227 protein-coding genes, 2 tRNA genes and 3 pseudogenes are annotated in these 221266 nt (G+C 69.1%); 123 read left to right on the top strand and 109 right to left on the bottom strand.

What is annotated here, in order from left to right; genetic code table 11:
• Positions 1-43: 43 nt before the first annotated feature.
• The 7 genes from HWV07_RS06025 to HWV07_RS05995 all read left to right on the top strand — a co-directional run bounded on the left by HWV07_RS06025 (position 44) and on the right by HWV07_RS05995 (position 8428).
• On the top strand, positions 44-946 hold the full coding sequence (locus tag HWV07_RS06025; protein WP_178333432.1) for a PhzF family phenazine biosynthesis protein: 903 nt from the start codon (positions 44-46) through the stop codon (positions 944-946).
• A 143-nt stretch (positions 947-1089) separates the two neighbouring features.
• A complete protein-coding gene (gene ppsA, locus HWV07_RS06020) occupies positions 1090-3345 on the top strand; it encodes a phosphoenolpyruvate synthase (RefSeq protein WP_178333431.1) in 2256 nt (751 codons plus the stop codon).
• Between the two features lie 89 nt (positions 3346-3434).
• Positions 3435-4169 (top strand): DUF7537 family lipoprotein, encoded by a 735-nt coding sequence (locus HWV07_RS06015; protein WP_178333430.1) that lies wholly within the window; start codon positions 3435-3437, stop codon positions 4167-4169.
• A gap of 58 nt (positions 4170-4227) precedes the next feature.
• Positions 4228-5280 carry a tyrosine decarboxylase MfnA gene (mfnA, locus tag HWV07_RS06010; protein WP_211694234.1) on the top strand — a complete coding sequence of 351 codons (1053 nt, stop codon included), beginning with the start codon at positions 4228-4230 and terminating at the stop codon, positions 5278-5280.
• Positions 5281-5355: 75 nt separating this feature from the next.
• Positions 5356-7482 (top strand): methionine--tRNA ligase, encoded by a 2127-nt coding sequence (metG, locus tag HWV07_RS06005; protein WP_178333428.1) that lies wholly within the window; start codon positions 5356-5358, stop codon positions 7480-7482.
• A gap of 61 nt (positions 7483-7543) precedes the next feature.
• Positions 7544-7807: a DUF7312 domain-containing protein gene (locus HWV07_RS06000; RefSeq protein ID WP_178333427.1), complete on the top strand. Its 264-nt coding sequence runs from the start codon at positions 7544-7546 to the stop codon at positions 7805-7807.
• Between the two features lie 42 nt (positions 7808-7849).
• On the top strand, positions 7850-8428 hold the full coding sequence (locus HWV07_RS05995) for an NfeD family protein (protein WP_178333426.1): 579 nt from the start codon (positions 7850-7852) through the stop codon (positions 8426-8428).
• 100 nt (positions 8429-8528) lie between these two features.
• Here HWV07_RS05995 and HWV07_RS05990 read toward each other — a convergent pair whose 3' ends face one another.
• From HWV07_RS05990 to HWV07_RS05970, 5 genes are all read right to left on the bottom strand, one after another.
• Positions 8529-9251 carry an SDR family NAD(P)-dependent oxidoreductase gene (locus tag HWV07_RS05990; protein ID WP_178333425.1) on the bottom strand — a complete coding sequence of 241 codons (723 nt, stop codon included), beginning with the start codon at positions 9249-9251 and terminating at the stop codon, positions 8529-8531.
• Positions 9252-9395: 144 nt separating this feature from the next.
• Positions 9396-9689 (bottom strand): DdfA family disk-determining factor, encoded by a 294-nt coding sequence (gene ddfA, locus HWV07_RS05985; protein ID WP_178333424.1) that lies wholly within the window; start codon positions 9687-9689, stop codon positions 9396-9398.
• 280 nt (positions 9690-9969) lie between these two features.
• A complete protein-coding gene (gene thsA, locus HWV07_RS05980) occupies positions 9970-11550 on the bottom strand; it encodes a thermosome subunit alpha (RefSeq protein WP_178333423.1) in 1581 nt (526 codons plus the stop codon).
• Between the two features lie 88 nt (positions 11551-11638).
• Positions 11639-12538 (bottom strand): glycosyltransferase family 2 protein, encoded by a 900-nt coding sequence (locus HWV07_RS05975; RefSeq protein ID WP_178333422.1) that lies wholly within the window; start codon positions 12536-12538, stop codon positions 11639-11641.
• Positions 12539-12592: 54 nt separating this feature from the next.
• Positions 12593-13303 (bottom strand): class I SAM-dependent methyltransferase, encoded by a 711-nt coding sequence (locus HWV07_RS05970; RefSeq protein WP_178333421.1) that lies wholly within the window; start codon positions 13301-13303, stop codon positions 12593-12595.
• A gap of 377 nt (positions 13304-13680) precedes the next feature.
• On the opposite strand from HWV07_RS05970, the gene HWV07_RS05965 reads away from it, so the two are divergent.
• The 3 genes from HWV07_RS05965 to HWV07_RS05955 all read left to right on the top strand — a co-directional run bounded on the left by HWV07_RS05965 (position 13681) and on the right by HWV07_RS05955 (position 15768).
• Positions 13681-13959, top strand: coding sequence for a MarR family transcriptional regulator (locus HWV07_RS05965; RefSeq protein WP_178333420.1), 279 nt, complete (start codon positions 13681-13683; stop codon positions 13957-13959).
• A gap of 126 nt (positions 13960-14085) precedes the next feature.
• Positions 14086-14856 (top strand): MBL fold metallo-hydrolase, encoded by a 771-nt coding sequence (locus HWV07_RS05960; protein ID WP_178333419.1) that lies wholly within the window; start codon positions 14086-14088, stop codon positions 14854-14856.
• 63 nt (positions 14857-14919) lie between these two features.
• Positions 14920-15768, top strand: a complete 849-nt coding sequence (locus HWV07_RS05955; protein ID WP_178333418.1) for a UbiA family prenyltransferase — start codon at positions 14920-14922, stop codon at positions 15766-15768.
• A 21-nt stretch (positions 15769-15789) separates the two neighbouring features.
• Here HWV07_RS05955 and HWV07_RS05950 read toward each other — a convergent pair whose 3' ends face one another.
• Both HWV07_RS05950 and HWV07_RS05945 read right to left on the bottom strand, forming a co-directional pair.
• The gene (locus HWV07_RS05950; protein ID WP_178333417.1) at positions 15790-16167 is read right to left on the bottom strand and encodes a DUF7344 domain-containing protein; all 378 of its coding nucleotides are present in this window, start codon (positions 16165-16167) and stop codon (positions 15790-15792) included.
• 121 nt (positions 16168-16288) lie between these two features.
• Positions 16289-17470 carry a redox-regulated ATPase YchF gene (locus HWV07_RS05945; RefSeq protein ID WP_178333416.1) on the bottom strand — a complete coding sequence of 394 codons (1182 nt, stop codon included), beginning with the start codon at positions 17468-17470 and terminating at the stop codon, positions 16289-16291.
• A gap of 221 nt (positions 17471-17691) precedes the next feature.
• Here HWV07_RS05945 and HWV07_RS05940 point away from each other — a divergent pair, with 221 nt between their 5' ends.
• Positions 17692-19473: an ABC transporter substrate-binding protein gene (locus tag HWV07_RS05940; protein WP_178333415.1), complete on the top strand. Its 1782-nt coding sequence runs from the start codon at positions 17692-17694 to the stop codon at positions 19471-19473.
• Positions 19473-20309 carry a phosphatase PAP2 family protein gene (locus HWV07_RS05935; protein ID WP_178333414.1) on the top strand — a complete coding sequence of 279 codons (837 nt, stop codon included), beginning with the start codon at positions 19473-19475 and terminating at the stop codon, positions 20307-20309. Before HWV07_RS05940 ends, HWV07_RS05935 begins: the two co-directional genes overlap by 1 nt.
• 45 nt (positions 20310-20354) lie before the next feature.
• Here HWV07_RS05935 and HWV07_RS05930 read toward each other — a convergent pair whose 3' ends face one another.
• A complete protein-coding gene (locus tag HWV07_RS05930; protein WP_211694233.1) occupies positions 20355-21488 on the bottom strand; it encodes a polymer-forming cytoskeletal protein in 1134 nt (377 codons plus the stop codon).
• A gap of 240 nt (positions 21489-21728) precedes the next feature.
• On the opposite strand from HWV07_RS05930, the gene HWV07_RS05925 reads away from it, so the two are divergent.
• From HWV07_RS05925 to HWV07_RS05915, 3 genes are read left to right on the top strand one after another with little or no spacing between them, the layout of a single operon-like run.
• The gene (locus HWV07_RS05925) at positions 21729-21926 is read left to right on the top strand and encodes a DUF5800 family protein (protein WP_178333413.1); all 198 of its coding nucleotides are present in this window, start codon (positions 21729-21731) and stop codon (positions 21924-21926) included.
• Between the two features lie 51 nt (positions 21927-21977).
• Entirely contained in the window at positions 21978-22979 is a 1002-nt protein-coding gene (locus HWV07_RS05920; RefSeq protein ID WP_178333412.1) for an alcohol dehydrogenase catalytic domain-containing protein, read from the top strand.
• Positions 22980-23028: 49 nt separating this feature from the next.
• The gene (locus HWV07_RS05915; RefSeq protein ID WP_178333411.1) at positions 23029-23172 is read left to right on the top strand and encodes a hypothetical protein; all 144 of its coding nucleotides are present in this window, start codon (positions 23029-23031) and stop codon (positions 23170-23172) included.
• Positions 23173-23812: 640 nt separating this feature from the next.
• On the opposite strand, the pseudogene pan1 reads toward HWV07_RS05915, so the two are convergent.
• Positions 23813-25026 (bottom strand): annotated as a pseudogene (gene pan1, locus HWV07_RS05910) (proteasome-activating nucleotidase Pan1).
• 168 nt (positions 25027-25194) lie between these two features.
• On the opposite strand from pan1, the gene HWV07_RS05905 reads away from it, so the two are divergent.
• From HWV07_RS05905 to rad50, 4 genes are all read left to right on the top strand, one after another.
• The gene (locus HWV07_RS05905; protein ID WP_178333410.1) at positions 25195-25455 is read left to right on the top strand and encodes a winged helix-turn-helix domain-containing protein; all 261 of its coding nucleotides are present in this window, start codon (positions 25195-25197) and stop codon (positions 25453-25455) included.
• 121 nt (positions 25456-25576) lie between these two features.
• Positions 25577-25921: a DUF7966 family protein gene (locus tag HWV07_RS05900; RefSeq protein ID WP_178333409.1), complete on the top strand. Its 345-nt coding sequence runs from the start codon at positions 25577-25579 to the stop codon at positions 25919-25921.
• A complete protein-coding gene (gene mre11, locus HWV07_RS05895; RefSeq protein WP_178333408.1) occupies positions 25918-27429 on the top strand; it encodes a DNA double-strand break repair protein Mre11 in 1512 nt (503 codons plus the stop codon). The genes HWV07_RS05900 and mre11 overlap by 4 nt, the downstream gene beginning before the upstream one ends.
• A complete protein-coding gene (gene rad50, locus HWV07_RS05890) occupies positions 27426-30089 on the top strand; it encodes a DNA double-strand break repair ATPase Rad50 (protein WP_178333407.1) in 2664 nt (887 codons plus the stop codon). The genes mre11 and rad50 overlap by 4 nt, the downstream gene beginning before the upstream one ends.
• Positions 30090-30092: 3 nt before the next feature.
• Here the strand turns inward: rad50 and HWV07_RS05885 are convergent, their stop codons facing one another.
• Positions 30093-30524: a DUF7346 family protein gene (locus HWV07_RS05885; protein ID WP_178333406.1), complete on the bottom strand. Its 432-nt coding sequence runs from the start codon at positions 30522-30524 to the stop codon at positions 30093-30095.
• Positions 30521-30895, bottom strand: a complete 375-nt coding sequence (locus HWV07_RS05880) for a DUF7322 domain-containing protein (protein WP_178333405.1) — start codon at positions 30893-30895, stop codon at positions 30521-30523. The genes HWV07_RS05885 and HWV07_RS05880 overlap by 4 nt, the downstream gene beginning before the upstream one ends.
• Before the next feature lie 119 nt (positions 30896-31014).
• Here HWV07_RS05880 and HWV07_RS05875 point away from each other — a divergent pair, with 119 nt between their 5' ends.
• Positions 31015-31515 carry a hypothetical protein gene (locus HWV07_RS05875; RefSeq protein ID WP_178333404.1) on the top strand — a complete coding sequence of 167 codons (501 nt, stop codon included), beginning with the start codon at positions 31015-31017 and terminating at the stop codon, positions 31513-31515.
• Positions 31516-31689: 174 nt separating this feature from the next.
• Here the strand turns inward: HWV07_RS05875 and HWV07_RS05870 are convergent, their stop codons facing one another.
• Positions 31690-31875 (bottom strand): DUF7331 family protein, encoded by a 186-nt coding sequence (locus tag HWV07_RS05870; RefSeq protein ID WP_178333403.1) that lies wholly within the window; start codon positions 31873-31875, stop codon positions 31690-31692.
• Between the two features lie 151 nt (positions 31876-32026).
• On the opposite strand from HWV07_RS05870, the gene HWV07_RS05865 reads away from it, so the two are divergent.
• Entirely contained in the window at positions 32027-34810 is a 2784-nt protein-coding gene (locus HWV07_RS05865) for a DNA-directed DNA polymerase (RefSeq protein WP_178333402.1), read from the top strand.
• 3 nt (positions 34811-34813) lie between these two features.
• On the opposite strand, the gene HWV07_RS05860 is transcribed toward HWV07_RS05865, so the two are convergent.
• Positions 34814-36538 (bottom strand): histidine kinase N-terminal 7TM domain-containing protein, encoded by a 1725-nt coding sequence (locus tag HWV07_RS05860; protein WP_178333401.1) that lies wholly within the window; start codon positions 36536-36538, stop codon positions 34814-34816.
• Between the two features lie 245 nt (positions 36539-36783).
• Here HWV07_RS05860 and HWV07_RS05855 point away from each other — a divergent pair, with 245 nt between their 5' ends.
• Genes HWV07_RS05855 through sufD form a run of 3 tightly spaced genes read left to right on the top strand, consistent with a single transcriptional unit; the run spans position 36784 to position 40398 of the window.
• On the top strand, positions 36784-37695 hold the full coding sequence (locus HWV07_RS05855; RefSeq protein ID WP_178333400.1) for an ABC transporter ATP-binding protein: 912 nt from the start codon (positions 36784-36786) through the stop codon (positions 37693-37695).
• A 56-nt stretch (positions 37696-37751) separates the two neighbouring features.
• Positions 37752-39179, top strand: coding sequence for a Fe-S cluster assembly protein SufB (gene sufB, locus HWV07_RS05850; RefSeq protein WP_178333399.1), 1428 nt, complete (start codon positions 37752-37754; stop codon positions 39177-39179).
• A gap of 1 nt (position 39180) precedes the next feature.
• On the top strand, positions 39181-40398 hold the full coding sequence (gene sufD / locus HWV07_RS05845; RefSeq protein WP_178333398.1) for a Fe-S cluster assembly protein SufD: 1218 nt from the start codon (positions 39181-39183) through the stop codon (positions 40396-40398).
• 58 nt (positions 40399-40456) lie between these two features.
• Here the strand turns inward: sufD and HWV07_RS05840 are convergent, their stop codons facing one another.
• Positions 40457-40963 (bottom strand): GNAT family N-acetyltransferase, encoded by a 507-nt coding sequence (locus tag HWV07_RS05840; RefSeq protein WP_178333397.1) that lies wholly within the window; start codon positions 40961-40963, stop codon positions 40457-40459.
• 137 nt (positions 40964-41100) lie between these two features.
• Here HWV07_RS05840 and HWV07_RS05835 point away from each other — a divergent pair, with 137 nt between their 5' ends.
• The 6 genes from HWV07_RS05835 to HWV07_RS05810 all read left to right on the top strand — a co-directional run bounded on the left by HWV07_RS05835 (position 41101) and on the right by HWV07_RS05810 (position 46613).
• Entirely contained in the window at positions 41101-41586 is a 486-nt protein-coding gene (locus HWV07_RS05835) for a ferritin family protein (RefSeq protein WP_178333396.1), read from the top strand.
• Entirely contained in the window at positions 41583-42020 is a 438-nt protein-coding gene (locus HWV07_RS05830; protein WP_178333395.1) for a metal-dependent transcriptional regulator, read from the top strand. Before HWV07_RS05835 ends, HWV07_RS05830 begins: the two co-directional genes overlap by 4 nt.
• A 103-nt stretch (positions 42021-42123) precedes the next feature.
• Positions 42124-42196, top strand: a tRNA-Gln gene (locus HWV07_RS05825).
• Positions 42197-42610: 414 nt separating this feature from the next.
• The gene (locus HWV07_RS05820; RefSeq protein ID WP_178333394.1) at positions 42611-45046 is read left to right on the top strand and encodes a helix-turn-helix domain-containing protein; all 2436 of its coding nucleotides are present in this window, start codon (positions 42611-42613) and stop codon (positions 45044-45046) included.
• A gap of 116 nt (positions 45047-45162) precedes the next feature.
• Entirely contained in the window at positions 45163-45525 is a 363-nt protein-coding gene (locus HWV07_RS05815; protein ID WP_425487802.1) for a DUF7344 domain-containing protein, read from the top strand.
• A gap of 95 nt (positions 45526-45620) precedes the next feature.
• Positions 45621-46613, top strand: a complete 993-nt coding sequence (locus HWV07_RS05810) for a hypothetical protein (RefSeq protein ID WP_178333392.1) — start codon at positions 45621-45623, stop codon at positions 46611-46613.
• A 3-nt stretch (positions 46614-46616) separates the two neighbouring features.
• Here the strand turns inward: HWV07_RS05810 and HWV07_RS05805 are convergent, their stop codons facing one another.
• The 3 genes from HWV07_RS05805 to HWV07_RS05795 form a co-directional block, all read right to left on the bottom strand.
• Positions 46617-46952 (bottom strand): DUF7130 family rubredoxin-like protein, encoded by a 336-nt coding sequence (locus HWV07_RS05805; protein WP_178333391.1) that lies wholly within the window; start codon positions 46950-46952, stop codon positions 46617-46619.
• Between the two features lie 79 nt (positions 46953-47031).
• Positions 47032-47784, bottom strand: a complete 753-nt coding sequence (locus tag HWV07_RS05800) for a GNAT family N-acetyltransferase (RefSeq protein WP_246279841.1) — start codon at positions 47782-47784, stop codon at positions 47032-47034.
• Between the two features lie 102 nt (positions 47785-47886).
• Positions 47887-48492, bottom strand: coding sequence for a metal-dependent hydrolase (locus tag HWV07_RS05795; RefSeq protein WP_178333390.1), 606 nt, complete (start codon positions 48490-48492; stop codon positions 47887-47889).
• Between the two features lie 426 nt (positions 48493-48918).
• Here HWV07_RS05795 and HWV07_RS05790 point away from each other — a divergent pair, with 426 nt between their 5' ends.
• Positions 48919-49617, top strand: a complete 699-nt coding sequence (locus tag HWV07_RS05790) for an HD domain-containing protein (RefSeq protein WP_178333389.1) — start codon at positions 48919-48921, stop codon at positions 49615-49617.
• Between the two features lie 15 nt (positions 49618-49632).
• On the opposite strand, the gene HWV07_RS05785 is transcribed toward HWV07_RS05790, so the two are convergent.
• Positions 49633-50298, bottom strand: a complete 666-nt coding sequence (locus HWV07_RS05785; protein ID WP_178333388.1) for a LysE family translocator — start codon at positions 50296-50298, stop codon at positions 49633-49635.
• 125 nt (positions 50299-50423) lie between these two features.
• Here HWV07_RS05785 and HWV07_RS05780 point away from each other — a divergent pair, with 125 nt between their 5' ends.
• Complete coding sequence (locus HWV07_RS05780; protein WP_178333387.1) at positions 50424-50855, top strand: pyridoxamine 5'-phosphate oxidase family protein; 432 nt, start codon at positions 50424-50426, stop codon at positions 50853-50855.
• Positions 50856-50880: 25 nt separating this feature from the next.
• On the opposite strand, the gene HWV07_RS05775 is transcribed toward HWV07_RS05780, so the two are convergent.
• The 3 genes from HWV07_RS05775 to HWV07_RS05765 all read right to left on the bottom strand — a co-directional run bounded on the left by HWV07_RS05775 (position 50881) and on the right by HWV07_RS05765 (position 52176).
• Positions 50881-51396 carry a GNAT family N-acetyltransferase gene (locus tag HWV07_RS05775; RefSeq protein WP_178333386.1) on the bottom strand — a complete coding sequence of 172 codons (516 nt, stop codon included), beginning with the start codon at positions 51394-51396 and terminating at the stop codon, positions 50881-50883.
• 155 nt (positions 51397-51551) lie between these two features.
• Positions 51552-51878, bottom strand: coding sequence for a transcription factor S (locus HWV07_RS05770; protein WP_178333385.1), 327 nt, complete (start codon positions 51876-51878; stop codon positions 51552-51554).
• A 40-nt stretch (positions 51879-51918) separates the two neighbouring features.
• The gene (locus tag HWV07_RS05765; RefSeq protein ID WP_178333384.1) at positions 51919-52176 is read right to left on the bottom strand and encodes a DUF5789 family protein; all 258 of its coding nucleotides are present in this window, start codon (positions 52174-52176) and stop codon (positions 51919-51921) included.
• Between the two features lie 88 nt (positions 52177-52264).
• Between HWV07_RS05765 and HWV07_RS05760 the strand changes: the two genes are divergently transcribed.
• Together HWV07_RS05760 and HWV07_RS05755 are read left to right on the top strand one after the other, a co-directional pair.
• Positions 52265-53560: an MFS transporter gene (locus HWV07_RS05760; RefSeq protein WP_178333383.1), complete on the top strand. Its 1296-nt coding sequence runs from the start codon at positions 52265-52267 to the stop codon at positions 53558-53560.
• 55 nt (positions 53561-53615) lie between these two features.
• Positions 53616-54101, top strand: a complete 486-nt coding sequence (locus HWV07_RS05755) for a DUF5797 family protein (RefSeq protein WP_178333382.1) — start codon at positions 53616-53618, stop codon at positions 54099-54101.
• Between the two features lie 13 nt (positions 54102-54114).
• Here the strand turns inward: HWV07_RS05755 and HWV07_RS19725 are convergent.
• A pseudogene (locus HWV07_RS19725) lies at positions 54115-55145 on the bottom strand (DUF5787 family protein).
• A gap of 111 nt (positions 55146-55256) precedes the next feature.
• Between HWV07_RS19725 and HWV07_RS05745 the strand changes: the two are divergent.
• Positions 55257-56765: an aldehyde dehydrogenase family protein gene (locus HWV07_RS05745; protein ID WP_178333380.1), complete on the top strand. Its 1509-nt coding sequence runs from the start codon at positions 55257-55259 to the stop codon at positions 56763-56765.
• A 258-nt stretch (positions 56766-57023) separates the two neighbouring features.
• On the opposite strand, the gene HWV07_RS05740 is transcribed toward HWV07_RS05745, so the two are convergent.
• From HWV07_RS05740 to HWV07_RS05725, 4 genes are all read right to left on the bottom strand, one after another.
• Positions 57024-57830, bottom strand: coding sequence for a nitrilase-related carbon-nitrogen hydrolase (locus HWV07_RS05740; protein ID WP_178333379.1), 807 nt, complete (start codon positions 57828-57830; stop codon positions 57024-57026).
• The gene (locus tag HWV07_RS05735; protein ID WP_178333378.1) at positions 57827-58249 is read right to left on the bottom strand and encodes an SRPBCC family protein; all 423 of its coding nucleotides are present in this window, start codon (positions 58247-58249) and stop codon (positions 57827-57829) included. Before HWV07_RS05735 ends, HWV07_RS05740 begins: the two co-directional genes overlap by 4 nt.
• Positions 58250-58330: 81 nt before the next feature.
• Positions 58331-58555 carry a DUF7123 family protein gene (locus HWV07_RS05730; RefSeq protein WP_178333377.1) on the bottom strand — a complete coding sequence of 75 codons (225 nt, stop codon included), beginning with the start codon at positions 58553-58555 and terminating at the stop codon, positions 58331-58333.
• Between the two features lie 38 nt (positions 58556-58593).
• Complete coding sequence (locus tag HWV07_RS05725) at positions 58594-58782, bottom strand: DUF7525 family protein (protein WP_178333376.1); 189 nt, start codon at positions 58780-58782, stop codon at positions 58594-58596.
• A 110-nt stretch (positions 58783-58892) separates the two neighbouring features.
• Between HWV07_RS05725 and HWV07_RS05720 the strand changes: the two genes are divergently transcribed.
• The gene (locus HWV07_RS05720; protein WP_178333375.1) at positions 58893-60011 is read left to right on the top strand and encodes an LEA/WHy family protein; all 1119 of its coding nucleotides are present in this window, start codon (positions 58893-58895) and stop codon (positions 60009-60011) included.
• An 86-nt stretch (positions 60012-60097) separates the two neighbouring features.
• Positions 60098-60544 (top strand): DUF7528 family protein, encoded by a 447-nt coding sequence (locus HWV07_RS20070; RefSeq protein ID WP_425487801.1) that lies wholly within the window; start codon positions 60098-60100, stop codon positions 60542-60544.
• Between the two features lie 239 nt (positions 60545-60783).
• Here the strand turns inward: HWV07_RS20070 and HWV07_RS05715 are convergent, their stop codons facing one another.
• Both HWV07_RS05715 and HWV07_RS05710 read right to left on the bottom strand, forming a co-directional pair.
• Positions 60784-61818 (bottom strand): phosphate signaling complex PhoU family protein, encoded by a 1035-nt coding sequence (locus HWV07_RS05715; RefSeq protein WP_178333374.1) that lies wholly within the window; start codon positions 61816-61818, stop codon positions 60784-60786.
• A gap of 159 nt (positions 61819-61977) precedes the next feature.
• Positions 61978-63012 carry an NAD(P)/FAD-dependent oxidoreductase gene (locus tag HWV07_RS05710; RefSeq protein ID WP_178333373.1) on the bottom strand — a complete coding sequence of 345 codons (1035 nt, stop codon included), beginning with the start codon at positions 63010-63012 and terminating at the stop codon, positions 61978-61980.
• Positions 63013-63124: 112 nt separating this feature from the next.
• Between HWV07_RS05710 and HWV07_RS05705 the strand changes: the two genes are divergently transcribed.
• Both HWV07_RS05705 and HWV07_RS05700 read left to right on the top strand, forming a co-directional pair.
• Positions 63125-63463 carry a glutaredoxin family protein gene (locus HWV07_RS05705; protein WP_178333372.1) on the top strand — a complete coding sequence of 113 codons (339 nt, stop codon included), beginning with the start codon at positions 63125-63127 and terminating at the stop codon, positions 63461-63463.
• A 126-nt stretch (positions 63464-63589) separates the two neighbouring features.
• On the top strand, positions 63590-64231 hold the full coding sequence (locus HWV07_RS05700) for a DUF7110 family protein (protein WP_178333371.1): 642 nt from the start codon (positions 63590-63592) through the stop codon (positions 64229-64231).
• Between the two features lie 69 nt (positions 64232-64300).
• Here the strand turns inward: HWV07_RS05700 and HWV07_RS05695 are convergent, their stop codons facing one another.
• On the bottom strand, positions 64301-64951 hold the full coding sequence (locus HWV07_RS05695) for a metallophosphoesterase family protein (protein ID WP_178336000.1): 651 nt from the start codon (positions 64949-64951) through the stop codon (positions 64301-64303).
• A gap of 109 nt (positions 64952-65060) precedes the next feature.
• Here HWV07_RS05695 and HWV07_RS05690 point away from each other — a divergent pair, with 109 nt between their 5' ends.
• The 3 genes from HWV07_RS05690 to HWV07_RS05680 all read left to right on the top strand — a co-directional run bounded on the left by HWV07_RS05690 (position 65061) and on the right by HWV07_RS05680 (position 69065).
• Positions 65061-65726 (top strand): ERCC4 domain-containing protein, encoded by a 666-nt coding sequence (locus tag HWV07_RS05690; RefSeq protein WP_178333370.1) that lies wholly within the window; start codon positions 65061-65063, stop codon positions 65724-65726.
• A 233-nt stretch (positions 65727-65959) separates the two neighbouring features.
• Complete coding sequence (locus HWV07_RS19720; RefSeq protein WP_178333369.1) at positions 65960-67408, top strand: hypothetical protein; 1449 nt, start codon at positions 65960-65962, stop codon at positions 67406-67408.
• 130 nt (positions 67409-67538) lie between these two features.
• Positions 67539-69065 carry an FAD-dependent oxidoreductase gene (locus HWV07_RS05680; RefSeq protein WP_178333368.1) on the top strand — a complete coding sequence of 509 codons (1527 nt, stop codon included), beginning with the start codon at positions 67539-67541 and terminating at the stop codon, positions 69063-69065.
• A 36-nt stretch (positions 69066-69101) separates the two neighbouring features.
• Here HWV07_RS05680 and HWV07_RS05675 read toward each other — a convergent pair whose 3' ends face one another.
• Both HWV07_RS05675 and HWV07_RS05670 read right to left on the bottom strand, forming a co-directional pair.
• Positions 69102-69800 carry a YqjF family protein gene (locus HWV07_RS05675; protein ID WP_178333367.1) on the bottom strand — a complete coding sequence of 233 codons (699 nt, stop codon included), beginning with the start codon at positions 69798-69800 and terminating at the stop codon, positions 69102-69104.
• The gene (locus HWV07_RS05670) at positions 69797-70213 is read right to left on the bottom strand and encodes an RDD family protein (RefSeq protein WP_178333366.1); all 417 of its coding nucleotides are present in this window, start codon (positions 70211-70213) and stop codon (positions 69797-69799) included. Before HWV07_RS05670 ends, HWV07_RS05675 begins: the two co-directional genes overlap by 4 nt.
• 130 nt (positions 70214-70343) lie before the next feature.
• Between HWV07_RS05670 and HWV07_RS05665 the strand changes: the two genes are divergently transcribed.
• From HWV07_RS05665 to HWV07_RS05655, 3 genes are all read left to right on the top strand, one after another.
• Entirely contained in the window at positions 70344-71570 is a 1227-nt protein-coding gene (locus HWV07_RS05665; protein ID WP_178333365.1) for a DUF2238 domain-containing protein, read from the top strand.
• Positions 71571-71673: 103 nt separating this feature from the next.
• Positions 71674-72642 carry a phosphoadenosine phosphosulfate reductase family protein gene (locus HWV07_RS05660; protein ID WP_178333364.1) on the top strand — a complete coding sequence of 323 codons (969 nt, stop codon included), beginning with the start codon at positions 71674-71676 and terminating at the stop codon, positions 72640-72642.
• A gap of 458 nt (positions 72643-73100) precedes the next feature.
• The gene (locus HWV07_RS05655) at positions 73101-73877 is read left to right on the top strand and encodes a halocyanin domain-containing protein (protein ID WP_178333363.1); all 777 of its coding nucleotides are present in this window, start codon (positions 73101-73103) and stop codon (positions 73875-73877) included.
• 50 nt (positions 73878-73927) lie between these two features.
• Here the strand turns inward: HWV07_RS05655 and HWV07_RS05650 are convergent, their stop codons facing one another.
• Positions 73928-74431, bottom strand: a complete 504-nt coding sequence (locus HWV07_RS05650; protein WP_178333362.1) for an SRPBCC family protein — start codon at positions 74429-74431, stop codon at positions 73928-73930.
• Between the two features lie 24 nt (positions 74432-74455).
• Positions 74456-75409, bottom strand: a complete 954-nt coding sequence (locus tag HWV07_RS05645) for an ArsA family ATPase (protein WP_178333361.1) — start codon at positions 75407-75409, stop codon at positions 74456-74458.
• An 82-nt stretch (positions 75410-75491) separates the two neighbouring features.
• On the opposite strand from HWV07_RS05645, the gene HWV07_RS05640 reads away from it, so the two are divergent.
• The 4 genes from HWV07_RS05640 to hpt all read left to right on the top strand — a co-directional run bounded on the left by HWV07_RS05640 (position 75492) and on the right by hpt (position 78722).
• Positions 75492-76271 (top strand): FAD-dependent oxidoreductase, encoded by a 780-nt coding sequence (locus tag HWV07_RS05640; protein ID WP_178333360.1) that lies wholly within the window; start codon positions 75492-75494, stop codon positions 76269-76271.
• Positions 76272-76398: 127 nt separating this feature from the next.
• On the top strand, positions 76399-77577 hold the full coding sequence (gene coaBC, locus HWV07_RS05635; protein ID WP_178333359.1) for a bifunctional phosphopantothenoylcysteine decarboxylase/phosphopantothenate--cysteine ligase CoaBC: 1179 nt from the start codon (positions 76399-76401) through the stop codon (positions 77575-77577).
• An 87-nt stretch (positions 77578-77664) separates the two neighbouring features.
• Positions 77665-78063 carry a type IV pilin domain-containing protein gene (locus HWV07_RS05630; protein ID WP_178333358.1) on the top strand — a complete coding sequence of 133 codons (399 nt, stop codon included), beginning with the start codon at positions 77665-77667 and terminating at the stop codon, positions 78061-78063.
• 89 nt (positions 78064-78152) lie between these two features.
• Positions 78153-78722: a hypoxanthine/guanine phosphoribosyltransferase gene (gene hpt / locus HWV07_RS05625; protein ID WP_178333357.1), complete on the top strand. Its 570-nt coding sequence runs from the start codon at positions 78153-78155 to the stop codon at positions 78720-78722.
• A 122-nt stretch (positions 78723-78844) separates the two neighbouring features.
• Here hpt and HWV07_RS05620 read toward each other — a convergent pair.
• The 3 genes from HWV07_RS05620 to HWV07_RS05610 all read right to left on the bottom strand — a co-directional run bounded on the left by HWV07_RS05620 (position 78845) and on the right by HWV07_RS05610 (position 80234).
• A tRNA-Met gene (locus HWV07_RS05620) sits at positions 78845-78919 on the bottom strand.
• 60 nt (positions 78920-78979) lie between these two features.
• Positions 78980-79450 carry a GtrA family protein gene (locus tag HWV07_RS05615; RefSeq protein ID WP_178333356.1) on the bottom strand — a complete coding sequence of 157 codons (471 nt, stop codon included), beginning with the start codon at positions 79448-79450 and terminating at the stop codon, positions 78980-78982.
• Position 79451: 1 nt separating this feature from the next.
• Complete coding sequence (locus HWV07_RS05610) at positions 79452-80234, bottom strand: glycosyltransferase (protein ID WP_178333355.1); 783 nt, start codon at positions 80232-80234, stop codon at positions 79452-79454.
• Positions 80235-80329: 95 nt separating this feature from the next.
• Here HWV07_RS05610 and HWV07_RS05605 point away from each other — a divergent pair, with 95 nt between their 5' ends.
• On the top strand, positions 80330-82591 hold the full coding sequence (locus HWV07_RS05605) for a DUF2298 domain-containing protein (protein ID WP_178333354.1): 2262 nt from the start codon (positions 80330-80332) through the stop codon (positions 82589-82591).
• Between the two features lie 127 nt (positions 82592-82718).
• Here the strand turns inward: HWV07_RS05605 and HWV07_RS05600 are convergent, their stop codons facing one another.
• Positions 82719-82988 (bottom strand): HAH_0734 family protein, encoded by a 270-nt coding sequence (locus HWV07_RS05600; RefSeq protein WP_178333353.1) that lies wholly within the window; start codon positions 82986-82988, stop codon positions 82719-82721.
• Positions 82989-83110: 122 nt separating this feature from the next.
• Here HWV07_RS05600 and HWV07_RS05595 point away from each other — a divergent pair, with 122 nt between their 5' ends.
• The 7 genes from HWV07_RS05595 to HWV07_RS05565 are packed head-to-tail and all read left to right on the top strand — an operon-like array spanning position 83111 to position 86339.
• Positions 83111-83392, top strand: a complete 282-nt coding sequence (locus tag HWV07_RS05595; protein WP_178333352.1) for a 50S ribosomal protein L44e — start codon at positions 83111-83113, stop codon at positions 83390-83392.
• Positions 83393-83394: 2 nt separating this feature from the next.
• Positions 83395-83568 (top strand): 30S ribosomal protein S27e, encoded by a 174-nt coding sequence (locus HWV07_RS05590; RefSeq protein WP_178333351.1) that lies wholly within the window; start codon positions 83395-83397, stop codon positions 83566-83568.
• 57 nt (positions 83569-83625) lie between these two features.
• Entirely contained in the window at positions 83626-84426 is an 801-nt protein-coding gene (locus HWV07_RS05585) for a translation initiation factor IF-2 subunit alpha (RefSeq protein ID WP_178333350.1), read from the top strand.
• Between the two features lie 7 nt (positions 84427-84433).
• The gene (locus HWV07_RS05580; RefSeq protein ID WP_178333349.1) at positions 84434-84613 is read left to right on the top strand and encodes an RNA-protein complex protein Nop10; all 180 of its coding nucleotides are present in this window, start codon (positions 84434-84436) and stop codon (positions 84611-84613) included.
• Positions 84614-84673: 60 nt separating this feature from the next.
• Complete coding sequence (locus tag HWV07_RS05575; protein WP_178333348.1) at positions 84674-85423, top strand: proteasome assembly chaperone family protein; 750 nt, start codon at positions 84674-84676, stop codon at positions 85421-85423.
• A 50-nt stretch (positions 85424-85473) separates the two neighbouring features.
• The gene (locus HWV07_RS05570) at positions 85474-86130 is read left to right on the top strand and encodes a J domain-containing protein (protein ID WP_178333347.1); all 657 of its coding nucleotides are present in this window, start codon (positions 85474-85476) and stop codon (positions 86128-86130) included.
• Positions 86127-86339 carry a hypothetical protein gene (locus tag HWV07_RS05565; protein WP_178333346.1) on the top strand — a complete coding sequence of 71 codons (213 nt, stop codon included), beginning with the start codon at positions 86127-86129 and terminating at the stop codon, positions 86337-86339. The genes HWV07_RS05570 and HWV07_RS05565 overlap by 4 nt, the downstream gene beginning before the upstream one ends.
• A gap of 43 nt (positions 86340-86382) precedes the next feature.
• Here the strand turns inward: HWV07_RS05565 and HWV07_RS05560 are convergent, their stop codons facing one another.
• Both HWV07_RS05560 and HWV07_RS05555 read right to left on the bottom strand, forming a co-directional pair.
• Positions 86383-87606, bottom strand: coding sequence for a beta propeller repeat protein (locus HWV07_RS05560; RefSeq protein ID WP_178333345.1), 1224 nt, complete (start codon positions 87604-87606; stop codon positions 86383-86385).
• Between the two features lie 145 nt (positions 87607-87751).
• The gene (locus HWV07_RS05555) at positions 87752-88525 is read right to left on the bottom strand and encodes a DUF7839 domain-containing protein (protein ID WP_178333344.1); all 774 of its coding nucleotides are present in this window, start codon (positions 88523-88525) and stop codon (positions 87752-87754) included.
• Between the two features lie 96 nt (positions 88526-88621).
• Here HWV07_RS05555 and HWV07_RS05550 point away from each other — a divergent pair, with 96 nt between their 5' ends.
• Positions 88622-89314 (top strand): metallophosphoesterase, encoded by a 693-nt coding sequence (locus HWV07_RS05550; protein ID WP_178333343.1) that lies wholly within the window; start codon positions 88622-88624, stop codon positions 89312-89314.
• A gap of 19 nt (positions 89315-89333) precedes the next feature.
• Here the strand turns inward: HWV07_RS05550 and HWV07_RS05545 are convergent, their stop codons facing one another.
• Entirely contained in the window at positions 89334-90593 is a 1260-nt protein-coding gene (locus HWV07_RS05545; protein WP_178333342.1) for an NAD(P)/FAD-dependent oxidoreductase, read from the bottom strand.
• 203 nt (positions 90594-90796) lie between these two features.
• Here HWV07_RS05545 and HWV07_RS05540 point away from each other — a divergent pair, with 203 nt between their 5' ends.
• Positions 90797-91966, top strand: coding sequence for a threonine synthase (locus HWV07_RS05540; RefSeq protein ID WP_178333341.1), 1170 nt, complete (start codon positions 90797-90799; stop codon positions 91964-91966).
• 18 nt (positions 91967-91984) lie between these two features.
• Here HWV07_RS05540 and HWV07_RS05535 read toward each other — a convergent pair whose 3' ends face one another.
• Genes HWV07_RS05535 through HWV07_RS05525 form a run of 3 tightly spaced genes read right to left on the bottom strand, consistent with a single transcriptional unit; the run spans position 91985 to position 93645 of the window.
• Positions 91985-92731: a methyltransferase domain-containing protein gene (locus HWV07_RS05535; protein ID WP_178333340.1), complete on the bottom strand. Its 747-nt coding sequence runs from the start codon at positions 92729-92731 to the stop codon at positions 91985-91987.
• Complete coding sequence (locus HWV07_RS05530; protein ID WP_178333339.1) at positions 92728-93135, bottom strand: nascent polypeptide-associated complex protein; 408 nt, start codon at positions 93133-93135, stop codon at positions 92728-92730. The genes HWV07_RS05535 and HWV07_RS05530 overlap by 4 nt, the downstream gene beginning before the upstream one ends.
• A gap of 48 nt (positions 93136-93183) precedes the next feature.
• Entirely contained in the window at positions 93184-93645 is a 462-nt protein-coding gene (locus HWV07_RS05525; protein ID WP_178333338.1) for a PUA domain-containing protein, read from the bottom strand.
• A 159-nt stretch (positions 93646-93804) separates the two neighbouring features.
• On the opposite strand from HWV07_RS05525, the gene HWV07_RS05520 reads away from it, so the two are divergent.
• From HWV07_RS05520 to HWV07_RS05495, 6 genes are all read left to right on the top strand, one after another.
• Entirely contained in the window at positions 93805-93987 is a 183-nt protein-coding gene (locus tag HWV07_RS05520) for a hypothetical protein (protein ID WP_178333337.1), read from the top strand.
• 96 nt (positions 93988-94083) lie between these two features.
• Complete coding sequence (sppA, locus tag HWV07_RS05515; RefSeq protein ID WP_178333336.1) at positions 94084-95082, top strand: signal peptide peptidase SppA; 999 nt, start codon at positions 94084-94086, stop codon at positions 95080-95082.
• Between the two features lie 75 nt (positions 95083-95157).
• Positions 95158-96285 (top strand): DUF373 family protein, encoded by a 1128-nt coding sequence (locus HWV07_RS05510; protein ID WP_178333335.1) that lies wholly within the window; start codon positions 95158-95160, stop codon positions 96283-96285.
• Between the two features lie 42 nt (positions 96286-96327).
• Positions 96328-97044 (top strand): diphthine--ammonia ligase, encoded by a 717-nt coding sequence (locus HWV07_RS05505; protein ID WP_178333334.1) that lies wholly within the window; start codon positions 96328-96330, stop codon positions 97042-97044.
• Between the two features lie 180 nt (positions 97045-97224).
• Positions 97225-98196, top strand: a complete 972-nt coding sequence (locus HWV07_RS05500; protein WP_178333333.1) for a nucleotidyltransferase family protein — start codon at positions 97225-97227, stop codon at positions 98194-98196.
• Positions 98197-98227: 31 nt separating this feature from the next.
• A complete protein-coding gene (locus tag HWV07_RS05495; RefSeq protein WP_178333332.1) occupies positions 98228-98518 on the top strand; it encodes a transcriptional regulator in 291 nt (96 codons plus the stop codon).
• On the opposite strand, the gene HWV07_RS05490 is transcribed toward HWV07_RS05495, so the two are convergent.
• Complete coding sequence (locus tag HWV07_RS05490) at positions 98515-99885, bottom strand: geranylgeranyl reductase family protein (RefSeq protein ID WP_178333331.1); 1371 nt, start codon at positions 99883-99885, stop codon at positions 98515-98517. The two genes, HWV07_RS05495 and HWV07_RS05490, sit on opposite strands and share 4 nt — an antisense overlap.
• A 545-nt stretch (positions 99886-100430) precedes the next feature.
• Between HWV07_RS05490 and HWV07_RS05485 the strand changes: the two genes are divergently transcribed.
• Complete coding sequence (locus HWV07_RS05485; RefSeq protein WP_178333330.1) at positions 100431-100772, top strand: 2Fe-2S iron-sulfur cluster-binding protein; 342 nt, start codon at positions 100431-100433, stop codon at positions 100770-100772.
• Here HWV07_RS05485 and HWV07_RS05480 read toward each other — a convergent pair whose 3' ends face one another.
• The 3 genes from HWV07_RS05480 to HWV07_RS05470 form a co-directional block, all read right to left on the bottom strand.
• Positions 100773-102212 carry an amidase gene (locus HWV07_RS05480; protein ID WP_246279838.1) on the bottom strand — a complete coding sequence of 480 codons (1440 nt, stop codon included), beginning with the start codon at positions 102210-102212 and terminating at the stop codon, positions 100773-100775.
• A 394-nt stretch (positions 102213-102606) separates the two neighbouring features.
• A complete protein-coding gene (locus HWV07_RS05475; RefSeq protein WP_178333328.1) occupies positions 102607-103977 on the bottom strand; it encodes a geranylgeranyl reductase family protein in 1371 nt (456 codons plus the stop codon).
• 45 nt (positions 103978-104022) lie between these two features.
• The gene (locus tag HWV07_RS05470) at positions 104023-105138 is read right to left on the bottom strand and encodes an MFS transporter (protein ID WP_425487800.1); all 1116 of its coding nucleotides are present in this window, start codon (positions 105136-105138) and stop codon (positions 104023-104025) included.
• Positions 105139-105379: 241 nt separating this feature from the next.
• On the opposite strand from HWV07_RS05470, the gene HWV07_RS05465 reads away from it, so the two are divergent.
• Together HWV07_RS05465 and HWV07_RS05460 are read left to right on the top strand one after the other, a co-directional pair.
• Entirely contained in the window at positions 105380-106168 is a 789-nt protein-coding gene (locus tag HWV07_RS05465; protein ID WP_178335999.1) for an aldo/keto reductase, read from the top strand.
• Positions 106169-106242: 74 nt separating this feature from the next.
• Positions 106243-107004 carry a hypothetical protein gene (locus HWV07_RS05460; RefSeq protein ID WP_178333326.1) on the top strand — a complete coding sequence of 254 codons (762 nt, stop codon included), beginning with the start codon at positions 106243-106245 and terminating at the stop codon, positions 107002-107004.
• A 126-nt stretch (positions 107005-107130) separates the two neighbouring features.
• Here HWV07_RS05460 and HWV07_RS05455 read toward each other — a convergent pair whose 3' ends face one another.
• From HWV07_RS05455 to HWV07_RS05445, 3 genes are all read right to left on the bottom strand, one after another.
• Positions 107131-108807: a right-handed parallel beta-helix repeat-containing protein gene (locus tag HWV07_RS05455; RefSeq protein ID WP_178335998.1), complete on the bottom strand. Its 1677-nt coding sequence runs from the start codon at positions 108805-108807 to the stop codon at positions 107131-107133.
• Positions 108808-109160: 353 nt separating this feature from the next.
• On the bottom strand, positions 109161-110216 hold the full coding sequence (locus tag HWV07_RS05450; RefSeq protein WP_178333325.1) for a M42 family metallopeptidase: 1056 nt from the start codon (positions 110214-110216) through the stop codon (positions 109161-109163).
• Positions 110217-110262: 46 nt separating this feature from the next.
• Entirely contained in the window at positions 110263-110988 is a 726-nt protein-coding gene (locus tag HWV07_RS05445; RefSeq protein ID WP_178333324.1) for an NAD(+)/NADH kinase, read from the bottom strand.
• 135 nt (positions 110989-111123) lie between these two features.
• Between HWV07_RS05445 and HWV07_RS05440 the strand changes: the two genes are divergently transcribed.
• Together HWV07_RS05440 and HWV07_RS05435 are read left to right on the top strand one after the other, a co-directional pair.
• On the top strand, positions 111124-112185 hold the full coding sequence (locus HWV07_RS05440; RefSeq protein ID WP_178333323.1) for a polyprenyl synthetase family protein: 1062 nt from the start codon (positions 111124-111126) through the stop codon (positions 112183-112185).
• Between the two features lie 202 nt (positions 112186-112387).
• Entirely contained in the window at positions 112388-112828 is a 441-nt protein-coding gene (locus tag HWV07_RS05435; protein WP_178333322.1) for a DUF7313 family protein, read from the top strand.
• Between the two features lie 362 nt (positions 112829-113190).
• On the opposite strand, the gene HWV07_RS05430 is transcribed toward HWV07_RS05435, so the two are convergent.
• The 8 genes from HWV07_RS05430 to HWV07_RS05395 all read right to left on the bottom strand — a co-directional run bounded on the left by HWV07_RS05430 (position 113191) and on the right by HWV07_RS05395 (position 118480).
• Positions 113191-113463: a DUF7314 family protein gene (locus HWV07_RS05430; RefSeq protein WP_178333321.1), complete on the bottom strand. Its 273-nt coding sequence runs from the start codon at positions 113461-113463 to the stop codon at positions 113191-113193.
• Entirely contained in the window at positions 113456-113794 is a 339-nt protein-coding gene (locus HWV07_RS05425; protein WP_425487793.1) for a DUF7315 family membrane protein, read from the bottom strand. Before HWV07_RS05425 ends, HWV07_RS05430 begins: the two co-directional genes overlap by 8 nt.
• Before the next feature lie 52 nt (positions 113795-113846).
• The gene (locus HWV07_RS05420) at positions 113847-114629 is read right to left on the bottom strand and encodes a cytochrome b family protein (protein ID WP_178333320.1); all 783 of its coding nucleotides are present in this window, start codon (positions 114627-114629) and stop codon (positions 113847-113849) included.
• A 2-nt stretch (positions 114630-114631) separates the two neighbouring features.
• On the bottom strand, positions 114632-115438 hold the full coding sequence (locus HWV07_RS05415; protein WP_178333319.1) for a cytochrome b: 807 nt from the start codon (positions 115436-115438) through the stop codon (positions 114632-114634).
• 2 nt (positions 115439-115440) lie between these two features.
• Positions 115441-116286 carry a Rieske (2Fe-2S) protein gene (locus HWV07_RS05410; protein WP_178333318.1) on the bottom strand — a complete coding sequence of 282 codons (846 nt, stop codon included), beginning with the start codon at positions 116284-116286 and terminating at the stop codon, positions 115441-115443.
• A 2-nt stretch (positions 116287-116288) separates the two neighbouring features.
• Positions 116289-116690 (bottom strand): DUF7318 family protein, encoded by a 402-nt coding sequence (locus HWV07_RS05405; protein WP_178335996.1) that lies wholly within the window; start codon positions 116688-116690, stop codon positions 116289-116291.
• Positions 116687-117352, bottom strand: a complete 666-nt coding sequence (locus HWV07_RS05400) for a halocyanin domain-containing protein (protein WP_178333317.1) — start codon at positions 117350-117352, stop codon at positions 116687-116689. Before HWV07_RS05400 ends, HWV07_RS05405 begins: the two co-directional genes overlap by 4 nt.
• Positions 117353-117517: 165 nt before the next feature.
• A complete protein-coding gene (locus tag HWV07_RS05395; RefSeq protein ID WP_246279836.1) occupies positions 117518-118480 on the bottom strand; it encodes a DUF5336 domain-containing protein in 963 nt (320 codons plus the stop codon).
• A gap of 136 nt (positions 118481-118616) precedes the next feature.
• Between HWV07_RS05395 and HWV07_RS05390 the strand changes: the two genes are divergently transcribed.
• Positions 118617-119102: a DUF7321 family protein gene (locus tag HWV07_RS05390; protein ID WP_178333316.1), complete on the top strand. Its 486-nt coding sequence runs from the start codon at positions 118617-118619 to the stop codon at positions 119100-119102.
• Positions 119103-119105: 3 nt separating this feature from the next.
• On the opposite strand, the gene nth is transcribed toward HWV07_RS05390, so the two are convergent.
• Positions 119106-119789 (bottom strand): endonuclease III, encoded by a 684-nt coding sequence (nth, locus tag HWV07_RS05385; protein ID WP_178333315.1) that lies wholly within the window; start codon positions 119787-119789, stop codon positions 119106-119108.
• Positions 119790-119868: 79 nt separating this feature from the next.
• Between nth and HWV07_RS05380 the strand changes: the two genes are divergently transcribed.
• Both HWV07_RS05380 and HWV07_RS05375 read left to right on the top strand, forming a co-directional pair.
• Positions 119869-120414: a hypothetical protein gene (locus HWV07_RS05380; RefSeq protein ID WP_178333314.1), complete on the top strand. Its 546-nt coding sequence runs from the start codon at positions 119869-119871 to the stop codon at positions 120412-120414.
• Between the two features lie 39 nt (positions 120415-120453).
• Positions 120454-120978, top strand: a complete 525-nt coding sequence (locus HWV07_RS05375; RefSeq protein WP_178333313.1) for a GNAT family N-acetyltransferase — start codon at positions 120454-120456, stop codon at positions 120976-120978.
• Here HWV07_RS05375 and HWV07_RS05370 read toward each other — a convergent pair.
• The 6 genes from HWV07_RS05370 to gltB all read right to left on the bottom strand — a co-directional run bounded on the left by HWV07_RS05370 (position 120975) and on the right by gltB (position 132535).
• Positions 120975-121436, bottom strand: coding sequence for a hypothetical protein (locus HWV07_RS05370; protein ID WP_178333312.1), 462 nt, complete (start codon positions 121434-121436; stop codon positions 120975-120977). The two genes, HWV07_RS05375 and HWV07_RS05370, sit on opposite strands and share 4 nt — an antisense overlap.
• 90 nt (positions 121437-121526) lie before the next feature.
• Positions 121527-122585, bottom strand: a complete 1059-nt coding sequence (locus HWV07_RS05365; protein WP_178333311.1) for an NAD(P)-dependent glycerol-1-phosphate dehydrogenase — start codon at positions 122583-122585, stop codon at positions 121527-121529.
• A gap of 65 nt (positions 122586-122650) precedes the next feature.
• Entirely contained in the window at positions 122651-123646 is a 996-nt protein-coding gene (locus tag HWV07_RS05360) for an NAD-dependent epimerase/dehydratase family protein (protein ID WP_178333310.1), read from the bottom strand.
• 82 nt (positions 123647-123728) lie between these two features.
• Entirely contained in the window at positions 123729-127043 is a 3315-nt protein-coding gene (locus HWV07_RS05355) for a M14 family zinc carboxypeptidase (RefSeq protein ID WP_178333309.1), read from the bottom strand.
• Positions 127044-127239: 196 nt separating this feature from the next.
• The gene (locus HWV07_RS05350; protein ID WP_178333308.1) at positions 127240-127683 is read right to left on the bottom strand and encodes a hypothetical protein; all 444 of its coding nucleotides are present in this window, start codon (positions 127681-127683) and stop codon (positions 127240-127242) included.
• Between the two features lie 319 nt (positions 127684-128002).
• Positions 128003-132535, bottom strand: coding sequence for a glutamate synthase large subunit (gene gltB, locus HWV07_RS05345; RefSeq protein WP_178333307.1), 4533 nt, complete (start codon positions 132533-132535; stop codon positions 128003-128005).
• A 173-nt stretch (positions 132536-132708) separates the two neighbouring features.
• Here gltB and HWV07_RS05340 point away from each other — a divergent pair, with 173 nt between their 5' ends.
• Positions 132709-133947 carry a cation:proton antiporter gene (locus tag HWV07_RS05340; protein WP_178333306.1) on the top strand — a complete coding sequence of 413 codons (1239 nt, stop codon included), beginning with the start codon at positions 132709-132711 and terminating at the stop codon, positions 133945-133947.
• A gap of 246 nt (positions 133948-134193) precedes the next feature.
• Here the strand turns inward: HWV07_RS05340 and proS are convergent, their stop codons facing one another.
• From proS to HWV07_RS05320, 4 genes are all read right to left on the bottom strand, one after another.
• The gene (proS, locus tag HWV07_RS05335; protein ID WP_178333305.1) at positions 134194-135645 is read right to left on the bottom strand and encodes a proline--tRNA ligase; all 1452 of its coding nucleotides are present in this window, start codon (positions 135643-135645) and stop codon (positions 134194-134196) included.
• 81 nt (positions 135646-135726) lie between these two features.
• Complete coding sequence (locus HWV07_RS05330; RefSeq protein ID WP_178333304.1) at positions 135727-135948, bottom strand: DUF2061 domain-containing protein; 222 nt, start codon at positions 135946-135948, stop codon at positions 135727-135729.
• A gap of 85 nt (positions 135949-136033) precedes the next feature.
• On the bottom strand, positions 136034-136516 hold the full coding sequence (locus tag HWV07_RS05325; protein ID WP_178333303.1) for a cupin domain-containing protein: 483 nt from the start codon (positions 136514-136516) through the stop codon (positions 136034-136036).
• Between the two features lie 30 nt (positions 136517-136546).
• Positions 136547-137026 (bottom strand): DUF7984 family protein, encoded by a 480-nt coding sequence (locus HWV07_RS05320; RefSeq protein WP_178333302.1) that lies wholly within the window; start codon positions 137024-137026, stop codon positions 136547-136549.
• A gap of 216 nt (positions 137027-137242) precedes the next feature.
• On the opposite strand from HWV07_RS05320, the gene HWV07_RS05315 reads away from it, so the two are divergent.
• Positions 137243-139168, top strand: a complete 1926-nt coding sequence (locus tag HWV07_RS05315) for a beta-CASP ribonuclease aCPSF1 (RefSeq protein WP_178333301.1) — start codon at positions 137243-137245, stop codon at positions 139166-139168.
• 64 nt (positions 139169-139232) lie between these two features.
• Here the strand turns inward: HWV07_RS05315 and HWV07_RS05310 are convergent, their stop codons facing one another.
• The 4 genes from HWV07_RS05310 to HWV07_RS05295 form a co-directional block, all read right to left on the bottom strand.
• Positions 139233-139406, bottom strand: a complete 174-nt coding sequence (locus tag HWV07_RS05310) for a hypothetical protein (RefSeq protein WP_178333300.1) — start codon at positions 139404-139406, stop codon at positions 139233-139235.
• Between the two features lie 253 nt (positions 139407-139659).
• Positions 139660-139926 carry a DUF7538 family protein gene (locus HWV07_RS05305; protein WP_178333299.1) on the bottom strand — a complete coding sequence of 89 codons (267 nt, stop codon included), beginning with the start codon at positions 139924-139926 and terminating at the stop codon, positions 139660-139662.
• Between the two features lie 50 nt (positions 139927-139976).
• Complete coding sequence (locus tag HWV07_RS05300; protein WP_178333298.1) at positions 139977-140330, bottom strand: hypothetical protein; 354 nt, start codon at positions 140328-140330, stop codon at positions 139977-139979.
• A 30-nt stretch (positions 140331-140360) separates the two neighbouring features.
• Entirely contained in the window at positions 140361-141797 is a 1437-nt protein-coding gene (locus HWV07_RS05295; RefSeq protein WP_178333297.1) for a DEAD/DEAH box helicase family protein, read from the bottom strand.
• 92 nt (positions 141798-141889) lie between these two features.
• Between HWV07_RS05295 and HWV07_RS05290 the strand changes: the two genes are divergently transcribed.
• Both HWV07_RS05290 and dnaK read left to right on the top strand, forming a co-directional pair.
• Complete coding sequence (locus HWV07_RS05290; RefSeq protein WP_178333296.1) at positions 141890-142549, top strand: nucleotide exchange factor GrpE; 660 nt, start codon at positions 141890-141892, stop codon at positions 142547-142549.
• A 133-nt stretch (positions 142550-142682) separates the two neighbouring features.
• Entirely contained in the window at positions 142683-144668 is a 1986-nt protein-coding gene (dnaK, locus tag HWV07_RS05285) for a molecular chaperone DnaK (RefSeq protein WP_178333295.1), read from the top strand.
• Between the two features lie 88 nt (positions 144669-144756).
• On the opposite strand, the gene HWV07_RS05280 is transcribed toward dnaK, so the two are convergent.
• Together HWV07_RS05280 and HWV07_RS05275 are read right to left on the bottom strand one after the other, a co-directional pair.
• Positions 144757-144915 carry a DUF7557 family protein gene (locus tag HWV07_RS05280; RefSeq protein WP_178333294.1) on the bottom strand — a complete coding sequence of 53 codons (159 nt, stop codon included), beginning with the start codon at positions 144913-144915 and terminating at the stop codon, positions 144757-144759.
• A gap of 45 nt (positions 144916-144960) precedes the next feature.
• Positions 144961-146754, bottom strand: a complete 1794-nt coding sequence (locus HWV07_RS05275) for a Rieske 2Fe-2S domain-containing protein (RefSeq protein ID WP_178333293.1) — start codon at positions 146752-146754, stop codon at positions 144961-144963.
• Between the two features lie 123 nt (positions 146755-146877).
• Here HWV07_RS05275 and dnaJ point away from each other — a divergent pair.
• Positions 146878-148028: pseudogene (gene dnaJ, locus HWV07_RS05270) on the top strand (molecular chaperone DnaJ).
• A gap of 251 nt (positions 148029-148279) precedes the next feature.
• Here the strand turns inward: dnaJ and HWV07_RS05265 are convergent.
• Positions 148280-149170, bottom strand: coding sequence for a coiled-coil protein (locus tag HWV07_RS05265; protein WP_178333292.1), 891 nt, complete (start codon positions 149168-149170; stop codon positions 148280-148282).
• 324 nt (positions 149171-149494) lie between these two features.
• Between HWV07_RS05265 and HWV07_RS05260 the strand changes: the two genes are divergently transcribed.
• The 4 genes from HWV07_RS05260 (at position 149495) to HWV07_RS05245 (ending at position 152291) form a co-directional block, all read left to right on the top strand.
• Positions 149495-149908 (top strand): DUF371 domain-containing protein, encoded by a 414-nt coding sequence (locus HWV07_RS05260; RefSeq protein WP_178333291.1) that lies wholly within the window; start codon positions 149495-149497, stop codon positions 149906-149908.
• Between the two features lie 84 nt (positions 149909-149992).
• Positions 149993-150775, top strand: coding sequence for a S1C family serine protease (locus tag HWV07_RS05255; protein WP_178333290.1), 783 nt, complete (start codon positions 149993-149995; stop codon positions 150773-150775).
• 128 nt (positions 150776-150903) lie between these two features.
• Complete coding sequence (locus HWV07_RS05250) at positions 150904-151350, top strand: hypothetical protein (RefSeq protein ID WP_178333289.1); 447 nt, start codon at positions 150904-150906, stop codon at positions 151348-151350.
• A gap of 59 nt (positions 151351-151409) precedes the next feature.
• The gene (locus tag HWV07_RS05245; RefSeq protein WP_178333288.1) at positions 151410-152291 is read left to right on the top strand and encodes an endonuclease III domain-containing protein; all 882 of its coding nucleotides are present in this window, start codon (positions 151410-151412) and stop codon (positions 152289-152291) included.
• Here the strand turns inward: HWV07_RS05245 and HWV07_RS05240 are convergent.
• On the bottom strand, positions 152288-153217 hold the full coding sequence (locus tag HWV07_RS05240) for a hypothetical protein (protein WP_178333287.1): 930 nt from the start codon (positions 153215-153217) through the stop codon (positions 152288-152290). The genes HWV07_RS05245 and HWV07_RS05240 overlap by 4 nt on opposite strands.
• Before the next feature lie 94 nt (positions 153218-153311).
• On the opposite strand from HWV07_RS05240, the gene HWV07_RS05235 reads away from it, so the two are divergent.
• Positions 153312-154814, top strand: a complete 1503-nt coding sequence (locus tag HWV07_RS05235) for a DUF790 family protein (protein ID WP_178333286.1) — start codon at positions 153312-153314, stop codon at positions 154812-154814.
• Between the two features lie 14 nt (positions 154815-154828).
• On the opposite strand, the gene HWV07_RS05230 is transcribed toward HWV07_RS05235, so the two are convergent.
• The 3 genes from HWV07_RS05230 to HWV07_RS05220 all read right to left on the bottom strand — a co-directional run bounded on the left by HWV07_RS05230 (position 154829) and on the right by HWV07_RS05220 (position 157900).
• Complete coding sequence (locus tag HWV07_RS05230; RefSeq protein WP_178335995.1) at positions 154829-156142, bottom strand: MFS transporter; 1314 nt, start codon at positions 156140-156142, stop codon at positions 154829-154831.
• A gap of 346 nt (positions 156143-156488) precedes the next feature.
• Positions 156489-156992: a DUF7122 family protein gene (locus HWV07_RS05225; RefSeq protein WP_178333285.1), complete on the bottom strand. Its 504-nt coding sequence runs from the start codon at positions 156990-156992 to the stop codon at positions 156489-156491.
• Positions 156989-157900: an RsmB/NOP family class I SAM-dependent RNA methyltransferase gene (locus tag HWV07_RS05220; RefSeq protein ID WP_178333284.1), complete on the bottom strand. Its 912-nt coding sequence runs from the start codon at positions 157898-157900 to the stop codon at positions 156989-156991. Before HWV07_RS05220 ends, HWV07_RS05225 begins: the two co-directional genes overlap by 4 nt.
• A gap of 89 nt (positions 157901-157989) precedes the next feature.
• Between HWV07_RS05220 and HWV07_RS05215 the strand changes: the two genes are divergently transcribed.
• Complete coding sequence (locus tag HWV07_RS05215) at positions 157990-158730, top strand: proteasome assembly chaperone family protein (protein ID WP_178333283.1); 741 nt, start codon at positions 157990-157992, stop codon at positions 158728-158730.
• Positions 158731-158782: 52 nt separating this feature from the next.
• The gene (locus HWV07_RS05210; RefSeq protein ID WP_178333282.1) at positions 158783-159280 is read left to right on the top strand and encodes a LabA-like NYN domain-containing protein; all 498 of its coding nucleotides are present in this window, start codon (positions 158783-158785) and stop codon (positions 159278-159280) included.
• 36 nt (positions 159281-159316) lie between these two features.
• Here HWV07_RS05210 and HWV07_RS05205 read toward each other — a convergent pair whose 3' ends face one another.
• Positions 159317-160012, bottom strand: a complete 696-nt coding sequence (locus HWV07_RS05205; RefSeq protein WP_178333281.1) for a DUF4013 domain-containing protein — start codon at positions 160010-160012, stop codon at positions 159317-159319.
• Positions 160013-160275: 263 nt separating this feature from the next.
• Between HWV07_RS05205 and HWV07_RS05200 the strand changes: the two genes are divergently transcribed.
• Positions 160276-160446, top strand: a complete 171-nt coding sequence (locus tag HWV07_RS05200) for a hypothetical protein (protein ID WP_178333280.1) — start codon at positions 160276-160278, stop codon at positions 160444-160446.
• Positions 160447-160590: 144 nt separating this feature from the next.
• Here HWV07_RS05200 and HWV07_RS05195 read toward each other — a convergent pair whose 3' ends face one another.
• From HWV07_RS05195 to HWV07_RS05185, 3 genes are all read right to left on the bottom strand, one after another.
• Entirely contained in the window at positions 160591-161865 is a 1275-nt protein-coding gene (locus tag HWV07_RS05195; RefSeq protein ID WP_178333279.1) for an amidohydrolase, read from the bottom strand.
• Positions 161866-161916: 51 nt separating this feature from the next.
• Positions 161917-162642 carry an SCP2 sterol-binding domain-containing protein gene (locus tag HWV07_RS05190; protein ID WP_178333278.1) on the bottom strand — a complete coding sequence of 242 codons (726 nt, stop codon included), beginning with the start codon at positions 162640-162642 and terminating at the stop codon, positions 161917-161919.
• Positions 162643-162834: 192 nt separating this feature from the next.
• Entirely contained in the window at positions 162835-163164 is a 330-nt protein-coding gene (locus tag HWV07_RS05185; protein ID WP_178333277.1) for an uS10/mL48 family ribosomal protein, read from the bottom strand.
• A 149-nt stretch (positions 163165-163313) separates the two neighbouring features.
• Here HWV07_RS05185 and HWV07_RS05180 point away from each other — a divergent pair, with 149 nt between their 5' ends.
• Positions 163314-163760, top strand: coding sequence for a bis(5'-nucleosyl)-tetraphosphatase (locus tag HWV07_RS05180; RefSeq protein ID WP_178333276.1), 447 nt, complete (start codon positions 163314-163316; stop codon positions 163758-163760).
• 76 nt (positions 163761-163836) lie between these two features.
• Here HWV07_RS05180 and HWV07_RS05175 read toward each other — a convergent pair whose 3' ends face one another.
• On the bottom strand, positions 163837-164649 hold the full coding sequence (locus tag HWV07_RS05175) for a lipopolysaccharide kinase InaA family protein (protein WP_178333275.1): 813 nt from the start codon (positions 164647-164649) through the stop codon (positions 163837-163839).
• 120 nt (positions 164650-164769) lie between these two features.
• Here HWV07_RS05175 and HWV07_RS05170 point away from each other — a divergent pair, with 120 nt between their 5' ends.
• The gene (locus HWV07_RS05170; protein WP_178333274.1) at positions 164770-165912 is read left to right on the top strand and encodes an acyl-CoA dehydrogenase family protein; all 1143 of its coding nucleotides are present in this window, start codon (positions 164770-164772) and stop codon (positions 165910-165912) included.
• 684 nt (positions 165913-166596) lie between these two features.
• Positions 166597-167175, top strand: a complete 579-nt coding sequence (locus HWV07_RS05165) for a hypothetical protein (protein ID WP_178333273.1) — start codon at positions 166597-166599, stop codon at positions 167173-167175.
• Between the two features lie 295 nt (positions 167176-167470).
• Here HWV07_RS05165 and HWV07_RS05160 read toward each other — a convergent pair whose 3' ends face one another.
• From HWV07_RS05160 to HWV07_RS05135, 6 genes are all read right to left on the bottom strand, one after another.
• Positions 167471-168589: an ATP-NAD kinase family protein gene (locus HWV07_RS05160; RefSeq protein WP_178333272.1), complete on the bottom strand. Its 1119-nt coding sequence runs from the start codon at positions 168587-168589 to the stop codon at positions 167471-167473.
• 256 nt (positions 168590-168845) lie between these two features.
• Positions 168846-169532, bottom strand: a complete 687-nt coding sequence (locus HWV07_RS05155; protein ID WP_178333271.1) for a competence/damage-inducible protein A — start codon at positions 169530-169532, stop codon at positions 168846-168848.
• Positions 169533-169563: 31 nt separating this feature from the next.
• Positions 169564-170385 (bottom strand): DUF5803 family protein, encoded by an 822-nt coding sequence (locus HWV07_RS05150; RefSeq protein WP_178333270.1) that lies wholly within the window; start codon positions 170383-170385, stop codon positions 169564-169566.
• A 6-nt stretch (positions 170386-170391) separates the two neighbouring features.
• Positions 170392-171066: a DUF2110 family protein gene (locus HWV07_RS05145; protein ID WP_178333269.1), complete on the bottom strand. Its 675-nt coding sequence runs from the start codon at positions 171064-171066 to the stop codon at positions 170392-170394.
• Entirely contained in the window at positions 171066-171599 is a 534-nt protein-coding gene (gene tfe, locus HWV07_RS05140) for a transcription factor E (RefSeq protein ID WP_178333268.1), read from the bottom strand. Before tfe ends, HWV07_RS05145 begins: the two co-directional genes overlap by 1 nt.
• Positions 171600-171680: 81 nt before the next feature.
• A complete protein-coding gene (locus HWV07_RS05135) occupies positions 171681-172238 on the bottom strand; it encodes a tRNA (cytidine(56)-2'-O)-methyltransferase (RefSeq protein ID WP_178333267.1) in 558 nt (185 codons plus the stop codon).
• A 130-nt stretch (positions 172239-172368) separates the two neighbouring features.
• Here HWV07_RS05135 and HWV07_RS05130 point away from each other — a divergent pair, with 130 nt between their 5' ends.
• Positions 172369-173304 (top strand): NAD-dependent epimerase/dehydratase family protein, encoded by a 936-nt coding sequence (locus tag HWV07_RS05130; RefSeq protein ID WP_178333266.1) that lies wholly within the window; start codon positions 172369-172371, stop codon positions 173302-173304.
• Positions 173305-173375: 71 nt separating this feature from the next.
• Here HWV07_RS05130 and HWV07_RS05125 read toward each other — a convergent pair whose 3' ends face one another.
• Together HWV07_RS05125 and HWV07_RS05120 are read right to left on the bottom strand one after the other, a co-directional pair.
• A complete protein-coding gene (locus tag HWV07_RS05125; RefSeq protein WP_178333265.1) occupies positions 173376-173714 on the bottom strand; it encodes a BsuPI-related putative proteinase inhibitor in 339 nt (112 codons plus the stop codon).
• 38 nt (positions 173715-173752) lie between these two features.
• Positions 173753-174889, bottom strand: a complete 1137-nt coding sequence (locus tag HWV07_RS05120) for a S8 family peptidase (protein WP_178333264.1) — start codon at positions 174887-174889, stop codon at positions 173753-173755.
• Between the two features lie 125 nt (positions 174890-175014).
• Between HWV07_RS05120 and HWV07_RS05115 the strand changes: the two genes are divergently transcribed.
• The 3 genes from HWV07_RS05115 (at position 175015) to HWV07_RS05105 (ending at position 177899) form a co-directional block, all read left to right on the top strand.
• Positions 175015-175782 (top strand): DUF2797 domain-containing protein, encoded by a 768-nt coding sequence (locus HWV07_RS05115; RefSeq protein WP_178333263.1) that lies wholly within the window; start codon positions 175015-175017, stop codon positions 175780-175782.
• A gap of 49 nt (positions 175783-175831) precedes the next feature.
• Positions 175832-176242: a hypothetical protein gene (locus tag HWV07_RS05110; protein WP_178333262.1), complete on the top strand. Its 411-nt coding sequence runs from the start codon at positions 175832-175834 to the stop codon at positions 176240-176242.
• 67 nt (positions 176243-176309) lie between these two features.
• The gene (locus HWV07_RS05105; RefSeq protein WP_178333261.1) at positions 176310-177899 is read left to right on the top strand and encodes a bacterio-opsin activator domain-containing protein; all 1590 of its coding nucleotides are present in this window, start codon (positions 176310-176312) and stop codon (positions 177897-177899) included.
• 313 nt (positions 177900-178212) lie between these two features.
• Here HWV07_RS05105 and HWV07_RS05100 read toward each other — a convergent pair whose 3' ends face one another.
• A complete protein-coding gene (locus tag HWV07_RS05100; RefSeq protein ID WP_178333260.1) occupies positions 178213-179361 on the bottom strand; it encodes a pyridoxal phosphate-dependent aminotransferase in 1149 nt (382 codons plus the stop codon).
• Positions 179358-179771 (bottom strand): 6,7-dimethyl-8-ribityllumazine synthase, encoded by a 414-nt coding sequence (ribH, locus tag HWV07_RS05095; protein WP_178333259.1) that lies wholly within the window; start codon positions 179769-179771, stop codon positions 179358-179360. The genes HWV07_RS05100 and ribH overlap by 4 nt, the downstream gene beginning before the upstream one ends.
• Before the next feature lie 157 nt (positions 179772-179928).
• On the opposite strand from ribH, the gene HWV07_RS05090 reads away from it, so the two are divergent.
• From HWV07_RS05090 to HWV07_RS05005, 18 genes are all read left to right on the top strand, one after another.
• Entirely contained in the window at positions 179929-181677 is a 1749-nt protein-coding gene (locus tag HWV07_RS05090; RefSeq protein ID WP_178333258.1) for a flippase activity-associated protein Agl23, read from the top strand.
• Between the two features lie 198 nt (positions 181678-181875).
• Complete coding sequence (locus tag HWV07_RS05085; RefSeq protein WP_178333257.1) at positions 181876-182709, top strand: cupredoxin domain-containing protein; 834 nt, start codon at positions 181876-181878, stop codon at positions 182707-182709.
• 104 nt (positions 182710-182813) lie between these two features.
• The gene (locus HWV07_RS05080; protein WP_178333256.1) at positions 182814-183971 is read left to right on the top strand and encodes a 5-(carboxyamino)imidazole ribonucleotide synthase; all 1158 of its coding nucleotides are present in this window, start codon (positions 182814-182816) and stop codon (positions 183969-183971) included.
• 87 nt (positions 183972-184058) lie between these two features.
• Positions 184059-184682, top strand: coding sequence for a 5-(carboxyamino)imidazole ribonucleotide mutase (gene purE / locus HWV07_RS05075; protein WP_178333255.1), 624 nt, complete (start codon positions 184059-184061; stop codon positions 184680-184682).
• 166 nt (positions 184683-184848) lie between these two features.
• Positions 184849-185253 carry an NADH-quinone oxidoreductase subunit A gene (locus tag HWV07_RS05070; protein ID WP_178333254.1) on the top strand — a complete coding sequence of 135 codons (405 nt, stop codon included), beginning with the start codon at positions 184849-184851 and terminating at the stop codon, positions 185251-185253.
• Positions 185250-185936: an NADH-quinone oxidoreductase subunit B gene (locus HWV07_RS05065; RefSeq protein ID WP_178333253.1), complete on the top strand. Its 687-nt coding sequence runs from the start codon at positions 185250-185252 to the stop codon at positions 185934-185936. Before HWV07_RS05070 ends, HWV07_RS05065 begins: the two co-directional genes overlap by 4 nt.
• Positions 185933-187642: an NADH-quinone oxidoreductase subunit D gene (locus HWV07_RS05060; protein ID WP_178333252.1), complete on the top strand. Its 1710-nt coding sequence runs from the start codon at positions 185933-185935 to the stop codon at positions 187640-187642. The genes HWV07_RS05065 and HWV07_RS05060 overlap by 4 nt, the downstream gene beginning before the upstream one ends.
• Complete coding sequence (locus HWV07_RS05055) at positions 187639-188706, top strand: complex I subunit 1/NuoH family protein (RefSeq protein WP_178333251.1); 1068 nt, start codon at positions 187639-187641, stop codon at positions 188704-188706. Before HWV07_RS05060 ends, HWV07_RS05055 begins: the two co-directional genes overlap by 4 nt.
• Positions 188706-189167: a NuoI/complex I 23 kDa subunit family protein gene (locus tag HWV07_RS05050; protein WP_178333250.1), complete on the top strand. Its 462-nt coding sequence runs from the start codon at positions 188706-188708 to the stop codon at positions 189165-189167. Before HWV07_RS05055 ends, HWV07_RS05050 begins: the two co-directional genes overlap by 1 nt.
• A gap of 328 nt (positions 189168-189495) precedes the next feature.
• Positions 189496-189774 carry an NADH-quinone oxidoreductase subunit J gene (locus tag HWV07_RS05045; RefSeq protein ID WP_178333249.1) on the top strand — a complete coding sequence of 93 codons (279 nt, stop codon included), beginning with the start codon at positions 189496-189498 and terminating at the stop codon, positions 189772-189774.
• A complete protein-coding gene (locus HWV07_RS05040) occupies positions 189771-190061 on the top strand; it encodes an NADH-quinone oxidoreductase subunit J (RefSeq protein ID WP_178333248.1) in 291 nt (96 codons plus the stop codon). Before HWV07_RS05045 ends, HWV07_RS05040 begins: the two co-directional genes overlap by 4 nt.
• Entirely contained in the window at positions 190061-190375 is a 315-nt protein-coding gene (gene nuoK, locus HWV07_RS05035) for an NADH-quinone oxidoreductase subunit NuoK (RefSeq protein WP_178333247.1), read from the top strand. The genes HWV07_RS05040 and nuoK overlap by 1 nt, the downstream gene beginning before the upstream one ends.
• Before the next feature lies 1 nt (position 190376).
• A complete protein-coding gene (gene nuoL, locus HWV07_RS05030; protein WP_178333246.1) occupies positions 190377-192410 on the top strand; it encodes an NADH-quinone oxidoreductase subunit L in 2034 nt (677 codons plus the stop codon).
• Positions 192411-193940 carry a complex I subunit 4 family protein gene (locus HWV07_RS05025; RefSeq protein ID WP_178333245.1) on the top strand — a complete coding sequence of 510 codons (1530 nt, stop codon included), beginning with the start codon at positions 192411-192413 and terminating at the stop codon, positions 193938-193940.
• Entirely contained in the window at positions 193940-195436 is a 1497-nt protein-coding gene (locus tag HWV07_RS05020; RefSeq protein WP_178333244.1) for an NADH-quinone oxidoreductase subunit N, read from the top strand. Before HWV07_RS05025 ends, HWV07_RS05020 begins: the two co-directional genes overlap by 1 nt.
• Before the next feature lie 92 nt (positions 195437-195528).
• Positions 195529-196989, top strand: a complete 1461-nt coding sequence (locus tag HWV07_RS05015; RefSeq protein ID WP_178333243.1) for a DHH family phosphoesterase — start codon at positions 195529-195531, stop codon at positions 196987-196989.
• A 118-nt stretch (positions 196990-197107) separates the two neighbouring features.
• On the top strand, positions 197108-197923 hold the full coding sequence (locus HWV07_RS05010; protein ID WP_178333242.1) for a CBS domain-containing ParB/RepB/Spo0J family partition protein: 816 nt from the start codon (positions 197108-197110) through the stop codon (positions 197921-197923).
• 214 nt (positions 197924-198137) lie between these two features.
• Positions 198138-199835 (top strand): acyl-CoA mutase large subunit family protein, encoded by a 1698-nt coding sequence (locus HWV07_RS05005; protein WP_178333241.1) that lies wholly within the window; start codon positions 198138-198140, stop codon positions 199833-199835.
• Positions 199836-199853: 18 nt separating this feature from the next.
• On the opposite strand, the gene HWV07_RS05000 is transcribed toward HWV07_RS05005, so the two are convergent.
• From HWV07_RS05000 to coxB (HWV07_RS04955), 10 genes are all read right to left on the bottom strand, one after another.
• Positions 199854-201596, bottom strand: a complete 1743-nt coding sequence (locus tag HWV07_RS05000; RefSeq protein ID WP_178333240.1) for a flippase activity-associated protein Agl23 — start codon at positions 201594-201596, stop codon at positions 199854-199856.
• Between the two features lie 89 nt (positions 201597-201685).
• Entirely contained in the window at positions 201686-202093 is a 408-nt protein-coding gene (locus HWV07_RS04995) for a universal stress protein (RefSeq protein WP_178333239.1), read from the bottom strand.
• A 31-nt stretch (positions 202094-202124) separates the two neighbouring features.
• Positions 202125-202394 (bottom strand): DUF7520 family protein, encoded by a 270-nt coding sequence (locus HWV07_RS04990; protein ID WP_178333238.1) that lies wholly within the window; start codon positions 202392-202394, stop codon positions 202125-202127.
• Positions 202395-202656: 262 nt separating this feature from the next.
• A complete protein-coding gene (gene ctaD / locus HWV07_RS04985) occupies positions 202657-204444 on the bottom strand; it encodes a cytochrome c oxidase subunit I (protein WP_178333237.1) in 1788 nt (595 codons plus the stop codon).
• Positions 204445-204562: 118 nt separating this feature from the next.
• Positions 204563-204832 carry a DUF6684 family protein gene (locus HWV07_RS04980; protein WP_178333236.1) on the bottom strand — a complete coding sequence of 90 codons (270 nt, stop codon included), beginning with the start codon at positions 204830-204832 and terminating at the stop codon, positions 204563-204565.
• Between the two features lie 32 nt (positions 204833-204864).
• The gene (locus tag HWV07_RS04975; RefSeq protein ID WP_178333235.1) at positions 204865-205266 is read right to left on the bottom strand and encodes a DUF7541 family protein; all 402 of its coding nucleotides are present in this window, start codon (positions 205264-205266) and stop codon (positions 204865-204867) included.
• 74 nt (positions 205267-205340) lie between these two features.
• Complete coding sequence (locus HWV07_RS04970) at positions 205341-205640, bottom strand: C2H2-type zinc finger protein (protein ID WP_178333234.1); 300 nt, start codon at positions 205638-205640, stop codon at positions 205341-205343.
• Positions 205637-207004 carry a hypothetical protein gene (locus tag HWV07_RS04965; RefSeq protein WP_246279835.1) on the bottom strand — a complete coding sequence of 456 codons (1368 nt, stop codon included), beginning with the start codon at positions 207002-207004 and terminating at the stop codon, positions 205637-205639. Before HWV07_RS04965 ends, HWV07_RS04970 begins: the two co-directional genes overlap by 4 nt.
• 124 nt (positions 207005-207128) lie before the next feature.
• A complete protein-coding gene (locus tag HWV07_RS04960) occupies positions 207129-208001 on the bottom strand; it encodes a cytochrome c oxidase subunit 3 (protein ID WP_178333233.1) in 873 nt (290 codons plus the stop codon).
• A 106-nt stretch (positions 208002-208107) separates the two neighbouring features.
• The gene (gene coxB, locus HWV07_RS04955) at positions 208108-209058 is read right to left on the bottom strand and encodes a cytochrome c oxidase subunit II (RefSeq protein WP_211694230.1); all 951 of its coding nucleotides are present in this window, start codon (positions 209056-209058) and stop codon (positions 208108-208110) included.
• 97 nt (positions 209059-209155) lie between these two features.
• Between coxB (HWV07_RS04955) and HWV07_RS04950 the strand changes: the two genes are divergently transcribed.
• On the top strand, positions 209156-210520 hold the full coding sequence (locus tag HWV07_RS04950) for a heme o synthase (RefSeq protein WP_178333232.1): 1365 nt from the start codon (positions 209156-209158) through the stop codon (positions 210518-210520).
• Entirely contained in the window at positions 210520-211206 is a 687-nt protein-coding gene (locus HWV07_RS04945) for a DUF7546 family protein (RefSeq protein ID WP_178333231.1), read from the top strand. The genes HWV07_RS04950 and HWV07_RS04945 overlap by 1 nt, the downstream gene beginning before the upstream one ends.
• A 1-nt stretch (position 211207) precedes the next feature.
• Here HWV07_RS04945 and HWV07_RS04940 read toward each other — a convergent pair whose 3' ends face one another.
• Complete coding sequence (locus HWV07_RS04940) at positions 211208-211654, bottom strand: hypothetical protein (RefSeq protein ID WP_178333230.1); 447 nt, start codon at positions 211652-211654, stop codon at positions 211208-211210.
• 199 nt (positions 211655-211853) lie between these two features.
• On the opposite strand from HWV07_RS04940, the gene coxB (HWV07_RS04935) reads away from it, so the two are divergent.
• The 6 genes from coxB (HWV07_RS04935) (at position 211854) to HWV07_RS04910 (ending at position 216997) form a co-directional block, all read left to right on the top strand.
• Complete coding sequence (gene coxB, locus HWV07_RS04935) at positions 211854-212741, top strand: cytochrome c oxidase subunit II (RefSeq protein WP_246279834.1); 888 nt, start codon at positions 211854-211856, stop codon at positions 212739-212741.
• The gene (locus tag HWV07_RS04930; RefSeq protein ID WP_178333229.1) at positions 212738-215221 is read left to right on the top strand and encodes a cbb3-type cytochrome c oxidase subunit I; all 2484 of its coding nucleotides are present in this window, start codon (positions 212738-212740) and stop codon (positions 215219-215221) included. Before coxB (HWV07_RS04935) ends, HWV07_RS04930 begins: the two co-directional genes overlap by 4 nt.
• Positions 215222-215273: 52 nt before the next feature.
• Positions 215274-215729 carry a hypothetical protein gene (locus HWV07_RS04925; RefSeq protein ID WP_178333228.1) on the top strand — a complete coding sequence of 152 codons (456 nt, stop codon included), beginning with the start codon at positions 215274-215276 and terminating at the stop codon, positions 215727-215729.
• A 68-nt stretch (positions 215730-215797) separates the two neighbouring features.
• Complete coding sequence (locus tag HWV07_RS04920) at positions 215798-215938, top strand: hypothetical protein (RefSeq protein ID WP_178333227.1); 141 nt, start codon at positions 215798-215800, stop codon at positions 215936-215938.
• A 59-nt stretch (positions 215939-215997) separates the two neighbouring features.
• Positions 215998-216267, top strand: a complete 270-nt coding sequence (locus HWV07_RS04915; protein ID WP_178333226.1) for a cytochrome C oxidase subunit IV family protein — start codon at positions 215998-216000, stop codon at positions 216265-216267.
• Between the two features lie 55 nt (positions 216268-216322).
• A complete protein-coding gene (locus HWV07_RS04910; RefSeq protein WP_211694228.1) occupies positions 216323-216997 on the top strand; it encodes a DUF7546 family protein in 675 nt (224 codons plus the stop codon).
• 1 nt (position 216998) lies between these two features.
• Here HWV07_RS04910 and HWV07_RS04905 read toward each other — a convergent pair whose 3' ends face one another.
• Positions 216999-217187 carry a hypothetical protein gene (locus HWV07_RS04905; RefSeq protein WP_178333225.1) on the bottom strand — a complete coding sequence of 63 codons (189 nt, stop codon included), beginning with the start codon at positions 217185-217187 and terminating at the stop codon, positions 216999-217001.
• A 112-nt stretch (positions 217188-217299) separates the two neighbouring features.
• Here HWV07_RS04905 and HWV07_RS04900 point away from each other — a divergent pair, with 112 nt between their 5' ends.
• The 4 genes from HWV07_RS04900 (at position 217300) to HWV07_RS04885 (ending at position 219864) form a co-directional block, all read left to right on the top strand.
• Entirely contained in the window at positions 217300-217809 is a 510-nt protein-coding gene (locus tag HWV07_RS04900; RefSeq protein WP_178333224.1) for a DUF6789 family protein, read from the top strand.
• A gap of 82 nt (positions 217810-217891) precedes the next feature.
• Complete coding sequence (locus HWV07_RS04895; protein WP_178333223.1) at positions 217892-218122, top strand: SelT/SelW/SelH family protein; 231 nt, start codon at positions 217892-217894, stop codon at positions 218120-218122.
• Positions 218123-218170: 48 nt separating this feature from the next.
• Positions 218171-219091 carry an ABC transporter ATP-binding protein gene (locus tag HWV07_RS04890; protein WP_178333222.1) on the top strand — a complete coding sequence of 307 codons (921 nt, stop codon included), beginning with the start codon at positions 218171-218173 and terminating at the stop codon, positions 219089-219091.
• Positions 219088-219864, top strand: coding sequence for an ABC transporter permease (locus HWV07_RS04885; protein ID WP_178333221.1), 777 nt, complete (start codon positions 219088-219090; stop codon positions 219862-219864). Before HWV07_RS04890 ends, HWV07_RS04885 begins: the two co-directional genes overlap by 4 nt.
• Before the next feature lie 4 nt (positions 219865-219868).
• Here HWV07_RS04885 and HWV07_RS04880 read toward each other — a convergent pair whose 3' ends face one another.
• Positions 219869-220576: a 5-formyltetrahydrofolate cyclo-ligase gene (locus tag HWV07_RS04880; RefSeq protein ID WP_178333220.1), complete on the bottom strand. Its 708-nt coding sequence runs from the start codon at positions 220574-220576 to the stop codon at positions 219869-219871.
• Positions 220577-220600: 24 nt separating this feature from the next.
• Positions 220601-221203, bottom strand: coding sequence for a DUF420 domain-containing protein (locus tag HWV07_RS04875; RefSeq protein WP_178333219.1), 603 nt, complete (start codon positions 221201-221203; stop codon positions 220601-220603).
• Between the last annotated feature and the right edge of the window lie 63 nt (positions 221204-221266).

The following is a 221266-nucleotide window of genomic DNA, read 5'->3' as shown; positions in this document are numbered from 1 at the left end:
CGCGGAGACGACGTATTAAGGCGGTCCCCACACACGGGACGGTATGGAGACGCGACGCGCGCTGCTGGTCGACGCGTTCACGAGCGAGCCGCTCACCGGGAACCCCGCCGGCCTCGTCCCCGACGCGGACGGCCTGGCCGACGACCAGATGCAGGCGATCGCCAGGGAGCTGAACGCCTCGGAGACGGCGTTCCTCCGCGAGAGCGACGACGCCGACCGCCGGATCCGCTACTTCACGCCGACACAGGAGGTGGAGCTCTGCGGGCACGCGACCGTGGCGAGTCACGCCTGGCTGGCAGAGGAGGGCGCCATCGACGACGGGACGCACACCCTCGAGACGAACGTGGGCGTGCTGGACGTCGAGGTCGACGACGGGACGGTCTGGATGACCCAGGACGACGCGACGGTCGAGGAGGTGGACCTCGACTACGAGCGGGTGGCAGCGGCGCTGGGCGCCGACCACGCGACGCTGGAGGACGTCGGCGCCGACATGCCGCTGGCGACGGCGTCGACCGGCCTCGGGTTCCTCGTGGTGCCGGTCAACTTCCTCGAGGCCATCTCGGGGCTGGACCCGGACCTGGGGGCCATCGCCGAACTGACCGAGGAGCTCGGCGTGACCGGCGTCTACGCGTTCTCCTTCGACGCGCTGGAGGGCGATTCGACGCTGCACGGGCGGATGTTCGCGCCCGCCGCGGGCGTCGACGAGGACCCCGTGACGGGGACGGCCTCGGGTGCGGTCGGGGCGTACCTGCGGGAGGTCCGGGCCTTCGACGGCGAACTGCCGGAGGAGATGGTCTTCGAGCAGGGGCACTTCGTTGACCGACCGGGACGAGTGCTGGTGCGGGCGCAGTCCGAACCGGTGTCGGTCGGCGGCCGGGCGGTGACGGCGCTCGACGGGTCGGTAGTGATCCCCGAACCCGACGACGACGAGATAATCGAGGCGTAAGCAGGCTGCTAAAGACGCCGGACGGCGGGCCGTTACGGCTATTGTGGTGTGCTAGCAACCCGATATCGATTCTGACAAGGTTTGTCGGCCGGCCAACGCTTCGGAACCTTCTTTATCGCTCTGGTCGGCTACTCGACTACAAGATGGCTGTACTCTGGCTGGACGAGATCGGGTCCGACGACCTCGGGGCGGTCGGCGGCAAGGGCGCCTCCCTCGGCGAGATGACCGAGGCGGGACTGCCCGTCCCTCCCGGTTTCGTAGTCACCGCGCAGACCTACCGCGAGTTCATCGAGGACACCGGCATCGACGAGGAGCTGTTCGAAGCCGTCGACGTCGACTCCGACGACTCCGCGGCGCTGGCCGAGGCCGAGGCCACCGCCAAGGAGCTCATCCTCGAGACCGAGATGCCCGAGCACATCAGGGACGGCATCCTCGCGGCCTACGACGACCTCGACGACGGCGAGGCCTTCGTGGCCGTGCGGTCGTCGGCGACCGCCGAGGACCTCCCCGACGCCTCCTTCGCCGGGCAGCAGGAGACGTTCCTCAACATCACGCGCGAGGACCTCGTCGAGCGCGTCAAGCACTGCTGGGCGTCGCTGTTCACCCAGCGGGCGATCTACTACCGCAACGAGCAGGGCTTCGACCACGACGTCGTCGACATCGCGGTCGTCGTCCAGCGGATGGTCGCCGCCGAGAAGTCCGGCGTCATGTTCACCTCCCACCCCTCGACGGGCGAGCCCAAGATCATCATCGAGGCCGCCTGGGGGCTCGGCGAGGCCGTCGTCAGCGGCTCAGTCTCCCCGGACAACTACGTCGTCGACCGCGAGAACGGCGATATCCTCGACGTGACGGTCGCCGACAAGAAGATCGAGATGGTCAAGGACGAGGAGACCGGCAAGACCGTCGAGCGCGAGGTCGAAGAGGAGCGCCGCGACGCGCAGGTCCTCGACGAGGCGGAGATCGAGGCGCTCATCGACATCGGAAAACGCGCCGAGGATCACTACGACGAGCCGCAGGACGTCGAGTGGGCGATCTACGAGGGCGAGGTCTACATGCTGCAGTCCCGCCCCATCACGACCATCGACGAGGACGGCGCCGAACAGGCCGCCGCCGACGGCAACGGCGACGGCGAGGTCCTCGTGAAGGGCCTCGGCGCCTCGCCGGGGATCGCCTCCGGGCCGGTCCGCATCGTCCGCAAGCTCGACCAGCTCGACAAGGTCAGCGAGGGCGACATCATCGTCACCGAGATGACGACGCCTGACATGGTGCCGGCGATGAAGCGCGCCAGCGGCATCATCACCGACGAGGGCGGCATGACCAGCCACGCCGCCATCGTCGCCCGCGAGCTCGGCGCCCCGGCCGTCGTCGGCGCCGGCAACGCCTCGGAGCTGCTCGAGGACGGCCAGGTCGTCACCCTCGACGGCGACAAGGGCTCGGTGACCGAGGGCTCCGCGGACCCCGACGAGGAGACCGACGCGGTCGACGACGTCCGCCCGCAGAACCCCGTCAAGCCGATGACCGCCACGGAGGTCAAGGTCAACGTCTCCATCCCGGAGGCCGCCGAGCGCGCCGCCGCGACCGGCGCCGACGGCGTCGGCCTGCTCCGCATGGAGCACATGATCCTCTCGACGAACAAGACGCCCGAGCGCTACATCGAGGACCACGGCGAGGAGGCCTACGTCGAGGAGATCGTCGAGGGCGTCCGCGGCGTCGCCGACGAGTTCTACCCCCGGCCGGTCCGCGTCCGGACGCTCGACGCCCCGACCGACGAGTTCCGGCAGCTCGAGGGCGGCGAGAACGAGCCGAACGAGCACAACCCGATGCTCGGCTACCGCGGCATCCGTCGCAGCATCGACCGGCCGGACGTCTTCGCCCACGAGCTGGAGGCGTTCAGCCAGCTGTTCGAGATGGGCTACGACAACGTCGAGATCATGTTCCCGCTGGTCAACGACGCCGAGGACGTCGTCCGCGCGCGGAACCTGATGGAGGACGCCGGCATCGACCCCGAGCGCCGGACGTGGGGCGTGATGATCGAGACGCCCGCCTCGGCGCTCGGCATCGAGGAGATGGCCGACCAGGGCATCGACTTCGCCTCCTTCGGCACGAACGACCTCACGCAGTACACCCTCGCGGTCGACCGGAACAACGAGAACGTCGCCGACCGCTTCGACGAGCTCCACCCCGCGGTGCTGAAGCTCATCGAGACGACCATCGAGACCTGCCGCGAGGAGGGCGTCGACACCAGCATCTGCGGGCAGGCCGGCTCGAAGCCCCAGATGGTCCAGTTCCTCGTCAACGAGGGCATCTCCTCGATCTCGGCGAACATCGACGCCGTCCGCGACGTCCAGCACGAGGTCAAGCGCGTCGAGCAGAAGCTCCTGCTCGACTCGGTCCGCTAGGACTGCGCGGTCACTCGTTCGGTCGGTACGGCTCCGCTCGGCCCGCATCAGGCCTTTTTTATCGGATGCCCACGCAGGAGATGACAGCTATGCGACGTGCGCTTGCGATCGTCGGCCTCTGTCTGCTGTTGACCCTCTCGGGCTGCTCGTTCCTCCCGGGCGGGTCGGGCGACGAGTCGACCGCACCCGGCGTCGAGGACGGCGAACTGGCGGACTCCGCCACGCTGCTGGACGCCCACGAGTCGGCGCTCACGGAGAGCGGCTACGGCTACGACGTCTCGATCAACCTCTCGAGCGCCCGCGAGGGGCAGTCCTTCGACATCTCCGAGCGCCAGCGGATGGCGGTCGCGCCGGGCGCGGAGCAGTACGTCCACCAGGTGATCTACGGCGGCCAGACGCGCGTCGTCGCCTGGGGCAACGACAGCGTCGAGTACCGCCGCGTCGAGCAGGGCGGCAGCACCGAGTACAGCCGCTCGGATTCACCGTCGCCCACGGCGCTGACCGGCGCGAACCTGCTGGAGTCGCACCTGACCGCCCCCTACGAGGTCGTCGACACGGAGGAGACCGACGGGCGGACGCTCGTGACCCTGGAGTCGACCGGCGACCCCGCCGACGACCGGGCCATCCCGGGGAACGTCTCCTCCGTCGAGCGCTACGACGCCCGGTTGGTCGTCGACGGCGAGGGCCGCATCCACCGGCTGAACGCCTCGGGGGAGTACGCCGCCGGCGGCGAGACCGGCTCCTTCGAGTTCACCTACGAGCTCACGTCGGCCGAGGACCCCGGCGTCGAGCGACCCGCCTGGGTCGACCGGCTGGACGAATAGGCACGAAACCGACCACAACACAACGGCTAAACGTACGGACACTCTCATGGCTACACGTATGCAGCGGGCCGAACCGCAGGATTTCAGTCGCGTCCTCTCGTCGATGTGCACCCGGCCGCACCCGGCGGCCCGCGACGCGGCGGAGCGCTTCCTCGCCACCAACCCCGGCGACCCGGGGACCTACGAGACGGTGGCGAAGCTCGAACGCGAGGCCATCGACCTGCTGGGGCAGGTTGCGGGCCTCGAGGACGCCGCGGGGTACGTCTCCTCCGGCGGGACGGAGGCGAACATCCAGGCGGTCCGCATCGCCCGCAACCGCGGGGACACCCGGACGCCGAACTTCGTCGCGCCCGCCTCCGCGCACTTCTCGTTCCGCAAGGCCGCGGACATCCTCGGCGTCGAACTCCGGACCGCGCCGCTGGAGGACTTCCGGGCCAACCTCGACGGCGTCGCCGAACTGATCGACGAGGACACCGTGCTCGTCGTCGGCGTCGCCGGCACCACGGAGTACGGCCGCGTCGACCCGATCCCGGCGCTCGCCGACATGGCCGACGACGCCGGCGCGCTCTGCCACGTCGACGCGGCCTGGGGCGGGTTCGTCCTCCCGTTCACGGCCCACTCGTGGGACTTCTCCGACGCGGATATCGACACGATGACCATCGACCCGCACAAGATGGGGCAGGCGGCCGTCCCCGCCGGCGGCCTGCTGGCCCGCGGCCCGGAGCTCCTCGACGAACTCGCCATCGACACGCCGTACCTCGAGTCGACGTCGCAGGTGACGCTGACCGGCACCCGAAGCGGCGCCGGCGTCGCCAGCGCCGTCGCCGCGATGGAGGAGCTGTGGCCCGAGGGCTACGAGGCCCAGTACCGCACCTCCCAGTCGAACGCCGACTGGCTCGCCGCCGAGATCGAGGCCCGCGGCTTCGACGCCGTCGACCCCGTCCTCCCCATCGTCGCCATCGACTTCCCGCACGACCTGATCGCCGAACTCCGCGAGCAGGGCTGGCGGCTCTCCCGCACCGAGAACGGCGAGGGACGGGTGGTGTGCATGCCGCACGTCACCCGGCCCATGCTCCAGGAGTTCCTCGACGACGTCGACCGCCTGACCTGATCCGGGCGGTCCCGGGCGGCGGAACGGCCGTCCAGTAACGAGACTGTTTTACCCCCGACGCTACGCATACCGAGTATGCACGAGGAGTTCCCGACGGAGACGCCCGCGGTGGTCACCTGCGGGTTGCCGTACGCCAACGGCGACCTCCACGTCGGCCACCTGCGGACGTACGTCAGCGGCGACGCCTACTCGCGGGCCCTGGAGCGGGTCGGCCAGGACGTCGCGTTCGTCAGCGGGTCGGACATGCACGGCACGCCCATCGCGGTCAACGCCGCCGAGGAGGGCGTCGACCCCGAGTCCTTCGCCCTGGAGTACCACGAGCAGTACGAGGAGACGTTCCCGCAGTTCAACGTCGAGTTCGACAACTACGGGCACACCCACGACGAGACGAACACCGAACTCACCCGCGAGTTCGTCCGGTCGTGGATCGACGGCGACCACGTCTTCGAGAAGGAGATCGAGGTCGCCTGGGACAGCGAGACCGACCAGCCGCTGCCCGACCGCTTCGTCGAGGGGACCTGCCCGTACTGCGGGGAGAAGGCCCGCGGCGACGAGTGCGACGAGGGCTGCCAGCGGCACCTCGAGCCCGGCGAGATCGAGGACCCGGTCTCGACGATCACCGGCAACCCCGCGGAGTACCGCACCCGCCCCCACAGGTTCCTGCGGCTGTCGGACTTCCAGGAGTACCTGAAGGGGTTCATCGACCGCCTAGAGGGCACCGAGAACGCCCAGAACCAGCCGCGGGAGTGGATCGAGGGCGAACTGCAGGACCTCTGTATCACCCGCGACATGGACTGGGGGATCGACTACCCCGGCGACGCCGAGGGCGACGGGGGAGGCGACGGCGAGGACCTCGTCCTCTACGTGTGGGTCGACGCCCCCATCGAGTACGTCGCCTCGACGAAGCAGTACTCCGAGCGCGTCGGCACCGAGACCTACGACTGGGAGGCCGTCTGGAAGAACCAGGGGACCGACGAGCACCCCGACGGCGGGGAGATCGTCCACGTCATCGGCCACGACATCATCCAGCACCACACCGTCTTCTGGCCGTCGATGCTCCGCGGGGCCGACTACAACGAACCGCGGGCCGTGATGGCCTGCGGGTTCGTCAACCTCGCCGGCGAGGCCTTCTCCACCTCCCGGAACCGCGCCGTCTGGGCCGACGACTACGTCGAGTCGGGCCTGCACCCGGACCTCTACCGCTACCACATCGTCACCGGCAGCGAGTTCGTCGCCGACGTGAACTTCTCGTGGGACGGGCTCCAGGAGCGAGTCAACAGCGAACTCGTCGGGAACCTCGGGAACTTCTGCTACCGGTCGCTGCTGTTCGCCGAGCGCAACTACGGCGGGACCCCTGACGCCGACGTGAGCGACGAGGTTCGCGACGAAATCGAGTCCGCGATGGCGGACTTCCGCGAGGCCATCAACGACTACCGGGTCCGCGGGCTGGGGCGGGCGCCCGTCGAACTCGCGAAGTTCGGCAACGAGTACATCCAGCGCCACGAGCCCTGGAAGCTCACCGACGACGACCCCGAGCAGGCCGCACAGGTCATCCGCGACTGCGTCCAGCTCTCGAAGGCCGTCGCGGTGCTCATGGAGCCGGTCCTGCCGGGGAAGGCCGAGGAACTCTGGAGCCAGCTCGGCGAGGACGGCAGCGTCCACGACGCCGAACTCGGCGACGCCCTAGCCGATCCGGTCGCCGAGTTCGACGAGCCCTCCGAGCTGTTCGAGAAGATCGAGGACGACCGCGTCGAGGAGCTCAACGAGCAGCTCCAGGCGCGCGTCGAGGCCGCCGGGGACGGCGAGGAGGACGAAGCCGACGAGGCCGCCGAATCGGACGACGAGACCGGCGGCGCTGCCGCGGACCTCGAACCCGTCCGCGAGGAGCGGATCGGCTTCGAGGAGTTTCAGGACCTCGACCTCCGCGTCGGCGAGGTGCTCGCCGCCGAGCCGATCGAGGGCGCCGACAAGCTCGCGAAGCTCGAGGTCGACATCGGGGTCGAGACCCGCCAGATCGTCGCCGGCATCAAGCAGCTCCACGACCTCGAGGCGCTGCCGGGCACCCGCATCGTCGTCGTCGCCAACCTCGAGAAGAGCGAGCTGTTCGGCGTCGAGTCCGACGGGATGCTGCTGGCGGCCGGCGACCAGGCGGACCTGCTGACCACCCACGGGGACGCCGAGCCGGGGACGAAGATCCAGTGACCCCCACGCGCCGCCGGCCCGTCCCGACAGCCATTTGCCCCTCCCTCCGTTACCGCGTTCCATGAGCGACCCCGGCGACGCGGGCGAGCGGCGGTCCGACGAGGCGGACGGGACCGCCGGCCCCGACGCCGACGAGGACTCGGAGTGGGAGTTCTCCCTGCAGGACCTCGAGCAGCGGGAGGCCGACGCCGAGGCGGCCGCGGCCGCCGAGCGCGAGCGCCGACGACCGCTGGAGCCCGGCGACCCCTCCCTGGAGAACGTCCTCTTCGTAATCCTCGGAGTACTCCTCGCGCTGTTCATCATCTCCCGGATGTTCCTGCTCTGAGACGGCCGAAGCGTTAACGTCCGGGAGTCCGTACCCCGGGCCATGGCTGAACTGTTCGGCTACTCGGTGCCGTTCCTCCTCGTCCTGCTCGGGACGGCGCTGATGATCCTCGAGGCGTTCGCCCCCGGGGCCCACTTCGTCGTCGTCGGCATCGCCCTCCTGGCCGCCGGCCTCGCCGGGCTCGCCCTCGGCCCCCTCCTCCCGACGGTAGCGCTGCCCATCGTGCTGGCGGCGGTCGTCCTCGGCGCCGGCGGCCTCGCGCTGTACGCCTACCGGCAGTTCGACTTCTACGGCGGGAAGGGGACGCGACAGACCAGCGACTCGCGGTCGCTGCAGGGGAAGACCGGCCGCGTCACCCAGCGGGTCACCCGGAGCGACGGCGAGGTGAAGCTGGACTCCGGCGGCTTCAACCCCTACTACCAGGCCCGCGCCCTCGACGGCGAGATCGAGGAGGGCGCCGAGATCATGGTCGTCGACCCCGGCGGCGGCAACGTCATCACCGTCGAGTCGACCGAGGGCCTCGAGGACGACATCGACCGCGAACTCGCCCGGGAGCGGCAGCGACGCGCCGAGGAGGAACGGGACCCGGAGCGCGAGCGCGACGAGAGCGAACCCGCCTAGGGTCCGCGATTCTGTTCTCTCCGTCCGGTTTCAGAGAGCCCGATTTCCAGTCGATCAAGAAGCGAGTAGTCGGGCGGTTCTCTCCCGTCGATAGTGCTGGCTACCCGAGCCGGTCCTCCCAGTCGCTCGCCGTCGTTGATTCGCCGGTGACGCCGTCGGGGTCCTGCTCCAGCAGCAGCACGGCGGCCTCGTTCATCACGTCCGGGTCGAGGATGGAGTCGCGCTCCTCGTCGTCGAGGTGGTCCCAGAAGCCGGTCTCGACGCGGCCGCCGGGGTCCAGGCAGTTGACGTTGACGTCGGGGGCGAGCTCCTCGGCGAGCGTCCGGGAGAACCCCTCGAGGGCCCACTTCGAGGCGACGTAGGGGCCCCAGCCCGCCGAGCCCCGCCGGCCGAGGCCGGAGGAGATGTTGATCACGTTCCCCTCGTTCAGTTCGGGGACGGCGTGCTTCGCACAGAGGAAGCTCCCGGTGACGTTCACCTCCATGACGAGCCGCCAGTCGTCGACGTCGACGTTCCGGACCTCCCGGAGCTCGTCGTGGAGGCTCAGCATCCCGACCGCGGCGTTGTTCACGAGGCCCGTAAGCTCGCCGTACCCGTCGACGGTCGCCTCGATGAGCGCCTCCACGGCGGGTTCGTCGGTGACGTCCGCCGGGACGAGGAGCGTCTCTCCGTCGGCCGCGTCGGCGACCTCCCGGAGGTCGTCCTCGCTCCTGGCGGTCAGTACCGTGTTCGCGCCCTCCGCGGCGAACCGGCGGGCCATCGCCGCGCCGAGGCCGCGGCTCGCGCCCGTGACGATGACGGTCTCGTCGTCGAGTCGTCCCATGGCTGAGCCGACGCTTCGGAGGGTGAAAAACGAGCGGGTCGGACGGTGAGGTAACAGCTCCAGCGGCGACCGGTGTCCGCGCCGGTCTCCAGTCGGTCGATGAGCCGTTCGTCTGGGGTGGGTTCTCGTCGCCTCGACCGGGACTCAGTCGAAGCTGAGCTGGGCTTCAGCCTGTCCTGACCGTGTCCTGGCGGAGCGGTGGTGCGCCTCGACGGTCACCGACCCGTCGGCCGCGCAGGCCACGCTGACGTCGTAGCCGTGGTAGGTGAACTCGATCCGTCCGGTGCGGGTGCCGCCGTGGGGCAGCGGCTCGAAGAGCGCCTCGAGCGCGTCCGTGTCCACGGCGTCGTACAGCGGCGGGAGGTCCAGCGGGTCCGTATCGTCGGCGTCTGCGACGGCTTCGAGGACGGCCAGGGTCGGAGAGGAGCTGTTCGTCACGTTTGGATGGACGCCAGCGACGTCTAAAAAACGCCACGTCCGTGTTCGACCGCCGTCAGGTGAAAGCCAGCGCTAACTCGTGACCCGACTACCTGTTGGACAGACTACTCGTCCCGGACTCCATCCCCAGGCGATAGAACTCGGGTTCGGGATTCGAACGTGAGGGCGACGACGGGTCGGGACCGGCGGTTGTCGGTCCGCTATCGCCGTTCCGGTCGACGGCGACGACCGTCCGGCGGCTACGGAGGGGCTACGCGAGAGAAAGGCGAGGGTAGGACCGTTACTTCGCGGAGATGACGTCGTCGATGCGGGCGATCATCGTCGCCGCCTCGGTGGCGGACTCGACGGCCTCCCGCTTGACGGCGGCGGGGTCGAGGATGCCGTGCTCGACGGGGTCGCCGACGTCGCCGGACTGGCCCTCGGCGATGAGGCCGGCTCGACCCTCGGCGTCGTGGGTCGAGCGGAGGTCGACGAGCGCGTCGATGGGGTCCATGCCGGAGTTCTCCGCGAGCGTCCGGGGCAGGACGTCGACGGCGTCGGCGAAGGCCTCGATGGCGAGCTGCTTGCGGCCCTGGACGCTGGCGACGCTCGAGCGGATGTGGTCGGCGATGGCGATCTCGGTCGCGCCGGCGCCGGGGACGACGCCGCCGGCGTCGAGGGACGCGGTGACGACGTCGAGGGCGTCCATCAGGGCGCGCTCGAGCTCGTCGGCGACGTGCTCGGTGCCGCCGCGCGCGAACACGGTGACCGTCTCGGCGGCGGCGCCGCCCTCGATGAAGGCGAGCTCGTCGGAGCCGAACCGCTGGACGCTGACGCTGTCGGCGGCGCCGAGGTCGGCGTCCTCGAGGTCGTTCAGGGTGCCGACGGTGCGAGCGCCGGTCGCGCGCGCGATCGAGCGGGCCTCGTCGTCGTCGACGGAGTCGAACGCGAGGACGCCCTCCTTCGCGAGGTAGGAGGCGACGAGGTCGTCGACGTCACCGGTGACGAAGGCGACGTCGACGCCGGCGTCGGCGACGGTCTCGGCGTAGCCGCGGAGTTCGCCCTCCTCGGCCTCGAGGGCCTGGTTGAGCTGGTCGACGCTGGAGATGTCGTACTCGGCGTCGATCTCGGCCTCGCGGACCTCCAGGTCCAGGTCGAGGACGGCGATGGTCGCGTCCTCGACGCTGCGGGGCATGTCGTCGTGGAGGGGCTCCTCCTCGCTGATGACGCCCTGGACCAGCTCGGTCGCGGAGGCACCCGCGCCGGTCTGCGTGCGGAGGGTGATGGCGTCGCGGTCGACGCCGTCGTCGGTCTGGACCTGCCGGATGGCCGCGACGATGGTCTCGGCGAGGGAGGCGGCGTCGATGTCGCCGGTGCCCTTGCCGGTCATCGAGGACTCGGCGACCGACGCGAGCACGTCGTCGTCGAGTTCGTCGGTGAGCGTGACGTCCTCGACGGCCTCGAGCGCCAGCCGGGAGGCCTCCTGGTACCCCTCGACGATGGTCGTCGGGTGGACGTCGTCGTCGAGCAGGTCCTCGGCCTGCGCGAGGAGCTGCCCGGCGAGGACGGAGGCGGTCGTCGTGCCGTCGCCGACCTCCTCCTCCTGGGTCTCGGCGACCTCGACGATCATCTGGGCCGCCGGGTGCTCGATGTCCATCTCCTGGAGGATGGTCGCGCCGTCGTTCGTGATGACGACGTCGCCGGAGTCGGAGACGAGCATCTTGTCCATGCCGCGGGGGCCGAGCGTCGTCCGTACGGACTCGCTGACGGCCTTGCCCGCGGTGATGTTCGACGACTGGGCGTCCTTCCCGCGGGTCCGCTCGGAGTCCTCGTTGAGAATGAAAAGCGGCTGTCCGCGCCGCTGGCGCATCTGCTGTGACATATTCGTTCGATATGTCGTCAGCGGTTCTATATAAGGGTTTCTGTCCGCGCCCCGCTGACGCGGAGTCGGCGCCTCGGCTGCCGGCCCCTCATCGGCGGTCGTACACCGCGACGGCGCGGTCGGTGCGGGCCGACCAGCCGTTGGGGTTCCGCCGCGGAGTCCGGTCGGAGAGCCGCGCCCGGAGGCCGTCTTTATACCCGAGGACGCCGCCGACGAGCACGTCGCGGCCGTTGCCGAACCAGCTCGTCGGCTTCGCCTCGCCGTCGACGACGTCTCGGAGCGCTGAGGTGGCGTCCGCGACGCCGTGGCGGGCCGTCCGGAAGGCGACCGTCGGGTGGGCGCCGTAGTTCTTCGCCAGCCGGTAGGCCAGCGAGCGGTAGCGGTCCCGCCAGTCGCGCTCCTTGCGGCCGCCGTCGGTGGCAGCCTCGCGGGCGACGCACATCTCGGCGTTCCAGGCGACGCCATAGTCGAGGCCGGCCAGCCGGTGGGCGGCGTCGCGGGCGCCGCCGACCTCGAGGTACTCGTCGAAGCCGTCGATGGCCTCGACGACCTCCCGGGTGAACGCGGCGTTGCCGCCGTTGAAGTAGGTGACCGCCCGCCCGCGGATGGTCCGGGTCTCGACGCTGTCGGTGGCGACGCCGGCCCGGAGCTGCTCGTGGGTCGGGCCCGTGACGGCGTCTGCGTCGGCGAGGGTCGTCACGACGGCGTCGAGCCAGCCGTCCTCGACGGCCATCGTGGGGTTGACGAAGGCGACGGCCTCGCCGCGGGCCCGGTCGAGGCCGGCGTTCCGCGCGACGCTGACGTTCCGGTCGTCGACCTCGACGAGGACGTCGACGCCCTCGTGGTCGCGGACCATCCCGCTCGTCCCGTCGGTGGAGGGCCCGTTGACGACGACGAGCTCGAAGGGGGCCTCGGCGCTCAACGCGTCGAGACAGCCGCGGAGCTCGTCGCGGTCGTTCAGCGTTGGCACCACCACCGACACGTCCATACCCCCGATAGCGTGTCGGACCACCAAAAGTTCCGCGGGTGCTGGCCGGCCCTGCTACTCGGGGACGCGGACGTCCCAGTAGGAGACCGACGCGAGGTTGTCACCGAGCGGCGTCCGACCGACCGTCTCGTCGAGCGACCGGAACGGGCGGGCGACCCAGCCGGGCACCGCCCGGTAGAAGCCGAAGGGGACGACGAAGTCGTGGGCGGCGTCGACGAGTTCGAGGTCGGCGCCGACGACGAGTTCGCGGACCTCCCGGTCGGAGTAGAGCCGCGAGCCCATCGGCAGCGCCCAGTTGTAGATCGACCGGAACGAGTAGCGCTTGAACGTGTCGAAGAAGATCTGTTCCTTCGAGACGCGGCGCATCTCGCGGATGTAGGCCTCCGGGTCGGGCGCCAGGTGGAAGAACCGCATCGCGAAGACGGCGTCGAAGTGGTCGTCCGGGAAGGGGAGCCGGCCGGCGTCGCCCTGCATGAAATCGAGGGAGTCCTCGACGCCCGCCGCGTGGGCCTTCCGGCGGCCCTGCTCGAGCATCGCCTCGGAGATGTCCATCCCGACGACGTCGGCGCCGCGGTCGGCGAGCATGACGGTGAACCGACCGGTCCCGCAGGCGACCTCGAGGACGCGCTTGCCCTCCAGCGGCTCGAGGGCGTCGATGACCGCCCGTTTCTCCCGGCGGTCGATGACGCGGCCGCCCTGCGAGAAGCGCTTGTCGTCGTACGCCTCCGCGATGTCGTCCTCCTGGTACCACTCCTGACCCTTCACACTACCCGAATCGACCTCCGCCGACCATAAAAGGATGCTGAAAGTGCCGGGCGACCGCGGGTCGCCCCGAGACCCCGCTCGTCCGCACCCGTCCGAACTGGCGACTGGGTGAAAGGTGTCGGCATGTGGATATATAGACGGCCGGACCCGCACGGTCGTCCGGAACCCCCGCCCGTCATAGCACGGCCCCTTAATCCGGGAGGGTTTCCTTTCGAGGTGATTTATCCGATTTCGGCCCAAACTTTGCCGCCAAAATTGCCAGCGCGTACTATGTAAGCCGGCTGTGTATAAGGGGGCATTATACACACTTGAGTGTACGTATTGTTTGGACACCCATATAGCGAAGTTTTACCAGGAGGTTCCACTCACGCCTTGGTATGAGCACGACCACGGAGGAACGCTCACGCCAGGCCGAATCGCCGCTGTCTGACCCCGAGTTCCGCGAGACGCTGCGCGAACTCCCCCCGAGCGCGAAGCTCGTCGCGAAGGTGCTGGAGGACGCCTCCCCGCTCTCGCAGGGCCAGCTCGCCGAGGAGTCGCTGCTCCCCGATCGGACCGTCCGCTACGCGCTCAACCGCCTCGAGGACGAGGACCTCGTCGACTCCCGCTACTCCTTCCACGACGCCCGCAAGCAGGTCTACTACCTCGTCGAGTAATCTGCTCCGCAACCGGGGCCCCGCCCGAACCCCGGACCACCGCTTCCGACCTTCCCGTCTCCCGCCCGCCCGACAGCCGCGGCCGTCGACGCCCACTACTAAGCCCTCGCCGCGCCACCTCCGGGTATGCACGTCGAGCGCCTCCCCGTCGAGGTTCCCACCCGGGCCCCCACGGGGAAGACCGCCTGCTACGTCGTCGGGGGCGACGACGCCCTCCTGGTCGACCCGGCGGCGACCGACGAGCGCGTCGAGGCCCGCCTCGACGACGTCGCCCACGTCGCCGTCACGCACCACCACCCAGACCACGTCGGCAGGGTCGCGGAGTACGCCCGCCAGGCCGACGCCACGGTCTGGTGTCGGTACGGCCGCGAGGACGCCTTCGCCGCCGCGACCGACGCCGAACCCGACCGGACGTTCCGGGAGGGGACCGTCGTCGAGACCGGCGACGGCCCGGTCACCGTCCGGGACACGCCCGGCCACGCGCCCGAACACGTCGCCTTCGAGACCGGCGAGGGGCTCGTCTCCGGTGACCTCGCCGTCGCCGCGGGCAGCGTCGTCGTGGGTGCACCGGAGGGGGACATGCGCGCGTACGTCACCTCCCTCCGCCGGGTCCGCGGGCTGGCCCCCGAGCGGCTCTATCCCGGTCACGGCCCCGTCGTCGAGGACGTCCGCGAGACCTGCGAGCGCCTCATCGACCACCGCCTCGACCGCGAACGTCGCGTCCTCCACGCCGTCGAGTCGGGCAGCGAGACCGTCGACGCGATCCTCGCTGCCGCCTACGACAAGGACCTCGCCGGCGTCGAGGACCTCGCCCGCGCGACGGTCCGCGCCCACCTCGAGAAACTCGACCACGAGGGTCGGGTCCGCTGGGACGGCGACAGCGCCGCGCCGGCGTGACCCACCGCTCCATTCCGTTGCCCCCGTCCCCACAATAATGATGGAGGCTCTCCAAGTCCACCCATGGGGATCGCACGCCACGGTTCGGGGATCCGGGCGGACGCGGGTGCACTGGTCTCGCAGGTCCACCCGGTGTTCATGCTGCCGCCGCTGGCCGCGTCGGCCTTCGGGGCGGTGCTGGCCGGCCGGGTCGACCCGACGCTGCTCGTCCTCCACCTCGTCGCCGCCTTCGCCGGCCTCTACACCGCCCACGTCAAGGACGGCTACGTCGACTTCTACGGCCGCGGCGAGGACGACGACCACCCGCTGACCGCCGACGGCTGCCGGCTGGCCCTCGCCGGCGCGAGTGCGCTCTTCTTCGCCTGCCTCGCCGCCATCGGCCTCCTGGTCGACGTCTGGGCCGCGCTGCTCACGCTCCCGGGGTGGATCATCGGCTACCTCCACGCCCCGCAACTGGACCTCAACGCCGTCGGCGCCACGGCCGGCTACCCGGCGGGCATCGCCTTCGCGCTGCTCGGCGGCCACTACGTCCAGGCAACCGCCCTCGGGGCCGACGTCGTCGCCTTCGCCCTCGTCTTCTTCGTCGTCCTCTGCGGCATCAAGGTCGTCGACGACGCGACCGACTACGAGTACGACCGCTCGATCGGCAAGCGGACCGTCGCCGTCGTCCTCGGCCCGGACGCGGCCCGCCGGTTCGCCTACGGGCTGATGGCCGCCGGGATGGCCGTCGTCCTCGTCCTCGCGGCCGTCGGCGTGTTCCCGCCGGCCAGCGTCGCCGCGCCGCTGGTCTTCGGCGTCGTCGCCGCCTTCGCGTGGCGCGCCGGCGAGGACGCCGGGCTCGCGACGAAGCTCCTCATCCGCGGGTCGTACCTCTTCCTCGCGGTACTCGTGGCCGCAGTGTGGATCGGGTGAACTTCGGAGACGGGACCCGAACTACAGCCAGCCCGCCGGGAGGGTTTCGTGGTTCTCCTCGAGCAGTTCCAGCACCGGCCGGATCGCGTCGAACCGGGCGCCCTTCACCACGGTGTTCGACTCGCGATCCCACTCGACGAAGCCGTACTCGACGAGCATCGGGAGGTGGACGTGGTAGAGTCGAACGTGGCTCTTGTCCGCCCCACTGATCTCGGCGTCGCTGGCCAGGTACTCTTCCTTGAGTCCCTCGCTCATCCCGCCCACCTCCCTCGACGCCTCCGAGATCGTCTCGACCGTCTGCGGATTGTGCTCCAGCAGGTCCACCAGCAGCTTCCGCCGCTGGACGTCCGACAACGCCTCGAAGACGTCGTCTGCGTGGTCTCCCCCGTTCCCGTTCATACTGGGAGTGATGGACGGCGATCGATATCAATGTGCGATATTTTCACGGAGGACGGTCGTTCTGAACAACCGAGTGACAGCCGGGTGACGACGCCTCGCCGGAGATCGCGGTGACGCTCCCCTAGTTCGCCGTCGAGACGATCTTGACGACGTCGCCCTCGTCGAGTTCGTGGTCCTCGCCGACGCGGCGGCTCGCGCGGGCGTCGACCGCGTGGAGGTACCCCTCGCCGATGTCGGAGTGGACCGCGTAGGCGAGGTCCTTCGGGGTCGCGTCGCGCTCCAGGAGGAAGGCGTCCGGGAGGACGTTCCCCTGGCCGTCGGTCCACCGGGTCTCGTTCTGCACCGGGTAGACGGTGATGCGGTCGAGCAGGTCGTAGACCGCCTCGTTCAGCGACTGCTGGACGCCGGTGCCGCCCCACTGCTGCATGACGTCGCGGATGCGCTCGAGGCCCTCCGCCTGCGCGTCCGAGAGGTCGCCGGTGATCTCGAAGTCGTCGTCGCCGGGGTCGTAGTCCACGACGCCGGCCTCGACGGCCTGCCGGAGCGCGAGTTCGCCCTCCGCGGTGCAGGGGATCACGTGGCCGGCGACCTCCTCCAGGCGCTCGACGTTGCCCTCCGGGGCCACGTCCGCCTTGTTGGCGACCACGACGATGGGCTTGGTCCGCTCGCGGAGCCGCCGGGCCAGCTCCTCGCGGTCCGCGTCGTCCCAGGCCATCGGGTCGTCGGAGTACTCCATCTCCCGGAGGACGGCCATCATGTCGTACTCGGTCGCGCCGACGCCGGTGAGGGTGTCGGTCAGCGCCTCGTCGAAGTCGAACTCCGGCGAGCGAGACTGCCGCTCGATGGTCTCCCAGTTGTCGGCGACGATCCCGGCCAGCCAGAGGTCCATCTCCTCCTCGACGAAGTGAACGTCCTCGACGGGGTCGTAGCTGCCGACCTCGACCGGCTCCCCCTCGGCGTTCGTGCCGCCGGAGGCGTCGACGACGTTCAGGATGACGTCGGCGTTCGACAGGGCGTCCAGGAACTGGTTGCCGAGGCCCTTCCCCTCGTGGGCGCCGGGGACCAGCCCCGCGACGTCGAGCAGTTCGACCGGGACGTAGCGCTTGCCGCCGTGGCAGTTCTCGTTGCCGCAGCGCTCCTCGCGGTCGAGGCAGGGACAGCGGGTCCGGACCTGGCTGACCCCCCGGTTGGCGTCGATGGTGGTGAACGGGTAGTTGCCGACGTCGACGTCCGCCAGCGTGGCGGCCTTGTAGAACGTCGACTTGCCGGCGTTGGGCTTGCCGGCGAGGGCGACCGAGAGCATACCCGACGTACTGCCGGACCCCGTAAATGCGTCCCGATAGTCGACCCGGCGACGGTAACCGGTGCCTGAGGGCATAATTAGCGGACTACTAAGTGAGAAAGTATTTGGTCTTCTGCGTACGCGTCGATGTATGGAAGCCCCTCCACACGACCCTGCCGACCGTCCCCGCCCGCCGCGCCGCCCCGACAGCCACGACCCGAGAGACCGGGCGGCGTGACGCCATGACGAAACCCCGCGAACACACCGGTGACGGCGTCAGCAGGCGGTCGTTCCTCGCGGCCGGCCTGATCGGCGCCGCCGGCGCGACGAGCGGCTGTATCGACATGGTCCGCAGCGCCGCGGACCCCGACGGCGACTCGCAGGTCTCGCTGTCGATCGCGACCGTCCCCGCGGACAGCGACCGGGCGTCCGTCCGGATCGTCGAGCACCTCGAGTCGAACCTCCGGGCCGCCGGCGTGGACGTCTCCCGCGACGTCCGGTCCCCCCAGGAGTTCCTGGGGCGCGTGCTCGTCGACCACGAGTACGACGTCTACGTCGGGACCCACCCGCTGGAGACCGACCCCGAGTACCTCTACGAGGCGCTCCACTCAACGTTCACCCACGAGCCGGGCTGGCAGAACCCCTTCGGCTACACCAACATCCCCTTCGACGCGTACCTGGAGGACCAGCGGCTGGCCGCCGGCGACGAGCGCGCCGCCATCGTCGACCGGATCCTCTCGACGGTGGTCCAGGAGAAGCCGTTCGAACCGATCTGCGTCCCCGACGAGTACCGGGTCGCCGACCCCGACCGCTACGAGGGGTGGGACGGCGGCCACCTCGACGGGCGCGGCGGCTACCTCGAGGTCGAGCCGGCCGAGGGCGTCACCGAACTCACCGCGCTCGTCACCGACAGCCGCTCGACCCGCTCGGCCAACCCGCTGTCCCCGACGCTCCACGGCGAGGACCGGGTGGTAGAGCTCGTGTACGACTCGCTGGCGACCGAGCGGGACGGCGAACTGGCGCCCTGGCTCGCCTCGAACTGGGAGTGGGCCGACGACGCCGACGAGGCCGGCACGGAACTGCAGACGGCGACCGTCGACATCCGGGAGAACTGTCGGTTCCACGACGGCGAGCCGCTCACCGCGGCCGACGTCGCGTTCACCTACCGGTTCCTGGCGGACACGCTGCTCGGCCGGCGGCGCGTGCCGGTCCCGGCGCCGCGGTACCGCGGCCGGGTCTCGGCCATCGACTCGGTCGAGGTGGTCGACGAGTACCGCCTTGAGATATCGACGACGGCCGCGCGGTCGGTCGCCGAACGAGCGTTCGTTGTCCCGGTCCTCCCCGAACACCGCTGGAGCGCGCTGGTCGAGGAGCAGGTCGGCCCGCCGGACGCCACGGCGCCCGTCGACGGGTGGAGCCCCGCCGACATCGACAACCTCCCACCGGTCGGCAGCGGGCCGTACCGCTACGACGACCACTCGGAGCGCGACTTCATCGCCCTGACGCGCAACGACGAGCACTTCTCGCTGCGGCCCGCCGTCGACGGGCCGGCCCCGTCGGTCGAGACGATCCGGTTCGAGGTCGACCCCGGCAGCGTCACCTCCGCCGACCGCGTCCGGGGCGGGAGCGCCGACGTCACGGCCTCTCACCTGTCGCCCGGCGCGATCGGCGACGTCGCCGACGACCCGGACCTCGAGCGCTTCGAGTCGTCGCCCCGGCGGTTCTACCACCTCGGGTTCAACGTCCGGTCCTCGCCGTGCAGCAACACCCACTTCCGGCGGGCGGTCACGAGCCTGCTGGACAAGGCCTGGATCGCCGAGACGGTGTTCGAGGGCCACGCGACGCCGGCCGTCACGCCGCTGGCGGACGAGTGGGTCCCCGACGAACTGGCGTGGGACGGGGCGGACCCCGTGACGCCGTTCCCCGGCGCCGACGGCGAACTCGACGTCGACGCCGCGAGGACGCTGTTCGAGGAGGCCGACTACCGGTACGACGACGAGGGACGGCTGCTCGAGGGGTACTGATGTTCGTCGAGGTGGTGACGCGGGTCGCCGCCGCCCTCGCCGTCGCCCTGCCCGTCTCGCTGCTCGCCTTCGTGGGCCGCGACCGGCTGGCGCGGACCCGCTCGGAGTGGCGCTCCCGGATCCGGACCGCCGGCCCGCTCGTGGTCATACTCGTCGCCTCGCTGCTCGTCAACCGGTGGGTCCGGCAGTCAGCGCCGGCGTTCTCTCGGGAGTACGGCATCTACGCGACGGCGACGTTCTACCGGCTGGAGGGCGACTTCATCCTGGTGTTCCAGTCGATCGCCTCGGAGTCGGTCACCTCGTACTTCTCGTTCGTCTACGTCTACGGCTACGCGTTCCTCCTCATCTTCCCGGTCGTCGCCTACTTCACGCTGTCCGACACCGTGCTGTTCCGGCGGCTGCTCTCGGCCTACACGTTCAACTACGCCGTCGGCGTCGTACTCTACGTGTTCGTCGTGGCGTACGGCCCCCGGAACCTGATGGTCGAGGGCCTCGACACGGTCCTCTACGACGCCCGGCCGGAGTACCAGTACCTCACCCAGGAGGTCAACCGCAACACCAACGTCTTCCCGTCGCTGCACACCTCGCTGTCGGCGACCGTCGCCGCGTTCGCCGCCATCTCCCGCGACGACCTCCGCGCCTGGTTCCCCGTCGCCGTCCTGCTGGCCGCCAGCGTCGTCGTCTCGACGATGTACCTCGGTATCCACTGGGGCATCGACGTGCTGGCCGGACTCGTCCTCGCGTCCGTCAGCGTCGTGTTCTCGCGGCTCGTGGTCGACCGGTGGGCGGTCTGGGAGGTCCTCGAGGACTGGTGGCGGTCGAGGACGGACCGGTAGGTGCGGGCGGCTGTGGATTCGTCGGAAGGAACAGTACGGACCGGGTCAGCCGTCTTCGGCGTCGGCGATGATCTTCTCGACGTCGTCGCCAGAGCCGTTCGTCGAGGGGACGGTCTCGTCGGTCGGCCCCCACTCGAACTCGCTCTCCGCGACCGGGCGGACGGCCGGCGTGGCCTCGACGTCGAGCCGCCCGTCGCCGAGTCGGACGAAAGCCGGTTCCGGGTCCGGCTCGGGGAGTTCCCCCTCGCCGAGGGGAACCACGGCGGGAGCGATGTCTTCTAATGCTGCCTCGTCGTCCGCACCCGCGAGTTCGTCATCGCTCTCGGATTCCGCCTCGGGTTCCGGTTCCGGTGCGTCCTCGAAGACGAGCCGGCCGTGCGCGCGGATTGTGCCGTCGACCTCGGCGACCTCCGAGAGCCGGCAGTCCTCACAGGAGATGTCGCCGCGGACGTGCGCGCCCGGGCTGACGACGACGTCGCCGCCCTTCGTCGTCACGTCGCCGTGGACGATGGTCCCGGGGCCGACGTGGATGTCGGTTTTCGCCCGGAGGCTCCCGAAGACCTCGGTCTCTCGGCCGACCTCGATCTCGGTGGCGCGGATGTTGCCGTGGACGCGGCAGTCGTCGCCGATGGTGGCGGGTGTCGAGACCCGCCAGGCGTCGTCCGAGACGCGGGCGCCGCGTGGGATCATCAGGGGATCGGCCTCGCGGTCGGCCGCGAGGAACTCCTCGGCGACCTCCTCGGCGGCCTCCTCCTCCCCGATGCGGAGCAACTGCGAGAGGTAGACGAACAGGAAGACGATCGTCGGCATCGGGTTGCGGATGACGATCCAGCCGTTGGCCTCGAAGCCGCGCTCGATGTCGACGTCGTCGCCGATGTCGAGGTCGCCGGAGACGATGAGCTGGCCGGTGATGTGGACCCGCTCGCCGAGGTAGGCGTCCTGGCCGACGAGGACGTTGCCGTCGACGTCGCACCACATGTCGAGCCGGCAGTCGCCATCGGCCTCGATGTCGCCGCCGAAGCGGACCCGCTCGCCGGCCACCACGTTGCCGCCGCGGACGCCCAGCTCGACGACGCTCTGCCCGCCGACGAGCACGTCCCCGTCGGTGACGAGGTCGTGCTCCTGGACGTGCGTGCCGTCGGGGATGGACAGCTCCTCCAGCGGGTCCGAGCCGAACACGGTGTAACCCTGCCGGTCACCGCTAATAAATCCTCCTCGCGCGTCAGACGTCCGGCAGACATATGTCGGTCACGCGAGTAACGCCGACGGGGCCGTCGATGCGCCAGCGGGCGCGCCCCGGCGACGGGGAGGGGAAACTCCCGTCGCATCCGTCTCGTCTCCGCTTCGCCCGGCGGACGCGACGGCGGACCGGCGGACGGTCGTCGTGGCGCTTATGTCCGGCACCGTCGAACCCCCGGTATGACCGTTCTCTCGTTCGACGAGCAGGGCGTCGACGTCATCTACGAGGGCACAGAGTTCCGCCTCGAGAAGGACCTCATCGAGGAGGCGACCCGCAAGGACTACCCGGACGTGACCGACCACGAGGTGCTGCAGATCGTCGAGGAGAGCCCCTCGCTCTCCGACGAACCCCGCCGGATTCAGGACATCCTCGACTAGGCGTTCGCCGCCACCGGAACGCTCTTTTCCCGTGCCACCGCGTCCCACCCCATGCGAGCCGCGCGCTTCTACCCAGGAGAGGGGCTCCGTATCGAGGACGTCCCGAGACCCGAGGTCGGTCCCGGCGAGGTGCTCGTCGAGGTGGCCGCCTGCGGGGTCTGTCACTCCGACCTGCACGTGCTGGACGGCGACCTCCCGCTGACCGAACCGCGGACGCTCGGCCACGAGGTCGCCGGCACCGTCGCCGAGACCGGCGAGGGGGTCGGTCTCGACGTCGGCACCGACGTGGCCGTCTTCGGCGGCTGGGGCTGCCGGAACTGCGAGGTCTGCGCCCGCGGCGACGACCAGCTCTGCAACTTAACGAACTGGCTCGGCATCGGTCACGACGGCGGCTACGCGGAGTACGTCCGCGTGCCGACGGCCGACTACTGCCTCCCGCTGGACGGCCTGGACCCCGTCGAGGCGGCGCCGCTGACCGACGCCGCCCTCACCCCGTACCGGGCCATCGAGAAGGCCGACGTCGGACCCGGCGACTGCGTCGCCCTCGTCGGTATCGGGGGGCTGGGGGAGTTCGGCGTCCAGCTGTCACGGCTCCGCGGCTGCTACACCGTCGCCGTCGACCGCGACCCGGCGAAGCTCCGGCGCGCCGAGTCCATCGGCGCGGACGCGACCGTCGACACTTCGGGGTCGGTGCCGGGCGAGATACGGGACGCCGCCAGCGGCCCGGTCGACGCGGTCGTCGACTTCGTCGGCGTCGACGCGACCCTCCAGTGGGGCGTCAACGTCCTCGGCGCCGACGGCCGGCTCGTGCTGGCCGGCATCGGCGGCGGGTCGGTCGACTTCTCGTGGAACCCACTGGTCGGCAGCGAGGTGACCTACCGGACCGTCCAGTGGGGCACACCGGCGGAGCTCCGGTCGGTGCTGGACCTCGCCCGACAGGACCGCCTGGAGACCCGGACCGAGCGGGTCGGCATCGACGAGGTGCCGGCGACCCTCGAGCGACTCGAGGCCGGCGATGTCGACGGGCGGGCGGTCGTGGTACCGGAGGCGTAGTATCGGTCGGTAGCGGTACACCTAAGGGTCAGCGCCCGGTGCTGCCGATATGAACGTCGCCGACATCAAGGAGGAACACGATCACCCGTCCTGGTTCACCGCCGCCGGGACGTTCGCCGCCTACGGCGTCGTCCTCGTCGCGATGACGCTCGTGCTGTTCGGACTGCCGTGGCTCATCTTCTCGCTGCTGTAAACCACTTTTTGAACGCTCCGGCGGTTTGGCAGCGGAGCCGCCGAACACGCCCCACGCGTAGCGGCTTCGCCGTGGTTCGAGAGAGCGAAGCTCTCTCGTCATCACGAAAGTCGCCGCAGGCGGCTTTCGAACGACCACGTCGCTCGGTTGCGGGCCTCCGGCCCGCACCCGGTTGGCGGCCCACAGGCCGCCTCCAGTCCGCTCGCGCTACGGCGACTCGACCTCCGGCCTCGTCGCCGCGAACTGCCTCGGGGGCGTTCTTCGAACGCCCCGCCCGGCGAATGCTGGACATCGATCGTTGTACCGGTCGGTATAGGCAATGAATAGTCCGAAGACAGGGGGGGCGAGGGGATGAGGGAGGAGGATTGTATTGCCTGCCGCCTCTTGAATGTCTAACGGATACCCACCCGCCCTGATATACCATAGGAGGACAACACGTAACAACCCGGGTGTTTAGGAAGGGCTACACACGTTGGGTGTTTGACAGGTGTCTGTTACGCAGCCTCTGTCGTGGTGGTCGCTTTTCCCCAGTTTGCCCTGGGTCGCGGCCTCCGTCCGCAAACTTCTAACGTGGGCGGCGAAGCCGGCACGCTGACTGAACGAGCGCCGCAGGCGCTCGCGAAGGAGGTGCAGAACGTGGCTAGGCGAACGTCCGGGAGACCTCGTCGGCCTCGTCGTCGGTCTGCTGGATCTTCTCCCAGGCGTGCTCGAAGTCCTCCATCTGGACCTCGAGGCGGTCGTCGCGGATGGCGTACATCCCGGCCTCGGTGCAGATCGCCTTGACGTCGGCGCCGGAGGCCTCGTCGGCCATCTCGGCGAGCGCCGCGAAGTCCACGGTGTCTGCGACGTTCATGTCGCGGGTGTGGATCTCGAAGATGATCTCCCGTCCCTCCTGGTCGGGCTTGGGCACCTCGATGAGGCGGTCGAAGCGACCGGGCCGGAGGATGGCGCGGTCGAGCATGTCGAAGCGGTTGGTGGCGCGATGATGGAGATCTGGCCGCGGTCCTCGAAGCCGTCCATCTCGGAGAGCAGCTGCATCATCGTCCGCTGGACCTCGGCGTCGCCGGAGGTCTTCGACTCGGTTCGCTTGGCCGCGATGGCGTCGATCTCGTCGATGAAGACGACGGCGGGTTCCTGCTGTCGGGCGAGCTCGAAGAGGTCGCGGACGAGCTTTGCGCCCTCGCCGATGAACTTGTGGACCAGCTCGGAGCCGGCCATCTTGATGAAGGTCGCGTCGGTCTGGTTGGCGACGGCCTTCGCCAGCATCGTCTTGCCGGTCCCCGGCGGCCCGTAGAGGAGGACGCCCGACGGCGGGTCGATGCCGACCTCGTCGAACATCTCGGGACTCTCGATGGGCATCTCGACGGTCTCTCGTACCTCCTCCATCTGCTCGTCGATGCCGCCGATGTCCTCGTAGGAGACCTCCGGGGAGTGCTCGACCTGCATCACACGAGCGCGGACGTCGGTCTCGTCGTCGAGCTTCTTGACGACGGACAGCGAGTTGTTGACGGCCACGCGGTCGTCGGGGTCGAGGTCCTCGCGCATCTCCTCGGTGACCTCGGTGAGGGCCTCCTGGTTGTTGCCGTGCTGCTTGATGATGACGCCCTCGTCCGTGAGTTCCTGGACGGTGGCGACGAACAGCGGCGACTGCTTGAGCTTCTTGTTCTCGTGGGTGAGCCGCTCGAGCTTCTGCTGGTACTTGTTGTTCTCGGCGTTGGCGTCGAGGAGTTTGTCCCGCATCTCCTCGTTCTGTTGTTCGAGGATCTCGAGACGCTCCTCCAGCGCCTCCACTTTCTCCTGCTGTGACGCGTCGTCCTCGTAGGGGAGGTCGACGTCGTCAACAGTGTCAGTCATCACCGGTGCGTAGCGCCCGTAGTCATAAGAGGCTTCGGGTAGGCTCGACCGCCTGACGGCGCCGAAAATCACCGGTACGGCGTGTCGGCTGCCGGACCATGGAATTACTACTGCGTATGATTCGAAACAGCAAGTATTATCCACTGTCATCCGAAACGGTGGGGTACAATGAGTGCCACCGACGTCCAGGCGGACGACGCGGCGGACTGGGAGTCCGTCGCCGACCTGCCGCCGAGCGCGAAGCTGGTCGCGAAGGTCCTGGAGTACAACGACCGGCTCACCCAGAGCCAGCTGGCCGAGGAGACGATGCTGCCGCCGCGGACGGTCCGCTACGCGCTCACCCGCCTCGAGGAGGTCGACGCCGTCGACTCCCGCTTCTCCTTCACCGACGCCCGCAAGCGCGTCTACGCGCTCGCGCTCGAATCGTAGACACTCTCTAAGTTCGTTCGCCGGTTCGCTATTCCCCGTCCGACCACCGACCGATACTGGGCCCCACGTCGCGCCGAAGCCACCCCGCGGTTTATCCGGGATGCCGAGGCCAGATAGCGGCGTGTCCCCCGGCGCCGACGACGCTGCATCCGAACCCGACGTCGAGCGGCTGAAAGCGGCTCTCGGTCACCTCGCGGGCTCCGACGGCCGAACGGTCATCGAACGGGCCGCGGCGGCCGTCGACGACCTCGAGGCGGCCGCGGTGTTCGTCGAGGAAGTCGGCCTCGGCGAACTCCGGCGGGCTGTTGAGGCGACCGAGGACTCCGAACTCCGAGCACGCGGCGAGCGCGCGCTGTCGGCGTTCCGACTGTTCCGCGTCGCCGCCGCCGGCGACTCGCCCGTCGACCACTTCCACCGCGGTCACGACACCGATTTAAGAGACGCTGTCGAAGGGTCGAGGCAATGACACGGGTGCTTCACACCGGCGACACCCACCTCGGTTACCGGCAGTACCACCTGCCTGAGCGCCGGTCGGACTTCCTCGACGCGTTCCGGCGGGTGGCCGAGGACGCGATCGAACTGGACGTCGACGCTGTCGTCCACGCGGGGGACCTCTTCCACGACCGGCGGCCGGGGCTGCCGGACCTGCTCGGGACGCTCGACGTCCTGGAGACGCTCGACGACGCGGGAGTCCCGTTCCTCGCCGTCGTCGGCAACCACGAGACCAAGCGCGACGCCCAGTGGCTCGACCTCTTCGAGGCGATGGGACTGGCGACCCGCTTGGGCGACGAACCGCTCGTCGTGGGCGACACCGCCTTCTACGGGCTGGACTTCGTCCCGCGCGCCCAGCGCGAGGACCTCGAGTACGACTTCGAACCGCACGACGCCGACCACGCGGCGCTGGTCTCCCACGGGCTCTTCCAGCCGCTCGTCCCCGACTACGGCAACGTCGAGTGGGACGCCGCGGCGGTCCTCTCGGAGTCGACCGTCGACTTCGACGCGATGCTGCTCGGCGACGAGCACGCGCCGACGACCCAGGAGGTCGAGGACACGTGGGTCACCTACTGCGGGTCCACCGAACGCGCGAGCGCCGGCGAGCGCGAGGACCGCGGCTACAACCTCGTCGAGTTCGACGGGGACGCCCGGATCACCCGCCGCGGCCTCGAGACCCGCGAGTTCGTCTTCGTCGACCTCGAACTCGCGGAGGGCGAGGGGTTCGACCGCGTCCGCGAGCGACTCCGCGAGCACGACCTCGAAGGCGCCGTCGTCCACGTCACGCTGGACGGCGACGGCGAGGACGTATCCGCGGCGCGCGTAGAGGCCTTCGCCAGCGACGAAGGGGCGCTCGTCGCGCGGGTGAACGACCACCGCGAGATCAGCGAGGAGGCCGACCTCGAGGTGGCCTTCGCCGACCCCGACGAGGCGGTCCGCGAGCGCGTCCGGGAACTCGGTCTCAGCGACGCGGCCCGCGACCTCGACGAGACCATCCGGGCGAGCAAGGTCGCCGACTCGAACGTCGCCGACGAGGTGGAACGCCGGGTCGCGGACCTGCTGGACGAGCCGGAAGCCTTCGAGTCGGGGCCCGCCGAGGAGCCCGAAACGGCCGCCGACCGGATGGGCGCGGAGACCGACGACGAATCCGATTCGGACGCAGCGGAGGCCGTCGCCGACGCGGGCTCGCAGTCCGCCGACACCGAGACCGGGACAGCCACAGAAGGGACGAAAATCGGGGCGAACGGCGGCGACACCGACACCGAGGCCGCTCCGGACGCCGGTGAATCCGACGCTGGCGAAGACATCGAGAGTGGGGCCGATCCCGACGCTGGCGACGAGGAAGATGGATCGACCGAGGACCAGCCGTCCGACGGGACCGACTCGTCCGATTCGTCCGACTCGGCCGACGCGAGCGAACCCGCACGCCCCGCCCAGGCCGGCGACGGCGACGGACAGGCGTCGATGGAGGACTACCTGTGAGGTTCGAGCGCGTCCGCATCCGGAACTTCAAGTGCTACGCCGACAGCGAACTGGAGCTCCGCTCCGGCGTCACCGTCATCCACGGCGTCAACGGCAGCGGGAAGTCCTCGCTGCTGGAGGCGTGCTTCTTCGCGCTGTACGGCGCCGACGCCATCGACGGCACGCTGGACGACGTCATCTCAAACGACGCAGAGGAGATGGGCGTCGAACTGTGGTTCACCCACGCCGGCGCGGCGTACCACGTCGAGCGCGAGGTCAAGCTCCGCGGCGACACCGCCCAGACGACGACCTGCGTCCTGGAGACGCCGGAGGGGACCATCGAGCAGGTCACCGACGTCGAGGCGCACATCGAGGGCCTGCTGCGGATGGACGCCGAGGCGTTCGTCAACTGCGCGTACGTCCGGCAGGGCGAGGTGAACAAGCTCATCAACGCCTCGCCCGACGAGCGCCAGGACATGATCGACGACCTCCTGCAGCTCGGGAAGCTTGAGGAGTACCGCGAGCGGGCCAGCGACGCCCGGGTGGGCGTCGGCCGCGTGCGCGACGACAAGCAGGGGTCGCTCTCGGAGGTCGCCTCGCAGATCAAGCAGAAGGAGGAGAAGGACCTCCACGAGCGGCTCAACGGCCTGCAGTCGGACCTCGAGTCGGTGCAGGCCGATATCGAGGAGAAAGAGGCCAACCGCGACGAGGCCCGGAAGACCCTCGAGGAGGCCGAGGACGTTCTCGAGGAGTTCGATGAGCGCCGTCAGGAGATATCGGACCTCGAAGAGGAGATCGAGGAGCTGGCCTCGACCATCTCCGAGGCCGAGGGCGAGCGGGAGGCCCTCGCCGAGCGGATCCGTTCGCTCCGGGAGACCACCGAGACCCTCCGGGAAGAGCTCGATGAGACCGTCGACGAGACGGAACTGGAGTCGCCCGAGGAGGGGGCCGTAGAGGCCCGGCTCGACGAACTCGAGGGGGAGGCCGAGGAGATCCGCGACGCCATCGAGGAGCGGCGGCTCGAGGCCCAGGAGCACGCCAGCGAGGCCGAGACGAAGCGCGAGCGGGCCGAGGAGCTCCGCGAGCAGGCGGCCGACGCGCGCGACGAGGCGGACGACCTCGAGTCCGAGGTGGAGGCGGCCCGGGAGAAGCTCGACGAACGCCGCGAGCAGCTCGACGACCTCGGCGAAGAGATCGAGGCACTGGACGAGGAACTGGCCGAGGCGCCGGTCGACCGCGACGAGGTCGACGCCCACCGCGAGTCCGTCGGCGAGGCGCTGACCGAGTCGAAGGAGGAGGTTGCGGAGCTCCGCGCGGAGCTGAAGAACGCCCGCGCGACCGTCGAGGAGGCCGAGGCGCTGCTGGCGGAGGGCAAGTGCCCCGAGTGCGGCCAGCCGGTCGACGGGTCGCCGCACGTCGAGACCATCGACGAGGACCGCGAACGCGTCGAGGAACTCGAGTCCGACCTGGCGGCCGCCGAGGAGCGCGTCGAGGAGCTGGAGGCGAAACGCGAGCGCGCGGTCGCGCTGGTCGAGACCGCCTCGGAGCTGTCGCGGCTGGAGGAACAGCGCGGGAACGTCCGGTCGCTCGTCGAGCAGCGCGAGGAGACCCTCGAGGAGAAGGTCGACCGCGCCGCGGAGCTCCGCGAGGAGGCCGAGGAGTACGAGTCGGCCGCGGAGTCGGCGATAGAGGCGGCCGAATCCGCCGAGGAAGCCGCCACCGAGGCCCGGGAGACCATCGGCGAGCTGAACGGGACGAAGGCGTCACTCGACGAGCGCCGCGAGCGGCTGCAGCGGGTCGCGGACCTGCTGGACGACGTCGCGGAGAACGAGTCGGAGATCGAGACGCTGCGGGAGCGCCGCGACAACCGGGCGGAGCTGAACGACGAGCGCCGCGAGCGCCTCGCCGAGAAGCGCGAGCGGAAGACCGAACTCGAGGCGGCCTTCGACGAGTCGGCGCTGCAGCAGGCGAAGCAGGACCGCAAGAAGGCGAAGAGCTACCTCGACGACGTCGAGCCGTACCTGGAGAACAAGCGGGAGCGCCGCGACGAGCTCCAGAACGCCATCGGGGCCGTCGAGAACGAGCTCGAGGAACTCGAGGAGCTCCGGGACCGCCGCGAGGAGCTCCGCGCGACCGTCGACCGGCTGGACTCGCTGTACGACGAGGCCTACGAGCTCCAGCAGACCTACGCGGACCTCCGGTCGGAGCTCCGCCAGCGGAACGTCCAGAAGCTGGAGGCGATGCTCAACGAGACGTTCCGGCTGGTCTACCAGAACGACTCCTACGCGCGAATCGAGCTGGACGGCGACTACGAGCTGACGGTCTACCAGAAGGACGGGACGCCGCTGGACCCCGAGCAGCTCTCGGGCGGCGAGCGCGCGCTGTTCAACCTCTCGCTGCGCTGTGCCATCTACCGGTTGCTCTCGGAGGGCATCGAGGGGCAGGCGCCGACGCCGCCGCTCATCCTCGACGAGCCGACGGTGTTCCTCGACTCCGGGCACGTCTCGAAGCTGGTCGAACTCGTGGAGTCGATGACCGACCACGGTGTCGACCAGATCATCGTCGTCAGCCACGACGAGGAGCTGGTCGGCGCGGCCGACGACCTCGTCGCGGTGCACAAGGACCCGACGACGAACCGCTCGACGGTGGAGCGGTCGGCGACCGTCGAGGCGCTGACGTAGCCGTCAGTCGTCGCTGCCGTCGCCGCGCAGGGCGTCGAGGCCCTCGCTGGCCAGGTCGGTCGTCGCGTAGCCGCGCTCGCCGGCGACGTCGGCCTCCTCGACCAGGCCGGCCGCACGGAGTTCGGCGAACGTGCCGTGGACGTCGGACTCACAGAGGTCGTAGCTGCCGAGGATCTCCCGGACCGAGAGCGGTCCACGCTCGTCCAGTTCCAGGAGGGCGCCGAGGGTCCGCTCGGAGTGGACGGCGGTGAGGACGCGTCGGGTGGGCTCGGGGACCGCGCGGGCGGCGACGGCCAGCGGCGAGTCGCCGGTCGCGGTGAGTTCGTCGTTCGGGAGGTACCGCTCCTCGCCGGTCTCGGGGTCGCGGACGCGGCTGGACTCGCCTGACTGCTTGACGAGCAGGTACCGGTCGCCGTCGTGCTCGACGGTCCTCATGGCTCGCCCTCCTCTTGCTTTCCTTCCTCTTCCGAGTCGGCGGATTCGTCGTCGCTCCGCTGGTAGCCGAAGTAGAACCGTGCGGCGAAGACGGCGGCGACGGTCCCGACGAGGAGCGCGCCGCCGCCGTTGGTCCAGTCGCCGCGGAAGTAGACGAGCATCGCGCCGATGGCCAGCGCCGCGAGCGCGACGTTGAGGAAGACGGCGGCCCCCCAGAACGCCGTCACGAGTTCGTCGTCCACCTCGTCGATGTTCGCGAAGGACTCCTCGAGGTCGGGTTCGACGTCCGGCGCCTCCGGGACGTCGGGGCCGAGGCTGTCGGGGTCGAACTCCTCGGGTTCGTCGGGGCCGCTCTCTCCAAAGGGGTCCACGGCGGGAGGTGGGGCCCGCGGGACGAAAAGTTACGCGGCATCGTCCAGGCCACCGCTCCGAACAGACGCCCCCCGAGTTTCGACCGAAAGGATATAAATATAGCCTCTGATTTCTTCGTATGAATCGCCGTGCCCTCCTCTCGTCGCTCGGTGCGCTCACTGTCTCGGGCCTTTCCGGGTGTTCGTCGTCAGAAGAAGAGGAAGAGCAACCGCCCGCCGGGAGTGTCCGTTTCAGCAATCGCCACGACCTTCCACACGTGGTCGGATTCACGATTACGAACATCGGGACCGAGATCGACCACTCGTCGGACGATTCGGTGGTGACCGGCGACACGCGGCTCTCACTTCCGATCCACAAGAAGGACCTGTCCACCTCGGTCTCGATCGCTCCCGACGAAACGTCGCTCTACCCCGGTGCCTTCTCCAAACGAGCGAGTGATGCGCTCTATTATGCGGTCGAGTTCAGCTTGGATGGGTCCGTTCCAGAGAGGGGAGAACCGATTCCGTTCAGTCCAGCTCCGAGCGATGACGAACGGTGTTTCCTCGAGGTATCGATAGGGGCGTCGGGAAGTCTCTCCCCCGGGATCACCAAAACCGAAAACGAGGGCGAATATTCGTGATCAGGATGAGCGCACATCTGTAGCGACCATCGTCAGCGGGACAGACGACCGACCGTTCGGCAGAACCAGGGCCCCGCAGAGCGGGGACGCAACTGAACTAGCCAAGAGCAATAGCACGACCCACTGAGTGGGGCTGTACGAAGTGCCAGGAAGACGAGTGCGAGGGAACCGAGATTACGCGGCCTCGTCGAGGTCGACGACGGTCTCCGCCTGCAGCCACGCGAGGGGGTTCTCCGCGTCGTAGAACACCACACCCTCCTCCGTCTCGTAGGACTCCGTCGTCTCGACGGCGTCGGCCACCACGGGTTCCGTACGCTCGTCCGCGCTGTCCTGCTCGGCCTTCGTGTCAGGGTCAGGCATGGTGTTTCTCCATCCTGTGGTACCGGGTGTCAATGTAAATCCCTTGTGCCCGTGTCACTTCGTGATTCGTCCGCCGATTCGGGTGCGTCCACTCAAGTGGCTCCGGCGGACCACCGGGGTTTTTACCGGGGAGGGCCAAGGAGTGGAAACCATGGAACAGGGCCAAGGAAAGCTGTCCGACTTCGGCGCCGGCGACCGGCCCGCCGAGGAGGCGGCCGCCATCGCCGGCGCGGACGGCGGCGGGGACGCCAGCGTCGTCGACGTCTCCGACCACCGCTTCCCCGACGCCGACGGGGAGGTGGCCTTCTCCGTCACGCAGGTCGACTACACCATCGAGGGGAGCGGGAACGACGAGCACCCGGTCCTCCACGTCTTCGGTCGGACCGAGGACCACGACACCGTCCACGCGCGCGTCTACGGCTTCCGCCCGTACTTCTACACGCCGGTCTCGGACCTCGACCTCGCGGTCGACGCCGAGGAGCCGCTCTCGGTGTCGGACGTCGTCGACTCGCGGCTGGACGAGGACCGCCTCACCGGCGTCGAGACCTACGGCGACCTCGAGGAGGAGGGCGAGGACGTCGGCGACCGCGCGGACGACGAGCTCGTGGTCTACGAGTCCATCCGCGGCGAGGAACTCGCGAAGGTCTTCGGCCAGACGCCCCGCGACGTCGGGCAACTGCGGGACCGCTTCGACCACTACGAGGCTGACATCCTCTTCCCGAACCGCCTGCTCATCGACAAGGACATCACGAGCGGCGTCCGGGTGCCGGTCCGGGAACTCGACGACGGGAGCCTCAAGATCCACCACACCGAGATCGAGACGACCGACCTGACGGTCTCCCCACGGGTCCACACCCTCGACATCGAGGTCGACGACCGCCACGGCTTCCCGGAGGACGGCGAACAGACCATCATCTGCCTGACGTCTCACGACTCCGGCCGCGACGAGTACGTCGTCTGGCTCTACGAGTCCCCCGAGGGCGTCCCCGGCCCCGAGGCAGTCGCTGGCTACGAACCGATCGGCGACGGCGAGGTCGACGTCGACGTCCGGGCGTTCTCCGAGGAGGCCGACATGCTCGTCGACTACCTCGACTACGTCGACGAGACGGACCCCGACGTCCTGACGGGCTGGAACTTCGACGACTTCGACGCACCCTATCTAATCGACCGCATCGACCGCCTGCAGGGACGACACGACCGGCTTAACTCCGACCGGCTCTCGCGTGTCGACGAGGTGTGGGACTCCGGCTGGGGCGGTCCGGACGTGAAGGGCCGGGTCGTCTTCGACCTCCTCTACGCCTACCAGCGGACGCAGTTCTCCGAACTCGACTCCTACCGGCTGGACGCCGTCGGCGAGGAGGAACTCGGCGTCGGCAAGGAGCGCTACACCGGCGACATCGGCGACCTCTGGGAGGAGGACCCCGAGCGCCTCCTGGAGTACAACCTCCGGGACGTCGAGCTCTGCGTCGAGCTCGACCGCAAGCAGAACATCGTCCCGTTCTGGGTCGAGGTCGCCTCCTTCGTCGGCTGCAAGCTCGAGGACGCGACGACGCCCGGCGACGCCGTCGACATGTACGTCCTCCACAAGATCCACGGCGAGTACGCACTCCCGTCGAAGGGCCAGCAGGAGAGCGAGGACTACGAGGGCGGCGCCGTCTTCGACCCCATCTCCGGCGTCAAGGAGATGGTCTCGGTGTTGGACCTGAAGTCCCTCTACCCGATGTGCATGGTCACCATCAACGCCTCGCCGGAGACGAAGGTCGACCCCGAGCGCTACGACGGGGAGACCTACGTCGCGCCCAACGGCACCCACTTCCGCAAGGAGCCGGACGGCATGATCCGGGCGATGGTCGACGAGCTGCTGGAGGAGCGCGAGCAGAAGAAGTCCCTCCGCAACGAGAACGACCCCGGCTCCGACGCCTACGAGACCTACGACCGCCAGCAGGCGGCGGTGAAGGTCATCATGAACTCACTGTACGGCGTGCTGGGCTGGGACCGGTTCCGGCTGTACGACAAGGAGATGGGCGCGGCCGTGACCGCCACGGGCCGGGACGTCATCGAGTTCACGGAGTCGGCCGCAGCAGAGCTCGACAAGGAGGTCATCTACGGCGACACAGACTCGGTCATGCTGGAGCTCGGCAGTGACGTCTCGAAGGAGGACGCCATCGAGCAGTCCTTCGAGATCGAGGAGCACATCAACGCGGCCTACGACGAGTTCGCCGCCGAACTGAACGCCGAGGACCACCGCTTCGAGATCGAGTTCGAGAAGCTCTACCGGCGGTTCTTCCAGGCCGGCAAGAAGAAGCGCTACGCCGGCCACATCGTCTGGAAGGAGGGCAAGGACGTCGACGACATCGACATCACGGGCTTCGAGTACAAGCGCTCGGACATCGCGCCGATCACCAAGGAGGTCCAGAAGCGGGTCCTCGAGATGATCGTCACCGGCGAGGACCCCGAGGGCATCAAGGACTACGTCCACGAGGTCATCCAGCGGGTCCAGGCCGGCGAGGTGAGCCTCGACGAGATCGGCATCCCCGGCGGCATCGGCAAGAAGCTCGACAACTACGACACCGACACGGCGCAGGTCCGCGGCGCGAAGTACGCGAACCTCCTGCTCGGGACGAACTTCGCCAGCGGGTCGAAGCCCAAGCGGCTCTACCTGAAGAAGGTCCACCCCGAGTTCTTCCGGGGGGTCGAGTCGGAGATGGGGCTGGACCCCTCCGAGGACCCCCTGTACGGCGAGTTCAAGCGCGATCCGGACGTCATCTGCTTCGAGTTCGACGACCAGGTGCCCGACGCCTTCGAGGTCGACTACGAGAAGATGCTCGACAAGACGCTGAAGGGCCCCATCGCGCGCATCCTGGAGGCCATGGACATCTCCTGGGACGAAGTAAAGAGTGGGCAAGAGCAGACTGGCCTGGGCTCCTTCATGTAGGTCTCAGGGTAACGCGCCGTCGGTCGCCGGGTCGCCGTCGGCTGCATCTTCGACCCCGGTGAACTCGAATCGCGCGCCGCCGTCGCTCCCCTCGGTAGCCACCACCGACCAGCCGTGGGCCTCCGCGGTCCCCTCGACGATGGCGAGGCCGAAGCCGGTGCCGCGGTCGTCCGTCGTGTAGCCGGGGTCGAAGACGTCGTCGCGGTCGGCCGCGGGGATGCCGGGGCCGTCGTCCGCGACGTAGAAGCCGCCGTCGGCGCCGCCGACGCGGACCGAGACGTCGGCGGGGCCGTGCTCGATGCTGTTCCGGAAGAGGTTCTCCAGGGCGCGGCGGAGCCGCCCGGGGTCGGCGGAGAGGGACCGCGACGCCTCGACCGTCAGAGACGCGTCGCCGGTGTCGACGGTCTTCCAGGCCTGCTCGGCGACGACGGCGAGTTCGACCCGCTCGCACTCGACGGCCTCCTGGTCCTGCCGCGCGAGCGCGAGGACGTCGTTCGTGATCTCCTCGACGCGGTCCAGCGCCTCCTCGACCCGGTCGAAGCTGTTCGGGTCGCCGTCGGTCCGGGCGATCTCGAGGTGGCCCTTCGCGACGGCGACGGGGTTCCGGAGGTCGTGGGAGACGACGCCGGCGAACTGGTCGAGCCGCTCGTTCTGGCGCTCGAGGGCCGCGGTCCGCTTCTGGAGGGTTCGCTGTCGGCGGCGCTGCTCTGTGACGTCGCGGATGAGGACGACGCGGCCGATGTGGCGGTCGTGGTCGTCGTAGACCGGCGAGATCTCGACGTCGTAGTCGCGGCGTTCGCCGTCCTGGTAGAGCGTGACGTCGTCGCGGACGTCGGTCTCGCCGCCGAACTTCTCGGTGACCTTCGGGTACTCGACGAACAGCGAGTCGATCGTCGCGCCGATGATCTCCTCGCGCGGCCGGTCGAGCAGCTCGCTGCCCGCCTCGTTGACGTCGAGGACGCGGTCCTCGGTGTCGACGACGAGGTAGCCGTTCTCGATGTGGTTGACGACCGTGCTCCGCGCGATGGGGACGACGTCGAGGAGCTCGAACCGGTAGAGCTGGGCGACGAAGACGACGCCCGTGACGGTGAAGCCGAAGCCCGTGAGGTCGACCGGCGAGAAGCCGGCGAGGTAGACGCCGTTCATCCCCCAGGGGACCAGGGTCCCGAGCAGGAGACCGCCGGCCTGCAGCCGGTAGGTCCCGGTGCGGCGGACGAACTCGACGAGGTAGAGCCCCGCGGTGACGACCAGCAGGAGGTAGGAGTAGGCGGCGTTGACGTAGAACCAGGGACCGTACTCGAACTCCACGAGGACGAGCGTCCCGACCTCGACGAGTTCCCGGTCGGCGCGGATCAGGCCGTGACCGAGCAGGCTCTCGGTCCAGGCGAGCGCGATGGTCACCGCGAAGACCGAGCCGACCAGCGCCATCGTCCGGGCGGTGATCCACTTCTCGCGGTTCGTGTACGCGAGCGCGTGGAAGAAGACCGAGAAGACGACGAGCGTGGAGCCGACGAACCGGAGGTTGTGCCACAGCAGTTTTGCCGAGAGGTCGACGCTCGCGAGCCGCATCGCGTCGGTGGCCGACCAGACGACGGCGGCGACGAGGATGCCGAGGATGCCCATCGCGGTCCGCTTCCGGCGGTTGGCGAAGACGAACCCGGCCAGGACCGCCGAGATGGCCGCGGCGAGTACCAGCGGGACGAGGTAGACGGAGAGCTGGTACTCCATGGATGGCTCGCAATGGCGGCGTTTACTTAAAAAAGACTCGCGCTACTTCCCGTCCTGATTGCACGGAACGTATAAGTGACTGCACGATGCCTGTCCGCATCCACCGCGGTGTCACCGCCGCCATCCTCCGGTTCCGGCGTGCTATGTTCCCACAGAGGAAAATATTTTTGCGGAACACCAACCCAAATCACCCCGAACCCGAAACCATTATCAGCGTCACGACCCGACGTCCACCCAGACCGACCATGGCTACACTCGAAATCAAGAACCTGCACGCAGCGGTCGCCGAGGAGGGCGGCGAGACCATCCTCAGGGGCGTCGACCTCGAGGTCAAATCGGGGGAGATCCACGCGCTCATGGGGCCGAACGGCTCCGGGAAGTCGACGACGGCGAAGATCATCGCCGGCCACCCGGCCTACGAGGTCACCGAGGGCGAGGTGCTGCTCCACATCGAGGAGGACGAGTTCGAGGGCGTCGACATCGACGACGACCAGCTGACCTGGGACCTGCTGGACCTGGAGCCGAACGAGCGCGCAGCGCTCGGCATCTTCCTCGGCTTCCAGTACCCCGCCGAGATCGAGGGGGTCACGATGGTGAACTTCCTCCGGACGGCGCTCAACGCCAAGCTCGAGGAGCGCGAGGAGCTCTTCGAGGACGAGGAGGAGGCCGAAGCCGACGAGGACGACGACTCCGGCTACGACACCTCGCCGATGGAGGGGGACGTCGAGGAAGGAGAGATCGGCGTCGCCGAGTTCCAGGAGATCCTCCAGGAGAAGATGGAGCTGCTGGACATGGACGAGAAGTTCGCCCACCGCTACCTCAACGCCGGCTTCTCCGGCGGCGAGAAGAAGCAAAACGAGGTGCTGCAGGCCGCCATCCTCGAGCCGTCGATCGCCGTGCTCGACGAGATCGACTCCGGGCTCGACATCGACCGCCTGCAGGACGTCTCCGACGGCATCAACGCCCTCCGCGACGAGCAGGGCACCGGCATCCTCCAGATCACCCACTACCAGCGCATCCTCGACTACGTCGAACCCGACCACGTCCACGTGATGATCGACGGCGAGATCGCCAAGAGCGGCGACGCGTCGCTCGCCGAGGAGCTCGAGGACAAGGGGTACGACTGGGTCCGCGAGGAAGTCTACGAGGCCGCGTAACCGTCCGTCGTTACGCACAGGCTCATAAGCACACGGACGTAAACTGAACCAAGACAATGAGTTCCGAAGACCACATCAAAGACACCGACACCGAGGCCCGATTCGAGTTCAAGAAGGAGGAGAGTTCCGCCTTCCAGACAGAGAAGGGTCTCACCGAGGAGACCGTCAGGGTCATCTCGGAGGACAAGGACGAACCGGAGTGGATGCTCGAACGGCGCCTCCGCGCCCTCGAGCAGTTCCAGGAGATGCCGATGCCGACCGACTGGCCCGGCCAGCCGGACCTCAGCGAGGTCGACATCGACGAGATCGTCCCGTACATCCGACCGGACATCGAGGCCCGCGGCGGCGCCGAGAACTGGGAGGACCTCCCCGAGGAGATCCAGGACACCTTCGACAAGCTGGGCATCCCGGAGGCCGAGAAGAACGCCCTCTCGGGCGTCGGCGCCCAGTACGAGTCGGAGATCGTCTACCAGAACATGCAGGAGCAGTGGGAGGAGAAGGGCGTCATCTTCTGCGACATGGACAAGGCCGTCCAGGAGCACGAGGAGATCGTCCGGGAGTACTTCATGACGAAGTGCGTCCCCCCGAGCGACAACAAGTTCGCCGCGCTGCACGGCGCCATCTGGTCCGGCGGCTCCTTCGTCTACATCCCGGAGGACACCACGGTCAACATGCCGGTCCAGGCGTACTTCCGGATGAACAGCGAGGGGATGGGCCAGTTCGAGCACACCCTCATCATCGCCGAGGAGAACTCCGAGGTCCACTACATCGAGGGCTGTTCGGCCCCGAAGTACTCGGCGTTCAACCTCCACTCCGGCGGCGTCGAGGTGTTCGTCAAGGAGGGCGCCCACGTCCAGTACTCGACCGTCCAGAACTGGTCGAAGAACACGTACAACCTCAACACCAAGCGCGCCATCTGCGAGAAGGACGGCACGATGGAGTGGGTCTCCGGCTCCATGGGCTCGAAGGCGACGATGCTGTACCCGTCGACCATCCTCAAGGGCCCCGGCGCCACCGACAACCACATCACCATCGCCTTCGCCGGCGAGGGCCAGAACATCGACACCGGTGCGAAGGTCTACCACAACGCGCCGAACACGTCCTCGACCATCGAGTCGAAGTCCATCTCCAAGGACGGCGGCCGCACCAACTACCGCGGCCTCGTCCACATCGCCGACGGCGCCGAGAACTCGAGCACCGCGGTCGAGTGCGACGCGCTGATGTTCGACAACGAGTCGACCTCCGACACGATGCCGTACATGGAGATCGAGGAGTCGAAGGTCGACGTCGCCCACGAGGCGACCGTCGGCAAGATCGGCGACGAGGACGTCTTCTACCTCCAGTCGCGCGGCCTGGACGACGACGACGCCAAGCAGATGATCGTCGCCGGCTTCATCGAGCCGATCACGGAGGAACTGCCCATCGAGTACGCGGTCGAACTCAACCGCCTCATCGAACTGGAGATGGAGGGTTCGCTCGGCTAACATGAGCACGCAGCTACACGCATCTATCGACGAAGCGACCGTCCGGCAGATCAGCGAGGAGCTCGACGAGCCGGAGTGGCTCCTCGACATCCGCCTCGAGGCCCTCGAGGCCCTCGAGGAGCTCCCGTTCCCGGACGTCATCCAGACGCCCGGCCGCAAGTGGACGAACCTCGAGGACCTCGACTACGAGACCCTCGTCGACCCGCTGTCGGCCGCCGAGGAGAAGGACCAGGTCGGCCCCGACGAGATCGACGTCCTCCCGTTCGCGGAGGCCGTCGACGAGCACGAGGAGCTCCTCGAGGAGCACTTCGGCCACGTCGCCGACCCCCAGACCAACTTCCTGACGGCGCTGTCGACGGCGCTGTTCACGACCGGCACGGTCGTCCACGTCCCCGAGGGCGTCGACGCCGAGGACGTGACGATCCGGACGACGATGAACTCCCGGTCGCTGTTCAACTACACGCTCGTCGTCGCCGAGGAGTCCTCCTCGGTCACGATCCTCGAGCGCCAGGAGAGCGGCGATGACGTCGACGGCAACCGCTACTACAGCGGCATCACGGAGATCGCCGCCGGCGAGAACAGCTACGTCCAGTGCGGGAACCTCCAGGACCTCGACGAGACGACGTACACCTACTCGCTGAAGGAGGCGAACGTCGACACGTACGCGACGGCCAGCTGGATCGACTGCAACATCGGCTCGCACCTCACGAAGTCCACCGTCGAGAGCCACCTCGACGGCGACTCCTCGGAGTCGAAGATCGTCGGCGCCTTCTACGGCCACGAGGACCAGCACTTCGACCTCGACGCCCGCGTCTGGCACAACGGCGAGCACACGACCGCCGACCTCGTCACCCGCGGCGTCATCGACGACGAGGCCCGCTCGGTCTACGAGGGCGTCCAGCACGTCGGCCGCGACGCCTGGGACACGAACTCCTACCAGCGCGAGAACACGCTGATGCTGAGCGACGAGAGCGAGGCCGACGCCTCCCCGAAGCTCATCATCAACAACCACGACACCGAGGCCTCCCACAGCGCCACCGTCGGGCAGGTCTCCGAGGAGGACATGTTCTACATGACCTCCCGCGCGCTCCCCGAGCGCCTCGCGAAGAACATGCTCGTCGAGGGCTTCTACGTCCCCGTCCTCGAGGAGATCGAGGTCGAGGAGCTCCGCGAGGACCTGCGCGGCCGCATCCGCGACCGCCTGCAGTCCCGGGAGTAACGCGGCGGTCCGCTGTTTCGCGCGCTTCTCTTCGAACTACCGTCCACCCAGCGGCGGCTCAGGCGGACTCGGCGGGCGTCCTGAGCGGCCGCTCGAGGGTCAACTCGGTCTGTGTCTCGGAGCCGATCTTCGTCTCCGCGTCGTCGACCGCCTCGAAACCGGCGGACCGGTAGAACGCGCGGCCCGTCTCGTTGTCCTCGAGCACCATCGCGCGGAGGTGGTCGGCGCCCTCGTCGCCGAGCCGCTCGGCGGTCCGTTCGAGGAGGTCGCTGCCGACGCCCCGGCCCCGAGCTTCGGGCCGGACGTACAGCCGGAGGACGTTGCCGACCCCCTCGCTGACGATGCCGTGGGCGAAGCCGACCGGCTGGTCGTCCTCGACCGCGAGCAGCATCGTCGCGTCGCCTTCCCGTAGCTCCCGCGCCAGCTCGTCGGAGGCGTACCAGTCCTCGAACCCCTCGTCGATGGTCTCCCGGCTCACGATGTCCGGGTAGTCGGTCTCCCAGGAGTCGCGGGCGATGGCGCGAATCGCCTCGAGGTCGTCGGTCGTGGCGGGTCTGAACTCCATACTGTGCATTGGTACCGTCTCACAGTGGCTCTTTCGGTCGCGCGGTCTGTAGCTCTCCGGGCGGCGACGCGGCGGAGGGAACCGCTTATGGTTCCCGACCACCGAACCGCTGGTATGATGGACTCGAGGTGGTCGACGTGAGCCTCACGTACCCGGTCGCGTCGGACCACCAGCTCGCGCGGCTCCTCCAGATCGGCATGGTCCTTGAGGAGGTCGTGGAGGCGCGGGCCTACAAGCACTACGAGACCCTCGACGACGAGGCGCTCGGCGACGAGATCGTCGAGCTGCTCCAGGAGGCCGCCGAGGAGTCCGAGGACCACCGCAAGCGCCTGGAGGACCTCGTCGACGAGCTGGACGCCGACCCGGTGGCCTACGAGGAGATCGAGCAGCTGGTGGCGGCGCGCTACGAGTCCGACACGGACTTCGACGGCGTGCTCTACGACCAGCTCTGCAACGAGGAGACGGCCTACAAGTTCTACGACGATTTGATCGCGGCCGTCGAGAGCTCCGACGTGACGTTCAGCGTGGACCGCGATCGGCTCCTCTCCGTACTGGAGGGGATCCGCGAGGAGGAGAAGGAGGGCGTCGAGGAAGTGACCGAACTGATGGAGGCGCGTACATGAACACACAGGACCAGTACCTGAAGGCGATCTATCTCGTGCAGGAACAGGAAGACGGCCCGGCCTCGACCGGCGACATCGCGGACCACCTGGAGGTCAGCCCGGCGAGCGCCAACGAGATGATCGGCAAGCTCGAGGAGCGGGGTCTCGCCGACCACGAGAAGTACAAGGGGGTCTCGCTGACCGACGACGGCATCGTCCAGGCCCGCGACGCCCTCCAGACCTACTGCATCATCGAGCGGTTCCTCTGGGAGGTCCTCGAGGTCGAGGAGTTCCGAACGGAGGCCCGCCAGCTCGAGAGCGTCATCGACGAGACTGTCGCCGAGCGCCTCGACACCATCATCGACCGAAAGGACTGCTGTCCGGACTGCTTCGACGCCGAGATGGACGCCTGCGAACTGCTGGACGTCGAACTCGAGTCCGAACCCGCGGACTGACACCCGACAGTTCTCGCCGAACGCTACCGATACCGGGTCGCCACCCGCGACCCGTCCGCGGAAAAGTAACGCTATTGTGTCGCCGGGGAGTACGACGAGGCGGAGCCCCGTGGTGTAGTGGCCAATCATAGAGGCCTTTGGAGCCTCTGACAGCGGTTCGAATCCGCTCGGGGCTACTCCTACTGCCGTCCGGGAACTCGCCTCGACTCAGCGGCGATCCTCTACAGTCCTACGGAAGAATAACGACACACCGTCTAACCACATCCAATCTCACCCACATCTAGATTAGTAGAAATCATAAGATAAACTTTAGAGGTGACGAGCAGACCGGGCTGGAATTTTAGTATCAACCTACGACCTCGTAGCCCCCGTGAACGTTCGCAGTAGGATATAAGTACGTATCGCTAAGCGGGGACCAGCCCGACGGCCAGAGCGGCGAACGGGCCGCTACTGGCGTAAGGGGGAAGTAATCGGACGCCCCCGGGGAGCCGGGAACGGCGTCCACCAGACCGCCCACACATGCAGTACACCGTACCGACAGCCGACAGTATCGCGTTCCAGCCGACCCGCCAGCCGGTGGAGAGGGGCCAGTGACGCAGCCGAAGAACCGCGGATTCCTGGTCGCCATCGTACTCGTACTGACCTGTTCGGTCGTCGTCGGCGCCGCGACGCCCGCTGTCACCGCCGACAGCTCGCCGTCGGGGGACGGCACTGCCGTCCAGCATCCCTTCGACATCGGCGGAACCGTCGGCGATACCGTCGACACCGTGACCGGGGACGCTGATGGGTCCACCGAGAGCAGCGAGTCGACCGACGGAAACTTGACGAACGAATCCGCCCCCGAGGAGACGCCCGACGGGTCGCTCACGGATGCCGTCGACGAGACCACCAGCGGCCTCGAGGAGACGGTCGACGACGTGGTCAGGACGCCGGAGCCGACCGAGACGCCCGCACCCACCGAGACACCGACGCCGAAACCGGTCGAGACGTCGACGCCGGAAGCGACCGAAGTTCCTGCATCGACCGAGTCGCCGACACCGGAACCAACCGAAACGCCGACGCCGAAATCCCCCGAGACAGCCACACCTACGCCGACTCCCTCCCAGACGTCGACTCCGGCGTCGACACCCACCCCGGAACTATCACCCGACCGGACCCCGCAGCAGGAATCGGTCAGCAGCGGCGTCGGCGATCTGGTCGGCGAGACCGTCGAGACCGTCACGGGGCAGTCCACGCCCGAGCGGACCCCGACTGCCACCGAGAGCTCCGCGGACGAGATTCTCGATCAGGAAGCGGAGAGCATCGACTCCGAGAGCGAGGCTGACGACTCCGGGAACGAAACCGTCGACTCCGAGAACAAGAGTGCCTCCGGAGACTTGCTCGGCACTACGATGACCGTCGTCGACGAGGTCGGGTCGGGAACGACGAAGACGGTCGAGGAGACGGTGACCGGCACCACCGACGTCGTCGGGGAGACGACGAACGCCACCGGGGAGACCGTCGAGAACACCACGAACGCAACCGGAGGCGCGGTCGACCGGACAGTGAGCACGGCGACCGGCGGTGAGTCGCGAACTACCGAGACGGTCGACGGCGTCACCGACCTCACGAACGACACGGTCGGGACGACCACCCGGACCGTGGACGGGACCGTCCGCACCGTCGAGAACACGACCGACGAGGTCGCGAACGCGACCGGCGAGGCCGGAACGTCGACGGGCAGTCCCGGCGAATTCGTCGGGACCACCGTCGGCGGGGTGACCCGGACGGTCGACGCGACGGTGGCGGGGACGGCCGACGGCACGTCCACGGCGACCACGACCGTCGACGAGACGGTCTCCACGACGACGGGACTGCTCGACGACGGGAACGGCACCGTGGCGCAGTTGGCCGGGAACGTGACCGACACACTCGATACGGCCACCGGCGGGTTGACGGCCGTCGTCGACGACACCACCCGGACGGTCCAGCGGACGACCGACGGGCTGACCGACGGCGTCGACGACACCGGCGAGGGGACCGGCCGATTCGTCGACAGCGTCGCGCCGGGCGTCACGGGACCGGTGTTCGACCCCGGCGACCGGCTTATCGGAGATACCGAGGCGTACGACCCGACGACCGAGCGTTCACAGTCGGGCGCCGGAGAATCCGGCGGATTGGCCCAGTCCGCTACGACGAGCGTCTCGGCTGACGGCTCCGAGGAGTCGGCGACCTCCGCGTCGTCGGGGGCGACGGACTCGGAGGCGGACAACGCGACCACGGGGTCCGGAGACTCGGAGGCCGACGATTCAGGGACCGACGGTAACGCCTCCTCGTCCGGCGAGGGCGTGCTCCCGCCGCTCGAAGAGGTCGACCCGGCCACGGGCGGCGCGGTCGTCGGCGCGGCGCTCGTCTCCGGGTCGGTCCTGGCGACGCGCGCCGGGATGACCGCCTCGTCGATGGGGGCGGGCGCGGCGACGCTCCCACAACTGCTGTTCGCGACGCTCAAGGAGCTGGCCCTCCGGCTGGCGGTCCTGGCGGGCTACAGCCGCTACGACTTCTCGGACCCCCTGGAGAACGACAACCGGGCGGCCGTCCTCGAGACCGTTGAGGACACGCCCGGGATCAACCTCACGTCGCTCGTCGAGACGACCGACCTCGCGGAGTCGACGGTCAGGTACCACCTCCGGGTGCTGGAGCACGAGGGCCTCCTCGAGAGCGCGAAGGTGCGGGGGCGGCGCCGGTTCGTCCCGCGGACGGACGCGGACGTCGAGCTCGTCGCGGCCTTCGAGGAGGAGGCCACCCGGGACGTCATCGACGCATTGTTCGAGCACGAGCCCGCGACCGGGACGACGCTGGCGGAGGCCCTCGACCGCGACCCGAGCACGGTGTCCCACCACCTCTCGCGGCTCTCGGAGGCCGGGCTCGTCGAACGCGAGCAGGACGGCCCGGCGCTGCGGAACTCGCTGTCCGCGGACGTCCGCGCGGCACTGTCGGACGTCGAGGTCGGCTCGAGCGTCCAGCGGCACGCGCAGGCCGACGACTGATCTCTGCCGACCGACCCCCCACCGTCGCTATATCGCCGCTATCCCCCGAATTCTCCTTGTTGGACGGTTTCGTCAGAACCGCTTTTTATACCCACGGCATCGGTCGAGGTGTGGCAATGATGCGCTCCGACCCCTCCCGACCGACGACCCGACCGACGACCGACCTGGCCGACCCGATCTCGATGATCCTCGCGGACCGGCGCCGCCACCACGTCCTCACCGCGCTGGCCTCCGGCGCCGACCGGGACTCGTCGTTCGACGACCTCGCCGTCGCCGTCACCGCCTTCGAACGCGTGGGTCGGTCCGGCTCCCCCTCCGACTCCAGCTCCGAGGTCGCGATCTCGCTGCATCACTGCCACCTCCCGAAGCTGGCCGACGCCGGCGTCATCGAGTACGACCGGGACGCCGAGGCGGTCTCGCTGAGCGAGCGAGGGGTCGAGTGCGCGAGGGCCCTGGGCGTCGGTCGGTTCGACCGGTAAGCGAGCTCCATCACCGGAACATCCCGTCTATCGTCGTTGCTCTGTCCCGACCCCAGCACCAAGCTATAATTCGGTGGCGGGTTACCTCGCGGTACATGCAGCCCGACCCCAACGACCCCGTGATGGACTGGCCGCTCGAGGCGGGCGAGCCGGGCCGCGAGGTGTGGTACTCCCTCGTCGGTCCCCGCGACGGCTCCGTGGCGTTCTGGTACCGCTACACGCTGCTGTCGACGACGGACGGCCGACAGGAGGGTCGGCTGTGGGCGGCGCTGACCGACCGCCGAAACCCGGAGGACTCGACGTTCGTCACGGAGTCGTTCGCCTTCGAGGACGTCTGGCCCGACGCCGACCCGTTCGAGTTGACCGTCGGCGACGCGGTCCTCACCTCCGCGTCGGCGACCGGCGAGGTCGGTAACGTGGCCTGGGACCTGGAGTACGACCCCGACACCTACGCGTTCACCCCGCTTCGGAGCGAGCGGCTGACGGACCTGCTGTCGAGGACGATCGGCACCGGCAAGCACTGGAGCCGCAACGAGTCGGTGTTCATGTCCGGCGAGATCACGGTCGGCGACCGGACGGTCGAACTCGAGGACGCGCCCGGCCACCAGGGCCACACCGTCTCGGGTGCGAGCCCGCCCGAGGAGTGGACCTGGGTGCAGTGCAACGACTTCGACGAGGAGGAGTCGGCCGTGCTGGAGGCCCTGCGGCTCGACGACAAGCTCTCACTGTGTCTCCGGGTCGGCGGGAAGGTCTACCCACTGAACCGCCTGAAGCACGTCCTGCCGGCCAGCCCGTCGGCGAACCGGATCGACCACGACGAGGTCGGCCACTGGCGGTTCAGCGGTTCCGGCGAGGGCGTGGAGCTACAGGCGACCGTCGAGGCGGACCCCGAACACTGGCAGCGGGTCGCCTACCTGGTCCCCGACGGGTCGGTTCGCTACAACGCGCACTGTTCGATCTCGGAGCTAACGTTGACCTACAGCGTCGACGGCGGGGAGCCGCGGACCATCACGAGCGACGCTGCGCGGGCCGAGTGGGTGGACACGCGGCCCCCGGTCGACGGCGAGTACGAGCCGGACTGGGAGTAGCCCTCAGTCCTCCGTCCAGTACATCAGGTCTTCCTTCTCGACCCCGCAGTTCGGGCAGTTATCGGGGAGGCCGTCCTCGATCTCGCCCATCTCGCCGCACTCCATGCAGCGCCACATTAGCTCGGCCTCGCCGAAGCTCTGTCCGGACTTCTGGTGGCGCTCGAGCCCGAGCACCTGGGCGCCCTCCCGGACGCTGACGATGACCCGTCCATCGTCCAGGCCCTGGACGATGCCGACCTCGTCGCCGTCGTCGGTGTAGAGGCTGTCGCCGAACTCGATCTCGAGTTCCTCGATGTCGTCGGCGAGCTCGTCGGTGGTCGGGTTCTCCTGGTTGCTCATACCTGACCTACGAAGGGCGACGGGAAAATGGTTCGCGTGCTCCCAGCCAACCGGCAACCTGCCCGCGGACGCGGTCCGGTTACATGTACGCGGCGTCCCACCGGGTGGGCTTCATCTGATTGCCGCACTCCTCGCAGGAGAGCCGGCCCATGGAGTCCATCGAGGTGACGAGCGACTCGCAGGCGCCGCAGTAGTAGCTATAGCGGTTCTCCCGGTCGTCGTCGGTGTACACCGTGTAGAACGGGCCGTCGGAGCCGCGGTCGGAGTCCGTCCGGTCGATGTACAGCTCACGCCCGTCGACGGTGATCGGCTGGAGGTCGACGTGGTCCTGGTCGACGTAGACGTTCTCGACGAAGGCGGTGCCGTCGATCTCGACGCTCCCCTCGCCGATCTTCATCAGGCCGCGGCGCTCCCAGAACCGGTTGCCCTCGGTGTTCATCGAGAGGACCAGCCCGCGGATGGTCTCGGCGCCGGCGTTCTCCAGGCGTTCGCGGGTCTCCTCGTAGAGCTCTTGGCCGATACCCTCGCCGCGGTACATGGCGGCGACGTGGAGCCAGTGGATGTCGCCGCGGTCCTCGACGATGACGCTCTCCGAGAAGGCGACCGGCTCGCCGTCCCGTTCGGCGACGAGCAGCAGGACCTCCTCGTCGTCCAGCTTCTCCGAGAAGCTGTCGACGCCGTACCACTGCTGGATCGCGCTCTCGATGGTGCTGGGGCTCAGCGAGTAGGAGGCCTCCATCGACCGCAGCGCGATCGAGCGCACCGCGGGGCCGTCGTCCTCGGTCGCCTCGCGGACGGTCAGCGAGCCGTCGGTCGCCTGTGTTGCTTCCATGGTAGTGAGTTACAGCCCGCGGTGTCATAAAACCGAACCTCCGCAGCGAATGTTGTATGAACGTCGAACGGGACCGGCCCGGCCTGGACGCGCCGGGAGGGCTCAACTGCCGTCGTACCGCTCGGGCACGTACTCGGAGAGCGGCTCGGGCACCCGCCGGAAGACCGTCGGCGCGAGTTCCGCGAGGACGCGGCGCAGCGCCACGTACACCGTCGCGACGGTGAGGGCGACGGCGACGACGACCGCGAAGGCGCCGTCGAGGACGACGAACAGCGGGACGCCGACGAGGGCGGCGAGCGCGAGGTCGCCGGGGGAGCCGTCGTAGGCGATGAACCGCCGCGGCGGCAGCCACTCCCCGCGCGCGTGGTCGTAGACCGCCCGGTCGGAGGTGCCCTCCCAGGGGCGGAGCTCCAGGCCCCCGCCGTAGACGTCCATCCGGCAGTGGACGGCGGCCGCCAGCAGGCCGAGGGCGAGCGCGACCGTCGCCGCGGTCGGCCAGGCGACCGCCAGCAGCGCCGCCGGGACGGCGGCGACGGGGTAGCCGGTCGGGAAGTGGAGCGTCTTCCGGTGGCCGGCGTACATGTCGAGGTCGGGGAGGATCCCCCCGACGAGGGCGCCGAGCAGCGCCGCTGGGGCGAACTCCGGCGCGTACAGCGCCAGCGGGGTGGCGAGGGCCAGCCCGACCAGCGCGTGCGTCGGCAGCATCATGTACCCTACCCAGGCTACTGGGCGGCATAAGGCCGTCGCCGACTGCAGGACGCCGTCGAGTGACCGCAAGACCGTGCTACGCGGGGGTAGGGCGCCGGTAAGACGATCTTTCGTGTCTACCAGTCTAGGAATGCGGAGAAGAATTGAGACCCGCCGCTGGATCGTTCCTCTGTATGGACCTGCGGTTCGTACGGGGGTAGTAGCGGCCGTAAGTAACGACTATCGGTAACAAGTAGCGTGTAACGAGTTGTCACAGAACACCCTCGTCGGCGCGCAGTCTCCGTGTTCTGGCCGATATCGGCCGTATAGCGCCCGGCGCGAGGCCGAACACGGTTGTCGTAAACCTAAAGAGTGGAACCTACCTTTTTTCGGGTAAGATGACCGACGCATTCGATTCGTTCGACTCCTTCGCCTGGAGGTGGATACATGGGTGTTGAGATCAGGGAATCGCCCGTCTCCGACGACGAGTTCGAGGAGATGAAGGGGTTCGTCCACGACTACCTCGCCGCGAGCGTCGAGAGCGAGGAGGAGGGGGGCCGGATGCGCTGGTACCCGTGGCACTCCGCGGAGTACCGGTACAACCACATCCTCAACGTGACCGAACTGGCGACCGAGATCGCAAAGCAGGAGGGCGCCAACGTCGACGTGACCCGCGTCGCGGCGCTGTTCCACGACATCGCGAAACTGGAGGCCGACCAGGACGTCCACGCGGAGGCGGGCGCCCGCGTCGCCCGCGAGTACCTGGAGTCCCGGACCGACTATCCGGAGTCGTTCGTCCAGCAGGTCTGCGACGCCGTCGCCGACCACTCCTTCGAGGGCGACCTCGGGGACGTCCCGCTGGAGACGCAGTGCCTCATGGAGGCCGACCTACTCGACAAGGTCGGCGCCAACGGGACGGCGCTGATGCTCCTGCGGATGGGCTACGAGGCCCGCACGCACATGGACGCCAACGAGATGGTCGGCCGCGTCCTCGAGCGCGGCGAGGACGCCATCTCGCGGGTCCGCTCCGAGACCGCCGAGAGCATCGCCCACCAGCGGATCAAGCGCGTCCGGTGGTTCAAGGAGTGGCTCGAGGGCGAGGTCTCCGACATGGAGGCGGACTCGGCCGTGGAGTTCGACGCCTGATACGGTCCGTACTGGTCAGGCGGCGAACCCCGAGGCCGCGTCGTAGAGGAAGTAGACGCCGAACAGCGCCAGCAGCGCGGCGCTGCCGAGGGCGACCGCCGGCGCCAGCCGCTCCGTCCGCCTCTCGGCGGCCGTGAGGGCCGCCGGGAACCCCGTGATCCAGACCACGATGCCGCCGAAGAACCCGACGAGCAGCGTGGGGTGACCGGTCTCGACGACGACCAGCCCCGCGAGCGCCTCGCTGGCGTACGAGAGCACGTCGATCCGGCCCGGCGCCAGCAGTCCGACGCCGACGGTCAGCCAGAAGAGGATCTGGTAGGGGTTCGTCAGCGCGAGGACGAACGCCTTCGTGAAGCCGCGGCTGTCCGGCGCCGCGTCGGTCCGGAAGCTCTCTTCGGCGCCGCGGGCGGCGCCGTAGGCGAAGTACAGCATCAGGACGCCGCCGGCGGCGACCATCGCGTTCCGGAGGATCGGCGCGCGCTCGACGACGGCGACGGCGCCGACGAGCGCCAGCCCCAGGAAGACGAGGTCGGCCGTCATCGCCCCCAGCCCAGCCCTGAACCCCGACCGCCAGCCGCGGAGCACCGACTCCTCGGCGATGATGGCGTTCATCGGGCCCGGCGGCGCCGCCAGCGCCAGCCCGAAGACCACCCCCGCGAGGAACGTCGTCACGAGCGTCATCGACAGTCGGTTCCGGTCGGGCGGGCAAAAGCGTGGCGTGATGAGCGTCCGTGACACGCCCCGGAGCGCTCGCGACGGCCTGCACCGGCCCGCGGATATATTTGACCGAGGGCCGAAGTAATGCTATGCCAGTCGACGCAGCGATCGAACGCCGGATCAAGGGGGCGCCGCTGTCGGCCCACCTGGCGACGTCGGTCGACGACCGACCCCACGTCGCCCCTGTCTGGTACGGCTACCGGGACGGCACGCTCTACACGCTGACCGGGGGGAAGAAACTGGAGAACGTCCGTCAGAACCCGCGGGTCTCGGTGTCCATCGAGAAGGCCGACCCCCAGAGCGGGGTCGACTGGGGCGTCACGATGCTCGGGCACGCGACCGTCGTCGACGACGTCGACCGGATCGCCGCGGCCAACCGCTGGGTGTACGCGGCCTACGACGACTACGAGACCGACGGCGGCGACGCGGTCGACGCCGATACCGACCCCGGCGAACCCGGCGTCGACTACGCGCTGCTGGAGATCGAGATCGGGTCCGCGACCCTGCAGGACTACGACTGACGGGCGCCGACCGCTCGAGCAGCGTTCACCGTTCGAGCGTGTAGACGGTGGTCGGGTACGACTCGTTGCCGATCTTTGCCTCGGCCGCGCCGGTCCGTTCGAACCCGCGGGCCTCGTAGAACCGCTTCGCGGCCTCGTTCTCGGCGAGCGTCTCGAGTCTGAGCCAGCGGATGTCGTCCGGGAGTTCATCCAGGCCCCGCTCGAGCAGCGCGGTGCCGACGCCCTCACCCCACCGCTCCGGGTGGACGTAGATGGCCTTGAGGCCAGCATCATCGTCCCCGACGAAGGCCTTCGTCTGCTCGCCCCAGCGGAAGTCGGCGTACCCGACGACGGTACCGTCGGATTCGGCGACGAGGAACACGCCCGGCTCGCCTCGCCAGGCGTCGAGCCGTTCGGCGATCTGCTCGGACGGCGGTTCGAAGTCAAGTCCCGCCAGCACTTCGTCGTCGACGACGCCGTCGTAGGCCGCCCGCCACGCGCTCGCGTTGACGCGAGCGACCGCTCTGACGTCGTCGGCGTCTTCGAGCCGTCGGATCTCCATGGCACGACTCCGACCCGCCGGCATACCAATCCCGGCCATCCGACAGCCGGGGCTGTTCGATGACTCCTGCACACGAGGAGGTGTAGCAGCACCGAGCGCGACGTTCCTGAACGTTCAGTCGGGCAGCGACGCGACGGAGGGTCGGTCGGCTGCGTTCAGTGGTCGTCCTCGCGCCACTTGTGGTCGCACTCGACGCAGGTGAAGAAGCGCGTCTCGGACTCGTCGGCGGCGCGGATCTGCTTCATCTCGTAGCGGGCGCGGTCGTGTCCGCACTCGGGGCACTTGACCTTCGTCGTCGGTCCGATCTCGGAGTCGTCGACCTCGGACATGTCGACCGGGCCGCTGTCGGTGTCCTGACCCTGTGTCGTCGTCATCGCGGCCTCCGTCGCCTCGTCGCGGGCCTTCTCGTGGTCGCAGGAGCTACAGACCCACAGCCCGTCGTCGCTGTGCATCATCGACCCGCACTCGTCGCAGAATTCCATGTCCGTACCTGGGGCCGGCCGCGTACTTAAACGGCGGGATTCAGGCGTCGCCCTCCGACTGGCCGGGTTCGCCGAGGGCCGCCTCGGGCAGGTACTCGTAGAGCTCGTCGCGGAGGTCGTCGGCCGACTCGAAGTCCTCGCTGGAGACCGACCCGACGAGTTCCCCCAGGTTCGCCTCGCCGTTCGCCAGTCGCACCGTGACGTCGTCCAGTCGGTCGGCCGCCGCGCCCCGCGAGACCGGATACGAGAGCCTCCCGAGCGGCTCGTCGAGCCGGCTGAGCTTGATGGTGTTCCCCATACTCACACGACGGCGTCCAGCGGGAAAGGTCCGTCGCGGAGCGCCGGCTTCGGAAGCGTAAAAGGCCGGCCACCCGTCGCTCCGGTAGATGTTCGGGACGGACCGCCGTGTCGTCGTGCTGGCGCTGGCGCGGATGGCAGACGCCGTCGCGAACTCGTTTCTCATCATCGTCCTGCCGTTGTACATCGCCAGCGGTGACCTCCCGATGCCGGGCTACGAGGGGACGTCGGTACTCGGCATTCCGCTGACCGAGGAGCTGCTCATCGGGGTCGCGCTGTCGCTGTTCGGCTTCTTCAACAGCTTCAGTCAGCCGTTCACCGGACGGCTCTCCGACCGGACGGCCAGGCGGAAGGTGTACATCCTCTTCGGGCTGCTCGTCCTCGCCGCGATGAGCGTCGCCTACGCGCTCGTCGACAGCTACGAGGCGCTGCTCGTCGTCCGGGCGCTGCAGGGCGTCGGCGGCGCGTTCGTCATCCCGACGACCATCGCCTTGGTGAACGACCTCGCCCGCAGCGACGCCGAGCGCGGCGGCAACTTCGGCGTGTTCAACACCTTCCGGCTCATCGGCTTCGGCTTCGGCCCCATCGTCGCGGGTCTGGTCGTCCAGGGCGGCCCGTACGCGCTCGCCCCCGGCGCGACGCTGTCGGGGTTCAACGCCGCCTTCGGCGTCGCCGTCGTCGGCGCCCTCGTGAGCTTCACGCTCGTGCTGGTGCTCATCGAGGAGCCGGAGATGGCGGCGGCCGACGCCTCCGACGAGCTCTCCGTCGCCGTCCTCGCCGACGAGGCCCCGAACCGGACCCTCGACCCCGTGTTCGTCCTCGGCGTCGCGACGCTGTTCATGGCCATCAGCATCGCGCTCTTCGCGACGCTGCAGGAGCCGATCAACAGCCGACTCGGTCAGGGACCGACCTGGTTCGGCGTCCAGTTCTCCGCGGTCGTCATCGCCAACGTCCTGCTGCAGGTGCCCATCGGCCGCGCCGCCGACCGCGTCGGCCGGAAGCCGTTCCTCGTCGTCGGGCTGGTCGTCCTCGCGCCCGCGGTGCTCGCCCAGGGGCTCGTCCGCTCGCCGTGGACGATGCTCGTGGTCCGGCTCCTCCACGGCGTCTCCGTGGCGATGGTGTTCGCCCCCGCCCTCGCCGTCGCCGGGGACCTCGCCAAGGAGGGGCAGTCCGGGACGACGCTGTCGGTGCTGACGATGGCCTTCGGGTTCGGCACCGCCATCGGCCCGCTCGCCTCGGGCGTCCTCTACGGGTACGGTTTCGTGACACCGTTCGCGATCGGGGCCGCATTGGCCGTGGTCGCGCTCCTGCTGGTGGTCACCCAGGTCGAGGAGACCCTCGAGGGGGCGACCTTCGAGTGGGGGCCGCCGTGGCGCAGCGGCTGACGGCCGGCTCCCGGAGACGGCTCTTTTTTCTACCAGTCCGACGTAGGCGGTGGCGATGACACTCTCGGAGGAGGCCGAATCGCGCCTCGCGGACCTGGTCGCGCTGCAGCCGACGAAGAACGGCGAACTGCAGGACCGCTGGGACATGGAGAGCGGCAGCGAGGTCCACCAGTACCTCGAGTCCGAGCTGAAGGACTACTACTACCGCGACGAGAACAGCCTCATCTGCGCGACGCCGGAGGCGGCCGAGATCGTGGGGATCGACGTCGACGAGGAGGTCCTCCGCGTGCCGGAACTGCAGGCCCGCATCGTCGACGTCCTGGCCGGCCCCGAGGAGGAGCCCCAGAGCGTCGTCTCGGTCCTCCACGACCTCGAGGACGCTGGTTTCGACTCCGAGACCGACGCCGTCCGGTCGGCGCTGCGGAGCCTCGAGGACCGCGGCGTCGTCGAGATCGTCCAGAAGACCGTCCCGACGTTCCGGCTGGCCGTCGAGCGCGACACGCTCACCGTCGAGGTCCTCGACGACCCCGCCGAAGCGTAACCTCCGGGCCCCGCTACCGCTTTCGCTCTCGTTTCTCCGCCAGCAGTCGCTTCGCCGCCTTCCCGGGGCCGCCCTCGATGGGCCAGTCCTTCGAGCGCCACGCCGGCGGCTCCGGTTCCAGGCTGGCACAGCGCGAGGAGCACTCCGCCGCGGTCTGCTCGTGTCCCTTCGCGGCGCACCACGGAACGGCCCCGCGGGGTCGCGCAGTTCGAAGTGCCGGCAGTCCGGCCGCATCGTGTCGACGTAGGAGCGCCACCCGCGCTCGTAGGCCCGCTCGGCGATCTCCAGGCGCTTGCCCCGCTTCCACTCGGAGTCGGCGTACTCGAACCGCGCGGCCGACTCGTCGTGGGCGCCGCCCGAGGGCCGTTCGAGGATGCGCGTCCCCGGGTCGTCGACGGGCAGCGTCCGCGGGTGCCACACCGGCTCCGCGTGCCACTCGCCGTCCCGCTCGGAGACGGCGAGGATGCCGACCTCGACGGGCATGGCCTCCAGCAGCGCCGGCTCGATCTCCTCGCCGGTCGCCCGCGTCGCCAGCCACACCTCGTCGGCCAGCGACAGCGCGACGTCGTGTTCGAGCTGGTCGGCCAGCACCCGCGCGGCGGAGGCGTCGAGGTTCGGCTTGTTCTCGACGGCGACGATGCGGTCGACCCAGTCGGGGTAGCGGTAGCGCCGCCGGAGCTCGATCCGGTTGCCGTCCCGCCGGGTCTCGACGAACCCCCGGTCGGCGGCGCGGTGGACGGCCTCGCGGACGTACCGCCAGGGGCAGCCGGGGTCGGGGAGGGCCTCGCGGTAGTACGCCCACGAGGCGGGCGCGTTGCGGGCGACGTGCAGCAGGTCCGAGTCCAGCCGCTCCTCGCCGAAGGCCGCACGCTGCTCGAGGGCCGCGTCGCTCGTCTGAATCACTACGGTGTCCCAGCGGCGCCGCTGGGTTCCGAGCTGCCGGGCGACGACGGCCGCGCCGTCGCGCTCGCCGGCCGGCGGCCAGTGTCGCTCCGCCCACGAACACACCCGCAACTCGAACCCGAACTCCTTCACGGCCGCCAGTCGGGGGCGGCGGGACGTAAGCCGTTCGCCGTACGGTGAAAGTGATGTCCAGTGGCGCGGCGTCCCCGACCGTCGGGCAACTTTTTGGCTGGGGCGCGCAAGTGTTGCCGCATGGCCGAGCACGACCACTACGTCGACGGCGAGTGGGTCGCCGGAGGCGGCGACGACTTCGAGAGCGTGAACCCGGCGAACGGCGAGGTCCTCGGGACGTTCCCGCGCGGGACCGAGGCCGACGTCGAGGACGCGGTCGCGGCCGCCGACGAGGCCTTCGAGACCTGGCGGGACCTCTCGTACGTCGATCGCGCGGAGTACCTCTGGGAGATCTACCACGAGCTCCGGGACCGCCACGAGGAGCTCGGCGAGATCGTGACCAAGGAGTGCGGCAAGGAGATCAGCGAGGGGAAGGCCGACGTGACCGAGGCCTGGCACATGGTCGAGTGGGCCGCCGGGAACGCTCGCCACCCCCACGGTGACATCGTCCCGAGCGAGATCGCGGCGAAGGACGCCTACATGCGGCGGAAACCGCGCGGTGTCGTGGGGTGTATCACGCCGTGGAACTTCCCGGTGGCCATCCCGTTCTGGCACATGGCCGTCTCGCTCGTCGAGGGCAACACCGTCGTCTGGAAGCCCGCCGAGCAGACGCCGTGGTGCGGACAGATCATCGCGGAGATGTTCGACGACACCGGTATCCCGGACGGCGTGTTCAACATGGTCCAGGGCTTCGGCGACGCCGGCGCCGCCATCGTCGACGGTGACGTGGACACCGTCATGTTCACCGGCAGCGCGGAGGTCGGCCACGGCGTCGCCCAGGAGGTCGCCCGTGACCCCTCGAAGAACGTCTCCACCGAGATGGGCGGGAAGAACGCCGTCGTCATCACAGACGAGGCCGACCTCGACATCGCCGTCCACTCGGCAGTCATGTCCAGCTTCAAGACGACGGGGCAGCGCTGCGTCTCCAGCGAGCGGCTCATCGTCCACGCGGACGTCTACGACGAGTTCAAGGAGCGGTTCGTCGAACTCGCCGAGACGGTCTCGGTCGGCGACCCCCTCGAGGAGGACACCTTCATGGGACCGGTCGTCGACGAGAGCCAGGTCGAGAAGTTCCACCGCTACAACGACCTCGTCCGGAAGGAGGGCGTGAACGTCCTCGTCGACCGCGCGGATCTCGACGACGCGGAGATCCCCGACGGCCACGAGGAGGGGTACTGGGTCGGGCCGTTCGTCTACGAGACCGAGTACGACCCCGAACTCCGGTGTCTGAAGGAGGAGGTCTTCGGTCCACACGTCGCGCTCGTCGAGTACGAGGGCGACGTCGACCGCGCCATCGAGATCCACAACGACGTCCCCTACGGGCTGGCCGGCGCCGTCGTCAGCGAGGACTACCGCCAGATTAACCGGTACCGGGACCGCGCGGAGGTCGGCCTCGCCTACGGCAACCTCCCCTGTATCGGCGCGGAGGTCCAGTTGCCCTTCGGCGGCGTCAAGCACTCCGGGCAGGGCGCCCCCCACGCCCGCGAGGCCATCGAGGCGGTCACCGAGCGCACCGCGTGGACGCTGAACAACTCCTCGGACATCGAGATGGCACAGGGCCTCTCCGCCGACATCAAGACCGAGGACTAGAAACGGGAGTCGTTCGTCGAGGCGTTCACAGCGTCGTCGCTAGCGGAGCGGTTCGAAGCGCGGAAAGGCGGGAGGAGGTGCGGACGCCGAGGCGCGGTGGTGCGCCGGGTACCGGGCGGACCCAGCGCGATGGGTGGACGGGTGTGCGGCGGGCTTGGAGTTGTTTGCCATCACGACGAGAAAAGCGTCGTTCAGGCAGCTAGTCGTATGGCGGGGTGACGTATAAACCCTCGTCTGGCGTCCGACCTCCGTCGGACGTTATCGCCGGTCGCGGAGGGCGGGGAACTCCTCGCGGACCGCGGCCACCCGGTCGGGGTCGCAGTCCGCGTAGACGACGGTCGGGTCGTCGTCGGACGTCGCCACGGGCGTCCCCCAGGGGTCGTAGACGGTCGAGCGGCCCACGAGGGACGCGTCGTCGAAGGAGGCCGAGCCGTTCGCGGCTCCGACGTACATCAGATTCTCCAGCGCGCGGGCGCGCGGCAGCAGCTTCCAGTGCTCGACACGGGGGTACGGCCAGGCGCTGGGGACGAGCGCCATCGTCGCGCCCTGGTCGACCAGGCTCCGGTAGAGTTCCGGGAACCGGAGGTCGTAGCAGGTCGTGACGCCGACGGTGTGGCCGAGGAGGTCCGCGGTGGGGAGTCGCTCCCCCGGAACGAGGAGTTGAGCCTCCGCGGAGTCGTAGCCGAAGAGGTGGTGCTTCCGGTAGACGAGCCGCCGCTCGCCGTCGGCGTCGAAGAGCACGGCGGTGTTGGCCAGGCCCTCGTCGGCCGGGACCGCTTCGCCGGCTGCGGCGGAGGCTTCGAGGTCTTCGACGACGGTCCCGGCGAGGACCGCGACGTCGTGTTCGACGGCCGCCTCGGCGATGGTCCGGTGGGTCTCCCCGCCCAGCGGCTCGGCGTGGCGGGCGTAGGCGTCGAAGGCGAAGTAGCCCACGTCGAATATCTCGGGGAGGGCGACGCAGTCGGCTCCCTCGGCCGCCGCCTCGGCGACGGCGTCGACGGCGCGCTCGAGGTTGCCGTCGACGTCGGCGGGCCGGACCTCGACCTGGGCGAGCGCGAGCCTCATCTCGCCAGGTCCTCGCGGATGGCCGCCTCCAGGTTCGCGAGTTCGCCGTCGAGCTTCCGCTTGAAGTACGTCTCGACGCCGGGGAGCTTCCCGTCGACGACGAAGCGGTTGGTCAGCCGCGTGCCGCCGTCGGTCTCCTCGAGGGTGTGCTCGCCCTGGACGTCCATCCCCTTCGAGCGGCCGACGAACTTCACGAAGGTCGGCTCGTCCCGCTGGACGTCCTCGGTCTCGACGCTGATCGTCTTCTTCATCCGGGGGATCGGCAGGCGGACCTGCCAGGTGGCTTTGCGGTCGCCGGTCGTCTCGAAGTCCTCCACGACGCTGATCGAGCGGGCGCGCTTCTCGGGGTCGGCGATGAACGCCCAGACCTCCTCGGGCGGGGCCGGCAACTCGAAGACGCGCTCGACGCGGACGGTCATACTGCTAAATCGAGGGGCGTCGGTAAAAGGGCGGCTCTTGTGTGCGCACTGGCGGGTGGTCCGAGAAACGAGCGGTCGGGGTCACTCCGGGGTGACGCGCCAGGTCGTCGAGCGCGCACGCGACCACTTCTCGATGTCGACGTCCTCGGAGTGCTCGGCGAGCCGCGGCAGGCGCGCGCCGACCTGCTTGGCCGTCAGGCCGATGGCCTCGGCGACGTGCTTCGCGCGGAAGTAGCGGTCGCCGCCCTGGGCGCGCTCGCGCAGGTGCGAGAGGATCCGCTCGTCTTCGTCGCTCAGGTCGCTCATAGTACGTGTAGGGCGGGGAACGGCATAAGGGCGTTCCTTCAGGGGTAGACGTGGTAGGCCGCGACTGACAGCGACCCGGCCAGCATCGCGAGGGCGAACGAGTAGCCGGCGGCGACCTGGTCGCCGGTGAACCCGAACACGGTCAGTCCGACGGCCGCAATGACGGCGATGGCCCCGAACACCAGCGGCAGCGCGACACCCTTGTCCGACATCGTGACGGTCTCCATGTCCGGCCGTACGGCACGCCGAACATAAATCCCACCGGTCGCGGTTCGCCGGCCGAGCGGCCCGCTGGGAGCCACAGAGTATATGCTGGGCCACCCCATTCGCTCGGACGATGACCACCGACCGTGGATTGCTCGGGGTCGCGAAACTGAAGGTCGCGGCCGCCGTCGTCGGCGTGCTCGTCGCCTCGCTGGTGGGCGCGTTCGCCGTCGGCGCCGTCGGCGCGCCGTCTGTGGTGGGCGTCGAGAACCGCTTCGGGGACGTGACCGACGAGACGACGGTGATCCACACCGACCTCGTCGTGCACAACCCCAACCCCGTCGGCGTCCAGCTCGGCGACACGGAGATCGACTACACGGTCCGGATGAACGACGTGCCGATGGCCGAGGGCGGCGGCGTCGGCCTCGACGTCGACACCGGCAACTCCACCCAGGCGTTCACCTCCGAGATGAACAACACGCGGATCCCGCCATGGTGGAAGAGCCACGTGAACAACGGCGAGCGGACCGTCGTCTCGATCAACGCCACCGTCGAGACGTCCGTCCTCGGGAACCGCGAGTTCGACGTCACCCAGCAGCGGGAGATCGAGACCGACCTCATCGGCCAGTTCAACTCCAACGAGACCCGGCCCGTGGAGACCGAGAACCCGCCGCCGACGGCGAGCAACCCGATACTCTACGTCAACCGCACCAGCGCCGCCTGGGGGCAGGCCACCGAGCGGGAGACGCCCATCGACATGGAGTTCGAGGTGTACAACCCGCAGGTCGAGCCGTACGTGATCACCGAGGTCGGCTACGAGATCACGATGAACGACGTGCAGGTCGGCGAGGGCCGCTCGGAGGGCTCCTACGTCATCCCCGGCGGCGGCACGGAGACCCTCGAGACGCGCACCCTGATGCAGAACCAGCGGCTCGACGACTGGTGGGTGACCCACCTCCGCAACGACCAGGTGACGGACCTCCGCATCGAGTTCTACGCGCTCGTGGAGCTGCCGACGGGCAACACCGTCCGCGTCCCGCTGGACGAACTCACCTACGAGGAGACCATCGAGACGGACATCTTCGGTACGAAGAACCAGACGAACGGCGGCGGTGAGGCCGACGCGAACGCCGACGACGGTGACAGTGACTCTGCGACACCGACGCCGACGGACGACGAGACGCCGACACCTTCCGATTCGACGACAACTCCGACCGCCACCGCCGCCGAGGACGACGATATCGGTCTCTGACCGGCGTCAAAACTATATCGTTCCGGTCCGACTACCCCGTATGGAACGGAGTAGTCACTCTCCGGATCGAGTTCTCCAGTAGTGAAATTACCGCAAATACCGACGCAGACACGGTCTTCCTGACCGTCGACGGCGCCGAACACGAGTTATCCCGCGAGGAAGCGAACCAGCTAGCCGAGGCCATCGGCGACGCCCTGGAGTCTCGCGAGGAGTTCTTCCGCACCGCGGGGGAGTACCGCGCCGACGGCACGTACGTCGTCTCTCGGCGGGCGGCCGAGTCGGCGGGTAACCGGAAGGTCTTCGAGTCGTTCGACCGCCTGGAGCGGCTCTACGAGCGGTTACCCGAGACCTTCGATGCCGACGCGGTGGGTCGGACGGGCATCACGGGCTCCCGTCGACACATGGTCGTCCGGCACTTCGCCGAGCACCCGTCGTTCGAGTGCCGGACGGTCTCGCGAAATCCGCTGCGGGTACGGAAGGAGACCGGGACATCCGCAAAAGCAGGTGATGGGGAGACCGCCGCTGCGGATTGAACCATCTGTAAACGAACGCATCCGCCGAGGGGGTGTCCGAAGGTCACCCCCGAGGCGGTTCACCACGCGATCGGCGGGAGCGCGGGACCAAGGCCCGACCGGAGGTCCCGCGAGCGAAGCGAGCGGGAGCCCTGGAAGACGACCGAAGGGAGTCTTCCTGAGGGAGGGCCGACGTGTCTTTTTCATGAACGGTTTTGCCGGCGGGCCGAGCAGAGCGAGGCCCGCCGTGCAAAACGGTTCTATTGAATCGTCACGTGCTCGCTCTCCTCGTTGAGCGCGAGGTTCGTCGCGATCTCGGCGTTCCGGACGGCGTACTGGGCGGTCTGGCCGAGGCTGACGAGTACCTCTCGCACGCGGAGGAGGTCCTCGTTGGACATCTCCTCGAGGTCGTCGAGGATCTCGATCTCTCGGTTGCGGACCTCGGCGAACTTCTGGCGGGTCTCGATGGCCATGTCGTAGTCGCGCTCGACGGCGGCGCGGACGCCGAGTTCGGTGATCTCGTTGACCTGGTCGGTGAACTCCCGGATGCGGCGCATCGTCGCCTGGTCGACGTTCAGTGAGTGGCCCTCGGTCTCGAGGACGATCTCGGCGATGTCCTCGGCGTTGTCGGCTGTCAGTTCGAGGTTCTTGGCGATGGAGCGGTAGCCGATGAGCGGGAAGCCGGAGTCGAGGCCGACGGCGCGGGCGAGGTTGGGGTTCTGGTAGGCGGTGAAGATGAGGCGCAGGAGCAGGACGAAGATCTTGTTGGCCTGCCGCTCGCGGTTGAGCGCGCGCTGGGCGAGGTCGGGGTTGCCGTGCGCGAGCGCCTTGATGGCCTCGTTCCGCATCGTCGAGCCGGTGGACTCCAGGCGCTCCAGGAGGTTGTCGAGGGTGAAGTCCTCGGGGTCGACCGAACAGCGGATGGCGATGCGCTCGGGCGTCTCCTCGATGACGCCGAGGCCCATCAGCTGCGTCTCGGCGTTATAGACCGCGTTGATCTGCGCGGAGTCGAGGGTGCCGCCGTCCTCGACCTCGACGTGGATGATGCGGCGGCCCAGCACGTACTGGGCGACGATGGCGCGCTCGACGGCGTCGGCGTCGAGGTTCTGGGCGTGGATGACCGCCTCGCTCTCCTCCTGCTGGACCGACTCCGGCATGACGGTGAGCGTCCCCTTGCTGCCCATCCGCAGCGACACCTCGTCGCCTTTCTCGACGTCCTGGGCGGCGGCCCACTCGGCGGGGAGGGTCATCGCCAGCGTCGACGGCCCAAGCCGCTGCACTTTGCGTGTTTCCATGTCACCCCCCAGGCGACGCGCGGCCTTAATATTCACTATATATCCGGGTCGGTGGACAACTGCGATAATATTGTGCCAGGTCGGTCCACGAACACCCACCGACCTTAGTTGGGTAGGAGTGACGAGGATGGCGCGTTCGTGGGAACGGCGACTCGCCTCTCAGTCGTCGTCGGTGGCCGCCGCCGGATCGCCGCCCGGCCCGCCCTCGTGCGCGTGGGCGCGCTCGCGGAGACGGTCGGAGATGCCGGGGACGTCGTCGGCGGTGACGGAGCCCTGCTCCTCGATGTCGTCGAGCGAGCGGGGGAAGGCCCGGAGGTCGTAGTGGTTGCCGATGCCGCAGCGGGCGCCCTCGCCCATCGCGACGGGGATCTGGTTGTGGCCCGGCGTGACGTCGCCGACGGCGTAGACGCCGTCGACGCTCGTCCGGCCGTGGTCGTCGACGGCGATGGTCCCGTCGTCGTTGAGTTCGACGCCGAGGGACTCGGCGAGTTCGGTGTTGTAGTCGGAGCCGTACATCGGGAAGCCGCCGCGGTACTCGCGGCGCGTCCCGTCCTCGAACTCGAAGGCCCGCAGCCAGCCGTCGTCGTCGTTCTCCATGGCGGAGATGTCCTCGTGGATCACGTCGACGGGGTGGTTCTCGAGCATCACCGCGGTCTCCTCGGACCACTGCGGGTCGTCGCCGCGGGTCAGGACGTCGACCTCCGGCGTGAAGTTGAGCATGATCATCGCGACGTAGGCGGCGGAGTCGCCGGTGCCCATCACGAACACCGGCTCGTCGACGAACATGTAGGCGTCGCAGTGGAGACAGTAGTGGAGGCCGCGGCCCGTGCGGGGCAGCGGCGGGTCGGGACGCTCGTCGGTGAAGCCGGTCGCCAGGACCACGTGGTCGGTCGTGAACGCGCCGTCGCTGACGTCGACGCGGAACCCCTCGTCGGTCGGCTCGACGTCGGAGACGTAGTCGCGGAAGTAGTCGGCGCCGTAGGCCTGGACCTGCTCGATGGCGGTCTCGAGGAACTCGTTGCCCGAGACGTCCTCGGTGACGCCGATGACGTTGTGCGTGTCGAGCATCATCGCCGCGCGGCCGCCGCCGCGGTTGACGACCGCGGTGTCGTGGCCGAGACGCGTCGTGTACAGCGCCGTCGTCAGCCCGGCGGGGCCGCCGCCGACGACGGTCACCTGGTAGTGGTCGGTCATCGCAACGTCGTATTCCGTCCACGGGCTTAACTCCGGGGCCATCGTGTCGGCGCCGCGCCAGCGAGCGGCCCGAGGACGCAACGGCTTTCCGAAGGCGGAGCCTACGCCGAGTATGTCGTTCGATACAGAGGGGTTACCCCAGGACGAGGTCGACGAACTGGTCGACGAGACCATCGCGGACAACGAGGTCGTCCTGTTCATGAAGGGGGCCGCCATGGCCCCGGAGTGCGGCTACTCCGAGGCGGCGCTGAACCGCATCCGGCGACACCGCGACGACGTGGAGTGCGTCGACGTGCTGGCGTCGATAGAGGAGTTCCGCGCCGCCCTGGAGCGGCACAGCGGCTGGACGACGATCCCGCAGGCGTACGTCGACGGCGAGTTCGTCGGCGGCAGCGACGTCCTCGAGGAGCTCGACGAGGCCGGCGAGTTGTCGGAGACCCTAACGGTCTGAACGGTCGGTTACGCGTGTGGTAATGAGGCCCACGGCGAAGGGCAGGTGATTTAAGGGTGGAACCCCTACACTTCGATGGACCACTCGCGTCAGAGGGATACCGGCCCTCTGTGGGACAGGGATACCATGACCAGTCGTGTTTACAGACTTCATTCGACGCTGGAACTGAAACTTGACGACGTCCACGAGTTCTTCGACGAGTACGAGCTACCCGTCGAGATCGAGGACGTCGAGGTGACCAGGCGGAACAACACACTCATCGTGAGTGCCGTCGCCGCCGAGGACAACATCTCCAAGTACACGCCGACGGCGCAGCTGAAGGCGTCGATCACGGAGAACCGCCTCTACGAGACCGAGGACGGGTGGCAGGAGACGCCCCCGGACCCCCAGGACGGCGCCGCCGGCGGCGGCGGTGACGACGACGACGGCCCGCAGTGGAGCAGCTTCGGCGAGGGCGGGCAGGTGCAGGAACAGGAGGTCGAGGTCAACTCGAAGCTCGTCGAGTACGCCTGCTTCAAGGGCGACCGCGAGACCGTCCTCCAGAACACCGCACTGCAGTACCCGATGTTCGAGGTCCTCTGCGACCTCGCGAAGTTCGCCGACAAGGGCGCGCTGACGGCCATCGCGGCCGTCGACGACGAGCTGGAGGCGACGCGCATCGTCGACGGCGAGGAGCGTTCCGCCAGCATCGAGGTCATCGACGACCCCCGCGAGCGCGAGTCCGAGAACACCGTCAACTGGCGCGACAACAAGTTCATCTCGGACTGAGCGAGCAGTTCAGCTTCTCTTATCTTCACGCCCGGGTAGCGACGCCTGGCCACCCCGCCGACCTGTCCCCTACTCGGGTGGCTCGGCGTCGACTGGCGTGTCCTCGTACGATAGCTCCAGGGTCTCCGGGTCGAGCGTATAGTAGCCCTGCCATACCGGCGAGAGGGACACGGTCCTGACGCCGGCGATCTCGGCCTCCCGGTGGACGTGGTGGTGTCCGACCAGACAGAGGTCGGGGTCGAGGACCGACAGCAGGTCGGTGACGTACTCGCAGCCGGCGTCGTACCCGTAGTAGATGAGCCCCTCGGGGGCCTCGTGTGTGAGGAAGACGTCGACGTCCTCCAGCCGGGCGGCCCGTCCGATCTCGTCGCGGACGAAGTGCCGCCGCCGGTCGCCGACGAGCTCCTCGCGGGGCTTCTCGAAGCGGGTCGGCGCGTAGTTCCCCGAGAGGCCGGCGACGCGGAGCCCCTGGACGTCGGCGGCAGTGCTCGCCAGGAGGTTCGCGTTCCGGACGCCGTCCGGTCGCTCGCCCGCGCGGAGCGCGTCGATCACGTCGAAGTCCTCGTTGTTGCCGGCGACGAACCACGTCGGGCGGGGGAGGTCGTAGTACTCGATGTCGCCGACGTGCAGGGCGGCCTCCGGATCGACGGCGCGGTAGGCCTCGAGCAGGGCCTCCCGGCGGTCCGGCGTGGTGGCGTGGGAGTCGCCGAGGACGAGCATCGACCGGTGGTTCTCGGCCGACCGCCAAAAGGCGTGGGGGTGGCTGGCACCCGGACAGTCCTGTTGGACGACCGACACTCGTACACGGGACCGGCGCGTAGTCGCGTCCATGGCAACGACCGTCGACGTGCGTGTCGACGACCGGGAACCGGTGGCCGTCATCGACGCCGTCCGTAAGCACGACGACGTCGGCGAGGTCACCGTCGAGCGACTCGACTCCGACGACGTGGTCGTCGAGTCGATGGCCGTCGAGCGGAAGACCCTCCGGGACTACGTCTCCGGGGTGATGAGCCGCTCGGGGACCGACCTCGAGGACCAGGTCGAGCGGATGACCGCCCGCTACGACCACGCGTACGTCCTGCTGGAGGGCGACATGGGCGACCTCGACCGGCTGGACACCGGCGTCTCGCCGGAAGCCCTCCGCGGGTCGATGGCCTCCATCACCGCGCGGTACGGGGCACCGGTCGTCCCCTGTACCGACCGCCGGCGCCTGGTCGACTACGCGGTCCGCCTCGGCCGGAAGCACCTGGAGGACCCTTCCCGTCGCCCCCTGCCCGTCGGCTCGGTCCCGAACCGCAGCGCGCCGACGGCCAAGCGGATGTACGCCTGCATCGAGGGGATCGGTCCCGGGCTGGCCGACGCGCTCTACGAGGCCTACCCGACCGTCGCGGAGCTGGTGGCCGCCGACCGCGAGGAGCTGACCGCGGTGGAGGGAATCGGCGAGACGCGGGCGCGGACGATCCTCGCCGCCCTCCGGGACCGACCGCTGGAGTGACCGACGGGACCCGCCGACCGGGGCTCCAAAGCCCGTGGTCCGGCCGCCGCCGGGCCGACGTTTCCGCGGCGAGTAAGCACAACGTTCGTCTCCGACCGTCCGTTACCCTGCCCTCACACCGGATTTCCGCCCGTAGCCGAAGCGGTCGGCGTTGCCGGGAGATCGCGAAACGCGGCCTTACACCGGAAACTATCTGACCGGTTTATTCGCGCGCCGGCGGTAGGTTCGATGCCATGGTAGACCAAGACCGCGAACGAGAGCGGCAGATCTCGAGGGACAGGGAGACGATCCGGAACTGGGCGGACAGACACGACGTCGTTCCGGTCCGGGAGGCGGGCAGCGGCGGCGAGGACCGCTACCGGATGGTCCCGGAGCGGAGCGTCGAGGACACCCACGACCGCGTGGAGTGGAACCGCTTCTTCGACGACTTCGAGGACGGCGACCGGGTCGTCGTCTACCACGGCGAGGAGTCCGACGACCCCTTCGAGGTCTCGGGCCACGGCGACATCGCGACTGAACTGGACGACGACGACCTCGAGGAGCGCCTCCTCGACGGCGAGACCGTCCGGAGCACCGTCACCGAGACGGCCGTCGTCGAGAGCGTCGTCACCGAGGAGCTCACCGTCGAGAGCGAACTCATCGACCGCCAGACCGAAGACCAGCGGGTGGTCGACTCCGAGCTCCTCTCGCGGGAGACGACGGGCTGTCGGCTCGTCGACGAGGGGACCGCCGGCTCGGACGAGTTCTCCGGCTCGAGCGAGGCCTCCGGCTCGGACGAGGCCTTCGACACGGACCGCTACCTCGACGCGGTCGGCGGGACGACCGCGAGCGCGCCGGGCGACGACGCCACCACGTTCGAGGGGCGGGCGCTCCCGTACGACGCCGAACTCGACGTCGAGGAGCGCTGGAAGGTCACCCGCGAACTCACCGAGCGCTTCGTCGTCGAGAGCGAGATCATCGGCGCGGAGGTCACCGAGGCCGACACGCTCGAGGACTACGACCTCGACGTCCAGGGCCTCCACCGCACCATCGCCGAGAGCGGCATCATCGAGGCGGACCTCTCGACGGAGGAGTTCCTGACCGAACACGACCTCGAGAGCGAACTCACTGAGGACGACCGCGTCACCACCAGCTTCACCCGCGAGCGGACCGTCGAGGACGAGGTGCTCGACCGCATGGAGGTCCGCGGCGACCTCACCGGCGGCGAGGTCCGCGACATGGAGCTCGTCCGGTCCGACGACACCGTCGCGGGCGACCACGGCCGCGGCGCCGGGACGACCGGGATGGCCGACGCCGGCGGATCGACCGGGACGACCGACGTCACCGGCACGGATGACGCCACGGGGACCACCGGCGCGGCCGGGACAGGTACCGGGGCCGGCGCGGGCTCGACGGTCGGCGGCGCGACGCTGACCGACGACGAGGTCGGCAAGACCGTCGTCGACCCGACCGGCGACGAGATCGGGACCGTCACCGGGGTCGACGAGGACGCGAACGCGATGTACGTCGACGCCAACCCCGGACTGACCGAGCGCATCAAGTCCGCGCTCGGGTGGGGCGGCGCCGACGATGACGACCACCGGCTGGACGCCGCCCACGTCGACCGCGTCGACGACGACGAGATCCGACTCGACCACCGGGAGAACATCGCCGACGAGGACGACGAGCGCGACCGGCGGTAGACGGTCGGTCGACGGCTCCTGCGACCGTCGAGTAATCGGGCCGTACGGCGGACCAGCCGCCGATAACGACTCCATTCTTCGGGTGTAGTATCCTCGGTGGTTATCCGTCGGAGCGTCGTTACCGCGAAGCGTGAACTCTCCATCCCAGCGCGAGGAGCGTCCGCCGGAATCGCTGTGGCTGGCGACGACGCCGACGACCGACTACGGGCCGCTGGCGGACGGTCTGGACGTCGACGTCGCGGTGGTCGGCGGCGGCATCACCGGGCTCACGGCGGCGATCCGGCTGAAGGAGGCCGGCCGCGACGTCGCGGTCGTCGAGGCCGACCGCGTCGTCGAGGGGGTCACCGGCTACACGACGGCGAAGCTCACCTCTCAGCACGGCCTCGTCTACGACTTCCTGCGGACCAAGTTCGACCGCGAGGCGGCCCGGAAGTACGCCCGGGCGAACGAGGCGGCCATCGACGCCGTCGAGTCCCGCGTCGACGACGAGGGGATCGACTGCGACTTCGAGCGCGTCCCGGCCTACACCTACGCGGAGTCACCCGACGACGTCGACGAACTCCGCGAGGAGGTCGAGGCCGCGAAGGACGCCGGGCTGCCGGCGTCGTTCGTCGAGTCGACCGACCTCCCGTTCGACGTCCCCGGGGCCGTCCGGTTCGACGACCAGGCGCAGTTCCACCCCCGGAAGTACCTGCTCGCGGTGGCCGAGGCCGTCCACGGGGACGGGAGCTACGTCTTCGAGGAGACCAAGGCGCTCGACGTCGACCCCGGCGAGCCCTGCGAGGTCGAGACGGAGCGGGGCGACGTCACCGCCGACGACGTCGTCGTCGCCTCGCACTTCCCCTTCTTCGACCGGAACGGCTACTTCGCGCGGATGCACCCCAAGCAGGCCTACCTGCTGGCCGTCGAGATCGATGGCGAGCCGCCGGAGGGGATGTACTACAGCACCGGTTCGCCCGCCTCGACGCTCCGGCCGCACCCCGTCGAGGGCGAGGACCTGCTGCTCGTCGGCGGACAGGGACACAAGGTCGGCGCCGCCGACCCGCCACCGAGCGAACGGTACCGCCGCTGCGAGGCGTTCGCCCGCGAGCACTTCGACGTCGAGTCCGTCGAGTACCGCTGGTCGACCCACGACTACTACCCCGTCGACCGGGTGCCGTTCGTCGGCCGGGTCGGACCGACGATCGAGCACGTCTACGTTGGCACCGGGTTCAAGGGCTGGGGGATGACCGGCGGCACCGCCGCGGGGATGATCCTCTCGGATCTGATCCTCACCGGCGGGAACCCCTGGGCCGACGTCTTCGACCCGCTGCGGGTGAAGCCGCGCGCCTCCGCGAAGAGCTTCGTCGAGGAGAACACGGAGGTCGCCGGCCACTTCTTCGGCGACCGCGTGGAGTCGCTGCTGGCCTCCGACGACCTGCCGTCGCCGGGCGAGGGGAAGATCACCCGCGAGGACGGCCGCCCCTACGGCGTCTACCGCGACGACGACGGCGGGGTCCACGCCGTCTCCGCGGTCTGTCCGCACATGAAGTGCCTGGTCAAGTGGAACGACGCCGAACGGACCTGGGACTGCCCCTGTCACGGATCGCGGTTCGACTACGACGGCGAGGTCATCTCCGGCCCGGCGCTGGAGGACCTCCCCACGAAGGAGTTCTGAGCCGCACCGGGGGTCCGGCCGCCCCGCCCGAGCCCGTCACCGCCGGTCCCAGCGCTTGCTCCGCGTCGTCGTCACCGAGACGCCCGGACTGTAGTACAGCGTCGGCTCCGTCCCGGGGTGGTCGAAGCCGCCGGCCTCGAAGAGCGTGTTCTCGGTCACCTCGCACTCGGCCTCGTACAGCGGCCACCGCTCGTGGTCGACCTCCGTGTACCGGACGGCGCCGTCCTGACCCTGGGTGAACAGGCGGCGGCGCTCGGTAAGGAACTCGACGAGCGACCCCGGCTCGGCCTCGAAGCGGTCGCCGACGGGCCCGTAGGTCGCCTCGAAGCGCGCGGGCCGGTCGCCGGGGTGGAGCCGGTGGCTGGCGAACGACACCCGGCCGTCCCGTTCCTCGACGTCCATGCGCGCGTAGAAGTACGGGAGGCGGTGGGTCAGCCGGGCGCCGAGGAGCCCCGGAACCGACTGCATGTCGAGGCTGAAGAAGTAGATCCCCGGCTCGCCGTCGCAGGTGACGTACGTCCGGAGGTTCAGCTCCGGCAGGTCGACGCCCACCGAGGACGGCAGTCCCCGAAGGCGGGTGTCGCCGTTGACGAACGGGAGGACCGACAGCCAGGCGTCGTCGTCGTAGGTCTGCACCGAGAGGGCGTCGGGGATCCGCTCCGCTACGGCCGCGGGGTCGACCGCCCAGTTGGCGAACAGCATCTGCCGCCACTCGAAGGCCAGCGGGACGCTCACTCGCCGTCACCTCCGCAGACCACGACGGTCCCGCCGAGCAGGTCGCCGAGCCGCTGGCGGCGCTCCGTGAGCGCCATCGACCCGAACGCGGCCAGGTAGGCGACCGGCAGGAAGTCGACGAACCGGCCGAGCGTCCGGAGCGTCGCCGCGCGGTACGAACAGGGGCCGCCGTCGGCACCGACGACCCGGATCCCGAGGGCTCGCTTCCCCGGCGTCCGGCCGGTGGTCCCCTCGAAGAGGACGTGGTAGAGGTTGGCGACCAGGAGAGCGAGTGCACCACCCCGGCGGAGGCGCTCACCTTCCTGGTCCATGCTCGCGATCCCGGCGAGGAGCGGCGGCCCCAGGACCGCGAAGTCGACGAGGTAGGCGGCGATGCGTCGGCCGGCCGTCGCGAACTGGGGTGCGGTGGGCATCGGGAGGGTTCGTTCCGACGTAGGCGGCCCAGGGTGAAGAGCGCCGGGGCGGGCAGCGGTAGCCAACGGGCAACCAGCCCTTTCCCCCGGCCGGTCGAATCTCCGGTCAGATACGCGTGATCGTCGGGATATGAGACGAGTACTCCGCGAACGATCGGTCCACCCCGCCGTCTCCTGGGTCGGTATCGTCACCGTCCTCGTCGCCGTCGTCTACAGCGTCGTCGACGGTCGGATCGCCTGGTCGCTGTTCGGCGTCGGATTGGCCGCCGCGCTCCTCGTGCCCCCGGTCGGTTTCCGTTCGCTACGCGCGACGCCGCCCGGACCCCTGGCGCTGCTGGCCGCCGCCGCGTTCGTCGTCGGCGCGATCGCCCCCGAAGGGACCGTCGCCGAACTGGCCGCCTACGCCGCTATCGCCGCCGTCGCGCTGGTGGTCGTCGCCGAGATAGACGCGTTCACCCCGGTCCGGACGAACCGGGGGTTCGCGGTCGTGCTCGTGGTGATGACGACGATGACGACGGCCGGCGCCTGGGAGCTGGCGAAGTGGATCTACGACTGGATCGCCGGGACGGCGCTCGTGGCGAGCAACGACGCCGTCATGTGGCAGCTGATCGCCGCGACGGCCGCCGGGCTGATCGCAGCGGTGGTCTTCGACCTGTACCTCCGCCGCTTCGGCGACGGCGAGTTCGTCCCCGAGGAGTTCTCCCCCGAGGACGCCGGCGAGCAGGTGGACGCCGTCGGCGAGAGCGTCACCGAGACCCTCGAGTCGATCGGGCTCTCCGCGGCCTGGCAGCGCCGGCTCGTCCGGTTCGCGCAGGCGACGCTCGCGGTCTTCGTCCTCGTGGGCGTCGTCACGCTGAACCTGAACGTGGTCGTCAACGCGAGCATCGGGCTGGCGGCGACGTTCCTCCCGACGGTCCTCGAGCGGGACCCCGACGTCGACCTCGACGCCGGGCTGGCCCTGTGGATCGCCGTCTCGGTCACCTTCCACTCCATGGGGACGCTGTACCTCTACCAGAGGCTGTACGGCTGGCACAACGTCGCGCACGTGGTGACCGGGACGGTCATCGCCGCCATCGGATACACGACCGTGCGGGCACTGGAGGCCCACACGGACTCGCTGTCGTTCCCGCCGAAGTTCACCTTCCTCGTCGTCGTGCTGTTCGTCTTCTCGATGGGGGTGTTCTGGGAGATCGTCGAGTTCACGCTGGACGGCATCGCCGGCGCGCTCGGGACGGGCGGGCTCGTCCTCGCCCAGCACGGGCTACAGGACACGATGTCCGACCTGCTGGCCGACACTGCCGGCGCGGTGCTGGTGGCCGGCGCCGCGACGCTGTATCGCCGCCCGGACGGGAACTAACCCCGCGACGGCGAGCGGGCGGCGCCCGCGCGTCACCAGTCGACGACAGCTTCGCCGGACCCAAAAAGCCCATAACCCTGGTAATTAGATGTAATTACACGCTATGAACGAATTCCCCGACTACGTCGACGTCGACTACAGCGACGGCGAAGGCGAGGACCCCGAGGACTACCCGAACCTCGAGGACAAGATCGAGAAGGCCATCGAGGTCGTCCGCACCGGTCTCGAGGAGTACGAGAACCCCGCCATCATGTGGACCGGGGGGAAGGACTCGACGCTCACCCTCTACTTCGTCAAGGAGGTCGCCGAGCAGTACGGCTACGACCTGCCGCCGGCGGTCTTCATCGACCACTACCAGCACTTCGACGAACTGCTCGACTTCGTGGACCGCTGGGCCGAGGAGTGGGACATGGAGGTCCTCTTCGCGCGCAACGACGACGTCGGCCAGTACGTCGAGGAGAACGACCTCGACCCCGGCGACGACATCCCCATCGACGCGCTCTCCGAGCACAACCAGCACCACGTCCGCGACATCCTCGAGTACGAGGAAGACGAGTTCCCGTTCCTGCTGGACACCTACGTCGGCAACCACCTCCTGAAGACCGTCGCGCTCAACAACACCCTGGAGGAGCACGACATCGACGGCATCATCTCCGGCATCCGCTGGGACGAGCAGGAGGCCCGCGCCGACGAGACGTTCTTCAGCCCGCGGCACGACCCCGACATCTACCCGCCGCACGACCGCGTCCAGCCCATCCTGCAGTTCGACGAGGGCGACGTCTGGGACGCCTTCTGGTTCTACGTCGTCCCCGAGACCGTCGAGGACTTCCCGGACGACGGCTACGTCCCGCAGGACTACGACGACCTGCCGAACGACCTCACCCACGAGGACATCCCGGTCTCGCCGAAGTACTTCGCCGGCTTCCGCTCGCTCGGCAGCGAGATCTCCACCGAGAAGAGCGACGAGGAGCCCGCGTGGCTGCAGGACCTCGAGAACACCACCGAACGCGCCGGCCGCGCCCAGGACAAGGAGGACCTCATGGAGCGCCTCCGCGACCTGGGCTACATGTAGGAACCCCACTTTTTGCACCTCCCTCGCGCGGCGCTGCGCGCCGCGCTCGGTCGGGCAAAAACTTGGGGAAAATATGCGCGCCCTCCTCCTGTCGCGCACCTTCGCTCCGCTCAGGCGCGCGGTAGTCGTCGGGCGCTACGGCGGCTCACTTCGTTCGCCGCCGTGAACCGCGCGCTCGCTCCGCTCGCGCGCGGATGCTTCTCGATATACTCACCGACTGCTGCAGCTACGGAGATGTCTATCGGGTTGAGCATCCGCGAGGGGGCGTCCGGAGGTCGCCCCCGAAGCGGTTCACTCCGCGCGACCTCAGGGAGCGCGGAGGCAAGGCGGGTGACCGGAGGGAACCCGCCGCCGCTTTTTCATCGACGTTTTTGCCGGGCGGCCGCAGGCCGCCCGTGCAAAAAGGTCGGTGCGAAAAGTTCGATGGATTGAGTACGGGGTGGGCGCAAGGGGCAGGTATGAGTACGAACGACGTGAGTCGGCGGCGGTTCCTGTTGGCCGCTGGCGGTGCGACGCTGGCCGCGGGTAGCCAGGCGGCTGCCGCCCAGGAGGGCAACGAGACGGGCGGCGGCGGCAACGAGACGGGCGGGAACGAGACCGGTGGCGGTGGCAACGAAACCGGTGGCGGCGGTGGCAACGAGACGGGCGGCGGGAACGAGACGGGAGGCGGCGGCAACGAGTCCGACGGCGGCGGTGGCGGCGGTGGCGGCAACGAGGTTCCGGACTTCGGCTCGTACCTCAGCGACGCCAACGGGTTCAGCAATGACAGCGTCCAGGACGCGCGCGGTGAGGACTCCGTGACCATCTCGGTCGGCGCGGGCGACGGCCTGGCGTTCGACCCGGCGGGGGTCTGGGTCTCCCCCGGCACGACGATCACCTGGGAGTGGACCGGCGAGGGCGGCGGCCACAACGTGATCGCCAACGAGGGGCCCGCAGAACTGGACAGCGGCAGTCCGGTCGACGGCGAGGGCGAGACCTACGAGTTCGAGGCGACCGAGGAAGCCGCCGGCATCACGACCTACAAGTGCAACCCCCACGAAGGCCAGGGCATGAAGGGCGGGGTCGCCATCGGCGACGACGTCGAGACCGTCCAGCTCGAGAGCGGCTCCGAGGGGCCCGCCATCACCATTCCCGGCCAGGCGCTGTCGCTCACCACGGCGACCTTCATCGCGATGGGCTCGACGCTCGGGCTCGGCTACTTCCTGATGAAGTTCGGCGGCGACTACGAGCAGTAACCGGTCGGCAGTTCCGCCCGTTTCTCACCCGCGTTCGATCCGAGTCAGCCTCACGTCGTCTCGATGTCGAGGTCCACGTCCCGCGGTTCGCCCTCCAGGTCTGCGACGATGCGGCGGACGACGCGTTCGGCCTCGGCGCGGACCTTGGGTTCGACCTTGTCGACGACCCAGTCCAGCGAGACGAATCCCGGGAGGTCGAGCATGCTGTCGTCCGCGGACTCCGGGCTGTACTTGACGCAGAGCGTCACCCGGGTCCTCGCGGGGTCGTCGTCGACCTGCTCGACGAGCCAGTGGCCGACGGCGTCGACGTCCTTGACGACCCGCCAGTCGATGCGTCGCGGGCGGTCGACGTCGGTCACCTCCGAGCGGGCGGTGTAGGTGAGCTTCCACCACGCGAAGTCCAGTTCGTACTCGGTCCCCGGCGAGCCGTCGCCGTGCTGCCTGACGGCGGCGAGGTGCTCGGAGTACTTCGCGTACCCCTCGAACTCGAGGAGGAAGTCGTAGACCTCCGCCGGCGGCAGGAAGACGTCGGTGGTGACCTCTACGCTGTCCACGCGCGTATTTCGGGCGCGGCGTCCCTAAGCGTTGGCCTCGAGGCGGTCGGCGACGGTCTCGACGGCCTCCAGCCCGTGGACCTCGCCGTGGAGCTGCGGGACGAGCGTGATCGGGAGGTCGAACTTCTTGCGGGCCTCCGCGATGCGCTTCTGCTGGCTCTCGGCCTGGGACTGACAGAGGTCACAGCCCGGCGTCGGGTCCTCGATGACCTTGTTGATGATCGCCCGGCCGGCCGGGATGTCGTAGGTGTCCAGCTCCGCGAGCAGCCGCTCGGTCTCGAGGACGGCCATCGTCTCGGGGATGAGGACCGGCCGGAACTCGGTCCGTTCGGGGTCCCGCAGCGCAGCGCCGACCCGCTCCATCCGGTCCTGTAGCTCCTCCAGGTCGACCTCGACCTCCGGCTCCTGGCCGTCGGCCTCCTCGTCGTCGCCGGAGCCCATGAAGCTCTTCACGGAGTCCGCGAGGTTCGAGACCTGCGAGCGGACGGTGATCATCTTGCCCATCGCCGAACTCATCACGTCGGGGAGCTTCAGCAGGCGCAGGGTGTGGCCCGTCGGCGCGGTGTCGAAGACGATGTAGTCGAACCGCGGGTCGTCCATGTAGTCGACGAAGAGGTCCATCGCGGCGGCCTCGTCGGTGCCCGGCGCGATGCCGGCCTCGATGACCTCGTCGATGTCGTCCTCGTCCAGCGAGATGCCGAGGTCTTCCAGTTCGTCGAGCGCGGCGCTGACCTGCCCGCGGTACTGGCCGATGCGGTCCGAGGGGTCGACCTCGACGGCCCAGAGGTCGACGTCCTCCCGGATGCGCGTCGGCTCCGGTTCGACCCGCGAGTCGAAAACGTCCGACAGCGAGTGGGCCGGGTCCGTCGAGACCACCAGCGTCGAGTGGCCGTCGCGGGCGTACTGCAGGGCCGTCGCCGCCGCGCAGGTGGTCTTGCCGACGCCGCCCTTGCCGCCGTAGAGTACGTACTGCGTCACGTGCGGACGTCCAGCGCCCACGACAAAAAGTATCGGCCGCGAAACCGAGGCGTTTGTACGGGCCGCCGTCGAAGCGGCGCGCATGAGCGACACCGAGACGCCGCGAGTCGTCATCGTCGGCGGCGGCCCCGCCGGACTGATGGCCGGGACCTTCACCGCCCGGGCCGGCCTCGACACCGTCGTCGTCAACACCGGCGAACCGATCCTCCGGCGGAACGCCCACCTCGAGAACGTCCCGGCGTTCCCCGCCGGCGTGAACTCCCGGATGTTCCTCGACCTGCTGGAGGAGCAGGCCGGCCGCAACGGCTGCCTCTTCGAGGCGGGCGCGGTGACCGACCTCGAGCCCACCGGCGAGGGGTTCGTCCTGGCGGTGCAGACGCGGACCGACGACGCACGCGACGCCGAGTCCTTCGAACTCCGCGCCGACTACGTCGTCGCCGCCTCGTGGGCCGACACGAGCTACCTGGAGGGCATCGAGGGCGTCGGTCTGACCGACCGCGGGTCGAAGACCTACGTGGACATCGACGACTACGGCCACGCCGGCGTCGACGGGCTCTACGCGGCCGGCCGGCTCGCCGAGAAACCCCACCAGACGGTCGTCGCAGCCGGTCACGGCGCCGAGGTTGCGCTGACCCTCATCGACGAGTCCGAAGTTCCGTTCTACCACGACTGGGTCGCCCCGGAAGGCTACTTCACCGAACGGGGCCGGGAGGTGCCGCCAGGCTGCGAGGAGATCGACGAGCAGGAGCGCCTGCGGCGCGAGCGCGAGTCGATGCAGCTCATGCAGGAGGCCTTCGACGAGCACCACCCCGACGACCCGACGATGCACCCCAGCGTGGCCGAGGAGCGCGAGGAGGAGTAGACCGGACGGGACGGCGTCGCTGTCGGGTCGCTGGCGACACGTCGCCCGACCGCAGCGGTCGTCGCCGCTCGCCGCGACCCGCGAAGAGTCACGATGGTTTTTATCCGCCGGGGGTGAACGTCCGGCGATGCTCGATGGCGTCAACGTCGCGCTGGGGGTCTCGGGGTCCATCGCGGCGGTGAAGACGGTGGAACTGGCCCACGAACTCCGGCGGCAGGGAGCCGAGGTCCGCGCGGTGATGACCGGCGCGGCCCGGGGGATCGTCCACCCCTGGTCGCTGGAGTTCGCGACCGACCGGCCCGCCGTGACCGAGATCACGGGATCGGTCGAGCACGTCGAGCTCTGCGGCTACGACGGCTGGGCCGACGTTCTGCTGCTGGCGCCGTCGACGGCCAACACCATCGGCAAGGTCGCGAGCGCGGTCGACGACACCCCGGTGACGACCTGCGCGACGACGGCCCTCGGCGCCGACGTCCCGGTCGTCGTCGCGCCCGCGATGCACGCGCCGATGTACGACCACCCGGGGGTGCTTGAGGCCATCGAGACCCTGGAGTCGTGGGGCGTCGACTTCGTCGACCCGCGGCTCGAGGAGGGGAAGGCGAAGATCGCGACCGAGGAGGCCATCGTCGTCGACGTGGCGCGGGCCGCCGGCGACCGGCCGCTCGACGGCGACCATGTCGTCGTCACCAGCGGCGCGACCAGCGAGTCCATCGACCCCGTCCGGGTCATCTCGAACCGCGCGTCGGGCCGGACCGGCCGGGCGGTCGCGAGGGCCTGCTACGCCCGCGGCGCCGACGTCACCCTGGTCCACGACGGCCCGGAGGTCCCCTACGCAGACGTCCGGCCCGTCGAGAGCGCCGCGGAGATGCTGGAGGCCGTCCAGTCGGTCGCCGACGACGCCGACGCGCTCGTCTCCGCCGCCGCCATCGGCGACTACACGGTCGACGCCGCCCCCGAGAAGATCCGCTCCGGGCAGGACCTGACGCTCGACCTCGAGCCGACGCCGAAGCTCATCGACGAGGTCCGCTCGGAGCACCTGGACCTCGCCATCGTCGGCTTCAAGGTCGAGTCCAGCGGCGACGACGACGCGATGGTCGCGCAGGCCCGGGAGACCCTCGAGCGGGCCGGTCTGGCGTTCGTCGTCGCCAACGACGCCAGCGTGATGGGCGAGGACACCACCCGCGTGCTGGTCGTCCGCCCCGAAACGGTCCAGAAGCACCGGGGCAGCAAGTCGAAGATCGGCGGCCTGCTCGCCGACGAACTGGCCGCGGAACTCCGCGGCAACGGCGACGACGACGGCGACTGACCTCCGGGACGCCGCAACGGCCTGCACCCGACTCAGCGAGTGGCATCCGCACGAGCGCTTTTCTCCCGGCTCCCCGAACTGGGGGCCGTGCTGGACGACGAACGCGGGCAGAACGAGGCGACGGCGGTGGTCGTCATCGTGGGGACGACGGTCATCCTCTCGATGTTCTTCGGGTTCGTCGTCTTCCAGAACTACACCAGCCCGGGCGAGGACGTGCCCTACGTCGCCTTCGACTTCGCGTACGACGCCGGCGACGACCGGCTGACGATCACCCACCGGAGTGGCGACTCGCCCCCGGGCGACGAGGTGTACGTGGTCCGCCGGAGCGGCGGCGACACCGAGACCCGCCGGTGGGGCGACGACGGACGAATCCACGCCGGCGACGCCATCATCCTCGCCGGGGTGACTCCGGATTCGACGGTGCTGATCGTCTGGGACCGCGGCTCCGAGGACCGCTCGTACGTTATCGGCCGCTGGGAGTGCTGACTGACGGGGGATAGGAGCGGCCGGGGGTCGCCGGTCGACGCGGCGAGCGCTATCGTCAACTTTTACCCCCGGCTCTCGATACCCTGGGCATGGACCAGCTCCGGCAGTCGCTGCTTGACGCGCCGATCATCGAGAAGGAGGGCTACCACTACTTCGTCCACCCGATCAGCGACGGCGTGCCGATGCTCGAGCCGAGCCTCTTGCGGGAGATCGTCATCAAGATCATCCGCAAGGCCCAGCTCGAGGACGTCGACAAGATCGTCACGCCCGCCGCGATGGGCATCCACATCTCCACGGCGGTCTCGCTGATGACCGACATCCCGCTGGTCGTCATCCGGAAGCGCGAGTACGGCCTCGACGGCGAGACGCCGCTGTTCCAGCAGACCGGCTACTCGGAGAACCAGATGTACATCAACGATGTCGAGGAGGGCGACCGCGTGCTCGTCCTCGACGACGTCCTCTCGACCGGCGGCACGCTGTCGGCCATCTGCGACGCCCTCGAGGACATCGGCGCCGACCTGGTCGACGTCGTCGCCGTCATCAAGAAGGTCGGCGGCGAGAACAAACTGGAGGAGTCGCCGTACACCGCGAAGACGCTCATCAACGTCGACGTCGTCGACGGCGAGGTCGTCATCGTCGACGAACACGGCGACGACTGACCGACCGGCTATCCCCACGGACGCTTCTTCTGTCTCATTCGTACGGATTTCACCGGCGACGGACTCGTTCGTCGCTCACCGGACTCGTCGCTTTCGCTCCTCGTCTGATTCGCGACAGAAAGTAGCGGGAGGTAGATTTGAACTACCGATCTCCGGGTTATGAGCCCGGCGGAATCTCCTGGCTATCCCATCCCGCTGTCTTCTCGTAATCCGGTCCGCCCATTAAGGGTTGTGATTGACCTGCCGTCTGTGGAATCTTACCGCGAGTCGTGGACCCGCCAGGTGATCAGGCTCTCGGCGACGTAGTTGAGCGACATTCCGGCACCGATGGCGATCACGTTCGCGACCGTCGGCCAGAAGTCGCGGCCGAGCAGCAGCAGTTCGACGTCCGTCCACGACGTGAGCAGGTACAGCGTGCCGAAGGCGACTGCCAGCCCGCCCAGCCGGACCGTGTGGGACTTCACGTACCGGCGGAGCCGCGAGACGATCCCCGCGCCGCCCTCGCCGGCGAACGTCCAGCGGTCGTTCAGCAGGAACATGAGGGTGATCGAGGCCTCCGCGCCGACGAACTTCGCCGGGAGGGGCTGGACCGCCAGTCCCGCGGTGAGGACGGCGACGACGACGGTCTCCAGCGTGGCGCCGGCGACGCCGACGGAGACGAACTGGCCGATCCGGTCCGCCGCCGCGAGCGCCTGGAGCCGCGCCCGGACCACCTCGACGACTCCCACCTCACCGCCCCCCGTCGTCGGCGCGTTCGCGCTCGACCAGAGGAAGGGACCCCTCGCGGGTCGCAGCGATCGCGCCGTGGATGCGACTGTCCTGCAGGCGTTTGGCCCGGTGGCGGGCGGCTAACAGCGCGGCGCCCAGCGAGAGCGACGTCGAGATCGGGTCGACGGTGGACCCGGGCATGTCCTCCCACTCGATCGGTACCTCCTCGATCTCAAGGCCGATGGCGGCAGCCATCGCGACGAGTTCGATGTCCCAGGCGAACCCCGACTCGTAGAGGTGGCTGCGCACCCTGCTCCACGCGTCCGCGGACAGCGCCTTCGCACCGCACTGGTAGTCGTACAGCTCCGCGTCGAGCAGACGCCGGGCGAGCCAGGCGAAGCCGTCGCCGAGGAACCGCCGGGCGAACGTCTGGTGGCCGACGACCCGCGCGTCGGGGTGGCGTCGCGACCCGACGGCGACGTCGGCGGCTCCGAGTTTGGCCACGATGCGCGCGAGTTCGGCCGCGGGCGTGCTCCCGTCGGCGTCGACGAACGCGAGCCGGTCTGTGTCCAGCGACTCGAACCCCTCGGTGATCGCGGCGCCCTTGCCGCGGCGGTAGGGGACCGAGTGCACCTCGACGGGGAGGTCGAACGAGGCGACGGCTTCCTGGGTCTCCGCGTCGGCGGCGTCCAGCTCGACGCGGAGGACGTGGGGGGAGAGCTTCGAATGGAGGGCTTCGAGGTACGTGTTCAGCCGGTCGACGTCGGGGTGGAAGGCGGGGACGACGACCCCGAGACTCGTCATGTCCCCCCATCGCGGGGCGTCGAGCAAAAACGGTTCGACTCTCGACAGTGACAGGTCCGCAAGAGGTATACGGGTCGCATCCGGCCCTACGCGGTATGGAGTTCGGGCTCGTCGCGCTGTGGCTCGCCATGTATCTCGTCGTCGGTCTCGCTACGCTCCCGCTGGCGGCCGCGCTGTTCCCCCGGTTCCGCGACGCCGGGGCCGCCTTCGCGATCCCGGTCGGACTTACGACCGTCGGCGTCGTCGGGTACCTCGTCGGCCACGTCGCCTTCGGCTGGCCGGCTCTGCTGGTCTCTCTCGCCGCCATCGTCCTCGCGAGCGCGACCGTCGGCGACCGCGAGGCCGTCGACGAGCGCGCCTACGCCGAGGCCGCCGCCGTCTTCGCCGTCGCCTTCTGCTTTCTCGTCGCCGTCCGTTCGGTCTCGCCCGCCATCGCGCCGCTCCCGCTGGCCACCGGCGAGAAGTTCCTCGACTACGGGCTGGTCCGGTCGACGCTCCGGGCCGGCTCGCTCCCGCCTGAGGACATGTGGTTCGCCGGCGAGAGCGTCAGGTACTACTACGGCGGCCAGATGCTCACGGCACTCCTCACGATCTTCACCGGCACCGCCCCGCGGTTCGCCTACAACCTCGCGCTGGCGGGATTCTACGCGTCCCTCGTCACGACGGCCTACGGGCTGGCCGGCGCGGTCGCCGCGAACCGCGACGCCCCGGTCCGGGTCGCCGCGGGCCTCGGCGCGTTCTTCGTCGGCGTCGCCGGGAACCTCCACACCGCGGGGCAGACCCTCGCGTGGCTGCTCCCGAACTCGCTCGTTACCGCTATCCCGGGGGTGAGCGGCGAGTCGGAGGCGCTGTCGTGGTCGCCGGCGGAGTTCTCCTACTGGCCGGCGAGCCGGGTCGTCGACGGCGCGATAAACGAGTTCCCGCTGTTCGCGTGGCTCAACGGCGACCTCCACGCCCACATGATGGGTACGCCGTTCCTGCTGCTCGTCGCGGCGCTGTGTTTCAGCTACTGGCTGACGCCGGCGACGGAGCGGACGCGCCGGCGACTCCTCCTGGTCGCGGTCGCGCCGGTCGTCGGGCTGCTGGCGGTCGTCAACACGTGGGACGTCCCGACGGCCGGCGGGCTGGTCGCGCTCACGGTCGCCTTCGCACCGAGCGATCCCGCGACGCTGTTGCCGACGTCGGCCGCCGAGCGCCTCCCCGAACGCGAGGGGCTGGCCGAGGAGTTCCGCCGCGACGGGCTGGCGCTGGTCGCGGCCGTCGCGCTCGTCGTCGCGGGCGCGCTGGTCGTATTGCCGTTCTGGCTCGGCAGCGCGTCGACCCGGAGCGTCGGACTGTTCCCCTCGCGCACCGGCATGGGACAGTTGCTGATCGTCCACGGCGGCTTCCTGCTGGTCTTCGTCCCGTATCTCGCGGGTCGGGTCGCCGGGCTCGTCACCGTCGAACGGCCGCCGCGAGCGATCGCCTGGATCGTCAACGCCGGGGTCTTCTGCCTCGGGGTCTGGCTGGCCGGGTTCGCGGCGCTGGTGCTGTTCGGCCCGCTCGTCGCGGCGGCGTGGCTGCTGCTCCGGGAGCGCGCCGACGCCGGGTTCGAGGCGCTGCTGATGCTCGCCGGCTTCGGTCTCGTCCTCCTCGTCGAGTTCGTCTACGTCGTCGACCCGGGCGCCCCCGAGCGGCTGAACACCGTCTTCAAGGTGTACATGCAGGTGTGGGTGCTCTGGGCGCCGGCGGCCGGCGTCGCGCTCGCGCGGCTGTTCGACCCCGCCGGCGCGCTGCCGTCGGTCGACACGCCCCAGTGGCGGACCGCGGGCACCGCCCTCGGCGTGGCGGTGCTCCTGGCGACGGGCCTGTACGCCGGCTTCGCCGTTCCAGCGCACTTCGAGCACGACCCCGTCGGCGCCGACGGACCGACGCTCGACGGGACGGCGTACACCGACGCGGAGTACCCCGACGAGGCGGCCGCTATCGACTGGCTGGACGACCGCGAGGGCCAGCCGACCATCGTGACCGCGGCACCGGGCGGGTACTGGTGGGACTACGACCGGGTCGACAGCGATAGTTACGACAAGGGGGCGTCGGCGCCGTCGAGCCTCACCGGCGTCCCGACCGTCCTCGGGTGGTTCCACGAGGCGCAGTACCGCGGCGAGGCACCCTACCAGCGGCGGCTCTCGGACGTCGGGACGATCTACGAGGGGTCGGCCGACCGGCAGACCGAACTCTTCGAGCGCTACGACGTCGAGTACGTCTACGTCGGCCCCGTCGAACGGCGAGCGTACGACCTCACCGTCGAGGACCACCCGGACCTCGAGGTGGCCTTCGAGCAGGGTTCGGTCGTCGTCTACGAGGTACAGGGCTGACAGGCGGCCGTCGACGCTGGCGGCCGGCCGCGGTTCTCCGATGGCCGCCGCTGAGCGGTCACGTCACGGGGGCGGTGGCCGCGCTATAAGTTATAAAGTATCGGGTGGACGACGGATTGTCGCGGGGTTACTTCGTCGCGGGCTTGGCCTTCGCCTGGATCACGTCGACGGCTGCGGCGTCGACATCGTCGGTGTCGAGGTGGACCGGTATGTACTCGCGGCGTTCGAAGGCCTCGCGTTCGTCCTCTTTGCCGATCGTACACCACAGCTGGACGCGCTCGGGGCCGTGCCACTCGCCCTGCCGCTGGATGGAGTAGCAGACGTACTCCTCGCCGTCGTAGTCGATGACGGCCCCCTTCCGGATCCCGGGGTCCCCGTGGATGATGAGGTGCCTCATGCGAGGGCGTTCGGCGGAACGGGGGTTAAGCGCTTCGAAGGCGTCGACGCCCGCTCCCCACCGGGTTCCCGGGGGCGAAACCAAACCCGTTTTAACCCACCACGCGTTAGCGGTCGATAACTATGGAGATGCCACGCCGGTTCAACTCGTACTGTCCGCACTGCAACGAGCACAACGAGATAGAGGTCGAGAAGGTCCGGACGGGCCGGTCCTCGGGGACGAAGTGGGACGCCCGCCGCACCCGCCGCGGGAAGGCGGTCATCGGGAACGCGGGGCGCTTCTCCAAGGTGCCCGGTGGGGACAAGCCCACCAAGAAGACCGACCTGAAGTACCGCTGCAGCGACTGCGGCAAGGCCCACCTCCGCGAGGGATGGCGCGCCGGAAAGCTGGTCTTCCAGGAGTAACGATGGCGGGCAACTTCTTCCGCGTCGAGTGTCCGGACTGCGAGAACGAGCAGGTGGTCTTCGGCAAGGCCGCCAGCACCGTCAGCTGTGCCGTCTGCGGTTCTACCCTGGCGACGCCGACCGGCGGCGAGGCCGACATCCTCGGCGACGTCGTCGAGACGGTCGAAGCGCGGTAACGTCGACCGGCGGGCGACAACGGTGGTTTTATTCTCGTCAGACGGGTAGCAGTGGGTATGAAATACAGCGGCTGGCCCACGCCTGGCGAACTCGTCGTCGGACGCGTCGACGAGATCGAGGACTTCGGGGTCTTCGTCGACCTCGAGGAGTACGAGGAGAAACGCGGGCTGGTCCACGTCAGCGAGGTCGCCTCCGGCTGGATCAAGAACGTCCGCGACCACGTCAACGAGGACCAGATGGTCGTCTGCAAGGTCCTGGAGGTCGACGAGGACGCCCAGCAGGTCGACCTCTCGATCAAGGACGTCAACGACCACCAGCGATCCGAGAAGGTCCAGGAGTGGAAGAACGAGCAGAAGGCCGACAAGTGGATGGAGCTGGCCTTCGGCGAGGACGTCGACGACGACACGTTCCGCCGGGTCGCCAACGAGCTCATCGACGAGTACGGCTCCCTCTACGACGGCTTCGAGCAGGCCGCCATCCACGGCCCCGAGGCCCTCGAGAACACCGACCTCTCGGACGACGAGCTGTCGGCCATCGTCGACACCGCCCGCGAGAACGTCTCGGTCCCGTACGTGACGGTGACCGGCTACGTCGACCTCACGGCCCCCGGCGGCGAGGGCGTCGAGGACGTCCGCGAGGCCCTGGAGGCCGCGGAGGGCAACGGCGAGGTCCCCGACGAGGTCGAACTCGACGTGACGTACGTCGGTGCCCCCGAGTACCGCATCCGCGTGAAGGCGCCGAACTACAAGACCGCCGAGTCGGAACTGGAGGAAAGCGCCGGCCGCGCCCGCCAGGCCATCGAGGCCGTCGGCGGGACTGGCGACTTCCATCGCGAACGGAAGACCGACGAGGAGTAGCGTCGCCGTGAAGTCCGACATCCGAGTGTGTTCGGCGTGGGAGACCGCCCACGACCGGCCGGTCTACACACTCGGTGAGGCGTGTCCGGAGTGCGGTGCTGACGCCGAGAACAGCGCACCGGCGCCGTTCAACCCCGAGGACCCCTACGGCGAGTACCGGCGGCGGGCGCGGCGCAGCGCCGACTGAACGTTACCGTCCCCCGACACATCGCCGTGTTCTTAAGCGGCCGGACCACCAGTTGTGCCCATGGACGAGTTCGACATCGAGACGCCGGCGACCCCCGACCTCGAGGACCCGGTGCTGATCGAGGGGCTGCCGGGCGTCGGTCACGTCGGGAAGCTGGCGGCCGAGCACCTGCTCGAGGAGTTCGACGGCGAGCTGGTGCGCCGCGTCTACTCCGAGCACTTCCCGCCGCAGGTGACCGTCGACGAGGGGCGGACGGAGCTGGCCTCCGCTGAGGTCCACGCCATCCGCGACGCCGACCGCGACCTGCTCGTGCTGACCGGCGACCACCAGGCCGGCGACGGCCCGGGCCACTATCGGCTCGCCGACGCCTACCTCGACGTCGCCGACGAGTTCGGCGTCGAGCGGATCTACGCACTCGGCGGCGTCCCGACCGGCGAACTGGTCGACGAACCGGACGTCGTCGGCGCCGCGACGACCGACGGCTTCATCGACGACCTCGAGGACGTCGGCGTCGAGTTCCGCGAGAACGAGCCCGCCGGCGGCATCGTCGGCGTCTCGGGGCTGCTCCTCGGGCTCGGCGAGCGTCGCGGCTACGAGGCCGCCTGCCTGATGGGCGAGACCAGCGGCTACCTCGTGGACCCGAAGAGCGCCCGGGCGGTCCTCGAGGTGCTCCAGCAGGCGGTCGACTTCGACGTCGGCTACGACGCCCTCGAGGACCGCGCCGAGGAGATGGAGGAGGTCGTCAAGCGCATCCGGCAGATGGAGCAGAGCGCCGCGCCGAGCGAGGAGGACCTCCGGTACATCGGCTGAACATCGGCGACCGTCCTGGGGCCGAACGCGGCCGACCCCAACACGCTCTTATGCGATTCCGTCCTAGTGGGACCGTGGCAGTCGACACGTTCCTCGCGCTCCCGCGCTGGCTGTACGTCGGCGTCGCCGTCGGCCTCCTGACGAGCGTTGGCGTCGCCGCGGCGTTCCTCGTCGCGGCCCGGCTCTTCCCGGACGGCAACCGCACCCGGGGAACCCGGCGCTCGACCGAGGAGCGCCGCCGCGTCGAGATCCGGCGGTACCTCCAGGCCATCGGTGAGGGGTTCGTCGAGGACGCCAGCGTCGCCGGCGAGTCCGTCGCGTTCTACCTCCCGACCCGGGACGTCGCGGTGACCTTCGACGCCCGGACGTTCCTCGCCCTGGAGCGGACCCCGACCTACAGCATCCTGATGGAACACGAGATGCCCGGCGTCGCGCTGGGCCACCGCCTCCCCTTCGAGACGCCGGACGTCTTCCCCGACGAGACCGAGGAGCGCGCCGCGGACCGCGAGCGAGAGCGCTTCGCACCGGGGGGCGAATCGGAATCTGCGTACGCGACGCTGGGGCTTCCGAGCGGCGCCAGCGACGCCGCCGTCCGTCGGGCCTACCGCGAGCGCGTCAAGGAGGTCCACCCCGACCACGGCGGCGACGAGGCGGAGTTCCGCCGGGTCCGCGAGGCGTACGACACCGCCCGCCAGGAGGCACCGTGACCCGGGTCCCGATCACCGACGACGTCGTCGAGCAGCTCCGCGAGGTCCTGGACGCCGGCGTCCTGGACGACGAGTTCAACTACATGGGCGCGCAGTTCGCGGCCCAGGACATGAACCACGAGGAACTGGCCGAGTTCGTCTACGAAGCAGACGCCGCGACGTACTACGAGGCCGTCCAGCGGGCGAAGGACTTGGACGACGGGGACTGATTCTCCGGGCGAGACGCCACTCGACCCCAGCCCGAACCCAGTGCTACCGAGACGTCAGCCGCCGCGTCGCGACCGTCCCGCCGTCCCCGACGGCGACCGCTCGACCGGCTCCGGTACCGACGCCCCGTAGCGGGCCGGATGCCGGGACCATCGGCCGTTCCCAGTCCCCGTTCGTCGCGGGACGCTCGTAGAGCGCACCCTCGCCGCAGGCGACGACGTACGCCCCTTCGCCGGCGATGCCCCGCAGGGCGTCGCCGACGGATTCGGGTGTCCACCTCGCCCCGTCGTAGCGGTGGACGACGCCGTCGTCGGCGCACACCAGACAGTCGTCTCGGGCGAGCGCCGCGACGCCGGTGAGGGTCCCGTCGGCTCCGTCGATGCCGACCCGCTCGAACGTCTCGCCGGCGTCGGTCGTCCCGTAGACGCCGTCGTTTGTGTCGCAGAGGTAGCCGGCACCTTCCCCGGCGAAGTCGACGCCCGAGAAGCTGGAGCCGCTCCCGGGTTTCTCCGGCCCCGTCCAGGCGACCTCGCCGTCGCGGTACCGGCCGCGGAGCGTCTGGCCGGACCCGTTGACGAGCAGGACGGTCTCGGATCCGTCCCCGCCGTCGACGGCGACGTCGACCCAGTTGTCGGTGATGTCCTTGGGCGCGGAGAAGTCCACGTGGCGGCCGGTCTCGACGTCGATGCGGCCGAGCGAGCCGCTGTCGCCGGCCAGCCAGACGGCGCCGCCGTCCGCCGTCGTGTCGACCCCGCGGAGCGGCTGCCCGTCGGCACCCGGCCCGTCCTCGAGCGCGACTGTCCAGCCCTCGCCCCGGTCGGCCAGCACGACGCCCGACTCGCCCACCGCGTAGGCGGCGGTCGGACCCACGGCGGCGTCGTAGAGGGCCACGTCGACCGGTGCGTCGGCAGTGGTCCACTCGACAGCGTCATCAGCGTCGTCGTCGACGCGCGGTTCCTCGTCGGTGCTCGTCTTCTCGTCGGTACCGGCTCGGGTGTCGGGCCTCGGATTCTCGTCCGCTTCCGGGACGGCCTCCGTCGCGGTCCCCGGCTCCGGGGCTGTACGGTCCCGCCTCCGTTGTGAGAGGTAGAGGGCCACCGGCGGGACGACGTAGGCGGCGATCGCCAGCCCCGCGAACCAGGTGTGGACGACCGTCAGGGTGCTGAAGGCCGTCAGTCCGGCGGCTGCGACCGCGTGGACCCAGGTCTTCGCGTACCGGCGGAAGAAGTCGAGGAAGCCGTCGTCGGACGGGACAACTGGATCCGTCACGCCACCGGCCACCGCGAATCCTCGCTTCGTTCGGCGACTGGCGCAGTCATGACTCGAAGGTTCGAACCGGAGCCGAAAGGGTCTTTCTCGACCGGGCGATGGCGAATCGCGTGAGAGGCGCCTCGTTACGGTGTCCGTCTGGTCCTCAGGTGTCGTCGACCTCGTAGGCCAGACCGGCGTCGCGGAGCGCGTCGGTCACCCGGCCGGCGAGGTCGGTCGTCGAGACGACGACCACGTCGAGGCCGCGGTTGGCGGCGTCGGCGGCGACCTCGCCGGCGGCGAAGGTGACGTCGGCCTCGTGGCCGGACGCACGGAGCGCGGCGACGGCCTCGACGCCCGCGGCGGCGACGAGGTCCGCGTCGGCGGCGGCGTCGCCGAGCGCGTCGGACTCGTCGGGGTACTGGGAGCGGATCGGAGAGACCTGGAAGACGGTCACCTCGCCGGGTTCGAGGTCGATGATGCCGGCGAAGCCCGTGACGCCGACGACCTCGCCGGACTCGGCGTCCGTGGTCGCGACGCCGGTCGCCGGCCCCTCGTCGCCGGGAGCGGCGTGGAGGAGGCCGTCGACGATGGACAGCGAGACGGTGTCGCCGGCCTCGACGTCGGCGGTGGCGAAGGCGGCGTCCTCCTGCATGCTCCCGAGGACGTCGTCGGTGACGTGGTCGGCGAACCGCCGGACGTCGGAGGCCTGCTGGAACAGCCAGTCGACGCCCTGCTTCGTGACGCGGTACCGCGAGCGGGCCTCCTTCTCGACGAAGCCCTCGTCGACGAGCTCGCGGATGTACTCCGAGACCGCCTGGCTCGTGACACCCACCGCCTCCGCGATCTCCCCCTGGTTGACCGCCGGCTGGCGGTCCGCGATCTCGACGAGCACGCGGAACTTCGTCGCGGACCGCTTGTTGTCGAGGACGTCGACCATACCGGCTTCTGGAGGCGGGTATTTAAAAATCCAGGCGACTCCCCGGATTGCCCACTGGACCGCCAGCGATTTGCGCGCGCCGGGCGAACCCAGCCCATGGAGTTCGAGCCGCGTGACCGAGCGGTGTACGTCCCGGCCGCCGACGCGCTTGTCTGTGCCGACCTGCACGTCGGCCGGGACGCCGCCTCGAACGTGGAGCTGCGGCTCGGCGAACACGAGGACCTCACCGAGCGCTTCGCGGCGCTGCTGGACCGCTACGATCCAGCCGCGGCCGTCATCGGCGGCGACCTCCTGCACTCGTTCAGCGGGCTGCCGACCGGCGTGATGGAGACCGTCCGCGGCATCGAACAGGCCGCCGACGCCGTCGATTGCGAGCTGATCGTCACGCCCGGCAACCACGACACGATGCTCGAGGAGCTGTGGGACCGCCGGCGGGAGCCCGAGTACCGCCTCGATGGGACCGACGTCGTCGTCACGCACGGGCACGTCGAGCCGGTCGGCGACGCGGAGTGGTACGTCGTCGGCCACGACCACCCGACCATCGAGATCGAGGGGACGCGGCGACCCTGCTACCTGTACGGTCCAGGCCAGTACGAGGGCGCGGGCGTGCTGATGCTCCCCTCCTTCAGCCGGCTCCCGGCCGGCGTCGCCATCAACGACATGTACTCCGGTGACTTCCAGTCGCCGCTGATCACCGACGCCAACGCGCTCAGACCCATCGTCCGGGACGAGGCCGCCGACGAGACCCACGAGTTCCCGCCGCTCGGGGAGTTCCGCCGGATGCTGTAGGGCGCTCGAGGGTGGCGGACTACGCCCGCTCCTCGAGAACGGCCTCGGCCGCCTGCCTGCCGCTCTCGAGGGCGCCCTGGATGGACGACCACTGCGTGTAGTCGCCGGCGAGGACCACCGGCCCGTCGGGGGCGTCGACCGCCGGCAGCTCCGCTCGGAACCCCGGCGGCTGCGCGAACTGCGCGAAGTCGATCCGGTCGACGGCCAGCACCTCCAGGTCGCCGAAGCTGTTCTCCGGGTACCACGCTTCGAGCGCCGACCGGACCTCGGCGCCGAGCGCCTCGTCGTCGGCCTCCTGTTCGCCGAGGAAGGTCGCAAAGAGCAGTTGCCGCCCCTCGGGGGCGTACTCCGGGGCCGCCGCGGACATCGGCGCGACCGTGTTCGGCTCCGTGTCCGCCGCGTTCAGGACGATGCGGGAGCCGGTGTCCAGCTCTTGTCGGTCCGGGAGCGAGCAGTGGACCGTCACGCAGGCGCGCGCGTCGGTCGGCGTCTCGACGCCCGTCAGCTCGCCGGCGGTCGGGGGGTCCGTCGCGACCACGACGGCGTCGGGGAACACCCGCTCGTTGCCGGCCTCGACGATCACCTTCTCGCCGTCGACCTCGAGGTCCGTCACCGGCCGTCCAGTCCGGAGGGTCGCTCCGGCGGCCTCGGCGCGACTCCGGAGCTGCTCGGGGATGGCCGCCATCCCGTCCGCGGGGACGACCGTCTCGCTCTCGGCGAGCATCTTGAATGTGTACTCGAACACCCGGCTCGACGTCGAGAGCGACCGGTCGAGCGTGATCCCGCCGTAGAACGGCTCGGCGAAGTGCTCGACGAACGCCGACGAGAACCCCCTTTCGTCGAGGTACTCCCGGATCGTCGTCTCCTCGCCGGTCAGTATCTCGTCGACGGACCGGTCCCGGAGGTCGCCCTGCAGCCGGAACAGCCGGAGCTTGTCGCGCGTCGTGACGTCGCGGTTCAGCAGCGTCGGCAGCGCCGCGCCGGGGTCGCCCCGGGGGTCCGCCAGCGTCGACCGGTGGTTCGGCTTCGCGACGGTCGCGCCGGGCGCGAACGCCCGGAGGTCGAGGGCGTCGAGGTCGAGTTCCCGCCGGGCCGCCGGGTACCCGGTGAAGAGGACCTGGAACCCGCGGTCCAGCGTGAACCCCTCGACCTCCCGGGAGCGGACCCGGCCGCCGACCCGGTCGTCCCGCTCGAACAGTTCCACCTCGGCGCCCGATTCGGCGAGGCGCCGCGCGGCCACCAGTCCCGCCAGTCCCCCGCCGACCACGACGACGTGCATGTCACCCCGTTCGGCGCCCCCCGTCAAACCCGTTTCCGTCGCCTAGGAAATTGAACTCCGGGTCGTCGACGGCCGGGAGAACCTCCCCTGGCGGATGAATCGCCATCCGCCCTGGTAGATCGCCGAACCGGCTCCGGAGGGAATCGTCCCCCGGCCCGAGCAGGAAGGACAGGGCTTTGCCGGGCGGTTCCGAACGGCCGCCAATGACCACGTTCGAGTGTACGGACTGCGGGGCGACGGTCGCCGACGATGACCCGACGCGGTGCCCGGACTGCGGCGGGACGCTCGACGCGAGCTACGACTACAACGAGGTCGACCTCGACCGTGAGACGCTCGCCGACCGCGCTGGCGGCTGGAAGCACCGCGAACTGCTGCCGCTCGTCCCCGACGGCATGGGCGAGGGAGCGACGCCGCTGGTGAAGGCCCCGCGGCTGGCCGACGAACTCGGCGTCGCGCGCGTCCTCGTCAAGAACGAGGCGCACAACCCGACCGGGACGGTCACGGACCGCGGGCAGGCGCTCGTCGCGGCGGCCGCGTCCCGGGGCGACGCGGACACGCTTGCGCTGCCGACGACGGGGAACGGCGGGCAGTCGGCGGCCGCCTACGCCGCCCGCGCCGGGCTGCTGTCGCGGGTGTTCGTCCCCAGCCGGACGAACTTCGTCAACAAGGCGATGATCAACGTCCACGGCGGCGACATGCGCGTCGTCGAGGGGCGGTACGGCGACGCCCGGGAGGCCTACGAGGCCGAGCGCGAGGAGCTCCCGGCGGCCGGCGACGAGGAGTGGTTCCCCGCCGGCGCCTTCGACTCGCCGTTCCGCCACGAGGGCGCGAAACCGATCTACTACGAGGTCGTCGAGCAGCTCGACTGGACGGTCCCGGACGCCGTCGTCGTGCCGGTGGGCCACGGGACGGTCGTCTCGGGGCTCTGGAAGGCGGCCAGGGAGTTCGCCGACCTCGGGGTGGTCGAGGGGACGCCGCGGCTGTACGCGGCCCAGCCGGACGGCTGCGCGCCGGTGGTCGAGGCCGTCGAGTCGGGTGGCGACCCGGAGCCGTGGGAGGTCCCCGACACGGTCGTCGGCAGCCTGGAGATCCCCGACCCGGAGGGCGGCCTGCCGGCGGCGGAGGCCGTCCGCGCCAGCGGCGGCGACGCGGTCGCGGTCGACGACCAGGACCTGCTCGACAGCGCCGCGACCATCGCCCAGCACGAGGGCCTCGAGGTCAGCGTCGCCTGCGGCGCCGCCGCGGCCGGGGCGTGGGACCTGCTGGAGCGCGACGCCTTCGACGCGGACGACACCGTCGTCCTCGTCAACACCGGCACCGGGAACAAGGACGCCGACATCGTCCGGAGCCGGCTGATGGGACGGGGGATGTAGAAGGGTCCGGGACCGGACTCACTCCAGTTCCGGCGTGAACCGGGCGAACGTGAGGTAGCCCGTGTGGCCGACGCCGGCCGTCGACGGGCGGGAGCCGCGGTCGTCGAAGTCCATCTCCCGCTGGATGGTCTCGAGGGTCTCGATTCCGGAGAGTCCGGCCTCTCGGGCCGCCGCCACAGTCTCGCCTGACGACTCGACGAACGGCGAGTAGACCGCGACGAAGCCGCCCGGCGCGAGCACGTCCGGCGCGCGCTCGACGACCGTCGGGGCGTCGGCGGTGTCGAGGGTCAGGAGGTCGAAGCGCTCCTCGAGGTCGTCGAGTTCATCCGTGAGGTCGCCGGTGCGGACGTCGACGAGGTCGGTTACGCCGGCGAGGTCCATGTTCTCGCGGGCGACGTCGGCGAACTCGGGGTCCCTCTCGTAGGTGGTCACGTCGACGCCGAGGCGGCCGAGGTACGCGGAGAGGACGCCGGTTCCGGTGCCGGCGTCGAGCACCCGGTCGCCCGCGGCGACGCCGGTGTGGCCGACGACGAGGCCGATGTCGCGCGGCATCATCGGCGCGCCGGTGCGCTCCAGGTGGTCGAAGAGGTCCGGACCGCGGAGCCGCCGCACCTCGAAGGCCTCGTTCAGATGCGTCTCGACGGTGGTTCCGGGCTCGACGTCCTCCGGGAGCTCGAGGATGCCGAGGTCACTCTCGAGGGTCTCGCCCGGCGCCAGCAGGAACTCGCGGTTGCCGCGGACGACGAGCACCCGGCGGTCGCTCACTCGTCCTCGAGCTGCTGGACGGCCGCCGCCAGGTCGCCGGTCTCCTCCAGGGTCTCGCGGGCCGTCTCCTCCGGCACGCCGGCTCGCTGGGCGACGATCTCGACGTCCTGCTCCGAGAAGTCGCTGCTCGAACCGCCGCCGCTGGCGTCGGCGTCCTCGATGGCGCCGGCCTCGTCGGTGTCGCCCCCTTCGCCTCGCGGTCGGGAGTCGGGCTCGCCGACGACCTGGTAGGTCTGCTGGCCCTGGGCGTCCATCCGCTGGACCTCGGCGTTGTGGAAGACGAGTTCCTCCTCGGGGGTCCGGATGATGACCTCCTCGGCGTCGATATCCTCGAGGTCGATCCCCATCTGGTTCATCATCTGCTTCATCTTGCGCGGGTTCAGTCCGCCGCCTCCTCCGAACATACCCGTAGCCAGGTGGTGACGGTGCAAAAAGCCTGATGTTACGCGGCGTCACTCCGCCGGGACGCCGTCGCGGACCTTCACGGCCATCCCCGTCTCGAAGTCGAGCATGGCGTCGGCTGAGAGTTCGGCCCGGCCGACGGCCACGAGGTCGCCGTCGTAGTGCTCGACAAGCACCTCGTCGCCCGGCCGGACCGCCGGGTCGACCTCCCTGACGAACTTCGCGAAGACGTTCTTCCCGTCGCGGACGAACGGCTCGCTGTCGTCGCCGACGACCACCCGGTAGGCGGGAAACTCGAGGGCCGCCTGCAGCCGGCGGCCGCCGACCGCTCCGAGCGTGAACCGGCCGTCGGTCCCGTACGAGAGGATCCGTTCGCCGTCGGCGAGGATCTGCTGGGGGCGGCCGGAGCTCGTCCGCTGGACGACGACCTCGCCGTCGAATAGCGCCGCGCCGGCGCCGCGGCCGAACTGGTAGTCGGCCACCGTCTCGAGGGCGTCGTCGTCGCGCTTCATACCAGACGCCTCGGGAAGACGGTGGATACGCCTTTCGGGACGGCTATGTCTCTCGGTACCAAACAGCATATCGTTCCTGACAGGAATGTGTGGGTGATAAATACACTCACGTCTGTGCCTTTCGTGAGACTTAAGCTGCGGACGTACCAACTCGAAGACATGGCAACGAACGTTCGCAAGCTCGGAATCGGCGTCGCGCTGCTGGTCGTCAGCGCCCTGTTGATCATCGGGACCGGCACGATGCAGGTGCCCATTCCGAGCCCGCTGGCCGCCGTCGCGGCGCTCGGCCTGGCCGCCGGCTCGCTGCTGGTCGGCCTCTCGGAAGACAACGCCGGCGTCTGAAGAGACGGACGACCGCACCACGACCGAACTAACAGCAGACGTTCTCGCAGGTTCTTCCGCCCACACTTAACAGCCGGCCGGCCGAGTGTCCGGTCTATGAACATGCTCCGAACCGTCGGCCGGATCGCCATCGTAACGCTTGGCGCCGCCCTCGCGGCCGCAGTCGGGTGGATGCTGTTCGTCGCGTTCCCGACGAGCACCGTCGAACTGGTCGGCGTCCTCCTGGTCCTCGCGGCCGCCGTCCTCGGTCTCCGCGTAGCCGGGAACGTCGCTCGCAGCGTCTTCCCGGGATACAACGTCGCCGAGGTCGCCGTCGAGGGACCGATAACCCGGGACAGCGGCGGCGGCGTTCCCTTCTCGGCGCCGGGGACGCCGGGCGCCGACGACGTCGTCGAGCTCGTCGAGCGGGCCGACGCGGACGGGAACGCGGAGGCGCTGCTGCTGCGGCTGAACACGCCGGGCGGCGCGGTCGTCCCGAGCGACGATATCCGGCTGGCCGCCGAGAAGTTCGACGGCCCGACCGTCGCCTACGCCACGGACGTCTGCGCCAGCGGCGGCTACTGGATCGCCAGCGGCTGCGACGAACTGTGGGCCCGCGAGGGCAGCATCGTCGGCTCCATCGGCGTCCGCGGCTCGCGGATGACGGCCTCGGACCTCCTCGACAAGGCCGGCGTCGAGTACGAGCAGTTCACCGCCGGCGAGTACAAGGAGGCCGGCGTCCCGTTCGAGGACCTCGACGACGACGAGCGGGCCTACCTCCAGGGGCTCATCGACGACTACTACGACCAGTTCGTCGAGACGGTCGCCGAGGGACGGGACATGGACGACGAGATCATCCGGGAGACCGAGGCGAGGGTCTACCTCGGCGAGGAGGCCGACGCCATCGGACTCGTCGACGAGATTGGCACCAGAGACGACGTAGAGGAACGCCTTGAGGACCTCCTCGAGGAACCGGTCGAGACGACGGAACTGGAGCCGACGACCCACATCGCCGAACGGCTCCGCGGCGGCGCCGAGCGGGTCGCCTACGCCGCGGGCGCCGGCGTCGCCGGTCAGTTCACCGACGCCGACGGCGAGTTTCGATTCCGGGTGTAACGGCCCGTTCCGCAGGGGCCTCGGGGTGACGAACGGTCACGAAAGCTTTTGTCCCGGCGTGGGCAACCTTGCGACGTGAGTACGCTGGTCGTATGCGTCGATCGCGACGGCGGGCTCGGTCCCGACGGTCCCGTCGTCGGCTGGGAGGCCGTCCAGGCGCTGGTCACCGACGTCGGCATCGACGACCCCGAAGACAGCCGCGTCAACTGCCTGCTGGAGACCCTCCGCGTCGCCCGCGACCTCCGCGACGACGGCGAAGAAGCCATCGTCGCCGTCGTCGCCGGCGGCGGCGACAGCGTCAACAGCGACCGCGCCGTCGCGCGCCAGACGGACGGACTCGTCGAGGAGTTCGCGCCGGACTCCGCCGTCGTGGTCACCGACTCCGCCAGCGACGAGCGACTCGTCCCCATCATCGAGAGCCGGATCCGGGTCGACGCTGTCGACCGGGTCGTCGTCCGGCAGTCCCACGACATCCAGTCGACGTACTACCTGCTGAAGCAGTTCCTCGGCGACGAGGAGCTTCGCGGGACGATCCTCGTCCCCATCGGCGCCGCCCTCCTGGCGTTCCCGGTGCTCCTGCTGCTGGCCGACAGCGTCACGATCGCCCTGTCGGCGATCGCCTCCGTCATCGGCACGTTCCTCCTCTACAAGGGCCTCGGCATCGACGACTTCGTCTCGTCGCTCCCCCGGAAGGTCCGCGACGCCTTCTACTCCGGGCAGGTCTCCCTCGTGACCTACGTCGTCGGCGCCGGACTGGCGTTCATCGGCATCTTCGCCGGCGGGATCAGCGTCTCGGGGATGGGCGACGTCAGCGAACTCCTGCTCGGGCTCCGATTCCTCTACGTCAGCGTCCCCTGGTTCGCCGCCGCCGCGCTGGCGGCGGCGACGGGACGCCTCATCGACGAACTGCTGGCCGAGGAGGACGTCTCCGGCGCGCTGATGAACCTCCCCTTCGGCGTCGTCGCCATCGGCCTCGTGGTCCGCGGCTTCACCGGCTACTTCCTCGAGCGCGCCGACGTGCTCGGTCGGCTGGTCATCCAGCCGATCGCGGTCGGCCCGATCTCGGTCGAGGGGTTCACCCTCTCGATCTGGGGACGACTCGCGACCTACGTCGCGGCGGGCATCCTCGTCAGCTTCGTCGGGGTCGCCTTCACCTCGCGGATGAACGACTCGGAGTCGCGGCTCGAGGAGTACCCCGAGTGACTGAACCGACGGCCCTATAGCCGGGCCGGAGCAACGGCGGGTATGGATCCGTGGGTGAGCCTGTTCTCGGGCGGGAAGGACTCCTCCTGGGCGCTCTACCGGGCGCTGGAGGCGGGCGAGCCGGTCGAACGGCTCGTCACCGTCCACCCGGCCGGCGACTCCTACATGTACCACGTTCCGGCGACCGAACTCGCGTCGCTGGCCGCAGAGAGCGTCGGCATCCCGCTGGTCGACGTCCGCCCGGACGACTTCGAGGCCGACGCCGACGCGACCGAGGACTCGAGTGCCCGTGGCGACCGCGAACTCGAACCGCTCGAGGACGCGCTGGTCGACCTCTCCGGGGAACTCGGCGGTATCGGCGGCGTCACCGCTGGCGCCGTCGAGAGCAGCTACCAGACCACCCGCATCGAGGCGATGTGCGAGCGGCTGGACGCCGAGCTGTTCGCGCCGCTGTGGCAGCAGGACCCCCGCGAGCTCGCGGACGCGATGCTCGACGCCGGCTTCGAGATCACGATCATCCGGGTGGCGGCCTACGGCCTGGACGAGTCGTGGCTGGGGCGGACCCTCGACGCCGACGCGATCGCCGAACTCGAGGCGCTGAACGACGAGTACGGCGTCCACGTCCTCGGCGAGGGCGGGGAGTTCGAGACCCTCGTCACCGACGGCCCGCACATGGAGCGGCCGATCGAACTGGAGTACGACACCGAGTTCGATGGCACCCGGGGTTCCCTAATCGTCGAAGACGCGTGGCTCGGGTAGGGCGGACAGGCGGCGCTCGCGACCGCTCTCGCGGGCACTCCGCTAAGACGGCCCGTCGCGCCGCACACCCGCGCTGGCGGACCGCCGCACTGCTCAGATCACGGCGGCGCTGGCCGCCTCATCCCCCGTAGACCCTCGGTTGCAAAAGAATCATAATCGCGGCTTCTGTCGGTTCTGACAATGAAAGCCGTCGTCCTTGCAGGGGGATACGCGACGCGCCTGTGGCCGATCACGAAGCACCGCCCGAAGATGCTCCTCCCCATCGGCGAGGACACCGTCATCGACCGGATCTTCCAGCCGCTGGAGGAAGACGACCGCATCGACGAGGTGTACGTCTCCACCAACGAGCGGTTCGCCGAGGACTTCGAGGAACACATCGCGGACAGCGACTTCGAGAAGCCCCGCATCTCCGTCGAGGAGACCACCGAGGAGTCCGAGAAGTTCGGCGTCGTCGGCGCGCTCGGCCAGCTGGTCGAGCGCGAGGGGGTCGACGACGACCTCCTCGTCGTCGCCGGTGACAACCTCATCGGCTTCGATCTCTCGGACTTCGTCGACTACTTCCTCGAGAAGGGTTCGGCGACGCTGGCCGCCTACGACGTCGGCGACCGCGAGAAGGCCAAGTCCTACGGGCTCGTGGAGCTCGACGGCGAGCGCGTCGTCGACTTCCAAGAGAAGCCCGAGGAACCGAACAGCACGCTCGTCTCCATCGCCTGCTACGCCTTCCCGGCTGAGTCGATCCGGTTCGAGGAGTACCTCTCCGGCGACAACAACCCCGACGAGCCCGGGTGGTTCCTCCAGTGGCTCCAGTCCCGGGAGGCGGTCAACGCCTTCGTCTTCGAGGAGCCCTGGTACGACATCGGGACGCCGGAGTCGTACCTGGAGGCCATCGCCTGGGAACTCGACGGCGACAGCGTCATCGCCGAGTCCGCCGACGTCGAGCGATCGACCATCGGCGACAACGTCCACGTGATGGCCGACGCCGAGATCGTCGACTCGACGCTCGACCACTCCATCGTCTTCGAGGACGCCGTCGTCCAGGACTGCGAGATCCACGACACCATCATCGACGAGGGGACCCACATCGAGAACGTCGACCTCGCTGGCGCGCTGCTCGGCGCGCACACCCAGCTGACGAACAGCGGTCCCCAGTAGCGTTTTGCCCGCCGGGCTCCCAGCGGGTGGTATGCAGGGTGCAGACCGGACGACCCGGCAGCGGATCGCCGACTTCCTCCGGGGCCAGCCAGCCGAGGCCGCCACGCTCGCCGAGGAGTTCGGTATCACCACGGCGTCGGCGCTCTCTCACGTCGAGCACATCGCGAAGTCCCTGGAGGGCACCGACGAGCAACTCCTCGCGGCGCCGCCGGAGTGCCGCGACTGCGGCTTCGACGAGTTCGACGACCTCACGAACCGGCCGTCGCGCTGTCCCGAGTGCAAGAGCGAGAACGTCGGCGAGCCGGTCTTTACGATCGACTAGTACTTCGGCTCGGCGCCGGTCTCGGCGTAGATGTCGTCCATGATCCGGTCGCGCTGGCGGCGCCACTCCGGGAAGCCGTCCGGACTGGAGGGGTACGACTCGTAGTGCTCCAGGAGCCGGTCGGCGAGCTTCTTCGTGTCGTAGAGGTTCTTCAGCGTCCCCCAGTGGCCGAACGTCTCGTAGGCCACCTTCAGCTTCAGCCCGAGGCCGACGTTCGCCGACCCGGAGTACAGCGCCTCGGAGATGCTGTCGCCGGGGAGCGCGCCGAGCAGCGCCAGCAGGTCGTCGAGGTCGTAGGCCGTCGAGAAGATGTTGTAGATGTCGAGGGCCGCGTAGCGGCCGCCGTAGTGGTCCATCACCCGCTCGTTGTACCGCCAGAGGTTCTCTTCGCCGACGTCGCCGTCCTCGATGGCTTCGACTGCCTGCTCGCCGGCGTACTGCCCGGCGTAGGCGGCCCCCGCGATGCCGCCGCCGCTGATCGGGTTGACGTGTGCGGCGGCGTCGCCGATGGCCATGTAGCCGGGGGCGACCGCCGAGTCGTAGGGCCGACGGGTCGGCAGCGCGGCGCCGAGCTTGTCCTTGACCGTCGCGCCCTGCAGTTCGGGGCGCTGGCTGATGTCCTCACGGAGGTCCTGGACGAGCTTCATCGGCTCCTCGTTCATCTGGAAGCCGAGGCCGACGTTGATCTCCGTCGGCGTCCGCGGGAAGTACCACAGGTAGCCCGCCGCGCGCTTCGTCGGCTTGAACACCAGGGCGTCGGACCACTCGACCGGCTCCTCGACCTCGATGACCTCGCGGTACGCCGAGGCGAACTGCGAGTAGTTGACGTTCGTGTCGAAGGTCGCGTCCTCGAGGTCCGCCTTGTCCTGCAGGATCGAGAGCGCGCCCGCCCCGTCGAGGACAATCTCGGCCTCGTAGGTCAGCGACTCGCCCTGCTTGCGGGCCTTCAGCCCGGTCACCCGCCCGTCGTCCTCCTGGACGACGTCCTGGACGATGGTGTCGTAGTGGAACTCCGCGCCGGCACGGTCGGCGCCGTCGATGATGCGCCGGCCGTAGTCCCAGCGGTCGATGACCGCCAGTTCGCCGGGCACCGGGATGTCGAGGACGACGTCCTCCTGGGGGATCTCGAACTGGCCGTGGTCGACGTCCGTGTTGGTGAAGGAGTCCTCGATGTGGGACTTCGGGATCGACTCGGGGAACTTGTTGGCTCCCTTGAGCGCGTCGCCGCAGGCGATGTGACCCGCCTCCTCCTCGTCCTTCCGGTCGACGATGACGACGTCGTATCCGGCCTCTGCGATCGTCGCGCCGGCGTAACAGCCGGCGGTGCCGGCGCCGACGATCACGACGTCGTACTCGAACGTGGTCATACCCGGTCTTCCAGTCCCGGGCGGCAAAACTCTTTACAACGACCTTTTTGCACGGGCGGCCTGGCGGCCGCCCGGCAAAAACGTCGATGAAAAATAGCTCCTCGCTCCCTACGGTCACTCGTCGCTACCCGCGCTCACTACGTTCGCGCGGGTGAACCGCTCGGTCGCTGCGCTCCCTCACGGATACTCGACCGCGCTTTTGCGTGGGCGCCGGGGTTCTGGAGAGAATCCCATGCTGCTGACAATATCCATGCTACTGAGGGTGTATCAGTGCCGAAATTTCGTAGTATAAACCATAAGTAGTAATCCAGCATCCGCGAGGGAGCGAAGCGACCGAGCGGTTCACCGGACGCGACCGAAGGGAGCGTCCGGCCTTTTTCATCGACGTTTTTCGAGGAGTGGGTTGCCGGCTTCGCCGGCAACCGATAACGTGGCGGCGAAGCCGCCACGCGGTTCCCGCAGCGCGCCTCCGGCGCGCGAGGAAACCCGACGAAGAAAAAGGTCGTTGGGAAGAGTTTTTGACCCGGTTGCCCGTACGGCCGGGCATGACCGACTACACCGTCGAGTTCGTCGGGACCGGTGAGGAGATCACCGTCTCCGACAAGGATACCATCCTCAAGCGCTGCATTGAGGAGGGTATCGCCCAGGAGTACTCCTGCCGCGTGGGGATGTGTCTGGCGTGCTCGGCGAAGATCGAGGAGGGCGAGGTGACCCAGCCGGCGGCCCGCGGGCTGACCGAAGAGGAGGCCGAGAAGTACGCGCTGACGTGCATGGCGCGCCCGCAGTCCGACCTGAAGCTCGACCGCGGGAAGTACCCGCCGAGCATCGAGGACGACGCCGACGTGGAGGCGTCGGGCGGCGACGACACAGCGGCGGCGGACGACTGATTACGCGCCGGGGTAGCTCCACGGCGAGGTCTCTTCGACGGCGCGAGCGACGCCGAGGAGCTGCGGCTCCGAGAACGTCTCGCCGACGAGCTGCATCCCGACGGGCAGACCCTCCGCGGTGTCGGCGGGGACGTTGACCACGGGGTGGCCGGTCATGTTGAACAGCCACGAGAGCATCCACGCGGTCGGCATCCCGCCGGTGGGCTCGCCGTCGATCTCGGCGGGGAAGTCCGCCTGCAGGCCGAGCGGGAGGGTGGCAAGCGTCGGGCAGACGAGGGCATCGTACCCCTCGAGGGCGTCTTCGACGGCGTGGTAGAGGTCGGTCCGGGGGAAGTCGGCGCGGGCGTACTCGGCGATGTCGTGGCTGTCGCCCATCGAGACGAGCGTCTGGAGGTCCGTCGGCACCTCCTCGGCGTGGTCGTCGAGGAGGTCCACGCCCAGCGACTGCTCGATCTCGGCGACGGCGGTCGAGAAGAACGTCGTGACCGCGACGCTGTAGGCGTGGGTCAGGTCGCCCTTCGACGGCGTCTCGAGGGTGACCTCGTCGACGGTGGCGCCGGCGGCCTCGAGGTCGTCGAGCGTGGACCGGACGGCCTCGCGGACCTCGGGCTCGACGGCGAAGACGTCGAGGTCCGGCGAGTACGCCAACGACAGGTCCTCGGGGTCCAGCGGGTCGGCGGCCGCGGCGGCGTAGTCGGCCTGCTTCGGGACGCTGAAGGGGTCGACGCGGTGGCGGCCGGCGAGGACGTCGAGCATCAGTCCGAGGCTCTCGACGTCGCGGGCCATCGGCCCCAGGACGCCGACGGGGGTGTGGCCGCGGAAGCCGTTCACCTGGTTGCCCCGGGGGACGAGGCCCATCGTCGGCTTCACCGAGGCGACGCCGCAGCAGGACGCGGGGTTCCGCAGCGAGCCGCCGACGTCCGAGCCGGTCGCCAGCGCGCAGAGGCCGTCGGCGAGCGCGCCGGCCGACCCGCCGGAGGAGCCGCCGGCGTTGCGCTCGGGGTCGAACGGCGTCCCGGTCGGCCCCTGGAGCATGTTGTCCGTCACGGGCGTGTGACCGAGTTCGGGGGTGTTGGTGGTCCCGACGACGACGGCGCCGGCGTCCTCGAGGCGTCGGATGGTGACGCTGGTCTCCTCGGCGACGTTGTCGGTGAGCGGCTTCAGGCCCATCGTGTGCCGGACGCCCGCCTTCGTCTCCGAGAGGTCCTTCATCGCCAGCGGGACGCCGGCCAGCGGGAGGTCCTCGCCCGCTTCGACCTGCTCTCGGACTTCGCGGGCCCGTTCGCGCGCGTCCTCGTCGAGGACCGTGACGTAGGCGTTCGTCACCTCGTTCCGTTCGTGGATGTGGTCGACGAAGTCGTCGACGACGTCGACTGGGTCCAGTTCTCCCGAGCGGACGTCCTCGGCGATCTCGACCGCGGACCGGAAGTAGAGACTCATGCACCCGTATCTCACCCGCCGGTGAACTAAGCGTTGTGACGGGTCGGCCGAATCTGGGTGTTCCCTCGAAGAGCTCCCCGTAGATCTTCCGCTCGGCGCTCCGGAGGTACGTCGTGAACGTCGGCTGGGAGAGCGGAACTCGCCGACGGTCTGCAGCGGGCGCTCGCGACCGCGTTTCGCGACCAGCCGGGCGCCGTCGTACCTCGTCCGGAACATCTCGACGAACTCGCGGACGTCGGTCCGGCGTGGCCGCCGGGTCGCTGGCGACTGAAATCTCCGTCATCGTTCCGGGTAGAGGCCCAGCTGACGGATATGGATTCTATCTGAATAGCGAGCCGCCGCCGGAGCGGCGGGCTATCTATATAGAGTCGGGCAGCGGGCGGTGACGAGGGCGTCAGTACTTGGGGTCCGCGCCGGTCAGGTCGTAGACGTCGTCCATCAGGTCGTCGCGGCGGGCCCGCCAGTCCTGGAACTCGTCGGGCGTCGTCGGGTAGTCGTCGTAGACCGACTTGAGGTCCGTCGCGAGCTCGTTGAGCTTCTTCAGCTCGAACAGCGTCCCCCAGTGACCGAACGTCTTGACGGCGGTCTTGATCTTCAGCGGCCAGTTCATCGAGGCGGTCCCCTCCAGGGCGAGGGCGTCGGCGAGCTGCTGGCCGGGCATCGCCGAGACGATGTCGACCAGGTCGTCGACGTCGTAGTTCGACCCCCAGATATTGTAGAGGTCCATCGCGGCGAAGCGCTTCCCGAAGTCCGTCTGGACGCGCCGGTTGTACTCCCAGAGGGCGTCCTCCTGGACGGTGCCGTCCGCGATGGCGTCCATGGCGGCCTCGGCCGCCCACGTGCCGGCCTTCGCGGCGCCGGGGATGCCGCCGCCGGTACAGGGGTTGACGTGGCCCGCGGCGTCGCCGACGGCCATGTAGCCGGGGGCGACCGCGGAGTCGTAGGGCCGGCGGGTCGGCAGCGCGGCGCCGAGCTTGTCCTTGACCGTCGCGCCCTGGAACTCCTCGCGGTTCCGGAGGTCCTTCTTCAGCTCCTCGACGAGCTTCATCGGCGGCTTGTTCATCTGGAAGCCGAGGCCGACGTTGATCTCCGTCGGCGTCCGCGGGAAGTACCACAGGTAGCCGAGTTCGGCGGTCGGTTTGAAGACGATCGCGTTGTGCCAGTCGACGGGCTCCTCGACCTCGATGACCTCGCGGTAGGCCGAGCAGAACTGCTGGTAGTTGACGTTCGTGTCGAAGGTCGCGTCGCCGAAGTCGCCCTTGTCCTGCAGCAGCGACAGTGCGCCGGCGGCGTCGATGACGACGTCGGCCTCGTACTCCCGGACGGAGCCCTTCGAGGTGGCCGTCACGCCGGTCACCGCCCCGTTCTGGACGACGTCGCGGACGACGGTGTCGTAGTGGATCTCGGCGCCGAGGCGGTCGGCCTCCTCGAGCAGCACCTCGCCGTAGCGCTTTCGGTCGACGATGGCGCCGTTGCCGCCCCGGAAGCCGATGTCGAGGTCGTTGCCCGTCTTCGGGTTCTCGAAGCGCGCGAGCGTGATCCCCTGGTTGGTGAAGGACTCCTCCTTGAGATAGTCCAGATCGATGACGTCGGGGAACGTGCTCGTCCCCTTGATGGCGTCGCCGCAGGCGATGCGGCCCCCCTCTTCCTCGGTCTTGCGCTCGAGGACGGCCACGTCCAGGCCCTCCTTGGCGGCCCTCGCCGCGGCGAAACAGCCCGCCGTTCCGCCCCCGACGACGACGATGTCGTACGTTTCCGCGGTCATGTTCGGGCGTATACACGGTGTAGCATAAATAACCCTCACTTGCGTCTACGCCCGCCGGTATCGCGACCGGACGGCGGGACCGACGGCCAGCAGGAACTCGGCGGCCAGCAGGGCCACGAGCAGGCCGAACGCGGCCGTCCAGCCGGAGACGTCGGCCAGCGCGCCGACGACGACGCTGCCGGTCGCCCCCAGCAGCATGTAGACGGTCCGGACCAGGCCGAACCCCGCGGCGCGCTCGCCCTCCCCCAGGTGGTCGATGAACCGCGACTGGACGGGCGCGCCCCACGACATGGCGACGCCGACCAGCGGGATGGCGGCGAGGACGACCAGCCCCGACCCGACGACCAGCGCGCCGAACCCGACGACGCCGGCGCCGAACGCCGTCGCCGCGGTGGCGTCCCGCCCCAGCCGGTCGGAGATGCCGCCGAGGACCGGCTGGGTGGCGCCGTGGACGACGAAGTACGCCGAGAACAGCGCGCTCGCCCGCGCGGCCGAGTGGCCGTGGTGCTCGATGAGGAACGCCGGCAGGAACGACGCAGTCGCCTGCCAGCAGAACGCCCCGCCGACGGCCATCAGGGTCGTGTAGCGGATTTGCGGCCGGGAGAGCAGCTCGCGGAGCGGTTCGAGTTCGAACCGCGAGCGCATCGAGACGTCGGGCCGCGACGGCCGGGTCGCGCCGATCTGCCACCGGAAGAGGAGGAACGTCGGGACGGCGACGGCGGCGCCGAGCAGCATCGCGGCCCGCCAGCCGTACCGCGCGCCGACGGCCGCGGCCGCGACCGGCGCGAGCAGGCCGGCGACGGGACCGCCGGCGACGTGGACGCCGATGGCGCGGCCGACCTGCTCGAAGTGCTTCGCGATGAACGACGTGGCGACGCTGTAGTGGAGGCCGGCACCGGAGCCCAGCAGGACGACCGTGAGCGCGAAGACGGGGAAGTTCGGCGACACCGTCAGCAGGAGGCTGGCGACGGCCGTCACGCCGACGGCCGCGAGGACGACGCGCCGCTCGCCGACGCGGTCCGCCAGGACGCCGGAGGGGAACTGCGAGAGCGCGTAGGCGGCCCACATCCCTGACAGCGCCAGCCCGACGGCGCCCTTGGAGACGCCGAAGTCCGCGGTGATGGCCGGGACCACCGGACTGATAGCCAGTCTGGCGACCATCGTCGCGGCGAACGCGAGCGTACACAGCGTCAGGACGACGTAGCGGTACTGCAAGCACGCGAGCGTACCCGAGCCGCCGGCAACATCCTTTGGGTAGCGGCACGCCCGTGTCGCGGAACCGCCACGAGAGCCCGGAACGGTCGCGGCGGCCCTCGCCGCCGCCCCAACCGTTTTCGAGCCCACGGGACAACCTCCGGGCATGTCGAACCAGGAGCGCCGCAGCGCGCCGGAGCGGAACGGGATGCCTGTACTGGGACTGGGAACGTGGGAGAACGACGACGCCGAGCAGTGCGCGGAGTCGGTCCGGACGGCCCTCGAGGCGGGCTACCGGCACGTCGACACCGCCCAGATCTACGGCAACGAGGACGCCGTCGGCGACGGCATCGCCGCGGCGGACGTCGACCGCGAGGACGTCTTCCTCGCGACGAAGGTCTGGATCGACGAGCTCTCCCACGACGACGTGATCGAGTCGACCGAGGAGAGCCTCGACCGCCTCGGCACCGACTATCTCGACCTCCTGTACGTCCACTGGCCGGCCCGCGAGTACGAGGCCGAGGAGACCCTCGGCGCCCTCGAGGAGCTGAAGGAGGACGGCAAGATCGACCGGATCGGCGTCTCGAACTTCGAGCCGGAGCACCTCGAGACGGCCCAGGACGCCATCGACGCACCCATCTTCGCGAACCAGGTGGAGATGCACCCGCTGCTCCAGCAGCGCGAGCTCCGCGAGTACTGCGCGGACACCGATATCGAACTCGTCGCCTACTCGCCGCTCGCGCGGGGGGACGTCTTCGACGTGGACGTCATCTCCGAGATCGCCGACGCCCACGACGCCAGCGCGGCGCAGGTCAGCCTCGCGTGGCTCCGCGAGAAGGGCGTCACCGCCATCCCGAAGGCGACCGGCGAGGACCACATCCGGGACAACTGGGAGTCGCTGGGGGCCTCGCTGTCCGACGAGGAGGTCGAGCGCATCGACGACATCGACCGGACCGAGCGGCAGGTCCACCCCGACTTCGCCCCCGACGCCTGGTAGGGGACCCGGTGTCGGCGGGTACGCATCGTGAGGTCGCCGGAACCTATTTTTGGACCCGACGGATGGGTCAGGGTATGTCCGAGGGCGGGATCGTCGAAGGGGTCAGGATAGACGTCGTGCGGCTCCACGAGACGTGGATGGAACTCGTCTTCCCGCGACAGCGGACCGCGGTCCACCAGGTACTCGGGAAGTGGAAACCCCGGACCAGCGGCGACCGAATCAAGTACCGGGCGTGGGCGGCGCTCGGCGCTCCGATCGTCGCCCTGCTGTACCCGCTGTTGCTCGTCGGCTTCGCCGTCCGGTTCAACGCGAAGCGCTTCGACAGCGCCTCGACGCGGCTCGGCGTCGTCGGCGTCCTCCTGCTGACGACGCTGCTGTGGGGGGGCCTCACCGCCCTGGCGCACGTCCGCCTGGAGTTCGACGGCTTCCTCGCCGTCGGCGCGGCCAGCGCGGTCGCCGTCCTCTCGGCGGGACTGGCGGCGCTGTTCTCCCGGGTCGGCGGCCGCGGAACGACGGTCCTGTTCGCCTACCCGTTCGCGATGAACGCCGTCTTCCTGCCGCCGGTCGTCGCGGCGCTGTACGACCCCTCGCTGAGCGGCGTCCTCGAGCGCAGCGAGACGCTCGCGATCTTCCTGCTCGACAACGTCCTGTCCGTGTACGGCATCGAGGCGTACCTCCGCTCGAACTTCAGTCTCGAGGGCATCGCGGTCGTCCTCATGTGGGTCGGCATCGCCACCCCGCTGGGCTGGTTCCTCGGCCTCGTGGTCACGCTGGCCGACGCGGTCCGCCCTCGCGCGGCGGGCGGGGCCGAGGAGTCCGTCGAAGCGGCGGACTGAGGTGACGTTCCGGGCGTAGATGCGCGACTCGAGTTCGTATTCCACGTCGAGCAGCGCGGTCGGTTCTCGAGGCCGACGGGGCTCCGCGAGCGCAGGCGGTCGATCGAAGAGAAGTGAGTGAACTGACTATTCTCGACGCCGCGCCAGGAGCGCACCGGCGAGCAGCGCGACCAGGGCGACCACCGGCTCGAAGCCGGGCGCGTCGGCTTGCGAACCGTCGTCGTCGTCGGTGTCCTGTGTATCGGCGTCGGCGGTCGTCTCGTCTTCGGTCTCGTCGGTCTGTTGCTGGTCATCGGCAGAGTCGGTCGGCTCGTCAGTGGACGTCGAATTCTCGTCGGATTCGCCGTCGTCACCGTCAGCGGCGGAACACCCGCAGTCCGACGAATCCTTCGAGTCGGTCGGCGTGTCCGTCTTCCCGTCCTTCTCGCCGTCGTCGTCGGACGGGGTCTGCGTCGGCGTCGACTTGTCGCCGTTGTCGTCGGATGGATCGGAGTCCTCCCCCGAGTCGCCGGTATCGTCCGTACCGTCGGAGTCGTCGCCGGTATCGTCCGTGCCGTCCTGGGAATCGTCCTCGGAGCCGTCGGAATCGTCCGAATCGTCCCCGGTTCCGCCGGAGTCGTCGGTCTCGGTTCCCGTCGCGTAAGTGCCGTTACGGTCGACGGACGTCTCGACGGTCCCGTCGGAGACCGCGAGGTCCTCTTCGACGGTCTCCCACCCGGTGCCGTCGTGCCGCCAGAGGTCGACCGTCTCGTCGTCGGCGTCGACGCCGAGTTCGAGTTGGACCGGGCCGTCGACGGGGCCAGAGACGTTCAGACCGTCGCCCGTCGCGGTCGCGTCCTCGCGCGGCGGCAGGTCGTCGCGGTCGACCGGTTCGAGACGGACCGACTCCTCGTCGAAAGCGGTCGTGGCTGACTGGCCCACCTGGAGGCCGGTGGCGGTGACCAGCGGGGACTTGCTCTCTTCGGGGTTCGCGTTCACCTCGTGGCCGTCGTTGTTCCGGACCGTGACGTCGACGAGCCGGACGGGGTCGTGGACGTCGTTCGCGACGTGGATCCCGTCGCCGCCGTTGTCGGTGACGGTCGTGTTCTCGACGTAGCCCCAGACGGGGAACCCGTACGGCGGGAAGTACAGTCCGTGGCCGCCGTTGCCGCTGACCGTCGAGTCGCTGAGGTTCAGTTGGCTGCTGTGCAGGATCTTGGCTCCCGCCTCGTCGTTGTCGACGAGGCGGGAGGACTCGAGTCCGTAGTTACCCCCGTCTTCGCCGACGATCCCGACGCCGTTCTCGCGGACCGTCACGTCAGTCCCGCTCGTCCCGGCCATCATCGAGTACATCCCGCGGTCGTTGTTCTCGACGGTGACGTTCTCCAGTCGTTCGGCGCCGCCCTGGTGGTGGTGGAGTCCGTCGCCGTTGTCGCGGACGACGGCATCCTCCAGTTCGTAGTCGCCGCCGGCGTAGAGGCCGGTACTCCAGCCGGCGATCTCGACGTTCCGGACGACCAGGCCGCTGTTGTCGCCGTCCGAGTGGAGGTCGATGCCGGTACCGTTCTGGTCGGCGCCGGGGCCCTGCAGGACGTGGCCGTTCCCGTCGATGGTGACGTCGTCGGCCCGGATCTCGATACAGCTGTCCGTCTGATCGGTCTCGACGTCCTCGGTGAGTTCGTACTCGCCGGACTCGTCGACGACCGTACAGTCGTCTATCTCGGTCGGCGACTCCGCCTGGGCGGCCGCGGTCGACGCGAACGCGCCGAACGCGACGAGGCTACAGGCGCCGACGGCGACCAGGGTCACCAGTAAGCGATTCATGGGCGCCTCCCTGGTCGGAGATACGCTCTGGAGGGCTGCGCTGTCGTGGGTCCTGTCACTGAGGCGGTCATGGTTGGTGTGGCTCCCTGGTCCGTGATACACGAGACATCAATTAATGGAGGGAGACGGTTCACGAAACGGGCGGGTGGTAAGCCCGGGATTCGGGGTAAGGCGAGAGTCGGAGGTGGCGAAGGGACGTGGTCAGTAGGTGGTTCGTAAACCCATCCGATAGGAATCGAGACGGCCGGTTTCTCGAACTACCTGGAAACTACGGAGTTCGATCAAAGTGAACCGAAGCGGGTCAGAGCGCACGAAGGCGACCGTGCGGAGAAGATGCGCGAACGGCCGCCAGCCTAGAGTGTGTAATCGTGTTCGCCGTCCTCGGTCTCGAGGAAGCCGACGAGCAGGTCGATCACGGCGGCGACGTCCGCCTCGTGGACGCTCTCGGTCGGCGTGTGGAGGTAGCGTGTCGGCACGGAGATTGCCCCCGCGGGGGTCGCCCCGGAGGTGCGCTGCAGGCCGCCGGTGTCGGTGCCGCCGGCCGGCAGGACCTCCAGCTGGTGGGCGATCTCGCGGTCCTCGGCGAGCGACCGCAGCCGCCGGTGGACCTTGTGGTTCGTGATGACGCTGGAGTCCTTCAGCTTGATGCCGGCGCCCTCGCCGAGTTCCGTCACGCGCTCGCCGGCGTCGAAGCCGGGGACGTCGTTGGCGACGGTGGTGTCGAGGGCGAGGACGAGGTCCGGGTCGAGGTCGACGCCGAGGGCCTCGGCTCCGCGGAGCCCGACCTCCTCCTGGGTGGTCGCGGCGAGGTGGACCGTCGCGGCCGGGTCCTCGAGCCGACGGGCGGCCTCCAGCATCGCGAAGACCGACACGCGGTTGTCCAGCGACTTGCCGGTGACGAACTCGCCGACGCGCTCGGTGGTCTGGTCCATCGTGACGAGGTCGCCGACGGCGACTCGCTCGGCGGCGTCTTCGCCGTCCAGCCCGAGGTCGACGTGGACGTCCTCGACCTGCTGCTGTTTCTCCCGTTCCTCCTCGGAGAGCGTGTGCGGCGGGACGGAGCCGATGAGCCCGGGGACGTCGCCGTCGTCGGTGTGGACGGTGACGCGCTGGGCGCGGAGGATGCGCGGGTCCCACCCGCCGAGGGCGTCGAGTTCGAGGAAGCCCTCGTCGGTCACGTTCCGGACCATGAAGCCGATCTCGTCCATGTGCGCCGGGACGGCGACCTCGAAGTCGGGGGTCTCGCTCCCCTCGATGGTGCCCACGAGGTTGCCCATCGCGTCCGAGCGGACGCGGTCGACGTGGGGTTCGAGTTCCTCGCGGACGAGTTCGCGGACCCGGTCCTCGTAGCCGGGGACGCCGCGGGCTTCGGTGAGGGAGACGAGCAGGTCGTGGTCGAACGGTGGCATACACGCTGTGGGTGGTCGAGCGGGATAAACGGCAAGATTTCCTCGTTCAGAAGAATGGCTCGCTCTCGGGGACGACGACCGTCCGGAGGTCGGCGCCCTCCGAGAGGGAGACCGGGTCGTCGGCGGCGACCGTCGCCTCGGTGCGGCCGTCGGCGAGGAGTTCGACGGGCGTCTCGTCGCGCTCCACGGAGAGCGTCACGTCGTCGAGCGGGAGCACCCAGCGGTCTGCGTGGGTCGCGAAGGGTGCGATGGGCACGACCGCGACCACGTCGGTCTCCGGGGCGACCAACGGGCCGTCGGCCGCGCGGTTGTACCCGGCGCTGCCGGCCGGCGTCGAGGCGACGACGCCGTCGGCGCGGAACCGGGCGACCGCCTCCCCGCCAGAGCGGACCGCGAACTCGGAGATGCGGGCCGGCTCCGCGGCCACGAGGGCGACGTCGAACAGCGCCCCCGCGCCGGCGACCGCCGACCCGTCGGCCGCCTCCTCGACGGTCACGACGGGGTGGCGGGTCGTGTCGAACTCGCCGTCGAGGACGCGCCGCACGGCCGCTTCGGCGTCGTCGCGGGCGACCGAACCGACGCCGTCGGCGCCGCCGACCGGGAGGACCGGCGCGTCGACCCCGCGGCGGGCGACGTCCACCAGCGACGCCTCCCCGCCGGCGACGACCAGCGCCACCTCGTCGAACGCCCCGTCCACCGCGGTCCCGCCGCCGGCCTCGACGGCGGCCGCCAGCTCCGCGTCCCCGACGACGCCCACGCGCTGTCCGCTCATCTGGCCGAGGCAAGGGACCGGGAGGTCAAAAAGGCGCCCATCGCGGGCCGGTGGGGTCGGCGAACCGCCTCGCCGGACTCGGCCGACCGCCCCGCCACGGGAGGGTTTTTACCTTCCCGCGGCGAGCCACATGATATGCGCAGCGTACTCGACGAGTGGCGGCCGGTGGTCGACGAGACCATCGAATCGATGCTGCCGCGGGCGGTCGACGACGCGTACCTCACCGACTACTTCGGCGAGGCGAGCTACGCGTACGACCCCACCGCCATCCAGCGGGCGCTGGCCGACCCCATCTGGGAGCTGCTGGACCGCGGCGGCAAGCGCTGGCGGGCCGTGCTGTTCCTGCTGTTCGTCGACGCCTTCGGCGAGGACCCCGAGGAGTACCTGGAGTACGCCGTCATCCCCGAGGTCCTCCACAACGGCACCATCATCGTCGACGACGTCGAGGACGGCGCGACCCACCGCCGCGGCGGCCCCGCACTCCACCACGTCCACGGCACCGACGTCGCGCTCAACGCCGGCAACGCGATGTACTTCCTGCCGCTGAAGATCATCACCCGCGACCCCGGCGACCTCCCGGCGGACGTCAGACTCGACGCCTACGAGATGCTGATGCACGAGCTGAACCGGACGCACCTCGGCCAGGGGATGGACATCTGCTGGCACAACGAGAAGGAGATCACCATCTCCGAGGACGAGTACCTGGAGATGTGCGCCTGCAAGACCGGCTGTCTCGGCCGCATCGTCGCCCGGCTGGCCGCCATCGTCACGGAGACCCGCGAGTACGAGACGCCGGCGGCCGACTACGCCGAGGACATGGCCGTCGCCTTCCAGATCGCCGACGACGTCCTCGACGTCGAGTACGCCCTCGAGGAGGGCGGCGATTTCGGGAAGGGCGTCGGCAACGACGTCCGCGAGGGGAAGAAGACGCTGATGGCCATCCACGCGGCCGAGCACGCGCCCCCGGAGCGGGCGGCCCGACTCGAGGACCTGCTCTGGACCGAGGAGAACACCGACGAGGAGGTCGTCGAGGCAATCGAGATCCTCGAGGACGCCGGCAGCGTCGAGTACGCCCGCGGCGTGGCCGAAGACCTCTCCGAACGCTCGAAGACGCACCTCGAGTCCATGGAGCTCGAACCCGGCCCCGAAGAGAAGCTCGTCGGGTTCTCGGAGTTCGTCGTCGATCGGCAGGTCTGACCGAGCGAGCCGGCGTCTCGTCCCGCCGAAGGTGACCCCCGGTTCTCCGGTGTCCCCACGACGGTATCGGGACTGTCCGGCGCCGCCGGCGAACCCGTTTCTCGCGCCCCGTCGTCGGGAAATCGACGGGGTCGCCCCGGTCTCCGCCGCGGGAGCCCCGATTTGGAAACACATTAATGGGCCCCGGACAGACGCTACAGGTATGGACTCATCGGTGACGCTGTTCGGCCCGGTGGACACCCTCCTGGAGCCGGTGTTGATCTACGTGCTCCTGGTGCTCGTGGTCGTCAACATCGCCAGCCGGGCCTTCGAGTACCGACAGATCACCAACCAGGTCGAGGAGGGCGAGGACGACGAGCGGGTCAGCCGGAACCCGATCCGGGTGGGGACGAGCTTCCTGCTCGTCATCGCGTCCTTCTACTTCATGACCGTCGACCGCCACACCGGGATGATCTTCTCGCTGTTCGCGGTCGGGCTGTTCCTCTCGGACTTCTTCGAGTTCGAGGCCCGCCGGGTCGAGGCCCGCCAGGGCTGGGCCATCGAGCGGCCGTGGGGCTCCATCGGTGGCTCGATGCTCATCCTCGCGTACGCCGTCTACCAGATCCTCGCGAACTTCTTCCCCTTCTGGAACGCCATCATCTGATCGCCGCCGCGTTCCACTCGCCTGCTTCTCGCCGACGCCCACCGCGCGTTCGGCGTCATTCGGTCCATTCCTCGTCCGAGCCACTCCTCGTGGATAGTATCTCGTGAGCCCCGCACGCGACGGCAGAGTGCGATACCCCGTCGTCGATTCGTATCTACGTCTTTTGGCCAACCGGAGACGCGAGCAGTGTCCTGTCCGGAGAACCGGCGAGAGAACGAGAGAGACAATTGAGGCGTCCCCAGCGGGAGGCGCAGGCGTCCCGTCACCTCGAGGTCCAGAACGGCGAGCCGATGGCCAGGGAGGGAGAGACGCGAAGCAGGAACGACGGCGAGGTCGCGGGAGAAGGGAGTCGGTTCTGCGGACTACGACTGGTCGGCGCGGGACCTGCGGTACTGCTGGACCTGCCGGATGCTCGGGATGAGCACCCAGAAGGCCAGCACGCCGAAGATGATGAACCAGCCGGTCACGTCGCGGATCACGAGCGCGAGCTCGCCGTAGGTCCCGACGTCGCTCGGCGGGGCCGCGAGGAGCTGTCTCCCTTCGAAGCCCGCCGTCGTGAGCCACGCGGAGATGGCCATCCACACGAGTCCCCCGCCGGTGAGGATACCGAGTCCCTTGGCGAATTCGTCAGCCATTGTTCGTTGGTTCGTCGGTGTCGTCTTTAGGTTTTCCCATTCCCTCGGTCCGGAACCGCGTGGAGAAGGCGTAGACGGCGCTGCCGCCGACGATGAGCGCCAGCCCGAGGGCCACGACCGGCAGGCTCACCTCGTCGGGACTCGCCGTCGCCCGCTGTGTGCCGCGGTCGAGCAGGACGAACCCTCCGAGGATGGCGACGACGGCGACCAGCGTCGAGAAGACGGTGACGGTCTTGTAGAGGCGCATCGGGACGACGACCTCGCGGCCGCCGGGTTCGGGGCCGGACTCCTCCGGCGGCGCTCCGGACTGCCGAGGCTCGTCGTCGGTCATCGAACGTAGCAACGTCGCGGGTACGAGTAAAAGTGCCGGAACGGGGGCCGGTCTACTTCGGCGGTCGCAGCCGGTAGTACCGGCGGTTCAGCTCGAACATGTACCCCTCGCGCATCGTCTTCAGCACCGAGTAGGCGACGAAGCCCACGACGACCGGGAGCATGAACGTCAGGTCGAACAGCTCGTTCTTCGTGATGGGGAACGTCTCCAGGATGAGGTTCTGGACCGCGAGCACCGCGATGGTGAACGCGAAGACGACGCCGCCGACGCCGACGGCGGCCCAGAAGGGCTCCTCGACGGGACGGCGGGCGCTCCCCTTGTTCAGGAACGGGACGACCGCGATGATGCCGACGACGACGAGGTTCGCCAGGACCCCGTACGTCCGGTCGGCCATGAGCTTCTCGCCGCCGAGCAGCGAGAGCTCGGGGTTGATCGGCGTCAGCTTGAGCAGGCCGAACGACCAGTAGAGGTACCAGTCCGGCAGGATGACCGCCGGCGTGGAGTTCGGGTCGGCCGGCCCCGGCAGGTGCGGCGGGATGGCCGCCGAGATGAACAGCAGCAGGCCCATGAAGAACGACGTGAGCGCGAGGTTGCGGATCATCTCGTGGGGCCAGGTCGGGAACGCGAGCACGTCGCGCTCGACGTAGTCGGAGGCCCGCCGGAGGTCCTCGTCCTCGCGGCGCGACCGTTCGAAGTACTCGTAGGTGAGCCGCGAGAGGCCCTGCGAGCGCTCCTTGCGCTCCGACCAGGTCGGCGCCTGGTCGTCCTGCGGCACGATGCCGCCTCCGTCCGTCTTCGGTTCGCCGCCGTCGGTTGTGGGTTCTTCGTCGGTCATGATCAGTGGGGTTCCGCGATGCCCTGCATCCAGACGATGCCGATGTGGACGGCGATGATCGCCGTCACCACGAACGGCAGGATGAACACGTGCAGGATGTACATCCGCTGGAGCGTCGCCTCACCGAGCGTGAACCCCCCGAAGATGAGCTGTGCGGCCCACTCGCCTATCAGGGGGATGGACAGCGCCATCTCGACGCCGATCTGTCCCGCCCAGTACGACAGCTGGCTCCACGGCAGCAGGTAGCCCGTGTAGCCGAAGACCATCGTCAGCGAGATGAGGATGATGCCGATGATCCAGTTCAGCTCGCGGGGTTCCTTGTACGCTCCCGTGAAGTACACGCGGAGCATGTGCAGGAACACGGCCGCCGTCATCACCTGTGCGGACCAGCGGTGGAGGCTCCGGAGGAACAGTCCGAAGTTCAGGTCGCCCATGATGAACAGGACGTTCGAGTAGGCGACCGTCTGGGCCCCCTCGCCGACCGTCGCGGTCGACGGGGCGTAGTAGAAGCCCAGCAGCGCCCCGGTTATCGCCGCGACGACGTAGGCGATGGTACTGAACGACCCGAGGGCGTACAGCGGGTACCAGTACCAGAACTTGTTGTCGAGGTTGTACTGTTCGGTGTGGCTCTTCGGCATCTGGAGGTTCGTCTTGTAGTACATGTCCTCCAGCATCTCGAGGTAGTCGACGATGCGGAGGCGCTTGTCCATCCAGATGAGCGCGGTGAGGTAGACCTCCTCGATCGGCGAGAGGTCCTTCGTCTCCATCCACGCTTCGTGGTCGTGTTCGTCTTTTGGTTCCAGGCTCATTGTCACTCGGGTCTCGGGAGGGCGACGAACGTCCCGAACTCGGGGGAGAACGGGTCGTATCGCGACTGGTGGCACTGGCAGTACACGCCGTTGGCGATGTCGTACGTCGCGGCGTCGCCCGACACCTTGTACCCAGGCACACAGCAGAAGTGGGTACAGACGTTCATGTAGGCGATGACGCCCTGGGCCGACGCCGCGGAGTACCACTCCCCGACCTCACCGTCCTGCTGGGCCTTCTCTTCGATGAGCGGGCTCCGGATGACCGTGACCGGGAGGACGCTGTCGGTCCCTTCCGAGCGCCACCTCGCGCGGGCGGGCTTGCCGACGCCCTCGTCGCCGATCTCGTTGCCCCACGAGTCGTAGTCGGAGAAGTGCTCGATGTTGAGCGGGTCCCCGCCGCTCAGCTCGCTTGACTGCCACTCGTAGGGCGGGCTGTCGATGGAGACGAAGGTGTTGTCCTGGTCGGCGCTCGGTACGACGCCCTGGGCGTTCTGTCGGCCGCAGTACTGGAACCACTCCGAGGAGTACGTCTGGCCACCGATCTGCGTCTGGGCGACCTCGTAGGTCGTCCCGGCCTCGGTGACCTCCTCGACCTCGGGCCACACGCCGCGGATATCGCCGTTGTCGGCGATCTCCACGGGGATGTACGGCATCCCGCGCGGGGCGGGGCCGCCCACCAGTTCGATGCCGACGTAGGGGGTCGGTCCCCCGCCGCCGCCGGACGGCTGGGTCGCGATGTCGACCGTCGCCGCGCCGCCCACGCCGACGCCGGAGAGGGCCGCGCTGCCCACGACCCCCTTCACGAACCGCCGTCGTCCGGACTCGCTCGGGTACTTGTCTTCACTCATGGTTATCGCTTGTAGTAGGGATAGATAGCACGTTTCAGTTTGTCACCCATGCCGTCGGTAAGCTCCTCGCCGTGCATATCCTCCTCGCGCACGTAAAGGTCCTCCCACTTCCGGCGGCGCTTCTTGACGACCATCACGTCCGGGAGGAACTCCTTGCGGTACAGCAGGAGGATGAACGCGAGGTTGATGAAGATCGCCGCCAGCAGGAGGCCGAGCAGGACGTTCCCCGCTTCGGTCCCCGTGGAGGTCCCGACCGCCCAGCCGGCGGTCAGGCCGTAGGTGAACACGCCGACCAGGACGATCTGGAGGACCGCCAGGACGACGATGGTGATGGCGGCGACGGTGCTCTCGCGGGCCGGCTCGTAGCGGTGGATCGCGCCGTAGCTGTTGTCCGCCACGGTCAGTCACCCCCGCTCGTGTGCGGCGACTCGCCGTACTTCAGCGTGAAGAACGTGAACACCATCGAGACGGACATCATCAGGACGACGGTGACGCCGACCCAGTGCTCGTGGATGTCGACGCCGAACTCCCGGGGCTCCTTCATCTCGTTGCCCGCCGAGGTCGTCTCGACGTCGTCGCCCACGGCGACGCCGCCCTTCATGCCCTGGCCCTCGTGGGGCTGGCAGTAGTACGTCGTGATGCCGGCGTCCTCCTCGGTCACCTCGTACTCGAAGGTGTAGCCGGATTCACCGATGGTTTCCTCGTGTTCGAAGCCGGCGGGGCCCTCGTTGGGCAGGACGTTGTGGTTGCCGCCTTCGCCGGTCCACTCCCAGGTGATGGTCGTGCCGGGGGAGACCCAGATTCCGGCGGAGTCGAACGCCAGGCCGTCGCCCGCGCCGACCTCGACGGTCACCGAGTCCTCGCCTCGGGCGTCCTGGATGCTGTCCGTGCTGAAGCCGTTGGCGTCCTCGAGGTACGATCCGAAGTCGGGTACCTGATCGCCACCTCCGCCGCCCTCTTCGCCACCTCCGGAGGAGGATGCGACGGCCGGCTGGGCCGCACCTGCTGTCGCGCCCGCGGCGATGGTCGCACCGCCAGCGGTACGCATGAAGTCCCGCCTTTTCATACACCCGAGGATGTGGACTGTTCGTGCTTAAACCCACCGATGGCGGTCGCGTGAAGCGCCGTTCTACGGCCGCCTGAACGGCTGTCAGTGGGGTTCTCGAAAACGAGCGATCGGGGCCGTCGAGGGAGCCCCTCGTGCCGTCGTCTCAGCGGGCGACGGCCGGTCTCAGCGGGACTCTTCGTCCGGTGACCGACCGCTCGACTCGTCGGCGGCCTCGAGGGCCTCGCGGTGGATCTCCGCCATCGCCCGCTCCAGTTCGGTCCCGCCGGCCTCGAAGGCGTCGTCCGGCAGGAACTCGGGGCGCTCCTCGGCGCCGGCGCCGACCGCCCGCAGCCGGTCGCGGTACTGCTCGGAGCGCATCCGGTCGGAGAGCCGGGCGTTGGCGACGGTCACGAAGAGGAGCGTCCCCACGACGAGGAAGACGAGCCCGAGCGTGAGGACGATGGCGCCGGCGAACCCGAGGTCGAGGACGCCGACGACGCTCGCCACCCACGCCAGGACGAACCCGACGCCGGACAGCGCCGTCGCGCCGGCGACGACCTGCAGCATCTTGTTGCCGAGGTCGCCGCTGCCCTCGGCGACCGCGTCGGGGTCGGGGAGGCCGGCGTCGTCGTCGACGTCCGGCACGTCGTAGTCCTCCATCGAGCAGAGCGCGACCATCGGCTCGACGTCCCGGAGGATCGTCCCGGTGCCCTGGATGGAGCCGTCGGGGCGGACGATGACGTACCCCTCGTCGGAGTACGCCACCACCCGGTCGTCGTCGCCGTCGCCGACGCGCTCGACGACGGCGAAGACCTCCCTGCGGTGGACGTTCGCCCGCAGCTCCCGCTCGACGCGGTCGAGGAGCGCCTCGCCGGTGATCCAGGCGTCGGGGTCGAAGACCGCCTCCCACTCCTCGACCGACATCTCCTCCATCTCCCGTGCGCCGAAGTTCTCGAAGTCGTACTCGGCCTCGACCCGCTCGCGGAGCTCCTCGGTCGAGAGCTCCTCGTTTACGGCGTCGTCCCCGCTCGACCCGGCGCCGGCGCGGCTGCCGTCGCCGCGGCCATCGCCGTCTCGCTGCTCGTGGCCGCCGCCACGCTGGTCCTCGTCGTCGCCCTCGTCGGAGGACTGCCGGGGATCGGCCATCAGCCGCCCGTAGGACCGTCGGTGGCTTACGCCTTGCGACCCGCGACCGGGGCGCGAGAGGGACGCGAGAGGGGCAGGTGGGCCGCGACGGGGACGACTCGGCACGTTGAAACGGCCCCCGGGCGTACCGCCGCCGATGGCCTCCGACGCCCTGGTGGCGACCGTCGTCCTCCTCTCGGTCGCGGCCAGCTTCCCCTGTCTCGTCTACGGGGCCTGGATCATGCTCGACGCCGAGGCGGTCACCTGGAGCGTCCTGATCTACCACCTGAAGTTCATCCTCGTCGGGCTGACGCTGACGACGGTGCCGCTGCTCGCCTGGATGCTCCCGCGGCTCCTCGAACAGCTCGGCGGGTTCGCCGCCGCCCACGCCTTCTTCGGGCTGCAGGCCTACGCCTTCCTCGCGTTCGGGCTCACCGGCATCGTCCGCGTGTTCCGCGCGAAGTACGAGCACGGCCTCTACAGCGACTACGACGAGGACGTCCTGCTCGACGAGATCGGCGACGAGAACATGCGCTTCTGGCGGCGCCGAATCCGGATCGGCGTCTTCGGCTACACCGCCTGCTGGATCGTCGCGTTCCTCACGGGCGTCGCCCGGTACGTCTCGCTGTACGTCCACTTCTGAGCGCTACCACTCCGAGCCGTCCGCGAGGTCGACCTCGCTGTCGAGCCGCGAGGACGGACAGACGTCCTCCAGGACGCAGTCCTCGCAGTCGGGGTTCCGCGCCGTGCAGGTCTCCCGGCCGTGGCTGATGAGCAGGTGGGTGTACTCCTTCCAGTCGTCCTCCGGGACGATCTCCATGAGGTCCCGCTCCATCTTCTCGGGGGCGGTCTCCTCGGTCAGCCCGAGCCGGCGGGAGAGCCGCTGGACGTGCGTGTCGACGACGATGCCCTCGACGACCTCGTGGCCGTGCTGGAGGACGACGTTTGCGGTCTTCCGGCCGACGCCCGACAGCTCCGTCAGCGCCGACATGGTGTCGGGGACCTCGCCGTCGTGCTCTTCGACGATCGCCTCGCCGGCGGACTTCAGGTAGCCGGCCTTGCTGTTGTGGTAGGTGATGCCGTAGATGTCCTCCGCCAGTTCCTCCTCGTCGGCCTCGGCGTAGTCGGCCGCCGTCCGGTACTTCTCGAAGAGCTCCTCGGTGACCTCGTTGACGCGCTCGTCGGTGCACTGCGCCGAGAGGACGACCGCGACGAGCAGCTCCAGGCGGTTCGAGAACTCCAGGGAGATGTCGGGTTCGGGGTACTCCTCGTAGAGGCGCTCGAGGACCTCGACGACCTGCCGTTCGCGTGACTCCAGCGGCGTGCCCATACGCGAGGACGGAACGGGGCCCTCTTTTCCCTGTCGGGTTCGACCGGACGCTTAAGTCGCCCGGGGTGTTCCGGCCGGTATGGCCCAGCGACGCGGCGTCAGGACGTACGACCCCGAACACGGGACCGTCCGGACGCTGCTTCTCGTCGGCGCGCTCGCGGCGGTGACGGCGGCTGCGGCGGAGACCGTCGCCACCGCCATCGGCTTCGCGCCCGCGGAATCCGCCCTCTACGGCGTCGCCGCCGTGGTCTTCCTCGCGGCGCTGCTCTACGAGGGGCGCCGCCAGCTGGAACCGAACCCCCACGAGTTCGCCGCCCGCGACGTGGCGGCGCGGTACTACGAGCAGCGTCGCCCGACGCCGCGGGCGCACCTCGTCCACCTCGTCGTCGCCGTCCTCGGCGTCGCCGCGGTGTGGCGCGGGTTCGGCCCGGCGCTCTCCCGACAGGAGGGCGCGCTGCTGATCCTCGAGCGGGTGGCCGCCGAGGAGCCCCTCCCGCCCGTCGACCCCGTCAACGTCGCGTGGGGAGTCGTGGTCGTCGTCGGCGTCGTCCTCGTCGCCGTCGGCGTCGACCGGCTCCTCGTCGGCGCCTACCGCGAACTGAAGTACCGGTTTGCGAGCCGATGACGCCGATAGTTTGAACCCACCGGAGCGCACCTGAGGGGTATGCCCGGTCCCAGATTCCTCCGCGGCGACCGCGTCGACCTCCACGTCCTCGAGGAGGACGACCTCGAGTTCCTCTACGGCGTCATGAACGACCCCCGCGTCTGGCGGTCGCTGTTCCTGGCGGAGCCCCAGACCATGACCGACGAGCGGGAGTTCTACGAGCACGTCGTCGCCGACGACGGGGAGACGCACCTGCTCGTCTGCCACGACCGGACCCCGGTCGGCATCGTCGGGCTGAACGACATCGACCCCGACTGGGGAGTCGCCGAACTCGGTTACTACGTCGAGCCGGACTCCCACGGCCACGGCTACGCGACGGAGGCGGTCGAGCTGGTCGTCGACTACGCCTTCGACCAGCGCCGGCTGGAGAAGCTCTACGCCAACGCCCTGGCGCCGAACGAGGGAAGCCAGCGGGTCCTCGAGAAGAACGGCTTCGTCGAAGAGGGACGGTTCCGCGAGCACGCCTACGTCGACGGCGAGCGCGCCGATGTCGTCCGGTACGGACTGCTCGCCGACGAGCGCTAGAAGGCCGCCGAAGAGCCCGGGAGTCGGTCACGCCAGGCGGCCTCGGCCGTCGGCGTCCCCGCCAGCGCGGTGGCCTCGAACAGGGCGACCAGCTCCCAGACCTGGTCGCCGGTCGCCTCGCACTGCAGGCAGAGCAGCGTCACCTTCCGCAGGTCCTCGACCGTGCAGTCGACGCCGGTCTGCCGCCGGACCAGTTCCTCGGCGGTCGCGTCCAGGGGTCGGTCGCCGGTGACGAGGCCGCCCGGGCGCGCCCACTCGTCGTCGCCGGGGACGGCCAGCAGCCCCTCCGCGCCCTCGACCTGGACGCGGACCTCGGCGACGTCGCCCCGCTCGGCGACGGCCTCGAACTCCTCGGGGTCGACGCTCACGGTCGTCTGGGTCACGTCGAACCCGTCGTACGCGTCGTACAGCGAATCGAGGTACGAGGACACCCCCTCGGACGGCTGGCGTGCGGTCATGTCCCCGGCGAGGGAAACCACACGAATAAATCCGACGCATCCTCCCCGCAGCTGGTATAAATATGGCCGGTTAATCCCGGCTCCCGCGCGCTACAGGACGCCGGTCTTCGTCGCCGCCTCGACGGCGGCGGCCTCCTCGATGCCGTCCCCGAGGATGGTGTAGCGGTCCCGGATCTCGTGGGCGGTCGTCGTCGCCTGGAGGAACTGCTCGTCGGAGACGTCCAGCTCCGCGGCGGTCGTCGGCGCGTCGATGCCGGCCAGCGCGTCGCGGACGCGCCGCCAGTCGCCGCCCTCGCCGCTGTGGAGGTACTCCGTGACGATGGCGGCGACGCCGACCTGGTGGCCGTGCAGCGCCGCGTCGGGCGCGATGCGGTCCAGCTGGTGGGAGATGAGGTGCTCGGCGCCGGAGGCTGGCCGCGAGGAGCCGGCGATGGACATGGCGACGCCCGAGGAGACGAGCGCCTTCACGACGACCCAGGCGGACTCCTCGAGGCCCCGCTTGATGGCGTCGGACTGCTCGACGAGCAGTTCGGCGGTCATCTGGGAGAGCGCCCCGGCGTACTCGCTGTACTCGACGTTCTTCAGCCGGTTGGCGAGCTGCCAGTCCTTCACCGCGGTGTAGTTGGAGATGATGTCGGCACAGCCCGCCGTCGTGAGCCGCCACGGCGAGTTCGCGATGAGCTCGGTGTCGGCGACGACGGCCAGCGGCGGGTCCGCCGCCACGGAGTGCCGTGAGTCGCCGTCGGGGACCGACCCCCGCCCGGAGACGATGCCGTCGTGGCTCGCCGCCGTCGGCACGGAGACGAACCCGACCCCCAGCTCGTCGGCCGCCATCTTCGCGATGTCGATGGGCTTGCCCCCGCCCAGGCCAATCAGGAAGCCCGTGTCCGCCTCCCGGGCGGTCTCCAGGACCCCCTCGACCGCCGCGAAGGAGGCCTCCTCGACGACGGTGACCGCGGGGTCGAAGCCGGCGTCCTCGAAGGTGGCGACGAGGCGGTCGGCCGCCAGGTCCTTCGGCGTGGGACTGGTGACGATCAGCGGTCGCCCGTCGAGGTAGAGCTCCTCGACGGCCTCGACCGTCCGGTCCAGGACGCCGTGGCCGACCACGACGCTCCGCGGCAGGCGGATCCACGTGGACTTCTCGAACATACCTGGAGTGTGCGAGGGGGCGATAAAACCGTTTGGCCTCTTCGCCGCCCCGCCGGCCGCCGCCGTTACTCGACGGTCTCCAGGACGCTCATCAGCCGCTCCTCGGTCTCGCGGTCCGGTCCCTCCTCGCGACCCGTCCGGTCGGAGTCGCGGTGGTCGGCGACGGTCACGGCCAGCGCCTCCTCGTGTGGCGTCGACTCCCAGCCGAGCGATCGGAGCTTCGTCGTGTCGAGCAGGTGCGGGTAGTGGCGGTAGATGGGGAAGTCGCCGGGTTCGACGTCGACGGCGCCCAGTTCGCGGGCGCTCGCGTGGACCGTCTCCACGTCGGTGTCGCAGGCGTCGGCCAGCAGGTCCACCCACTCGTCGAGGACGGGCGCGTGGTCGTCGCCGACGTTGTAGGCCTCGCCCGGCGTCCCCTCCTCGGCGACGGTCCGGAGGGCGCTGGCGACGTCCTTCACGTAGACGAGGTGCCAGAGGTTCGTCCCGTCGCCGGGGACGACGATGCGGTCGTGGGTGTCGACGCGGTCGATCCAGTAGTCGAACCGCTCGGTGTAGTCGTGGGGGCCGTAGACGACCGGCGGCCGGACGGCCATCGCGTTCACGCCGCGGCCAGCGGCCTCGAAGACGGCGCGGTCCCCCTCGGCCTTCCGCTTGCCGTAGGTCTCGTAGGAGTCGTCGATGGCCTCGTCGGCGGAGCACTCCTCGAGGGCGGTCTCGTCCTCCCGCTTGGGGATGGTCTCGGCGCCGTAGGCGGCCCCCGAGGAGATGTAGACGTAGGCGTCGACGTCCTCGAAGATATCCGTCGCGGTGTGGACGTCCCGCGGGTAGTAGGCGACGCAGTCGACCACGACGTCCGGGTCGACGTCGAGGGCGGCCCGCCGGAGGTCGGCGTCGTTGGTGCGGTCGCCCTCGACGCGGTCGACGCCCTGGCGGTCGGCGAAGGGGTTCTCGTGGTTCCCGCGGTTGAAGACGGTCACGTCGTAGCCGGCCTCGAGGAACTCCTCGACGGTGTGGCGACCGATGAAGCGCGTGCCGCCGACGACGAGCGCGTGGGCTGTCATGTACCAGCCTGGACGCCGCGGCGCGAAAAAGGTGGGGACGCTCCGGCCGGAGTCAGCTGGTCGCTTGCCTGCGCGATACCGGTCAGACGGAGGCGCCGACCAGCAGGACGTCCTGGGTGCCGGCGAACTCGGTGGCCTCTTCGCCGTCCGCGGCGACGACCTCCGCGGGACCGAGCGTGTACTGGTCGGTGTTCTCGACGCCCTCCGGCGCCTCGACGAAGTAGGTGTAGGACGCACCGTCGAAGTCGTCTGCGTTCGGGTCGACCGTCCCGAAGGAGACGACGCCGTCCTCGACCGCTTCGCCGTCGCTGAAGCTCCCGAGGAAGCGCCACTCCGACGGGAAGCTGTCGCGGACCTCGACCTCGCCGTCGGCGCCGGTGATGCCGTCCAGCTGCAGCCGGACGCGGTGGGCGTCGCCGGCGGTCGCGGCGTTGCCGTCCGACTCGCGGCTGCCGGTCGCCGAGAGGCCGCCGCCGCTGCCGCCCTCGACGCCCCAGTCGCGGGTGCGGCCGTACTCGCGGGTCTCGTCGCCGGTCTCTCGGACCTGCGTGAATCCGAGCGCCGACGTGAACAGGACGTTGCCGAGGAACGTCACGGTGTAGTTCTGCAGGCCGAAGGGGTGCAGGTTCGCCTGCGTCGCCGGCGGGAGCAGCGAGGAGACGAAGTGGACGCCGCGGCCCGAGTCCGCGCTCTCGGTGATCGACCCGGCGGCGACCAGGCCGTTCGTCCAGCCGGCGACGGAGGCGACGCCGTCGGCGGCCGCCTCGGTGAACGCCGCCTCGTCGACGAGGTCCATCGGCGCGTCGCCGGTGACCTGGTAGCCCAACGGCTGGACCTTCCAGAGCTGGTTCTGGATCGGCCGGACGCTCTCGTCGAACAGCGGGTGCGAGAGGTCCTTGTCCGTGAAGCGGGCGACGTCGAGGTACTGCCGCTGGACGGCGTCGGCGCCGATGGCGGACCCGTCGACGAGGTCGTTGTCCAGGTGGGGCAGGACGTACGCCCCCGTGTCGGTGACGACGAGGTTGCCGCCGCCGTCCACGAACTCGTCGAGTTCGGCGAGGTAGTCCTCGTCGACGACGCCCCCGTCGACGTCCGCCTTCCGGTTCTCGGTGACGCCCTCGGAGATGCGCTCGGTCGGCGAGACGTAGTCGTGGATGAGGACGGCGTGGTCGTACCCCGACAGCGCGCCGGCCTTCACCTCGTCGACGGTGACCGGCTCCAGGGCGCCGCCGTCCTGGATGAACTCCCGCAGGACGCCCCGCTTCTCGGCGGCCTGGTAGTCCTCGAAGAACGCGAAGGGCGTCACGTCGTAGGGCGCCTGCTCGTAGCCCTCGCCGTCCCAGGCGGCGGTCGGGTCGGGGGTGGACTGGGCTGCCAGCGTCCACCGCTGGAACTCGACGGTCTGGGCGGCGTCGCGGTGGTTCTCGACCCGGAGCGTCCAGGTCCCCGGCTCGGGGTCGCCGACGGTGAACTCCGGCAGGCCGCAGCACTTCCCGCCGGCGCGCTCGGAGGTGACGCCGCTGTGGCTGTACACAGTCTCGCCGGCGGGCGAGACGAGCTCCAGGTCGGCGAGGACGCCCTCGCCGTGGAGGTGGACACCCATGCTGTGGAGGTCGGCCTCCTCGACGTCGAAGGTGAGTTCGGTCAGGGTCGCGGACAGGTCGGTCTCCTCGGCGGTCGTCTCGGCGGTGGTCCCCTCGGTGTCGAAGACGAGCTGGTCGTCGGTCCGCCGGAGCGCGTCGTCCTCTGCTCCCGGCTCGCCGGTCGTGACGTAGGCGACCTGGTCGCCGCCGGTCTCGGTCTCCGTGGCGAACTCCTCGTCTGTGGTCGGCGTGTCGGAGTTGTTGACGGCGAAGTCGGTGATCGTCCGGATGGCCGCCCGGTAGCCGGTGACCTCCATCTCGAACAGCTCGGGGTTGTAGACGTTCCCGCCGAGCATGTGGTTGAACGACATCTCGAAGTCCAGCGTCGTCATGTCGAGGCCGACGGGCTCGGGGTGGGCCATCCAGTCGAGGAACGCGCCCGTGACGGTGTAGCCGATGGTGTCGTAGATGGTGGCGTAGTCGAACGCCTCTGTCGGGAGGACCCCGAACAGCACCGGGTCGTACTGGTCGTCGCCGACGAGCTGGGTCCGGACGTCGCCGACGGTCGCCCAGCGGCCCAGCGCCGTCTCCAGGGTCTCGTCGATGCTGCGGCACATCTCGTAGACCTCGTGGAGCTCGCGGGTGTTGAACTGGTCCTGGCTGATGAGCCCCAGCACGAACTCGTTGCCGATGGGCATCCCGTGGAGGTCGGCGCCGTAGTTGAGGTTCTCGTAGTCCTGGAAGTAGTCGACGAGCGACTTCGCGTCGGGGACCTTCTCGCGGACGTACGACGGCTCCTCGCCCTCGTAGTTCGCCGGCGCGGCCGGGTAGTGGGCCGGGGAGATGTACCCGACTGCTGGGTACTGCCGGTTCGTGTCGTAGACCTCGGCGTTCCCGCGCTCGTACAGCGGCGCCGCGGGGACGCGTGGCAAGTCCGTCCCGGGACCGCCGAGCTGCCACCCGGAGTCGTACTGCGGGTTCCGGACCGCCCAGCCGTCGGGGTTGACGAACCCGACGATGACGACGACTTCGTCGAGCAGCGGTTCGAGCTTGGCGTCGCTGCCGTCGACGTCGGGTTCCGACCCCCGGACCACGTTCTCGAGCACGCGGGCGCCGGTCTCCCGCCCGGCCATCTCGAGGCCGTGCAGCGAGCAGGAGAAGAAGACCTTCTCCTTCTCCTCGAAGGGGACGTCGGAGTCGAAGTTCGTGAGTTCCGCGACGTACATCCCCTTCGGGTCCGGCCGGTCGGTGATGTTGTTGGTGTGGCCGGGCGAGCGCCCCACGTTCTTGACGCGGATCCGGTCGCGGTATGTGTCGTACTCGGTACTCGTCGCGCGGCGCTCGAGCTCCGCGAGGCCGTCCTTCAGTTGCTCGAAGCCGATGTAGTCGATCGACCGCCGCGGCTCCGGGAAGATCCCCGCCGGGTAGTAGCCGATCCGCCAGAACGGGTTCGACCCGGGCGAGAACTGGAACTCGTCGGCCGCGGGCAGTTCGGCCGTCTGCTGGGCCTCGGCGGTCGTCAACCGGGCGTACGCCGCCGGCGTCGGGGTCGTAGTGGTGCGGACTGACTCGCCTACCCCCAGGGCGTCGAAGGCATCCAGGCCCGCGGCCCCGGAGAACGTGATCAGCGTGGGGACGCGGTAGTCCTCGGGTGTGTGGTTCAGGACGTACTGGTACGCCGGATCGAACGCCTCGGCGTCGGCGTCGGCCGTCGCGTTGCCGGGCAGCGACAGCGCGGCGCCGGTGGCGGCCGACAGCTGGACGAACCGCCGCCGCGAGACTGGTGCGTCGGAGAACCGGTCTTCGTCTGACATAGGGTGTAGCGCACACGGCGACCCCATCAGTACCATACGTTCTGGCAAAACCGTCCAATCGTCCCCCGTCGCACTCGAACGCGAGCGGTACGCCGGACTACGTGAGGTCGACTGTCGAAATCTAGCGGCCGTCGAAGGGATTCTACTGCGGCGACCGAACGTCTTCGGGCAGCGCCAAAGTGGTCGATCGACGTGGTCAGGCGCCCTCTTTGGTGATACGGAAGCTAATCGTGTCGACGACCGTGCTGTCGGCTTCGTCGACGATCCGGAGTTCGTACCGGCGGGTCTCACCGGCGTCCCACGGCGGCGGGACGTCGTTTCGGTACTGTGACTCACCGGAGTTCAGGTCGGAGATCGAGACGAACTCGGCTTCGTCGTCCGTGAGTTCGTAGACCTCGACGTTGTACGCGGCAGTATCGCTCGCGTTCAGGCTGTACCGGAGTTCGTACCGGGCGCCGTCCATCTCGTTGATATCGACGAACGAGAGTGTCTCGATCACCGCGCCGGTCGTGGGTTCGTCGGCCTCCGTCGCGTAGTCGTCGGTCGTACTACAGCCGGCGACGGTGAGCAAGCCGATAAGCAGGACCGTTGCTAGCAGCAGCCGGCCGCTGACGGAGGGACTGGAGGGGGTAATTGTCATCGGGGGCCTCTGGAACTTAACTCGGCCGAGGATAGCTTTTGTGGGACCTTGTTGCTCGTAGTAATCTGACCCAGATCTGAATGCCGTCCATCCCGACAGGAAATCCCCTCGACTGGTCCCACTAAGTTTGTCTAGTGACCGATGTTCCGAATCAGCTGATCCGGGAGAGCTACTCCGTGACCGCAGCGTCCGAAGAGAATACGCTCGTTCTGTGTGGTACTATCGCTCCGGGGACGGAATGTCGTAGCCAGGATACGGCGACAATCGCAGCGCAGTTCGGACCGACCGAGCGTCTTTCCGAGGGAGGAACGAGTGGGTTCTAGTCGTCCGAGGCGACGTGGCCGGTCGCGTCGGCGGCGGCCTCGGGGGTGGCCGACTCGGGGAGCTCGTCGCGGACGTCGGCGTCCTCCCGCTCGGCGATGATCTCCGCGTAGGCGTCCGGCAGCACCTTCACGAACTTCTCGACCTCCTCCTCCCAGTGCTCGAGGACGTACTCGGCGCGGTCGGAGTCGGTGTGGGCGTGGTGGTTCTCGACGAGGCGGCGGAGCATCTCGCGGTCCTTCGCGTCCAGTTCCTGGCTGGTCGAGACCATGCCGTAGTTGACCTTCTCCTCGAAGTCGCCCTCGCGGTCGAGGACGTAGGCGACGCCGCCGGACATCCCCGCGGCGAAGTTCTTGCCGGTGTCGCCGAGACAGGCGACGACGCCGCCGGTCATGTACTCGCAGCCGTGGTCGCCGACGGACTCGACGACCGCCTTCACGCCGGAGTTCCGGACGGCGAAGCGCTCGCCGGCCTTGCCGTTGATGTAGGCCTCGCCCTGGGTCGCGCCGTAAAGGGCGACGTTCCCGACGAGGATGTTCTTCTCGGGCTCGTAGGGCGCGTCGTTCGGCGTGTTGACGACGAGCTTCCCGCCGGAGAGGCCCTTGCCGACGTAGTCGTTGGCGGTGCCGGTCAGCTGCATCGTCACGCCGTCCTGGAGGAAGGCGCCGAAGCTCTGGCCGGCGGTGCCGCCGAAGTCGACGGTGAGTGTGTCGTCCGGCAGGCCGTCGACGCCGTACTCCCGGGAGATGCGGTTCGACAGCGTCGCGCCGACCGCCCGGTGGTTGTTCGAGATGTCGCGGTCGAGGTGGACCGGCTCGCCGTTCTCGAGGGCGGCCGCGGCGTCCTCGATGATGCCCCAGTCGAGGGACTCGTCGATCTCGTGGGTCTGCGGCTCGGTCTTCGTCCGCGCGTCGCTGGCGGGCTCCGCGAGGATAGCCGAGAGGTCGAGCTTCCGCGCCTTCTCCTGCTCGACGTCGTCCCGCTGTGCGAGGGCGTCGACGCGGCCGATCATCTCCTCGACGGAGCGGAAGCCGAGTTCGGCCATGATCTCGCGGAGCTCCTGGGCGATGAACGTCATGTAGTTGATGACGTGCTCGGGCTCGCCGGGGAAGCGGTTCCGGAGCTCCTCGCGCTGGGTGGCGACGCCGACCGGGCAGGTGTTCTCGTGGCACTGCCGGGCCATCACACAGCCCGAGGTGACCAGCGAGGCGGTGCCGAAGACGTACTCCTCGGCGCCGAGCAGCGCGCCGACGGCGACGTCGTAGCCGGTCTTCATCCCGCCGTCGACGGTCACCTTGATCCGGGAGCGGAGGTCCGTCGAGCAGAGCATCTGGTTGGCCTCCGCGAGGCCGAGTTCCCACGGCAGCCCGGCGTTCTTGATGGAGGTCTTCGGGGAGGCGCCCGTGCCGCCGGAGTGGCCGGAGATGTGGACGACGTCGGCGTTGGCCTTCGCGACGCCCGCGGCGATGGTGCCGATGCCGGCCTCGGAGACCAGCTTCACGTTGATGTCGGCTTCCGGGTTGGCGGCCTTGAGGTCGTGGATGAGCTGCTTGAGGTCCTCGATCGAGTAGATGTCGTGCAGCGGTGGCGGCGAGATGAGGCCGACCCCCGGCGTCGAGTACCGGACGTGAGCGATCATCTCGTTGACCTTCCGGCCCGGGAGGTGGCCGCCCTCGCCGGGCTTCGACCCCTGGGCCATCTTGATCTGGATCTCCTCGGCGTTCGAGAGGTACGCGGAGGTGACGCCGAAGCGGCCGGAGGCGACCTGCTTGACGTTGCACTCCTTCTCGGTGTCGAAGCGCTCCGGCGGTTCGCCGCCCTCGCCGGTGTTGGACTTGCCGCCGAGGCGGTTCATCGCGATGGAGTTGTTCTCGTGGGCCTCCGGCGAGAGGCTCCCGAGGCTCATCGCGGCGGTGGAGAACCGCTGGACGATGTCCTCGACGGGCTCGACCTCCTCGAGCGGGACCGAGTCGCGGTCGGAGTCGAACTCCATGAGGCCGCGGAGCGTCTGGAGGTTCTCCCGCTGGTCGTTCATCTGCTCGGCGAACTCCTGGTACTGCTCGTAGTCACCCTGCCGGACGGCCTTCTGGAGGGTGCCGACCGACTCGGGGTTCCACTCGTGGAACATGCCCGACGAGCGGTGCTCGTACTCGCCCTGGGTCTCGAGTTCGGGGTCGTCGCCGAAGGCGACCTCGTAGCGCTTCCGGAGGTCGGCCTCGACGTCGTCGATGTCGATGCCCTCGGTGCGGGCCGTCGTCCCCTCGAAGTACTCGGCGACGAAGTCGGAGTCGAGGCCGACCGCCTCGAAGATCTGGGCGCCCTGGTAGGACTCGACCGTCGAGATGCCCATCTTCGCCATCGTCTTCAGCAGGCCGTCCTCGACGGCCTTGACGTACGCCTCGATGGCCTTCTCCTCGTCGGCGCCGTCGGGGCCGGCGACGAGGTCGGTGATGGACTGGTAGGCGAGGTAGGGGTTGACCGCGCCGGCGCCGTAGCCGATGCAGGTGGCGACGTGGTGGACGGCCCGGGGGTCGCCGGACTCCAGGACGATGCCGACGTGGTTCCGGAGTCCGTTCCGGACGAGGTGGTGGTGGACGCCGCCCATCGCGAGCAGCGCCGGGATCGGGATGGCGTCCTCGCCGGCCTCACGGTCGGAGAGCACGACGATGTCGTGCTCGCGAGCGGCCTCGGTCGCCTCCGCGCGGACCTCCTCGACGGCGGTCTCGAGGTCAGAGTCCGGATCGAAGGTGATGTCGAGGACGTACGAGGAGAGCTCGCCGTCGCCGCCGTCGAGGGACTTGATCGACTCGGTCTGGGCGTCCCGAAGGATCGGCGAGTCGAGGACGAGCTGGCGGGCGTGCTCGGGCGACTCGTCGAGGAGGTTGCGCTGGTAGCCGAGCCGGGACTCCAGGGAGGTGACCAGCTCCTCGCGGATGTAGTCGAGCGGCGGGTTGGTGACCTGCGCGAACAGTTGCTTGAAGTAGGTGAACAGCGGGCGGTTGAACTGCGAGAGGACAGACAGCGGCGTGTCGTCGCCCATCGACCCGACGGGGTCCTTCCCCTCCTTAGCCATCGGCTCGATGAGGTGGTTCATCTCGTCGTTCGTGTAGCCGTACAGCGCCTGGTGGGCGCGGAGCCCGTCGACCTCGCCGCGCGGGAGCGCGTCGTCGCCGTCGGCGACGTCGTCGATCGAGACCTGCTCGTCGTCGACCCACTCGCCGTACTTCCCGTCGACGAGCTCGTCGAAGATCTCCTCGTCGGGGACGACCCGGCCCTCCTCGGGGTCGGCGACGAAGAGCTGGCCGGGCTGGAGGCGGTCGCGGCGCTCGATCTCGCCGAAGTCGGGTTCGAGGGCGCCGGCCTCGCTGGCCATGATGACCCGGTTGTCGCTCGTGACGTCGTACCGGCAGGGGCGGAGCCCGTTGCGGTCCAGTACCGCGCCGACGCGCTCGCCGTCGGTGGCCGCCACGAGGGCGGGGCCGTCCCACGGCTCGACGAGCGAGGCGTGGTAGTCGTACCACTCGCGTCGGTCCTCGGGGACACGGTTGGCCTCGCCGCGCCACGCTTCGGGGATGAGCATCCGGAGGGCGTGGGGCATGTCGCGGCCGCCCTGCATCAGCAGTTCGAGGGCGTTGTCGACGGAGGCGGTGTCGGACTGCTCGGGGTCGTTGATGATCGGGTGGAGGGTCTCGATGTCGTCGCCGAACTCGGGGTGCTCGAGGTCGTCCTCGCGGGCCCGCATCCAGTTGATGTTCCCCTGGATGGTGTTGAACTCGCCGTTGTGGATGATGTTGCGGTAGGGGTGGGCGAGGTGCCACGCGCCGAGGGTGTTCGTCGAGAAGCGGGCGTGGACCATCGCGAAGGTGGAGGTCATCCGCTCGTCGGTGAGTTCGGGGTAGTACTCGGGAAGTTGCTCGGCGGTCAGGAGGCCCTTGTAGACCACGGTCTCGCGGTCGAGCGAGCAGACGTAGAAGCGAGCGGCCCCCTCGGGGTTGCGCTCCTCGACCGTGTTCTCGAGGTCGCGGCGGCCGACGTAGAGCGCGCGGTCGAAGTCGTCGCCGGCGAGGTCGGAGCGGACGAAACACTGCACGACGACCGGCTCGGAGTCGACGGCGGTCTGGCCCAGCGACGAGTTGTCTGTGGGGACCTCCCGCCACGCGAAGACGTCGAGGCCGTGGTCGGCGAGGACCTCCTCGACGACGTCCTGGAGGTGGGCGGTGGCGTCGGGGTCCTGCGGCATGAAGATCGAGCCGACGGCGTACTCGCCCGGTTCGGGCAGATCGTCGATCTCGTCGGCGAAGAAGTCGTGCGGCGTCTGCAGTAGGATGCCGGCGCCGTCGCCGGTGTTCTCTTCGGCTCCGGTCGTCCCCCGATGTTCGAGGTTCTCGAGCAGTTCGAGGCCGTCCGCGACCGGCCGGTGGGTGACGTCGCCGTCGAGGTCCATGACGACGCCTACCCCGCAGTTGGCGCGGTAGTCGTTTGGATCCGCGAGCCCTGCCGTGCTCGCGGCGGAGTTGGTTCGCTCGGACATTACCGTCTCTACACGAGTAGCACAATAAGAGGCTTCCCCTCAAAGACTAATGGTGGATTTACCCCATACAAGGAGATATAAGGGGCGGAATATGTGGTCTTCTCACAGTTGAGCGTCGATTCGGATTGCCGGTGCCCCCGGGTTTCCTAACGGTCGAAGCGGACTAATCGACCATGGTGGAAGCTGCGGGGATCGATCTGTTGAACCTGCTGTTGATTCTCACCGTGGCGTGGGTGTTCGGACTGCTCGCCGAGCGGGCGGGGTACCCGGCGCTGATGGGCGAGATCCTGGCGGGGATCGTGTTCGGCCCGGCGTTGCTCGGGCTGCTGGAACCGAGCGGGACGATCGAGATCCTGGCGGAGCTCGGCGTCTTCCTCCTGATGCTCTACGTCGGGATGGAGGTCGACATCAACGACCTCTTCGCCCTCGGTCCGCAGTCGCTGATGATCGCGCTCGGGGGGTTCCTCGTCCCGTTCGGGCTCGGCTACGGGGTCGGCGTCGTCGCCGGGATGAACGTCGAACAGTCGCTGTTCGTCGGCATCGCGATGGCCGCCACCTCCCTGGCGACGAAGTCGCGGATCCTCGTCGACCTCGACATCCTCGATACCCGTATCGCCGGCGTCCTGCTCGGCGGTGCCCTGCTGTCGGACGTCGGCGTGATGGTCGTCTTCACCGGCATCATGGGCTTCGTCGAGACCGGGGAGGTGACGCTGGTCGGCCTCGCGCTGGTCGCAGGCAGGGCACTGCTGTTCTTCGTCGTGGCGCTCGCCTTCGGCGACCGGGTCCTCCCGTACCTCTGGGAGTACCTCGAAGACTGGATGGGCCGCCACGAGTTCGTCGACAAGACCTCCGCGTTCACGGTCGCACTCGTCGTGGCGCTCGCGTTCGCGTACTTCGCGGCGCTCGTCGACCTTCACTCGATCATCGGCGGGTTCGTGGCCGGGCTCTTCCTGCGGCAGGCCCAGCTGGAACCCGACATCTACCAGCACATGTACGACGTCATCTACGACCTCTCGATGGGTTTCTTCGCCCCCATCTTCTTCGTCTCCGTCGCCTTCGAGCTCACGCTGGGAGTGTTCACCGAGAACCTCCCGCTCCTGGCCCTCATCGTGACCGCCGCGTTCGCCGGCAAGATCGTCGGCAGCTGGTTGTTCGCGCTGCCGACGAAGCTGTCCTCCCGCGAGGGGCTGGTCATCGGCCTCGGGATGAACGGCCGCGGCACCGTCGAGATCATCATCGTCCTCATCGCGCTCCAGGCCGGCATCATCGGCGAGAACCTCTTCTCTATCCTCGTGTTCACGGCCATCTTCACGACCGTCCTGGTCCCGCCGACGGTCAAGTGGGGCGTCGAGTGGCTGCGGGAACACGACGACCTGGTCATCATGGACGACGTGGACGTGGTCCCGGAGTAGCGTTGCTCCTGGTTCTGGTGCGTCGCCACGACTGGCGTTTGGTAGAACAGAGTATCCGCGCGACCGAAGGGAGCGCGGTTCCCGGCGACGAGCGACCGTAGGGAGCGAGTCGCCGTAGCGCGCGCGGACTGAATCGCGGCGCGACCGGAGGGAGCGCCGCGGAAGGAGCACGCGCGCATATTTTCCCCAAGTTTTTGCCCGACCGAGGGTCGCTCCGCGACCCGAGGGAGGTGCAAAAAGTGGGTGTTAGTAACTCTTCGCGAAGTAGGCGGTCTCGACCGCCTCCTCGCCGCAGACCCCGCAGGTGTCGTGGACGGGCTCCTCGTCCTCGTCCAGCGGGAGCATCACGATCTCGGCGGAGATCTCCTCTTTGATCTCGTCGTCGCAGGCCTCGTCGCCGCACCAGCCGGTCTTGACGTAGCCGCCGTGCTTGCCGATGGTGCCGAGGATCTCGCCGCGGCCGTGGGCCTCGCGGACGTTCTCCTCGAGGTTCTCCTCGGCGGCGGCGTAGAGCTTCGCGTAGATGGTGTCGAGGGCCTCGTCGACGCCGTCGACGATGGTCTCGCGGTCGGCGACCTCGTTCTCGCCGTCGGGGCGGTGGACGAGCGTGGCCTCGTCGTCCTCGACCTCGTGGGGGCCGATCTCGATGCGGAGCGGGACGCCGTTCAGCTCGTGTTCGTTGAACTTGAAGCCGGGGTTGCGCTCGTCGCGGTCGTCGAGTTCGACGCGGAACGCCTCGTCGAGTTCGGCCGCGAGGTCGGCGGCGTACTCCTTGACCTCCTCCTCGGTGTCCTCCTGCCAGATGGGGACGACGACGACCTGCGTGGGCGCGAGGGCGGGCGGGACGACGAGCCCCTGGCCGTCGGAGTGGGTCATGATGAGCGCGCCGAGCGCGCGCCACGACAGCCCCCAGGAGGTGGTGTGTGCCAGCCGCTCCTCCTCGTCCTCGTCGGTGAACGTGATGTCGAAGGCCTCCGCGAAGGAGGTCCCGAGGTGGTGGGAGGTGCCGGCCTGGACGGACTTGCCGTCGGGCATCAGCGCCTCGATGGTCGTCGTCGTCTCGGCGCCCGGGAACTTGTCGTGGTCGGGCTTGCGGCCCTTCATCCCGGGGATGCCCATGACCTCCTCGTAGAGCCGACCGTACTGGTCGAGGCGGGTCATCGTCTCGTTCCAGGCGTCCTCGCCGTCGGCGTGGGCGGTGTGGCCCTCCTGCCAGAGGAACTCCTTGGTGCGGAAGAACGGCTTCGTCTCGGTGGCCTCCCACCGGACCACGGAGCACCACTGGTTCAGCCGCATCGGGAGGTCGCGGTAGCTGCGGACCCACTCGGCGATGAAGGGCGTGATGATCGACTCGGAGGTAGGCCGGACCGCCAGCCGTTCCTCGAGTTCGTCGTGGCCGCCGTGGGTCACCCACGCGACCTCGGGGTCGAACCCCTCGACGATGTCCTTCTCCCGCTCCAGGTAGGATTCGGGGATGAAGAGAGGGAAGTACGTGTTCTGGACGCCGGTCTCCTTGAACCAGCCGTCGAGGTGGTCCTGGAGGCGCTCCCACAGGGCGTAGCCGCGGGGCCGGGTGACGATGAACCCGCCCATCGGCGCGTAGTCCGCGAGACCCGCCTTCTGGACGACCTCGGCGTACCATTCTCCGGGACTGTGTTCTTTGGACTCGGTGATGCCGAGTTCCTGCTCGCCGCTCATACACGGACCCTCCTCCAGCGCGGTATTAAGTCCGGCGTATCGTCCGGGCGGTCGGACGCCGCGAGGGCCGGCGGGCCGTCCTCAGACGCCCCAGTCGACGTGGTCCCACGCGCGCTCGTAGACGAAGTACGTCCCGGTCTTCAGGAGGTTCGTCACGAGGCCGATGCTCAGCGCCGCGCCGACGTCGTCGACGACCAGGAAGGCGACGGCGACAGTGATACACACCATGAACAGCCGGTAGCCGAGCGTCTTGACGACCGCCCGGGAGAGTCGCTGGTGGGGCCGCCGGCGCAGCGATTCCATACAGACTCATCTCCGCGGAGCCACGTAACTTCTTTGGGGAACATCCGTCCAGAACGTAACCAGAAAAGGTTGACGGCCGTCGCGTTCAGGCGATCTGCATCTCGTTGCCGCACTCCTTGCAGTAGATGACGAAGTCCCGGTCGGGTTCGCGGACGCCGTGGGCGGTGACCTCGCCGCACTCGCCGCAGGGCGCGAACGACTCCAGTTGCTCCCAGTCGTGCTGGCTGCCGGGCGCCGCCAGCGCCAGGCCGACCACGATGTCCTCGCTCTCGTTGCGGCCGCACTGGAACTCGCCGGGCTCGAATCGGATCACCTCGCCCGCCTCCACGTCCGTCTTCTCGCCGTCGGTCCCGTGTTCGAACGTCGCGGTCCCCTCCAGCACGTAGAAGACCTCCTCCTGGTCGTGGTGGGTGTGGAGGCCGCCGGAGAACTGCTCGCCCGGCTCCAGTTCGTAGTGGACGGCGGTCATCTCCTCGGCCCCGAGGGCGTCCGTGAGGACGCGGCGCTCGCGGTTGACGCCCATCGGGTGCGGTTCCGCCTCGACGTCGTCGATGGAGACGCGTTCCATGGCGGTACCGGGGTCGGCGCCGGGATAAGGCTACTCCACCGCGAAGGGACTCTCCGACTCGGTCCACGCCCAGCCGGGCAGCCGGGACTGGAAGCCCGCCGCCAGCGCGGCGTCGAGGTCGTCCGCGCCCGCAGCTTCGTCGTCGGGTCCGTGCGTGTGCACGTCCGCGAAGTGGAACGTCGCCTCGGCCAGCAGCGCCCGCGGTTCGCCGCCGGCGACCGTCGCCGCGAGCTTCCGGCCCAGGAACTCGTCGACGACGAACCCGGGGTAGTCGCCCTCGCAGTCGAGGTCCCGGAGGATGGCCGAGAGCGCCGCGACGTTGACCGCGCGATCGCCGTCCGCGAAGACCTCGTCGACCTCCTCCCGATACCGATCGGTCGTCACGTGATCGACCTCGGTGTCGAACAGGGGGCCGAGGCGGTCTCTGACGTCGTTGATCAGTTCGGGGACGGCCGCGCGGCCGCGGATCCACTCGTACTCGTCGACGACTGCGTCTGTCGTGACTCGCATAACTAACGTTTGCGAAGGGTTTTATATGAGTAGTCGGTTAGGTCCGAGTACGAGCGGGTTTTCCGGACCCTCCCGCGGTCGTCGACCGACGACGACAGTCAACCGCAGATACGAATCCATGACCTGTTGTCACGCATCCAGTCCGACGGACCGCCGGTCCGCGTCGACAGCGGTGCGCCGCGGGCCCGGGACCCCCAGACCGAGGATTTCTAACTCATGAGCGCAGTAGAGCGGCAACTCGAAGATATCAAGGAAACGATCGTCAGCGAAGTACCGAGCGACATCTCCATCTCGGACGTGAAGTACGAGGGCCCGGAGCTCGTCGTCTACACCCGCGACCCGAAGAAGTTCGCGGGCGACGGCGACCTCGTGCGGCGCCTCGCCTCGAAGCTCCGGAAGCGGATCACCGTCCGCCCGGACCCCGACGTCCTCTCCCGGCCGGAGACGGCCCGCGAGGAGATCCGGAAGGTCATCCCCGACGAGGCGGGCGTGACGGACCTGGACTTCCACGCCGACACCGGCGAGGTCGTCATCGAGGCCGAGAAGCCAGGGATGGTCATCGGCAGGCACGGCTCGACGCTCCGGGAGATCACCCAGCAGGTCGGCTGGACCCCGGAGGTCGTCCGGACGCCGCCCATCGAGTCCTCGACGGTCTCGAACGTCCGGAACTTCCTGAAGCAGGAGCGCGACGAGCGCCGCGACATCCTCGAGCGCGTGGGCCGGCAGATCCACCGCGAGGAGATGTCCGACGACGAGTGGGTCCGCATCACGACGCTGGGCTGCTGCCGCGAGGTCGGCCGCGCGGGCTTCATCCTCAACACCCCGGAGACGCGCGTCCTCGTCGACTGCGGCGACAAGCCGGGCGCGGAGGGCGAGGTGCCGTACCTCCAGATCCCCGAGGCCCTGGGCGCCGGCGCCCAGAACATCGACGCCGTCGTCCTGACCCACGCCCACCTCGACCACTCGGCGCTCATCCCGCTGCTGTTCAAGTACGGCTACGACGGTCCCATCTACTGCACGGAGCCGACCCGCGACCTGATGGGCCTGCTGACGCTGGACTACCTCGACGTCGCGGCCAAGGAGGGACGCGCGCCCCCGTACGAGTCCGAGCAGGTCCGGGAGGCCATCAAGCACTGCATCCCGCTGGAGTACGGCGACGTCACCGACATCGCGCCGGACCTGAAGCTCACGTTCCACAACGCCGGGCACATCCTGGGCTCGGCGGTCTCGCACTTCCACGTCGGCGACGGCCTCTACAACGTCGCCTTCTCCGGCGACATCCACTACGACGACACCCGCCTGTTCAACGGCGCCGTCAACGACTTCCCGCGCGTCGAGACGCTCGTCATGGAGTCGACCTACGGCGGCCGAAACGACTACCAGACGGACCAGGAGGACTCAGAGGCGAAACTCGCCGAGGTCATCAACCGGACCCACGACCAGGGCGGGAAGGTCCTCATCCCCGCCTTCGCGGTCGGCCGCTCCCAGGAGATCATGCTCGTCCTCGAGGAGGCGATGCGCAGCGGCAAGATCCCCGAGATGCCCGTCCACCTCGACGGGATGATCTGGGAGGCGACGGCCATCCACACGACCTACCCCGAGTACCTCCGCGACGACCTCCGGGACCGCATCTTCCACGACGACGAGAACCCGTTCCTCGCCGAGCAGTTCAACCACATCGACGGCGGCGAGGACGAGCGCCAGGAGGTCGCCGACGGCGGCCCCTGCATCATCCTCTCGACGTCCGGGATGGTCACCGGCGGCCCCATCATGTCCTGGCTCGAGCACGTCGGCGCGGAGGAGGACTCGACGCTCACCTTCGTCGGCTACCAGGCACAGGGGACGCTCGGCCGCCGCATCCAGAACGGCTGGGACGAGATTCCGATGAACGACCGCGGCGGCAGTCGCGGCGGCTCCACCCTGACGCTGAACATGGACGTCGAGACCGTCGACGGCTTCTCGGGCCACGCCGACCGCCAGGGGCTGATGAACTTCGTCCGCACGATGAACCCCCGGCCGGAGAAGGTCCTCTGCGTCCACGGCGACGAGTCGTCGGTCCAGGACCTCTCCTCGGCGCTGTACCACGAGTTCAACATGCGGACGTTCGCGCCGAAGAACCTCGAGACGTTCCGGTTCAAGTAGTCGAGCCGGCGAACGTACGGCCGTCGGGTCGACGGACCGAGCTGCGCTCTCCTGGCCCGACCGCTCAGACGGCCTCGCAGAGCTCGACCACGTTGAACTCGTCGACGACGATGTACGCGCCGAAAGCCTCCGGCTCGAAGAACTTCACGGTCCCCTCGTCGTCGTAGTGGAGGAGGTCGATCTCGGGGCCTTCGGGGGTCGGTTCGGTTCCCGGTTCGCGGTGGTCGGAGTTGGACATGATGCCTCGTCGTGTCCTGTGGCCTATAGGATAAAGTAAGGGCCAGAGCTTTGGGTCGACTTCGGTCGATTTAGCGTCGTTTCTCCTGGGACGTAAGGTGTTAGCGAGATACTTTGCGTCCGATTCGCGTCGTTTTACGCCCCCGTCGACGTTTTACGCCGCCGGAAAACGGAGCCAAAACCGGCAGAGGGCAAGCCGATGACCGCCGACGGCGTCCAGAGAGCGGCGTCCGCGCGTCGGTCGCCGGGTGACCTTACAGCGTCCGGCTCTCGACGTCCGGGTCGACCCCGGCCTCGGTGAGGTCCTCGCGGACGCGCTGCCGGAGCGGTCCGGGGACGTCGTCGCGGCCCACCGGCACCGCCTCGTCGTCGTCGCGCACCGCCCAGTAGATCACCCGTTCGGTCGGCTCGTAGAACTCGACGCTGTAGCGGTCGGCGGCGCCCTCGTAGTGGACCCGTGCGGCGTACCCCTCGCTCCGCCAGCCCTCGAGGCTGCCGAGCGCGGTGACCAGTTCGCCCATGGGCCAGCCTCGGCGGGGTCACTGATGGGGATTACGACGCGTCGGCGGTTTCAGTCGGTCAGTTCCGCCGCCCGCCGACTCAGGGGCGCGCTCGCGACGGCGACGACGTAGGCGCAGACGAAGAACAGCACGTCGCCGCGGGCGAGCAGGAGCGCGGGGACGGACTCGGGAGCCGCGCCGACGGCCGACAGGACCGCGCCGACGGCCAGGGTAAGGGCCAGCGCCGGGAGCGCTGGCAGCGCGACCACGACCAGAAGTGGGGTCGGCAGCACCTGGAGCGCCTCGGCGACGGCGGATGGCTCGCTGTGGGGGTAGACGGCGAGCAGCGCGGCGTACCCGACGACCTGAAGGACGAAGGCGACGGTCAGTCGGCGGTTCACGAGGTGGGAGCGGTCGAGCGACACGGTGGTCCGTCAGCCGCTCGGGGCATAGCACTACCGCCGCCGCCGCGCGACGCGCTCCTCGGCGGTCTCGCTGGTGACGACCTCGTAGAGCAGCGCGCGCCCGGGGCCGGGCCGCGCTGGGGACTCGGCTGGCTCCGACCCTCGGGGTTCGGAACTCCGGGATTCGGCGCCCCCTGATCCGGTGCCCTCGTCGTCCTTCGGGCGGAGGACGCGCCCGAGGCGCTGGGTGAACTCTCGCTCGCTGCCCGAACCCGAGAGGACGACGGCGACGTTGGCGTCGGGGACGTCGACGCCCTCGTCGAGGACGTTGGCGGCGACGACGCGGGAGTAGTCGCCGCGGCGGAACCGCTCGAGGATCTCGCGACGTTCGTCGGCGCCGGTCTCGCTGGTGATCGGCGGGAGGAGGAACCGCTCGGCGAGGTCGTAGACGAGGTCGGTGAACGCGGTGAAGACGATGATGCGGTCGTCGCTGTGGCGCTCGAGGATCTCCGCGAGGGCCTCGACTTTCCGGTCGGCGTTCATCATCACCTCGCGGGCGCGCTGCTTCGCGAGGAGCGCCTCCCGGGCCCGGGGGTCGGAGCCGGAGCGCTTGACGAGTTCCTGGTAGTCGCTGCCGCTCCGCATGTCGATGTTCGAGGACGCGAGGTAGTCGGTGAAGGTGCCCTGGTGGGCCTCGTAGCGCTCGCGCTCCTCGGGGGTGAGGTCGACCTCGATTCGCTTGATGTCGTAGTCGGCGAGGTGCTCGCCCGCGAGGTCGTCGGCCGAGCGGCGGTAGACGACGCTGCCGACGAGCTCCTCGACCGCCTCGTGGGCGCCGTCGGGGCGCTCGAACGTGGCGGTGAGGCCCATCCGGGCGGGTGCGGCCATCAGGCGGGCGATATCCCGGTAGCCCTCGCCGCCGAGGTGGTGGACCTCGTCGAAGACGAGCAGGCCGAAGCGGTCGCCGAGTTCGTCGGCGCGGAGGTACGCGGAGTCGTAGGTGGCGACGGTAATCGGCTCGACGCGCTGCTCGCCGCCGCCGAGCTGTCCGACGGCGACGCTGTCCCCGAATTCGGCCTCGAGTTCGCGGCGCCACTGCTCCAGGAGGTCGATGGTGGGGACGACGACCAGCGTCGGGGTGTCGAGGTCGGTCATCGCCCCGATGGCCAGGACGGTCTTGCCGCTGCCGGTCGGGAGTTCGACGACGCCGCGGTCGTTCGCGCCGTGCCAGGCCTCGAGGGCGTCCTCCTGGTAGCCGCGGAGCTCGTAGTCGGTCGTCAGGTCGCCGACCTCGGGGAGGTCCAGGACGGCGTCCTCGACTGGGAGGCTCCGGTTGTGGCAGGTCGACACCAGGAACGGGTAGCGGTAGGCGGGGGCGCGGCGGCTCTCCGAGCGGGCGTCGACCTCGACGAACGACAGGCCGTCGAGGGCCGACGCCCCGTCGCCGTCGATGCGGACCGTGCCCTCGTCGAACCGGAGCGTGACCACACCGGGGGTCGTCGGCGGGCGGGCTTAACTCCGACGCCCTCGCCCCGTCCGTTTTCTCAACCCTTATTGCCGCAGGCGGGCACGGTCCGTGTATGAGCGACACGGAGCGCGAGGAGTCGGCGGACGCCGAGCGCGAGGGCGACGAGGAACCCGTCGACGAGTCGGTCGAGGGTGAGGGGTCCGACGCGGCGGACGAGTCGGGCGAGACGTCGGCGGACCCGGCCTCCGAGATCGACGAGGACGCGATTGCCGAGCGGGTGGCTGACAAGGAGCCGGAGGAGGTCGCCGGCGAGATCGCCGACCTCCGGGCGCGAAACGACGAGCTCGAACTGGAGGTCGAGGACCTCGAGTCGCGCCTGAAGCGCAAGCAGGCCGAGTTCCAGAACTACAAGAAGCGACAGAAGAAGCGCCAGCAGCAGGAGCGCGAGCGCGCGACCGAGGACCTCGTCGAGCGGCTGCTTGAGGTCCGGGACAACCTCAAGCGCGCCCTCGAGCAGGACGACGACGCCGACATCCGCGAGGGCGTCGAAGCGACGTTCCGGCTGCTCGACGACGTCCTGACCGACGAGAACGTCGACCCGATCGAGCCCGAGCCGGGCACCGAGGTCGACCCGCAGCGCCACGAGGTGCTCCTGCGCGTCGAGAGCGACCAGCCCGGGGGGACGGTCGCCGAGGTCCACCGCCCCGGCTACGAGATGGCCGGAAAGGTGCTGCGGGCGGCGCAGGTGACCGTCGCGGAAGACGGCGAATAGCGGTTCTGTTTATAGTTCCCGGTCGTCGGGATCGGGAGCGTCGAAAACCGACAGAAGGGACCACGTAGCGCGCGGTCGTGGGTCGCAGTATCTAGCAACTTTTAACCGATTCTGTCCGGTAGTGACGGGTAACATGGCGAGCAACAAGATTCTCGGTATCGACCTCGGTACCACCAACTCCGCCTTCGCGGTGATGGAGGGTGGCGACCCCGAGATCATCGTGAACGGCGAGGGCGAGCGGACGACCCCGTCCGTCGTCGCGTTCACCGACGACGGCGAGCGCCTGGTCGGCAAGCCCGCGAAGAACCAGGCCGTCCAGAACCCGGAGGACACGATCCAGTCCATCAAGCGCCACATGGGCGAGGACGACTACACCGTCGAGGTGGAGGACGAGGAGTACACGCCCGAGCAGATCTCGGCGATGATCCTCCAGAAGATCAAGCGCGACGCCGAGGAGTACCTGGGCGACGACGTCGAGAAGGCCGTCATCACGGTCCCGGCGTACTTCAACGACAAGCAGCGGCAGGCCACGAAGGACGCCGGCGAGATCGCCGGCTTCGAGGTCGAGCGCATCGTCAACGAGCCGACGGCGGCCGCGATGGCCTACGGGCTGGACGACGAGTCCGACCAGACCGTCCTCGTCTACGACCTCGGGGGCGGCACCTTCGACGTCTCCATCCTCGACCTCGGCGGCGGCGTCTACGAGGTCGTCGCGACCAACGGGGACAACGACCTCGGGGGCGACGACTGGGACGAGGCGATCATCGAGTACCTCGCCGACAGCTTCGAGGACGAACACGGCATCGACCTCCGCGACGACCGGCAGGCCCTCCAGCGGCTGAAGGACGCCGCCGAGGAGGCGAAGATCGAGCTCTCCTCGCGGAAGGAGACCACCATCAACCTCCCGTTCATCGCGGCGACCGACGAGGGGCCGCTCAACCTCGAGGAGAAACTGACGCGCGCGAAGTTCGAGTCCCTCACCGAGGACCTCGTCGACCGGACCGTCGAGCCGACCGAGCAGGCCCTCCAGGACGCCGGCTACGACAAGTCCGACATCGACGAGGTCATCCTCGTCGGCGGCTCCACCCGGATGCCGCAGGTCCAGGCGAAGGTCGCCGACATGACCGGCCAGCAGCCGAAGAAGAACGTCAACCCCGACGAGGCGGTCGGCCTCGGCGCGGCCATCCAGGGCGGCGTCCTCTCCGGGGACGTCGACGACATCGTCCTGCTGGACGTCACGCCGCTCTCGCTCGGCATCGAGGTGAAGGGCGGTCTCTTCGAGCGGCTCATCGACAAGAACACGACCATCCCGACCGAGGAGTCGAAGGTCTTCACGACCGCCGCCGACAACCAGACGTCGGTGAACGTCCGCGTCTTCCAGGGCGAACGCGAGATCGCCGAGGAGAACGAACTGCTCGGCGCCTTCCAGCTGACCGGCATCCCGCCGGCGCCCGCGGGCACCCCCCAGATCGAGGTGTCGTTCAACATCGACGAGAACGGCATCGTCAACGTCACCGCCGAGGACCAGGGCTCAGGCAACAAGGAGGACATCACCATCGAGGGCGGCGTCGGCCTCTCCGACGAGGAGATCGAGCAGATGCAGGAGGAGGCCGAACAGCACGCCGAGGAGGACGAGAAGCGCCGCGAGTTCGTCGAGGCGCGCAACGAGGCCGAGTCCTCGGTCCAGCGGGCCGAGAAGCTCCTCGACGAGAACGAGGCGGAGGTCGACGACGACCTCCAGGCGGACATCGAGGCCGAGATCGACCGCGTCCAGGAGGCCCTCGAGGAGTACGCCGACGCGAGCGGCGACGAGCTCGACGAGGCCACCGAGGCCCTCGAGTCGGCCACCGAGAGCCTCTCCGAGGAGCTCCAGGAGATCGGCAAGCAGATGTACCAGCAGCAGGCCGCCGGCGCCGGCGGCGCGGGCGGTGCCGCAGGCGCAGGGCCGGGCGGTGCCGGTCCGGGCGGCGCCGGTCCGGGCGGCGCGGCCGGCGCGGGTAACATGGGCGGTCCCGGCCCGGGCCCCCGCGGTGGCGGCGCCGAGGGCGGCGAGGACGAGGAGTACGTCGACGCCGACTTCGAGGACGTCGAGGACGAGGACGAAGACGGGGACGAGTAACTCCCCCGCTCGCTGTAGCTACCGACCGAGTTCGATTTTCTCCGCGCTATCGAGCGAGACTACCGAAGAAGCCGCCGCTTCGGCCCGGTCAGTCCGGACCGACCTGGTCGCCGCCGTGGAAGAGGGTCATCTCCTCCGCTTCGTAGATGTTGATGAGTTCCGTCACGATCTCGTCGTAGGACTCGTCTTCCACCCGGAGCGTGTCCAGCCGGTCGACGGTCTCCTGGTCGAGGTGCACCTCTGGCATGGTCGGCTGTTCGGCTGGGGAACCCATAAACGCCGGGGCCGCCGCTCACTCGGACTCGTGGAGGCGCTCGCCGCGGTGGAGCCGGGTCGCGATGGAGAAGGTCTGCTCGTGCTCCCGGCGCGTGGGGGTGTGGGCCGCGAGGTAGCGGGCGCCGGCGACGAGCGCGAGCCGTCGTTCGGCCTCGTCGTCGAGGCCGTCGAAGCGCCGGAACGCAGCCGAGACGTTCTGGAGGGTGTGGAACCCGGCGTCCTCCCGCAGCAGCCCGCGCCCCAGGACGCGCCGGAGGGCCGCCGGGTCGCCGCCGCACTCGAAGTGCTCGACGACCAGGCGGGCGGCGCGCTCGACCTGGCCCTGCTCGTCGAAGGCCTCGAGCAACTCGGCGCGGACGGCCTCCGGGTCGCGGTCGCCGCCGGCCTCGGGAACCGGCGCGCGGGGGCTGTTGAGGAACCGGTCGAGGTAGACGCTGATCGCGCCGTCGAAGCAGGCGCGGTAGACCTCGACGGCGTCGGTTCGGCCGGCCATTTCGTGGGCGGCGTTGGCGTACATCAGCGTGTGGTGGACGGTGTCCCAGTCGTTGAACTCGTTGTTGGTCGCGAAGTGGGCGACGCGACGGGTGGCCGCGCGGGCGACGGCGTCGGTGAGTTCCCGCTGGGTGGCGCCGTCGGCGATGGCGCCGCAGAGCGCGTCGACGATCGCCTCGGGGTCGTCCGACAGGAGGGTCTCGACGAACCCCTCAGGTTCCGTCCAGCGCTCGCCGCGACCGGCGGCGACGAGGTCCTCGAGGCGGTCGTGGGCGTCGAAGCAGAGTTCGGCCACGTCGACGGGCTGGCGCCACGACGAGAGCTCCTCGGAGCGGGTCGCGTCGGTGAACAGCGGCACGGTCGAGGCGAGCACCGGCGCGGCGTGCTCGTCCCAGTCCAGGTGCTCGAGGGTCGCGAGCGCGCTGTTGACGAAGTCCAGCGTGTGGCTGGCGTTCACGTAGAGGTGGTCGGTCGCGGCGGCGACGAGGATCTCGACGACGTCTTCTCGCGGCAGCGTCTCGACGGCGGTGAGGAGCGTCCGCTCGGCGCCGTCCTCGTCGCGGACCTCGCAGTTCTCGCGGAACCAGGACTTCAGGCGCCCCTTCGAGAGGTCGCGGTTCTCGAAGGCGTACTGCTGAAACCGCGGCGCCTCCCCCGCCACGTCGTCGGCGACGGCGCGGACCCCGGCGAACATCGCCCGGCGTCGGTCCCGGCTGCCGACCTGTGGGTAGAGTTCGGCCATGTATGAGAGGGTCGTCAACCCGCTGCCCCAGCCGGAAGCGCGGTACTTCGTCCCGAAGTCCACGGCCGTCTCCAGCGGCGTCCGGAAGCCGTCGCCGCGGTCGTCATTCGGCTCGCTCCCATCGCTGTCTGGTTCGTCCATTGTGCTCCGCGCCGCGTCGTCGATCCCCAGGATGGCCTTCGCCTGCACCAGCGAGATGTTCTCCTGGAGGCCGTCGGCCAGCCGGTTGCGCCAGCGGGTCGCCGGCGGGACGGTCGGCTCCGGGTCCGGGTCGAGGTACACCCGGTCGTCGCGGACCTCGACCGGGAACGTCTGGACGTCGTCGGCCCAGGGGTCGAAGGTGTCGCCCGCCTCGAGTTCGAACCTGGCGTGGTGCCAGTGGCAGGTCAGGACGCCCTCCTCGACGGTGCCCCGGACCAGCGGGAACCCCATGTGCGGACAGCGGTTGTCGACGGCGTGGACCTCGCCCTCGTGGAAGAACAGCGCGATGGCCTGTCCGTCCTCCGAGACGACGGTGCGGCCCTCGGCCTCCAGTTCCCCCAGGTCGCAGACTGGAACGTAGTTCTCGGCGGCCATACCGTCCCCAACGGGTCACATCGTGTTAACGATTCGCGCAGCCCGGCTCGTGTCGCTGCGGCGTCAGTTCGTGACCCAGACCCGTTCTTTTCAAGTACCTCAATCGTCTAGCACCCACAACGAATGAGCGAGGACTTCTACTCGGTGCTGGGCGTCTCCCGGGACGCGAGCGAGGACGAGATCAAGAAGGCGTACCGCGAGAAGGCCTCGGAGTACCACCCCGACGTCTCCGACGAACCGGACGCCGAGGAGAAGTTCAAGAAGGTCCAGAAGGCCAAGGAGGTGCTGACCGACGACGAGAAGCGCCAGATGTACGACCAGCTCGGCCACGAGCGCTTCGAGCAGGCCGACAAGCGCGGCGCGACCGACTCCGGCGGCCGGGGCGCCGGCGGCATGGGCGGGATGGGCGGCCAGGACCCCTTCGGCGGCGGCGGGATGAACGACATCTTCGAGCAGTTCTTCGGCGCGGTGGCGGCGGCTCCCGCTCCGGCCCCCAGCAGGGCGCCGACCTCAAGACCCGCCTCGCCGTCGACCTCGAGGACGCCTACGAGGGCGTCACGAAGCAGCTGACCGTCACCCGACCCGAGCAGTGCCCCGACTGCGACGGCGCCGGCCACCCGCCGGAGGCCGACTCCCGGACCTGCCCGGCCTGTAACGGTCGCGGTCAGCAGACCACCGTCCGCCAGACCCCGCTCGGCCGCGTCCAGCAGACCCAGACCTGCCGGGAGTGCGAGGGCCAGGGCACCATCTACTCGGAGACCTGTTCGACCTGCCGCGGCGACGGCCAGGTCCGCAACGAGGCCACCCTGCAGGTCGAGGTCCCGGCCGGCATCCGGAGCGGCCAGACCCTCCGGATGGACGGCGAGGGCGCGCCCGGCGAGCGCGGCGCCCGGAACGGCGACCTCCTCGTCGAGGTCCAGGTCGAGGACCACCCCGAGTTCGACCGCGACGGCGACGACCTGCAGTACCGCCACCCGATCTCGTTCCCGCAGGCCGTCTTCGGCGACACCGTCGAGGTGCCCACGCTCGACGGCGCCGTCGAGATGGACATCCCGAAGGGCACCCAGAGCGGCGAGACCTTCCGCCTCAAGGGCAAGGGCATGCCCCGGCTCCAGCGCCGCGGTCACGGCGACCTCTACGTCCAGGTCCGGGTCGTTACACCCGAGTCGCTGAACGAGGAGCAGCGGGAGGCACTCGAGGCCTTCGCCGAAGCCGGCGGCGAGGAGATCGACGTCGAGCAGGGGTTCTTCGAGAAGCTGAAGAACTCCTTCTAACCGACCTTTTTCTTCGTCGGGGTCGCGCTCCGCGCGACCCACTCCTCGAAAAACGTCCTCAGAAATCTTCGATTTCTGATGGGCTGCGTCAGAGCTTCGCTCTGACGAACGTCGATGAAAAAGGCCGCGCCCTCACTACGTTCGGGCGCGGTGAACCGCTCGCTTCGCTCGCGGATGCTCGGCGATCACGAAGTGGGCACTATCCGGGAATCAGCACGGTCGAAAACGCGAGCCGAAAGTAGCGTCCGGGGTTACAGCTTGCCGGCCTTCTGCAGCTTCATCAGGTCCTCGGTGTCGAGGGTCTCGCCTTCCTTGAACTTCTGGTAGATCTCCTCGGCCTCTTCCTTGGCGGCCTCGCGCTCCTCTGCGCGGTCGCCCTTGCGCTCTTCCTCCTCCTCCTTGTCCAGTTCGCGCAGGCGCTTCTGGACGCGGACGAAGTCCTCGTGGTGGCGGTCGGCCGCCTCCTGGGCGTCGACGAACTTCTCGTGCCACTCGTCGGCCTCGTCGCGGATGTCGTCGGCCTCGCGGTAGGCCTCGATCATCTGGTTGTGGTGCTCCTGGGCCTTGTCGGCGAGTTCGGTGACCTTCTGGTGGTGCTTGGAGGCTTCCGCACGGACCTCCTGGGCCTCCTCCTTGATCTCCTCGAGGTCGCCGCCCTGGTCGAGCTTCTCTTTCCGGTCGGAGAGCTTCTCGCGCTTGTCCTCGATCTTCTCGATGAGTTCGCGCTCGTCCTCGGTCGAGAGGACCTCGGTCTGCTGCTTGAACTCGAGTTCCTCGATCTCCTCTTTGAGCTTGTCGACGCTCTTGCCCTCGTTGAGCTCGAGGTCGTCCTTGAGGTCGTCGACCTTGTCGAACAGCTCGTTGGCCTCGGCGTTGAGCTCGTTGCGCTTCTCTTTGTGCTCCTGGACCTGCTCGTTGAGCTCGTCGCGCTTCTCGCGGTGCTCCTGGGCCTCGTCGACCTTCTCGCGGGTCTTGGCGTTGAGCTCGTCGCGCTTCGAGGCCCGCTCGGAGGCCATCTGGTTCAGCTCGTTCCGCCGGTCGCGGAGTTGCCCGGCGAGCTTGATGAGCTGCCCCTTGGACTTGTTCTCGAGGTCGTCGTCTGTCAGTTCTACGTTCTTGGATTCGTCTATTGACTCAGCCATGGTTATCGTTCTACTCCATTACCGCTCCGGCCGCGGACAGCAAGGGCTACCGAGCGGTTCGGTCGCCGTACAAGGAAGGTTTGACCTGTCATTCTGGTCGGCTGACGATGCTGCCGAACGCCGGACGCGTTCTGGTACTCGTTACTACTGGGTTGCCGTATTTAAAAATTCCGGAGGTCCACACCCATGAAAGGAGCTACCAAGCACCGCGAAATCAAACGATAGGGGTTACCACACGCCGCGGCGCAGTATAAAAACCCGCTCTCGAGCGGCCGGGCGGCCCAGAGCGGACGGCTGAAGTGGCCGCCCGCAGTCCCACCCGGCATGGAAGAACTCGTCCGGGCCACGGGCCACGAGAACGTCGGCGCCGAGCACGCGAGCACCTTCGAGCTGACGAGCGACGACTGGCTCACGCCCGCGGGCGACTGCATCCTCGCCGTCGAGGCCGACGCGGTCCCGGCCGACTTCGACGAGGCGTTCGTCGAGGCGTGCCGGTCCAGCGAGGCGACCATCACCGCGACGCTCCGCGCGGACGGCCACGAGCAGGTGATCCGGGGCCGCGGCCACCCCGAACTGACCTTCGAGAGCGACCGGAGCCTGGTCGGCCGGACCAGCGACTACGTCGACGACCGGACCGTGATGGTGGCGGCCGACGCCGCCGCGGCCGACGTCGACCGGGCGCTCGTCGACGCCCTCGCCGGCGGCGCCGACCTGGAGTGCGTCCTCCGGGTGGAGTGACGAGCCGTCGCGGAGCGTGCCGGACGCCCGATTTCGACCGTTGGATGGGAGAATCTACTTGCCTCCGCGCCGAGTACGACTGGTATGTCCGATCTCACGCGACGGAGACTCCTCTCGGTCGGCGCCGCGGGTGTCGCCGGCGCCCTCGCGGGCTGCTCGGCCCGGGAGGGGCTCGAACAGGTCCGGACGGAGGTCGACCGGGTCAGACAGCAGTCCGGACCGGACCTCGTCTCGGAGGGCGAACCGGAGTTCGACGACGCCACCCGCGAGCGCCTGCGCGAGACGGCCGTCGAGGCGCGCGAGTCGGTCCTCCACCTCGAGTACGGCCGAGGGAGCGGGACGGGCTGGGTGCTCGACGCGGATGCCGGCTACGTCGTGACGAACGCCCACGTCGCCGAACTCGGCGACACGTTCACCGTCGAGACGTTCGGCGGCGAGACCGGCGAGGCCGAGACGGTCGACTACGAGGCCGACCTCGACCCGGACGTCGGCCTCCTCCGGACCGACATCTCCGGCCTCGAGGCGCTGCCGACCGGCAGCAGCGACGACCTCTCCAGCGGCGACCCGCTGCTGACCATCGGCCACCCCTCGCGGACGGGCAAGTGGATCATCTCGGCGGGGCGGTACGACCAGCACCTCGAGCGCATCGACTGGCTGCTCTCGACGGTCCCGAGTTCGCAGGGCAACAGCGGCGGTCCGCTGCTGACGGCCGACGGCACCGTCGTCGGCCTCGTCAGCGGAACGACCGCCCCCGAGAACTCGCCGCACACCCGCTCCGACGAGGTGTTCACCCGGCTGCCCCAGGTCGGGAAGACGACGGCGGCGCCAATCGAGACCGTCCTCGACCGGGTCGACGGCTGGCGCTGACCGCGGAATCCCACCGCCGCCTCAATCTTGTCGGGTTCTAGACGACTTAATCCCCCGGGCACTGCAGGTACAAGGCTTTCCAACCGGTTGCGTGTACGTCCGCCCGGCTCACCGGAGCCGGAGACCCCATGACCGACGACGAACCTACCCTGAGTCGACGTAGCATCCTTCGAAACGGCGCGGTGGCGACCGGCGCGCTCGCAGCCGGCGGTGCGGTCACCGGGAGCGTCTCGGGCGGCCTCTCGAGCAGCGCCGCGACCTCGAACAAGCGCGGCGGCCGCGCGCAGGTGGACGAGGAGCCCGACCGGAACCGTCCCTTCACGCTGTCGTCCATGCCCGAATCGGCCACGCGAGCGGCGAGCTGTATGTCGGGGGAGTCGGCCGACCAGACGTACCTCCTGTACGACATACAGTACTGCGACTCCGACGACGACGAGTCCGACGCGTCGATGTACGTCATCCCGAACGAGGCGGAACTCGTCCAGGACGAGACGTACGTCATCCGGTCGATCCAGGAGTGCAAGGCCAACGGCAACTACAAGGTCGCGTTCGGACCCGCCCGGGAGAGCTGCTGACCCGACGGCGACGAGCGGCGTCGGACACGCATTTGAGGTGGGGGTCCTAACGCGTGGGTATGAACGACGAACCCGCCGAGAACATCTCCGGGGGGACCGCCGGCGGCGGCGCGTTCGACGAGTTCGACCCGAACGACGCGGGATCGCGCGCCGAGCGCGTCGTCGACCGCTTGGGGGAGCTGTACTGGCAGAAGACCTACGGCGGCCGCGACGCCTTCGAGTGTCTCGTCCGGACGATACTGAGCCAGAACACCTCCGACAAGGCGAGCCAGCCGGCCCACGACGCGCTGATGGAGCGATACGGGGGGAGCGAGGCGCCACGCGCCTCGGAACGGTCGAGCGGTGAACGGAGCGAGCCGCGAGACGACGTGGACCTCGCGGCGGCGCTGGCCGACGCCTCCCAGGACGACCTCGCCGAGACCATCTCCTCGGCGGGCCTCTACAACCAGAAGTCGAAGACCCTGATCCGCCTCGCCGAGCGGATCGTCGACGAGTACGGCGGCGAGGACGGCTTCGACGAGTTCGTCACCGTCGCCGAACCCGCGGCCGTCCGCGAGACGCTGCTCGACATGAAGGGCGTCGGGCCGAAGACGGCCGACTGCGTCCTGCTGTTCGCGGGCGGTCGCGGCGGCGTCTTCCCCGTGGACACCCACGTCCACCGCATCGCGCGCCGGCTGGGCGTCGCGCCCGCCGACGCCGACCACGAGGCCGTCCGCGAACACCTCGAGCGCGACGTCCCCGCCGAGAAGTGCGGCTTCGGTCACACCGCCATGATCCAGTTCGGCCGCGAGTACTGCACCGCGCGCAAGCCGGCCTGCCTCGAGGACCCCGAGGCCTGTCCGATGGCCGACCTCTGCGACCAGGTCGGGGTCTACCCGGAGACCGGCGAGGTCGTCGACCCGGCGGAGGCGCCGGAGGCCGCCGAATCGACCGGCGACTAGTCCAGGAGGAGCCGTTCGGCGCCGGCGACCGAGAGACAGGAGACGAAGGCGATGGTCCCAAGCTTGCCGCCGGCGCCGGCGAAGACCGTCGCGACAGCGACGAAGACGAGCCCGCAGAGGCCGCCGGCGACGGCGACGTGGGCCTCGCTCCGGAGGCGATCCGTCGAGGACATCCCGACGAAGGAGGCGCAGAACGCGACCGCGGCGAGCGTCTCGCCGGTCCGGGAGACGGCCGGGAGCGCGACGCCTGCGACGAGGCCGACGACGGCCGACCCGACGACAGCGCCCCACTCCAGCCGCAGGCTCGCGACGACCGCCGCGACGGCCCCCGCCGCGGCTACGGGGACGATCGGCCAGGCGTTCGAGAGGGGGAGCGGGTCGCCCGATCCGAAGCCGGCGCCGGTGAGTGCGACGACGCTCGCGCAGCCGAAGAGGGCGATCGTGCCGAGTTTGCCGCCGAAGCCGGCGAAGAGGTCGTCGGTCGCCACGTAGGCCGCACCCGAGAGCACGCCGGCCAGGGCGACGTACTCGAGGGCGGGGAACACCTGCGCGGAGGCCATCCCGACGAAGGTCCCGCAGTAGGCCGACGCGTCGACCTCGGGGAGCGCGACGCCCGCGACGAGGCCGACGAGCGCCGAGGCGACGACCGGCCCGAGACCGGCCTCGACGTTCAGGACGTAGGTGACGACCGCGGCGGCCGGAACGGCGAGCCCGTCGGCGGCGTCGGCGATCCCGAACCCCGGGTCGTCGACCGCGCCGAAGAGGCGTTCGCCCTCGACGAGCGCGCCGACGCTCCCGGCGAGCACCGTGGCGCCGGTGACGCCGACCGTCGGCGTCGCGTCGCCGCCGAGGAACGCTGCCGCCAGCAGGGCACCCGGGGTAGCGAGCAACGCGAGGTAGCCGAGCGTCCGGGAGAATCGATACACGGCGAAGGGGTAGACGGATATCGGAGTAGTGCTTTGCGGTTCCGGCACCGCCACGCCGGGGCACTTTTGGCGGTCGCCTGCCGACTCCCACCCAGTGCTGACGAAGGACCTCCTGCGCGTCTCGCGGGCCGGCGGCGGCTACCAGCCTCGCTTCTCCGACCCCGGAGACGAGGCGCTCGCCGGTACGGTCCTCGACGTCTACCGGGAGCACGTCGGCGAGCGCCGCGAGACCCTCCAGGCGGCATTGACGGACCTGGAGCGGGAGGCCGACGACTTCAAACTCGTCCGGGGGTTCGCCAAGCTCCTGGAGCGGGAGGCGACCTTCGAGACGCGGGCCGCGGTCGACCCGCGTCGCGCCCGGACGGCCGCGTTCGAGGCGGCCGAGGACGTCGGCGTGGTGACGGAGTCCGAGCGAGAGCAGGCCCTCGCCGCGGCCGCCGACCGGCTGGACGCCGACCCGGGAGCCGTCGAGGCGTCGCTGTTCGCCGACCGCGAGGTCGAGCAGGTGCTGGTCGACGTGGACGCGAGCTACGACCCGGAATCGCTGCGACGCCAGTACGACCTCTCGCTGGCTCAAACCGCCCTCTTCGACGCCGTCGAGGTCCGCGTCCGCTCCTCGGACCCGAAGGCGCTCGTCTCGGCGGTCAAGCGCCTGCGGCTGATGTACGAGATCCGCCGGACCGACGAGGGACGGGAGGTGGTCGTCACCGGCCCCGACGCGCTGTTCCGGCGCTCGCGTCGCTACGGGACGCGGTTCGCGCGGCTGTTGCGGACGGTCGCGAAGGCCCACGAGTGGCACCTCGAAGCCGACATCGACGACCGGGGGACCGAGCGGCTGCTGACCCTCGACGACGGCGACGTCTCGGTGCCGGGGACCGAGCCGGTCGCGGAGCCGACCTTCGACAGCGGCGTCGAGTCGGACTTCTACGCGCGCTTCGACTCGCTTGACCTCGACTGGGCGATCGTCCGCGAGCCGGAGCCGCTGGCGGCCGGCGAGCACGTCGTCATCCCCGACTTCGCCTTCGACTGGAAGCACGGCGACTACAGGGTGTTCTTCGAGGTGATGGGGTTCTGGACGCCCGAGTACGTCGAGAAGAAGCTCTCGCGGTTCGCGGACCTCGAGGACGTGGCGTTCGTCGTCGCCTACGACGAGTCGCTGGGCGTCGGCGAGGCCATCGAGGCCGAGGGACACCGCGCCATCCCCTACTCGGGGACGGTCCGGCTGAAGGACGTCCGCGACGCGCTCCGGCCGTACGAGACGGAGCTACGAGCCGAGAGCGCGGCGTCGCTGCCGGCGGAACTCGCGCCGGAGGCCGACGTCACGACCATCGAGGCGCTCGCAGACGAGTACGGCGTCCCGGAGTCGGCCGTCGAGGACGTCGCGTTCCCCGAGCACGAGCGGATCGGCCGGACGCTGGTCCGCCCGTCGGTCCTCGACGCCGTCGCGGAGGAGATCGAAGCCGGGGTGGACCTCGCGGCGGCCGAAGCGGTGCTCGACGAGCGGGGCATCGACGACGCCTCGGCGGCGCTCTCCCGGCTCGGCTACCGGGTCGAGTGGGAGGGGCTGTCCGGCGGGACGGTCCGGGAGAAGGAGTGAGCCCGGAGCAGCAATCAGTCGTCGACGCTGGGCGTCGTCCCGCCACTGCCGCCGGAACTGCTGCCGACGAGGCCGTCCGTGGTCGCCCGCTCGGCGACGTCGGGCTGGAACACCCAGGCGGCCAGCAGGACGATGGGGATCATCGATGCGGCGACGATGGAGTAGCCGGTGTGCAGACTCGCCAGGAACGGCGCGGAGTACACGAGCGGGTAGACGATACCGCCGACCGTGCCGACGCCGCCGACGACGCCCGCGACCGCGCCGGAACTGTTCGGGAACATCGCGGGGACCTGCGCGAAGATGGCGCCCTCGGTGAACGCGCAGGCCATCCCGACGACGAAGCCGGCGCCGACGGCGACCATCACCCGGCCGGAGAGGCCGGCCAGCGTCATCCCGAACATCGAGACGACGATGAAGCACAGCGAGACGAACGTCCACTGCTCGCGGTACCGGCCGGTGAAGAACGGCAGGATGTCCTTCTCCTTGCGCGCGAGCAGGTCGCTGACGTAGCCGCCGATGGGTCGCAACAGACCGGCGGCCACGGAGAACGTCGCGGTGAAGGTGCTCGCGAGCACGAGGTCGTCGGTGGCGAAGCCCTCGCGGTAGTAGGTGGCCAGCCAGCCGTTCATCGACAGCTCCAGCCCGAAGCTCATCACGTACGCGAGCGCGAGGACGACGGTCCCGTAGCGGGTCGCCGTGTAGAGCCAGCCCTTGAAACTCGCGCTCTCCTTTGTCGCCTGGCGCTTCGCCTCGGTCTTCGCGGCCTCGCCGAGCGAGTAGTAGACGACGGCCAGCAGGATGGAGACGACGCCCGTGTAGAAGAACGCCGCCCGCCAGTTCGTCTCGAACAGCGGCCCGCTCCAGTCGGCGCCGAACACACGCGGGAGGATCAGCGCGCCGCCCGCGGCGCCGGCGTTTCCGACGCCCGCGTAGATGCCCTCGGCGGTGCCGAGTTGCGCCTCCTCGAACCACTCGGAGACGTGCTGGATGCCGATGACGAACGTGATTCCCGCCGTGGCGACGATGAGCCGCTCGACGAAGAAGACGGCGTAGGACTGCGCGAACGCGCTCGCCATCGAGAACACGCCGACGTAGGTGAGCACGATGGCGAACACCGTCGGCGCGCCGTACTTGTCGGAGAGCCAGCCGGTGAGGATGCGGCCGAACGGCGCCAGCCAGATGGCCGCGCTCGCGAGGATGCCGATCTCGGCCAGCGACAGGCCGAACTCCTCGGCCATCGGCCCGGTGAACGGGGCGAAGGAGAACCAGATGAGGAAGGAGAAGTTGAACCCCGCGGTGGCGAGCACGAGCGTCCGCCACTTGGTCATCCTGATCAGGCCCATCCTCTCACCCCCAGGCGGGCGGCGCGAGGGTCGTCTGGTGCCGTCGATACTGGAACTATGACCAACGATTCGGGACTTTTGCTGTTGGTTGCGTACATCTCGACGTATTAGTTGTACGAACAATCGGTAATAGTGGTGTCTGTGGACGTGAGTCCAGCAATGGTGGCCGCCCCTGGACGGTCTACCACTCCTCAATCGGATATTGTCTCTTTAAGGTATCCGAACGTCCAGAAATCGGGGGCGGAACTCTCCGGAATCTGCGGGTCCGTCGGAGGACCTCTCGACTCGTCGAGGTCGGCTCGACGAACGTATCCCGCCTCCGCGGCCGACGCTACAGGTCTCGCTGGCGGCCCTTCGGCATCTGCGAGCGCAGTTCGTCGTAGAGGTACAGGCCGACGCCGATGGGTTCGACGTCGCCGGCGATCCCGTGGGCGGCGATCAGATAGCCCCAGTCGCCGTCCCACTCTGGGTCGGTGTCCTCGCCGCGGAGGAACGCCCGGGCGTCGGCCTCGTCGAGGACGACCACGTTCTTCGTCGCCTCGGGGCCGAACCGCTGGACCGCGTCCGTGGTCGGCTTCCAGTGCTCCTGGCGGGTCCGGAGGAACGTCATGCCCAGTCCCTCGACGTCGGCGGGGGAGTCCAGGTCGTCGGCGAACGCCCAGATCTTCCCGGCGCCCTTCTCCCAGAAGGTGTAGTCGGCGAACGTCTCGCGGTCGAGGCCGAACCGCTCGACCCACCAGTCGACGACCTCGCGGCGGGTGGCGCGGCCTTCGACCTCTCGATCGTCGGCCGTCGCCGGGAGGCGGTCGAACCGCTGGCCGTCGTTGTCGGTCACGCGCCCACCTCCAGTCTGGCGCAGAAGAACCCGCCCGTGTCGTTGTGGTGCGGGTAGATGCGCTTGGCGCGCTCCATCGAGTCGTCGTACTGCTCGCCCTCCCACTCCGTGACGCCGGGGACGTGCTCGAGGTCGAGGTCGTAGTCGACGAGCTGGCAGTCGTACTCCTCGAGGGCGTGCTGGAGGACGGCCTCGTTCTCCTCGGGCGCGAACGTGCAGGTCGAGTAGACGACGGTGCCGCCGTCGCGGGTCACCTCGATTGCCCGGCCCAGGATGCCCTTCTGGACGCCCGAGACGCCCTCGACGTGGTCCATCGACCACCCCTCGAGCGCGTCGGGGTTCTTCCGGACGGTCCCCTCGCAGGAGCAGGGGACGTCGACGAGAGAGCGGTCGAACGGCTCGCCTGAGAGCGGCTTCAGCGAGAAGTTCCGGGCGTCCTGGCGGGTGACGACGAGGTTCGTCACCCCGCAGCGCTCGGCGTTCGACCGGAGTGCGGAGAGCCGGCCGAGGTTGTTGTCGTTGCCGACGAGCAGCCCGCGGTCGTCCATCAGTGCGGCCAGCTGGGTCGTCTTGCTCCCCGGGGCGGCACAGCAGTCGAACACGCGCTCGCCGGGGTCCGGGTCGAGCGCCAGCGCCGGCACGGCGGAGACCTCCTCCTGGCCGTACACCCAGCCGTGGACGAACGGCCAGGTGTTGCCGGGCTTCTCGCCGTCGCCGAGCCGGAACAGACCGTCGTGCCAGTCGACGGGCTCGTAGTCGACCCCGGCGTCGTCGAAGGCTCGCCGGACGCGCTCGGGCGTCGCCTTGATGTCGTTCACCCTGACGACGGAGGGCAGCGGTCGCTCGCAGGCCGCGTGGAAGGCCGCCGGGTCGTCGACCAGCGGGTCGTATCTGGCGAGCGGGTCCATACCCGGCCTCCGGCGGCCCCGGGTTTGTCGGTGTCGGTTCGGGCATTCGGGCGCCCACGCTTAAGTTCGCACCGCCCCTGAGCTAGACCATGGCACACGTCCAGGTCCAGGGCGAGGACGTCGACTTCGACGACCCGGTGCTGGTGGAGGGACTGCCCGGCGCAGGCCTCGTGGGGAAGATCGCCGCCGACCACCTCGTCGAGGAACACGAGATGGACTACTACGGGGCCGTCCACTGCGACGGCATCCCGGAGGTGTCGGTCTACCGCTCGAACAGCTCGGACCTCTACCCGCCCGTCCGGCTCTACACCGACGCGGAGAACGACCTGGTGGTGCTGCAGAGCGACGTCCCGGTCTCGGCCTCGCAGGCGACCGGCTTCGCCGACTGCGTCACCGAGTGGATCCAGGAGCACGACGTCTTCCCGATCTACCTCAGCGGGCTGGTCGAGGAGAAGGGCAACTCCCCGGAGCTGTACGGCGTGGCCACCGGCGACGCCGAACACCGCATCGACGACGCCGGGCTCGTCCCGCCGCGGGAGGGCGGGATGATCACGGGGCCGACCGGCGCCTTGCTGCACCGCGCCGGCGAGATCGGGCTGGACGCCGTCGGGCTCATCGTCCAGACCGAGGGGCAGTTCCCGGACCCCGAGGCCGCCCGCGCCATCCTCGAGCACGGCGTCGCCCCCATCGCGGGCATCGACGTCGACACCGACGCGCTGGTCGAGCAGGCCGGCGAGATCCAGGAGGCCCGCGAGCAACTCGCCAAGCAACTCCAGGACACCGACCAGAACCAGAGCACCCGCGCGAAGCCCATCCGCGGCTTCCAGTGACCGGTTCGGGGTCGATACGAAAACATATCCGGCAGGGAGAACCACTCCGACTATGCCGCCGATTCACGAGACCCAGCGGGTCGCGGTCATCGCCGATTCGCAGAACCTCTATCACACGGCCCACAGCACCTACTCCCGGAACATCGACTACACGGCGCTGCTCGACGCGGCGGTCGCCGACCGCGAACTCGTCCGGGCGATCGCCTACGTCATCCGCGCGGACTCGCCCTCCGAGGAGGACTTCTTCGAGGCGCTCCGCGACATCGGCTTCGAGACGAAGATCAAGGACATCAAGACGTTCGCCGACGGCTCGAAGAAGGCCAACTGGGACCTCGGGATGTGCCTCGACGCGGTGACGCTCGCCCCGAAGATCGACACGTTCGTCCTGTTCAGCGGCGACGGCGACTTCGCCCGCCTCTGTACGCACCTCCGCCACGAGGGCGTCCGGACGGAGGTGTTCGGCTTCGGCTCCTCGACGGCCGAGGAGTTGATCGAGGCCGCGGACTCCTTCGTCGACATGGACGAGAACGAAGAACAGTATCTCCTCTGAGGTCGTCAGAACGTGGTTTCGAGACGGGACGTCGCCCTAGGCGACGGTCTCGTCGAGTTCGCGCCGGCGGTTCGAGCCGGCGGGGTCGCGCGCCTGCGTGAAGCCGTCGGTCCACAGCCGGGCCGCGACGATCAGCGCGTAGAAGCTGACGAACACGCCGAGGACGAACCCGACCACGGGGATTGAGGCGACGATTCCGGCGACGACGAGGACGCCGACCGAGACGAGGTACGGGACCGCGAACTTCATATCGAAGCCGACGTCGCGGAGGACCGCGACGTCGAAGGCGGCGCCGAAGCGCTCCTCGCGGGCGAAGTTGACGATGCCGACCGCCGACAGGTAGCCGAACAGCAGCACCAGGACGAACGAGAGCAGCAGGCCGATCATCATCCCGCCGATCCCGGCCACTGCTCCGGCCTCGCTGCCGGTAGCCATCGCCAGCACCGCGCCGCCGACCGTGACGGACATCACGATCAGCGGGACGAGCATGTAGACGAATCCTATGACGGTGGCCTTGAGGCCGTCGACGAGCAGTTCGCCCCAGTCGCCGAAGGCGGGCGGCTCCGGTTCGCCGTCGAGGTTCGCGCGGATCGCGCGGACGAGGTAGCCGGACACGAGGAACATCGGGACGACGAGGAAGCTCAGGAACGTGAGGACCCCGCCGATGAGGACGGTCACGAGCCAGTCGTCGCTCTCCATGGGGTACGTCAACGAGTCTTCTATCGAGGACATGGAGATACGTACGGCCGCAGATAGCTTATACATATCGGAGCTCAGGTTATTCTATATCTACGTTAACAGGCACAAACACGCATCTCTGACGACTTGGCGAGTAATATATCAGTAAAAAGACTTGTCCGAGGCCCGGAATCAGTCCGAACTGCTCGGGGCAAGAGGGTGTGAGGATTAGGCGGACCAAATTATTTAGACGGGAGCCTTTCCCCGGAGGGACCGCACTAGTACAGTAGCCGACAGTCGCTGTCGGGAGCCCACCCATGTCCCAGGCAACAGCCAAGAACCGCGGTGTCGCCGAGTGCGAGAACTGCGGCGCGATCATCGTCGTGAGCGTCTGGCCCGACGGGAGTATCGTCCCCATCGGCACCGAGAAAGACGGGAAGTGCGGCGACGCGTCCTTCACCCTGATCGAGGAGCCCGCAGAACCGTGAGTTCTCCACGCGCGACCCGAAACCGCTGGCCGGGATCGCAGGAACGCTCGATCTGACCGTTCTCGTCCTTCTCGCGATCGTCGCCCTCGACGGGCAACGTCTCGCCCGGGCCCGACTCGTATAAGTCAGGCAGGGCACCGACGCTCAGGGTTCGTTTCTGCTGATCGAGACGATGGCGTCGCGCAGGACGTCGACACCGATCTCGAGGGAGTCCTCGTCGACGTCGAAGGTGGCGGTGTGGTGGCCGCCGGGGTGGTCGGTGCCGACGCTGACGTAGGTCGCGAGGCCGCCGTTGTCCTGGACGTACTGCATGAGGAACGTGGCGTCCTCGCTGCCGCCGAGTTCGCCCCGTCGGGTCGGGCGGTCGACGTCGGGGTGGGCCGAGGCGACGTCGTGGACGACGCTCACCAGTTCCTCGTCGCTCCTCGCGGAGGGCGCTTCGCCCTCCACCTCGACGTCGACCTCGCAGTCGTGGGAGAGGGCGGCCCCCTCCAGGGCCTTCACGGCGCGGTCCCACGTGTAGTCGCGGACCTCGGTGGTCCGACCGCGCACCTCGCCGTGGACGAACGCCTCCTCGGGGATGATGTTCGTCGCGGTGCCGCCGCCGACGCGGCCGGCGTTGACACGCGAGGCGCCCTCGCTGTGCCGCGGGATGCCGTAGAGGTTCTGGACGGCGGTCGCCATCGCCTGGACGGCGTTGCGACCCTCCTCGGGGCGTGCGCCCGCGTGACCCGGGTAGCCGGTGAAGGTGGCGTAGAACTGCGTCACCGCGAGGATGCCCTCGATGCCCGCGACGACCTCGCCGGTCGGGAAGTCGAGGCCGACGTGGAGCGCAAGGAGGTAGTCGACGTCGTCGAGGTGGCCGGACTCGGCCATCGGTTTGCCGCCGCCGATGACCTCCTCGGCGGGCTGGAAGAACACCTTCAGCGTCCCCGAGAAGTCGCTGTCCTTTATCGCTTCGAGGACGCCGATGCCGATGGTCGCGTGGGCATCGTGCCCGCAGGCGTGCATCGCCCCGGTCTCGGAGCGGAACCCCTCGCGTGCGGGGTGGTGGTCGTCGTCGGTCGACTCCTCGATCGGCAACCCGTCGATGTCGACCCGGAGGCCGACGGTGGGGCCCTCGCCGCACTCGAGGACGGCGACGGCACCGGTCCAGCCGCCAGACATCTGCTCCAGCAGGTCCGGGTCGGCGCCGGCCTCGCGAGCGCGCTCCAGCTCCGCGTCGAGTTCGCTCTCCTCGGGGACCGAGAGCCGCTCGTCGGCCAGGGCCTCGCGGCCGACGTAGCGGTCGTCGACGCCGACGGCCTCGAGTTCCTCGACGATGCGGGCGGTGGTCCGGAACTCCGTCCAGGCGGGTTCGGGGTGGCGGTGGAGGTCGCGACGCAGCGCGACCAGCCGGTCGCGGCGGTCCGTGCTCATACCCTCTGCTGGCGCCGGACGGGTATAAGCTTCAAGAGACCGCGACGGGGGTCACAGGATGAACTTCGAGTCCAGTTCGACGGCGGTGTCGACGAGGTCGGTCGCCGCCTGGGTGTACTCGAGGAGCTTCTGCATGTCGCCCTCCAGCTCCAGCTCGCCGCTCATGATCATGTTGATGACCTCGCCCTCGCCGGCGACGAGCCGCTTCCACTGCTCGTAGTCGCCGACGATGACGAAGCCGCGGTCGCGCTCGGACCGCTCCTCGAGGACGGCCACCTCCCGGCAGCCGCCGTCGTGGACGTCGAGCCAGGCGTACACCGACCGGTCCGCGGTGACGCTCTCGTCGAGCTGGTCGAGCAGTTCGACGAGTATCTCGGGGAGCTCCGCGGTCAGCTCCGGCCAGAGCCGGTCGGGTGCCTCCTCGAGCACCGTCTCATCGAGCTCCGCGATGGCCCGTTCCCGCAGCGACCCGTCGCGGGCCTCCACAGCCTCCCTGACGTCCGGCGGCGCGGCCTCCAGGACCGACTCGACCTTCTCTTCGGGGAGCGACCGGATCGGCTCCGTGACCTGCTCGCGGAGTTCCTCCGGGAGGTCGGCCACCGTGCGGTCGTCCACCGGGACGTCGGTGATCTCGAAGACCATCGCGCCCTCCCAGCCGACGCCCCACCCGTCCCCGCTCTCGGCGAGGTCGTCGTTCTCCTCGAGTGCCGTCCGGTACTTCTCGAGCCACGGTTCCGTCGGGAAGTACTCCGCCAGGGTGTGCTGTGTCGCGCTCATGGTCGGGTTCCGGACTGTGCGAGTCCATCACTAACACGAGCGGGGACCTGCATGAACGTACGCGCTCGAATGACCGGGTCTTCATACCGGCGGGACCGGGCGCGATCAGACGAGGAGGGGGAGAGAATGGAGCGGGGGTGGCGCGGTCGGGGTCGTTCCGAGCCGAGTGGTACCGGAGTGGACGCGACCCCGTCAGCGACTCCCGGGAGCCGAGACGCGCTCGACGTCGACGTCGACGTGGACGCCCGGCGGGAACGACTGGCCGGCGACGTCGCGGGCGAACTCGTCGTGGCCGACGATCTCCATCCGGCGCTCGTAGACGGTGTAGCGCCAGGGCGCGTACCGGCCGCCGTCGGCGGCGAGCCGCCTGGACTGCGGCACCGACCGGTCCTTCGGCGACTCCGCGTGGGGCCCCCGTAACTCGACGCCTTTGCGCTCCGCGCGGGTCTTGATGTCCCCGACGACGCGCTCGAGGACGTCCCGGTCCCCGCTCTGGAGCGTCATGGTGGTGACGAAGGGCATGTACGTCCCTGGCGGCTGGACGGGCAAAAACGCACCTATCCGTCGGTCGAGCGGCGCGGGGCGGTCCCGCGGGCGGCCGCCGTCCGACGGTCCCGGACGCTCACCGCCGTCCGATACCCATTTACCACCCGGCTGTTTACAACGGGGTAATGATAGAGGCCACGAGCGCGGGAGCCATCCTCTTTCGCGATACGCGTGGCCGGCGGGAGTACCTGCTGTTGAAGTCCCGCCCCGGCGACTGGGAGTTCCCCAAGGGCGGCGTCGAGGGCGAGGAGGAACTGCAGCAGACCGCCATCCGCGAAGTGAAAGAGGAGGCCGGGATCGAGGACTTCCGGCTGTTGGACGGCTTCCGAGAAGACTACGACTACGTGTTCGAGGCGAACGGCAACACCATCCACAAGACGGTCCACCTGTTCATCGCCCGGTCCTACGAGGCGTCCGCCGAGCTCTCGTCGGAGCACCGCGACCTGCAGTGGCGCGACTACGAGCAGGCGATCAACACCATCACCCAGGACGGCCCCCGGGACATCCTCGAGGAGGCCCACGTCTTCATCGACGAGAAACTGGAGGACGACGAGGACGACGAAGAGGAGTGACAGTCGACCCGACGGCCTCGCCACCCGGGGACCCGGATAGCTGCGGCTCGATTCGAGGTGGGCGACTACCACCCGCTCAGGTCGCGACCTTCTCGATCTCGCCTTTCACCCGCGCGTTGTCGAAGTCGTGGTCGGGACGCATGTTGACGAAGTCGAGGAATCTGCGCGCCGCCAGGAGTTCCTCCAGCGAGTAGTGCTCCAGGGCGGCCGCGACGGCCGCGGCGGCCCCGATGTGCGGGGCCAGCGACGCGAGCGCACACGCGAGGTCGTACGCCGTCGCGTCCTCGATGGCCCCGTCGCGGACCCGCGTCGCGTCGATGAAGAACAGCGTCTGCTCGCCGGCCCGGTTCGGCGCGACGAGGACGTTCTCCGCGCGGAGGTCCCCGTGGGCGATGCCCGCGTCGTGCATCCGCGAGAGGTTCTCGAAGAGGTCGGGGGCGAACCGCTCGACGTCGGCGGGCGGCAGTTCGTCGAGCGCCCGGAAGTCAGGGAGGTACTCCAGGACGAGCACGCCCAGCCCGTCGTGCTCGAACGCCTCGACGGGCTCCGGCGCGCTGACGCCGAGTTCGCGCATCCGGCGGGTCGCCGCCAGCTCGTGTTCGGCCATCTCGACGGGAGTCGAGAACCGCTCGAAGAACCCCTCGGTGCCCGACGAGAAGGCGCCGATGTTCCGGCCGGTCGTCAGCAGGCCGTGGACGAGGGTGTGCTGGTCGGCGATGATCTTCACGAACCAGCGGTCGTCGACCACGCAGGGGACCGACAGCCAGTTGTCGGCGTCGAGACACTCCAGGCTCGCCGACGAGCCGCCGTAGCGGCGGGCGACCTCCTCGGCGACCGCCTCCAGTCGCGACTGGGGGACGCTCGCCCGGAGGAACCGTCGGAATGCCATCCTCTGGAGGTAGGCCGTCTGGATTCTTAAAAGGTGTCGGCCACTCGGCTGTCGGAAAACGATAAACTCGTTGTCGTTCGTAGCGGCACGTTTATCTGGCGACTCGTCAAAGACGGTCGCATGGACTTCGCGCTCCCCGGTGAACACGAGATGACCCGGAACGTCGTCCGGGACTTCTGCGAGGCGGAGGTCGAACCCATCGCCCAGGAGATCGAGGAGGAGCACCGGTTCCCCGAGGAGATCTTCGAGGAGCTCGCGGACCTCGACCTGATGGGTGTCCCCGTCCCGGAGGAGTACGGCGGCGCCGGCGGCGACTACCTCATGTACGCCCTCGTCGCCGAGGAACTCGGCCGCGTCTCCGGCTCGGTGGGCCTCTCGTACGTCGCCCACACCTCGCTGGGACTGATGCCGATCATCAAGTTCGGTACCGAGGAACAGAAGGAGGAGTGGGCCCGCCCGCTCGCGGAAGGCGAGGGCATCGGCGCGTGGGCGCTCACCGAACCCGGCTCCGGTTCCGACGCCTCCGACATGGACACGATGGCCGAGAAGGACGGCGACGAGTACGTCCTGAACGGCACCAAGCAGTTCATCACGAACGCCAGCGAGGCCAACAGCGTCCTCGTGAAGGCCGTCACCGAACCGGGCGCGGGCTACGACGGCATCTCGACGTTCATCGTCGACCCGGAGGACGACGACGGCTTCGAGGTCTCGACCATCTGGGACAAGATGGGCCTCAACGCCTCCCCGACCTGCGAGCTCCAGCTGAACGACGTCCGCATCCCCGAGGACCGCCTCCTCGGCGAGGAGGGCGAGGGCTGGGAGCAGACCAAGAAGACCCTCGACGGCGGCCGCATCTCCATCGCCGCGCTCTCGACCGGCCTCGGTCAGGGCGCCTTCGAGGCCGCCCGCGAGTACGCCACCGAGCGCGAGCAGTTCGGCAGTCCGATCTCGAAGTTCGACGCCGTCCGGGACATGATCGTCTCGATGGACCGCAAGATCGAGCGGGCCCGCCTGCTCACCCACAAGGCCGCCGTCAAGTACGACGACGGCGAGGACGTCACCCGCATCTCCTCGCTCGCCAAACTGGACGCCTCCGAGATCTGCCGGGAGGTCGCCGAGGACGCCGTCCAGGTGCTCGGCGGCTACGGCTACACCACCGACTTCGCGCCGCAGCGGTTCTACCGCGACGCGAAGCTGATGGAGATCGGCGAGGGGACCAGCGAGATCCAGCACCTCGTACTCGGGCGGGAACTGGGGCTCTAGAAACCCGGGCTTCTCCTGTCGAACCTGTCCGTACAGGGGTCCAGCTATCGGTCGTCGTGGGGGGACCATCTACGACACCGTGCCGTACAGGTAGGTGAGGAGAACGAGAGAAAAGAACAGGAGCAGGGGCCACCGTGTTCGAACCGGTCTGTTGGCAGACTTCGACTCCCGAACCGTTCCGTCTCGTCGCACTGGAATCGCTCCGCTACCAATCCGGTTGATCCGGGGGTTCAACAAAGCGCGCTGAATAACGCCCCATCTCGTCAGGAATCCAGTGCTGAACAGGGAGAAGATGGCCAGTAAATTGTCACCGACAGCCAACCTTCTAACCGGATACGTAGAAGCGGATCACCCAGCTACTAGTCAGTATTCGTACCAGTCAAATCAGGACTAGCATTTCTCCAATCTGAGCGAGACCCCTGCTGGAAAGGGGACGCAAAAGGCCGATAAGCAAACGTATCCTCACGCAGCGGCGGTACGCAGTCCGGATACGACCGTAGGAGTAGGTTGGCGTCGCTCGAAGTACATCCTCGATATCTCTCGAACAGATCACTCCCGTCGGCCCTTACTCGGTACTGCTTAGAGTCTGATACCCAGCCGACGCAATAAACGTTAGAAGGGTCACCTGCTAACAATACCCACCCCGAATCAACGACCGATGTCGCCACCAGGCGGCACGACACAATGGACAGAAATGAAGAAAGCGGGTCACCGGACGGTCGTCGACGTACACTCCTCAAAACAATCGTCGCAGCAGGTGCGATTGGTGGCGGAGGGTTTGCCACCACGGGCGCGGCCGCGGCAAAGGGCAACGGCTCCAACGTCAACAGGCTGGTCTTCGAAGACGAGTGGAGCGGTACACTAGCCGAAGAGACCGACGTTGTCGACAATAACGCCTTCGAGACCGGCGAAGAAGCTACTTTCGACGGGAAACTCGTCATTGACGAACTTGACGTGAACGAAGCCGGCGAATTGGTTGCAGCCGGGCGACTGCAGGGGAGACTCACCCAGAACCCGACCCAACAGATAAACCAGGCTTTCGAGACGGTGCTCGGACTATTAGAGGATGTTCTTGGCCTCCTCAGCCCGAACTCCTCGGGAGAATGTCCGATCCTCGAACTCGTCATCCAACCGATCTTCCTGGATCTGCTCGGACTCCAGATCGAGACCGAAACGATCGCGATCGATATTACCGCTGTGGCAGGCCCGGGCAACCTGCTCGGGAACTTGCTGTGTGCCGTCGCTGGGTTGCTCGATCCGTAGTAATCGGGCCCCTCGCGGTTCCCCGAATCATCTTTTTTCGCAGAGCTACCCAGAGCTCGTGGATGCCGAAGTTATCGCCTTCTCAGTACCCGGCGAAAGATGCTCGAACGGTACACACAGTCGACCGTTCGGGTTTCCCTCGCCGCGAAAAGTAGAACGACAATCGGGGTAGGCCCGGTGGGTTGCGGGCCGTCGGCCCACGAGCGAATGACGTGCCGGCTTCGCCGCCGGTAGCGACGAGCGACTGACGCGCGCCGGACGGCCCGCGACCAGCGTTCGCGTGCAAAACGCGGGTTCAGACGACCTTCAGCAGCCGCCGCTCGAACTTCCCGACCCGAACCCGCTGCCAGCCTCTGAGCTCCTCGTCCAGGTCGGGGTCGCCCGTGTCGACGCGCAGCACGCCGATGTCGTCGAGCTTCTGCTTCGACGCGATGACCTCGATCTCCGACTGGCGGATGACCGCCGGGGAGATCTGGTCGTTGCCGCGGCCGAAGATGAACCCCTGGCCGCCGATCGGCGAGACCACGATGACGTTCCGCTCGCTCAGGTTCTCGAGGATGTCGGACTCGCCGGCGTCCCGCGCCAGGAGGTCGCCGTCGCGCCAGACATCGACGCCGAGCGGCGAGCCGTTGAACCCGAGTTCGGTCTTGACGGCGTCGACGGTCGAGCCGGGACCCAGGACGTACGTCGCGTCGTCCTCGGCGATGTCGCCGGCGACGGCGTCGGCCAGCGCCTCGACGGTGCCGCCGCCGATCTGCTTTGAGGTCTGGATCTCGTCGCCGACGGGGACCTCCGCGAGCGCCTTGAGTTCGGTGTTGACGTCGCCGCCGCGGTAGGCGTCCTCGTCGATGTCGTTGACCTCGCGGGTCTCGGTGCGGTCGAAGGTGGTCGCGATGCGGCCGGCGGCCCGCGGCGTGACGGCGAAGACCGACGAGTAGACCTTCACGCCGCCGGGGACGCCGAGGATGGGGACCTCGGCGTCGAGTTCGTCGAGCGTCTCGGCGACGTCGACGGCGGTCCCGTCGCCGCCGACGAAGAGGATGAGGTCGACGCCCTCGTCTCGCGGTCCGACCGCTCGACCGTTCCGTTCCGCCTCCGGCGGAACGCGGACGAACCTGCGGACCGCCTCGCGGGTGTCCTCCCGGGAGGTGTCCTCCCCCTCGGCGTGGCCGACGACGACCGGGGAGAACCCGGCGGCGACGGCCTCGTCCTCCCCCATCACGCCGCCGTAGGTGTAGAGTTCGACCTCGACGGGCTGTTCGCGGAGGTGCTCGAGGGCCTGCCTGGCGCGGTCCGGCGCGCGGGGTTCGGCGCCGCGGCGTCGGGCCTCCTCGACCTTGTTGTCGGTGCCCTTCAGCCCGACGCGGCCGCCCATCCCCGCGATGGGGTTGACGACCAGCCCAACGTGTCGCATACCGACTAGGGGACCGCCGGTCCCAAAAACGGCGCGGTACCGCGGCTCTGCAGTCGGGTCGTCCCGTGGAGGGTCGTGGCCCGACCTCCGCCGCGGCGCCGGAAAGGGAATCCATTAAGAGACGGCCGGAGCAACGCTCGCCCATGTACGTCCCACTGCAGGAGTCCGTCAACGAACTCGCCGTCGGCACCTCGGGGTGGATCGTGCTGGTCGCCAGCCTCCTCGTCACGGTCGGCTGGCTCTGGCACCTCTACAGCTAGACCGCGTCGGCGTTGGCCCGGAGCCACGCCGCGGCGGCGTCGACCGCCTCTTCGTCGGCGCTCTGGAGCTTCACCCGGACGCCGTCGCCGGGGTAGCTCCCCACCTTGACGTCGAAGCGTTCCTGGAGCTCCTCGAACCGGTCGACGAGCGCGCTCTCCGGCTCGTCGACAGTCACGAAGCCGACGTGCTGGCGCTCGCCGTCGAACTCCTGTTCTATCTGCTCGAACATCGCTTCCATCTCGTCGGGGACGCCCGGCAGGACGTAGACGTTCTCGACGACGCACCCCGGCGCGACGCCCTCCTCGTTGTGCAGCGGCCGGGCACCCTCGGGGATGTCGGCCGTCCCGGTCGCGAGGTCGTCGCGGGCGTAGCCGCCCTCGCCGGTCAGCCACTCGAGGGCGGTCTCGCTGGTGGTGACGGTCCGGCCGACGGCGGCGGCGACGCCCTCCATGGTCACGTCGTCGTGGGTCGGGCCGAGGCCGCCGGTCACGACCACGGCGTCGAACTCGGCGGCGTGCTCGTTGACGACGCGGGCGATGTCGGCGACGCGGTCTGGGACGACCGAGACGCGCTCGACGGACGCGCCGCGGTCGGCCAGTCGCCCGCCCAGCCAGGCGGCGTTCGTGTTGACGGTGTCGCCGGCGAGGATCTCGTCGCCGACGGACACCAAGGCGACGTCCATACCCGACGTACGTGCCGACCGCGGAAAACGCTTAACGCATGCCCGGCGGCGGGTCGTCGCGGTCGTCGTACTCGACGTCGATGCCCTCGTCCTCGCGGCGGCGCTTCGCCTGCTGGATCTGCAGGTAGTAGTAGACGCCGCCGACGGTGCCGATGGCGATCGCGACCGCGGCGAGGCCGCCGAACAGCCAGAGGTCGCGGTCGAGGTACCACCGGACGATCAGCACCTCGGTGTCGAGGTCCTCCCAGGTGAGGTGGACCCGGTCGCCCTCGACGCTGCGGTCGTCGTTGGCGGGCTGGACCTGCGAGAGCAGCGGCAGCGACGCGTCCGTGTTCGGCGGCAGAACCAGCTCGTAGCTGCCCGAGACGGGCGCACGGATCCGGACCTCCTTGCCGCTCTTCGGGGTGGTGAACGCCAGTTGCCCCTCGTCGGACGGCAGACTGACGGTGGTCCGTTCGCGGCTCGTCTCCACGGACAGCGAGTCGATCTGTTCTGTCGTCCCGTCGTCGTGGACCCGGGTGGCGTTGCCGTCGACGAACCGGTCGACCGTGCCGTTCGGGTGGCGGAACTGGACCGCCCGCACCTCCAGCGGCTGTTCCAGTGTCAGCGCGTCGGTCGTGTACAGCTGGATGGTCGGGTTCTCGTCGTCGCCGTCCCGCGCGGAGATGTTGTAGACGGCGGTGTAGTTGTCCGAGTTGACCTCGATGTAGGCGTCGCGGTCGGTGTCGAACTCGTAGTTCGCGTCCTCGGAGAGCGCCTCGCGGTCGGGGCCGCCGCTCCCGAAGATGGTTGAGCAGCCGGCCAGGCCGACCAGGAGGACGAGGGCGAGGGCGGCGAGCAGTCGGCGGTTCATGGCTGGTCAGGGGACGACGGCGAGCAGTTCCGACTCCAGGTGGGGGCCGACGTCCGAGAGCAGCCCCGGCGCGTCGGTGTCCTCCTTGCAGACGACGCTCTGTTCGAGCAGTCCGAGCCGCTCGACGGTGACGATGTCGTCGGCGTGGCCCGCCCGGTTGACGGTGGCGCGGAGTTGCGCCCGGGTGACGCTGTTGGCGTTCACTCGCCCGGTGCCGCGCGTCCAGTCGTAGAGGCGGTCGCGCTCGGCGTCGGCCAGCCGGTTCTCCTCGCCCTCGCCGCCCTCGACGAACCGCAGCGGCATGTGCTGGACGAGGCCGAACCGGCGGCGGACCTGGCTCGGCGTCCCCTGGCCGAGGCCGAGTTCGTCGGCGGGAACCCGGACGTCCTCGCCTGCGTCGAGGGTGACGCCGTCGTCGTCCCAGGACTCCAGCGTCCCGACGTGGACCTCGCCGGCCTCTCGGTGCGGCGTGATAGCGCCCCACTCCTCCTCCAGGAGGTTGCGTGCGACCGGCGCGTCCTCGCCGGTGATCGTCACCGACGGGAAGCCGTCGTCGCGGAGGCCGAGGGTGAACTCGACCTCCAGGTCCGCGAGGTCGTTGGCGACGAGCGATTCGAGGGAGTCCATCGCGCGGCGGCGGGTCTCGCCTCTGACGTAGACCTTGGTTGCCAGGACGACCATCAGGCTTCCGCGGGCTCCTCGTCCACGTTCAGTTCGTCGCGCAGTTCCTCGATGCGGCTGTCCATCGCGTTGATGAGCCGCTGGTTGTCCATCGTCTCGAGCGGGCCGCCGCAGTCCGGACACTCGAAGCCGAACTCCATGGCCTCGCCGAACTCGAAGCGGAGCTGGCAGTTGCCGCAGAGGTAGAACTCGTTGTCCCGCTCGTAGTCGCGGCGGGACTCCAGGGCGTCGAGCAGCCGGTGCATCTCCTCCTCGAGTTGCTCCGGGATGTTCTCGTACTGGAAGGTCCACAGGTACGTCAGCCACCCCGAGTCCTCGTCCCGGAGCCGCCGGTAGGAGGCGAGGTCGTTCTCGTAGAGGATGAACAGCGCCCGGCGGACGTCGTTGAGCTCCAGCCCCAGTTCCTCCGCGAGCTCCTCGTCGGTGACCTCGCCGTCCGGCGGCGCGGCGGCGACGGGCATCCCCGTCGGACCGACCAGCTCGTGGAGGTACTTCTGAATCACCGGGTCGTTCAGCAGTTCCTCAAAAGCCATTGTGTCATTTTGCACCTGCAACGCGTTTAAAAGCTCCGAAAGGGCCGTCTCGGTCACTCGGCGCCACGCCGACCGCGGCCGCTACCCCTCCGCCTGGTCGTCGGGCTCGCGGGGTTCGACCTGCTTGCCCGTCTCCTTCGGGACCACCTCGTGGGTCGCCGCCTCCCACTCCCGGTCCAGTTCCCGGCCCTCGAACAGCCGGTCGAGGAACACCGCCAGTCCCGCCACCTCCGAGTGCGGCTGGTTCGTCACGCCGACGTTGTAGTCGGCGTGCTCGTAGACGTCGAACGGCACCTTCTCCGCGCCGACGACGACGAGCAGCGGACCATCCGCGTGATCGGCGCGGACGTCGCCTTCGACCTCCTGGATCGGCAGCCCGTACATTGTCAGGTGGACGACCGCGCCCTCCCACTCCCGGAGCAGCTGGCGGTGGCTGTCGGTGAGTTCGACGTCGAAGGGACCGCCGAAGCGATCCGTGATGTCCTCGATCGTCGACCGCGACTTCGAGGCGTCGCCCGCGATGACGACCCGGTCGGCGCCGAGCGCCCGCGCCGTGAGCCCGACGTGCGTCGTCATCCGGTGGTCCCGTCCCGGGCGGTGGCCCAGCCGGAGGACGCACACCTCGTGTTCGTCCTGCATGGCGTGGCGTTCTGGCCGTGCGGGTTAGGGGGTTTCGCTTGGCGGCCGCGCTGCGAGGACGTCTAAACGCGTCCGGGGCCGCTCGCCGGGCGTCGAAACGGACTTACGAGCGCCGTCCGCACCGCCACCAATGAAGCTCTCCGGCAAGCGGATCTGCGTGACGGGCGGCGGCGGGTTCGTGGGGTCGCACCTCGCGGATCGGCTGGTCGAGGACAACGAGGTCGTCGTCGCCGACCGGTTCGACAACGGGCGACGGGAGTGGGTCCCGGACGAAGCAGAGGTCGTCGAGGGAGACCTGCAGGACCCCGCCGTCGTCGCCGAGGCGATCGACGGGTCGACCGACGCGGTCTTCCACTTCGCGGCGGACAAGGCGGTCAACAGCGACGACCCGAACGAGCAGTTCCGCCTGAACACGGACCTGACGGCGAACGTCGCCGAGCGGATGCAGGCGGTCGGCTGCGACCGCATCGCCTTCACCTCGTCGTCGACCGTCTACGGCGAGGCGCCGCGGCCGACGCCGGAGGACTACGCGCCGCTGGAGCCGATCAGCATGTACGGCGCGGCGAAGCTCGCCGAGGAGTCGCTGCTGTCGGTGTACGCCCACAGCCACGGCTTCCGGGTCTGGAACTTCCGGTTCGCGAACATCGTCGGCCCGCGGCTCCAGCTGGGCGCGGTGGTCCCGGACTTCATCCAGAAGCTCCGGGCGGACCCCTCGACCCTGGAGATCCTCGGCGACGGCCGCCAGGAGAAGTCCTACATGCACATCGAGGACTGCCTCGACGCGATGGCCTACGCCGTCGAGCACGCCGACGACGCGATGAACACGTACAACCTGGGGACGCGGACGACGACCTCGGTGCGGACCATCGCGGACATCGTCGCCGACGAGATGGGCGTCGACCCCGCCTACGAGTTCACGGGCGGCGACCGCGGCTGGGTGGGCGACGTCCCGCGGATGCGGCTCTCCGTCGAGAAGCTGGCCGGGCTGGGCTGGGAGCCGGACGGGTCGTCGGACGACGCGGTCCGGCGGGCGGTCCGGGAACTGCTGGAACAGGACTTCTCGTAACCTATACCGAGGCGGTCGTGCGGACCGTCTCGTACCTCCGACCGAGACGGTCGTGCGGACCGTCTCGTACCTCAGACCGAAAACGGCGTCCGCGCCGAGACGTCGTGCTCCACGACGCGGAGGGTCGCCTCCGCGGTGTAGTCGCCTGGATCGGGATTCGGCCAGGTCTCCTCGAAGGTGGCCGTCTCGCCGGGCTGGAGGTCGGCGTTCGTGAGGACCTGTGCGAACATCCGGTCGTCGCTGTAGCGCCACACCTCCGCACCCACCTCGTCGTCGCCCTCGTAGACCGCGTAGTCGACCTTGCAGGCGTCCCGGAACGTGAGTTCGACGGGCCTGTCGCTCCCGTTGACGACGGTGAACTGGAACTGCACGCCGTCGCCGACGGTCACCTCCAGCGCCGAGTCGAGCATACCCCGCCTTCGGCCCCCACACGCATAGAACTACCCCGTCAGACCCCGAGCGCGGCGGCGACGTCCATGCGGCCCTCGCCCTGGTCGGTCTCCGGGAGCCCGACGTCCTCGGCGGTGTCTTTGAGACGCTGTCGGGCCTCGTCGGCGCTGTAGCCGTTCGCGACCAGCTGGGCGGCGCCGCCGGCGACGTGCGGGGCGGCCATCGACGTCCCCGAGAGGGTCTGGTAGCCGCCGCCCGTGTACGTCGACTCGACGTTCGCGCCGGGGGCGGCGATCTCGATCTCGGCGCCGGTCGAGGAGAACGACGCGGCGTCGTCGTTCTCGTCGGTCGCCGCGACGGCGAAGCACTCCGGGTAGGTCGCCGGCGCGGAGACGCAGTCGGTGCAGGGGCCGTCGTTGCCGGCGGCGGCGACGAGCAGCATCCCCCGGTCGGCGGCGTACTGGCAGGACTCCCGGAGGGTGTTCGACCCGCTGCCGCCCAGCGAGAGGTTCGCGATGTCGTGGCCCTGGTCGGCCGCCCACTCGATGCCGGCGGCGATGTCGGAGGTGAAGCCGGTGCCGATGGAGTTCATCACCTTCACCGCGTGGAGGGTGACCTCCGGGGCGACGCCGACGACGCCCTGGTCGTCGTCGACGGCGCCGATGGTGCCGGCACAGTGGGTGCCGTGGCCGTTCGAGTCCTCCCAGTGGCCGTGGCTCAGGCCGAGCAGGAAGGCGCGGCCCTCGCCGACGTTGGCCTGGAGGTCGGGGTGGTCGCCCTGGATGCCGGTGTCGATGACCGCGACGTCGGCGCCGTCGCCGGTCTCGCCGGCGGCGTGGGCGTCGGGCGCGTTCACCCGTTCGATGCCGTAAGGGACGGTCTGGACGGTCTCGAGTTCGACGTCCCGCTCGACGAACCGGATTCCGGGGCTCCGGCGGAGCGGTGAGAGGACCTTCCGGTCGACCTCGAGGGTCAGGATGCCGGTCGGGTGGTCGTGGATGACCGTCCCGGCGGCGTCCTCGGCCACGCTGCGGCCGCCGGCGGTCCGGTAGCCGACGTTCACCCGGACGCGCTCGTCGTCCCCGCCGACCAGGCCGTCGTCGGCGCCGACGACGCCGACGAGGCCGCCGGCGGCGACGGAGCCGCCGGCCAGTCTGAGCGCAGTGCGACGCGTTACCTTGCTCCCGTCTTCCATGGTGCGAAATCTGTGGTCTGCGGGATGTCACTTCCCCCGGATATTCCCCGGGGTTGAAGACGGGTTGGTAATCTGACGAGTCCGACGGCGAGAGGTCTATACCGGGGGCTCCCCTACCCGGGTCCGTGCAGGTCGTCGGCTACGAGACGGGCGCCGGGACGGACGACCCAGCGGCGCTGCTGGTCGCCGTGGACGGAGCCGTCGATCGGGAGCCCCTTGCGGTCGGTCGGGAACTCTCCTACACCCTCGGGGAGCGCCGCTGTGCCGGCACGTTCGACGGCGCCGACCACGTCGCCTGCGAGGCCGCCCGCGCCCCCTACTGCGAGGCCCACGACTCGACGTGGATCTGCGCCCGCTGTACCGGGACGTGCCTGAAGGCCGAGATGGACTGCCACCAGGAGCACGCGGTCTACCTCGCGGCGTTCGCGCCGGACACGTTCAAGGTGGGCGTGACGAAGCGCCGGCGGCTGGAGACGCGGTTCCGCGAGCAGGGCGCCGACCGCGGCGCCCACATCTACACGGTCGCCGACGGCCGGATCGCCCGGGAGATCGAGGCCGAGATCGCCGCGGAGACGCCGCTGCCGGACGCCGTCCGGGTGCCGACCAAGGTCGACGGCATGGCCCGGACGGTCGACGAGGCCGCCTGGGAGGACCTCCTCGCCGAGTTCGACGTGAAGGACACCTACGCGTTCGACTACGGGTTCGACCTCGATGCCGCGCCGGTCGCCGAGACGCTCGCCTCGGGGACGGTCCGCGGCACGAAGGGCCGGGTGCTCGTCCTCGAGCGCGACGGCGGGGTCTACGCCGTCGACATGCGCGACCTGGTCGGCTACGAACTCCGGGAGGGGACGTCCTCCCGGGAACTGCAGTCGAGCCTCGGCGCGTTCGGCTGACGCCCGTGAGACCTTGGGACTTTTCTGCGGGGAGCCGAAATGGGGGGGTATGACGGACGAAGAAGACGCGCCCGAGGAGGGCGACGACAGCGGCGAGGAGAAGTCGTTCCGCGAGCGGGTCGAGGAGATCCGCCAACAGCGCGCGGAGGACCGCGAGGGCGAGGAGGGCGAGGGCCTGAGTCGCGAGGAGAAGATGGAGGAGATGATGGGCGGCGGCGGTCCCGGCGGCCCCGGCGGCGGTCCCGGTGGCGGCGGCATGGGCGGCAGCCCCTTCGCGCAGATGATGGGCGGCATGATGGGCGGCGGCGGTCCCGGCGGCGCCATGGGCGGCTCCCCCGGCGGCCGCGGCGAGGGCGGCAGCGACAACGAGGAACTGACCCGCGAGGTGCGGAAGGTCCGCGACGAACTCCACGACATCCGCCGCGAACTCGAGCGCATCGGCGACGCCCTCGAGGACTGAGTTCGGTCCGCGTCGGCGACCTGTTGATTTTTCACCCGGGCGACCGTTCTCATCCCAAGAGCCGGTCATGTCGGAATTCGACCCCGGAGAGATAGCTACGAGCCTGCTGCAGTCGCTCCCCGATCTCGTCTACATCGTCGACGCGGACGGGCGACTCGTCTGGTGGAACGACCGCCTGAACGAGGTGGCCGGCTACGACGACGACACCATCGCCGAACTGGACCCCTTCGAACTGATCCCGGACGATCAGCGTGAGGCCGCCGTCGCGGCGTTCTCGCAGGTCGGGACCTACGACCCGGAGACCACGATGGAGTTCGACGTCCTCACGAGCGATGGCGACCGCATCCCCCACGAGTTCAACGGCTCCGTCATCGAAGTCGACGGTCGGACCCTGGTCACGTCGGTCGCCCGCGACGTAACCGCCAGACGCGAGCGAGACCGGGAGATCCGCCGGCAGCGGGACGAACTGGAGACCTTGCACCGACTCAGCGAGACGGTCTACGAGGTGATCCAGTCCGTGATCGACGCGGCGACCCGCGAGGAGATCGAGCAGGCCGTCTGCGACCGCCTGGCCGCCTCGGAGCTCTACCAGGCCGTCTGGATCGCGCGCAACGACCCGGGCGGCACCGTCGACCCCGTGGCCGGCGTGGCGGCCACCGACGACTTCGTGGAGACGATCGCCGAACTGAACGGCCTCGACTGGAAGCGACCCGCCGAGATCGCCGTCGAGACCGGCGAAGTACAGGTCATCCAGGGGTTCGCGGACTCAAGCATCCCGGACCGCGCGAAGGAGGTCGCGGAGTCCCTGGACGTCCACGCGGGGGCGTCCGTGCCCATCGTCCACCGCGGGACCGTCGAGGGCGTGCTGAGCGTCTACTCCTCGCGGCCGGACGCCTTCAGCCCGCGGGAGCAGGCCGCCTTCGAACGGCTGGGCGAGGTGCTCGGTTTCGCCACCAACGCCGTCCGGACCGAGCGGCTCCTGCTCTCGGATACGGCGACGGAACTGACGTTCCGGGTCTCCGGACCCGAGGCACTGCTCGCGTCGGTCTCGTCGGAGGCCGACGGCCCCTGTCGCAAGGAGTGGTCGACCGCCGTCGAGGGCGGCGACGGCAACTACCGCCACTACGTCACCGTGAAAGGGATCGACCCCGAGCGGGTCCGCGAGATGGCCGCGGAGCGTTCGACCGTCGAGTCCATCGAGCACATCGGCGACAACGGCGACGAGCACGTCTTCGACGTGGTCACGAGCGACTCGTTCACCCGGCGGTTGCTGGACGTCGGCGCGAGCCCGACGTCGATGGTCGCCCGCGACGGCGAGACCGTCATCGTCGCGGAGCTCGCCGGCGATGCGGACGCCCGGCGGGTCGTCGAGGCGGCCAACGAGCTGTACGACGTCGAACTCGTCTCGAAGCGCGAGCTGGAGCGTCCGGTCAGGACGACCGACGAGTTCTTCGACGCCGTCGCCGACCGCCTCTCTGACCAGCAGCTGGCGGCGCTGCGGCACGCCTACTTCGGCGGCTACTTCTCGTGGCCCCGGGACGCGACCGCCGAGGAGGTCGCCGACCGGATGGACGTCAGTTCCCCGACGTTCCACTACCACCTCCGGCACGCCCAGCGGGCCCTGGTCGACGCGTTCCTCGAGCATCTAGACGACTAGAGGGACCGTTGATACTCACCGCGGCATCAGATTCGACCGGAAGCCCGTCGATGGATCAGGCGGTACCGCCGTCGGTCGGTCCGACCGGAACGGCGCTGCCGTCACTCGGTGCCCGCCATCGACCGCGGCTTCACCCGCTGACGTCGTCGGCCCCCGAGGCCGTCGCGAAAGCCCCTCGACGGCCGGGGGCCGGTCGCGACGTCCGTACCGCTGGTGTGGGGATGCACCTGCCACCCGTCGGCGCGTCGGGACGACGCGCCGCGGCGAGCGTCGGTTCGCCGGCGCCTGCCGACCGAACGACGGCTAGCCGCCGTTACAGGAAGCCAGCGTCGGCGAGCCGCTCGACGCCCTCTCGCAGCCGTTCCTCGCTGGCCGCGTAGGAGAGCCGCGCGTAGCCCGGCGTGCCGAAGGCGCTGCCCGGAACCGTCGCCACGTGGGCCTCCTCGATGGCGCCCTCGCACCACGCCTGATCGTCGTCATCGACCGGGAGCATCATGTAGAAGGCGCCGGTCGGGACGGGGACGTCCTTGCCGTGGTCGGCGAAGAGGTCCACGAGCATGTCGCGGCGCTCCTCGAAGGCCTCGCGCATCTCCGTGACGGCCTCGTCGGTGTTCTGCAGCGCCTCGATGCCCGCGTACTGGACGAAGTGGGTCGCACAGGAGACGGAGTGTGAGTGGAGCTTCCCGGCCTGGTCGACGAGGGCCTGCGGCGCGGCGAGGTAGCCGAGCCGCCAGCCCGTCATCGAGTAGGCCTTCGAGAAGCCGTTGATGGTGACGGTGCGGTCGCCCATCCCGTCCAGGGAGCCGAGCGACGTCTGCTCGGTGTCGTAGGTGATGGCGTCGTAGATCTCGTCGGCGATGACGGTCACGTCGTGCTCGACGGCGAGGTCGCGGACGCCCTCGAGGGCCTCGTCGGTGAACACCGCCCCGGAGGGGTTCGACGGCGAGTTGACGACGAGCAGTTCCGTCTCGTCGGAGACGGTCGCCTCGAGCTCGTCGAGGGCGGGCGCCAGCTGGAAGTCGTGGGCCGAGAGGTCGACCCGCGAGAGGTCGGCGCCGGCCATCTTCGCCATCGCCTCGTAGCTCACCCAGGCGGGGTCGAGCAGCACGACCTCGTCGCCGTCCTCGACGAGCGCCTGGAACGTCTCGTAGAGGGCCTGCTTGGCGCCCGGCGTGACGATGATCTCGTCGGTGCCGTAGTCGAGGCCGTCGCCGTCGAGTTTCTCGACGATAGCCTCCTTCAGCGGCGGGATGCCGTTGGAGGGCGCGTAGCCCGTGTGGCCGTCGTCCATCGCCTGCTTGCCGGCCTCGACGACGTTCTCCGGCGTGGGGAAGTCCGGCTCCCCGACGGAGAGGTCGACGACGTCGACGCCGTCGGCTTCCAGTTGCGACGCGAGGTTGCTGATCGCCAGCGTCGCGCTCGGTTCGACCCGTTCGACGCGGTCCGCGAAGTCCATGGTCATGATTCGAGTTCCTCGGCGAGTGAAATAGCGCTCTCGACGGCGGTCGCGCCGTAGTCGATCCGCTCTTCGGCCTCGGCCTGGCTCATCCCGGGGCCGATGACGCCGAAGGTGACCGGCGTGTCGCGCTCCAGGGAGACGTCGGTGAGCCCCTGGGCGGCGGCGTCGGCGATGACCTCGTCGTGGTCGGTGTCGCCGGTGACGATGGCGCCGAGCACCGCGACGGCGTCGACGTCCTCTCGCCGGGCCAGGCGGTCGGCGGCCAGCGGCGTGTCGTACGAGCCCGGAACCTCCAGGGTCTCGACGATCTCCGCGCCCGCCTCGGCGGCCGCCTCCCGCCCCCGTTCGGCCATCTCGTGGGTGATCGGCCGCTCCTTGTTGAACTGCGCGACCACCAGTCCGAGCGCTACCATACGAGCGGGTCGGCGACGGGCGGTAAAAGAAGTGCCGGAACGGGCCCACGATGGCCGCGTTCGACCGTCCCGTCCCAACTTCCGTCGTGACCTCGCCGTCCGCCTCCCCGACCGCGGACCAGAACTGTTCTAATCCCTCCGTGACAGGTTCACGGCGATGAACGATCGTCGGGACCGGACGCTCCTCGCCGTCGTCGGACTCGCCGCCGTCGCGCTCGCGCTCCGACTCGCCTTCCTCGGCTCCCGGGTCGCCCACTGGGACGAGGGGCGCGTCGCCTACTGGATCGCCGACTACGCGGCGACCGGCGTCCTGTTCTACCGGCCCATCATCCACGGGCCGTTGCTCCACCTCGTCAACGCGCCGCTGTTCAAGGTCCTCGGGGCGACGGACACCGTGATGCGGCTCGTCCCGGCGCTGCTGGGCGGCCTGCTTCCGCTGACGGCGCTGCTGTTCCGCCACCGGCTCCGCGACGCCTCGGTCGTCGGCCTCGCGCTGTTCCTGGCGCTGGACCCCGTCCTCCTCTACTACTCGCGGTTCATGCGGAGCGACGTCCCTGTCGCCGCCGCCTGCTTCGTCGCGTTCGCCTGCCTCGTCCGCGCCGTCGACTTCGACGACGGCCGCTACCTCTACCCCGCGTCGTTCGCCCTCGCGGTCGGCTTCGGCGCCAAGGAGAACGCCCTGGCGTACCTCCTGGCGTTCGTCGGCGCGACCGGCCTGCTGCTGGGCCACCGCATCGTCGTCTCCTGGGTCACCGACGGCTCGCCCGCGGAGGCGTTCAAGAGCTACGCCGCCCGGACCCTCGGCGGGGTCGTCCGGCACGGGCGCTCGATCGTCGGCAGCGCGGTACTGTTCCTCGCGACGTTCACCTACCTCTACGCGCCGCGGGGGTCGCTGCCCTCGAAGCGGCTGTACTACTTCTCCTGTCTGGACTACGAGGGCCACTTCGACGTTGCGGCCCAGCCGACGCTCGGGGAGGCGCTCGCGAATCCGCTGCAGCTCCCGCGGCTGGTCTACTTCACGCTCGGGTCGACCGGGGAGCTGTACGCCTGCCAGTGGATCACCCCGCGCCAGGAGGACCCCAACCCGTACCTGGAGTTCCTCGGCGAGATGTCGCTCATCACGGCGGAGGCCTCCGCGGCGCTCGTCGCCCTCGCCGTCGTCGGCTTCCTGGCGACGATGTACGCCTCGGAGTTCCCGTACGACCGCCCCGACGACCTGGTGGCGTTCTGCTTCTACTGGGGCGCCGCGTCGATGGTCGGCTACCCCGTCATCACCGACATCGGCGGGGCGGCGTGGCTGGTCGTCCACATCGTCCTGCCGCTGGCGGTTCCGGCGGCGTTCGGCATCGGCGTCCTCTACCGTTGGGGCGGGGACGCGCGGGTCGACGGGGACACGGTCAGCGTCGCGCTGGCGGTGGCCCTCGCCGTCCTCGTGGTCGGGTCGATGGCCTGGACCGGTTACGCGACCAGCTTCGCCGACCCGAAGTCCGACGACAACTCGCTCGTCCAGTACGCACAGCCCTCCGGCGACGTCGAGCCGACGCTCGCGGAGATGCGCACCCTCGCCGACCGCAACGACGGCACCGACGTCGTCCTCTACGGCGGCCACCTCCACGACCCGACCGGCGACGAGGAACTGGAGCGGCGCCCGACCTGTGCGGACTGGTTCAACGCGCTCCCGCTGCCCTGGTACTTCGAATCGGGCGAGATGGACGTCGACTGCGCGCCCGAGGAGACCGCCCTCGAGGACGCGCTCGCCGCCGACCCGCCGGTGGTGATCGCCCACCGGAAGAACGCCAGCGCCGTCGACGAGCGGATCGACGACCGCTACGAACGCCGGGAGTTCAGGATGCGGACGACGGCCGAGCCGTTCGTCTACTACGTCGACGTGGCGCGCCTGGAGTGAGGCCGCAGAGCGCTACCGGCGGAGAGGAGGGCCACCGGGCTGGTTACTCGGTTGTCAGGTACGGTTTCCGAACTCGGAGTCACGCAAACGTTACTCAGCAGTACGCTCGCCCATTCGGCGGCGCGCTCCCCGAAATCCCGGCGTACCCTTCCCTGTGGTAGTCAATAACAATATCTCCCCCGATTCATCGACCACCGCATGTCAGATGGCGACCAGCGGGACGGGCGGAGTGGGATCGGGACGCTGCGGCGTGACGTGATGAAAGTCGTGGGGGCCGGGGGTGCGCTGGGTGCCCTCGGCGGTACGGCGACGGCGAACGAACACGACGACGGGACCCCGGGAGGGATGACCGACGACGGGGCTCCGGCGGAGCCGGCGACGTCGACGGTCCACACGGTTCGGACGCTCATCGGGGAGTCGACCAGCCCGGACCGGCCGGCGGACTTCTTCTACCAGCCGACCGGGCTCCACGTCGAGCCGGGCGACGTGGTCAGGTTCGTCTTCGAGACGCCGGACCACAACGTGACCTCCTACCACCCCGCATTCGGGATGCAGCGGCGGATTCCGGCGGGCGTCCGGCCGTTCTCGTCGCCGATCATGGGCTGGGACCCGGACTCACTTCCGGACGATGTCACCGAACCACCGGCAGAGCCCGGTTCCGGCGGCCCCGGGGCCGAGGAGGGCGACGAAGGTGACGGAGCCGACAATGGCGACGACGGGGGCGGTCCCGTCCCGAGCACGTGGCTGTACGCCTTCGAGACGCCGGGGGTGTACGACCTCGAGTGCGCGCCCCACGAGGCCTACGGGATGGCGATGCGTGTCGTCGTCGGCGACGAGACCGACGCGGCGTTCGAGACCTCGGACGCCGACCAACTGCCGCAACCCAGGGCGGGACCGGTCGGGTTCGCCCGACGGGTGTTGACCGACCCGGCGCTGGAACCGGACGCTATCGTCGACAAAGGGTGCGTGGAGTGGTCGGCCCTCGAGGCGATCCAGTCGGGCGGCGAGGACGGCGAATCCTCGACCGAGTGACATCGGGGACAGACTAACAATCCACAGTCCCGAGGGCCGGTCGGCCGAGCGGCGGTCCGCCGCGAATGGTAACCTTCTCGGCCCCCGGCGAACCACCCTCCACCATGAATCACGCCACGCCAGCCGCGACGCTCGGCGTCGTCGGGGGCGGCCAGCTCGGCCGGATGATGGGCGAGGCCGCCGGCCCCCTCGGCGTCGAGCTCGTCGTCTCCGACCCGACGCCCGACTGTCCCGCTGCGCCGGTCGTCCGCGACCAGGTCGTCGGCGACTTCGACGACTACGAGGCCGTCCGCGAACTCGCCGAACAGGTGGACGTCCTGACCTTCGAGATCGAGCTCGCGGACCCCGACGAGATGGAACGGGTCGGCGAGGAGACGGACACGCCGGTCCACCCCGACCCCGACACCCTCCGGACCATCCAGGACAAGCTCGTCCAGAACCGCGCGCTCGCCGACGCCGGCGTCCCGGTCCCGGAGTTCCGGCGGGTCGACGACACCGACGACCTCCGGGCCGCCGGCGAGGAGCTCGGCTGGCCGCTGATGTGCAAGGCCCGCGAGGGCGGCTACGACGGCCGCGGGAACATGCCCTGCGAGGGCCCCGGAGAGGCCGAGTCGGTCCTCGAGCAGCTCGGAGGTCCGGCGCTCGCCGAGGAGATGGTCGACTTCGAGCGCGAACTCGCCGTCATGGGCGTGAAGGGTGTTGACGAGACCCGCGCGTTCCCCGTCACAGAGACGATCCACGAGGAGGAGATCCTCCGGGAGCTGGTCACGCCGGCGCGGACCGCCCCCGAGGTGCGCGAACGCGCGCGCGAGGTGGCCTTCGACGTCCTCGAGGAGATGCTCGACGGGCGCGGCGTCTACGGCATCGAGCTCTTCGAGACGAGCGACGGGGAGATCCTCGTCAACGAGATCGCCCCACGGCCGCACAACTCCGGGCACTGGACCATCGAGGGTGCGCGAACGTCGCAGTTCGAGCAGCACGTCCGCGCGGTCCTGGGGTGGCCCCTCGGCAGCACCGACCGGCGGGCCCCTTCGGTGACGACGAACATCCTCGGCGACGTCGACGAGCCCGAGCCCGCGTCGCTGGCCGGCACCGAGGCGGTCCTGCAGTCGTCCCGGGCGTCGCTGCACTGGTACGGCAAGCGGGAGGTCCGGCCGCTCCGGAAGATGGGGCACGTGACGCTGGTCGACGGGTCGGCCGAGGACGGCGAAGAGCTACTTGCGCACGCGCGAGAACTACGCGACGGGCTGTCCTTCCAGTGACCGACGCGGAGGGCTGACCCGCGGCGAGGCCGTTCGCGGCTCCCGGACACCGCAAGGACGAAGCCGCCACCGTCCGGGAACCCCTACATGACCCGCTCGCAGGCAGTCCAGGACGTCATCGACCTGCTGGAGGCCGAGGCCGAGGCGGACCGCGCCCCCGAAGCCACTCCCGACGTCGGCATCGTGATGGGTTCGGACTCGGACCTCGAGACGATGTACGGCGCCTACGAGGCGCTCACCGAACTCGGCTTCGAGGAGGTCACCGACTACGACGACCCCCCGGAGGCGGGGTTCACCTTCGAGACCTTCGTCGTCTCGGCCCACCGCACCCCCGAACTGATGTACGTCTACGGCGAGACCGCCCGCGACCGCGGGCTCGACGTGATTATCGCGGGCGCCGGCGGCAAGTCCGCGGACCTGCCGAACATGACCGCCTCCATCGCCTACCCGATCCCGGTCGTCGGCGTCCCCGTCCAGGAGAAGTCCGTCGACAGCGTCATCGGGATGCCGACCGGCGCACCGATCGTCGCCGTCGACGCGGGCAAGTCGTTCAACGCCGCGCTCTCCGCCGTACAGATTCTCTCGCGTGCGCATCCGGAACTGGAGACTCGACTGGACGAGTACCACGACGACCTGCAGGACGGCGTCGGCGCCGATTCGATGGGGCTGCACACGAAGGGGACCGAACGCTACCACGACGAGATGGAGTGATGGCGTCGGTCCGGCTCGGGTTCAAGTAAGTTCACGCAACTCCCCTGGGTCGACACGTAATTCGGCCGTAACACCGACCACGGAGAAGCCTATCCGTAACGGCCGTCGGGGACACAAATCAACTCTTATGTACCGGTGCCTCTAACCCTCGGACGATATAGACGCGATGAGCAATCCATGGATCGCTGTCGGCGCGCTGGCGGTGGTGGGAGTCGCGATCCCGCTCTCGATGATCGCGGTGTCGAGTCTCCTCCGCCCAAGCGTCGCCGAGCAAGGGAAACGCGCCACCTACGAGTCCGGTGAGATACCGACGGGGACGACGCGCATCAGGTTCAACATCCAGTACTACATGATCGCGCTGCTGTTCCTCGTCTTCGACATCGAGACGGTGCTCATCTTCCCGTGGGCGCTGATTTACAGCGACGCGGTTGCCGAGTTCGGACTGACGCGGGTGCTGGGTCCGATGCTCGTCTTCCTCGTCATCCTGCTGGTCGGGCTCGTGTGGGCGTGGCGGAACGGTGCCGTTCGCTGGGTCAGGAGCGAGCGGGCGGAAATCAAGAGTGAACTATGAGCAGCGAACAGGAACTCCACGACACAGTATCGACGCAGGAATCCCGGATGGGGAAGGGTGTCGACAACCGGTTCAACTCGAAGCTGCGTGAGGCGTTCGGCTCGACGCCGTTCATCCTCACGAAGTTCGACAAGTTCATGAACTGGGTGCGGAGCTCGTCGATGTTCATGATGCAGTTCGGGATCGCCTGCTGCAGCATCGAGATGATGCACACCTACGCGATCAAACACGACCTCGATCGCTTCGGTGCCGGCGTCCCCCGGGCGTCGCCGCGGCAGGCCGACGTGATGATCGTCCCCGGGACGATCGTCTCGAAGTTCGGCCCGCGGATGAAGCGCGTGTACGACCAGATGCCCGAACCCAAGTTCGTCGTCGGGATGGGCAACTGCACGGCGTCCGGCGGCCCCTTCCACGAGGGGTACAACGTCGTCAAGGGCGCCGAACAGATCATCCCGGTCGACATCCAGGTCCCGGGCTGTCCGCCCCGGCCGGAGGCGCTGATCTACGGCATCGCGAAGCTCCAGGAGCGCATCGCCAACGGCGAGTCCTCGCCGGTCGTGGTGAAGTCCTACGAGCTCGAGCAGTTCGGCGACCTCGACCGCGACGAACTGGTACAGCACCTCGCAGACCAGATCGACGAGGACGACCTCGTCATGCGGTACAACTGGGTCGACTCGCCATGAGCCTGGAGAAACCCCGTCCCACGGACGTCGGCGAGACCGAGGAGGGACAGGTCGACTACGAGGAGCTCGCGGACCTGCTGGGCGATACCGTCATCGGCCGCGAGACGCACGTCAACGCCGAGGCGTTCGTCGTCCGACCCGACGAGGTCCAGGACGCGCTGTACGCGCTCCGGGACGAGGCCGGCTTCGACCACCTCTCCTGTCTGACGGCCCAGGAGTACGACGACCGCTACGAGTCCATCTACCACCTGACGAAGTACGACGACCGGACCCAGGAGGTCGGCGTCGTGGTCCCCGCGTCGAAGGACGACCCAGTCTCCCAGACGGCCGAGCCGGTCTACCGGACGGCCGACTGGCACGAGCGCGAGGCCTACGACCTCGTCGGCATCGACTACGAGGGCCACCCGCAGATGGAGCGCATCCTCCTGCCGGAGACCTGGCAGGGCCACCCGCTCGCCCAGGACTACAACCCCGAGCAGCCGCAGGTCGTCGCCTACCGCGAGCACGCCAACCCGATCGAACCGGACCAGCGCGCCGGCGAGGCGAAGTCCGATCAGACCGGCGGCGAGGTCGAGGCGGAGTCCGACACGATGTTCATCAACATCGGCCCGCACCACCCCGCCACCCACGGCGTCCTCCACATCGAGGCCGTCCTCGACGGCGAGCAGATCGTCGACGTCGAGCCGGACATCGGCTACCTCCACCGCTGCGAGGAGCAGATGTGCGAGCAGAACACCTACCGGCACCAGATCATGCCGTACCCTGACCGGTGGGACTACACGGCGAACATGCCCAACGAGTGGGCGTACGCCCGCGCCGCCGAGGAGCTCGCCGACATCGAGGTCCCGGAGTACGCCAAGATCCTCCGGACGCTGGGCTGTGAGCTCAGCCGGATGACCGGACACTTCTTGGCGCTCGGGACGTTCGCCCTGGACGTCTTCGGCGACTTCACCGCGACGTTCCAGTACTCGTTCCGCGACCGCGAGATCGCCCAGGACATCCTCGAGGACCTGACGGGCCAGCGGATGATGTACAACTACTTCCGGCTCGGCGGGGTCGCCTGGGACATCCCGGAGCCCCGCGAGGAGTTCTTCGAGAAGACGCGGGACTTCCTCGACGACCTGCCGGAGAAGGTCAAGGAGTACCACAACCTCCTGACGTCCAACGAGATCTTCCAGCTGCGCTGTGTCGGCACCGGCGAGCTGCCGCCGGAGGTCGCCAAGCAGTACGGCGCCACCGGCCCGGTGGCACGCGGCTCCGGCGTCGACTACGACGTCCGTCGCGACGACCCCTACGGCTACTACCCCGAACTCGACTGGGACGTCGTCACCGAGGACGGTGCCGACAACTACAGCCGCGTCCTCGTGCGGATGCGCGAGGTCGAGGAGTCCGCGAAGATCGTCTCGCAGTGTATCGACCTCCTCGAGGAGTGGCCCGAGGAGGAGCGCAACATCCAGTCGAACGTCCCGCGGACGCTGAAGCCGGAGGCCGACAAGGAGGTCTACAAGGCCGTCGAGAACGCAAAGGGTGAACTCGGCGTCTACATCCGCTCGGACGGCACGGACCAGCCGGCGCGGTTCAAGATCCGGAGCCCCTGCTACCACAACCTCCACACGCTGCGGGACATGGTCGAGGGCGAGTTCATCCCCGACCTCGTCGCCTCGCTCGGTAGCCTCGACATCGTCCTCGGGGAGGTGGATCGATGATCCCGGCGCAGACGCGAACGCCGCTGCCCGACGCCATCGGCGACCTGCTCGGGTTCGGGACCGAGATGACGACCGGCCAGGAGATACTGACCTCGCTGCTCGGCGCCGCCCTCGTCGGCACCCTGATGCTCGCGATGACCGCGGTGGCCGGGCCGTGGGCCAAGCGGAAGATCACCGCTGCCTTCACCGACCGCTACGCGGTCAATCGGCTCGGCCCCGCCGGGTTACTCATCATCGTCGCCGACGCCCTCCGGATGCTCTCGAAGGAGCTCATCGTCCCGGAGGACGTCGACCGCCCAGCCTGGGACCTCGCGCCGGTCGTCATCGCCAGCACGGCGCTGCTCGGCTTCGCCGTCATCCCGATGGGCAACGGCATCCATCTGGCCGACCCCGAGATCGGCCTCGTCTACGTCTTCGCCGTCGCCTCGATGGCATCGCTCGGCCTCGTGATGGCCGGGTACGCGTCGAACAACAAGTACTCGCTGCTGGGCGGGCTCCGCGCCGTCGCGCAGAACCTCGCCTACGAGATCCCGCTGGTCCTCATCGCCGCCTCGGTCGTCCTGTTCGCCGGGTCGCTGCAGATGAGCGAGATCGTCGCGGCGCAGGCGGAGACCCTGTTCACCGTCGGCGGCGTCGCCATCCCGGCGTGGTTCGCCTTCGTCAACCCCTTCGCGTTCGTGCTGTTCCTGGTCGCGAACCTCATGGAGATCGGCCGGAACCCCTTCGACACGCCGGAGGCGCCGACCGAGATCGTCGCCGGATACCAGACGGAGTACTCCAGCGTCTACTTCGTGCTGGTGTACCTCGGGGAGTTCATCCACATCTTCCTCGGGGGCGCCATCATCGCGACGCTGTTCCTCGGCGGCCCCGCCGGGCCCGTCCTGCCGGGCATCCTGTGGTTCATTATCAAGATCTGGGCGGTGTTCCTGTTCACGCAGTGGGCCCGCTCGGCGCTGCCGCGCGTCCGCGTCGACCAGGCGATCGAGATCGGCTGGAAGGGGATGCTCGTGCTCGCGTTCGCGAACCTCCTGCTGACTGCCGTCATCGTCGGAGTGATCGCATAATGATCGGAATGCTCAAATCGATGGCAACGACCATGAAACACGCCCTTGACGGCGAGAAGTTCACCGTCCAGTACCCCGAGGACACGCCGGACGTCTCCCCGCGGTTCCGCGGCGTCCACAAGTTCTCCCAGGAGCGCTGCATCTGGTGTCGCCAGTGCGAGAACGTCTGCCCGAACGACACCATCCAGATCGTCACCGACGAGCAGCGCAACGGCGAGCAGTACAACCTCCACGTCGGCCAGTGCATCTACTGCCGGCTCTGCGAGGAGGTCTGCCCCGTCGACGCCATCCTGCTCACCCAGAACTTCGAGTTCACCGCGGACACGAAACACGAGATGGCGTACAACAAGGAGCAGCTGAAGAACGTCCCGTGGTACAAGGACATCGACCCTCTCGCCTCCCGCGAACCCGACCGCGGCGCCTGGATCGGCGAGGGCGAGGGCGAAGTCGACTACCAGTAGCAACCCACTTTTTACACGGCCCCCTCGCTGCGCTCGGGGGCCGGCAAAAACTTGGGGAAAATATGCGCGCGTGCTCCTTCTACGGCGCTCCCTTCGGTCGCGCCGCTCCAGTCCGCGCGCGCTACGGCGACTCACTTCGTTCGCCGCCGGAACCCGCGCCTCGCTACCGCTCGGTGCGGATGCGCGTGACTACTTCGCGGTAAGTGTCACCGAGACGAACTTACGACCTGTTCAGCACCGCGCCACGCGCGCACGGACACCCTGAAAGCCCCCGGAACTCGAGAGCATAAGGAAATCTTCAAAGGGAACCCGACTGCAGGGGTAAACAATGGCTGTAGTACCGTACGAGACACTGGCGTTCCTGCTGTTCGCTCTGGTGACGGTCGGGGCGGCGCTGGGCGTCGTGTTGGTCCGGGACGTGTGGCACTCGGCGCTCCTGCTGGGCGTCGCGCTGCTCTCCGTCGCGGTCCACTACGTGATGTTGCAAGCCGAGTTCCTGGCGGCGATGCAGGTGCTCGTGTACGTCGGTGGGGTGCTCGTCCTGATCACCTTCGCCGTCATGTTCGTCCGCCGGGATCAAGCACCCGAGCAGGAGGCACTACCATGACGACGCGACCGCGACTCTACGGGGGGAACAAGGTCGTCGGCGTCCTGGCGCTCGGCCTGTTCGGCTTCCTCGCGGCGGTGTTCCTCACGAGCGGCTTCGGGACCGCCGAGGGGTTCGCCGACGGGTCGATCACGCGCTCGATCGGCTACGCGATGTTCAACCTCCCGGGCGCCGACATCGCGAGCGAGGGCTTCCTGGTGGCGTTCATCACCATCGCCGTCGTGCTGGACGCGGCCCTCGACGGCGCCGTCATGCTCGCCACGCGGGACGAGGAGGGTGATTCCTGATGGTGCTCGGAACCGTCCCGGCCGAGTACTACCTCGTGCTGTCGGCGGCCGTCTTCTGCACCGGGCTCTTCGGCGTGCTGACCCGCCGGAACGCCCTGATGTTCCTGATGAGCGTCGAGCTCATGCTGAACGCGGCGAACATCAACCTCGTCGCGTTCGCCTTCTACTGGGAGAACATCACCGGGCAGGTGTTCGCCCTGTTCACGATGGCGCTGGCCGCCGCCGAGGTCGCCATCGGCATCGGTATCATCCTGGTGCTGCACCGCAACTTCGATAACGTCGACGTGACCGAAGCGACTACACTGAGGTGGTAAGATGGCAGGAGTATTCGCATACGCGCCGGCGATCGCCGCGCTGCCGTTCGCGTCGTTCCTGGTCGCACTGCTCGCGGGCAAGTGGCTGCCGAAGCGGGGGGCCCTCTCGGGGATCATCGCGACGGCGATGTCGCTGGGGCTCTCCTTGGTCGTCCTCGGCACCGTCGTCCTGACCGGGGAGACGTACAACGAGACGCTGTACACGTTCGTGGACGCCAGCGAGGCGTTCGACCTGACGTTCGGCCTGCTGATCGACCCGCTGTCGGCCGCGATGCTGGTCATCGTCTCGCTCATCGCGTTCCTCGTCCACATCTTCTCGCTGGGCTACATGAACGACGAGGGCGAGACGGGGCTGCCCCGCTACTACGCCGGCCTCGGGCTGTTCACCGCGAGCATGCTCGCCTTCGTCTTCTCGGACAACCTCCTGATGGCGTTCATGTTCTTCGAGCTGGTGGGGCTGTGCTCGTTCCTCCTCATCGGCTTCTGGTTCCGCGAGGACGCGCCGCCGTCGGCCGCGAAGAAGGCGTTCCTGGTCACCCGGTTCGGTGACTACTTCTTCCTCATCGGCGTCGTCGGCGTCCTCGTGACCTTCGGCACCGCGCAGTTCGCGGGGCCGGAGGGCTTCCCGGCGCTCGCCGAGGAGGCCCTTGGCGGCGGTGAGTCCTTCTTCGGCCTCGACGCCCAGACGTGGTTCTCGGTCCTCGGGCTGCTAGTGCTGGGCGGGGTGATGGGCAAGTCCGCGCAGTTCCCGTTCCACACGTGGCTGCCGGACGCCATGGAGGGTCCGACCCCCGTCTCCGCGCTCATCCACGCCGCGACGATGGTCGCCGCCGGCGTCTTCCTCGTCGCGCGGATGTACGGCTTCTACGCGCTGCTGCCGACGGTACTGGCGATCATCGCCTTCGTCGGCGGCTTCACCGCGCTGTTCGCCGCGACGATGGGCATCGTGAAGAACGAGATCAAGCAGGTGCTGGCGTACTCGACGATCAGCCAGTACGGCTACATGATGCTCGCGCTCGGGTCGGGCGGCTACGTCGCCGCGTTCTTCCACCTCACCACCCACGCCATCTTCAAGGCGCTGCTGTTCCTCGGTGCCGGCTCGGTCATCATCGCGATGCACCACGACGAGGACATGTGGAACATGGGCGGGTTGAAGGACGAGATGCGCGTGACGTACCTCACGTTCCTCGCCGGCTCGCTCGCGCTCGCCGGCATCTTCCCGTTCGCCGGCTTCTGGTCGAAGGACGAGGTGCTCTACGAGTCGCTCGTCCACGGCCTGGGCGGGAGCCCGCTGCTGCTCGGTGCGTGGGCGATGGGCCTGCTCGCCGTCTTCGTCACCGGGTTCTACACCATCCGGATGGTCCTGCTCACGTTCCACGGCGACCCACGGACCGACACCGCCGAGAACCCCCACGCCGTCCGCTGGAACGTCAAGTTCCCGCTGAGCGTCCTCGGGGTCCTCGCGGTCGTCGCCGGCTTCATCAACCCGGTGCCGATCCAGAAGCTCACCGGCGTCCACACCGAGTTCCTGCACGACTTCCTCGACAGCGAGGGCGCCGAGGAGCTGCTGACGAGCGCCCACCACTACGGCGACCTCACCGGCGAGTTCGCCGGCTACTCGAGCGGCTACGTCGGTGGCGGCGAGACCGTCACCCTGCTGGTCAGCGCCGGGCTCAGCCTCGGGCTGGCGGTCGCCGGCGCGCTCGCCGCGTTCGCGCTCTACCGCGGTGCCGCTCCGGCCCGGCACACGGAGAAACTTGGCGGTCTACACACGCTTCTCATGCACAACTACTACCAGGACGAGTACCAGGTCTGGCTCGCCGAGGGGCTCACCGTCCGCGTCTCCCGCGCAGCCGACACGTTCGACCAGGGCGTCATCGACGGTGGGGTCAACGCGGTCTCCAGCGTGAGCCTGTTCTCCGGCGACCGCCTGCGTCGCATCCAGACCGGCACAGTCACGAACTACGCCGCCGCGATCGCGCTGAGCCTGCTGGCGCTGCTCGTCGGCTTCGCGCTGCTCGGGGGGTGGTTCTAGATGTTAGTCGAGGCCCTCATCGCCATCTGTCTCGTCGGCGCGCTGGCCGTCTGGCTGGTGCCGAACCGCTTCGCCCACAAGGCCGCCTTCGCGGTCTCGCTGCTGCCCGTCGTCGTCTCGCTGTACATGTACGCGGTCTTCGACGGCAGCGGCAACGCTCTGCTCGGCGGAGACATCGCCTTCGAGACGTTCGCCGAGTGGCTCACCCTCGGCGTCTACTCGGTGAACTACCACATGGGGCTGGACGGCATCTCGCTGCCGCTGGTCGTCCTCTCGACGGTGCTGACGTCGCTGGCCATCCTCAGCGCGTGGACGCCCGTCGACACCCGCCAGAGCCAGTTCTACGGCCTCATGCTGTTCATGGAGGCCGCCCTGATCGGCGTCTTCGCGGCGCTGGACTTCCTGCTGTGGTTCGTCTTCTGGGAGGCCGTCCTCGTCCCGATGTACTTCCTCATCGGCGTCTGGGGCGGCCCGCGCCGGAAGTACGCCGCGATCAAGTTCTTCGTCTACACGAACATCGCGTCGCTGCTGATGTTCGTCGGCTTCTTCGCGCTGGTGTTCGGGCTCGGCGACGCCGTCACGTCGACGGGCCTGCCGGAGATCGCGCAGGCGCTGCGCGCCGGCCAGCTCGGCGGCCTCGGAATCGTCGGTCCCGACATGCTGGCGCTGCTGGCGTTCCTCGCGATGTTCATCGGCTTCGCGGTGAAGGTGCCCATCGTCCCGTTCCACACGTGGCTGCCGGACGCCCACGTCGAGGCGCCGACGCCGGCGTCGGTGATGCTCGCGGGCGTCCTCCTGAAGATGGGGACCTACGCGCTGCTGCGGTTCAACTTCACGATGCTGCCGGAGGTCGCGGCGACGCTCGCGGTCCCCATCGCGGCCATCGCGGTCCTGTCGGTCATCTACGGCGCGCTGCTCGCGCTGGCCCAGCAGGACCTCAAGCGCATCGTCGCGTACTCCTCGGTGTCGTCGATGGGCTACGTCATCCTCGGCCTCGTCGCCTACACCGTCTACGGCGTCGGCGGCGCGACGTTCCAGATGGTCGCCCACGGCCTCATCTCGGGGCTGCTGTTCATGACGGTGGGCGTCTTCTACAACGCGACGCACACCCGGATGGTCGGCGACATGGCGGGGCTGGCCGACCGGATGCCCGTCACCGCGGGCGTCTTCGTCGCCGGCGCCTTCGCCTACATGGGGCTGCCGCTGATGGCCGGCTTCGCCGCGGAGCTGTTCATCTTCATCGGCGCCTTCCAGTCGACGGTGCTGACCGCCGCGCCGGTGTTCACGGCGATCGCGATGTTCGGCATCGTCATCGTCGCCGGCTACCTGCTGTGGGCGATGCAGCGCTCGCTGTTCGGCCCGTACCGCCTCGAGACCGACTACGAACTCGGGCGGGCGCCCGTCCACGACATCGTCCCCATCGTGACGCTGGTGCTGCTCATCGTCGCGCTGGGAACCGCCCCCGACATCTTCTTCGGGATGATCGAAGAGGCTACAATCGACGTCGTCGACTTCGGAGGTGACCTCTGATGGTGAGCGCGAGTAACTGGCTGCTGCTGGCGCCGACCGGCGCGTTCGTCGTCGCGGCGCTGCTGCTGTTCGTGGTCGACTCGATCAGTCCGGAGGACGCGAGCGGTACCGTGCTGTCGGCCATCGCGACCGCCGGCTCGGTCGTCGCGATGGCGCTGTCCGGCGTCCTGCTGCTCGCCGGCGTCGCCGAGGGCGGCGTCGAGCTGTTCGACGGCCAGCTGGTCGTCGACGGCATGAGCCTGCTGTTCACGTTCATCTTCGGCAGCGTGACGGCGCTGGTCGCCGTCGCCTCCGCGGACTACCTGAAGGGGCTGCCCCACAAGTCCGAGTACTACCTGCTGGCGCTGCTGGCGGCGACCGGGATGGCGCTGATGGCCTCCGCCAACAGCCTGGCCGTCGTGTTCATCGCCCTGGAGCTGTCGTCGCTGCCCTCGTACGCGCTGGTCGCGTACCTCAAGCAGAACCGCGGCTCCGTCGAGGCGGGCCTGAAGTACTTCCTCATCGGGGCGCTGTCCTCGAGCATCCTCGTCTACGGCATCTCGCTGGTGTACGCCGCGACGGGCAGCCTGCTGCTGCCCGACGTCGCGTCGGCGGCCGGCGAGGCGGCCAACACCTACCCCGGCGTCCTCGGCGTCGGCATCCTGATGGTGCTCGCCGGCGTCGCGTTCAAGACCGCCTCGGTGCCGTTCCACTTCTGGGCGCCGGACGCCTACGAGGGCGCGCCCGCGCCGGTCGCGGCGTTCCTGTCGTCGGCCTCGAAGGCCGCCGGGTTCGTCGTGGCCTTCCGCGTGTTCACGGTCGCCTTCCCCATCGCGGACGTCGCCACGAGCGTCGACTGGGTGCTCGCCTTCCAGGTGCTCGCCGTCGTCACGATGACGGTCGGCAACTTCGCGGCGGCGACCCAGGAGAACGTCAAGCGCATGCTGGCGTACTCCTCAATCGGCCACGCCGGCTACGTCCTCATCGGGCTGGCCGCCCTCGGCGGCGCGGGATCGGCCGACGCCGGTTCGACGGTGCTCGGCGCCGGCATGCTCCACCTGCTCGTCTACGGCTTCATGAACACGGGCGCGTTCCTGTTCATCGCCCTGGCCGAGTACTGGGACGTCGGCCGCACCTTCGAGGACTACAACGGCCTCGCCACGCAGGCGCCGCTGGCCTGCGTCGCGATGACCGTCTTCCTGTTCTCGCTGGCCGGCCTCCCGGTCGGCGGCGGCTTCATCTCGAAGTACTACCTCTTCGCGGGCGCGGTCGGCGCCGGCGTCTGGTGGCTCGCGCTCGTCGGCGCGGTCAACAGCGCGCTGAGCCTGTTCTACTACAGCCGCGTCGTCAAGGCGATGTGGATCGAGGACCCCGCCGAGGGGGCCGTCGAGATCGAGAGCTACCCGACGGCGCTGTACGCCGCGGTGCTGGCGGCGGCCGTCGTGACGGTCGTCCTGCTGCCGGGCCTCGTCGTCTTCGACAACGCGGCCTTCGACGCCGCCGCCGCGCTGCTGTAAGCGGCACTCGAACCCGCCGATTCCCTTCTCCGCGACGCTACTTCCGCCGCGCTCCCAGCACGCTTTAGACGGTCCGTCTCTCATCCGCGTGTATGGACCGGCTGGTGCTGGGCTGTGGGACGATCGGGCTGTCGCTCGTCGAGCGGCTGGCCGGGCGGCCGGGGTCGCTCCTCGTGCTCGTCGACGACGAGCACCGGGTGGCGTCGCTCCGTGAGGAGGGCGTCGACGCCAGGGACGTCGACGTCACCGACGGGGCGGCGATCCGCGCCGTCGCCGGTGACGCCGACAGCGTCGTCGTGGCGCCGGACGGCAGCGACCGGGCGCGGGAACTCGCCCGCGTCGCCCGGGAGACCTACCCCGGCGCGTTCGTCCTCGCGTGCCTCGGCTACGACGCGACCGAGGCCCACCGCACGGCGGTCGCCGAGTACGCCGACCGGACTGTCGACGTCGCGGGCGAGTCGGCGGCGTACCTCGACGAGCGGGCCGGCGACAGGGGGATCCGCACCCGGAAGCTCCAGAGCGTCCTCCGGAACCTCGAGGGGACGCTGGCGGTCGTCGCCCACGACAACCCCGACCCGGACGCCATCGCCTCGGCGGTCGGCCTCCAGCGGGTCGCCGAGGCCGCCGGCACCGAGGCCGAGGTCTGCTACTACGGCGAGATCAGCCACCAGGAGAACCGCGCGCTCGTGAACCTCCTGGAGTACGACCTCCGGAACCTGTCGCCGGGCGAGGACCTCTCGTCGTTCGCCGGGTTCGCGCTCGTCGACCACTCGCGGCCGGGCATCAACGACGGCCTGCCGCGAGAGACGCCGATCGACGTCGTCATCGACCACCACCCGCCGCGGGCGCCGGTGGAAGCGCGGTTCGTCGACCTCCGGAGCGACGTCGGCGCGACGAGCACGCTCGTCACCGGCTACCTCGACCAGCTGGGCGTCGAGCCGGCCGCCGACCTCGCGACCGGCCTGCTGTACGGCATCCTGACCGACACCCAGGGGTTCAGCCGCGAGGTCTCGCGACCGGACTTCGAGGCGGCGGCGAGGCTCGTCGAGCACGTCGACAGCGGCGCCATAGAGCGCATCGAGTCGCCCAGCGTCACCGCGGAGACCCTCGACATCGTCGCCGGCGCCATCGGGAACCGCCGCATCGAGGACGACGTGCTGACGACAGGCGTCGGCGCCATCTCGGACCGCGACGCGCTCGCGCAGGCGGCCGACCGCCTCCTCGAGATGGAGGGGGTCGACACGACCCTCGTGTTCGGCTACACCGACGACGTCGTCTACGTATCCGCGCGCTCGCGGGGGACGGAGCTCGATTTGGGGGAGGCCCTCAGGGACGCCTTCGGCCAGATCGGCAGCGCGGGCGGGCACGCGGACATGGCCGGCGCCCAGATCCCGGTCGGCATCCTCGTCGAGGAGACCGACGAGGCCGACCGGGAGTCGGTCATCGAGGAGATCGTCACCGAGCGGTTCTTCGAGACGCTCGGCATCGAACTCGACCGCGCCGCCGCGATGGTCTACGGCGACTTCCTCGGGACGGACGGCGCGCTCGACTGAACCCTTTTTGTCGCTCGGCCCCGTCCCGTATCACAATGGTCGAGGACCCGGAGGAGGCGCTCGCTCGGAACGGACCGCGGGGGATGAACACATGACGACGTTCGAGCGGTGGTAACGCATGGGAGACGACGACGATCCGCTCAACCTGCGGCGCGCGACGGTGAAGGACTACATGACCCGCGACGTCGAGACGGTGTCGCCGGACGACACCGTCGGCTCCGTCGCCGAGCGCGTCGCCGACAGCGACGCCCACAGCGGCTTCCCGGTCTGTGACGGCCGCCGCGTCGACGGGTTCATCAGCGCCCGCGATCTGCTGCTGGCCGACGAGGGCGACCCGATATTCAAGGTGATGACCAAGGACATCATCGTCGCCCACCCGGACATGAAGCTCAGCGACGCCGCGCGCGTCATCCTGCGGTCGGGCATCCAGCGGCTGCCGGTCGTCGACGACGCGGGCAACCTCGTCGGCATCATCTCGAACGCCGACGTCATCCGCAGCCAGATCGAGCGGGCGACCCCCGAGAAGGTCGGCAAACTGCAGCAGACCCTCGAGAGCATCCACGGCGTCGGCGCGACCGAGGAGCGCCGCGAGGTGAAACTCGCGGACCTGACGCCGACGCAGACGAAGGTGTACACCGACGAACTGGAGGGCCGCGCTTACGAACTGGAGAACGGGCTGGCCGAGCCGCTCGTCGTCATCGACAACGCCGGCGAGCTCCTCCTGGCCGACGGCCACCACCGCGTGAAGGCCGCCGACCGCCTCGACGTCGACGAGATGGACGCCTACGTCATCGTCCTCGACGAACGGGTCGAACTCGGGATGGCCGAGACCGCCCGGAAGAGCGACCTCGAGACCATCGCCGACATCGAGGAGGTCGACTACGCACACCACCCCCTCGTCGAGACGACGAAGCGACTCCAGGAAGGGGAGTAGCGTGGGACCGAAGGTCCCACGAACGAACGGACAACTTCGCTGTCCGTGAGTAGCGCGGTTCGGAACGGGGGCGAGACCCGACCGAAGCACGCGTCTCGATCGACGACTGGGGAGCGAGAACCGCGTAAGGGAGGGGCACCCGGCGTCCGAGTGGGTCCCTGGTCCACGCCCACCCACGCCAAGGTTGATACTCGCACCTCCCCAAGGGGTGACCATGTTCGACGAGGAGGACCTCTCGGCGATCCGGGAGGGACGCGAACGCTGGGAACAGGAGACCCTGGAGCCGTTCCTCGAGCGGGGGGAACGCAAAGACGAGTTCGTGACGGTCTCGAACCACGAGGTCGACCGGCTGTACACGCCCGAGGACATCGAGGACATGGACTACGAGGAGGATCTCGGATTCCCGGGTGAGGAGCCCTATACCCGCGGGCCGTACCCGACGATGTACCGGGGGCGAACGTGGACGATGCGGCAGTTCGCCGGCTTCGGCACCGCCGAGGAGACCAACGAGCGGTTCCACTACCTCATCGACGAGGGCCAGACCGGGCTGTCGACGGCCTTCGACATGCCGACGCTGATGGGGATCGACTCCGACGCGCCGATGAGCGAGGGGGAGGTCGGCAAGGAGGGCGTCGCGGTGGACACGCTGCGGGACATGGAGATCCTCTTCGACGGCATCGACGTCGGCGAGATCTCCACGAGTTTCACCATCAACCCCTCGGCGCCGGTCATCTACGCGATGTACGTCGCCCTGGCCGACCAGCAGGGCGTTCCGCGCGAGGAGGTCCGCGGGACCCTCCAGAACGACATGCTCAAGGAGTTCATCGCCCAGAAGGAGTGGGTCATCCCGCCGGAGCCCTCCCTCGACGTCGTCACGGACACCATCGAGTTCGCCGTCGAGGAGACGCCGAAGTTCCACCCCGTCTCCGTCTCGGGGTACCACATCCGCGAGGCCGGCTCCACCGCTATCCAGGAAGCGGCGTTCACGCTGGCCGACGGGTTCGCGTACGTCGAGGACTGTCTCGACCGTGGCATGGACGTCGACGAGTTCGCGCCGCTGCTCTCCTTCTTCTTCAACTCGCACAACTCCATCTTCGAGGAGATCGCGAAGTTCCGCGCGTCCCGGCGCGTCTACGCCCGCGTGATGGAGGAGTGGTACGACGCCGAGAAGCCCGAGTCGAAGCGGCTGAAGTTCCACACCCAGACGGCGGGGCAGTCGCTGACCGCCCAGCAGCCGCTGAACAACGTCGTCCGGACGACCATCCAGGCCCTGGCGGCGGTGATGGGCGGCACCCAGAGCCTCCACACGAACAGCTACGACGAGGCCTGGGCGCTGCCCAGCGAGGAAGCCGTCCGGGTCGCCTTGCGAACCCAGCAGATCATCGCCGAGGAGTCCGGCGCCGCCGACATCGTCGACCCGATGGGCGGTAGCTTCGCCATCGAGAAGCTCACCAACGAGGCCGAAGCGGAGATCATGGCCTACATCGAGGAGATACGGGAGATCGGCGACGGCTCCGTCCGCGACGGGGTGCTGGACGGCATCACGCAGGGGTACTTCCACCGCGAGATCCAGGACGCCTCCTACGAGTACCAGAAGCGCGTCGACGCCGGCGAGGAGGTCGTCGTCGGCGTCAACGAGTACAGCATCGAGGAGGACCCCTCCCCCGACGTCCTGAAGGTCGACGAGGAGACCGAGCGACGGCAGCTCGACCGCCTCGAGGCGGTCAAGGCCGAGCGCGACGACGCGGCCGTCGAGGGGGCCCTCGAGGCCATCGACGAGGCCATCGAGAACGACGAGAACGTGATGCCGCCGATCGTCGACGCCGTGAAGGTCTACGCCACGATGGGCGAGATCATGGCCGTCTTCGAGGACCACTACGGCGCCTACCAGGAGACCGTCGGGCTGGCCTGAAGCCCGCCGGGACCCGCCTCAGCGCTCCTCCTCGACGAAGACGACCATCCCGTGGAAGTCGTTCCCGCCGGTCGTCCGGTGGAGGAAGCCGTACCGCTCGTAGGAGTCGCCCAGCCGCGCGTCGAGGTTGTCGACCGCACTGAGCGCCTCGGTTTGCTCCCGGCAGTCGACGGGTCGCTCGAGGGTGCACTCGGCCTCGGCGACGACGACCGGCGGCGGCGATTCCGGCAGACCGCCGGCGGGTTGCGCGCAGGTCACCGAGACGTCGTTGGCCTCGATATACCACCCCCAGGGGAGCGTGTTGAACCAGTCGATGCAGGAGGGGGTGTGTATCTGGTTCTCCTGCATGTCCACGAACGCCTCGCCGCCGTAGAACAGCGCGTCGGGGCCCTCGGCGTTCGCATCGGCGGCGGCGACGGTCGCGTCGACGGCCGGCCGCATCTCCTGTTGGGGCTGGGCGAACTGCACCATCTCGTTGTCGGGGCTGGTCGGCGAGGCGTAGACGCCGGTGGCGCCGACGACGGCGACCTGGCCGGCGACGAGGACCAGCAGGGCGGCCACGATGCCGGCGCTGATCCGGTCGTCGTCCGCGTAGGCGTCGCGGCCCACCTCGAAGAGCGCCGCGAGGGCGACGGCGGCGGGCACCGCCAGCGGGACGAGCGCGTTGACGATGATCCAGGCGCCCCAGATGTCCGTGCCGAGGGGGTAGCCGACGACGCTGGCGAAGCCCCAGTACGAACAGAAGGCGACGAGTCCGCGTTGCCGGAGGCGCCCCCACCGGTCGAGGAGGAACCCCGCGATGGACAGAACGAACAGCGGGCCGGCGTAGCCCAGCGTCGTCGAGACGAACCGATCCAGGGTGTCGCGGTACTCGGCGATTGACTTCTCCTCGCCGTGGCCGAACCAGTACTCGAAGCCCGTCCGGAGGTCCTCGATCGTCCGGTCGACGGTCAGGCCGAGGTTGCCGGACCACAGCCCCGCCTCGCCGCCGCGCGGCGCGTAGAAGAAGAACACGACCAGGGCGAACACGCCCGCGGCGCCGAGGAGGTGGCCGACGTACCACCCGGCGCGGCGGCGGGCCCGTCGCGGGTGCTCCCGATAGCGGTCCCGGACTCGACCGGCTAGCGCGACCGCTCGCTCGCGGCCGCTGCCGAAGTTGCGGGGGCGGAAGAGGGCCGTGTCGACGAGCAGCGCCGCCGCGCCCAGCCAGCAGAGGACGTAGACGACGGCGTTCTCCTTGGCGGCGAGGCCGAAGCCCAGCAGGACGACGCCGACGTAGAGGTACCAGGCCCCGAACCCGTCGTAGGCGCGGAGGAACGCGGCGAACGCGGCGAAACAGAACGCGGCGACGAGCAGCGTCGACCGCATGAACCGCGAGTAGTAGAGCAACAGCGGGTTCGCCGCCAGAAGGACGGCGAGGGCGACGACCTCGCTGTCGGACAGCCGGTGGCGGAACCACAGCGCGACGAGCGGCAGCACTCCGCCGACGATCGCCACCGGGAGGCGGGCGGCGAAGTCGGTCGCGCCGAACAGCGCGTACGTCCACCGGGCGACGTAGCGGACCCAGGGGCCGTGGATGCCGTAGCGGTAGTGGATCTCGCCGGTCTCGGCGTAGCGGAGCACCCAGAAGGCGACCCGCGCCTCGTCGAAGTGCGAGATGCGGGCGCCGAGGAAGACGAGGCGGGCGAGGAGCCCCACCACCGCGACGGCGACGACGACCAGGAGCGTGCGATCGTCGAGTCGGGCTCGGTCGAGACGCATACGGCATCACTCGCCCGTGGTCGGAGTGTATCTTCCGATATCTGAAAGCGCGGTTCGAGAGACGCTGGTGCGAACTCGCCCCGGTGGCGTCACGTCCGCGGCTCTCGGCTCTCGACGTCGCCGGCGACGAGCACCGGCACCGCCGCCCGGAGGACGACCTCCTGGGCGCCGGTCTTCAGCTGGAGCTTCCCGGCCGGCGAGCGGTGCCGGCCGCCGATGCACAGCAGGTCGACGTCCAGGTCCTCGGCCGTCTCGACGAGCCCGCGGGAGGCGTTCCGCCGATCGGTGTCGTGGACCTCGCGGGAGAGACCGGCACCGTCGAGCAACTCGAGGGCCTCCGCGACGACGGGGACCTCCTCGATCGGTGTCTCGCCGTCGTGGAAGTGCACGACGGTCACGCGGACCGACTCGGAGGCCTGCGGCAGGCCCGCGATCGCCTCCACCTTGTCCCGGAGCTGGTCGTCCTCGGGAGCGACGCCCAGCGCCACGTGGTACATACCCCGTGGTCGGACCACTCCGATAAGTGTCTTACTCGTCGGCGTAGCGCCGCGAGACGTACACGACGAGCAACAGGATGACGCCGAGCATCGTCCCGACTGTCGTCATGCCGAACATCGCCAGTCCGAACGACGTCGGCTGGAACGTCACCAGCCCCAGGAACGTCACCGGCTCGGCGTCGCGGAGCCCGATGCTGCCGATGACGCCGCCCATCGTTCCCGCGATGGCGACGACGATGACGTACAGCGTGATGATGACGCGATGTCCGCCGAAGCCGGCAGCGTCGTCTCCGTCCGTCACGTCCGGGCGATACGGCCACCCCCTCGAATAGCCTTTTGAAACGCGGCCGCCGCGGTCGACTCTGAAACCCTTTTGCCGCCGTCGCACCTACCCCCGACCATGTCCAACCAGAGCCGCACCTTCGAGGAGAAGGAGTACTTCCTCCTCGTCCTCGCCGGCGTCGCACTCCTGATGGCCACCACCGGCGTCATCCTCGTCGTCACGGCGCTGTAGCTCGGGGCGCGGGAGAACGGAGAAGCGCGCGCAGGGAGAACGGAACGGGTTACTCGTCTTCGGCCGTCCCGCCGTCGGTGGCGACGTCGTCGCTGCCGCCGTCGGCCGCCACGAGGTCGTCGTCGCGGTCGGCGAGCTGCTCCTCGAACCAGGAGAACTCGCGGCCGTGGAGGCCGTACTCCTTCGTGTTCCAGGGGTCGGGGTCGGTGACCTCCGGGCCCTCGATCCACGACTGGGCCATGTTCCAGATCCAGATGAGCGTCCCGATGCCGATGAGGAGGGCGCCGACCGTCATCGCCTGGTGGAGCAGCTGGACGGAGGCCAGCGGCGCCAGCGCGGGGTCGAACTCGTAGGTGGCGTAGCGGCGCGGCATCTCCAGGTAGCCGACGATCAGCATCGCGAAGAACGTGATGTTGACGCCGATCATCGACAGCCAGAAGTGCCACTTCGCGAGCGTGCGCTGGTACATCCGGCCGGTGACGATGGGGAACCAGTAGTAGGCGGCGCCGAAGCCGGCGAAGGTGATCATCCCCATGACGATGTAGTGGAAGTGCCCGACCACGTAGTACGTCTCGTGGAGCAGGCGGTCGACCGGGATGGACGCCAGGAAGACGCCCGTGATGCCGCCGATGACGAAGTTCGAGATGAAGCCGATGCAGAACAGCATCGGGGCGGTCAGGCGGATCCGGCCGTTCCACATCGTCGTGATCCAGTTGAACGTCTTGACGGCCGACGGTATGGCGATGGCCAGGGACGTCGCCATGAAGCTCGCGCGGATGCGGGGGTCCATCCCGCTGGCGAACATGTGGTGGGCCCAGACGCCGAAGGAGAGGACGCCGATGGCGAGCGTCGAGTAGACGACGAACTTGAAGCCGAAGAGCTTCCGGCCGGAGAACTTCGGCAGGATCCACGAGACCAGACCCATGGGCGGCAGCACGAGGATGTAGACCTCGGGGTGGCCGAAGAACCAGAAGAGGTGCTGCCACAGCAGCGGGCCGCCGCCCTCCACGGCGAAGAACGTCGTCCCGAAGTTGCGGTCGAGCAGCAGCATGATGAGGGCGCTGCCGAGCAGCGGGAACGCGAAGATGATGAGCCCCGACTGCGTGAGCATCGTCCAGCTGAAGATGTCGAGGTTGGCCCAGTTGACGTCGTCGCCGCGTTCGGTGAAGATGGTCGCGATGAAGTTGATGGCGCCTATCGTCGCGGAGATCCCGCTGAGGTGGAGGCCGAGCAGCATCAGGTCGATGCCGACGTTGGCCTGTTCGGCCGACAGCGGCGTGTACATCGTCCAGGCCGTCTCCGCCGGGGCGATGTCGATCGGCAGCGGCATCGCGATGACGCCCGACCAGATGAGCAGCGCCGACGGCGGGAGCAGCCAGAACGCGATGGCGTTGATCCGTGGGAACGCCATGTCGTCGGCGCCGATGAGCAGCGGGATGAAGTAGTTCGCGAAGGCCGAGATGATCGGCGTCCCGAACAGGAACAGCATCGTGATGCCGTGCGTGGTCAACAGTGCGTTGTACGTGTTGGGGTTAATGAGCATCTCCCCGGGGGTGAGCAACTCGAACCGCATCACCAGTACGGCGATGCCGCCCCAGGCGAAGGAGAGGGTCGCGAAGACCCCGTAGAGGATGCCGATGTCCTTGTGATCGACGGTCGTCAGCCAGCGGGCGATACCCGACGGTTTGTGTCCGTGTCCGTGCCCCGTCGCGCCGGCGCCGTCCCCACCGACGAGCGGAGTGTACGTGCGCCAGTTCTCCATGCGGGCGACCATAGCGAAGACCGCGATGAGGATGGCCCCCATGAGAACTGTTAGCGCAAGCTGTTCAGCAGCCATGTACCTGAGTCGACGGACTACGGGTTAAGAAAGGTTGCGTATTCGCTCGCCCGAGACGTGTTTCCGGGGGCCGGTCGCGGCCGCTAACGGACGGGTAGAACCCCCGGAGCGGCGGGCGTCACTCGGCGTCCGGTTCGAGGCCGACCTCGCCCTCGCGGTCCTCTGCGGCCTCGGCGCCCGCGATGGCCTTCCCGGAGTAGTACGTCAGGACGAGGAGGCCGATGGCGGTCAGGCCCATGATCGACATCTGGACGAGGGTGATGATCGGCGCGCTGGGGTAGTCTCCGACGACGGTGTAGACGACGACGAAGAACAGGATGATCCCCAGCGGGATGACGTTGACCGAGATGTCCAAAAGCGTCTCGCGGTCGAACAGTCGTTCGCTCATTGGTCGTGGGTTCGGTGACCGATACTAAGAGGTTACTGATTCCGGACGCGAGGGACGACGAGGGCGGCCACCGCCATGATGGCGCCGGTCGCGGCGACGGTGAACCCGCGCTGGGAGACGCCGTTGTTCGCGGCGACCTGCGAGCGGAACGCCGCGAGGCCGCCGTCGACCTGCGTCGAGACGACGAGCAACCCGAGGACGACGAGCGCGACGCTCAGCCCCCCGGCCAGTCGCCACGGCGAGTCGACGTACCCCACCTCGTCGACGATGCCGGAGACGCCGCCGACGAACAGTACGAGGCCGCCGACCGACAGCGGGTAGAGGTTGAACAGGATGCCGACCTCGCTGAGGACGAGCCCCATGACGACGACGATGTGCCACGGGCTCGACTTGGTGTACTCCTCGGAGAGCCCCGGCTGCGGTTCGCCTTCCATACCGGAACGACGGCGCGGCTCCTCAAAGGGGCGTCGGTTCCCGGTCGACGGAGTTCGACGGCCGGAGCCGCCCGCTACAGCACGAACGCGTAGACGAAGATGAACCCGAAGTACAGCACCAGCAGCGCGACCAGCGCCTTCAGCCGGAACAGCTTGACGTCCTCGCGTTCCGACGCCACCGCCTCCACGTACGCCTCGCGTTCCGCCTCGGTGAGTTCCGATTCGTGCTCGAGCCCCCGGTGGAGGGCGAGCAGCTCGTCGTCGGCGAATCTGGCCCCGCAGTACGAGCAGACGGCCGGCTCCGCCGGGGCGTCCTCAGGCGGCGTCTGCCGCTCGAGGCCGTCGCCGGACTGTGATGTGATCTCTCCGGTCATGAGACGTAGGGGGGTGCGCTGTACGGTTGGGAGACGATCCAGAGGCTGAACATGGTGTAGAGGACCATCGCGAGGACGATTGCGTACTGGCTGCGGACGGCCTGGAGCTTCCCCGGGAAGACCTCGTAGGCGGCGGCGTGTGCCACCCAGATGGCCAGCAGGTGTCCCAGGATGACGAAGGCGAGTTCGAGGCCGCCGAACCAGCCGGGCAGGACGACGGCCACCGGCGCGGGCGGCGACAGCGGCGCGAGCACGGTCCCGACCAGCGTCGGGGACAGTTCGACGAAGTACCCGAGGAAGTGCGCCAGGTGGTAGCCCGCGGCGATGGCCAAAAGCGGCGGCGCGAAGCGGTACGCCAGCGACTCGACGGGCACGTACGTGCGCGCGTGGCGCTTGCTGTAGCGGGCGGCAGCCCAGTAGATCCCGAGGAAGACGAGGTAGCCGACGACCTCCGCGAGGGGGTACAGCAGGTGGGCGGGCACGCCCGACTCGACGACGTCGACGGCGAAGCCCCGCCACAGCGGCGTCGCGACCAGTCCGTCGAAGGTGGTCACCCACAGCACGGCGACGACGAACCCGACCTCCGCACGGGTGGTGACGAACTTCGCCTCGTCGAGGCCGGCGCCCGGGAGGCGGAGGCGGACGCCGTCGTCGTCGTACAGCGGCGCCACCCGGCCGAAGTAGCGGAACACCCGGGAGACCGGGTCGACGGTCTCGAACCACGTCGCCTCGCCGAAGGCGACCGCGCCGGCGAGCGTGACGACGGAGTACCCCACGACGACCCAGGCGAGCAGCCGCGGGTCGTCGGCCAGCGGGCTGACGACCTCCAGCCAGATGAGCGCCAGGAGACCGACCACGCTCGGCCACGCGCCGAGGCGCTCGGGGTACGAGCGGTCCAGCGACGGGAGGGCGCGGGCGACGCTCCGCCACGGGTTCAGCACCGGCCAGGTGTTGCCGACGAGGTAGGTCGTCATCGCGTAGCCGGACCACCACCCGGCCCAGACGACCAGGACGGCGGCGTTGTACGTCGGGTCGCGCGGCCCGAGGAAGCCGACGGCCAGCACGAACAGCAGCACGAGGACGCCGACGACCCGGCCGACGAGCGCGAGCGCGTCCGCGGCGACCACCTCGCCCCCGCGGCGCCACCCGTGGATCCGGCGGATGAACGCCCGGTCGGTGACGAACGACGCCAGGATGAACGAGGCCCCGATGACGCCGCCGCCGGTCGTGAGGAACAGCCACGTCGGGATCGACGAGGAGCGGTCCGGGGCGCTCGAGAGCCCGCCGCCGTGGGCCGTCGCGGTGCCCGCCAGCGCGAGGAGACCCGCGGCGACGAGCACCAGTCGGCGCCCCCTGAGTTGCATGGGTCGGCGCTACGGAGCAGGACGTGGAGTAGCTTGCGGAATCGGGACGGGACCGCAGTCGGGAGCGGCGATTCGACCCAGCCCGTGCTATCCGGATTTCGAGAACGTCGGGGAAAGCGCGCTGTCAGATGTTGATGATGGCGCCCGCGTACAGCACGACGACGAGGAAGATCCAGACGACGTCGACGAAGTGCCAGTACATCGAGACCGTGCTGACGGAGGTGTGCTTCTCGGAGGAGTACTGGCCGAACAGCGCGCGGACGAAGAGGATGGCCAGCATGACGGCGCCGAGGCTGACGTGGAGGCCGTGGAGGCCGGTCAGCCCGTAGAAGGCGCTCCCGTAGGCGCCCTCGGTGAGGGTGAAGCCCTCGTGGAGGATGAACTCGTAGTACTCGTAGACCTGCCCGCCGAGGAAGATCAGCCCGAGCAGGAGCGTGACGCCGAGGAGCGTCCGGAACCGCGAGTGGTTGTCCTCCAGCAGCGCGTGGTGGGCGAAGTGCATCGTGAAGGAGCTGGCGATCAGTATCAGGGTGTTCACGATGACGAGCGACCCGAGGACGTTCCCCGAGGTGACGAGCTCGGGGAGGTTCTCCCAGGCGCCCGCCCGGATGAAGAAGTAGTAGACGAAGCCCGCGCCGAAGGTCGCGACCTCCGTCACCAGGAACAGCAGCATCGTGAACTTCAGGGGGAAGCCGTGGTCCTCGGCCTCGCCCTCCCAGAAGTTGACGATGAAGGCGTGGTACAGCCAGCCGTAGAGGCCGGTGAGGAACCCGAGTGTGCTCACTACGAAGACGGCCGGTCCGACCGAGGGACCGACGATCCCGTAGTCGGGCTGTCCCATGATGAACAGCGCCGCGCCCAGGTAGATGCCACCCGCACCGATGGCCGCGATGAACGGCCACCAGGAGGCCTCGCCGAACCCGTGCGGCCAGTCATCGACCGCCGGGAGGTGGTGTTCGTGGCCACCGTGATGTTCGTCGTCGTGGTCGACGCTCATACGCCAGCGTTCTGAGTGGAACAGTAAAAACCTGCCCAAAGTCGACGGAGGCCGCCGCCAACGGCGCCGTCGCTCGGCGCTGGAAAACTCGGAGAAGACGAACTCGTTACGCCTCGGTCTCGTTCTGCTGTGCGCCGGTCGCGTTCTGCTGGCCTGCGGTCCCGTTCTGCTGGCCGCCGGAGCCGCCTGCCGTCTCGTTCTGCGTTCCGCCGGTCTGGTTCTGCGTTCCGCCGGTCGAGTTCTGCTGGTCGTTGGTCCCGTTCTGCTGGCCACCGGAGCCGCCGCCCTCGCCCTCTTGCTGCTCGGCCTGCTGTTGTTCCTGGAGCCACTGGTCGTAGTCGTCGCCGCTCATGACGATGAACTCGCCGTTCATCTGCGAGTGGCCGACGCCGCAGTACTCCGTGCAGTAGAACTGGTGGCTCCCCTCCTCGTAGGCGACCGTCTTGATGGTGTTGTACTGGCCAGGCTGGGCCTGCTGCTTCAGCCCGAGGTCGGGCTGGTGGAGCATGTGCAGCCAGTCCCGGGAGGTGATGTGGAGGTACACGGGCCGGTCGGTCGGTATCCGTATCTGGTTGTTCGTCGTCACGTTGGTCCCCTCGTAGGTGGTCTCCCAGCCGTAGGTGAACGCCTGCACCTCGAGTTCGACCGCGTTATCCTCGGTCTCCTTCGGGCCGACCGCGCCCTCGAAGTCCTCCGAGACCGTCGGCTCGATGCGGTCCTCGCCGGGGACGGGGTCGCCGACGACCTCGACGGCCAGCACCTGGTAGGAGGCGAAGCCGACGAAGAGGAGGACGATGGCCGTCGCGACGGTCCACGTGATCTCCAGGCGTCGGTTCTCCTGGGTCGGCGTGGGCTCGTCGTTGTTCCGGTACTTCAGGACGGTGTAGATGAGGATCCCCTCGACGAGGATCGTGATCGGGACGGCGGCGTACAGCAGCGTCGTGTTGAGGTCGTTGATCAGGTTCGCGTTGCGCGACTGTGCCAGCACGGGGTCCGCGGCCAGCGCGAGCAAGAGGAACCCGCCGAGGGCCGCCGTGGCGAGGCGCGTGACTCTCATTGTCGGCGGTTGGATGCACCGAACTAAATAGTTGCTGACTTCCAGCCGACGGGACCGGAAACAGGAGGTCTAAGTGCCCGTGGACGAATCCTCCGCCATGGTTCGCCAGCCCTCGACCACCACCCTGCTCGCGTCGGCGGTCGTCTCCGTGTACGCGCTCGTCGTCGTGGGCGCGACCGCGGCGCTGGCCGACGCCGCCGCGGCCTGCTCGGGCTGGCCGACGTGCGCCGGTCCGATCGCCGACCCCGCCGTCCTCGTCGTCCTCCTCCACCGCGCCGCCGCGGCGCTCGTCGGCCTCCTGATCGTCGCCCTGGCCGTCTTCGGCTGGAGCGACCTCGGATCCCGGGCCCGCGCCGCACTCGCCGTGGCGCTGGTCCTCTACCCGGTCCAGGCCGGGTTCGGCGCCCTGGTCGCCAACGGCGTCGACTTCGCCGGCCTCCACCTCCTCGTCGGGATGGCGATCTTCGGGTCGCTCGTCCTGGCGCTGGCCTGGCACCTCGAGACCGAGACCGGCAGCGACGACGCCCCCGGGGCGGTCCCGGAGCCCGACCTCGCCGACGAACCCGTCGGGCCGGCCCAATCGCCGGACCTCGCCGGTATCGAGCGCGCGAAGGCGACCGCGTGGGCGTACTTCCAGCTCATGAAGCCACGGCTGATGTGGCTGCTCTGTCTCGTCGCCGGGGCCGGCATGGCGCTGGCCGGGACGCCGACGATCCGGACGGTCGTCGCCACGCTCGGCGGCGGCGTCCTCGCCATCGGCGCCTCGGGCACCTACAACCACGTCCTCGAGCGCGACATCGACCAGCGGATGGAGCGGACCGCCGACCGCCCCGTCGCGACCCACCGGGTGCCGGTCCGGAACGCGCTGGCCTTCGGCGGCCTGCTGACGGTCGCCTCGCTGGCGGCGTTCCTCAGCGTCAACCTCCTGACGGCGGCGCTCGGGCTGGCCGCCATCGTCTTCTACAGCGTCGTCTACACGCTCGTGCTGAAGCCCAACACCGTCCAGAACACGGTCATCGGCGGCGCGGCCGGCGCGCTCCCGGCGCTCATCGGCTACGCGGCCGTCACCGGGACGTTCGGGCTGCCAGGCGCCGTCCTGGCGCTGGTGATCTTCCTGTGGACGCCGGCGCACTTCTACAACCTCGCGCTCGCCTACCGGGACGACTACGAGCGCGGCGGCTTCCCGATGATGCCGGTCGTCCGCGGCGAAACGGAGACCCGGAAGCACATCGTGCTGTACCTCGGGGCGACGCTGCTGGGCGCGAGCGCCCTGACGGCGCTGACCGACCTCGGGTGGCTCTACGCGGTCACGACGGTCGCCCTCGGCGCGGTCTTCCTCTGGACGGTCGTCAGGCTGCACCGCGAGCAGACCGAGTCGGCGGCGTTCCGGGCGTTCCACGCCTCGAACGCCTACCTCGGCCTGTTGCTCGTCGCCGTCGTCGTCGACGCCCTGGCGTTCTGATGTTCGACCGCGCGACGCGTCGCGTCGACGCGCTCGGTGACGGCGACCGACGGACGCTGCTGTACACCGCCGTCGTCGCGAACACGCTCGTCCTCCTGGTCCTGGCCTACGCCATCTACTCCGGCCGACCGGTGACCAGCCTCTGGGCGTACCCGGTCGTCTGGATCACCGTTGGCGCGTGGGCGCTGCTCCGAACGTCGCCGGCGCCGACCGACGCCCGGACGAGGCGCGTCGCCGCGGTCGTCGCCGTCGGCTACTACCTTCTGCTGGGGTTCGTCGGCGGCCTGTTCGGCCCCTCCCAGGGTATCGCCACCGGGCTCACGGTCCAGGTCACCGACCTCCCCCCGGGCTGGAACCCGGCGGTCCTCTACGGCGGCGAGACCGTCCAGTTCGCGTTCATCCCGTACATGGCGTTCGGCTACGCGGTCCTCTCGTACCTCGTCTACGCGACGGCCATCGAGGCGAAGAGCGCGGTCGCGGGCGGGCTGCTGGGTCTGTTCTCCTGCGTCTCCTGTACGCTCCCGGTCGTGGCGTCGGTGCTCGGCGGCTTCGTCGGCGGGGCGGGCGCGCTCACCGCGGCCGCGTCGTCGCTGACCTACGGCGCAGGGACGGTCGTCTTCGTCGTGACGGTTCTCCTGCTCTCCTACCGGCCGGGATTCGGATTGCTCCAGCGCGACGGGCGGTAACTCAGACGAATCCGAAGACCAGGTTCGCCGCGACGACGAGGATGCCGACGCCGCCGACGCCGAACAGCCCGACCGCGACCCCGTGGGCGGGCCCGAGGCCGTGCTGGCGGACGACCACGTAGGTCCCGAGGAAGAGGAATCCGGTGACCAGCAGCCCCAGCAGCACCACCACGATGCCGAACGCACCCGGGAGCAGGTCGGGAGCGCCGCCGACGGACGCCAGGGTCACCGCGCCGACCGCCAGGACGAGCACGACGAAGATGGCGCCGAGCTCGGCGGGGTCGTCGGCCGTCTTCGAGAGCCGCCCAACCGTCGCCTCCGACCGGGTGGCCGGCAGCGCCGCAGCGGTCTCCCGTCGCTCCTGTCTGTCCAGGCGGGCGATGGCGAAGTAGATCGTCCCCAGGACCAGCCCCATCAGGACCGTGCTGGCGATCAGGTGCGTGCTCATGAGTCGTTGGCCGCATATCCGCGCCGACCCTCATATATCCTTGGTACGTCTTGACGTATCTCGGTCCGGTGGGGCGGTGCCCTCGGGCGGGACCCCGGACGGGGCGACCGGATCCCACCAAAGAGCTAAGTGAGCTTGGCTGACAATGACTGTCAAGCTATCCTTCACCATGATGGGGTCCCTCATATTATCGCACCAGGTGCCGGAGGAGTGGCGGGCGCAGGCCGAGGTGTTCAGCGAGATCTTCTGGGTGTTCCTCGTCATCGGCACCCTCGTGGGGGTCGTCGTGGTCGGGTACACCCTGTACCACGCCTACAGGGGGCGCGACACCGCGGCGAAGGCCGACGACGGCTTCGAGCCGCCGGTGCTCGGCGAACTCCCGACGGGGCAATCCGGGGCGAAGAGCCGGAAGCTCTTCGTCTCCTTCGGCATCAGCGCCGTCATCGTCATCAGCCTCGTCGCGTACTCATACTTCCTGCTGCTGTACGTCGAGGAGGGGCCGACCCACGACGTCGAGGGTGACTCGGCCGAGCAACTCGAGGTCCAGGTCGTCGGCGTCCAGTTCAGCTGGCAGTTCGTCTATCCCAACGGCGTCCAGACCTACGACGAACTCCGCGTGCCGCAGGGGGAGGTGATCCGGTTGACGGTGACGTCGAACGACGTCTGGCACAACTTCGGGATCCCCGAGCTACGGGTGAAGGCCGACTCCATCCCCGGCCAGGAGCAGGAGACCTGGTTCCTCGCCGATGAGACGGGCAACTACACCGCCAACTGCTACGAGCTCTGCGGGCAGGGCCACTCCGACATGGTCGGCGAGGTGATCGTCATGGAGAACGAGGCGTTCTACGAGTGGTACGAGTCGCAGGCCTCGGAGAACTCCTCGGACGACTCCGGGGCAGGTAACTCCACGTCCGACGGCTCCGAGGCGGGGAACTCGACGTCCGATAACTCGACGGCCAATGCGAGCGGCGGCGAGTCGACTCCCGAGGGTACCGAGACTGGGTCGACGCCTGGCGGTGAGAGCAACGGGTCCAATACGACCGGACGTCAGCCGGCCGTCCGGCCCGCGGAGGTGGCGGCGGTATGAGCGACCTGCCGCCGTCGACGTCGGTCCGCCGCTGGCTGGTCACGACGAACCACAAGGACGTCGGCATCCTCTATCTGGTGACGTCGCTGTTCTTCCTGCTGTTCGGTGGCGTGCTGGCGCTGCTGCTCCGCCTCCAGCTGCTCGAACCCGGCGCGCAGGTCCTTACCGGGATGGCCTACAACGAGACGGTCACCGCCCACGGGCTGATCATGGTGTTCTGGTTCCTCTCGCCGTTCGCCTTCGGGTTCGCGAACTACCTCGTGCCGCTGCAGATCGGCGCCGACGACCTCGCGTTCCCCCGGCTGAACGCGCTCTCCTACTGGATGTACCTCCTCTCCGGCGTTCTGCTCGGCATCTCCTTCTTCCAAGGGGAGACGCTGGCGACCGGGTGGACGATCTACGCGCCGCTGAACGTCCCGGCTTACACCCCGAGCGTCGGCGGGACCGGCGCGGTGCTCGCGCTGGCGATGTTCGTCGTGGCGGTCACCGCCTCGACCATCAACTTCCTGACGACCATCCACCACTCCCGCGCCGAGGGGATGGGCCTGATGGACATGCCGATGTTCACCTGGTCGATCCTCGCGACCGTCTGGATGATGCTGTTCGCCTTCGCCGCGTTCCTCGCCGCGCTGCTCATCCTCGGGTCCGACCGGGTGCTGGGCAGCCTCTACTTCCAGGCCGTCGAGGGCGGGTCGCTGCTGTGGGGCCACCTATTCTGGTTCTTCGGCCACCCGGAGGTGTACATCGTGTTCTTCCCGGCACTGGGCATCATGCTCGAGTTGTTCCAGTCGTTCTCGGGGAACCGCCTCGTCGGCCGGAAGTGGGTCATCATCGCCATCGTCCTCATCGCCATCCAGTCGTTCCTCGTCTGGATGCACCACATGTTCCTGACGACGATCAACCTCCAGACGAAGACGCTGATGATGGCGACGACCATCGGCATCTCGCTGCCGTTCGACCTGCTCGTGTTCGCGATGATCTACACGCTCATCAAGGGTCGCATCCGCTTCGAGACGCCGTTCCTCTTCGCCTTCGGCGCACTCCTGCTGTTCATCCTCGGCGGCATCACCGGCGTCTTCCTCGGCGCCATCGTCCTCGACTACGAGTTCCGCGGCACCTACTGGGTCGTCGCGCACTTCCACTACGTCATGTTCGGCGGCGCGACCGCGCTCATCGGCGGGGCCTACTACTGGTTCCCCAAGATGACCGGGAAGCTCTACGACGAGTTCCTCGGGAAGGTCCACTTCGCGATCTTCTTCGTCTCGTTCAACATGCTGTACTTCTCGATGTTCATGGCCTGGGAGACCCCGCGGCGCGTCTTCCGGTACAGCCAGGACTACGTCGCCATCCACCAGGTCGGCACCGTCGGGGGCTTCCTGCTCGGGTTCTCGTTCCTGCTGATGTTCTACAACTTCGCGAAGAGCTACGTCTCCGGCGAGGACGCCGGCGACAACCCCTGGGCGTACACCCGGACCGCCGAGTGGGCCGTCTCCTCGCCGCCGCCGCTGGAGAACTGGGACGGCCGACCCACCTACGCCTCCGGCCGCCTGGAGTTCGTCGACCGCCACGGACACGGCTCCGACGACGGCGCACACGCAGCCGCTGATGGGGGACACGCCGCCGAAGGGAACGAGGCCAGCGACTACGTCCTCGGCGACAAGCACCCCTCGCACGCGAGCATCTGGCCGTTCGCGCTCAGCCTGGCGACGTTCTTTGCGCTGCTGGGGCTCTCCGGCGTCCGTTCGGCGGTCTCGGTCGACGCCGCCGAGACGCTGCTGGGGACGGGCGTCTCTGTGGCGAACCCCATCTACCCGACGCTGCTGGTCCTCGGCGCGGTCGGGATGCTGTACTCCGGCATCGAGTGGGGGCGGGAGGACTTCTACGCGCCGCCCGCCGAGGTGGCCAGCCGGTGGCCCTTCGACCACGTCGAGAAGAACAAGCTCGGGATGTGGTTCTTCCTGGCCTCCGACGTCATCGTCTTCGGCGCGTTCATCTCCGCGGCGGTGTTCATCCGCGCCAACGCCGGCTGGCGGAGCTGGCACCCGCTGCCGGACTCCTTCCCCGGACTCATCAACACGTTCGTCCTGCTGACCTCGTCGTTCACCGTCATCCTGGCGCTCGTGGCCGCGCGACGGCAGAGCCGGAAGGGACTGCTCGGCGGCCTCGGAGCGACGATGCTGCTCGGATTCACGTTCCTCGGCATCAAGGGCTGGGAGTGGCACCACGAGATCTACGACGTCGGCATCACGCTGACCCAGAACCCCCACGGCCCGCCGATCCAGGCGACCATCTACTACGTGACGACCGGGCTGCACGGCATCCACGTCATCCTCGGCCTCCTCGTCGCCGGGTTCCTCTTCGTCCGCACCTGGCGGGGCCACTACATGACCGACCAGCGGCCCGTGGAGTACTTCGGCCTCTACTGGCACTTCGTCGACATCGTGTGGGTGTTCCTCTTCCCGCTGTTCTACCTCTTCTGACGCTTCCGACTCCGACCCGAACACCTACGTCGGACCACCGAAACTCCCGCTCATGGACGACGCGACCCTCGCCCGACTGCGACTCCTCGCCGGCGGACTCGCCCTGTTCACCGCCGTCGTCCACCTGCTGCACCCCTCGCAGGGCGGCGTCGCGCTGCTCGTCTACGCGAACGCCGGCTACCTCGGCGACCCGCGACCGCTGGTCTTCACCCTGGGCGCGTTCGCGCTGATCTCCGGCGTCCTCCTGGGGTACAACGGCTTCGCCGGGCGGGGGCTGTACCTCGGCGGCATCCTCGTCACGTTGTGCTTCCTCGTCGGCTTCGTCGTCTGGCACACCGCCCTCGACCACGGGGCCTTCTGGCCGCACCTCGAGCCGAACGTCCACGGGGGTAATCCGCTGATCGTCGCCGTCGAACACCTGCTCGGCGACCCGCTGGCCCTCGTCTCGAAGCTCGCGGAACTCGTGCTGCTGGTCTGTCTCGTGGTGCTCGTCCGGGTGGACGGCTGACCGGCGCCCGGATCGGGGTCACGTCGCTCCGGCGGTAGGTATTTGTTCGCGCCGGCGTCTCACTCGCCATGGTGCTGGAACCGCTCGCCGACGTGCCGCTGCTCCGCGGGGTCCTGTTCGGCCTGATCGGCGTCGGGATCTGGGTGGCCGGGCTGCTCTTCTTCAACTGGGTCTGGAACTACTTCAGGGACGACGAGACGGGGCCGTAGCGGAGTCCGGCCACGGGGGTTAACGTTTAGTAGGTGCGTGTCTATCGTTCCCACGACACATGGCGAGCGACTCAGTGAAGCTCTACGCGCTCATCTACCTCGCGCTCGTGGGGCTGGCGACGTCGAAGTTCGTCTTCTTTCACTTCGAGTTCTTCAGCTACTGGCAGGCCTTCGCCGCGACGATGACCGCCGCGGCGCTGAAGACCGGGCTCATCGTCGGCTACTACCAGCACCTCCGCTGGGAGAACCGCTCGCTGACCGCGCTCATGGCGCAGGCGCTCGCACTCGCCCTCCTGCTGATGGTCGCGGCGTCGTACTCCATCTCGTGAACCGCGGCCGACCCACGACCGGACGGCCTCGCGCCCTTCGACCGTCGGCCCACCCATGATTCCCCGGACACGCTCGCTCGACCGACTGCCTATTCCGCTCCCGCCGTCCGACCAGCTCCTCCGCTACGGTCTCGTCCTGAACGTCCAGCTCGTCGCGGTGGTGCTGTACTACTCCTTCTCGGGCCTCCGGCTCACCGAGCCCCGGTACGTGCTCTTCGGCCTGCTGTGGATCGACGTCGGACTGCTCGCGGTCCGCGGCCGCAGCATCCCGTCGGGGATCCCGTTCCGGACGCGCCGCCGGGCGCTCGCGGTGGCGACGGCGTACTTCGGGCTCCTGGCCGTCACCGGCGGGCTGGTCGGGACCGGCATCGAGAGCGCCGGCGGCCTCCGCGTCGCGTGGCTGACGCCTGGATGGGGGCCGGCCCTCGTCTACGCGGGCTCGACCGTCTCGTTCGTGCTGATGCCGGCTTACGTGGTCGGCTACACGGCGCTGGCCTACCTGGTCTACGCCGCGCTGCTCGAGACGACGCGGTCGGCCGTCGGCGGCGTCCTCGGATTGCTCTCCTGCGTCTCATGTACGTGGCCCGTCGTCGCCGCCGTCGGATCGACGTTCGTCGGCGGCGCCGGCTTCCTGTCCACGTCGGCGATGCAGCTCTCTTACGACCTCTCGACGGCGGTCTTCCTCGCCACCGTGGCGCTCCTCTACTGGCGCCCCGGGTTCGGCGACTGAGTCACTCCCGTTCGGGCGGCGACTCGTCGCCCTCCCGGAGGTCGCTGCCCACGACCAGGAGACAGACTGCGACGAACAGCGCGGCGAAGACGGCGAGCCCGAAGCGACCGCTCCTGAGCAGCAAGACGGTGACGTAGGGGAGCCCGACGGCGACCCCGAGGGCGACGAGCAGCGCCGTCTTCGCCTCCATACCCCTGGCTACGGGCACAGGCGCATACGTCTTTCCCGCCCCTCGGCCGCTCGTCGGCCGTCGCGACGGCCACGACGAGGTTATTTATACCGAGCGGGTGTTATGTGTACACATGGCATCCGACGACTCGGCGAACGCGTTCGGCACCCCCGAGCGGAGCGGCGACTCCATGATGAGCATCGTCTTCGACGGCATCATCGGCGCCGTGGCCGGCGCCGTCGGCGTCGCCGGGATGACGATGGTGCTACTGGTCGCCCAGACGCTGGGCGGCTTCGAACTGGAGTCGCTGGCGATGCTCGGCGAGATGACGGGCATCCAGGCCATCGCGCCCGGGTACGCGACGCTCATCGGCTACCTGCTGTTCCTGGCCGGCGGGATGGTGACGTGGCCGCTGCTGTTCGCCTCCATCGGCCACTACCTCCCCGGGGACACCAACCCCAAGCAGGGCCTCTTCCTCGGGTTCGTCCTCTGGACGGGGTTCGTCCTGGCGTTCTACGTCGACTACACCGGGCTCGAACTGGGCGTCTACGTCCTGTTCACCCTGATCGGCCACCTCGTCTACGGGTTCTGTCTCGGCGCCGTCCTCGACTACTTCGGCAACCGCTCCGAGCCGATCGTCTGAGAGGACTCGGCGTTCCGCCCGCCGTTCGCCGCTACGGAACTTGCCGTCAGGACTTTCACGCGCGTGGCCGTACGACCGCGCTATGACCGACGTCGAGATAGAGTACTGCGTCCCGTGTGGCTTCCTGAATCGCGCGTCGGACCTCGCGGAGGCGCTGCTGTCGGCGTTCGGCGACGACCTCGACCGGGTGTCGCTGGTGACCGGCGACCACGGCGTCTTCCGCGTCACCGTCGACGGCGACGTCGTCTTCGACAAGGACGAGGACGACTACGACGTCGACGCGATCACCCGCGAGGTCAGAGACGCCATCTAGTCGGACGAGAACGGCAGGCTTTACCCGCCCGCCGGCGGCCGTCCACGCATGGTCATCCGTGCCGAGGACGTCCGCCGCAGCTACGGCGAGACGGTGGCGCTGGACGGCGTCTCCTTCTCCGTCGAGGCCGGCGAGGTGTTCGCCCTCATCGGCCCCAACGGGGCCGGGAAGACGACGCTCATCCGCGCGCTGACCGGGACGACGGACGCCGAGGGGACCGTCGAACTCTTCGGCGCGCCGCCGACCGACGTCGCCCGCCACCGCATCGGCCTCCTGCCCCAGGAGTTCTCCCCCGCCGGGCGGCTCACCGCCCGCGAACTCGTCGCCTACTACGCCGGCCTCTACGACGAGTCGCGGGACGTCGACGCGGTCCTCTCCGACGTCGGCCTCGAGGACAGCGCCGGAACGTGGTACGAGAACCTCTCGGGCGGCCAGAAGCGCCGCGCCTGCGTCGGGACCGCGCTGGTCAACGACCCCGAACTGCTCGTCCTCGACGAACCGACGACCGGCATCGACCCCACCGGCCGCCGCGACCTCTGGCGACTGGTCGAGCGGCTCGCCGACGGCGGGACGACGGTCCTGCTGACGACCCACTACATGGAGGAGGCGGAGGAACTCGCCGACCGGGTGGGGCTGCTCGCCGACGGCCGCCTCGTCACGCTCGGCTCGCCCGGCGAACTCGTCGCCCGGCACGGCGGCGACAGCCGACTCGTCGTCGAAGCGGAGGACGAGATGGCCGCCTCGCGGGCGCTCGAATCCGCGGGCTACGACCTCCTGCCAGACGAGCGCCACGTCGCGGTCCCTGTCGGGCCCGAGGAGATCCCTGCGGTCGTCGAGATGCTGGAGGCCGCCGACGTCGAGTACGGCGGGCTCGTCTGGCGGCAGCCGAGCCTCGACGACGTCTATGTCGCGCTGACGGGAACGGACGTGACAGCAGGCGGCGACCCCATCGAGGGTGGTCGGCCGTGAGCCGCCTCGGACGGATCGCCGCCGAGACGCGGGCGGCCTGGCACGGTTTCACCCGCCGCCGGACGGCGGTCTTCTTCACGTTCTTCTTCCCCGTCATCATCATCCTCATCTTCGGGGCACTGGTGCAGACGGACCCGACCGGCGGCGGCCTCTTTGCCGAGCCGCCGGGCTACTACGTCGCCGGCTACCTGGCGGTCGTCGTGCTGTTCACGCCGCTGTCTCGGGTCGGCCACGAGGTCGCCCGCCACCGCGAGGGCAACCGCTTCGAGAAGCTCGCGACCACGCCGCTGACCCGCCCCGAGTGGCTGCTCGCCCAGACGCTCGTCAACGTCGTCGTCGTCGGCCTCGCGTCGCTGCTCATCGGAGGACTCGTCCTGCTCGTCACAGACGCGGCCTTCGAGTTCTCCGCGTTGCTGGTCCCCTACCTCGTCCTCGGCGTCGCGCTGTTCTGCGGCTTCGGCGCGGTCCTCGGACGGCTGGCGGACTCACAGGACGGCGTCGTCGCGGCATCGAACGGCGTGGCGCTCCCGCTGCTCTTCCTCTCGGAAACGTTCGTCCCGCCGTCGATGCTGCCGGGCTGGTTCGTCCCGCTGATGAGCCTCTCGCCGCTGACGTACTTCGCCCGCGGCGTGCGCGCGGCGACGTTCCCTGGCTGGGACCCTGCCCGCTCCGGGCTCGTCGGCTCGGGGCCGTACCTCGACCTCGCGGTGCTGGCCGCCCTCGCGGTCGGCTTCTTCGCCGCCGGCGCGTACGCCCTCCCCCGGACGGACTGAGAGACTACTCCCGGAGGCCGTCCAGCACCGGGATCTCCTCGATTCGCTCGTCGTCGACGTCCTCCCAGAAGATACCGGCCGGTTTCTCGGGGGCGGCGTCGGTCCGGATGGTCCGGGAGGGTGTACAGACGACGTCCATCGGTACGTCGTGGCGCCCGACGTCCACCTCGTCGTCGACGATTTGCGAATCGTGGACGGTCGTGACGACGGTGGTCTCGTCGTCGACCAGGCCGAGTTCCCGAAGAATCGCGTACTCCAGATCGCTGTAGCCCTCGCCCTTCCCGATTCGTGCCCCGTCGTCGGTCACGGCGACGCTACCGACGACGATGGCGTCGAGTTCGGGCACCGCCTCCGGGGCGACCTGTCGGCCGTACTCGTCCATGTGCGAGACGGTCGGCGCGGCCTCGATGTCGGCGACCTCCGCGGGGTCGAGTTCGACGAAGCACCGCTCCTCGGCGAGCCGCGGGACGGCCATGTAGACGGTCGTCCCCTGCTCCAGCAGTGTCCGCCGGAGCGGCAGCTGCGGGGAGTCGGGGTTGGCCTTCACCGCGTCCGCCTCGGCGAGTTCGGGGAGGGCCATCGCTCGCTCGGCCGCCGCGTCGGCGTCCTCGAAGTTCGGGATGCGGCCGTGCGGCGGGAACGGGAACCGGGCGTACCCTTCTGCTTCCAGGTGGTCCCAGACTCGCTCGCGGATCTCCTGTTTGTCGGTCATCTCTGGTGTGTCACCTCCGGACCGCTAGGCCATCCCGCGGACGAACTCGACCTGTTCGGGACCGTAGTAGAACGCCAGCATCAGGTAGGCGACGACGCCCAGGACGAGGCTGACCAGCCAGACGGAGACCGCGATGCGGCCGACGCGGGCGTGGGCGGTCTCCCGGAGTTCGGCCGTCGTGTGCGTCACCCCGAGCGTGATGGCGTACAGGACCAGCGGCACCGCCAGCACGGAGAGGACGATGTGGACGGCCAGCATCCCGAGGTACAGCCCCCGGAGCGGCGCCCCTTCGACGATCTCCTTCCGGCCGCCGCCGCCAGTCTTCAGGAGGTAGAAGACGAGGAACAGCATGATGAGCGCGAACGCGGCGGTCATCGCCAGCCGGTGGCGGTCGACCTCGTCGTTACGGATCCAGTACCACCCGGCGACGAGGCAGGCGACCGTCGCGGAGTTGACGACCGCGATGATCGCCGAGAACAGGTCGACGGTCGACTCCGATATCTGTGGGTAGAGGCCGACGTCGCCGTACAGCGTCCCGATCACGACCACGTAACCGACGACGGTGAGGAGGGCGGTGAGGGCACGGGGGTGTTCCTTCGCGAACTGCGGCCCGCGAACTGTCGACATGGGGCGGTCTTGGGGTGCCGCCGCTTTGGTCGCTTCGTTTCCGCCTCGCGGCCTCGTCCGGCC

Source organism: Natronomonas salina, assembly GCF_013391105.1.
Taxonomy (GTDB): Archaea; Halobacteriota; Halobacteria; order Halobacteriales; family Haloarculaceae; genus Natronomonas; species Natronomonas salina.
This window is presented reverse-complemented; position numbering and strand designations above follow the sequence as displayed.

Coding starts and splice junctions, on each gene's coding strand:
- HWV07_RS05355 (WP_178333309.1), bottom strand. CDS start 127,043: ATGTCAGACGAAGACCGGTTCTCCGACGCACCAGTCTCGCGGCGGCGG.
- HWV07_RS04895 (WP_178333223.1), top strand. CDS start 217,892: ATGACCGACGTCGAGATAGAGTACTGCGTCCCGTGTGGCTTCCTGAAT.
- HWV07_RS05080 (WP_178333256.1), top strand. CDS start 182,814: ATGAATCACGCCACGCCAGCCGCGACGCTCGGCGTCGTCGGGGGCGGC.
- HWV07_RS05185 (WP_178333277.1), bottom strand. CDS start 163,164: ATGCCCTTCGTCACCACCATGACGCTCCAGAGCGGGGACCGGGACGTC.
- metG (WP_178333428.1), top strand. CDS start 5,356: ATGCACGAGGAGTTCCCGACGGAGACGCCCGCGGTGGTCACCTGCGGG.
- HWV07_RS06015 (WP_178333430.1), top strand. CDS start 3,435: ATGCGACGTGCGCTTGCGATCGTCGGCCTCTGTCTGCTGTTGACCCTC.
- HWV07_RS05840 (WP_178333397.1), bottom strand. CDS start 40,963: ATGGAGTTCAGACCCGCCACGACCGACGACCTCGAGGCGATTCGCGCC.
- HWV07_RS05525 (WP_178333338.1), bottom strand. CDS start 93,645: ATGAAGCGCGACGACGACGCCCTCGAGACGGTGGCCGACTACCAGTTC.
- HWV07_RS05745 (WP_178333380.1), top strand. CDS start 55,257: ATGGCCGAGCACGACCACTACGTCGACGGCGAGTGGGTCGCCGGAGGC.
- HWV07_RS05445 (WP_178333324.1), bottom strand. CDS start 110,988: ATGAGCGGACAGCGCGTGGGCGTCGTCGGGGACGCGGAGCTGGCGGCC.
- HWV07_RS05280 (WP_178333294.1), bottom strand. CDS start 144,915: ATGCCAGAGGTGCACCTCGACCAGGAGACCGTCGACCGGCTGGACACG.
- HWV07_RS04960 (WP_178333233.1), bottom strand. CDS start 208,001: ATGAGCGTCGACCACGACGACGAACATCACGGTGGCCACGAACACCAC.
- HWV07_RS05735 (WP_178333378.1), bottom strand. CDS start 58,249: ATGACCGTCCGCGTCGAGCGCGTCTTCGAGTTGCCGGCCCCGCCCGAG.
- HWV07_RS05015 (WP_178333243.1), top strand. CDS start 195,529: ATGGACCGGCTGGTGCTGGGCTGTGGGACGATCGGGCTGTCGCTCGTC.
- HWV07_RS05500 (WP_178333333.1), top strand. CDS start 97,225: ATGAAAGCCGTCGTCCTTGCAGGGGGATACGCGACGCGCCTGTGGCCG.
- HWV07_RS04980 (WP_178333236.1), bottom strand. CDS start 204,832: ATGAGCGAACGACTGTTCGACCGCGAGACGCTTTTGGACATCTCGGTC.
- HWV07_RS05320 (WP_178333302.1), bottom strand. CDS start 137,026: ATGCGAGTCACGACAGACGCAGTCGTCGACGAGTACGAGTGGATCCGC.
- HWV07_RS05435 (WP_178333322.1), top strand. CDS start 112,388: ATGGACTCATCGGTGACGCTGTTCGGCCCGGTGGACACCCTCCTGGAG.
- purE (WP_178333255.1), top strand. CDS start 184,059: ATGACCCGCTCGCAGGCAGTCCAGGACGTCATCGACCTGCTGGAGGCC.
- HWV07_RS05210 (WP_178333282.1), top strand. CDS start 158,783: ATGCCGCCGATTCACGAGACCCAGCGGGTCGCGGTCATCGCCGATTCG.
- HWV07_RS05090 (WP_178333258.1), top strand. CDS start 179,929: ATGAACGATCGTCGGGACCGGACGCTCCTCGCCGTCGTCGGACTCGCC.
- HWV07_RS05805 (WP_178333391.1), bottom strand. CDS start 46,952: ATGAGCAACCAGGAGAACCCGACCACCGACGAGCTCGCCGACGACATC.
- nuoL (WP_178333246.1), top strand. CDS start 190,377: ATGGCAGGAGTATTCGCATACGCGCCGGCGATCGCCGCGCTGCCGTTC.
- HWV07_RS05005 (WP_178333241.1), top strand. CDS start 198,138: ATGTTCGACGAGGAGGACCTCTCGGCGATCCGGGAGGGACGCGAACGC.
- HWV07_RS05175 (WP_178333275.1), bottom strand. CDS start 164,649: ATGGCATTCCGACGGTTCCTCCGGGCGAGCGTCCCCCAGTCGCGACTG.
- HWV07_RS04940 (WP_178333230.1), bottom strand. CDS start 211,654: ATGAGCACGCACCTGATCGCCAGCACGGTCCTGATGGGGCTGGTCCTG.
- HWV07_RS05260 (WP_178333291.1), top strand. CDS start 149,495: ATGGAAGAACTCGTCCGGGCCACGGGCCACGAGAACGTCGGCGCCGAG.
- HWV07_RS05710 (WP_178333373.1), bottom strand. CDS start 63,012: ATGACCGACCACTACCAGGTGACCGTCGTCGGCGGCGGCCCCGCCGGG.
- HWV07_RS05455 (WP_178335998.1), bottom strand. CDS start 108,807: ATGAATCGCTTACTGGTGACCCTGGTCGCCGTCGGCGCCTGTAGCCTC.
- tfe (WP_178333268.1), bottom strand. CDS start 171,599: ATGGCTTTTGAGGAACTGCTGAACGACCCGGTGATTCAGAAGTACCTC.
- HWV07_RS05450 (WP_178333325.1), bottom strand. CDS start 110,216: ATGCCACCGTTCGACCACGACCTGCTCGTCTCCCTCACCGAAGCCCGC.
- HWV07_RS05595 (WP_178333352.1), top strand. CDS start 83,111: ATGGAGATGCCACGCCGGTTCAACTCGTACTGTCCGCACTGCAACGAG.
- HWV07_RS05330 (WP_178333304.1), bottom strand. CDS start 135,948: ATGGAATCGCTGCGCCGGCGGCCCCACCAGCGACTCTCCCGGGCGGTC.
- HWV07_RS05720 (WP_178333375.1), top strand. CDS start 58,893: ATGACCACCGACCGTGGATTGCTCGGGGTCGCGAAACTGAAGGTCGCG.
- HWV07_RS05960 (WP_178333419.1), top strand. CDS start 14,086: ATGCACGTCGAGCGCCTCCCCGTCGAGGTTCCCACCCGGGCCCCCACG.
- HWV07_RS05150 (WP_178333270.1), bottom strand. CDS start 170,385: ATGAACCGCCGACTGCTCGCCGCCCTCGCCCTCGTCCTCCTGGTCGGC.
- HWV07_RS04930 (WP_178333229.1), top strand. CDS start 212,738: ATGAGCGACCTGCCGCCGTCGACGTCGGTCCGCCGCTGGCTGGTCACG.
- HWV07_RS05350 (WP_178333308.1), bottom strand. CDS start 127,683: ATGACAATTACCCCCTCCAGTCCCTCCGTCAGCGGCCGGCTGCTGCTA.
- HWV07_RS05670 (WP_178333366.1), bottom strand. CDS start 70,213: ATGCCCACCGCACCCCAGTTCGCGACGGCCGGCCGACGCATCGCCGCC.
- HWV07_RS05665 (WP_178333365.1), top strand. CDS start 70,344: ATGAGACGAGTACTCCGCGAACGATCGGTCCACCCCGCCGTCTCCTGG.
- HWV07_RS05145 (WP_178333269.1), bottom strand. CDS start 171,066: ATGGTCGTCCTGGCAACCAAGGTCTACGTCAGAGGCGAGACCCGCCGC.
- HWV07_RS05610 (WP_178333355.1), bottom strand. CDS start 80,234: ATGACGAGTCTCGGGGTCGTCGTCCCCGCCTTCCACCCCGACGTCGAC.
- HWV07_RS05000 (WP_178333240.1), bottom strand. CDS start 201,596: ATGCGTCTCGACCGAGCCCGACTCGACGATCGCACGCTCCTGGTCGTC.
- HWV07_RS05465 (WP_178335999.1), top strand. CDS start 105,380: ATGCCTGTACTGGGACTGGGAACGTGGGAGAACGACGACGCCGAGCAG.
- HWV07_RS05760 (WP_178333383.1), top strand. CDS start 52,265: ATGTTCGGGACGGACCGCCGTGTCGTCGTGCTGGCGCTGGCGCGGATG.
- HWV07_RS05375 (WP_178333313.1), top strand. CDS start 120,454: ATGCCCGGTCCCAGATTCCTCCGCGGCGACCGCGTCGACCTCCACGTC.
- HWV07_RS05125 (WP_178333265.1), bottom strand. CDS start 173,714: ATGCTCGACTCGGCGCTGGAGGTGACCGTCGGCGACGGCGTGCAGTTC.
- HWV07_RS05195 (WP_178333279.1), bottom strand. CDS start 161,865: ATGAGCACGGACCGCCGCGACCGGCTGGTCGCGCTGCGTCGCGACCTC.
- gltB (WP_178333307.1), bottom strand. CDS start 132,535: ATGTCCGAGCGAACCAACTCCGCCGCGAGCACGGCAGGGCTCGCGGAT.
- HWV07_RS05765 (WP_178333384.1), bottom strand. CDS start 52,176: ATGGGGAACACCATCAAGCTCAGCCGGCTCGACGAGCCGCTCGGGAGG.
- HWV07_RS05060 (WP_178333252.1), top strand. CDS start 185,933: ATGAGCCTGGAGAAACCCCGTCCCACGGACGTCGGCGAGACCGAGGAG.
- HWV07_RS05110 (WP_178333262.1), top strand. CDS start 175,832: ATGACGGACGAAGAAGACGCGCCCGAGGAGGGCGACGACAGCGGCGAG.
- HWV07_RS05135 (WP_178333267.1), bottom strand. CDS start 172,238: ATGCAGGACGAACACGAGGTGTGCGTCCTCCGGCTGGGCCACCGCCCG.
- HWV07_RS05865 (WP_178333402.1), top strand. CDS start 32,027: ATGGAACAGGGCCAAGGAAAGCTGTCCGACTTCGGCGCCGGCGACCGG.
- HWV07_RS05860 (WP_178333401.1), bottom strand. CDS start 36,538: ATGGAGTACCAGCTCTCCGTCTACCTCGTCCCGCTGGTACTCGCCGCG.
- HWV07_RS05730 (WP_178333377.1), bottom strand. CDS start 58,555: ATGAGCGACCTGAGCGACGAAGACGAGCGGATCCTCTCGCACCTGCGC.
- HWV07_RS05950 (WP_178333417.1), bottom strand. CDS start 16,167: ATGAACGGGAACGGGGGAGACCACGCAGACGACGTCTTCGAGGCGTTG.
- HWV07_RS05810 (WP_178333392.1), top strand. CDS start 45,621: ATGCAGCCCGACCCCAACGACCCCGTGATGGACTGGCCGCTCGAGGCG.
- HWV07_RS04900 (WP_178333224.1), top strand. CDS start 217,300: ATGGCATCCGACGACTCGGCGAACGCGTTCGGCACCCCCGAGCGGAGC.
- thsA (WP_178333423.1), bottom strand. CDS start 11,550: ATGTCACAGCAGATGCGCCAGCGGCGCGGACAGCCGCTTTTCATTCTC.
- HWV07_RS04875 (WP_178333219.1), bottom strand. CDS start 221,203: ATGTCGACAGTTCGCGGGCCGCAGTTCGCGAAGGAACACCCCCGTGCC.
- HWV07_RS05480 (WP_246279838.1), bottom strand. CDS start 102,212: ATGAGTCTCTACTTCCGGTCCGCGGTCGAGATCGCCGAGGACGTCCGC.
- HWV07_RS05340 (WP_178333306.1), top strand. CDS start 132,709: ATGGTGGAAGCTGCGGGGATCGATCTGTTGAACCTGCTGTTGATTCTC.
- HWV07_RS05590 (WP_178333351.1), top strand. CDS start 83,395: ATGGCGGGCAACTTCTTCCGCGTCGAGTGTCCGGACTGCGAGAACGAG.
- coxB (WP_211694230.1), bottom strand. CDS start 209,058: ATGAGAGTCACGCGCCTCGCCACGGCGGCCCTCGGCGGGTTCCTCTTG.
- HWV07_RS05425 (WP_425487793.1), bottom strand. CDS start 113,794: ATGACCGACGACGAGCCTCGGCAGTCCGGAGCGCCGCCGGAGGAGTCC.
- HWV07_RS04905 (WP_178333225.1), bottom strand. CDS start 217,187: ATGGAGGCGAAGACGGCGCTGCTCGTCGCCCTCGGGGTCGCCGTCGGG.
- HWV07_RS05065 (WP_178333253.1), top strand. CDS start 185,250: ATGAGCAGCGAACAGGAACTCCACGACACAGTATCGACGCAGGAATCC.
- HWV07_RS05995 (WP_178333426.1), top strand. CDS start 7,850: ATGGCTGAACTGTTCGGCTACTCGGTGCCGTTCCTCCTCGTCCTGCTC.
- HWV07_RS05305 (WP_178333299.1), bottom strand. CDS start 139,926: ATGGGCGAACTGGTCACCGCGCTCGGCAGCCTCGAGGGCTGGCGGAGC.
- HWV07_RS05010 (WP_178333242.1), top strand. CDS start 197,108: ATGGGAGACGACGACGATCCGCTCAACCTGCGGCGCGCGACGGTGAAG.
- HWV07_RS05575 (WP_178333348.1), top strand. CDS start 84,674: ATGGACGAGTTCGACATCGAGACGCCGGCGACCCCCGACCTCGAGGAC.
- HWV07_RS05170 (WP_178333274.1), top strand. CDS start 164,770: ATGGACTTCGCGCTCCCCGGTGAACACGAGATGACCCGGAACGTCGTC.
- HWV07_RS05325 (WP_178333303.1), bottom strand. CDS start 136,516: ATGGAACGCGTCTCCATCGACGACGTCGAGGCGGAACCGCACCCGATG.
- HWV07_RS05440 (WP_178333323.1), top strand. CDS start 111,124: ATGCGCAGCGTACTCGACGAGTGGCGGCCGGTGGTCGACGAGACCATC.
- HWV07_RS05180 (WP_178333276.1), top strand. CDS start 163,314: ATGATAGAGGCCACGAGCGCGGGAGCCATCCTCTTTCGCGATACGCGT.
- HWV07_RS05085 (WP_178333257.1), top strand. CDS start 181,876: ATGTCAGATGGCGACCAGCGGGACGGGCGGAGTGGGATCGGGACGCTG.
- HWV07_RS05585 (WP_178333350.1), top strand. CDS start 83,626: ATGAAATACAGCGGCTGGCCCACGCCTGGCGAACTCGTCGTCGGACGC.
- HWV07_RS05690 (WP_178333370.1), top strand. CDS start 65,061: ATGGCAACGACCGTCGACGTGCGTGTCGACGACCGGGAACCGGTGGCC.
- HWV07_RS05700 (WP_178333371.1), top strand. CDS start 63,590: ATGACCAGTCGTGTTTACAGACTTCATTCGACGCTGGAACTGAAACTT.
- HWV07_RS05165 (WP_178333273.1), top strand. CDS start 166,597: ATGGACAGAAATGAAGAAAGCGGGTCACCGGACGGTCGTCGACGTACA.
- HWV07_RS04995 (WP_178333239.1), bottom strand. CDS start 202,093: ATGTACCACGTGGCGCTGGGCGTCGCTCCCGAGGACGACCAGCTCCGG.
- HWV07_RS05230 (WP_178335995.1), bottom strand. CDS start 156,142: ATGACCAAGTGGCGGACGCTCGTGCTCGCCACCGCGGGGTTCAACTTC.
- HWV07_RS05540 (WP_178333341.1), top strand. CDS start 90,797: ATGACCACGTTCGAGTGTACGGACTGCGGGGCGACGGTCGCCGACGAT.
- sufD (WP_178333398.1), top strand. CDS start 39,181: ATGAGCACGCAGCTACACGCATCTATCGACGAAGCGACCGTCCGGCAG.
- HWV07_RS05310 (WP_178333300.1), bottom strand. CDS start 139,406: ATGTCCAACTCCGACCACCGCGAACCGGGAACCGAACCGACCCCCGAA.
- HWV07_RS05915 (WP_178333411.1), top strand. CDS start 23,029: ATGAACGTCGCCGACATCAAGGAGGAACACGATCACCCGTCCTGGTTC.
- HWV07_RS05545 (WP_178333342.1), bottom strand. CDS start 90,593: ATGCACGTCGTCGTGGTCGGCGGGGGACTGGCGGGACTGGTGGCCGCG.
- HWV07_RS06000 (WP_178333427.1), top strand. CDS start 7,544: ATGAGCGACCCCGGCGACGCGGGCGAGCGGCGGTCCGACGAGGCGGAC.
- HWV07_RS05555 (WP_178333344.1), bottom strand. CDS start 88,525: ATGGTCGACGTCCTCGACAACAAGCGGTCCGCGACGAAGTTCCGCGTG.
- HWV07_RS05160 (WP_178333272.1), bottom strand. CDS start 168,589: ATGCGACACGTTGGGCTGGTCGTCAACCCCATCGCGGGGATGGGCGGC.
- HWV07_RS04880 (WP_178333220.1), bottom strand. CDS start 220,576: ATGACCGACAAACAGGAGATCCGCGAGCGAGTCTGGGACCACCTGGAA.
- HWV07_RS05990 (WP_178333425.1), bottom strand. CDS start 9,251: ATGGGACGACTCGACGACGAGACCGTCATCGTCACGGGCGCGAGCCGC.
- HWV07_RS05155 (WP_178333271.1), bottom strand. CDS start 169,532: ATGGACGTCGCCTTGGTGTCCGTCGGCGACGAGATCCTCGCCGGCGAC.
- ppsA (WP_178333431.1), top strand. CDS start 1,090: ATGGCTGTACTCTGGCTGGACGAGATCGGGTCCGACGACCTCGGGGCG.
- HWV07_RS05755 (WP_178333382.1), top strand. CDS start 53,616: ATGACACTCTCGGAGGAGGCCGAATCGCGCCTCGCGGACCTGGTCGCG.
- HWV07_RS05315 (WP_178333301.1), top strand. CDS start 137,243: ATGAGCGCAGTAGAGCGGCAACTCGAAGATATCAAGGAAACGATCGTC.
- HWV07_RS04910 (WP_211694228.1), top strand. CDS start 216,323: ATGATTCCCCGGACACGCTCGCTCGACCGACTGCCTATTCCGCTCCCG.
- HWV07_RS05470 (WP_425487800.1), bottom strand. CDS start 105,138: ATGGTCGCCAGACTGGCTATCAGTCCGGTGGTCCCGGCCATCACCGCG.
- HWV07_RS05780 (WP_178333387.1), top strand. CDS start 50,424: ATGCCAGTCGACGCAGCGATCGAACGCCGGATCAAGGGGGCGCCGCTG.
- HWV07_RS05945 (WP_178333416.1), bottom strand. CDS start 17,470: ATGCTCTCGGTCGCCCTCGCCGGCAAGCCCAACGCCGGCAAGTCGACG.
- coaBC (WP_178333359.1), top strand. CDS start 76,399: ATGCTCGATGGCGTCAACGTCGCGCTGGGGGTCTCGGGGTCCATCGCG.
- HWV07_RS05205 (WP_178333281.1), bottom strand. CDS start 160,012: ATGTCCTCGATAGAAGACTCGTTGACGTACCCCATGGAGAGCGACGAC.
- HWV07_RS05600 (WP_178333353.1), bottom strand. CDS start 82,988: ATGAGGCACCTCATCATCCACGGGGACCCCGGGATCCGGAAGGGGGCC.
- HWV07_RS04890 (WP_178333222.1), top strand. CDS start 218,171: ATGGTCATCCGTGCCGAGGACGTCCGCCGCAGCTACGGCGAGACGGTG.
- HWV07_RS05370 (WP_178333312.1), bottom strand. CDS start 121,436: ATGACCGCACGCCAGCCGTCCGAGGGGGTGTCCTCGTACCTCGATTCG.
- HWV07_RS05415 (WP_178333319.1), bottom strand. CDS start 115,438: ATGAGCCTGGAACCAAAAGACGAACACGACCACGAAGCGTGGATGGAG.
- HWV07_RS05460 (WP_178333326.1), top strand. CDS start 106,243: ATGTCCGAGGGCGGGATCGTCGAAGGGGTCAGGATAGACGTCGTGCGG.
- HWV07_RS05410 (WP_178333318.1), bottom strand. CDS start 116,286: ATGAGTGAAGACAAGTACCCGAGCGAGTCCGGACGACGGCGGTTCGTG.
- ribH (WP_178333259.1), bottom strand. CDS start 179,771: ATGGTAGCGCTCGGACTGGTGGTCGCGCAGTTCAACAAGGAGCGGCCG.
- HWV07_RS05790 (WP_178333389.1), top strand. CDS start 48,919: ATGGGTGTTGAGATCAGGGAATCGCCCGTCTCCGACGACGAGTTCGAG.
- HWV07_RS05770 (WP_178333385.1), bottom strand. CDS start 51,878: ATGGAATTCTGCGACGAGTGCGGGTCGATGATGCACAGCGACGACGGG.
- HWV07_RS05640 (WP_178333360.1), top strand. CDS start 75,492: ATGAGCGACACCGAGACGCCGCGAGTCGTCATCGTCGGCGGCGGCCCC.
- HWV07_RS04975 (WP_178333235.1), bottom strand. CDS start 205,266: ATGGAAGGCGAACCGCAGCCGGGGCTCTCCGAGGAGTACACCAAGTCG.
- HWV07_RS04915 (WP_178333226.1), top strand. CDS start 215,998: ATGGCGAGCGACTCAGTGAAGCTCTACGCGCTCATCTACCTCGCGCTC.
- sufB (WP_178333399.1), top strand. CDS start 37,752: ATGAGTTCCGAAGACCACATCAAAGACACCGACACCGAGGCCCGATTC.
- HWV07_RS05255 (WP_178333290.1), top strand. CDS start 149,993: ATGTCCGATCTCACGCGACGGAGACTCCTCTCGGTCGGCGCCGCGGGT.
- HWV07_RS05360 (WP_178333310.1), bottom strand. CDS start 123,646: ATGACAGCCCACGCGCTCGTCGTCGGCGGCACGCGCTTCATCGGTCGC.
- HWV07_RS05070 (WP_178333254.1), top strand. CDS start 184,849: ATGAGCAATCCATGGATCGCTGTCGGCGCGCTGGCGGTGGTGGGAGTC.
- HWV07_RS05715 (WP_178333374.1), bottom strand. CDS start 61,818: ATGGAAACACGCAAAGTGCAGCGGCTTGGGCCGTCGACGCTGGCGATG.
- HWV07_RS05505 (WP_178333334.1), top strand. CDS start 96,328: ATGGATCCGTGGGTGAGCCTGTTCTCGGGCGGGAAGGACTCCTCCTGG.
- HWV07_RS05830 (WP_178333395.1), top strand. CDS start 41,583: ATGAACACACAGGACCAGTACCTGAAGGCGATCTATCTCGTGCAGGAA.
- HWV07_RS05130 (WP_178333266.1), top strand. CDS start 172,369: ATGAAGCTCTCCGGCAAGCGGATCTGCGTGACGGGCGGCGGCGGGTTC.
- sppA (WP_178333336.1), top strand. CDS start 94,084: ATGAACATGCTCCGAACCGTCGGCCGGATCGCCATCGTAACGCTTGGC.
- HWV07_RS05020 (WP_178333244.1), top strand. CDS start 193,940: ATGGTGAGCGCGAGTAACTGGCTGCTGCTGGCGCCGACCGGCGCGTTC.
- HWV07_RS05660 (WP_178333364.1), top strand. CDS start 71,674: ATGAACGAATTCCCCGACTACGTCGACGTCGACTACAGCGACGGCGAA.
- dnaK (WP_178333295.1), top strand. CDS start 142,683: ATGGCGAGCAACAAGATTCTCGGTATCGACCTCGGTACCACCAACTCC.
- nuoK (WP_178333247.1), top strand. CDS start 190,061: ATGGTGCTCGGAACCGTCCCGGCCGAGTACTACCTCGTGCTGTCGGCG.
- HWV07_RS05775 (WP_178333386.1), bottom strand. CDS start 51,396: ATGGAGATCCGACGGCTCGAAGACGCCGACGACGTCAGAGCGGTCGCT.
- HWV07_RS05245 (WP_178333288.1), top strand. CDS start 151,410: ATGAACGACGAACCCGCCGAGAACATCTCCGGGGGGACCGCCGGCGGC.
- HWV07_RS05120 (WP_178333264.1), bottom strand. CDS start 174,889: ATGGAAGACGGGAGCAAGGTAACGCGTCGCACTGCGCTCAGACTGGCC.
- HWV07_RS04950 (WP_178333232.1), top strand. CDS start 209,156: ATGGTTCGCCAGCCCTCGACCACCACCCTGCTCGCGTCGGCGGTCGTC.
- HWV07_RS05570 (WP_178333347.1), top strand. CDS start 85,474: ATGCGATTCCGTCCTAGTGGGACCGTGGCAGTCGACACGTTCCTCGCG.
- HWV07_RS05695 (WP_178336000.1), bottom strand. CDS start 64,951: ATGCTCGTCCTCGGCGACTCCCACGCCACCACGCCGGACCGCCGGGAG.
- HWV07_RS05105 (WP_178333261.1), top strand. CDS start 176,310: ATGTCGGAATTCGACCCCGGAGAGATAGCTACGAGCCTGCTGCAGTCG.
- HWV07_RS04970 (WP_178333234.1), bottom strand. CDS start 205,640: ATGACCGGAGAGATCACATCACAGTCCGGCGACGGCCTCGAGCGGCAG.
- HWV07_RS05390 (WP_178333316.1), top strand. CDS start 118,617: ATGGCCTCCGACGCCCTGGTGGCGACCGTCGTCCTCCTCTCGGTCGCG.
- ctaD (WP_178333237.1), bottom strand. CDS start 204,444: ATGGCTGCTGAACAGCTTGCGCTAACAGTTCTCATGGGGGCCATCCTC.
- nth (WP_178333315.1), bottom strand. CDS start 119,789: ATGGGCACGCCGCTGGAGTCACGCGAACGGCAGGTCGTCGAGGTCCTC.
- HWV07_RS05905 (WP_178333410.1), top strand. CDS start 25,195: ATGAGTGCCACCGACGTCCAGGCGGACGACGCGGCGGACTGGGAGTCC.
- HWV07_RS05045 (WP_178333249.1), top strand. CDS start 189,496: ATGGCTGTAGTACCGTACGAGACACTGGCGTTCCTGCTGTTCGCTCTG.
- HWV07_RS05250 (WP_178333289.1), top strand. CDS start 150,904: ATGACCGACGACGAACCTACCCTGAGTCGACGTAGCATCCTTCGAAAC.
- HWV07_RS05290 (WP_178333296.1), top strand. CDS start 141,890: ATGAGCGACACGGAGCGCGAGGAGTCGGCGGACGCCGAGCGCGAGGGC.
- HWV07_RS05885 (WP_178333406.1), bottom strand. CDS start 30,524: ATGAGGACCGTCGAGCACGACGGCGACCGGTACCTGCTCGTCAAGCAG.
- HWV07_RS04965 (WP_246279835.1), bottom strand. CDS start 207,004: ATGCAACTCAGGGGGCGCCGACTGGTGCTCGTCGCCGCGGGTCTCCTC.
- HWV07_RS05605 (WP_178333354.1), top strand. CDS start 80,330: ATGGAGTTCGGGCTCGTCGCGCTGTGGCTCGCCATGTATCTCGTCGTC.
- HWV07_RS05495 (WP_178333332.1), top strand. CDS start 98,228: ATGCAGGGTGCAGACCGGACGACCCGGCAGCGGATCGCCGACTTCCTC.
- HWV07_RS05935 (WP_178333414.1), top strand. CDS start 19,473: ATGTTCGTCGAGGTGGTGACGCGGGTCGCCGCCGCCCTCGCCGTCGCC.
- HWV07_RS05050 (WP_178333250.1), top strand. CDS start 188,706: ATGATCGGAATGCTCAAATCGATGGCAACGACCATGAAACACGCCCTT.
- HWV07_RS05870 (WP_178333403.1), bottom strand. CDS start 31,875: ATGCCTGACCCTGACACGAAGGCCGAGCAGGACAGCGCGGACGAGCGT.
- HWV07_RS05520 (WP_178333337.1), top strand. CDS start 93,805: ATGGCAACGAACGTTCGCAAGCTCGGAATCGGCGTCGCGCTGCTGGTC.
- HWV07_RS05925 (WP_178333413.1), top strand. CDS start 21,729: ATGACCGTTCTCTCGTTCGACGAGCAGGGCGTCGACGTCATCTACGAG.
- HWV07_RS05200 (WP_178333280.1), top strand. CDS start 160,276: ATGTCCCAGGCAACAGCCAAGAACCGCGGTGTCGCCGAGTGCGAGAAC.
- HWV07_RS05800 (WP_246279841.1), bottom strand. CDS start 47,784: ATGGAAGCAACACAGGCGACCGACGGCTCGCTGACCGTCCGCGAGGCG.
- HWV07_RS05420 (WP_178333320.1), bottom strand. CDS start 114,629: ATGACCGACGAAGAACCCACAACCGACGGCGGCGAACCGAAGACGGAC.
- HWV07_RS05040 (WP_178333248.1), top strand. CDS start 189,771: ATGACGACGCGACCGCGACTCTACGGGGGGAACAAGGTCGTCGGCGTC.
- HWV07_RS05395 (WP_246279836.1), bottom strand. CDS start 118,480: ATGGCCGATCCCCGGCAGTCCTCCGACGAGGGCGACGACGAGGACCAG.
- HWV07_RS05475 (WP_178333328.1), bottom strand. CDS start 103,977: ATGACCGCGGAAACGTACGACATCGTCGTCGTCGGGGGCGGAACGGCG.
- HWV07_RS05785 (WP_178333388.1), bottom strand. CDS start 50,298: ATGACGCTCGTGACGACGTTCCTCGCGGGGGTGGTCTTCGGGCTGGCG.
- HWV07_RS05795 (WP_178333390.1), bottom strand. CDS start 48,492: ATGATGCTGCCGACGCACGCGCTGGTCGGGCTGGCCCTCGCCACCCCG.
- HWV07_RS05220 (WP_178333284.1), bottom strand. CDS start 157,900: ATGGACCCGCTCGCCAGATACGACCCGCTGGTCGACGACCCGGCGGCC.
- HWV07_RS04920 (WP_178333227.1), top strand. CDS start 215,798: ATGGTGCTGGAACCGCTCGCCGACGTGCCGCTGCTCCGCGGGGTCCTG.
- HWV07_RS05705 (WP_178333372.1), top strand. CDS start 63,125: ATGTCGTTCGATACAGAGGGGTTACCCCAGGACGAGGTCGACGAACTG.
- HWV07_RS05485 (WP_178333330.1), top strand. CDS start 100,431: ATGACCGACTACACCGTCGAGTTCGTCGGGACCGGTGAGGAGATCACC.
- HWV07_RS05725 (WP_178333376.1), bottom strand. CDS start 58,782: ATGGAGACCGTCACGATGTCGGACAAGGGTGTCGCGCTGCCGCTGGTG.
- HWV07_RS05265 (WP_178333292.1), bottom strand. CDS start 149,170: ATGGCTGAGTCAATAGACGAATCCAAGAACGTAGAACTGACAGACGAC.
- HWV07_RS04945 (WP_178333231.1), top strand. CDS start 210,520: ATGTTCGACCGCGCGACGCGTCGCGTCGACGCGCTCGGTGACGGCGAC.
- HWV07_RS05855 (WP_178333400.1), top strand. CDS start 36,784: ATGGCTACACTCGAAATCAAGAACCTGCACGCAGCGGTCGCCGAGGAG.
- HWV07_RS05740 (WP_178333379.1), bottom strand. CDS start 57,830: ATGAGGCTCGCGCTCGCCCAGGTCGAGGTCCGGCCCGCCGACGTCGAC.
- HWV07_RS05400 (WP_178333317.1), bottom strand. CDS start 117,352: ATGAAAAGGCGGGACTTCATGCGTACCGCTGGCGGTGCGACCATCGCC.
- HWV07_RS05655 (WP_178333363.1), top strand. CDS start 73,101: ATGAGTACGAACGACGTGAGTCGGCGGCGGTTCCTGTTGGCCGCTGGC.
- HWV07_RS05190 (WP_178333278.1), bottom strand. CDS start 162,642: ATGAGCGCGACACAGCACACCCTGGCGGAGTACTTCCCGACGGAACCG.
- HWV07_RS05940 (WP_178333415.1), top strand. CDS start 17,692: ATGACGAAACCCCGCGAACACACCGGTGACGGCGTCAGCAGGCGGTCG.
- HWV07_RS05365 (WP_178333311.1), bottom strand. CDS start 122,585: ATGTTCGAGAAGTCCACGTGGATCCGCCTGCCGCGGAGCGTCGTGGTC.
- HWV07_RS05875 (WP_178333404.1), top strand. CDS start 31,015: ATGAATCGCCGTGCCCTCCTCTCGTCGCTCGGTGCGCTCACTGTCTCG.
- proS (WP_178333305.1), bottom strand. CDS start 135,645: ATGAGCGGCGAGCAGGAACTCGGCATCACCGAGTCCAAAGAACACAGT.
- HWV07_RS05055 (WP_178333251.1), top strand. CDS start 187,639: ATGATCCCGGCGCAGACGCGAACGCCGCTGCCCGACGCCATCGGCGAC.
- hpt (WP_178333357.1), top strand. CDS start 78,153: ATGGACCAGCTCCGGCAGTCGCTGCTTGACGCGCCGATCATCGAGAAG.
- HWV07_RS05530 (WP_178333339.1), bottom strand. CDS start 93,135: ATGTTCGGAGGAGGCGGCGGACTGAACCCGCGCAAGATGAAGCAGATG.
- HWV07_RS05955 (WP_178333418.1), top strand. CDS start 14,920: ATGGGGATCGCACGCCACGGTTCGGGGATCCGGGCGGACGCGGGTGCA.
- HWV07_RS05920 (WP_178333412.1), top strand. CDS start 21,978: ATGCGAGCCGCGCGCTTCTACCCAGGAGAGGGGCTCCGTATCGAGGAC.
- HWV07_RS05430 (WP_178333321.1), bottom strand. CDS start 113,463: ATGGCTGACGAATTCGCCAAGGGACTCGGTATCCTCACCGGCGGGGGA.
- mre11 (WP_178333408.1), top strand. CDS start 25,918: ATGACACGGGTGCTTCACACCGGCGACACCCACCTCGGTTACCGGCAG.
- HWV07_RS05490 (WP_178333331.1), bottom strand. CDS start 99,885: ATGACCACGTTCGAGTACGACGTCGTGATCGTCGGCGCCGGCACCGCC.
- HWV07_RS05275 (WP_178333293.1), bottom strand. CDS start 146,754: ATGGCCGCCGAGAACTACGTTCCAGTCTGCGACCTGGGGGAACTGGAG.
- HWV07_RS05215 (WP_178333283.1), top strand. CDS start 157,990: ATGGCACACGTCCAGGTCCAGGGCGAGGACGTCGACTTCGACGACCCG.
- HWV07_RS05380 (WP_178333314.1), top strand. CDS start 119,869: ATGGCCCAGCGACGCGGCGTCAGGACGTACGACCCCGAACACGGGACC.
- HWV07_RS05975 (WP_178333422.1), bottom strand. CDS start 12,538: ATGGACGTGTCGGTGGTGGTGCCAACGCTGAACGACCGCGACGAGCTC.
- HWV07_RS19720 (WP_178333369.1), top strand. CDS start 65,960: ATGGTAGACCAAGACCGCGAACGAGAGCGGCAGATCTCGAGGGACAGG.
- HWV07_RS05550 (WP_178333343.1), top strand. CDS start 88,622: ATGGAGTTCGAGCCGCGTGACCGAGCGGTGTACGTCCCGGCCGCCGAC.
- HWV07_RS05965 (WP_178333420.1), top strand. CDS start 13,681: ATGAGCACGACCACGGAGGAACGCTCACGCCAGGCCGAATCGCCGCTG.
- HWV07_RS05815 (WP_425487802.1), top strand. CDS start 45,163: ATGATGCGCTCCGACCCCTCCCGACCGACGACCCGACCGACGACCGAC.
- HWV07_RS05025 (WP_178333245.1), top strand. CDS start 192,411: ATGTTAGTCGAGGCCCTCATCGCCATCTGTCTCGTCGGCGCGCTGGCC.
- HWV07_RS06025 (WP_178333432.1), top strand. CDS start 44: ATGGAGACGCGACGCGCGCTGCTGGTCGACGCGTTCACGAGCGAGCCG.
- HWV07_RS04925 (WP_178333228.1), top strand. CDS start 215,274: ATGGACGACGCGACCCTCGCCCGACTGCGACTCCTCGCCGGCGGACTC.
- mfnA (WP_211694234.1), top strand. CDS start 4,228: ATGCAGCGGGCCGAACCGCAGGATTTCAGTCGCGTCCTCTCGTCGATG.
- HWV07_RS05100 (WP_178333260.1), bottom strand. CDS start 179,361: ATGACCATGGACTTCGCGGACCGCGTCGAACGGGTCGAACCGAGCGCG.